Source organism: Streptomyces sp. NPDC026522, from assembly GCF_055567555.1.
Genome location: NZ_JBVHQF010000011.1, coordinates 1 through 223,328 on the forward strand (window position 1 = coordinate 1; position 223,328 = coordinate 223,328).

Annotated in this window: 207 protein-coding genes, 7 tRNA genes, 1 pseudogene and 1 riboswitch (1 of these 216 running past the window's edge); of the genes and pseudogenes, 62 read left to right on the top strand and 153 right to left on the bottom strand. The window is 72.9% G+C overall.

The window, feature by feature from the left end; translation table 11 throughout:
• Positions 1–579: 579 nt before the first annotated feature.
• Together ACZ4M3_RS26135 and ptsP are read left to right on the top strand one after the other, a co-directional pair.
• Complete coding sequence (locus tag ACZ4M3_RS26135) at positions 580–1,029, top strand: PTS sugar transporter subunit IIA (RefSeq protein WP_467736565.1); 450 nt, start codon at positions 580–582, stop codon at positions 1,027–1,029.
• Positions 1,030–1,103: 74 nt separating this feature from the next.
• Complete coding sequence (ptsP, locus tag ACZ4M3_RS26140; RefSeq protein ID WP_467736567.1) at positions 1,104–2,774, top strand: phosphoenolpyruvate--protein phosphotransferase; 1,671 nt, start codon at positions 1,104–1,106, stop codon at positions 2,772–2,774.
• 89 nt (positions 2,775–2,863) lie between these two features.
• Here the strand turns inward: ptsP and ACZ4M3_RS26145 are convergent, their stop codons facing one another.
• Positions 2,864–3,823, bottom strand: coding sequence for a hypothetical protein (locus ACZ4M3_RS26145; protein WP_467736569.1), 960 nt, complete (start codon positions 3,821–3,823; stop codon positions 2,864–2,866).
• Positions 3,824–3,881: 58 nt separating this feature from the next.
• Positions 3,882–5,858 (bottom strand): acetoacetate--CoA ligase, encoded by a 1,977-nt coding sequence (locus tag ACZ4M3_RS26150; protein ID WP_467736571.1) that lies wholly within the window; start codon positions 5,856–5,858, stop codon positions 3,882–3,884.
• A gap of 222 nt (positions 5,859–6,080) precedes the next feature.
• Here ACZ4M3_RS26150 and ACZ4M3_RS26155 point away from each other — a divergent pair, with 222 nt between their 5' ends.
• Complete coding sequence (locus ACZ4M3_RS26155) at positions 6,081–8,426, top strand: glycoside hydrolase family 31 protein (protein WP_467736573.1); 2,346 nt, start codon at positions 6,081–6,083, stop codon at positions 8,424–8,426.
• Between the two features lie 19 nt (positions 8,427–8,445).
• On the opposite strand, the gene ACZ4M3_RS26160 is transcribed toward ACZ4M3_RS26155, so the two are convergent.
• Positions 8,446–8,955: an NUDIX domain-containing protein gene (locus tag ACZ4M3_RS26160; RefSeq protein ID WP_467736575.1), complete on the bottom strand. Its 510-nt coding sequence runs from the start codon at positions 8,953–8,955 to the stop codon at positions 8,446–8,448.
• Between the two features lie 23 nt (positions 8,956–8,978).
• Here ACZ4M3_RS26160 and ACZ4M3_RS26165 point away from each other — a divergent pair, with 23 nt between their 5' ends.
• From ACZ4M3_RS26165 to ACZ4M3_RS26175, 3 genes are all read left to right on the top strand, one after another.
• Positions 8,979–9,656 carry a M15 family metallopeptidase gene (locus tag ACZ4M3_RS26165; protein ID WP_467736577.1) on the top strand — a complete coding sequence of 226 codons (678 nt, stop codon included), beginning with the start codon at positions 8,979–8,981 and terminating at the stop codon, positions 9,654–9,656.
• 93 nt (positions 9,657–9,749) lie between these two features.
• Positions 9,750–10,214, top strand: coding sequence for a Zn-ribbon domain-containing OB-fold protein (locus tag ACZ4M3_RS26170; protein WP_467736579.1), 465 nt, complete (start codon positions 9,750–9,752; stop codon positions 10,212–10,214).
• Positions 10,211–11,401 carry a lipid-transfer protein gene (locus ACZ4M3_RS26175; RefSeq protein ID WP_467736581.1) on the top strand — a complete coding sequence of 397 codons (1,191 nt, stop codon included), beginning with the start codon at positions 10,211–10,213 and terminating at the stop codon, positions 11,399–11,401. Before ACZ4M3_RS26170 ends, ACZ4M3_RS26175 begins: the two co-directional genes overlap by 4 nt.
• Before the next feature lie 167 nt (positions 11,402–11,568).
• On the opposite strand, the gene ACZ4M3_RS26180 is transcribed toward ACZ4M3_RS26175, so the two are convergent.
• The 4 genes from ACZ4M3_RS26180 to ACZ4M3_RS26195 are packed head-to-tail and all read right to left on the bottom strand — an operon-like array spanning position 11,569 to position 15,898.
• On the bottom strand, positions 11,569–12,195 hold the full coding sequence (locus tag ACZ4M3_RS26180; protein WP_467736583.1) for a GTP-binding protein: 627 nt from the start codon (positions 12,193–12,195) through the stop codon (positions 11,569–11,571).
• Entirely contained in the window at positions 12,176–12,610 is a 435-nt protein-coding gene (locus tag ACZ4M3_RS26185) for a DUF742 domain-containing protein (protein ID WP_467736585.1), read from the bottom strand. The genes ACZ4M3_RS26180 and ACZ4M3_RS26185 overlap by 20 nt, the downstream gene beginning before the upstream one ends.
• Positions 12,611–12,620: 10 nt before the next feature.
• A complete protein-coding gene (locus tag ACZ4M3_RS26190) occupies positions 12,621–13,058 on the bottom strand; it encodes a roadblock/LC7 domain-containing protein (protein WP_453357547.1) in 438 nt (145 codons plus the stop codon).
• Entirely contained in the window at positions 13,055–15,898 is a 2,844-nt protein-coding gene (locus tag ACZ4M3_RS26195; RefSeq protein ID WP_467736587.1) for a nitrate- and nitrite sensing domain-containing protein, read from the bottom strand. The genes ACZ4M3_RS26190 and ACZ4M3_RS26195 overlap by 4 nt, the downstream gene beginning before the upstream one ends.
• Positions 15,899–16,293: 395 nt before the next feature.
• On the opposite strand from ACZ4M3_RS26195, the gene ACZ4M3_RS26200 reads away from it, so the two are divergent.
• Positions 16,294–16,806: a hypothetical protein gene (locus ACZ4M3_RS26200; protein WP_467736589.1), complete on the top strand. Its 513-nt coding sequence runs from the start codon at positions 16,294–16,296 to the stop codon at positions 16,804–16,806.
• 104 nt (positions 16,807–16,910) lie between these two features.
• On the opposite strand, the gene ACZ4M3_RS26205 is transcribed toward ACZ4M3_RS26200, so the two are convergent.
• The 3 genes from ACZ4M3_RS26205 to ACZ4M3_RS26215 form a co-directional block, all read right to left on the bottom strand.
• Entirely contained in the window at positions 16,911–21,659 is a 4,749-nt protein-coding gene (locus ACZ4M3_RS26205; RefSeq protein WP_467736591.1) for a hypothetical protein, read from the bottom strand.
• Positions 21,660–21,706: 47 nt separating this feature from the next.
• Entirely contained in the window at positions 21,707–22,603 is an 897-nt protein-coding gene (locus ACZ4M3_RS26210) for a hypothetical protein (protein WP_467736593.1), read from the bottom strand.
• An 835-nt stretch (positions 22,604–23,438) separates the two neighbouring features.
• Positions 23,439–24,977: a hypothetical protein gene (locus ACZ4M3_RS26215; protein ID WP_467737026.1), complete on the bottom strand. Its 1,539-nt coding sequence runs from the start codon at positions 24,975–24,977 to the stop codon at positions 23,439–23,441.
• A gap of 97 nt (positions 24,978–25,074) precedes the next feature.
• Between ACZ4M3_RS26215 and ACZ4M3_RS26220 the strand changes: the two genes are divergently transcribed.
• From ACZ4M3_RS26220 to ACZ4M3_RS26230, 3 genes are read left to right on the top strand one after another with little or no spacing between them, the layout of a single operon-like run.
• Complete coding sequence (locus tag ACZ4M3_RS26220; protein WP_467736595.1) at positions 25,075–25,854, top strand: LamB/YcsF family protein; 780 nt, start codon at positions 25,075–25,077, stop codon at positions 25,852–25,854.
• Positions 25,851–26,462, top strand: coding sequence for a 5-oxoprolinase subunit B family protein (locus tag ACZ4M3_RS26225; protein WP_467736596.1), 612 nt, complete (start codon positions 25,851–25,853; stop codon positions 26,460–26,462). Before ACZ4M3_RS26220 ends, ACZ4M3_RS26225 begins: the two co-directional genes overlap by 4 nt.
• Entirely contained in the window at positions 26,459–27,322 is an 864-nt protein-coding gene (locus ACZ4M3_RS26230) for a 5-oxoprolinase subunit C family protein (RefSeq protein ID WP_467736597.1), read from the top strand. The genes ACZ4M3_RS26225 and ACZ4M3_RS26230 overlap by 4 nt, the downstream gene beginning before the upstream one ends.
• A gap of 548 nt (positions 27,323–27,870) precedes the next feature.
• Here ACZ4M3_RS26230 and ACZ4M3_RS26235 read toward each other — a convergent pair.
• Entirely contained in the window at positions 27,871–29,268 is a 1,398-nt protein-coding gene (locus ACZ4M3_RS26235) for a HEAT repeat domain-containing protein (RefSeq protein ID WP_467736598.1), read from the bottom strand.
• A 341-nt stretch (positions 29,269–29,609) separates the two neighbouring features.
• Positions 29,610–30,032 carry an ankyrin repeat domain-containing protein gene (locus tag ACZ4M3_RS26240; protein WP_467736599.1) on the bottom strand — a complete coding sequence of 141 codons (423 nt, stop codon included), beginning with the start codon at positions 30,030–30,032 and terminating at the stop codon, positions 29,610–29,612.
• Between the two features lie 358 nt (positions 30,033–30,390).
• Between ACZ4M3_RS26240 and ACZ4M3_RS26245 the strand changes: the two genes are divergently transcribed.
• Together ACZ4M3_RS26245 and ACZ4M3_RS26250 are read left to right on the top strand one after the other, a co-directional pair.
• Positions 30,391–30,585 (top strand): hypothetical protein, encoded by a 195-nt coding sequence (locus ACZ4M3_RS26245; RefSeq protein WP_030031218.1) that lies wholly within the window; start codon positions 30,391–30,393, stop codon positions 30,583–30,585.
• Positions 30,586–30,698: 113 nt separating this feature from the next.
• Positions 30,699–32,420, top strand: a complete 1,722-nt coding sequence (locus tag ACZ4M3_RS26250; protein ID WP_467736600.1) for a hypothetical protein — start codon at positions 30,699–30,701, stop codon at positions 32,418–32,420.
• A gap of 43 nt (positions 32,421–32,463) precedes the next feature.
• On the opposite strand, the gene ACZ4M3_RS26255 is transcribed toward ACZ4M3_RS26250, so the two are convergent.
• On the bottom strand, positions 32,464–33,966 hold the full coding sequence (locus ACZ4M3_RS26255) for an SCO1417 family PLP biosynthesis transcription factor (protein ID WP_453409255.1): 1,503 nt from the start codon (positions 33,964–33,966) through the stop codon (positions 32,464–32,466).
• A gap of 180 nt (positions 33,967–34,146) precedes the next feature.
• Here ACZ4M3_RS26255 and ACZ4M3_RS26260 point away from each other — a divergent pair, with 180 nt between their 5' ends.
• The 3 genes from ACZ4M3_RS26260 to ACZ4M3_RS26270 all read left to right on the top strand — a co-directional run bounded on the left by ACZ4M3_RS26260 (position 34,147) and on the right by ACZ4M3_RS26270 (position 37,008).
• A complete protein-coding gene (locus ACZ4M3_RS26260; RefSeq protein ID WP_467736602.1) occupies positions 34,147–34,917 on the top strand; it encodes a glycerophosphodiester phosphodiesterase in 771 nt (256 codons plus the stop codon).
• Positions 34,918–34,984: 67 nt separating this feature from the next.
• Complete coding sequence (locus ACZ4M3_RS26265; protein WP_467736604.1) at positions 34,985–36,355, top strand: MFS transporter; 1,371 nt, start codon at positions 34,985–34,987, stop codon at positions 36,353–36,355.
• Between the two features lie 278 nt (positions 36,356–36,633).
• Positions 36,634–37,008, top strand: a complete 375-nt coding sequence (locus ACZ4M3_RS26270; protein ID WP_007262928.1) for an RNA polymerase-binding protein RbpA — start codon at positions 36,634–36,636, stop codon at positions 37,006–37,008.
• Between the two features lie 113 nt (positions 37,009–37,121).
• Here ACZ4M3_RS26270 and fxsA read toward each other — a convergent pair whose 3' ends face one another.
• From fxsA to ACZ4M3_RS26290, 4 genes are all read right to left on the bottom strand, one after another.
• Positions 37,122–37,697 carry an FxsA family membrane protein gene (fxsA, locus tag ACZ4M3_RS26275; RefSeq protein WP_467736606.1) on the bottom strand — a complete coding sequence of 192 codons (576 nt, stop codon included), beginning with the start codon at positions 37,695–37,697 and terminating at the stop codon, positions 37,122–37,124.
• A 74-nt stretch (positions 37,698–37,771) separates the two neighbouring features.
• Positions 37,772–38,539, bottom strand: a complete 768-nt coding sequence (locus tag ACZ4M3_RS26280; RefSeq protein ID WP_467736608.1) for a polyprenol monophosphomannose synthase — start codon at positions 38,537–38,539, stop codon at positions 37,772–37,774.
• Between the two features lie 337 nt (positions 38,540–38,876).
• A complete protein-coding gene (locus tag ACZ4M3_RS26285) occupies positions 38,877–40,499 on the bottom strand; it encodes an amidohydrolase (RefSeq protein ID WP_467736610.1) in 1,623 nt (540 codons plus the stop codon).
• A gap of 216 nt (positions 40,500–40,715) precedes the next feature.
• Positions 40,716–41,156, bottom strand: coding sequence for an Lrp/AsnC family transcriptional regulator (locus ACZ4M3_RS26290; protein WP_168713945.1), 441 nt, complete (start codon positions 41,154–41,156; stop codon positions 40,716–40,718).
• A 217-nt stretch (positions 41,157–41,373) separates the two neighbouring features.
• Here ACZ4M3_RS26290 and ACZ4M3_RS26295 point away from each other — a divergent pair, with 217 nt between their 5' ends.
• Entirely contained in the window at positions 41,374–41,799 is a 426-nt protein-coding gene (locus ACZ4M3_RS26295) for a hypothetical protein (protein ID WP_467736612.1), read from the top strand.
• Positions 41,800–41,818: 19 nt separating this feature from the next.
• On the opposite strand, the gene ACZ4M3_RS26300 is transcribed toward ACZ4M3_RS26295, so the two are convergent.
• From ACZ4M3_RS26300 to ACZ4M3_RS26315, 4 genes are all read right to left on the bottom strand, one after another.
• On the bottom strand, positions 41,819–42,922 hold the full coding sequence (locus ACZ4M3_RS26300) for a phosphotransferase family protein (RefSeq protein WP_467736614.1): 1,104 nt from the start codon (positions 42,920–42,922) through the stop codon (positions 41,819–41,821).
• Positions 42,923–42,995: 73 nt separating this feature from the next.
• A complete protein-coding gene (locus ACZ4M3_RS26305; protein ID WP_467736616.1) occupies positions 42,996–44,129 on the bottom strand; it encodes an Rv3169 family protein in 1,134 nt (377 codons plus the stop codon).
• Between the two features lie 1,395 nt (positions 44,130–45,524).
• Positions 45,525–46,697, bottom strand: coding sequence for an acyl-CoA dehydrogenase family protein (locus ACZ4M3_RS26310; RefSeq protein ID WP_467736618.1), 1,173 nt, complete (start codon positions 46,695–46,697; stop codon positions 45,525–45,527).
• Between the two features lie 243 nt (positions 46,698–46,940).
• On the bottom strand, positions 46,941–47,576 hold the full coding sequence (locus ACZ4M3_RS26315; protein WP_467736620.1) for a TetR/AcrR family transcriptional regulator: 636 nt from the start codon (positions 47,574–47,576) through the stop codon (positions 46,941–46,943).
• A gap of 99 nt (positions 47,577–47,675) precedes the next feature.
• Here ACZ4M3_RS26315 and ACZ4M3_RS26320 point away from each other — a divergent pair, with 99 nt between their 5' ends.
• On the top strand, positions 47,676–48,284 hold the full coding sequence (locus tag ACZ4M3_RS26320) for a DUF6230 family protein (protein ID WP_467736622.1): 609 nt from the start codon (positions 47,676–47,678) through the stop codon (positions 48,282–48,284).
• Entirely contained in the window at positions 48,275–49,243 is a 969-nt protein-coding gene (locus tag ACZ4M3_RS26325) for a DUF6114 domain-containing protein (RefSeq protein WP_467736624.1), read from the top strand. Before ACZ4M3_RS26320 ends, ACZ4M3_RS26325 begins: the two co-directional genes overlap by 10 nt.
• A 27-nt stretch (positions 49,244–49,270) precedes the next feature.
• Here the strand turns inward: ACZ4M3_RS26325 and ACZ4M3_RS26330 are convergent, their stop codons facing one another.
• From ACZ4M3_RS26330 to ACZ4M3_RS26340, 3 genes are all read right to left on the bottom strand, one after another.
• The gene (locus ACZ4M3_RS26330) at positions 49,271–49,438 is read right to left on the bottom strand and encodes an SCO1431 family membrane protein (RefSeq protein WP_467736626.1); all 168 of its coding nucleotides are present in this window, start codon (positions 49,436–49,438) and stop codon (positions 49,271–49,273) included.
• 166 nt (positions 49,439–49,604) lie between these two features.
• Positions 49,605–50,051, bottom strand: coding sequence for an SPW repeat protein (locus tag ACZ4M3_RS26335; RefSeq protein ID WP_467736628.1), 447 nt, complete (start codon positions 50,049–50,051; stop codon positions 49,605–49,607).
• Positions 50,052–50,190: 139 nt separating this feature from the next.
• Positions 50,191–51,555, bottom strand: coding sequence for a peptidase C39 family protein (locus ACZ4M3_RS26340; protein ID WP_467736630.1), 1,365 nt, complete (start codon positions 51,553–51,555; stop codon positions 50,191–50,193).
• A 218-nt stretch (positions 51,556–51,773) separates the two neighbouring features.
• On the opposite strand from ACZ4M3_RS26340, the gene ACZ4M3_RS26345 reads away from it, so the two are divergent.
• From ACZ4M3_RS26345 to ACZ4M3_RS26355, 3 genes are all read left to right on the top strand, one after another.
• Positions 51,774–52,391 (top strand): uridine kinase family protein, encoded by a 618-nt coding sequence (locus ACZ4M3_RS26345; RefSeq protein WP_467737028.1) that lies wholly within the window; start codon positions 51,774–51,776, stop codon positions 52,389–52,391.
• A gap of 378 nt (positions 52,392–52,769) precedes the next feature.
• Complete coding sequence (locus ACZ4M3_RS26350; protein ID WP_467736632.1) at positions 52,770–54,713, top strand: AAA family ATPase; 1,944 nt, start codon at positions 52,770–52,772, stop codon at positions 54,711–54,713.
• Positions 54,714–54,759: 46 nt separating this feature from the next.
• Complete coding sequence (locus tag ACZ4M3_RS26355; protein WP_467737030.1) at positions 54,760–55,746, top strand: phosphotransferase family protein; 987 nt, start codon at positions 54,760–54,762, stop codon at positions 55,744–55,746.
• Positions 55,747–55,800: 54 nt separating this feature from the next.
• On the opposite strand, the gene ACZ4M3_RS26360 is transcribed toward ACZ4M3_RS26355, so the two are convergent.
• The 10 genes from ACZ4M3_RS26360 to ribD all read right to left on the bottom strand — a co-directional run bounded on the left by ACZ4M3_RS26360 (position 55,801) and on the right by ribD (position 64,361).
• Positions 55,801–56,877: a hemolysin family protein gene (locus ACZ4M3_RS26360; RefSeq protein WP_467736634.1), complete on the bottom strand. Its 1,077-nt coding sequence runs from the start codon at positions 56,875–56,877 to the stop codon at positions 55,801–55,803.
• Positions 56,874–58,223 (bottom strand): hemolysin family protein, encoded by a 1,350-nt coding sequence (locus ACZ4M3_RS26365; RefSeq protein ID WP_467736636.1) that lies wholly within the window; start codon positions 58,221–58,223, stop codon positions 56,874–56,876. The genes ACZ4M3_RS26360 and ACZ4M3_RS26365 overlap by 4 nt, the downstream gene beginning before the upstream one ends.
• A 197-nt stretch (positions 58,224–58,420) precedes the next feature.
• Positions 58,421–58,882 carry a PH domain-containing protein gene (locus tag ACZ4M3_RS26370; protein ID WP_467736638.1) on the bottom strand — a complete coding sequence of 154 codons (462 nt, stop codon included), beginning with the start codon at positions 58,880–58,882 and terminating at the stop codon, positions 58,421–58,423.
• Positions 58,883–58,923: 41 nt separating this feature from the next.
• Positions 58,924–59,772 carry an ATP phosphoribosyltransferase gene (gene hisG, locus ACZ4M3_RS26375; RefSeq protein ID WP_453355000.1) on the bottom strand — a complete coding sequence of 283 codons (849 nt, stop codon included), beginning with the start codon at positions 59,770–59,772 and terminating at the stop codon, positions 58,924–58,926.
• An 82-nt stretch (positions 59,773–59,854) separates the two neighbouring features.
• Positions 59,855–60,136, bottom strand: a complete 282-nt coding sequence (locus tag ACZ4M3_RS26380) for a phosphoribosyl-ATP diphosphatase (RefSeq protein WP_214944004.1) — start codon at positions 60,134–60,136, stop codon at positions 59,855–59,857.
• Between the two features lie 35 nt (positions 60,137–60,171).
• Positions 60,172–60,657 carry a 6,7-dimethyl-8-ribityllumazine synthase gene (ribH, locus tag ACZ4M3_RS26385; RefSeq protein ID WP_007262951.1) on the bottom strand — a complete coding sequence of 162 codons (486 nt, stop codon included), beginning with the start codon at positions 60,655–60,657 and terminating at the stop codon, positions 60,172–60,174.
• A gap of 58 nt (positions 60,658–60,715) precedes the next feature.
• On the bottom strand, positions 60,716–62,011 hold the full coding sequence (locus tag ACZ4M3_RS26390; protein WP_467736641.1) for a bifunctional 3,4-dihydroxy-2-butanone-4-phosphate synthase/GTP cyclohydrolase II: 1,296 nt from the start codon (positions 62,009–62,011) through the stop codon (positions 60,716–60,718).
• Entirely contained in the window at positions 62,008–62,661 is a 654-nt protein-coding gene (locus tag ACZ4M3_RS26395) for a nicotinamide mononucleotide transporter family protein (RefSeq protein WP_467736643.1), read from the bottom strand. Before ACZ4M3_RS26395 ends, ACZ4M3_RS26390 begins: the two co-directional genes overlap by 4 nt.
• Positions 62,658–63,281 carry a riboflavin synthase gene (locus ACZ4M3_RS26400; protein WP_467736645.1) on the bottom strand — a complete coding sequence of 208 codons (624 nt, stop codon included), beginning with the start codon at positions 63,279–63,281 and terminating at the stop codon, positions 62,658–62,660. Before ACZ4M3_RS26400 ends, ACZ4M3_RS26395 begins: the two co-directional genes overlap by 4 nt.
• Complete coding sequence (gene ribD, locus ACZ4M3_RS26405; RefSeq protein WP_467737032.1) at positions 63,282–64,361, bottom strand: bifunctional diaminohydroxyphosphoribosylaminopyrimidine deaminase/5-amino-6-(5-phosphoribosylamino)uracil reductase RibD; 1,080 nt, start codon at positions 64,359–64,361, stop codon at positions 63,282–63,284. It abuts the gene before it with no gap.
• Between the two features lie 218 nt (positions 64,362–64,579).
• Positions 64,580–64,710, bottom strand: a riboswitch (FMN riboswitch).
• Positions 64,711–65,011: 301 nt separating this feature from the next.
• On the opposite strand from ribD, the gene ACZ4M3_RS26410 reads away from it, so the two are divergent.
• The 6 genes from ACZ4M3_RS26410 (at position 65,012) to ACZ4M3_RS26435 (ending at position 72,818) form a co-directional block, all read left to right on the top strand.
• Positions 65,012–67,390: a chitinase C-terminal domain-containing protein gene (locus ACZ4M3_RS26410; protein ID WP_467736647.1), complete on the top strand. Its 2,379-nt coding sequence runs from the start codon at positions 65,012–65,014 to the stop codon at positions 67,388–67,390.
• Positions 67,391–67,477: 87 nt separating this feature from the next.
• Positions 67,478–68,404, top strand: coding sequence for an RNA polymerase sigma-70 factor (locus tag ACZ4M3_RS26415; protein WP_467736649.1), 927 nt, complete (start codon positions 67,478–67,480; stop codon positions 68,402–68,404).
• A 32-nt stretch (positions 68,405–68,436) separates the two neighbouring features.
• Positions 68,437–69,177, top strand: a complete 741-nt coding sequence (locus tag ACZ4M3_RS26420) for an SDR family oxidoreductase (protein ID WP_467736651.1) — start codon at positions 68,437–68,439, stop codon at positions 69,175–69,177.
• Positions 69,178–69,375: 198 nt separating this feature from the next.
• Positions 69,376–70,593, top strand: coding sequence for an MFS transporter (locus ACZ4M3_RS26425; protein ID WP_467736653.1), 1,218 nt, complete (start codon positions 69,376–69,378; stop codon positions 70,591–70,593).
• A gap of 79 nt (positions 70,594–70,672) precedes the next feature.
• Positions 70,673–72,067, top strand: a complete 1,395-nt coding sequence (locus tag ACZ4M3_RS26430) for a uracil-xanthine permease family protein (protein ID WP_467736655.1) — start codon at positions 70,673–70,675, stop codon at positions 72,065–72,067.
• Positions 72,068–72,143: 76 nt separating this feature from the next.
• On the top strand, positions 72,144–72,818 hold the full coding sequence (locus ACZ4M3_RS26435; RefSeq protein ID WP_467736657.1) for a DUF5995 family protein: 675 nt from the start codon (positions 72,144–72,146) through the stop codon (positions 72,816–72,818).
• Between the two features lie 106 nt (positions 72,819–72,924).
• On the opposite strand, the gene ACZ4M3_RS26440 is transcribed toward ACZ4M3_RS26435, so the two are convergent.
• The gene (locus ACZ4M3_RS26440) at positions 72,925–74,619 is read right to left on the bottom strand and encodes a flavin monoamine oxidase family protein (RefSeq protein WP_467736659.1); all 1,695 of its coding nucleotides are present in this window, start codon (positions 74,617–74,619) and stop codon (positions 72,925–72,927) included.
• Between the two features lie 63 nt (positions 74,620–74,682).
• On the bottom strand, positions 74,683–75,483 hold the full coding sequence (locus ACZ4M3_RS26445; RefSeq protein WP_467736661.1) for a carbon-nitrogen hydrolase family protein: 801 nt from the start codon (positions 75,481–75,483) through the stop codon (positions 74,683–74,685).
• Between the two features lie 402 nt (positions 75,484–75,885).
• Here ACZ4M3_RS26445 and ACZ4M3_RS26450 point away from each other — a divergent pair, with 402 nt between their 5' ends.
• The gene (locus ACZ4M3_RS26450) at positions 75,886–76,596 is read left to right on the top strand and encodes a GNAT family N-acetyltransferase (RefSeq protein ID WP_467736663.1); all 711 of its coding nucleotides are present in this window, start codon (positions 75,886–75,888) and stop codon (positions 76,594–76,596) included.
• A gap of 99 nt (positions 76,597–76,695) precedes the next feature.
• Complete coding sequence (locus ACZ4M3_RS26455; RefSeq protein WP_467736665.1) at positions 76,696–76,986, top strand: WhiB family transcriptional regulator; 291 nt, start codon at positions 76,696–76,698, stop codon at positions 76,984–76,986.
• 42 nt (positions 76,987–77,028) lie between these two features.
• Here ACZ4M3_RS26455 and ACZ4M3_RS26460 read toward each other — a convergent pair whose 3' ends face one another.
• Together ACZ4M3_RS26460 and ACZ4M3_RS26465 are read right to left on the bottom strand one after the other, a co-directional pair.
• Positions 77,029–77,484, bottom strand: a complete 456-nt coding sequence (locus ACZ4M3_RS26460; protein ID WP_467736667.1) for an Lrp/AsnC family transcriptional regulator — start codon at positions 77,482–77,484, stop codon at positions 77,029–77,031.
• A 10-nt stretch (positions 77,485–77,494) separates the two neighbouring features.
• Positions 77,495–78,949 carry an amino acid transporter gene (locus tag ACZ4M3_RS26465; RefSeq protein ID WP_467736669.1) on the bottom strand — a complete coding sequence of 485 codons (1,455 nt, stop codon included), beginning with the start codon at positions 78,947–78,949 and terminating at the stop codon, positions 77,495–77,497.
• A 369-nt stretch (positions 78,950–79,318) separates the two neighbouring features.
• Here ACZ4M3_RS26465 and ACZ4M3_RS26470 point away from each other — a divergent pair, with 369 nt between their 5' ends.
• The 7 genes from ACZ4M3_RS26470 (at position 79,319) to ACZ4M3_RS26500 (ending at position 88,773) form a co-directional block, all read left to right on the top strand.
• The gene (locus ACZ4M3_RS26470) at positions 79,319–80,335 is read left to right on the top strand and encodes a GDSL-type esterase/lipase family protein (protein WP_467736671.1); all 1,017 of its coding nucleotides are present in this window, start codon (positions 79,319–79,321) and stop codon (positions 80,333–80,335) included.
• Positions 80,336–80,452: 117 nt separating this feature from the next.
• Positions 80,453–81,397: an SCO0930 family lipoprotein gene (locus tag ACZ4M3_RS26475; RefSeq protein ID WP_467736673.1), complete on the top strand. Its 945-nt coding sequence runs from the start codon at positions 80,453–80,455 to the stop codon at positions 81,395–81,397.
• Between the two features lie 120 nt (positions 81,398–81,517).
• The gene (locus ACZ4M3_RS26480) at positions 81,518–82,348 is read left to right on the top strand and encodes a LytR/AlgR family response regulator transcription factor (protein WP_467736675.1); all 831 of its coding nucleotides are present in this window, start codon (positions 81,518–81,520) and stop codon (positions 82,346–82,348) included.
• A gap of 207 nt (positions 82,349–82,555) precedes the next feature.
• Positions 82,556–82,831 (top strand): hypothetical protein, encoded by a 276-nt coding sequence (locus ACZ4M3_RS26485; protein ID WP_467736677.1) that lies wholly within the window; start codon positions 82,556–82,558, stop codon positions 82,829–82,831.
• Positions 82,832–82,967: 136 nt separating this feature from the next.
• A complete protein-coding gene (locus tag ACZ4M3_RS26490; RefSeq protein WP_467736679.1) occupies positions 82,968–84,710 on the top strand; it encodes a sodium/solute symporter in 1,743 nt (580 codons plus the stop codon).
• Positions 84,707–85,942, top strand: a complete 1,236-nt coding sequence (locus ACZ4M3_RS26495; protein ID WP_467736681.1) for a histidine kinase — start codon at positions 84,707–84,709, stop codon at positions 85,940–85,942. Before ACZ4M3_RS26490 ends, ACZ4M3_RS26495 begins: the two co-directional genes overlap by 4 nt.
• A 26-nt stretch (positions 85,943–85,968) precedes the next feature.
• Positions 85,969–88,773, top strand: a complete 2,805-nt coding sequence (locus ACZ4M3_RS26500; RefSeq protein ID WP_467736683.1) for an ATP-binding protein — start codon at positions 85,969–85,971, stop codon at positions 88,771–88,773.
• Here ACZ4M3_RS26500 and ACZ4M3_RS26505 read toward each other — a convergent pair.
• The 29 genes from ACZ4M3_RS26505 to ACZ4M3_RS26645 form a co-directional block, all read right to left on the bottom strand.
• On the bottom strand, positions 88,752–89,291 hold the full coding sequence (locus ACZ4M3_RS26505; protein ID WP_467736685.1) for a sigma-70 family RNA polymerase sigma factor: 540 nt from the start codon (positions 89,289–89,291) through the stop codon (positions 88,752–88,754). The two genes, ACZ4M3_RS26500 and ACZ4M3_RS26505, sit on opposite strands and share 22 nt — an antisense overlap.
• 257 nt (positions 89,292–89,548) lie before the next feature.
• Positions 89,549–90,991 carry a GuaB1 family IMP dehydrogenase-related protein gene (locus ACZ4M3_RS26510; RefSeq protein ID WP_467736687.1) on the bottom strand — a complete coding sequence of 481 codons (1,443 nt, stop codon included), beginning with the start codon at positions 90,989–90,991 and terminating at the stop codon, positions 89,549–89,551.
• A 175-nt stretch (positions 90,992–91,166) separates the two neighbouring features.
• A complete protein-coding gene (locus tag ACZ4M3_RS26515) occupies positions 91,167–92,324 on the bottom strand; it encodes an XdhC family protein (protein WP_467736689.1) in 1,158 nt (385 codons plus the stop codon).
• On the bottom strand, positions 92,324–93,604 hold the full coding sequence (locus tag ACZ4M3_RS26520; RefSeq protein WP_467736691.1) for an IS701 family transposase: 1,281 nt from the start codon (positions 93,602–93,604) through the stop codon (positions 92,324–92,326). The genes ACZ4M3_RS26515 and ACZ4M3_RS26520 overlap by 1 nt, the downstream gene beginning before the upstream one ends.
• Before the next feature lie 72 nt (positions 93,605–93,676).
• Positions 93,677–94,324, bottom strand: a complete 648-nt coding sequence (locus ACZ4M3_RS26525) for a TMEM175 family protein (RefSeq protein WP_453351764.1) — start codon at positions 94,322–94,324, stop codon at positions 93,677–93,679.
• A gap of 84 nt (positions 94,325–94,408) precedes the next feature.
• Positions 94,409–94,750 carry a nuclear transport factor 2 family protein gene (locus ACZ4M3_RS26530; protein ID WP_453351765.1) on the bottom strand — a complete coding sequence of 114 codons (342 nt, stop codon included), beginning with the start codon at positions 94,748–94,750 and terminating at the stop codon, positions 94,409–94,411.
• A 67-nt stretch (positions 94,751–94,817) separates the two neighbouring features.
• Positions 94,818–96,296 carry an ATP-binding protein gene (locus ACZ4M3_RS26535; protein WP_467736694.1) on the bottom strand — a complete coding sequence of 493 codons (1,479 nt, stop codon included), beginning with the start codon at positions 96,294–96,296 and terminating at the stop codon, positions 94,818–94,820.
• Positions 96,293–97,552 (bottom strand): MFS transporter, encoded by a 1,260-nt coding sequence (locus tag ACZ4M3_RS26540; protein WP_467736696.1) that lies wholly within the window; start codon positions 97,550–97,552, stop codon positions 96,293–96,295. The genes ACZ4M3_RS26535 and ACZ4M3_RS26540 overlap by 4 nt, the downstream gene beginning before the upstream one ends.
• Positions 97,553–97,581: 29 nt before the next feature.
• A complete protein-coding gene (locus ACZ4M3_RS26545) occupies positions 97,582–98,406 on the bottom strand; it encodes an FAD binding domain-containing protein (RefSeq protein WP_467736698.1) in 825 nt (274 codons plus the stop codon).
• Positions 98,403–100,808, bottom strand: a complete 2,406-nt coding sequence (locus ACZ4M3_RS26550) for a xanthine dehydrogenase family protein molybdopterin-binding subunit (protein WP_467736700.1) — start codon at positions 100,806–100,808, stop codon at positions 98,403–98,405. The genes ACZ4M3_RS26545 and ACZ4M3_RS26550 overlap by 4 nt, the downstream gene beginning before the upstream one ends.
• Before the next feature lie 4 nt (positions 100,809–100,812).
• On the bottom strand, positions 100,813–101,337 hold the full coding sequence (locus tag ACZ4M3_RS26555; RefSeq protein WP_467736702.1) for a (2Fe-2S)-binding protein: 525 nt from the start codon (positions 101,335–101,337) through the stop codon (positions 100,813–100,815).
• Positions 101,322–101,936: an NADPH-dependent F420 reductase gene (locus tag ACZ4M3_RS26560; RefSeq protein ID WP_467736704.1), complete on the bottom strand. Its 615-nt coding sequence runs from the start codon at positions 101,934–101,936 to the stop codon at positions 101,322–101,324. Before ACZ4M3_RS26560 ends, ACZ4M3_RS26555 begins: the two co-directional genes overlap by 16 nt.
• A 9-nt stretch (positions 101,937–101,945) precedes the next feature.
• Positions 101,946–103,430 carry an aldehyde dehydrogenase family protein gene (locus tag ACZ4M3_RS26565; RefSeq protein ID WP_467736706.1) on the bottom strand — a complete coding sequence of 495 codons (1,485 nt, stop codon included), beginning with the start codon at positions 103,428–103,430 and terminating at the stop codon, positions 101,946–101,948.
• Between the two features lie 33 nt (positions 103,431–103,463).
• Positions 103,464–104,204, bottom strand: coding sequence for a type 1 glutamine amidotransferase domain-containing protein (locus ACZ4M3_RS26570; protein ID WP_467736708.1), 741 nt, complete (start codon positions 104,202–104,204; stop codon positions 103,464–103,466).
• A gap of 70 nt (positions 104,205–104,274) precedes the next feature.
• Positions 104,275–105,021 carry a MinD/ParA family ATP-binding protein gene (locus tag ACZ4M3_RS26575; RefSeq protein ID WP_467736710.1) on the bottom strand — a complete coding sequence of 249 codons (747 nt, stop codon included), beginning with the start codon at positions 105,019–105,021 and terminating at the stop codon, positions 104,275–104,277.
• Positions 105,021–106,271: a PP2C family protein-serine/threonine phosphatase gene (locus ACZ4M3_RS26580; RefSeq protein WP_467736712.1), complete on the bottom strand. Its 1,251-nt coding sequence runs from the start codon at positions 106,269–106,271 to the stop codon at positions 105,021–105,023. Before ACZ4M3_RS26580 ends, ACZ4M3_RS26575 begins: the two co-directional genes overlap by 1 nt.
• Positions 106,253–106,708 (bottom strand): ATP-binding protein, encoded by a 456-nt coding sequence (locus tag ACZ4M3_RS26585; protein WP_467737034.1) that lies wholly within the window; start codon positions 106,706–106,708, stop codon positions 106,253–106,255. Before ACZ4M3_RS26585 ends, ACZ4M3_RS26580 begins: the two co-directional genes overlap by 19 nt.
• Positions 106,709–106,722: 14 nt before the next feature.
• Positions 106,723–107,034, bottom strand: a complete 312-nt coding sequence (locus tag ACZ4M3_RS26590) for an STAS domain-containing protein (protein WP_453351776.1) — start codon at positions 107,032–107,034, stop codon at positions 106,723–106,725.
• A gap of 16 nt (positions 107,035–107,050) precedes the next feature.
• Complete coding sequence (gene glgX / locus ACZ4M3_RS26595; protein WP_467736714.1) at positions 107,051–109,198, bottom strand: glycogen debranching protein GlgX; 2,148 nt, start codon at positions 109,196–109,198, stop codon at positions 107,051–107,053.
• The gene (locus tag ACZ4M3_RS26600; protein ID WP_361140005.1) at positions 109,195–109,539 is read right to left on the bottom strand and encodes an STAS domain-containing protein; all 345 of its coding nucleotides are present in this window, start codon (positions 109,537–109,539) and stop codon (positions 109,195–109,197) included. Before ACZ4M3_RS26600 ends, glgX begins: the two co-directional genes overlap by 4 nt.
• A 40-nt stretch (positions 109,540–109,579) precedes the next feature.
• Entirely contained in the window at positions 109,580–111,400 is a 1,821-nt protein-coding gene (locus tag ACZ4M3_RS26605; protein ID WP_467736717.1) for an AGE family epimerase/isomerase, read from the bottom strand.
• A gap of 3 nt (positions 111,401–111,403) precedes the next feature.
• The gene (locus ACZ4M3_RS26610; RefSeq protein ID WP_467736719.1) at positions 111,404–111,859 is read right to left on the bottom strand and encodes a VOC family protein; all 456 of its coding nucleotides are present in this window, start codon (positions 111,857–111,859) and stop codon (positions 111,404–111,406) included.
• Positions 111,859–112,470 (bottom strand): DJ-1/PfpI family protein, encoded by a 612-nt coding sequence (locus ACZ4M3_RS26615; RefSeq protein ID WP_467736721.1) that lies wholly within the window; start codon positions 112,468–112,470, stop codon positions 111,859–111,861. The genes ACZ4M3_RS26610 and ACZ4M3_RS26615 overlap by 1 nt, the downstream gene beginning before the upstream one ends.
• Positions 112,463–114,067 carry a GMC family oxidoreductase gene (locus tag ACZ4M3_RS26620; RefSeq protein WP_467736723.1) on the bottom strand — a complete coding sequence of 535 codons (1,605 nt, stop codon included), beginning with the start codon at positions 114,065–114,067 and terminating at the stop codon, positions 112,463–112,465. The genes ACZ4M3_RS26615 and ACZ4M3_RS26620 overlap by 8 nt, the downstream gene beginning before the upstream one ends.
• A gap of 11 nt (positions 114,068–114,078) precedes the next feature.
• Positions 114,079–114,459 (bottom strand): nuclear transport factor 2 family protein, encoded by a 381-nt coding sequence (locus ACZ4M3_RS26625; RefSeq protein ID WP_467736725.1) that lies wholly within the window; start codon positions 114,457–114,459, stop codon positions 114,079–114,081.
• Between the two features lie 13 nt (positions 114,460–114,472).
• The gene (locus ACZ4M3_RS26630) at positions 114,473–114,928 is read right to left on the bottom strand and encodes a nuclear transport factor 2 family protein (protein WP_467736727.1); all 456 of its coding nucleotides are present in this window, start codon (positions 114,926–114,928) and stop codon (positions 114,473–114,475) included.
• A 28-nt stretch (positions 114,929–114,956) separates the two neighbouring features.
• Positions 114,957–115,388, bottom strand: a complete 432-nt coding sequence (locus ACZ4M3_RS26635; protein ID WP_453351784.1) for a nuclear transport factor 2 family protein — start codon at positions 115,386–115,388, stop codon at positions 114,957–114,959.
• Between the two features lie 53 nt (positions 115,389–115,441).
• Positions 115,442–117,079 (bottom strand): thiamine pyrophosphate-binding protein, encoded by a 1,638-nt coding sequence (locus ACZ4M3_RS26640; RefSeq protein WP_467736729.1) that lies wholly within the window; start codon positions 117,077–117,079, stop codon positions 115,442–115,444.
• Positions 117,080–117,110: 31 nt separating this feature from the next.
• Positions 117,111–117,935 carry a type 1 glutamine amidotransferase domain-containing protein gene (locus tag ACZ4M3_RS26645; protein ID WP_467736731.1) on the bottom strand — a complete coding sequence of 275 codons (825 nt, stop codon included), beginning with the start codon at positions 117,933–117,935 and terminating at the stop codon, positions 117,111–117,113.
• 277 nt (positions 117,936–118,212) lie between these two features.
• Here ACZ4M3_RS26645 and ACZ4M3_RS26650 point away from each other — a divergent pair, with 277 nt between their 5' ends.
• The 5 genes from ACZ4M3_RS26650 (at position 118,213) to ACZ4M3_RS26670 (ending at position 121,779) form a co-directional block, all read left to right on the top strand.
• Positions 118,213–118,485, top strand: a complete 273-nt coding sequence (locus ACZ4M3_RS26650) for a UBP-type zinc finger domain-containing protein (RefSeq protein WP_467736733.1) — start codon at positions 118,213–118,215, stop codon at positions 118,483–118,485.
• 65 nt (positions 118,486–118,550) lie between these two features.
• Positions 118,551–120,284, top strand: a complete 1,734-nt coding sequence (locus ACZ4M3_RS26655; RefSeq protein ID WP_467737036.1) for an NAD(P)/FAD-dependent oxidoreductase — start codon at positions 118,551–118,553, stop codon at positions 120,282–120,284.
• 106 nt (positions 120,285–120,390) lie between these two features.
• Positions 120,391–120,894 (top strand): hypothetical protein, encoded by a 504-nt coding sequence (locus tag ACZ4M3_RS26660; RefSeq protein ID WP_467736735.1) that lies wholly within the window; start codon positions 120,391–120,393, stop codon positions 120,892–120,894.
• A 79-nt stretch (positions 120,895–120,973) separates the two neighbouring features.
• Positions 120,974–121,303 carry an antibiotic biosynthesis monooxygenase family protein gene (locus ACZ4M3_RS26665; RefSeq protein ID WP_329193613.1) on the top strand — a complete coding sequence of 110 codons (330 nt, stop codon included), beginning with the start codon at positions 120,974–120,976 and terminating at the stop codon, positions 121,301–121,303.
• The gene (locus tag ACZ4M3_RS26670) at positions 121,300–121,779 is read left to right on the top strand and encodes a group II truncated hemoglobin (RefSeq protein WP_361315786.1); all 480 of its coding nucleotides are present in this window, start codon (positions 121,300–121,302) and stop codon (positions 121,777–121,779) included. The genes ACZ4M3_RS26665 and ACZ4M3_RS26670 overlap by 4 nt, the downstream gene beginning before the upstream one ends.
• A 108-nt stretch (positions 121,780–121,887) precedes the next feature.
• On the opposite strand, the gene ACZ4M3_RS26675 is transcribed toward ACZ4M3_RS26670, so the two are convergent.
• The 9 genes and pseudogenes from ACZ4M3_RS26675 to fmt all read right to left on the bottom strand — a co-directional run bounded on the left by ACZ4M3_RS26675 (position 121,888) and on the right by fmt (position 129,029).
• Positions 121,888–122,328, bottom strand: coding sequence for a barstar family protein (locus tag ACZ4M3_RS26675; RefSeq protein ID WP_467736738.1), 441 nt, complete (start codon positions 122,326–122,328; stop codon positions 121,888–121,890).
• Entirely contained in the window at positions 122,325–122,792 is a 468-nt protein-coding gene (locus tag ACZ4M3_RS26680; RefSeq protein ID WP_467736740.1) for a guanyl-specific ribonuclease, read from the bottom strand. The genes ACZ4M3_RS26675 and ACZ4M3_RS26680 overlap by 4 nt, the downstream gene beginning before the upstream one ends.
• Positions 122,793–122,888: 96 nt before the next feature.
• The gene (locus tag ACZ4M3_RS26685; protein WP_053788968.1) at positions 122,889–123,110 is read right to left on the bottom strand and encodes a CarD family transcriptional regulator; all 222 of its coding nucleotides are present in this window, start codon (positions 123,108–123,110) and stop codon (positions 122,889–122,891) included.
• 106 nt (positions 123,111–123,216) lie between these two features.
• Complete coding sequence (locus ACZ4M3_RS26690) at positions 123,217–124,230, bottom strand: sugar-binding transcriptional regulator (RefSeq protein ID WP_361315852.1); 1,014 nt, start codon at positions 124,228–124,230, stop codon at positions 123,217–123,219.
• A 112-nt stretch (positions 124,231–124,342) separates the two neighbouring features.
• Positions 124,343–125,041 carry a ribulose-phosphate 3-epimerase gene (rpe, locus tag ACZ4M3_RS26695; protein WP_467736742.1) on the bottom strand — a complete coding sequence of 233 codons (699 nt, stop codon included), beginning with the start codon at positions 125,039–125,041 and terminating at the stop codon, positions 124,343–124,345.
• A gap of 73 nt (positions 125,042–125,114) precedes the next feature.
• Positions 125,115–125,916: pseudogene (locus ACZ4M3_RS26700) on the bottom strand (DUF6177 family protein).
• A gap of 170 nt (positions 125,917–126,086) precedes the next feature.
• Complete coding sequence (locus ACZ4M3_RS26705; protein WP_467736744.1) at positions 126,087–126,371, bottom strand: hypothetical protein; 285 nt, start codon at positions 126,369–126,371, stop codon at positions 126,087–126,089.
• A 123-nt stretch (positions 126,372–126,494) separates the two neighbouring features.
• Positions 126,495–128,012: an RsmB/NOP family class I SAM-dependent RNA methyltransferase gene (locus ACZ4M3_RS26710; protein ID WP_467736746.1), complete on the bottom strand. Its 1,518-nt coding sequence runs from the start codon at positions 128,010–128,012 to the stop codon at positions 126,495–126,497.
• A gap of 72 nt (positions 128,013–128,084) precedes the next feature.
• A complete protein-coding gene (gene fmt / locus ACZ4M3_RS26715) occupies positions 128,085–129,029 on the bottom strand; it encodes a methionyl-tRNA formyltransferase (RefSeq protein ID WP_467736748.1) in 945 nt (314 codons plus the stop codon).
• Between the two features lie 249 nt (positions 129,030–129,278).
• On the opposite strand from fmt, the gene ACZ4M3_RS26720 reads away from it, so the two are divergent.
• Positions 129,279–129,812, top strand: a complete 534-nt coding sequence (locus ACZ4M3_RS26720) for a hypothetical protein (RefSeq protein WP_467736750.1) — start codon at positions 129,279–129,281, stop codon at positions 129,810–129,812.
• Between the two features lie 176 nt (positions 129,813–129,988).
• On the opposite strand, the gene ACZ4M3_RS26725 is transcribed toward ACZ4M3_RS26720, so the two are convergent.
• The 14 genes from ACZ4M3_RS26725 to pyrR form a co-directional block, all read right to left on the bottom strand.
• Positions 129,989–132,121, bottom strand: a complete 2,133-nt coding sequence (locus ACZ4M3_RS26725) for a primosomal protein N' (protein ID WP_467736752.1) — start codon at positions 132,119–132,121, stop codon at positions 129,989–129,991.
• An 89-nt stretch (positions 132,122–132,210) separates the two neighbouring features.
• The gene (gene metK, locus ACZ4M3_RS26730; protein ID WP_467736754.1) at positions 132,211–133,419 is read right to left on the bottom strand and encodes a methionine adenosyltransferase; all 1,209 of its coding nucleotides are present in this window, start codon (positions 133,417–133,419) and stop codon (positions 132,211–132,213) included.
• Between the two features lie 196 nt (positions 133,420–133,615).
• Positions 133,616–134,830, bottom strand: coding sequence for a bifunctional phosphopantothenoylcysteine decarboxylase/phosphopantothenate--cysteine ligase CoaBC (coaBC, locus tag ACZ4M3_RS26735; protein WP_467736756.1), 1,215 nt, complete (start codon positions 134,828–134,830; stop codon positions 133,616–133,618).
• Positions 134,831–134,928: 98 nt separating this feature from the next.
• The gene (gene rpoZ / locus ACZ4M3_RS26740) at positions 134,929–135,201 is read right to left on the bottom strand and encodes a DNA-directed RNA polymerase subunit omega (protein ID WP_030879741.1); all 273 of its coding nucleotides are present in this window, start codon (positions 135,199–135,201) and stop codon (positions 134,929–134,931) included.
• Positions 135,202–135,262: 61 nt separating this feature from the next.
• On the bottom strand, positions 135,263–135,826 hold the full coding sequence (gene gmk, locus ACZ4M3_RS26745; RefSeq protein ID WP_467736759.1) for a guanylate kinase: 564 nt from the start codon (positions 135,824–135,826) through the stop codon (positions 135,263–135,265).
• A gap of 61 nt (positions 135,827–135,887) precedes the next feature.
• Positions 135,888–136,211 (bottom strand): integration host factor, encoded by a 324-nt coding sequence (locus ACZ4M3_RS26750; protein WP_030234009.1) that lies wholly within the window; start codon positions 136,209–136,211, stop codon positions 135,888–135,890.
• A 299-nt stretch (positions 136,212–136,510) separates the two neighbouring features.
• Positions 136,511–137,365, bottom strand: coding sequence for an orotidine-5'-phosphate decarboxylase (pyrF, locus tag ACZ4M3_RS26755; RefSeq protein ID WP_467736761.1), 855 nt, complete (start codon positions 137,363–137,365; stop codon positions 136,511–136,513).
• Positions 137,362–138,471 (bottom strand): quinone-dependent dihydroorotate dehydrogenase, encoded by a 1,110-nt coding sequence (locus tag ACZ4M3_RS26760; RefSeq protein ID WP_467736763.1) that lies wholly within the window; start codon positions 138,469–138,471, stop codon positions 137,362–137,364. The genes pyrF and ACZ4M3_RS26760 overlap by 4 nt, the downstream gene beginning before the upstream one ends.
• 84 nt (positions 138,472–138,555) lie before the next feature.
• The gene (gene carB, locus ACZ4M3_RS26765; protein WP_467736765.1) at positions 138,556–141,864 is read right to left on the bottom strand and encodes a carbamoyl-phosphate synthase large subunit; all 3,309 of its coding nucleotides are present in this window, start codon (positions 141,862–141,864) and stop codon (positions 138,556–138,558) included.
• On the bottom strand, positions 141,857–143,014 hold the full coding sequence (carA, locus tag ACZ4M3_RS26770) for a glutamine-hydrolyzing carbamoyl-phosphate synthase small subunit (RefSeq protein WP_467736767.1): 1,158 nt from the start codon (positions 143,012–143,014) through the stop codon (positions 141,857–141,859). The genes carB and carA overlap by 8 nt, the downstream gene beginning before the upstream one ends.
• Positions 143,011–143,592, bottom strand: coding sequence for a PH-like domain-containing protein (locus tag ACZ4M3_RS26775; protein ID WP_453353741.1), 582 nt, complete (start codon positions 143,590–143,592; stop codon positions 143,011–143,013). Before ACZ4M3_RS26775 ends, carA begins: the two co-directional genes overlap by 4 nt.
• Entirely contained in the window at positions 143,589–144,875 is a 1,287-nt protein-coding gene (locus ACZ4M3_RS26780; RefSeq protein ID WP_467736769.1) for a dihydroorotase, read from the bottom strand. The genes ACZ4M3_RS26775 and ACZ4M3_RS26780 overlap by 4 nt, the downstream gene beginning before the upstream one ends.
• A 2-nt stretch (positions 144,876–144,877) precedes the next feature.
• Positions 144,878–145,867 (bottom strand): aspartate carbamoyltransferase catalytic subunit, encoded by a 990-nt coding sequence (locus ACZ4M3_RS26785; RefSeq protein WP_467736770.1) that lies wholly within the window; start codon positions 145,865–145,867, stop codon positions 144,878–144,880.
• A gap of 120 nt (positions 145,868–145,987) precedes the next feature.
• Positions 145,988–146,566 (bottom strand): bifunctional pyr operon transcriptional regulator/uracil phosphoribosyltransferase PyrR, encoded by a 579-nt coding sequence (pyrR, locus tag ACZ4M3_RS26790; RefSeq protein ID WP_136210900.1) that lies wholly within the window; start codon positions 146,564–146,566, stop codon positions 145,988–145,990.
• 259 nt (positions 146,567–146,825) lie between these two features.
• Here pyrR and bldD point away from each other — a divergent pair, with 259 nt between their 5' ends.
• Positions 146,826–147,326 (top strand): transcriptional regulator BldD, encoded by a 501-nt coding sequence (gene bldD, locus ACZ4M3_RS26795; protein ID WP_030841550.1) that lies wholly within the window; start codon positions 146,826–146,828, stop codon positions 147,324–147,326.
• Positions 147,327–147,502: 176 nt separating this feature from the next.
• Here the strand turns inward: bldD and nusB are convergent, their stop codons facing one another.
• The 20 genes from nusB to ACZ4M3_RS26895 all read right to left on the bottom strand — a co-directional run bounded on the left by nusB (position 147,503) and on the right by ACZ4M3_RS26895 (position 166,222).
• Positions 147,503–147,931 (bottom strand): transcription antitermination factor NusB, encoded by a 429-nt coding sequence (nusB, locus tag ACZ4M3_RS26800; protein WP_453355622.1) that lies wholly within the window; start codon positions 147,929–147,931, stop codon positions 147,503–147,505.
• Positions 147,932–147,933: 2 nt separating this feature from the next.
• Complete coding sequence (efp, locus tag ACZ4M3_RS26805) at positions 147,934–148,500, bottom strand: elongation factor P (RefSeq protein WP_361133705.1); 567 nt, start codon at positions 148,498–148,500, stop codon at positions 147,934–147,936.
• Between the two features lie 59 nt (positions 148,501–148,559).
• Positions 148,560–149,666, bottom strand: a complete 1,107-nt coding sequence (locus ACZ4M3_RS26810; RefSeq protein ID WP_467736772.1) for an aminopeptidase P family protein — start codon at positions 149,664–149,666, stop codon at positions 148,560–148,562.
• A 60-nt stretch (positions 149,667–149,726) separates the two neighbouring features.
• Entirely contained in the window at positions 149,727–150,515 is a 789-nt protein-coding gene (locus ACZ4M3_RS26815; RefSeq protein ID WP_467736774.1) for an AAA family ATPase, read from the bottom strand.
• A 113-nt stretch (positions 150,516–150,628) separates the two neighbouring features.
• Positions 150,629–151,069 carry a type II 3-dehydroquinate dehydratase gene (gene aroQ / locus ACZ4M3_RS26820; protein WP_467736776.1) on the bottom strand — a complete coding sequence of 147 codons (441 nt, stop codon included), beginning with the start codon at positions 151,067–151,069 and terminating at the stop codon, positions 150,629–150,631.
• Entirely contained in the window at positions 151,066–152,157 is a 1,092-nt protein-coding gene (aroB, locus tag ACZ4M3_RS26825; protein WP_467736778.1) for a 3-dehydroquinate synthase, read from the bottom strand. The genes aroQ and aroB overlap by 4 nt, the downstream gene beginning before the upstream one ends.
• Positions 152,154–152,672, bottom strand: a complete 519-nt coding sequence (locus ACZ4M3_RS26830) for a shikimate kinase (protein ID WP_467736780.1) — start codon at positions 152,670–152,672, stop codon at positions 152,154–152,156. The genes aroB and ACZ4M3_RS26830 overlap by 4 nt, the downstream gene beginning before the upstream one ends.
• Positions 152,669–153,853: a chorismate synthase gene (gene aroC / locus ACZ4M3_RS26835; protein WP_467736782.1), complete on the bottom strand. Its 1,185-nt coding sequence runs from the start codon at positions 153,851–153,853 to the stop codon at positions 152,669–152,671. Before aroC ends, ACZ4M3_RS26830 begins: the two co-directional genes overlap by 4 nt.
• Positions 153,854–153,967: 114 nt before the next feature.
• Positions 153,968–154,159, bottom strand: a complete 192-nt coding sequence (locus ACZ4M3_RS26840; protein WP_467736784.1) for a hypothetical protein — start codon at positions 154,157–154,159, stop codon at positions 153,968–153,970.
• Positions 154,160–154,197: 38 nt separating this feature from the next.
• Positions 154,198–155,022: a shikimate dehydrogenase gene (locus ACZ4M3_RS26845; RefSeq protein WP_467736786.1), complete on the bottom strand. Its 825-nt coding sequence runs from the start codon at positions 155,020–155,022 to the stop codon at positions 154,198–154,200.
• Between the two features lie 6 nt (positions 155,023–155,028).
• Complete coding sequence (gene mltG, locus ACZ4M3_RS26850; protein WP_467736788.1) at positions 155,029–156,726, bottom strand: endolytic transglycosylase MltG; 1,698 nt, start codon at positions 156,724–156,726, stop codon at positions 155,029–155,031.
• Positions 156,727–156,852: 126 nt separating this feature from the next.
• A complete protein-coding gene (gene ruvX / locus ACZ4M3_RS26855; RefSeq protein WP_453409325.1) occupies positions 156,853–157,323 on the bottom strand; it encodes a Holliday junction resolvase RuvX in 471 nt (156 codons plus the stop codon).
• A 2-nt stretch (positions 157,324–157,325) separates the two neighbouring features.
• Positions 157,326–159,995, bottom strand: a complete 2,670-nt coding sequence (gene alaS, locus ACZ4M3_RS26860; RefSeq protein WP_467736790.1) for an alanine--tRNA ligase — start codon at positions 159,993–159,995, stop codon at positions 157,326–157,328.
• Positions 159,995–160,357, bottom strand: a complete 363-nt coding sequence (locus ACZ4M3_RS26865; RefSeq protein ID WP_467736792.1) for a DUF6167 family protein — start codon at positions 160,355–160,357, stop codon at positions 159,995–159,997. The genes alaS and ACZ4M3_RS26865 overlap by 1 nt, the downstream gene beginning before the upstream one ends.
• Positions 160,358–160,365: 8 nt before the next feature.
• Positions 160,366–160,794 carry a DUF948 domain-containing protein gene (locus tag ACZ4M3_RS26870; RefSeq protein ID WP_467736794.1) on the bottom strand — a complete coding sequence of 143 codons (429 nt, stop codon included), beginning with the start codon at positions 160,792–160,794 and terminating at the stop codon, positions 160,366–160,368.
• A gap of 181 nt (positions 160,795–160,975) precedes the next feature.
• Positions 160,976–161,587, bottom strand: coding sequence for a 30S ribosomal protein S4 (gene rpsD, locus ACZ4M3_RS26875; protein WP_030026606.1), 612 nt, complete (start codon positions 161,585–161,587; stop codon positions 160,976–160,978).
• Between the two features lie 480 nt (positions 161,588–162,067).
• Entirely contained in the window at positions 162,068–163,423 is a 1,356-nt protein-coding gene (locus tag ACZ4M3_RS26880; protein ID WP_467736796.1) for a replication-associated recombination protein A, read from the bottom strand.
• Positions 163,424–163,463: 40 nt separating this feature from the next.
• Positions 163,464–164,075, bottom strand: coding sequence for a vitamin K epoxide reductase family protein (locus ACZ4M3_RS26885; protein ID WP_467736798.1), 612 nt, complete (start codon positions 164,073–164,075; stop codon positions 163,464–163,466).
• 166 nt (positions 164,076–164,241) lie between these two features.
• Entirely contained in the window at positions 164,242–165,501 is a 1,260-nt protein-coding gene (gene hisS, locus ACZ4M3_RS26890; protein ID WP_467736800.1) for a histidine--tRNA ligase, read from the bottom strand.
• A 10-nt stretch (positions 165,502–165,511) separates the two neighbouring features.
• Entirely contained in the window at positions 165,512–166,222 is a 711-nt protein-coding gene (locus ACZ4M3_RS26895) for an MBL fold metallo-hydrolase (RefSeq protein WP_467736802.1), read from the bottom strand.
• 163 nt (positions 166,223–166,385) lie between these two features.
• Between ACZ4M3_RS26895 and ACZ4M3_RS26900 the strand changes: the two genes are divergently transcribed.
• Together ACZ4M3_RS26900 and ACZ4M3_RS26905 are read left to right on the top strand one after the other, a co-directional pair.
• Positions 166,386–167,165 carry a peptidylprolyl isomerase gene (locus ACZ4M3_RS26900; protein ID WP_467736804.1) on the top strand — a complete coding sequence of 260 codons (780 nt, stop codon included), beginning with the start codon at positions 166,386–166,388 and terminating at the stop codon, positions 167,163–167,165.
• Positions 167,166–167,361: 196 nt separating this feature from the next.
• Positions 167,362–168,591 carry a DUF349 domain-containing protein gene (locus tag ACZ4M3_RS26905; protein ID WP_467736806.1) on the top strand — a complete coding sequence of 410 codons (1,230 nt, stop codon included), beginning with the start codon at positions 167,362–167,364 and terminating at the stop codon, positions 168,589–168,591.
• A gap of 81 nt (positions 168,592–168,672) precedes the next feature.
• Here the strand turns inward: ACZ4M3_RS26905 and ACZ4M3_RS26910 are convergent, their stop codons facing one another.
• The 15 genes from ACZ4M3_RS26910 to pgsA form a co-directional block, all read right to left on the bottom strand.
• Positions 168,673–171,138: a RelA/SpoT family protein gene (locus tag ACZ4M3_RS26910; protein ID WP_467736808.1), complete on the bottom strand. Its 2,466-nt coding sequence runs from the start codon at positions 171,136–171,138 to the stop codon at positions 168,673–168,675.
• Between the two features lie 199 nt (positions 171,139–171,337).
• A complete protein-coding gene (locus ACZ4M3_RS26915) occupies positions 171,338–171,889 on the bottom strand; it encodes an adenine phosphoribosyltransferase (protein ID WP_467736810.1) in 552 nt (183 codons plus the stop codon).
• Positions 171,886–172,947 (bottom strand): protein translocase subunit SecF, encoded by a 1,062-nt coding sequence (gene secF, locus ACZ4M3_RS26920; RefSeq protein ID WP_467736811.1) that lies wholly within the window; start codon positions 172,945–172,947, stop codon positions 171,886–171,888. Before secF ends, ACZ4M3_RS26915 begins: the two co-directional genes overlap by 4 nt.
• 1 nt (position 172,948) lies before the next feature.
• Entirely contained in the window at positions 172,949–174,766 is a 1,818-nt protein-coding gene (gene secD, locus ACZ4M3_RS26925; RefSeq protein ID WP_467736813.1) for a protein translocase subunit SecD, read from the bottom strand.
• 153 nt (positions 174,767–174,919) lie between these two features.
• Positions 174,920–175,402, bottom strand: coding sequence for a preprotein translocase subunit YajC (gene yajC / locus ACZ4M3_RS26930; protein WP_467736815.1), 483 nt, complete (start codon positions 175,400–175,402; stop codon positions 174,920–174,922).
• 163 nt (positions 175,403–175,565) lie between these two features.
• Complete coding sequence (gene ruvB, locus ACZ4M3_RS26935) at positions 175,566–176,624, bottom strand: Holliday junction branch migration DNA helicase RuvB (RefSeq protein WP_453355216.1); 1,059 nt, start codon at positions 176,622–176,624, stop codon at positions 175,566–175,568.
• A gap of 62 nt (positions 176,625–176,686) precedes the next feature.
• Complete coding sequence (gene ruvA, locus ACZ4M3_RS26940) at positions 176,687–177,313, bottom strand: Holliday junction branch migration protein RuvA (RefSeq protein ID WP_467736817.1); 627 nt, start codon at positions 177,311–177,313, stop codon at positions 176,687–176,689.
• Complete coding sequence (gene ruvC / locus ACZ4M3_RS26945) at positions 177,310–177,846, bottom strand: crossover junction endodeoxyribonuclease RuvC (RefSeq protein ID WP_467736819.1); 537 nt, start codon at positions 177,844–177,846, stop codon at positions 177,310–177,312. Before ruvC ends, ruvA begins: the two co-directional genes overlap by 4 nt.
• A gap of 177 nt (positions 177,847–178,023) precedes the next feature.
• Positions 178,024–178,776 carry a YebC/PmpR family DNA-binding transcriptional regulator gene (locus tag ACZ4M3_RS26950; protein WP_467736821.1) on the bottom strand — a complete coding sequence of 251 codons (753 nt, stop codon included), beginning with the start codon at positions 178,774–178,776 and terminating at the stop codon, positions 178,024–178,026.
• Positions 178,777–178,833: 57 nt separating this feature from the next.
• Complete coding sequence (gene pdxT / locus ACZ4M3_RS26955) at positions 178,834–179,424, bottom strand: pyridoxal 5'-phosphate synthase glutaminase subunit PdxT (protein ID WP_467736823.1); 591 nt, start codon at positions 179,422–179,424, stop codon at positions 178,834–178,836.
• Complete coding sequence (pdxS, locus tag ACZ4M3_RS26960; protein WP_467736825.1) at positions 179,424–180,341, bottom strand: pyridoxal 5'-phosphate synthase lyase subunit PdxS; 918 nt, start codon at positions 180,339–180,341, stop codon at positions 179,424–179,426. Before pdxS ends, pdxT begins: the two co-directional genes overlap by 1 nt.
• A gap of 147 nt (positions 180,342–180,488) precedes the next feature.
• Entirely contained in the window at positions 180,489–181,028 is a 540-nt protein-coding gene (locus tag ACZ4M3_RS26965; RefSeq protein WP_467736827.1) for a LemA family protein, read from the bottom strand.
• 49 nt (positions 181,029–181,077) lie between these two features.
• Positions 181,078–182,238, bottom strand: a complete 1,161-nt coding sequence (locus ACZ4M3_RS26970) for a glycosyltransferase family 4 protein (protein ID WP_467736829.1) — start codon at positions 182,236–182,238, stop codon at positions 181,078–181,080.
• Positions 182,238–183,140: a phosphatidylinositol mannoside acyltransferase gene (locus ACZ4M3_RS26975; protein ID WP_467736831.1), complete on the bottom strand. Its 903-nt coding sequence runs from the start codon at positions 183,138–183,140 to the stop codon at positions 182,238–182,240. The genes ACZ4M3_RS26970 and ACZ4M3_RS26975 overlap by 1 nt, the downstream gene beginning before the upstream one ends.
• The gene (gene pgsA / locus ACZ4M3_RS26980) at positions 183,140–183,805 is read right to left on the bottom strand and encodes a phosphatidylinositol phosphate synthase (protein ID WP_453352100.1); all 666 of its coding nucleotides are present in this window, start codon (positions 183,803–183,805) and stop codon (positions 183,140–183,142) included. The genes ACZ4M3_RS26975 and pgsA overlap by 1 nt, the downstream gene beginning before the upstream one ends.
• Positions 183,806–184,047: 242 nt before the next feature.
• Here pgsA and ACZ4M3_RS26985 point away from each other — a divergent pair, with 242 nt between their 5' ends.
• Together ACZ4M3_RS26985 and ACZ4M3_RS26990 are read left to right on the top strand one after the other, a co-directional pair.
• Entirely contained in the window at positions 184,048–186,243 is a 2,196-nt protein-coding gene (locus ACZ4M3_RS26985) for an elongation factor G-like protein EF-G2 (protein WP_467736833.1), read from the top strand.
• Positions 186,244–186,399: 156 nt separating this feature from the next.
• On the top strand, positions 186,400–188,049 hold the full coding sequence (locus ACZ4M3_RS26990; protein ID WP_467736835.1) for a hypothetical protein: 1,650 nt from the start codon (positions 186,400–186,402) through the stop codon (positions 188,047–188,049).
• 15 nt (positions 188,050–188,064) lie between these two features.
• On the opposite strand, the gene ACZ4M3_RS26995 is transcribed toward ACZ4M3_RS26990, so the two are convergent.
• A complete protein-coding gene (locus tag ACZ4M3_RS26995) occupies positions 188,065–188,625 on the bottom strand; it encodes an HIT family protein (RefSeq protein WP_467736837.1) in 561 nt (186 codons plus the stop codon).
• 67 nt (positions 188,626–188,692) lie between these two features.
• Here ACZ4M3_RS26995 and ACZ4M3_RS27000 point away from each other — a divergent pair, with 67 nt between their 5' ends.
• On the top strand, positions 188,693–189,379 hold the full coding sequence (locus ACZ4M3_RS27000; RefSeq protein WP_467736839.1) for a potassium channel family protein: 687 nt from the start codon (positions 188,693–188,695) through the stop codon (positions 189,377–189,379).
• 12 nt (positions 189,380–189,391) lie between these two features.
• Here the strand turns inward: ACZ4M3_RS27000 and thrS are convergent, their stop codons facing one another.
• Positions 189,392–191,368, bottom strand: coding sequence for a threonine--tRNA ligase (thrS, locus tag ACZ4M3_RS27005; protein WP_467736841.1), 1,977 nt, complete (start codon positions 191,366–191,368; stop codon positions 189,392–189,394).
• A 128-nt stretch (positions 191,369–191,496) separates the two neighbouring features.
• On the opposite strand from thrS, the gene ACZ4M3_RS27010 reads away from it, so the two are divergent.
• Positions 191,497–191,979, top strand: a complete 483-nt coding sequence (locus tag ACZ4M3_RS27010) for a GNAT family N-acetyltransferase (RefSeq protein ID WP_467737038.1) — start codon at positions 191,497–191,499, stop codon at positions 191,977–191,979.
• Here the strand turns inward: ACZ4M3_RS27010 and ACZ4M3_RS27015 are convergent.
• From ACZ4M3_RS27015 to ACZ4M3_RS27025, 3 genes are all read right to left on the bottom strand, one after another.
• A complete protein-coding gene (locus ACZ4M3_RS27015) occupies positions 191,976–192,398 on the bottom strand; it encodes an ester cyclase (protein ID WP_467736843.1) in 423 nt (140 codons plus the stop codon). The genes ACZ4M3_RS27010 and ACZ4M3_RS27015 overlap by 4 nt on opposite strands.
• Before the next feature lie 129 nt (positions 192,399–192,527).
• Positions 192,528–193,760, bottom strand: a complete 1,233-nt coding sequence (locus ACZ4M3_RS27020) for a hypothetical protein (protein WP_467736845.1) — start codon at positions 193,758–193,760, stop codon at positions 192,528–192,530.
• Positions 193,760–194,350, bottom strand: a complete 591-nt coding sequence (locus ACZ4M3_RS27025) for a DUF4365 domain-containing protein (protein ID WP_467736847.1) — start codon at positions 194,348–194,350, stop codon at positions 193,760–193,762. Before ACZ4M3_RS27025 ends, ACZ4M3_RS27020 begins: the two co-directional genes overlap by 1 nt.
• A 212-nt stretch (positions 194,351–194,562) precedes the next feature.
• Between ACZ4M3_RS27025 and ACZ4M3_RS27030 the strand changes: the two genes are divergently transcribed.
• Entirely contained in the window at positions 194,563–195,288 is a 726-nt protein-coding gene (locus ACZ4M3_RS27030; RefSeq protein ID WP_467736849.1) for an exonuclease domain-containing protein, read from the top strand.
• A gap of 70 nt (positions 195,289–195,358) precedes the next feature.
• Here ACZ4M3_RS27030 and ACZ4M3_RS27035 read toward each other — a convergent pair.
• The 4 genes from ACZ4M3_RS27035 to ACZ4M3_RS27050 all read right to left on the bottom strand — a co-directional run bounded on the left by ACZ4M3_RS27035 (position 195,359) and on the right by ACZ4M3_RS27050 (position 196,727).
• A tRNA-Val gene (locus tag ACZ4M3_RS27035) sits at positions 195,359–195,430 on the bottom strand.
• Between the two features lie 38 nt (positions 195,431–195,468).
• Entirely contained in the window at positions 195,469–195,945 is a 477-nt protein-coding gene (locus tag ACZ4M3_RS27040; RefSeq protein ID WP_467736851.1) for an SRPBCC family protein, read from the bottom strand.
• A 217-nt stretch (positions 195,946–196,162) separates the two neighbouring features.
• Positions 196,163–196,234 (bottom strand) — tRNA-Val (locus ACZ4M3_RS27045).
• Between the two features lie 55 nt (positions 196,235–196,289).
• A complete protein-coding gene (locus ACZ4M3_RS27050; protein ID WP_467736853.1) occupies positions 196,290–196,727 on the bottom strand; it encodes a TIGR02611 family protein in 438 nt (145 codons plus the stop codon).
• A gap of 188 nt (positions 196,728–196,915) precedes the next feature.
• On the opposite strand from ACZ4M3_RS27050, the gene ACZ4M3_RS27055 reads away from it, so the two are divergent.
• The gene (locus tag ACZ4M3_RS27055) at positions 196,916–197,329 is read left to right on the top strand and encodes an SsgA family sporulation/cell division regulator (RefSeq protein ID WP_030011909.1); all 414 of its coding nucleotides are present in this window, start codon (positions 196,916–196,918) and stop codon (positions 197,327–197,329) included.
• A gap of 253 nt (positions 197,330–197,582) precedes the next feature.
• A complete protein-coding gene (locus ACZ4M3_RS27060; protein ID WP_467736855.1) occupies positions 197,583–198,203 on the top strand; it encodes a CGNR zinc finger domain-containing protein in 621 nt (206 codons plus the stop codon).
• Here ACZ4M3_RS27060 and ACZ4M3_RS27065 read toward each other — a convergent pair.
• The gene (locus ACZ4M3_RS27065) at positions 198,144–198,302 is read right to left on the bottom strand and encodes a hypothetical protein (protein WP_467736857.1); all 159 of its coding nucleotides are present in this window, start codon (positions 198,300–198,302) and stop codon (positions 198,144–198,146) included. The genes ACZ4M3_RS27060 and ACZ4M3_RS27065 overlap by 60 nt on opposite strands.
• 114 nt (positions 198,303–198,416) lie before the next feature.
• On the bottom strand, positions 198,417–198,863 hold the full coding sequence (locus ACZ4M3_RS27070) for a hypothetical protein (protein ID WP_467736859.1): 447 nt from the start codon (positions 198,861–198,863) through the stop codon (positions 198,417–198,419).
• A 186-nt stretch (positions 198,864–199,049) separates the two neighbouring features.
• Here ACZ4M3_RS27070 and ACZ4M3_RS27075 point away from each other — a divergent pair, with 186 nt between their 5' ends.
• Positions 199,050–199,592 carry a DsbA family protein gene (locus ACZ4M3_RS27075; protein ID WP_467736861.1) on the top strand — a complete coding sequence of 181 codons (543 nt, stop codon included), beginning with the start codon at positions 199,050–199,052 and terminating at the stop codon, positions 199,590–199,592.
• Positions 199,593–199,610: 18 nt separating this feature from the next.
• Here ACZ4M3_RS27075 and ACZ4M3_RS27080 read toward each other — a convergent pair whose 3' ends face one another.
• Genes ACZ4M3_RS27080 through ACZ4M3_RS27090 form a run of 3 tightly spaced genes read right to left on the bottom strand, consistent with a single transcriptional unit; the run spans position 199,611 to position 202,399 of the window.
• The gene (locus ACZ4M3_RS27080; protein WP_467736863.1) at positions 199,611–200,435 is read right to left on the bottom strand and encodes a GNAT family N-acetyltransferase; all 825 of its coding nucleotides are present in this window, start codon (positions 200,433–200,435) and stop codon (positions 199,611–199,613) included.
• Positions 200,436–200,486: 51 nt separating this feature from the next.
• Positions 200,487–201,308, bottom strand: coding sequence for an aminotransferase class IV (locus tag ACZ4M3_RS27085; RefSeq protein ID WP_467736865.1), 822 nt, complete (start codon positions 201,306–201,308; stop codon positions 200,487–200,489).
• Positions 201,305–202,399: a chorismate-binding protein gene (locus tag ACZ4M3_RS27090; RefSeq protein WP_467736866.1), complete on the bottom strand. Its 1,095-nt coding sequence runs from the start codon at positions 202,397–202,399 to the stop codon at positions 201,305–201,307. The genes ACZ4M3_RS27085 and ACZ4M3_RS27090 overlap by 4 nt, the downstream gene beginning before the upstream one ends.
• Positions 202,400–202,578: 179 nt before the next feature.
• On the opposite strand from ACZ4M3_RS27090, the gene ACZ4M3_RS27095 reads away from it, so the two are divergent.
• The 5 genes from ACZ4M3_RS27095 (at position 202,579) to ACZ4M3_RS27115 (ending at position 203,053) form a co-directional block, all read left to right on the top strand.
• Positions 202,579–202,651, top strand: a tRNA-Gly gene (locus ACZ4M3_RS27095).
• A gap of 38 nt (positions 202,652–202,689) precedes the next feature.
• Positions 202,690–202,763 (top strand) — tRNA-Cys (locus ACZ4M3_RS27100).
• A gap of 1 nt (position 202,764) precedes the next feature.
• Positions 202,765–202,836: transfer RNA gene (locus tag ACZ4M3_RS27105), tRNA-Val, on the top strand.
• A 20-nt stretch (positions 202,837–202,856) separates the two neighbouring features.
• Positions 202,857–202,928 (top strand) — tRNA-Val (locus ACZ4M3_RS27110).
• A 50-nt stretch (positions 202,929–202,978) separates the two neighbouring features.
• Positions 202,979–203,053, top strand: a tRNA-Val gene (locus tag ACZ4M3_RS27115).
• Positions 203,054–203,265: 212 nt separating this feature from the next.
• On the opposite strand, the gene ACZ4M3_RS27120 is transcribed toward ACZ4M3_RS27115, so the two are convergent.
• Positions 203,266–203,451 carry a hypothetical protein gene (locus tag ACZ4M3_RS27120; RefSeq protein ID WP_361318526.1) on the bottom strand — a complete coding sequence of 62 codons (186 nt, stop codon included), beginning with the start codon at positions 203,449–203,451 and terminating at the stop codon, positions 203,266–203,268.
• Positions 203,452–204,014: 563 nt separating this feature from the next.
• Here ACZ4M3_RS27120 and ACZ4M3_RS27125 point away from each other — a divergent pair.
• Positions 204,015–205,196: a serine/threonine-protein kinase gene (locus ACZ4M3_RS27125; RefSeq protein WP_467736867.1), complete on the top strand. Its 1,182-nt coding sequence runs from the start codon at positions 204,015–204,017 to the stop codon at positions 205,194–205,196.
• Here the strand turns inward: ACZ4M3_RS27125 and ACZ4M3_RS27130 are convergent.
• The 8 genes from ACZ4M3_RS27130 to ACZ4M3_RS27165 all read right to left on the bottom strand — a co-directional run bounded on the left by ACZ4M3_RS27130 (position 205,193) and on the right by ACZ4M3_RS27165 (position 215,826).
• Entirely contained in the window at positions 205,193–206,032 is an 840-nt protein-coding gene (locus ACZ4M3_RS27130; protein ID WP_467736869.1) for a TrmH family RNA methyltransferase, read from the bottom strand. The two genes, ACZ4M3_RS27125 and ACZ4M3_RS27130, sit on opposite strands and share 4 nt — an antisense overlap.
• 63 nt (positions 206,033–206,095) lie before the next feature.
• On the bottom strand, positions 206,096–207,313 hold the full coding sequence (gene cobA, locus ACZ4M3_RS27135; RefSeq protein ID WP_467736871.1) for a uroporphyrinogen-III C-methyltransferase: 1,218 nt from the start codon (positions 207,311–207,313) through the stop codon (positions 206,096–206,098).
• 176 nt (positions 207,314–207,489) lie between these two features.
• Positions 207,490–210,639 carry a nicotinate-nucleotide--dimethylbenzimidazole phosphoribosyltransferase gene (gene cobT / locus ACZ4M3_RS27140; protein WP_467736873.1) on the bottom strand — a complete coding sequence of 1,050 codons (3,150 nt, stop codon included), beginning with the start codon at positions 210,637–210,639 and terminating at the stop codon, positions 207,490–207,492.
• A gap of 230 nt (positions 210,640–210,869) precedes the next feature.
• The gene (gene cbiE, locus ACZ4M3_RS27145) at positions 210,870–212,102 is read right to left on the bottom strand and encodes a precorrin-6y C5,15-methyltransferase (decarboxylating) subunit CbiE (protein ID WP_467736875.1); all 1,233 of its coding nucleotides are present in this window, start codon (positions 212,100–212,102) and stop codon (positions 210,870–210,872) included.
• 79 nt (positions 212,103–212,181) lie between these two features.
• Positions 212,182–212,862, bottom strand: a complete 681-nt coding sequence (locus ACZ4M3_RS27150) for a GNAT family N-acetyltransferase (RefSeq protein ID WP_467736877.1) — start codon at positions 212,860–212,862, stop codon at positions 212,182–212,184.
• 214 nt (positions 212,863–213,076) lie between these two features.
• Positions 213,077–213,940 (bottom strand): MetQ/NlpA family ABC transporter substrate-binding protein, encoded by an 864-nt coding sequence (locus ACZ4M3_RS27155; protein ID WP_467736879.1) that lies wholly within the window; start codon positions 213,938–213,940, stop codon positions 213,077–213,079.
• A gap of 129 nt (positions 213,941–214,069) precedes the next feature.
• Complete coding sequence (locus tag ACZ4M3_RS27160; RefSeq protein ID WP_467736881.1) at positions 214,070–214,738, bottom strand: methionine ABC transporter permease; 669 nt, start codon at positions 214,736–214,738, stop codon at positions 214,070–214,072.
• Positions 214,735–215,826 (bottom strand): methionine ABC transporter ATP-binding protein, encoded by a 1,092-nt coding sequence (locus ACZ4M3_RS27165; protein ID WP_467737040.1) that lies wholly within the window; start codon positions 215,824–215,826, stop codon positions 214,735–214,737. Before ACZ4M3_RS27165 ends, ACZ4M3_RS27160 begins: the two co-directional genes overlap by 4 nt.
• 464 nt (positions 215,827–216,290) lie before the next feature.
• Here ACZ4M3_RS27165 and ACZ4M3_RS27170 point away from each other — a divergent pair, with 464 nt between their 5' ends.
• Positions 216,291–216,659: a hypothetical protein gene (locus tag ACZ4M3_RS27170; RefSeq protein ID WP_453354604.1), complete on the top strand. Its 369-nt coding sequence runs from the start codon at positions 216,291–216,293 to the stop codon at positions 216,657–216,659.
• A 1-nt stretch (position 216,660) separates the two neighbouring features.
• The gene (locus ACZ4M3_RS27175) at positions 216,661–217,095 is read left to right on the top strand and encodes a hypothetical protein (protein WP_467737042.1); all 435 of its coding nucleotides are present in this window, start codon (positions 216,661–216,663) and stop codon (positions 217,093–217,095) included.
• Positions 217,096–217,119: 24 nt separating this feature from the next.
• On the opposite strand, the gene ACZ4M3_RS27180 is transcribed toward ACZ4M3_RS27175, so the two are convergent.
• From ACZ4M3_RS27180 to ACZ4M3_RS27190, 3 genes are all read right to left on the bottom strand, one after another.
• A complete protein-coding gene (locus tag ACZ4M3_RS27180) occupies positions 217,120–217,626 on the bottom strand; it encodes a GNAT family N-acetyltransferase (protein ID WP_467736884.1) in 507 nt (168 codons plus the stop codon).
• A gap of 37 nt (positions 217,627–217,663) precedes the next feature.
• Positions 217,664–218,197 carry a sigma-70 family RNA polymerase sigma factor gene (locus ACZ4M3_RS27185; protein WP_467736886.1) on the bottom strand — a complete coding sequence of 178 codons (534 nt, stop codon included), beginning with the start codon at positions 218,195–218,197 and terminating at the stop codon, positions 217,664–217,666.
• Positions 218,198–218,305: 108 nt separating this feature from the next.
• A complete protein-coding gene (locus ACZ4M3_RS27190; protein WP_467736888.1) occupies positions 218,306–219,469 on the bottom strand; it encodes a glycerophosphodiester phosphodiesterase in 1,164 nt (387 codons plus the stop codon).
• A 297-nt stretch (positions 219,470–219,766) separates the two neighbouring features.
• Between ACZ4M3_RS27190 and ACZ4M3_RS27195 the strand changes: the two genes are divergently transcribed.
• Entirely contained in the window at positions 219,767–220,399 is a 633-nt protein-coding gene (locus ACZ4M3_RS27195) for a lysophospholipid acyltransferase family protein (RefSeq protein ID WP_467736890.1), read from the top strand.
• Between the two features lie 21 nt (positions 220,400–220,420).
• Here the strand turns inward: ACZ4M3_RS27195 and ACZ4M3_RS27200 are convergent, their stop codons facing one another.
• Positions 220,421–221,896 carry a membrane-associated oxidoreductase gene (locus tag ACZ4M3_RS27200; RefSeq protein ID WP_467736892.1) on the bottom strand — a complete coding sequence of 492 codons (1,476 nt, stop codon included), beginning with the start codon at positions 221,894–221,896 and terminating at the stop codon, positions 220,421–220,423.
• Positions 221,897–221,962: 66 nt separating this feature from the next.
• Positions 221,963–223,328 carry the 3' portion of an MFS transporter gene (locus ACZ4M3_RS27205; RefSeq protein ID WP_467736894.1) on the bottom strand. It continues 179 nt past the right edge of the window, so the window shows 1,366 of its 1,545 coding nt (coding positions 180–1,545); its start codon lies beyond the right edge, outside the window; its stop codon occupies positions 221,963–221,965.

The following is a 223,328-nucleotide window of genomic DNA, read 5'->3' on the forward strand; positions in this document are numbered from 1 at the left end:
TGGCGTTGATTTTTGGCACGCTGTTGAGTTCTCAAGGAACGGACGCTTCCTTTGTACTCACCCTCGCGGGTTTTCCTCCGGGCGCTTCCTTTGTTCTTCTTTTCGTTCTTGCGTATCCGACTCTATCAGACTCTCTCGTGTCCGATTCCCGGTCGAAGCGGGGTTCGCTTTCCAGTTCTTCGCTTTCGCGTTTCCCTTTCCGGCGAGTCCGACTCTATCAGTGCTTTTCCGGCCCTCCGACCACTCGCGTTCTGCCGGAAGGCATCGCGAAGAGAAGCGGAGTTCAAGATCAGTACTTCGGAGGAGGATTCCCGTCCATCAGTGGTTCGCGAGATGTTCACGCGGCACGCCCTGGCGGGACTCACGACAGTACAGGCCCGGGAGTGCCCGGTGCAAATCGATTCAGGCTATGGTCTAGTCCACTACGTTGGTGTCGCGGCAGCTCGTGCGGGCCCCCGTTCTATGGGGGCGCATTTCGTGCGGAACCGGGACATCTCATGACTTACCCTTCTCAAAGTAGGCCGTCCTGACAGATTGTGACGGCGACTCGAAGAAGCCCCACCCCCTGGGAGGCCCTCCATGACCAGCGTGACGTCCCCACTTGCCGGGCGTGCCATCGGACTCGCGGCAGTGCCCGATCCGGTGTTCTCCGGCGCGATGGTGGGACCGGGCACCGCTATTGATCCCGTGCGCGAGGCCTCGGAGGCGGTGGCGCCCGTGGACGGAGTGGTCGTCTCCCTGCACCCGCACGCGTACGTGGTCGTCGACTCCGAGGGGCACGGCGTGCTCACCCACCTCGGGATCGACACCGTTCAGCTCAACGGCGAGGGCTTCGAGCTGCTCGTCAACAAGGGCGACACCGTGACCCGCGGCCAGGCCGTCATCCGTTGGAACCCGGCGGCGGTCGAGGCCGCCGGCAAGTCGCCCATCTGCCCCGTCGTCGCGCTGGAGGCTTCGGCGGACTCCCTCGGCGATGTCGTCGAGTCCGGGGACGTGAAGGTCGACGACGCCCTCTTCAGCTGGCAGTGACGTACCGCCCGCGAGGGCGCGTCTGACATCCACCGCGGCCGGCTCGGGCCGCCGCTCAATCGGAGACGGGTGAAATGGAGACAACGCTGCGAGGCGTCGGCGTGAGCCACGGTGTGGCGATCGGCGAGGTGCGGCACATGGGTACGGCGGTCCTCGAACCGCCGGCCAAGCAGATCACCGCGGACGAGGCGGAGCGCGAACAGGGGCGCGCCCGCAAAGCCGTGGAGGCCGTGTCGGCCGACCTCATGGCCCGCGGCCAGCTGGCCGGGGGCGAGGCCCAGCACGTGCTGGAGGCTCAGGCGATGATCGCCACGGACCCCGAGCTGATGGCGGACGTGGACCGGCGGATCGCCGTCGGGAGCACCGCGGAGCGCGGTATCTACGACGCGTTCGCCTCCTACCGCGACCTGCTCGCCGGCGCCGGGGAGTACATGGCCGGGCGGGTGGCCGACCTGGACGACGTGCGCAACCGGATCGTGGCGCGCCTGCTGGGCGTGCCGATGCCGGGCGTGCCGGACAGTGACGAGCCGTACGTGCTGATCGCGCGGGACCTGGCGCCCGCCGACACCGCGCTGCTCGACCCGGCGCTCGTCCTCGGCTTCGTGACCGAGGAGGGCGGCCCGACCAGCCACAGCGCGATCCTGGCGCGGGCTCTGGGCGTGCCGGCGATCGTCGCGCTGCCGGGGGCCTGTGAGATCGCCGAGGGGACCCTCATCGCGGTCGACGGCAGCACGGGTGACCTCTTCGTGAACCCGTCGGCGGACAAGCGCGGTGCGCTGGAGGCCGCGGCCGCCGAGCGGAAGGCGGCGCTCGCCGCGTCTTCCGGCCCGGGTGCCACGTCCGACGGGCACAAGATGCCGCTGCTGGCCAACGTGGGCGGCCCGACGGACGTGCCGGCGGCCGTCGAGGCGGGGGCGGAGGGCGTGGGCCTGTTCCGTACCGAGTTCCTGTTCCTGGACGACAGCAAGAAGGCGCCGTCCGAGGAGAAGCAGGTCGAGTCGTACCGCAAGGTGCTGGAGGCCTTCCCCGGCGGCCGGGTCGTCGTACGGGTGCTGGACGCGGGCGCCGACAAGCCGCTGGACTTCCTGACGCCGGGCGACGAGCCGAACCCGGCTCTGGGCGTACGGGGTCTGCGGACGCTGCTGGACCACCCGGAGGTGCTGCGGACGCAGCTCGCCGCGCTGGCCAGGGCCGCCGAGGGGCTGCCGGTCTACCTCGAAGTGATGGCTCCGATGGTGGCGGACCGGATCGACGCCAAGGCCTTCGCGGACGCCTGCCGCGAGGCCGGGCTGCAGGCGAAGTTCGGGGCGATGGTGGAGATCCCCTCCGCCGCGCTGCGGGCGCGTTCGATCCTCCAGGAGGTCGAGTTCCTGTCGCTGGGAACGAACGACCTCGCGCAGTACGCCTTCGCCGCGGACCGTCAGGTGGGGGCGGTGTCGCGGCTCCAGGACCCATGGCAGCCGGCGCTGCTGGACCTGATCGCCATGTCGGCCGAGGCCGCCAAGGCGGAGGGCAAGAGCTGCGGGGTCTGCGGTGAGGCCGCTTCCGATCCGCTGCTGGCCTGTGTGCTGACCGGTCTGGGTGTCACCTCCCTCTCGATGGGTGCCGCGTCCATTCCGTACGTCCGGGCGACGCTGGCCAAGCACACGCTGGCGCAGTGCGAGCGGGCCGCGGCCGCGGCGCGGGCGGCGGACACCGCCGAGGAGGCCCGGGTGGCCGCGCAGGCGGTCCTCTCCGGCGAGTAGGAGAGGGTCCGCGGCAGGTCGGATCGTGGCAGATCGGGTCGAGGGGTCTTCGCCGGTGGCGAGGGCCCCTCGGCCGTTCCTGGTGCCGGTCAGTGGTGGGGGTCCGGTTCGTCCACCTCGTAGCCCGGGCAGTACTCCACTCCTGGTTCGGGGGCGACGGGGTCGCCGGTGTCGGCGTCGGTGCAGTAGGCGTTGAAGACGGCCGCCGCGGAGAGGGCGACCAGGCGGCCGCGGTCCAGGCGCCAGCCGTGGACCCGGTCCGGGGCGTCCGGCGCGGTGCTGCGGAGCACCAGTCCGCCGGGGCCGCCGAGGGCGAGGCCCGCGGCCAGGACGGTCACGAAGTCGATGCCGTCGCGGTCCTCGATCCGGGGGCGGGAGTCGGCGCCGGGGGCCTGCGCGTGCAGGACGGCGACGAGCTGTTCGGTGTCGGTGGGCACGCTGCAGACGAGGTGGTGGTGGCCGGGGCCGGCCCCGTCGACGAGGCGTTTGAGTGCGCCGGCGGCGCGTTCGAAGGAGGCTCGGCCGATGTCCTCGCCGCAGTCCGCGCAGCTGCCGACGTCGGCGAGGAGGGTGGCGGCGTACTCCCAGGTGGCCTGCCGGACGGCCTCGTCGATCAGGAGGGGGACGAGTTCCCCGATGGGCTGGCCGGTGTAGGGGAGGCAGCCGCTCGTGCCTGCGAGTTCGGCGGTGAAGCGGGTCCGGGCCTCGGCGGTGTCGGGGTCGAGGCCGTGTTCCGTGCAGTGGTCGGCGTATTCCTCGGGGTCGAAGAGGGCGACGGTGGTGTGGATGCCCTGCGCCGTGAGGGAGCGGAGCAGGGCCTCGACGTGGGCGAGGTAGCCGGCGTGGTCGCAGTCGCCGTCGAAGGGGAAGCTGCGGTAGCGGCGCATGGCCGCGAAGTCCCCGGCGTCGGCCAGGAGGCCGAGGGTGCTGGGGACTTCGCGGCGCAGCCGGCGGCGCAGCGTGCGGCGGTCGGCGCGGCGGCCACTCGCGCTGCTGTCGGTGGGTGCGGCGGTCGTGGTGGCGGTCGCGGTGGTGTTCTGGTCTGGCATGGCTCCCCCTGAATGTCGCAACTCATTGCTCACTCAAGGTAACCATGGCCACTGACAGTCACTTCCGGCTGCGGCCCAGCTCCTCGTAGAAGGCCAGGAGCTCGGGGCGGTCGACCGAGCCGATGTTGACCGCCTTGTCCATCGGGGTGCCCTGGAGGAGTCGCTTGACGGGAACCTCGATGCGCTTGCCGGTGAGGGTGTGCGGGACCGCCGGGACCTCGATGACCTCGTCGGGGACGTGGCGCGGGGAGAGCTCCTCGCGGATCGTCGCCTTGATGCGGGCGCGGAGGTCGTCGTCGAGGGTGGCGCCGGGCGCGAGGTGGACGAACAGCGGCATCCAGTAGCCGCCGTTCGGCTCCTCCAGCCCGATGACCAGGGATTCCTTGATCTCGGGGAGCCGCTCCACGGCCTCGTAGATGTCGGCGGAGCCCATCCGGACGCCCTGCCGGTTGAGGGTGGAGTCGGAGCGGCCGTGGATGATCACCGAGCCGCGGTCGGTGATCGTGATCCAGTCGCCGTGCCGCCAGACGCCGGGGAACATCTCGAAGTAGCTCTCGTGGTAGCGGCTGCCGTCGGGGTCGTTCCAGAAGCGGATCGGCATGGAAGGCATGGGGTTGGTGACGATCAGTTCGCCGACCTCCCCGATGAGCGGTTTGCCTGCCGGGTCCCAGGACTGGAGGTCGGTGCCCAGCGAGGGCGCCTGGAGTTCGCCGATGTGGACGGGGAGGGTGGCCACGGCGCCCGCGAAACAGCTGCACACGTCGGTGCCACCGCTGACGGAGGCGATCCACAGGTCTTCGGCGACCTCGTCGTGCAGCCAGCGGAAGCCGTCGGGCGGCAGCGGCGAGCCGGTCGTGGCGACGCACTTCACGGCGGACAGGTCGTAGTCGCGACCGGGGTGGACCCCGGCCTTGCGGCAGGCCATGACGTACGCGGCCGAGGTGCCGTACAAAGTGGCCCGGGTCAGCTCGGCGATCCGCCACTGGGCGCCGGTGTCGGGGTGGCCGGGGCTGCCGTCGTAGAGGACGACCGTCGTTCCGGTGAGCAGACCGGAGACGAGCAGGTTCCACATCATCCAGCCGGTGGAGGTGAACCAGAAGAACCGGTCCTGCGGGCCGAGGTCGCTGTGCAGGCCGAGCTGCTTGAGGTGTTCCAGGAGGATGCCGCCCTGGGACTGGACGATGGCCTTGGGCAGACCGGTGGTGCCGGAGGAGTAGAGGACCCAGAGCGGGTGCTCGAAGGGGACCTGCTCGAAGACCGGCTCCACGTCGCCCGCCACCAGCTCCGGCCAGGCGAGGGCCCCCTCGGGAGCCGGGGTGCCGAGCAGCGGGATGTGGACGACGGCGCGCAGGGAGGGCAGTTCGGCGCGCAGTTCGGCGACGGTGTCGCGGCGGTCGTGTTCCTTCCCGCCGTAGCGGTAGCCGTCGACGGTGAACAGGACGACGGGCTCGACCTGCTGGAACCGGTCCAGGACGCTGCGGGCGCCGAAGTCGGGGGCGCAGGAGGTCCACACCCCGCCGACGGCGGCGGTCGCGAGGAGCGCGACGGCGGCCTCGGGGATGTTGGGCAGGTAGCCGCTGACCCGGTCGCCGGGGCGTACGCCGAGGGCGCGCAGTTCGGCGGCGAGCGAGCCGACCTGGCGGCGGAGCTCGGCCCAGGAGACGGGGACCGGCTGGTGGCTCTCGTCGACGCAGAGCAGGGCCGGGTCCCCGGCGCGGGCCGGGTCCTCGGCGGTGCGCAGGGCGTGCTCGGCGTAATTGAGGGTGGCGCCGGTGAACCAGCGCGCGCCCGGCATGGAGCGGTCGGCCAGGACCGATTCGTAGGGGGTGCTGAAACGGACGTCGAACCACTCGGCGACGGCCTGCCAGAAGGTGTCGAGTTCGTCGACGGACCAGCTGTGCAGGGCCGGGTAGCCGCCTTCGGCGGGGGCGCCGTGGTGCTCGGCGGCCCAGGCCTGGAATGCGGTGATCCGGGCCGCGGCGATCCGTTCGGGGCCCGGGGTCCAGAGGGGTTCCGGCGGGGTGGCTGAGGTCATGGGTCGGCTCCCGGTCGACTGTGTGGCTCGCGCTTCGTGTGCGTTGTGTGCCGTCGCGCGATCGGTGCGCGCGCGGCGGCTGACAGGGACGATGCCATGTGATCGACATCCGCACCAGAGCGGTCCCGGGCGGCGGTGTGATCGTCCGCCGGGTCCGGTCCGCGGGTGAACGGCAGTTGAACGCAGCCCGCTCGGCCGGGGGGCGGTGGCAGGGTGAGCGCCATGGACGGTCGTGATCTGGTGCGCGGGGTGTGGGAGATCCGTACGGCGCGGGGCAGGCGCGCCTTGCGGGCGGCGTGGCGGCGGCGGCGCGCGGACGCCGAGGGGCTCCCGCGCCGTGGCGCGGAGCGGGCGCGGGTGCCCGGGCTGCTGACGGGTACGGAGCCCAGGCCGGGCGGGGGTGTGCTGCGCTTCGCGCGTTCGGAGCTGCTGGTGCGGGTGACGGCGGGCGGCGCGGTGTTCTGGGGCTGGGACGGGGCGGAGCCGACGCCCTCGTACGCGGTGGTGGGCAGCGGTCCGGAGCCGGACCCGCGGGCCGTGCTGGAGCCGGACACCGGGGGCGGCTGGCGGGTGGTGTCGGAGCGGGTGACGGTGGCGGTGTCCCGGCACGGGGCGGTGGAGGTGCGTACTCCGGGCGGGACGGTGCTGCGGCGGGAGTCGCCGCCGCGCTGGTGGGAGCCGGTGGAGCCGGGGCGGGGCGGGGCGCGCTGGCTGGTGCGCGGGGAGGTTCCGGCGGACGCGCGGTTCTTCGGGCTGGGCGGGCGGGCGGCCGGGCCCCGGTTGCGGGACGGTTCGTACCGGCTGTGGAACACGGACCCGAAGGGTGGGTTCGGGCCGGGGCACGATCCGCTGTACCTGACGATGCCGGTGCAGTGGGTGGTGGCGGACGCGGGGACGCACCTGATGTTCCACGACAACACCTGGGACGGGCGGGTGGTGCTGCGCGAGGGCGAGGAGGGGGCGGGCTCGGGGGCGGACCGGCCCGGGACGTCGGAGCTGCGGGCGGAGGGCGGCCCGTTGCGCTGCTGGGTGCTGGTGGGGACCCCGGCCCGGGTGCTCCAGGGCTGGTCGGCGCTGACGGGGGCGGCCGCCGTACCCCCGCAGTGGGCGCTGGGCTATCAGCACGCGCGCTGGGGGTTCGGCAGCGAGGCGGAGGTGCGGCGGGTGGTGGCGGGGTACGCGGCGCGGGACCTGCCCCTGTCGGCGCTGCACCTGGACATCGACCACTACGACGGGCACCGGGTGTTCACCGTGGACCGGGAGCGGTTCCCGGACCTGCCCGGGCTGGCGGCGGAGTTGGCGGCGGCCGGGGTGCGGCTGGTGTCGATCGTCGACCCGGCGGTGAAGGCGGGCGACCCCGTGCACACCGCAGGGCTGGCGGTCGGCGAGCGGGGGGCGTTCGTCCGGGACGCGCGGGGCCGGGAGGTGCGGGGCGAGGTGTGGCCGGGTGAGTGCGCGTACCCGGACTTCACGGATCCGGCGGTACGGGAGTGGTGGGGCGGGCTGTACGAGGAGCGCCTCGCGCAGGGCTTCGCGGGTTTCTGGCACGACATGAACGAGCCCGTCGCGTTCGCGGCGTTCGGGGACGCGACGCTGCCCCGCTCGGCCCGGCACGTGCTGGAGGGGGCGGGCGGGGACCACCGGGCCGCGCACAACGTGTACGCCCTGGGGATGGCGCGGGCCGGCTGGGAGGGGCTGCTGCGGCTGCGGTCGGCCGAGCGGCCGTTCCTGTTCTCCCGGTCGGGGTGGGCGGGGATGCAGCGGTACGGGGGCACGTGGTCCGGGGACGTGGAGAGCAGCTGGGAGGGGATGCGGGCCTCGCTGGCGCTGGTCCTGGGGCTGGGGCTGTGCGGGGTGCCGTACTCGGGCCCGGACGTGGGGGGCTTCGGGGGGTCGCCGTCGCCGGAGCTGTTCCTGCGGTGGTTCCAGCTGGGGGCGTTCCTGCCGCTGTTCCGTACGCACGCGGCGATATGGGCGGGGCGGCGGGAGCCGTGGGAGTTCGGGCCGCAGGTGGAGCAGGCGGCGCGGGCGGTGCTGGCGGAGCGGGAGCGGCTGCGGCCGTACTTCGTGACGCTGGCCCATCTGGCGCGGCGGACGGGGGCTCCGTACGTGCGGCCGCTGTGGTGGGGGGCGCCGGAGGACCGGCGGCTGCGGGACTGTGAGGACGCGTTCCTGCTGGGGGACGCGCTGCTGGTGGCTCCGGTGCTGGAGTGCGGGGCGGACCGGCGGGCGGTGCGGCTGCCGCGGGGGCGGTGGTACGACACCGCCACGGGGGCGGCGCACGAGGGGCCGGGGCAGGTGCTGCTGGACGCCCCGCTCGGGCGGACGCCGGTACTGGCCCGGGCGGGGTCGGTGCTGCCGGTGCGCGGGGCGGACGGGGCGGTGACGCTGGAGGTGTGGGCTCCGGCGCGGGGCCGGACCGGTGGCGGGGTGGTGGTGCGGGATCCGGGGCCGGGATTCGAGACGGCCGAGGTGGAGCGGTACGCCGTGCGGTGGGCCGGGGACGCGGTGGTGGTGGAGGACGAGGCGGGCGGACCGGTGGCCGGGGTGGTGCTGCGGGGGCTGTAGCGAGCGGGCCTGCGGAACCTCAGGCGTACTGGCCGGCGAACCAGGCGCCGGCCGCCCGGGTGTGCAGGGGGAAGGCCAGCTCCGCCGGGGCCCGCAGCACGTGCCAGCCGTCCGTCTCGTCGGTCGGCGCGGAGGGCGGGAGGGAGTCCACCGGGCGGGTCGGGAAGAGGCCGAAGAGGAGCAGGTGGCCGGCCGGGGAGCTGAGGGCGTCGGCCAGGACGACTCCGGAGGCGGCCTCTTCGATGCCGGTCTCCTCCCGGAGCTCGCGGACGACCGCGTCCTGCCAGGTCTCGGCGAAGTCGACGAAGCCGCCGGGCAGGGCCACCTCGCCGCGCGCCGGTTCGATGGTGCGGGTGACGACCACCAGGCCGGTGCCCTGCCCGTCCTCGACGGGCAGGAGGGCCACGGCCACGGGGAGCGGGTTGCGGTACGCGGTGGTTCCGCACGCGGCGCACGTACGGGGCCAATCGGTCGTGTCGAACGGGGTTCCGCAGGTGGAGCAGTGCGAGTCCCTCAGGTGTCCCGGCATCCGGCGATGGTATGCCAGGGAGAATGAAATTCGCGGCTGTCGTGGCCTTGTCGGCGGCGTTGCTCGGCGGGTCGGCGGCCCCCGGTTTCGTGGCGCTGTCAAGAGTCGATCCGACCATCGCGCAGGACGTGCGGTACGCGTCGGCGCGGAACTTCACCGGCCGTCCGGTGGCCGGGTACGAGGAGCCGGTCTGTCTGCTCGCCCGGCCCGCGGCCGAGGCGTTGCGGCGGGCCCAGCGGGAGCTGTTGCGGCGCGGCTACGGGCTGCTGGTGTACGACTGCTACCGGCCGCAGCGGGCGGTGGACGCGTTCGTGCGGTGGGCCGGGGACGCGGGGGACCAGGCGACCAAGGCGGAGTTCTATCCGCGCGTGGACAAGGGCCGGCTGATCCCGGAGGGGTACATCGCGCCGAAGTCGGGGCACAGCCGGGGCAGCACGCTGGACGTGACGCTGGTGGCGCTGCCCGGGGGCCGGGCGCTCGACATGGGGACGGTCTTCGACTTCTTCGATCCGCTCTCCCACACGGACGATCCGCGGGTGGCCGGGCCGGCGCGCGCCCACCGGGAGCTGCTGGGCCGGGCGCTCGCCGCGCAGGGGTTCGTCAATCTGCCGCAGGAGTGGTGGCACTTCACGTACGCGCCGGAGGCGTACCCCGACACGTACTTCGATTTCCCGGTCTCCGCCGCGGCCGGGCGCCCCTGACCGGCGGGCGCGCCTGAACCGGTGACCGGGGCGGGGCACTCGTGCCACACTCCCTTTCTGACGATACGTCAGCTATGGAGTGAGGGAGGGACCTTGGAACGCAACCGCACGCCCGTCGTGAGCGGATGGTTCACCGGTACGGAGGAGGAAGGGGACTTCCGGCTGCTCGGCACCCGGTGTTCCGCCTGCGCCGCCGTGTTCTTCCCGCGCGAGGACGCGTACTGCCGCAACCCGCACTGTCCGGGCGGCGGCGAGCTCGCCGAGGTGCCGCTGTCGCCGCGCGGGCGGATCTGGTCCTACACCGACGGCCGCTACCGGCCGCCCGCGCCGTACGTGTCCGACCCGGACGCGCCCTGGGAGCCGTACACGCTGATCGCGGTGGAGCTGGCTGCCGAGGGGATGGTCGTACTGGGTCAGGGCGCGCCCGGGGTGACGGTCGCCGATCTGGCGGTCGGGATGGAGGTCGAGGTGGTCGGCGGGGTGCTGAACGAGGACGCCGGGACGGTGTGGACCACCTGGCGGTTCCGGCCCGTGGCAGCGGCGGGGGCGGGCGCGTGAGCGCCGACATAGCCGTGCTGGGGGCCGGCATGCACCCGTGGGGCAAGTGGGGCCGCAGCTTCGTCGAGTACGGGCGGGCCGCGGCGCGGGCGGCGCTGGCCGACGCGGGGCTGGAGTGGACCGACGTGCGGTCCATCGTCGGCGCCGACACCGTGCGCTCGGGGTATCCGGGCTATGTGGCCGGGGCCACCTTCGCGCAGGCGCTCGGCTGGCAGGGCGCGCGGGTGACCAGTGTGTACGCGGCCTGCGCGTCCGGCGCCCAGGCCATCGGCGCGGCCCGGGCGCAGATCCTGGCGGGGCTGGCCGAGGTGGTGCTGGTGGTGGGGGCCGACGCGGCGCCCAAGGGGTTCTTCGCCCCGGCGGGCGGCGAGCGGCCGGACGATCCGGACTGGCTGCGGTTCCGGGTGCTGGGGGCCACCAACCCGGCGTACTTCGCGCTGTACGCGCGCCGCCGGATGGCGTTGTACGGGGACGGCCCGGAGGATTTCGCGGAGGTGAAGGTCAAGAACGCGGCGGCGGGGGCGCTCAACCCTTGCGCCCGCTACCGCAAGACGGTCACCGCCCAGGAGGTGGCGGCCTCGGCGGTCGTCGCCGATCCGCTGCGGCTGCTGGACATCTGCGCGACCTCGGACGGGGGCGCCGCCCTCGTGCTGGCCAGCATGGACTTCGCGCGCTCGCGCGGGGTCGCGGACCCGGTGCGGATCCGGGCGGTGTCGACGGTGACGCCCACCTATCCCCGTACCCTGCTGGACCTGCCGGACATCGCCACCGACGCGGTGACCGCACAGGCTCCGGCCGGCGGGTCGTTCCGGGCCTCGATCGCGCGGGCCGCGTACGAGGAGGCGGGGCTGGGGCCGCAGGACCTGTCGCTCGCGGAGGTGTACGACCTGTCCACGGCGCTGGAGCTGCAGTGGTACGAGGACATCGGGCTGTGCGGCGAGGGCGAGGGGGCCAAGCTCGTACGGGAGGGGGCGACGGCGCTCGGCGGGCGGATCCCGGTCAACACCAGCGGCGGACTGGCCTCGTTCGGGGAGGCGGTGCCGGCGCAGGCGATCGCCCAGGTGTGCGAGCTGACGTGGCAGTTGCGGGGCGTCGCCGGGGACCGGCAGGTCGCGGGGGCCCGGGCCGGGATCACCGCGAACCAGGGTCTGTTCGGCCATGGTTCGGCGGTCGTCGCGGTGCGGTAGCCGACCGGCCGGCGGGTGCTGTCCGAACGCTTGACGGTGCGCGGTGGCGGGTTCACACTCTCCCCACGGTCCCGGCGCGACCGGGATCCCCCGAACCCCCCATGTGAGCTGCGGCCCGTACCCCAGTCGGCGGGGGTACGGGCCGCCTCCGCGTGCGTGCGGCCCGGTCAGGCCCCGGCTGACAAGCTGTGGCGGCGGGCCCGGGCCAGCGACATGGCGTGCTCCACGACCCCGACCAGTACGTCCTTGACCGACTCGCGGTCGCGCGCGTCGGTCAGCAGCACCGGCACCTCGGGGTCGAGGTCCAGGGCCTCGCGCACGGTCACCACCGGGTGCCGGTCGGCTCCGTCGAAGCAGTTGACCGCGACCACGAAGGGGATGCCGCGCCGCTCGAAGTAGTCGATGGCGGCGAAGCAGTCCGCGAGGCGGCGGGTGTCGGCGAGGACCACGGCGCCCAGCGCCCCTTGGGCCAGCTCGTCCCACAGGAACCAGAAGCGGTCCTGTCCGGGCGTGCCGAAGAGGTAGAGCACCAGGTCCTCGCGGAGGGTGATGCGGCCGAAGTCCATCGCCACGGTGGTGGTGTTCTTGCCCTCCACTCCCCCGGTGTCGTCGATGCCGATGGACGGCTCGGAGAGACGTTCCTCCGTCCGCAGCGGTCTGATCTCACTCACCGCACTGACCAGGGTGGTCTTGCCCACCCCGAAGCCGCCCGCGACCAGGATCTTGAGGGTCAGCGGCTCGACCGGCGACACGGCATGCATGGCGCCGGTGCGGCTAGAGCGCCCGAAGGCCATTGATCACCTCACGCAGAATGGATTCGTCGGGCAGTTCGGCCGGGGGCACCGGCCGGGTCACGTGGACCAGTTCGTCGTCGACGAGGTCGCCGATCAGGACCCGGACGACCCCGACCGCGAGGTCGAGGTCGGCCGCGAGTTCCGCGACGGACTGGGGGCGTTCCCGGCACATTCCCAGGATGTGGGCGTGTTCCGGGGACAGGGTCAGGTCCCAGACCGGATCGTCGGCCGCCGGTTCGGCGACGACGAGCGCGATCAGGTCGAGTCGGTGCTGGCCCGCGTGGCTGGTACGGCCGCGGGTCATGGCGTACGGGCGCACGACGGGGCCCGCCTCGTCGTCGAACCAGTGCGGGTGCGCGGGATCGTCCGCCCCGCCCTGGGGATGCTCGGGGTGGTACCGGCCTGAATCGCTCATGCCGTCCGTCTCACCCTCCGGCTGGCAGCCCGGAGCGCGGGGCGGTCGCCAGGTGGTCGCCGACGCGCTTGACCATGAGGGTCATCTCGTACGCGACCTGGCCGACATCGGATTCGGCGTCGGTCAGCACGGCCAGGCAGCTGCCGTCGCCGGCGGCCATCACGAACAGGAAGGCCTCGTCCAGTTCGACGACGGTCTGGCGGACGCTGCCCGACTCGAAGTGCCGGCCGACGCCCTTGGCCAGGCTGTGGAAGCCGGAGGCGACGGCCGCCAGGTGCTCGCTGTCCTCCCGGGTCAGGTCCTTGGAGCTGCCGGTGGGCAGTCCGTCGCCGGAGAGGACGACCGCCTTGCGGATGCTGCCGACCTTGTCGACGAGCTCGTCGAGGAGCCAGTTGAGCGGGCCGGAGCCGCGGCCCCTGGTGTCGTTGCCGGTCTGCGGTGCGGTCATCGACCGTCCCCTTCGTTCTCGGATCCGCGGCCCGGGGCGGCGGGGGTGCCGGCCTCGGCCTCGGACTGCTGCGGTGCGTGCTGGTTGCGGCCCGCCGTCCAGCCTCGCTGGAGGGCGGACATGCGCGTGCGTACGTCCTCCGCGTCCCGGTCGGTGACCGGGTTCGCGGCGGTGTCGGCCGGGGCGGCGGCCGGGGCGTTCTTGAGCTGGGGTGCCAGGTTGGCCTGGCGGACCCGGCGGGGCAGGCCGCCGGGTCCCGGAGCGGGCGCGCCCGGGGTCCCGGGCCGGGCCGCCTCCTCCGCCTGCCCGGGCCGGCCGACCATCGACACGGGGCGGGGCTCGACGCGCCGGCCGTGGTCGGCGACCAGGGTCGGGGTGGTGCGGCGGCGGGGCAGCGGGATCGCCCCCGGGGTGCGGGGACCGTCGGACTCCGGGCGCGGGCGCTCCGTACGGACCGGGCCGGTCGGGGCAGCGGATTGCCGGTCGCCGGCCGGGTCGGGGCCCCGCTCGCGGTGGCGTTCGCCGAGCCGGTCGCCCTTCCGGGCGGCGGAGCGCTCGGCCGCCCGGTCGGGGCCCGGCCTGGCCGTGGGGCGCAGGCCGAGCACGGCGCCCGGGATGCCGCCGGGCGGGGTCTCGTCGTCGAGGGTGGCCATCGGTGGGCGGCCGCCGACGCCGGTGAGGCCGGCGATCCCGGCGGCGGCCTCGTCCAGGACCCCGGGGTCCTCGTCCAGGCCGTCGGCGCCGTCCAGGCCGAGGACGCCGAGCGGGCCCTCCAGCTCGACGGGGCCGTTCAGCACCCCGGCGGGCAGCGGGCGGCCGGCCGGGGTGCCGCCGAGGGCGGCGGAACCGCCCTTGGCGGAGGCCATCGGCCGCGCCGCCTTGCCGGTCTTGGCGTTCTTGGCGTTCTTGAGCCCGTCGAGGCGGATGCCGGTGCCGTTGGTGTCGGGAGCGTCCGTGAGCAGCTCCGCCGGAAGGAAGACCACCGCGGTGGTGCCCCCGTACGGGCTCGGCTGGAGGACCACCTTGACGCCGTGGCGCCGGGCGAGGCGGCTGACGACGAACAGGCCCAGCCGGTCGGTGTCGGAGAGTTCGAAGTCGGGGGTCTCGGCGAGCCGGAGGTTGGCGTCGAGCAGGGCCTCGGGGGTCATGCCCAGGCCGCGGTCGTGGATCTCCAGGGTGAAGCCGTTGGCCACGCGCTCGCCGTGGACCTGGACCGCGGTGTGCGGCGGGGAGAACACCGTCGCGTTCTCCAGGAGTTCGGCGACGAGGTGGGTGACGTCGGCCACGGCGGGGCCCTCGATGCCGATCCGCGGGAGCCTGCGCACCTCGATGCGCTCGTAGTCCTCGACCTCGGCGACGGCGGCCCGTACGACGTCCATCAGCTGGACCGGCTTGCGCCACTGGCGGGAGGGGGCGGCGCCGGAGAGGATCACCAGGCCCTCGGCGTGCCGGCGCATGCGGGTCGTCATGTGGTCGAGGCGGAACAGGTCGGCCAGTTCCTCGGTGTCCTCGGTGCGCCGCTCCATGGTGTCGAGCAGGGTCAGCTGGCGGTGCAGCAGTACCTGGTTGCGGCGCGCGAGGTTGACGAAGACCTCGGAGACGCCCCGGCGCAGTTCGGCCTGTTTGACGGCGGCCTCGACGGCGGCGCGCTGGAGGCTGTTGAGCGCGAGGGCGACCTGGCCGACCTCGTCCTTCTCGAATTCGAGGCGGGGCGCCTCGGTCTCCACGTCGATCTGCTCGCCGGCCGCGAGGCGGCGCATCACGCTGGGCAGGCGGACGCCGGAGGCCTCGTGGGCGTCCTTGCGGAGCCGGGACAGGTCGCGGATGAGGTCGCGGCCGATGCGCACCGACATCACGAGCGAGACGGTCAGGGCGATGAAGCCGAGGATGCCGGCGACGGCGGCCTGGACCAGCACGTTCATGGCGACGGGCTTGACCCGCTCCTGGTAGCGGTCGCCGGCTGCGGTGTTCATGGCGGCGAGGTCGTCGAGCACCTTGCCGGCGGCGTCGTCCCACTGGGCGGCCGTGAGGGTGCGCGGGGGCTTGGCGGCGCCTCCGGAGATGAATCGTTCCTCCGCGTCGCGCAGCGCCTTGCTCTCGGGGCCGGCCCAGTACTGCTCGAAGACGTCGCGGTCGTCGGCGGGGAGGATCGCGAGGTTGAACTCGTAGAGCAGCGCCCGGTTGGCGGTGTAGTCGGAGACGGTCCGGATGTCGGTGGCGACGACGTTGCGGGCGGCGAGGGCGGAGGCGATGACGGCGTCCTCGCGGGAGAGCGTTTCGCGGGCGATGGTGACACCGACGAGGGCGCGGCCCTCCTTGTCCATCTCCACGTCCTCCAGGGCGTGGAGGTTCATGAGGAACTCGTAGCAGGGGTCGACCAGCCTGCTGTAGAGGTCCAGGGCCTGGCGGGGGGCGAGGCTGTTCTGGTCGACGGAGTGGCGCAGCGCCGCGATGCCGTGGAAGGCGTCGAGGATGGAGCGCAGCCGCTGCGCGTTGGCGGGGCTGAGCTGGTCGACGACCTTGGGGTTGGAGGCGTTCGCGGTGATGTCCTGGACGGCCGTGTCGGTGGCGGTCCGGCTCCTGGCGAGTTCGGCGGTGGCGGCCGAGGCGCGGGGGTCGCCGATGACGACGAGGGTCTGGCGGCGTTCCTTCTGCAGGACGCGGACGACGTCCTCGATGGGGTAGCCGACCTTGGAGATGACGGGCGCGACGCCGAGGAGCTGCACGGCCTGGCGGCCGGTGATGACGGTCGCGAAGCCCCAGAGGGCGGTCAGGGAGACGAGCGGCACAAGGAGCAACGCCACGATCTTCCGGCGGATGGACTTCCCGCGAAAGCGCATGGCCTCCCCAGCCTCCCCCAGGTCAACCCCGTTGCCGGGGGTCGGTGTTCCATCATTTCAAACGGCGTGAGCCTACTACTGCCCGGGAGCGGCTTCGAAGACCTGTCCGGACGTTTTCGGCCTGCTCCTCTTACGAAGATCATGAGTTGTCCGTTAGTTCCGGGCAAGTCCCGCCCGTTATGTGGCACATGACACCTCGTGGGGTGTCGGTTCCCACAATCGGATGGATGGCTGGAATTCTTCGCGCGGAGGCGGCTCGGGCCGGGAATCCGTCCCGGGATCCGGGAATCTCCAGGACTTCCCGATCGTCTGACTGAGAAGACGGTCGAAACACCACATGGGGGTATGAGGTGTGGGTAAGCAACGCGGACCGTGCGGTGGGGAGTGAGCGGACCATGAGCACGACGGACGACGCAGTGATGGACGATTCGGTGACGGGCGGCCCGGCGGGTGGCCCGGCGGCGGGCGACTCGCTGTACGGGAACCACAGCGGGGCCCGGGCGACTGCCACGAGGCGGTCGTTGTGGGTGGAGGAGCCGGCGCGCACGTACCGGATGCCCGACCCGGTACGGGCCTCGGCGGTACGGGCGGTGCTGATAGTGGCGCTGACCCTGATGCAGGCGACGGTGAGCTTCTTCCTGACGCTCACCGGCTCGTGGCTCGCGCTGCCGATGGTGCTCGGTGCGATAGCCGGGACGGTGGTGGCCACCTGGGCCGTGCTGGACGTGGTGATCACCCGGCAGATGTGGAACCAGCGGCACGGGGTCCTGTCCCAGCCGAGCAGCACCTCGCGCGGCCGCCGGGAAGATCGCCGGGGCGGCCGGGAGGCCCGCTCGGGGGCGCCCGGCCGGGTCCCCCGCATACGCCGGGCGGAGGGCGGCCGGCTGGCCGCCCACGGCCGGGGCTGACGGCAGGGCCGGGGCTGTCGGCAGGGTCGGGGCGGGGCGGCCGTCGGCCCGGCTGCCCTCCGCCCAGCCGCCCGGCGGCCGGCGCCCGGTGTCAGGCCGCCCGGTCAGGCGCCGGCGGTCGAGCGGCGGAACATGCGGGTCGCCGTGATCTCGCCGTGGATGGTCTCGCCGTCCGGGGACTGCTGCGGCAGACCGGGGCGCAGGTGCTCCTCGACGCTGATGTACTTGAGGCCCGCGCGCAGGTCGGCGTCGTTGCGCAGCCGGATGACCAGCGGGAACTCCGCCAGGGCCGTGGTGTCGAACAGACCGGTGGTGTAGAGCAGCTGGACGCCGAGCGCGTCGGAGACGGCCCGCTGCAGTTCCAGCAGGTAGGTGGCGTTCGCGCGGCCGATGGGGTTGTCAAGGAACAGCGTGCCCGCGTGCCGGTGCTTGTCGCGGCCGCGGTCGTTGCTGCGCAGCGCCGCCATGGTGCAGTAGAGGGCGATCGCGGCGGTGAGCAGCTGGCCGCCGGAGAAGACGTCGCCCATCTGCCCGACCGGCACCCGCTCGGCGCGCAGTACCGCGTCGGGCTTGAGGATCTCCACGGCGATGCCTTTGGGCTCCAGGGCCGCCTGGACCCCGCGCAGCAGCAGGGACATGCCGTCGCGCCGGCCTTCGCCGAAGGAGGCGGTGCTGTTCTTCTTGACGGCGGCGCGGGTGGCCTCGTCGATGACCTCGCCGAGCCGCTCGGTGAGGGTGGCCTGGTCGGGTTCCTCGAAGCGGATCCGGAGGAATTCCTGGCCCGACCACTCCCCCAGGCCCTCGGGGAGCTGGGAGAGCCGCTGGGCGGAGCGCAGGGTGGCCAGGGCGGATTCGACCAGGCCGCGCAGCCGGTCCACGATGCTGTCGCGGTTGCGCTCCAGCTGCGCGAGTTCGTCGGTGAGCACCCGCAGCCGGGGGGCGAAGGCGGCGGCCCAGGCCGCCGCGTGCTCCGGCAGGGCGGCGGCGGGCAGTTCGCGGATCTGCTGGCGCGCGGGGGTGCGTACCTGCTCGTAGCGGTTGGCGTTGGCGTGCCGGACCAGGATGTCGCTCGCCTCGCGGACGGCGGACTCGGCGGCCGACAGGTCGGCGGCGCAGCCGCGCAGGGAGCGGCGGGCCTCGGCGGCGGACTGGCGGGCCTCCTCCAGAGTGCCGCGGTGGGGCGCCGGCTCCTGCTCGTCCTCCTGCTGCGCGTGGTCGCGCAGCAGGTCCCGCAGGAGGGCGGCGGTCTCGTCGAAGCCGCCCGCCCCGTCCTCGGCGGTGCGGTGGGCGCGCAGCAGGTCGCCGTGGGCGGCGCGGGCGCTCTCGACGGCGGCCGTGTGGGCGGCGAGCTGGGCCGTGGCGGTGCGCAGCAGGCCCTGGGCGTGCTCGACGTCCCCGGGGACCAGCTCCTCGGGGAGGTCGGTGTGCGCCTCGCCTTCGGCGGGGGCGAGGCGTTCGGCCTCGCCGCGCAGCCGGCCGAGCTGCTCGCTCGCCGCCGAGGCCCGGGATTCCAGCATCTGTACGAGGGCTTCCGCGCGGGCGGCGGCGGCCTGCCGGGAGGGGCCGTCGGCGCCGTCGGTGCCTTCGAGGAGCTGGGCGGCGCGGGTGCGGACCTTGTTGGTGAGCCGGTCGAGTTCCGCGAGGGCGGCGCTCTCGTCGCTTTCGGCGCGGGCCTGTTCGGCGCGCAGGTCGGCGCCGACGCCGACCTTCTCGTAGAGCCGGGAGGCGGCGCGGTAGGCCTCGCGCAGGTCGGGCAGCGGGGCCTTGGGGGCTCCGTCGTCCTCGGGCAGGGGGTCGGGGGCGCCGGCGATGTCGGCGCGCTCGGCACGCAGCGCGCGGGCGGTGCGGCGGGCGTCGTCCGCGGCCCGCTGGGCGGCGCGGCGGTCCTCGTCGGCGGCGCGGGCGCGGTCCAGGCACGCCTCGGCTCGGGCCTCGGACTCGGCGGCCTCCTCGGCGAGTTCCCGCAGCCGGGCCTGCCAGCCGGAGCGCTCGCGCAGGCGGTGGGCCAGCCCGGCGAGGGCGTCGGCGGCGCGGCGGGCGCGCTGGGCGACGTCCTGGCGCTCGTCGCGGACCCGCGCGGCGTCGGCGGCGGCTTCGTCGGCCTCGGCGCGTACGGTACGCGCCTCCGCGAGTTCGGCGTCGCACTCCTCGGCGAACGAGCGGGCGGCCGCGGCGTGTTCCGCGAGTTCGGTGAGCCGGCCGGGCGGGCAGCCGGTGCGCCAGGAGGCGAGCCGGGCGGCGAGTTCGCGGTCGCCGGAGAGGCGGGCGGCCAGGTCCCGGATCTCGGTGTCCCGGGCGGTGGCGCGGGCACGCAGCGCCTGGCGTTCCGCGTCGGCGGCGTGCTCGTCGTGCATGGCCGGGTTCGGCGGAACGATGAAGATGCCGGAGTCGCCGGCGCCGTCGGCCGGGGGTACCGGGGCCAGCAGTGCGGCGGCCGTGCCGACCGCCACCGTGGAGCGGGGCAGCAGGGCGGCGCCGGAGAGGGCCTGCCGGGCGCGGGAGTGGGTGTCGGGGTCGGTGATGACGACGCCGTCGACCAGCTCGGGGCGGGCGGCGAGGACGGCGGCGTGGTCGGCGGGGTCGACGGACTGGGCGAGGTAGCGCCAGCCGGGGAGGGCGGGGATGCCGTGCTCGCCGAGGTACTCGACGGTGGCGAGCACGTCGGGGCCGGGCGGGAGCAGCCCGCCGTCGCCGAGGGCGCCGAGGATGCGGGCGTCGTCGGCGGCGGCGGTGCGCAGCTCGAACAGCTGGCGTTCGGCAGCGGCGACCTGGTCGGTGAGCAGGCTGTGCAGGTCCTCGGCGCCCCGGTCGAGGTCTTCGACGGTGAGCCCGTCGCCTCCCCCGCCTCCGGCGCTCGCGGGGCTGCCCGGTGCTGGGCGGGAGCCGGTGGCCGCCGGGTGTCCGGGCGCGCCCGGGCCCGCGGCGCGGGCGGAACCGGCCGGGGTGCCGGCTCCTGCGGGAGCCCCGGCCGTGCCCGTACGGGGCTGGGGGAGGAAGGTGGCGGGGGCCGGCGGGAGGCCGAGCAGCTCGGCCAGGCGCGGGGACTGCGCGAGGGAGGCCGCGGCCCGCTGCTCGGCGGCGTGGGCGGCCTCGGCGGCGTCGGCGGCGTCCGCCGCGCGGGCGGCGGTGAGTTCGGCGCGGGCTTCGGTTGCCGCGGCCTCGCGGGCGGCGTCGGCGGCGGCGCGGGCGGCCTCGCGGGACTCGTCCCACGCGGCGACGGCGCTCTTCTCGGCGTCGCTCGCGGCGAGGGCGGCGCGGGCCGGGTCGGCGTCGGGCGCCGAGTCGTCGAGCCAGCCGGCCCGTACCGCTTCGGCGGTCTCCTGCTGGACCTCCGAGAGCCGGGCGCGCAGGTGCTCGGCCTCGCTGCGGGCGCGCTGGGCGGCCGTGGCGGCGGCGGTGGCGTCGCGGTGGGCGGCTTCGCCTGCGGCCTGGAGGACGGCGGAACGCTCCTCCTCCTCGTTGGCCCGCGCCTCGCCCTGTTCGGCGGCGGTGTGCAGGGCGCGGACGAGGTCGGTGGCGGCCGTGGCGCGGGCGGCCAGGGCCGGGGCCGCGTCGCGCTCGGCCTCCAGGATGGCGGCGGCGACCCGGGCGGACCGGTCCGCGGCCGCCCGGTGGCGCAGTACGGTCTCGGCGGCCTGCCAGGCGGAGTGCAGGGTGCGGGCTTCGAGGAGTTCGCGGCGCTGGGCGGCCGCGGCCCTGTCGGCGACGGTCAGGGCCAGCGAGGCGTGCCGGTAGGCCAGTTCGGCGGAGACGGCGGCGCTGCGCTCGCGCGCGGATTCGGCGGCGGTCACCGCGTGGGCGGCGCCGGTCACCCGCTCGGCGAGTTCGGCGGCGCGGCCGCGTTCCTCGGTGGCACGGGCGGACAGCCGCCGGGCGAGGGTGCGGGTACGGCGTTCGGCGCCCGCGTGGACGTCGCGCAGCCGGGAGCGGGCCTCGGCCGCCTCGACGATCTTGGTGAGGAGCTCCACCGAGCCGGCGGTGAAGTCCCGTTCGGCCATCAGCTCGGAGCGGCGGCCGAGCTTGTTGCCGAAGCCGTGGACGAGGTCGGCGAGCCCGTCGGTGTCCCGGGTGTCGGTGACGGCGCGCAGCAGGAGGTCGGTGAAGTCGGAGTCCTTCTTGACCGCGAAGAGGCCTGCGGCCTCGCCCTCGTCGGCGTTCATCTCGCGCTGGTAGCGGAAGAGTTCGGGATCGAGGCCGAGGTCGGTGAGGTGCTCGTTCCAGCGGTCGTGGATCTCCTCCCAGACGACTTCCAGGTGCGGGTACGCCTTGCCGGCCTCGGTGATGGAGTCACGGAAGCCCTTCATGGTGCGGCGGCGACCCCGGGCGCCGGAGGCGCCTTCGACGGGCGGCCGCACGGCGGTGGCTTCGGCGACGGGCAGGTTGTCGAGGCTCAGGCCCGGCCCGGGGCGGAAGGAGTACCAGGCCTCCGCGAACTTGCGCGGGTCGTTGGAGACCTGGCGGCCGCGCCACTCGCTGACCTTGCCCACGACGACGCATTCGCCGGTCTGGGTGTGCTGCCACTCCAGGGCGACGTGGCCGCAGTCGTCGGCGAGCAGGAACTTGCGCAGGACGCCGGAGCTGGCGCCGCCGAGGGTGTTGCGGTGGCCGGGCAGCATCACCGAGAAGATCAGCTTCAGCAGGACGGACTTGCCGCCGCCGTTCTCCAGGAAGAGCACGCCGGCGGGCGCGGGCCGGCGGGGCGGCCCCGTCGGCTCGTCCTCGAAGAACTCCGCCTGGGCGGGCGCCGGGTGGGGCACCGGTTCGCCGACTCCGCGCAGGTCGAGCACGGTGTCGGCGTAGCGTGCGCCGGCGGGCCCGATGGAGTAGAGGCGGATCCGGGACAGCTCGTACATGGCGGCGGGTTCTCGCGGTCTCTCGTGGTGCGTACGGGGATCAGGGCTCAGGCGTGGAAGGGCAGGCCGGCGTCGGCGGCGAGCTCCAGGTCGTCGCCCTCGGGCGGCGGCAGCAGGGTGGCGGAGCCGTCGCTGACGGGGACGACGCCGAGTTCGAGGAGTTCGGCCATGGCCGCGCTGCCCGCCATGTCGCGGACCTGGAGCTGGTAGCGGGGGGTGGTGCGGTAGGTGCCGCCGGAGTCGTCGCCGGTGCGCTGGAGGAAACCGGATTCGGTGAGGAAGGCGGCGGCCTTGCCGACGATGCCGGTGGTGGAGCCGGCCAGCCGGCGGGCGTCCTTGGTGGCTCCGGTCGCGCTGCGGCGGGCGTAGACGCGCCAGGCGGCCTCCAGGCCGGGGGCGTCGGAGGCGGGGTCGGTGTTCTCGCCGAGTTCTTCGGCGCGCTCCTCCAGGCGGCGGCAGGTCTGCCGGACGAAGGAGTCGACGCCGTTGACGGTGATCCGGCCGATGTAGCCGTCGTCGGCGAGGTCCTCGGGGCGGGGGAAGGCGAGGGCGGCGACGGCGAGGTGGGCGAGGCCGTGCAGGAAGCGGTCCCCGCCGTCGGCGGCGGTGCGGCGGGCGTAGTCGCCCATCCGGACGGCGAAGACGGAGTCCTCGTCGGCGGCCACGGCCATGCCCGCGCGGGGCGACACCTCCAGCACGACGAGTCCGAGACCGGTGGCGACGGCATCGGCGAGCCGGCCGAAGGCGGGGTCCTCGCGGTAGCGGCGCAGCAGTTCGGCGTACTCGGCGTCGCGGGCGGGGAGCAGCTTGGGCTGGAGCCCGAAGGCGACGAGCCGGGCCGCGTCGGCGGCGTCGGCGGGCGTCACGGCCGCGGCACCCGGCGCCGGGCTCACGGGCGCGTCGGGCTCGCCCCACGCGGGGGCTTCGGCGGGGTGGTCGCTCACGGGTGGTGCCTTTCGTGGTGTGCGGTGGTTTCGGCGGCGAACGGCGGGCTGCCCGCCCCGCGCCGCTCCCGGCGGGAGGCCGGCCGGGCGCCGGGCGCGGTGCAGGGGCCGGACGACGTACCGGCCCGGACCGGTCCGCGACGCCCGCCGACGGGCGCCCGTCCGCCATCGGGGACGGGTCTTGCGCCCCCGTCCAGGCGGCGGCGCTCGCTGTGAGGCACCCGCCGGGCGCCGGGAGCGGAGGACGTACCGCCGCCGGCCAGTCCGCGACACCCGCCGAGAGGCGCCGGCGGGGCGCCGGGGGCGGTGCGGGGGCCAGAAGACGTACCGCCTCCGACCGAGCCGCGACACCCGCCGACGGGGGTCCGCCGGGTGCCGGGGACGGCGGTCACGCCGCCTCCGTACGGTCGGCCGCGCCGCCCGTACGGAGCCACCCGCCCGGCGCCGGGGACGGAGGACGTACCGCCGCCGGCCAGTCCGCGCTGCTCGCGCTGGGGCGTCGGCCGGGCGCCGGCGGCGGTGCAGCCGCCGGAGGACGATCCGCAGCGTGGACCGCGCCGCACGCCGAAGGGGGTCGGGCGGGCGCCGGGGACGGAGGACCTGACGTCTCCGACCGGTCGGCAGCATCGCTCGCCGAAGCGCACGGGCCGCGCGCCTTGGACGGCGGTCGTGCCGCCTCCGTGCGGGCGGCCGCGCCGCTCGCCGAGAGGCACCGGCCGGGCGCAGGGAGCGGAGGACGTACCGCCGTACTCGCCGAGGGGCGCCGGCCGGACGGCGGGGGCGGAGGGCGTACCGGCTGCGGTCGGGCGGACGGGCCGGGCGGTGGGGGCGGGGGTCATGACGCCTCCGTGCGGGCGGCCGTCATGGCCGCGGCGTCGAGGAGGGCGGTGCCGACGATCAGGTCGGCACCGCCGAATTCGGGGTCGTCCAGCTCCGTCCCGTCGTCCACGGCGAACAGCAGCCGTTCCTCCCCCTGCCGGTACGCCGTACCGACCGCCGGGCTCGCCGCGTGCACGGCCAGCAGCGCCACCAGGTACGGCAGTTCGGGATCAGCGCGCCGGGCCTCGGCCAGCAGGCCGGACAGCCGGCGCGGGGCGTCGTGCGGGAGGTCCAGGAGCACCATGACCGCGGCGAGCTGCTCCTCGCTGAACCGGCTGTCGTCCGGGGTCGCGATCAGGTCGGGGTCGGGCATCTCCACGCCCAGGTGCTCGCGCTCCACGGGCGGGGTCAGCAGGATCTCCACCAGGTCGGCGACCCGCACCGAGACGGGGGTGCGCAGTCCGGTGCCCCGGGCGAAGAACGCGTCGGTGACCCGGGCGGCCTGTTCCAGCGGCAGCGGCAGCACCGGGGCGATCAGCTGCCCGTACAGGTCGATGCCCGAGCGCGGCGCCGGAGCCGCGAAGGCCTGCCGGTCCTGTTCGGCGCGGAACAGCGGGCCCGCGTCCAGCAGTCGCGACTGGAGCTGGGTGTGCCGGCGGATGCAGTCCTTGACGATGTCGACCAGCTCGGCGGCGCGCCGCTTGTTGTCGGGGTCCTCGGCCTCGTCGCGGGCCTTGCGGATGTTGGTGAGGATGGCGTTCTCGTGCCGGTAGCGGTCGGCGACGTGGTCCAGGGCCTCGGCGATCATGTCCGGGACGGCTTCGAGCCAGTCCACGGCCCGGACGTTGCGCCGCGTCGCGTCCAGCGTCCGGCGCAGGGTCTCGGCGTACTGGACCGTGCGGTAGCGGGCCTGTTCGGCGGCGAGTTGGGCATCGGCGAGCCGGCCGCGGCTGATCAGCACCTCCAGCTTGACCTCGGCGGCGATCTGCGCGCTGGTCACGTCGGTGTCCAGCGCGCCGACGAGCACGTTCACGGCCTCGTCGGTGGTGCGCAGGTAGACCGCGCCGCCGTAGCCGGGGACTTCCTCGATGAGCTTGAAGTCGTAGTCCCTGCGGACGTAGACCCCGTCGGGGCCGAACGTGCCGTAGATGGCGCGGAAGCCCCGGTCCACGCTGCCGACGTTGATCAGGTTCTCCAGGACCCAGCGCGCCACCCGCTCGTGCTCGGCGGCGGGCCGGCCGGGGGCCTGGGCGGCGACGCGCGGGAGCAGCCGGGCCACTATCTGCTCGTGGTCCGCGCCGGTGTCGAAGTCCATGTTGAGGGTGACCAGGTCGATCGCGGCCAGCGCGACCTCCGCCATCGCGTAGACCCCGTACTCGCCGGCCAGATTGGCCTTGCGGACGTCGAGGTCGTGCAGCGGGGCGGTGCAGGCGAGGGCGCGCAGCCGCCGCGCCAGGCCCTCGTCGGCGGCCGGGCCCGGCGCCGGGGAGGTAAGGGGCTTCGCCGGGGCAGGGAGAGTCACGACGGAAAGACTAGGCGCTGACCCGGACAACATCCCAAACGGCACGGTTCGGCCGGATCCGCCCCGGGCCCCGGGTGCCGGGCGCGTCGTGCGCGGCTGTGGTGCGCGGCGGCTGTTCTACGCTCACCGCATGGCTCACGTGATCACACCCGTCATCGACCTCAACGCCGACCTCGGCGAGGGCTTCGGGCGCTGGACGCTGACGGACGACGAGGCGCTGCTGTCGGTCGTCACCAGTGCCAACGTGGCCTGCGGCTTCCACGCCGGGGATCCGTCCATCATGCGCCGGGTCTGCGAGCTGGCCGCCGCCCGCGGGGTACGGATCGGGGCGCAGGTCTCGTACCGGGACCTGGCGGGTTTCGGGCGGCGGGCGATGGACGTGCCGGCGCGCGAGCTGGCCGACGAGGTGGCGTACCAGATCGGCGCGCTGGAGGTGTTCGCCCGGGCGGCCGGCTCCGCGGTGTCCTACGTGAAACCGCACGGCGCGCTCTACAACCGCACCGTGTACGACGGGGACCAGGCGGGCGCCGTCGTCGCCGGGGTGCTGCTCGCGGCCGGCCCGGGCGGGCTGCCGGTACTGGGGCTGCCGGGCTCGCTCCTGCTGGCGGCCGCCGGGGAGGCCGGGCTGCCCGCGGTGCCGGAGGCCTTCGCCGACCGGGCGTACACGGCGGCCGGGACGCTGGTGCCGCGCGGCGAGCCGGGGGCGGTACTGCACGAGGCGGACGCGGCGGTGGCCCGGGCGGTAGGGATGGCGGCCGAGGGGGTCGTGACGGCCGCGGACGGATCGGCGGTCGCGGTGGCCGCGCGCTCGCTGTGCCTGCACGGGGACACCCCGGGCGCCGCGGGCCTCGCGCTGCGGGTGCGCGGGGCGCTGGACGCGGCCGGAGTACGGGTGGAGGCGTTCGCGTGAGGCCGCTCGTCGTGGGGAGCGGGGCGCTGCTGCTGGAGACGGACTCCGCGGCGGAGGTCGCCGCGCTCCACGCCGAGCTGGTGCGGCGGCGCGCGGAACTGGGCGGCGTACGGGACATCGTGCCCGCCGCGCGGACCGTACTGCTGGACGGGGTGGCGGACCCGGCCGCGCTGGGGGCCCGGATCGCCCGCTGGGAGGTGCCCGAGCTGGCGCCGTCGCGGGGGCCGCTGGTACGGGTCCCGGTCCGGTACGACGGCCCGGACCTGGCGGAGGTGGCACGGCTGTGGGGGGTGGCGGCGGACGAGGTGCCGGGGATCGTCGGGGGCATCGTTTTCCGGGTGGCCTTCTGCGGCTTCGCGCCGGGCTTCGGCTACCTGACGGGGCTTCCGGCCCGTTTTCACCTGCCCCGGCGGCCCACGCCCCGTACGGCCGTCCCGGCGGGTTCGCTGGCGCTGGCCGGCGAGTACGCGGGGGTCTACCCCCGCTCCTCACCCGGCGGCTGGCAGCTGATCGGTTCGACGGAAGCGGTGGTGTGGGACCCGGTGCGGGAGCCGGCGGCGCTGTTCGCGCCGGGGGTACGGGTGCGGTTCGAGGAGGCGGGGGCGTGAGCGGGCTGCTGGTGGTGCGGGCGGGGGCGCTGACCACCGTCCAGGACCGGGGGCGCCCCGGGTACGCGCACCTGGGCGTGCCACGGTCGGGGGCGCTGGACGCGGGTGCGCACGCGCTGGCCAACCGGCTGGTGGGCAATCCGGCGGACGCGGCCACCCTGGAGAGCACCCTGGACGGGGTGGCGCTGCGGGCGCGGGCCCCGGTCACGGTGGCGGTCACGGGCGCGCCCTGTGCGGTACGCGTGTCAGGGCGCCCGGCGGCGTGGGGAGCGCCGGTCCGGCTGCGGGCGGGGGCGGAGCTGGACGTGGGCCGGGCGGAGCGGGGGCTGCGGAGCTACGTCGCGGTGCGGGGCGGGTTCGCCGTCCCGCCGATCCTGGGCAGTCGCTCGACGGACCTGCTGTCGGGGCTGGGGCCGGCCGTCCTGTCGGCCGGGACGGTGCTGCCGGTGGGTCCGGCCGGGGCCGGACCGGTCCGCGGGGCGGACGCCCTGGGGGCGCCGGGGCCGCCGGCGGAGCTGGTGCTGCCGCTGCGGATGGGCCCCCGGGCCGACTGGTTCGAGGCGGCTTCGGTCGCGCGGCTGCTGCGTTCGCCGTACCGGGTGTCGGCCCGGTCGAACCGGATCGGTCTCAGGACGGAGGGCGGCCCCCCGCTGATCCGCCGCCGGGGCGGGGAGCTGCCGAGCGAGGGCATGGTCCTGGGCGCGGTGCAGATCCCTCCGGACGGCCTGCCGGTGCTGTTCCTGGCCGACCATCCGGTCACGGGCGGCTACCCGGTGCTCGGCGTGGTCCTCCCCGGCCGCCCCCTGGACGCGGCGGCCCAGGCGGGACCGGGCACGGTGGTGCGGTTCGTGCGGGCGTAGGGCGCCCCCGCCGCCAGCGGCCGGGCGGCTTCCGGGCTCCGAAGCCCCGGGGCCCGGCTCAGCGGCTCAGCGGCTCAGCGGCTCAGCGGCTCCGGCCGGTCCTGCGGCCTCGGCAAGGACTCGGCTGCCCGGGTACCGAGCTCCGAGGCCTGCCTGCGGCACCGCAGCCTCGCCGGCGTTTGGGTGGGGTCCCCCCGGACGGAGGTCTGGGCGGAGCCCGGTGCCCGGCGGAGCCGGGTTTCCTGGGGCTCCGCCCCAGACCCCGCGCCTCAAACGCCGGCGAGGCTGGATGAGCGCGGCTCCGGGACCCGCCTGCCACACCGGCCGGCTCAGCGGCCGCGGCAGGCCCGGCTCCCGCTACGAGGCTGGATCAGCAGCCCGGCATCACGGCTCCCAGACCCGCCTGCCACACCGGCCGGCTCAGCGGCCGCGGCAGGCCCGGCTCCGGCTCCCGGGAGCACCCGCGACGCTTTCAGGCGTGGCATCGCGGCTGTGGACGTCTTCCGGGGTCGGGCAGGCCGCCCGGTGGGACGTGGGCGTGCGGGCGCCTACACCGCCGACTCCGGGGCGATGCGGCTGCGGACCGCCGACTGGACGTCCTCCTCCTCGGCCGGGTCGGCCGCGAGGCGGCGCAGCCGGGGTGCCACGCGGGCGTCGGCCGTTTCGGCGTGCCGGGCCGCGACTTCGCGGGTGGTCTCCTCGCAGTCCCAGAGGCACTCGACGGCGAAGCCGGCCGCGAAGGAGGCGTCCGTGCTGGCCAGGGCCCGGGCGGCGCGGCCGCGCAGGTGCGAGGAGGCCGTTTCGCGGTAGATGTGGCGCAGTACCGGCGCCGCGCAGCCGATCGCCAGCCGGCCGGCGCCGTCGACGAGGGCGAAGAGGCGCTGCGTGTCGGGGCCCTGGCCGCGGACGGTGTCACGGAGGGCGCCGAGGACGAGCCGGGCGTCCTCGGCCCCGCCGCGGGCGGCGAGGAGGGCGCCGGCGGCCGCTCCGAGGGCGTCGGGGCGGTGGACCCAGCGGCGGGCCCGCTCCACGGCGGCGGGGCCGCACATGCGCTCGTAGGCGGCGACGGCGGGTTCGTCCCCGGCGGCTTCGATGAGGTCCAGCACGGCCGGGTTCTCCGGTTCGGCGAGGACGAGGTGGTGCAGGGCCGTGGCCCGGGCGGCTTCGCCGTGGGCACCGGCGGCGGCCGCGAGGACGGCGGGGCGGTCCTCGGGCGCGGCGACCGCGGCCAGGCACCGGGCGGCCGGTACGTGCAGCGGGGTGCCCCGGCGCAGTCCGTCGGCGGCCCATTCGAAGACGGCCTGGACCCCCCAGCCGGGCTGGGGGCCCTTGGGGGTGAGCTGGCGCTGCCAGCGGTCGAAGGAGCCCTGCTGGCGGGCGGCGCGCAGCCGCTCCCCGTACGCCGGGCTCTCCTCCCACAGCCGCCAGGGCCGGGGCTCGTAGGCGTCGCGGACGGCGGCGGCCAGCCGGGCCTCGCCTTCCTCGGTGGTGGGGAAGCGGGCGAGCACGGGCGCGGCCAGGGACCGCAGGCCTTCGTCGTCGTCGCGCAGGGCGAGTTCGTCGAGGGCCCAGGCCCAGTTGGCGCCGCGGGCGGCGTAGCCGCGCAGCAGCATCAGGGCGTCGTCGCGGCCGTAGGCGGCGAGGTGGCCGAGTACGGACAGGGCGAGGCCCGTGCGGTGCTCGTCCTCGTCGAGGAGGTCCTCGGCGCCGAAGAGGTGGGCCTCGATCGCACCGAGGGGGCCGTCGAGGTCCAGGTAGAGGCGGGCGTAGTACAGCGAGCGGTTCTCGACCTGCCAGTCCTGGCGCGGGTCGCTGACGACGCACTGGTCGAGGGCCGCGAGGGCCTCGGCCCTGGGCGCCGCGAGGGCGTGGAGCGTGCCGTCGCCGCGGCCCCGCTGGAGGAGCCCGAGCAGGGTGCCGCTCGGCGCTATGACTGGTTCGAACATGGGAATGGCCTCAAATCAAGCTGGGGACGCAACCGGGAATCGGGATTCACAGGGCCGCGTAACAGCATGTGAGGACGTTCGCCGTCGTGTTCCGCTCGATGTTGACCATTGCCTTCTCACTCTCGTCGGTGCTTCGCGATCAGTACGGCCGGTTCGGCGGGGGTGGGCGGGAACGGCGTCCGTGTCCAGCCCGCTCCTGCCCGTCCGTCATGTCCGCGAATCGAATCCGACGCCATGATGACCCAGGCGGTTTGTGCGCCGCGACCACATTTACGTCCGCCGTGACCAACCCGTGAGGTCGGGGACCGGTCGGAACGCGCCCGGTACCGGCCGGAAGCGGACTACTCGGCTCCGAAAAGTTCGAGCAGGTCGGCCTTGGCGAACATGCGCGCCGTGTCCACGGCGGAGGGGGTGCCGGCGTACGGATCGGCGCCGCCCGCGAGCAGCGCGCGGATGACGGCCTCCTCGCCCTTGAAGACGGCGCCCGCGAGCGGGGTCTGGCCGCGGTCGTTGGCGCGGTCGGCTTCGGCGCCGCGTTCCAGCAGGGCGGTGACGGCCTCGGCGTGGCCGTGGTAGGCGGCGAGCATGACGAGGGTGTCGCCGCGGTCGTTGGTGAGGTTCGCCGGCACCCCGGCGTCCAGGTAGCCGGTGAGCGTGGCGGTCTCCCCCTGCCGGGCGAGGTCGAAGATCTTGGTGGCCAGCTCGATGACGTCCTCGTCGGGAACGTCCTGCGATCCGGAGCCGTCCGGGATGTGCTCGCTCATCGTTTCGTACCGCCTTTCGCGCACTGTCGTCGGCAAGGGTTTCCCCAGGCCGGAAGGGCAGGGGAGCGTACGGACCGGGTCCGTACGGGTGAATCGCCAGAGTAGCGCCCGGGTCCGCACATGACGGGGACGGACCGAGGCAAAGATCCCCCTTGACCCGCTTCGCCCGCCATCCGCTCCGCCCTCTCCGGCACCACCCCTGACCGCTGTGCGGCGGACGCGCCAGCCGGGCGCGGCCAGTCAAGTGAAAGGCGCCAGGATTCACCCGTATGCACCTTTTGTCGCATTGATACTTTCTGTGAGCCTGGAAGAACTGATGGTGACCGTCCCACGTCCCCACCCACCAGGAGAAGTCCCCATGGTCCTGTCCATCTCCGGCGTCGTCCTGCTCGGCATCATCTGCTTCCTCTTCTTCAAGAAGGACGGGATGAAGCTGACCCACGCGTTCGTGTGCTCGCTGTTCGGCTTCTTCCTCGCCGGGTCCGCCATCGCCCCGAGCATCACGGCGAGCACGGCGAGCCTCGCGAGCCTGCTCGGCGGGATCAAGCTCTGAACCCGCCGCACGCCGTTCAGGCCGGCCGGCCCGGGCCGGCCTGACGGGCCGTCCGGCCCCGCCGTGTTCCCCGACCGCACCGTCCCGCCACACCACAACTCCAGGAGACGCCCGTGGCCCGGCGCCCACTCCCCCGCATCCTCCTCAGCGGCACCACGTCGCTGGCCCGGGGCCGCGACCTCGCCCGTACGGCCGCCGACAACGCCACGGATGTCCTCCATCCGCTGCTCGTCATCGGGCGCGGGCTGCGCGTCATGGCCTCGGCCGGGCGGCGCAAGTGGGCCGAGACCCCCAAGGACAAGCGCGGCCCCGCGCTGTTCCTGGCCGCCTCCGTCGTCCTCGTCCTGGCGCTCGTGCCCTACGGTCCGCTCATCGGCCTGCTCGCCCTGATGGCGGCGGCGGCCTGGCACGGGCGGCCGCGCACCCCGGTGCCGACCGGCCCCAGCGAGGCCGAGACCGAACGCCTCGGCTCGCTCTACGAAGCCCTCGTGCCCTACTTCTCCGTACCTGAGGACCCGAGTCCGCTGTTCGCCCACGGCGGGAACTGGGACCAGGCGTTCAGCGACCACGCGTTCGACGAGGCGGGCCGGATCAGCCGGCTGCGCATCCGCTACCCGGCCTACTTCACCGACGGCGAGCCCGCCGCCCGGGCCCGGATCGAGGCGCTGCTGCACGCCAAGTCCGGGCGCGGGCGCGAGTACCTCTTCGACTGGGACGAGGAGGGCAACCAGCTCGAACTGCGGGTACTGGCGCCGCTGCCGACGGGCATCGCCGCCCAGCCGTTCGTGACCGCGCCCGGGGAGGCCGTCCTCGGGTTCACCGACGCCGGGAGCGTGCAGCGGACGCTGCCCGTCCTGGAGGGGGACGAGCCGCGGGACGTGCCGCCGGTGATCTGGCGGACCGGTCCCCGCTCGGCCGAGCCGCACCTGCTGGCGGTCGGCCAGCCGGGCAGCGGTACCTCGACCCTGCTGCGCTCGATCGCGCTGCAGGCCCTGCGGCACGGCGGCGAGGTGCTGGTCGTGGAGGGCGGTGGCAGCGGCGAGTACGCCTGCCTCACCGGCCGGGCGGGCGTGCTCGCCGTCGAGTGCGGTCCGAGCGGGGCACAGGCCACGCTGGAGTGGGCGGCGCAGGAGACGGAGCGGCGGCTGCTCGCCGCCCACCGGGCCCGGGAGGCGGGGAGCGCCGTGTCCGAGGACGTCCGGCGTCCGCTGTGGATCCTGCTGGACCGGCCGAGCGTGCTCGCGCACCTGGCGGCGGCCGACGGCGGCCCGGATCCGCTGGGTCGGCTCCAGGTGCCGCTGCGGCACGGGCGCGCCGCGCACGTCACGGTGGTGGTGGCCGAGCAGTTCGAGCAGCTGGAACTGCTGGGCGACGCCGTCTGGCAGCACACCCGGGCCCGCGTCGTGCTCGGCCCGGCCGGGATCCAGCAGGTCGCGGAGGTGCTGGGCGCGCCGCCGCACACGACCCCGACGCCGCAGGTGCCGCCGGGGCGCGGGTACGCCCGGCTCGGCGCGGGCCCGGTGCACCGGCTCCAGGTGCCCGCCACCCCGGACCCGTACGACGACGCCGCGCACCCGGCGCACCGCCAGGCGGTGACGGAGCTGCTGCCGGAGCGGACGGAGCGGCGCGCGCCGCGGCCGGCGGAGCACGTCGCCCCCGCCACGCCGTTGCGCATCGTCCAGCCGGCCGCGGCGAGGGCGCAGGCGTCTTCGCCGGTCGGCCAGGAGGACGGGACCGACGTCGCGGAGGTACGGGAGGAGCAGGAGGCGCGGCGGGCGCGGGAGGTCCCGGCGGAGCCGCCGAAGGCCCGCGGCCCCTGGCCGGTGGGCCCCTGACCCACGGCCCGCGGTCCGCGGGACCGGCCCCGGCGCCCCCCGGCTACGCGACGAACGTGCGCGGCGGCTCCGCCCCGCTGCCGCCCGCGCCCGTACCGACCAGCCGGGCCGCCGCGGCCAGCCGGGCGGCGGCCTCCTCGGCGACCGGGCCGCCCACGGTGAACGGCAGCCGGACGTACCCCTCGAACGCCCCGTCCACGCCGAACCGGGGACCCGAGGGGACGCGCACGCCGACCCGCTCGCCCACCTCGGCCAGCCGGGAGCCGGACAGCCCGCCCGCGCGGGCCCACAGCGTCAGACCGCCCAGCGGCACCTCGAACTCCCAGTCCGGCAGCTCCCGGCGGACCGCGGCGACCAGCGCGTCCCGGTTCTCCGCGGCCTGGACGCGGCGGATCTGCACCGCCTCCTCCCAGCCGCCGGTGCGCATCAGCCAGTTCACCGCGAGCTGCTCCAGTACCGGGGTGCCGAGGTCGGCGTAGGCGCGCGCGGCGACCAGGCTGCGGATGACGTCGGGGGCGGCGCGCACCCACCCGATGCGCATGCCGGCCCAGAAGGCCTTGCTGGCGGAGCCGACGGTGATGACGGTGGAGCCGGCCGGGTCGAAGGAGCAGACCGGGCGGGGCATGGCGAGGCCGGGATCGAGCTGGAGCTCGGCCATGGTCTCGTCGGCCACCAGGACGGTGCCGGCGGAACGGGCCGCCTCGACCATGGCGCGGCGCTGCTCGTCGGAGGCCAGCGCACCGGTCGGGTTGTGGAAGTCGGCGACGACGTACGCGAGGCGGGGCGCGGAGTCCCGCAGCACCTGGCGCCAGACGTCCATGTCCCAGCCGCCGAGCCCGGCGGCCATCGCCACGGGTACCAGGCGCACCCCGGCGGCGCGCATGAGCTGGAGGATGTTGGCGTAGGAGGGGGATTCGACGGCGATGCGCTCGCCGCGCCCGGCGAAGAGGCTGCAGATGGCGTCGATGGCGCCCATCGCGCCGGTGGTGACCATGATCTGCTCGGGCATGGTCGGGATGCCGCGTTCGGTGTAGCGGTCGGCGAGCATCCGGCGCAGCGCGGGGAGTCCGGCGGGGTAGTCGCCGTGGGTGTGGGCGTAGGGCGGGAGTTCCTCCAGGGCGCCCTGGACCGCCTTGGTCAGCCAGGGTTCGGGGGCCGGGAGGGCGGCGCAGCCGAGGTCGATCATCGAGCCGAGGGATTCGGGCGGCAGGGGTTCCAGCCCCCGGGCGGGCAGCGGGTTCCCGGCGGGTACGGCGGTCCAGCTGCCGGCGCCGCGGCGGGATTCGAGGAAGCCCTCGCCGCGCAGTGCCTCGTAGGCGGCGGCGACGGTGGTGCGGCTGAGGGTCAGCGCGACGGCCAGCTCGCGCTCGGCGGGCAGCCGGGCGGCGACGGGCACGCGGCCTTCGAGGACGAGCAGCCGGATGCCGTCGGCGAGGAGGCGGTAGGCGGGGGGCTTGCGGGTGCCGGGCACCGGGGGCCGGTCCTGCTGCGAGGTGATCAGACGGGCGAGCTGTGCGGCACCGACCGCTGAGGTCCACTGAGCCATGCTGTCCGGTCCACCTTCATCGAATTGGCCACGACCGGCCGGTTCGCGGGCCGGTATTGGATTGCTCCTGCCGGTCAGGGTGCCATGGGGCGGTCCATTCGGGCCAGTGCATGCCACTCGTTCACCGCGCGTCCATCCGGCCGCTCACGTCCCACCGACAACAACGGGCATACTGCCGCCGTGACGCACGTACGCCTTCGCCATCCGTACCTCGACCACCCGGCCCCCATCCCCTTCGCGCACCGGGGCGGTGCGGCGGACGGTCTGGAGAACACCGCCGCCGCCTTCCGCCGGGCCGCCGAAGCGGGCTACCGGTACTTCGAGACCGATGTGCACGCCACCGCCGACGGCAAGCTGGTCGCCTTCCACGACGCCACCCTGGACCGGGTGACGGACGCCAGGGGCCGGATCGCCGAGCTGTCCTGGAAGCAGGTCAGCGCCGCGCGGGTGGCCGGGACGGAGCCGTTGCCGCTCTTCGAGGACCTGCTGGAGGAGTTCCCCGAAGCCCGCTGGAACGTCGACATCAAGGCCGAGTCGGCGCTGTACCCGCTGGTCAACCTGATCGCCCGGGCCGGGGTGTGGGACCGGGTGTGCGTGGGCTCGTTCTCGGAGAGCCGGGTGGCCCGGGCGCACCGGATCGCGGGGCCCCGGCTGGCGACCTCGTACGGCGTGCTGGGGGTGCTGGGGCTGCGGCTGCGCTCGTACGCGATCCCGGCGGCCCTGCGGGTCGGCGCGGTGGCCGCCCAGGTCCCGGAGAGCCAGGCCGGCGTGCGGGTGGTCGACCGGCGCTTCGTGCGGACCGCACACGCGCGCGGGCTCCAGGTGCACGTCTGGACCGTGAACGAACCGGAACGCATGGAGGCGCTGCTCGACCTGGGCGTGGATGGCATCATGACCGACCGGATCGACATCTTGCGCACGGTGCTGGACCGCCGCGGGGCCTGGGCCTGACCGCCCGACGGGCCCGCGCACGGGCCCGGACGGCCGGGGCGGTACGGGGACAGCGAGGGGACACCGGATGACGGCGCAGACGACGGACGCAGCGGAACCGGGGGCGGAGGACGGCAGATCCGCCGCCGACCGCAAGCGCGAACAGCACGGCTGGTACTTCTACGATTTCGCCTGCTCGGTCTACTCGACGAGCGTGCTCACGGTGTTCCTCGGGCCGTACCTCACCGCGGTGGCCAAGGCCGCGGCGGACGCCGAGGGCTATGTGCACCCGCTGGGCATCCCGGTCCGGGCCGGGTCGTTCTTCGCGTACGCGGTCTCGGTCTCGGTGATCGTGGCCGTACTGATCATGCCGCTGGCCGGTGCGGTGGCCGACCGCGGCGGCCGCAAGAAGCCGTTGCTGGCGGCCGCGGCCTACACCGGCGCGGCGGCGACCACCGGGATGTTCTTCCTGAGCGGCGAGCGCTACCTGCTGGGCGGCCTGCTGCTGGTCGTCGCGAACGCCGCGCTGGCCGTCTCGATGGTGCTGTACAACGCCTACCTGCCGCAGATCGCCACCCCCGACGAACGGGACACCGTCTCTTCGCGGGGCTGGGCCTTCGGGTACACCTCGGGCGCGTTCGTGCTGGTCCTGAACCTGGTGCTGTTCCAGGGCCACGACTCCTTCGGCGTGTCCGAGGGCACGGCGGTACGGATCTGCCTGGCCTCCGCGGGCCTGTGGTGGGGGGCCTTCGCGATCGTCCCGCTGCGCCGGCTGCGCGACCGGGCGGTGGTGCGGGAGGCGGGGGCGGCCCCGCCGGTCAGCGGCTGGCGGCAGCTGGTGGCGACGCTGCGGGACATGCGCCGCTTCCCGTTGACGCTGTCCTTCCTGCTGGCGTACCTGATCTACAACGACGGCGTGCAGACCGTGATCTCGCAGGCCTCGGTCTACGGGTCCGAGGAGCTGGGGCTGGAGCAGTCGACGCTGATCGTGGCGGTGCTCCTCGTCCAGGTGCTCGCGGTGGCGGGCGCGCTGGGGATGGGACGGCTGGCGCGTACGTACGGCGCCAAGCGCACGATCCTCGGTTCGCTGGCCGCGTGGGCGCTGACGCTGGCGGCCGGCTACTTCCTGCCCGCGCGGACCCCGGTGTGGTTCTTCGTACTGGCCTCGATGATCGGGCTGGTGCTGGGCGGCAGCCAGGCGCTGTCGCGTTCGCTGTTCTCGCACCTGGTCCCGGCGGGCAAGGAGGCCGAGTACTTCTCCGCGTACGAGATGAGCGACCGCGGGCTGAGCTGGGTGGGGCCGCTGGTGTTCGGCCTGACGTACCAGGTCACGGGCAGCTACCGGACGGCGATCATCTCGTTGGTGGTGTTCTTCGCACTGGGTTTCGTGCTGCTCGCCCGGGTGCCGGTGCGGCGCGCGGTGGAAGCGGCGGGGAATCCTGTTCCCGAACGGCTCTGAGAACGAATTCGGAACGAATTTCGACGTTGAAGCAAAGGGCCGGTAGTGTACGCCTTTGGCCTGCCAGGCGGACCGTTACTGCGCGCCCGAGAAGGATAGGCGCTGGGTGACATCTGCTGCCAGATGTGACAAAACGGGCACTGGTGGGTACAACAAGGGGCGGCACGACGGGCGACGCACGACCCGGAGCGGGAATCTATACCGCCGACCGGACGTTGACCGGATGACGACGACAGCGACACCTGTCCTGTGGGCGACAAGCCCGGGAGGCACGATTCATGAGTGAGCGAGCTCTCCGCGGTACGCGGCTCGTGGTTACCAGCTACGAGACGGACCGCGGCATCGATCTGGCCCCGCGCCAGGCGGTGGAGTACGCATGCCAGAACGGACATCGATTTGAGATGCCGTTCTCGGTTGAGGCAGAAATTCCGCCGGAGTGGGAGTGCAAGGCCTGCGGCGCCATGGCACTCCTGGTCGACGGGGACGGGCCCGAAGAGAAGAAGGGCAAGCCCGCGCGAACGCACTGGGACATGCTCATGGAGCGACGCACCCGCGAGGAACTCGAGGAAGTGCTGGCCGAGAGGCTGGCGGTCCTGCGTTCCGGCGCCATGAACATTGCCGTGCATCCGCGGGACAGCCGCAAGTCCGCCTGACACCCGGACTGAGCACGACGCCGAGGGCCCCCGCCACTTCCTGTGGCGGGGGCCCTCGGCGTGTCCACGGCCTGTTCCTCGCGTACGCAGGCGGGCCGGACCGCGTACGGGTCTCAGGAGGCCAGCGGCGGCCGGTAGCCGGAGTCGGGGCCGGCGGGGCCGGGGCCCGGCCGGTCCTCGCGGATGACCTCGCCCTGCACGACCTTGCCGTCGGGCTGGTGGATGCGGGCCTGCTGGAACGCGGCGCCGAAGCCGCCGGGGGACGCGGAGGCCGTCGTACGTTCCAGGGAACGGGCGAACCGGCGCCCCACCAGAGCCCGCACGGGCGGCAGCAGCAGGAGCAGGCCGGCGGCGTCGGAGAGCAGGCCCGGCAGGATCAGGAGCAGGCCGGCCAGCATGATCAGGGCGTTGCCCCGGCCGGGCTGCTGCGGGGCGGGCGCCCGGCCCTGCTGCGCCTGCTGGAAGCCCGCCGTCAGGTTCCGGAAGGCCCGCCGGCCGGCCCGCTTGATGACCACGCCGCCGAGCAGCATTCCGCCCAGGAGGAGCAGCGCGACGGTCAGGCCGCCGGCCGCCCCCGCGACCAGGCTGAGCAGCCAGATCTCCAGGATGAACCAGGCGGCGGCCGCCAGCGGGAGGTACGTACGGGCGGCCGAGCGCCGCCGGGGAGCAGTCGAGGTGCCGGTCGTCATGACCCCAGTGTGCCTGGGGTGGCGTAAAAGCGGCCTCAGTCGGAGGTACCGGACATCCCCTGAGGGACCCCTGGCTAGGCCTCGGGCTTGCCGGTGAGCTTGGCCGCGCGCGCCTTGATGCCCCACTGGGTGACCCGCCACAGGGCCTCGACCACGATGTCCTTGCTCATCTTGCTGTCGCCGAGCTCGCGCTCGACGAAGGTGATGGGGACCTCGACGACCTTGAAGCCCTTGCGGACGGCCCGGCGGGCGAGGTCGACCTGGAAGCAGTAGCCCGCGGACGCGACCCGGTCCAGGCCGAGCCCCTCCAAGGTCTCGCGGCGGAAGGCGCGGTAGCCGCCGGTCACGTCGCGGATCGGCACGTCCAGCATCAGCCGGGAGTAGGCCGACCCGCCGCGGGAGAGGATCTCGCGGCTCTTCGGCCAGTTGACGACCCGGCCGCCGGGCACCCAGCGCGAGCCCAGCACCAGGTCGGCGCCGCCGAGCGCGGTCAGCAGCCGGGGCAGTTCCTCCGGCCGGTGGGAGCCGTCGGCGTCCATCTCCACGATGACCCCGTAGCCGTGCTCCAGGCCCCAGGAGAAGCCCGCGAGGTAGGCGGCGCCGAGCCCTTCCTTGCCCTTGCGGTGCAGGACGTGGACGTGGTCGTCGGAGCCGGCCAGCTCGTCGGCGAGCTTGCCGGTGCCGTCCGGGCTGTTGTCGTCGGCGACCAGGATGTGCGCCTCGGGCACCGCTGCCCGGACCCGGCCGACGATCAGCGCGATGTTCTCCGCCTCGTTGTACGTCGGAATGATCACCAAGGTGGTACCGAGGGGCCCGTAGGTCCGCTGTCCGCCGTCGCTCACTGGGTCCCCTTGCATGCTTTTCGTCCAGCCCCGCCTCGTCCGTCCCGTCACAGCGGGACGATTTTAGAGCAGCGATCGGGGCCCGCGGTCCTTCGGGCCGGCCCGGCTCCCGCTGGCTGCGGGTGACCGTGGCCGTTGTCTACTGGACCGCCGGGCCCCGACCTGAGACCACCCTCCCCCAACTGCCGCTGGGGGCGCCCGCACCGGCGCAACCTTCCCTCGCCCCCGAGGCGCGGGCGCGCTGAGCGGACGGATCCGTCCGGAAGGGACGTCCTGTGGTGGACCCGGCCGAACCTATCCGGGTCGGGCCGCCGGTACCGAACCGAGGCTCACCGGATCACCCCTGTGGCCGTACGAATACCTCCCGGCCGCCCACGACCGTCGCCAGGCACACCGGGAGATCCGCGCCGGGCGTCAGATCGGGCAGGCCGGGGGTGCCGGAGCGCGGATCCGTCGACCAGCGGGCCACCCGGTCGTCGGGGGCCTGCACCACGAGCTCCTCCGTGCGCCAGACGGCGTAGTCGGCGGGAGCTCCGGGTACCAGGGTGCCCGCGTCGTCCCGGCCGAGCGCCCGCCAGCCGCCGCGGGTGTGCGCGGCGAAGGCGGCGCGGACCGAGATCCGGTGCTCGGGGGTGCGGTGGAAGGCGGCGGCGCGGACGGTGCCCCACGGGTCGAGGGGGGTGACGGGGGCGTCCGAGCCGAAGGCGAGCGGCACCCCGGCCTTCAGCAGGGCCGCGAACGGGTTGAGGGTCCTGGCCCGGTCGGCGCCGAGCCGGTCGGCGTACATGCCGTCCGCCCCGCCCCAGGCGGCGTCGAAGGCGGGCTGCACGGATGCGGTCAGGCCCAGCTCCGCGAAGGCGGCGATGGTGGCCGGGGTCATCATCTCGGCGTGCTCGACACGGTGCCGGGCGGCGCGGACGCGGGCGAGGCCGACCTTCTCGGCGGCCGCGCGGACGCCTTCGACGACGGCTCCGATGGCGGCGTCACCGATGGCGTGGAAGCCGGCCTGGAGGCCTGCCTCGGTGCAGGCGGCGACGTGCGCGGCGACGTCGCGGGCGTCGAGGTAGCCGGAGCCGGTGTGGGCCGCGTCGGCGTACGGCGCGTGCAGGCAGGCGGTGTGCGAACCGAGGGCGCCGTCCACGAACAGGTCGCCGGCGGCGCCGGCGGCGCCGAGCCGCACGGCCTGGTCGACGTCGCGGTCGGCCCAGTACCCGAAGACGCGCGGGCCGCGGTGGCCGGCGGCGAGATCGAGCAGGGAGGTGAAGTCCTCGGGCGAGGAGATCTCGGGGCCGCCGCACTCGTGGACGGAGCCGATGCCGAGGGAGGCGGCGCGGTCCAGGGCGGCGCGCTGCGCCTCGGCGCGCTGGGCCGGGGTGACGGCGTCGAGCGCGGCCCGGCGGACGGCGTGGTGGGCGGCAGCGGTCAGCGGCCCGTCGTCGGCCGGGCGGACGTCGGGGACGAGGTCCAGCAGCGCGGTGGTGACGACGGCGGAGTGCACGTCGACGCGGCTGAGGTACAGCGGGCGGCCGCCGGCGGCCCCGTCGAGCTCGGCGCGGTGGGGGGCGCGGCGCTCGGGCCAGCGGGCGGCGTCCCAGCCGTGGCCGAGGAGCACCCGGTCGGCGGGGCGGCCGGCGGCGTAGGCCCGGACGAGGGCGAGGGCCTCCGGTAGGGAGCGGGCCGCGGACAGGTCGAGGCCGGTGAGGGCGAGGCCGGTGGAGGTGGTGTGGACGTGGGCGTCGGTGAACGCGGGGGTGACGAGCGCGCCGTCGAGGTGGACGACCTCGTCCACGCCCTGCGCGAAGGCGTCGGCGGCGCCTTCGGAGCCGACCCAGGCGATGTGGCCGCGCTCGACCACCATCGCGGTGGCGAAGGGGTCGGCGGGGCTGTGCACCTCGCCGCCGCGGAGCAGGACGGTGCGGTGGGTTCCGGCGGCGGTGGCGGAGGCGGTGCGGTCAGTCATGCCCCCAGTTTCGCTGGTCGCCCGGCCCGGCCCGGACACGCCCCCCTGCGGCCGGCCCGCGGGGGCCGTTCCCGGCCCTCGCCTTCCGCACCTTCGGAGCAGGCGCCCTCGCCGCGAACGACGGACCGTGCCCGCAGGAAGGCCGCGGGCGGAGTCCGGCGGGGCGAAGCCCGGGAGGCGCCCCGGCGCCGGGCGGCGCGAGGCCGCGCGGAGAGGTCAGACGCGGGGCGGGCGGGCTTCGTAGGGGGTGGAGAGGACCACCGTCGTGCGGGTGGCGACGTGGGCCAGGGCGCGGAGCCGGCCCAGGAGGTCTTCGAGCTCCAGGGGCGTGGCCACCCGCACCTTGAGGATGTAGTTCTCGTCGCCCGCGACGCTGTGGCACGCCTCGATCTCCGGGACGCCCGCCAGCCGCTCGGCGATGTCGTCCGGGGCGCTGGGGTCGAACGGTTTGACCGAGATGAATGCCGTCAGCGGCAGCCCGACGGCCTCGGGGTCGACGACGGCCGCATAGCCGCGGATGACTCCGCGCTGTTCCAGGCGGCGTACTCGCTGATGGACTGCCGACGTGGACAGTCCGGTGGCCTTGCCCAGATCCGTGTAGCTCATCCGCCCGTCCCGTACGAGCAGATCCACGATCTGGCGGTCCAGCTCCTCCATTGCGCTCATAGCCGCTCAACCTATTGCCCAGAGCCGCTCCAGGCACAGCGGTGTCCACGGGGAAACGGCACCTGCGGCGGGCATGTGACCAAGGCCACAGGGGTATGGATGCGTACGCCCAGCTCTCGTGGTTACTCGTGCCGCGCGACGGGAAGTGCTTGCTGTGGCCGTGGCTGAAGAATCTGCCCGCCCGGCCCACCCAAGGGGGAGTACATCCATGCTGAACACCAACCGCGCCGGCCGCATGAGCGAATCCGAGTACGCGGACGACCCGGACTACCTCGAAGACGCCGACGGTTTCGACATCCACCACGCGGTCTGCCCCGACTGCGGGCAGTCGATCGCCCTGGTCGCCGACGAGGAGTACCTGCCGGAGCACGCGCTCTGCCTGACCCCGTGGAACCCGTTCGGGCTCACGGTGTGCGCGGGCACGGGCCGCCCGGCCTCGGAGGCGCTGCCGACCGTGGGTGCGTTCCAGCCGGACGCGCAGGAGCTGGACCCGGTGGTGATGCTGACGCTGCCGCAGGGGCTGGACTGGCGGACGCAGCCCTTCTCGCACGTCGGCGGTCCGGGCTCGCGTCCGGTGCGGATGCCGGCGACGGTGCTGCCGCCGCAGCTGCGCCAGCACGCGCAGGCGGCCTGACCGGCCGGGGCCGAGGCCCCTACCAGTACGTTCCCCGCACCATGGCGGCCAGCGTGGCGCGGTGCAGGATGAGCCCGTCGGGTTCGGCCGGGACCTCGACCTCCCCGAAGTACGCCTGCCGGTAGGCGATGCGCAGCATCACGATGCCGTGTCGCAGGGCGGCGTACAGGGTGTGGAACTCCATGTCGCGCGGGGTGTGCCCGGTGAGTTCGGCGTAGCGGCGTTCGAGGTCGTCGCGGCGCAGGAAGTCGGGCAGGCCCGGCTGGCCGAAGCCGACGGTCAGGTCCTGGAAGAAGCGGTGGAGGTAGACGGTCCAGCCGAGGTCCACCTCGCGCGGGGCGTACGCCGCCATCTCCCAGTCGAGTACGGCCACCGGTTCGAAGCCGTCGGCCTGGTAGATCACGTTGCCGATCCGGGCGTCGCCCCAGTTGAGGACGGGCTCGCCCTCGTCGGCGGGCCAGAGTTCCTCCAGCCGGTCGAAGGCCCGCTCCAGCAGCGGTGAGGGGGCCAGGCCGTCCACCACCCAGGCGTAGTAGGTACGTTGGGCCTCGACGTGGCGGCGCAGCGGGCTGCCGGGGCCGGGCGGGAGGAGGAACTCGGCCTGATTGGCGGGGAACTGGTCGTGCAGCCGGGCCAGGAGGGAGATGCTCGCCTCCTGGAGGACGGCGCGTTCGGCGTCGGTGGCGGAGTGCAGCCAGTTGCCCTCGTACGTGTAGGGCATGACGTCGGGCGGGACGCGGCCTTCGGCGCGGGCCATGACGAAGAAGGGCGCGCCGAGCGGTCCCGGGTCCTCCTCCAGCCAGCGCACCCGCGGTACGGGAAGGTCGGTGTGTTCGGCGACCAGCCGCATCACGCGGTACTGGCGGCCCATGTCGTAGGCGGGGAAGACGGTGTAGGCAGCCGGGTCGGCGGCGAGGCGGAGGGCGCAGGCGCGGTCGGGGACGGGCACGTCGGGGTGCTCGACGTCGAAGAGGAGGGTTTCGCTGGACATTCCGTTGGAGCCGGGTACGGAGGTGTTGGTGACCTCCGCGCCGGGGAGGCGGGTGCGGAGCCAGGCCGTCAGGCGCCGCCCGAGTTCCTCGGGCTCGCGGGTGGAGGTGCGGGGACGTGGTGCCGTTGCCATGGACTACCCCTCCTGCTTTCCGGTTCGGGTGCGCGGGTGCGGTGCGCGGGTGCGTTCGGGTACGGGCTACGGGCTACGGGGCGACCGAGGCGTAGTCCGCGAAGCCGCTGGGGTCGTGGCGGCCGAAGCTGCCGTGCTCGAAGATGCCGTGGCCGACCCGGCCGTCGAGGGTGAAGCGGGCCGAGTGGTCGGTGACGCCGAAGGCGGCCATGGGGTGGGCGGCGGGGTCGGAGAGGTCGTAGACGCGCCGGTCGGTCCAGCCGCGGCCCTGCCAGGTGCCGTGCTGCCAGTCGGCGGCGGGCGGGTAGCCGGCGCCGACGGCGAGCGGGGAGGAGTTCAGGATCTCCACGCCCAGTTCGAGGGGTTTGCGGACCGGATCGGTGAGGTGGACGACGGCGCTTTCGGGGTGGCGGGTGCCGGGCCGGTAGCGGATGTCGGTGTGCGGCCAGCCGAGCTGGACGTCGCCGCGGCCGCTGCCCTCGGGGAACACCTGGACGGCTTCGCTGAGCGTGCGGTGGCCGTCGGCTTCCTCCTGGGCGATGACCATGAGGAAGCGGTCCTCGAAGCGGACGGGGATCCAGAGCCAGTGGAAGCCTTCGGGACGGTACTCGTCGGCGGCGCGGCCGCCGTCTTCGCCGGGGATGGGCCGCACGCCCCAACTGCGGTCGCGGGTACCGGTCCAGGTGCCGGGGGCGGCGGTGAGCTGCTCGCCCTTGGCGCGGACGGTGCCGGTGACGTTGCCCGCCTGGACGAAGCGGCGGCCCTCCAGCATGAGGCGGTCGCCGCGCCGCTGGACGTGGTGCGGTTCCCATACGGCGGGGAACTCGGCGGTCCAGGTGAGGTCGCAGGAGAGCCCCTGGGGGTCGGCGGGGTCGGCGTCGCAGTGGAGGCGGATGACGCGGAGCGGTTCGTCGACGGTGATCCGCAGGGGGCCGACGGAGAGGTCCATCCGGTCGTCGGTGAGGGCGTCGGAGGCGCGGACGGCGAGGAGTTCGTCGCCGAGGCGCAGGGTGGCGTAGGCGTCGATGACGCCGGCGTTGGGGTAGACGCCGAGGCCGAGGATGAGGACGGCCCGGCCGGCGTGGTCGAAGACGTGGAAGATGCAGCGGTCGTAGGCGTTGCGGTCGCCGCTGACGAGGTGCTTCATCGACAGCGGGGCCTGGTGGACGGGGTACTCGTCCAGGGGTACGGGCCGGTCGGCGGGCATGGCGAACCTCCTGCGCAGGGGTGGGCTCCGCTCGGGCGGATATGACGGTACGTCAGAAACCGCTACCCGGACCAGGGCTGTGGCACACCACGCCACCCCGGCACATCCGGCCACACCCGCCGTGGCGTACGGCGACACCCTCCGGAGCCGCGCTCCCCGACGGGCCCGGCCGCCCCGGGTCCGGCCGCCTGCGGCGCATGCCGTCCCGGCTACCGCCCGGCCCCGGCCCGCCGGACCGGGCGGTCGAGCCGGTCGGCGGTGAAACGATCCGGTAAGCAGCGAAGCGGGCCTCCGCGAAACTCGGCACCGCACGGCGGTGCGCGCGTTGCGGGGGCCGCGGGGGCAGCCGCCGCCTGCCGACAGCCCCCGGCAGGCCCGCCTCCCGCGCCGCATCGGCCCTGCGGGGCCGGAGCCACCGGGACGGCTACCGCTGTTCTGACAGCCCCACGGCAGATCCCGTTCCCCCACCGCGTCGGCCCGGCGGGGGCGGAGCGGAACGAGCACGCCCAAGCGGCCTGCCGGGCCAAACCGGACGAGCACGCCCAAGCGCCGGGCGGATGGCCCCGGTTCCGGCCCTGTCGGCCGTGCCCGGTTACCTCAGCCGCTCCCGTACGGCTCCGGGCCCCAAAGGCCCGAAGCGGGTGGCCGTGACACCAGGCCGAACGGCTTGGGCACGGCACCCGGCGCGCCGGGTGCCGTGCCCAAGGCAGCCTTGCCGTACGGCGCCGCCCGGGACTCGCGGGGGGACCGGCCGTCGCAGGCCCAGCCCCTTCCCGCCCCCAGGACCGGAAGCGGACCGGCCGCGCCGCCCGCCGGTGGGCGCCACAGGCAGCCAATAGAGCCGATGGCGGGGCACCCTGCGGGCGCGAGGCGGCGCGTGCCCCCCTTCACCGCAGCGATTCGACCGGAACTACCTCTTGAGCGGGCCGGGGCCACCCCCGGCTCGACCGGGCAGGCGCTGCGGCCTGACGGGACCGGGGCCAGCCGTCGGCGGACCCGGGCGAGCGCCGCGACCGCTGCTGCCAGCGGCCGGATAGGCCAGGCCCCGGCGTGCCCGGGCGGCGGACGCCGCAACCGCTGCTGCGGGCGCCCGGACAGGACAGGGCCGCCCCCGGCGGACCGGTGCGGGCGCCACAGGGGTACCACCTGCCCGGCGCGGACCGAACGGTCTTGCGGGGCCGCACGCCCGGGGGCGGAATTACACGCGGTCCGGTCGGTCGGCATCTCCCCGCGCCTCCCGGACGGCGCACCGCCCACCCGAGGCGGGCCGGGCGGCGGCAGGCAGCGCCGGCTTCCGTCGAGGCAGCTCCGAGGGGCGGCCCGGGCGGGTCAGCGGGCCCGATGCGCCCGCGCCTCCCGGGCGGAGCGCCGCCATCCGAAGCGACCCGGGCGGGATCAGCGGGATTCGGGGCCGGCCAGGTGGCGGGCGATGACCATGCGCTGGATCTGGTTGGTGCCCTCGACGATCTGGAGCACCTTCGCCTCGCGCATCAGCCGCTCCACCGGGAAGTCCGCGGTGTACCCGTAGCCGCCGAGCACCTGCACCGCGTCGGTGGTCACGGCCATCGCCGCGTCGGTGCAGAACAGCTTGGCCATCGCCGCCTGCCGGGAGAACGGCTTGCCCGCGTCCCGCAGCCGCGCCGCCGCCAGGTACAGCGCCCGGCCCGCCTCGATCTTCGTCGCCATGTCGGCCAGCATGAAGCGCAGCCCCTGGAAGTCCGCGATCGGGTGCCCGAACTGCTTGCGGTCCAGGGCGTAGCCGAGTGCCTCGTCCAGCGCCGCCTGGGCCACGCCGATCGCGCAGGCGGCGATGCCGAGCCGGCCCGCGTCCAGGGCGGCGAGGGCGATCGTGAAGCCCTGGCCCTCCTCGCCGATGCGCCGGGTGTCGGGCACCCGGACCCCGTCGAAGTGCAGCTGGGCGGTGGGCGAGCCCTTGAGGCCCATCTTCTTCTCCGGCACGGCCGCCGTCAGGCCGGCGGCGTCGCCGGGGACGAGGAAGGCGGTGATGCCCTTGGGTCCCTCGCCACCGGTGCGGGCGAGCACGGTGTAGAAGTCCGCGACCCCGCCGTGGGTGATCCACGCCTTGGTGCCGGTGATCACCCAGTCGTCGCCGTCGCGCACCGCCTTGGTGCTGAGGGACGCCGCGTCCGAGCCGGCGGCCGGCTCGGAGAGGCAGTACGCGCCGAGCAGGCCGCCGCCGAGCATCGCGGGCAGGTGGGCCTTCTGCTGCTCCTTGCTGCCGTACCCGGCCAGGCCGTGGCAGGCCAGGGAGTGCACGCTGACGCCGAGGCCGACGGTCAGCCGGGCCGCCGCCAGCTCCTCCAGCACCTGGAGGTAGACCTCGTACGGCTGCTCGCCGCCGCCGGACTCGCCGTCGTACGGGAGGCCGAGCAGCCCGGAGTCGGAGAGCAGGGTGAAGACCTCGCGGGGGAAGCGGCCGGCGTCCTCCTCCTCGGCGGCCCGGGGGCGGATCTCCCGCTGCGCGATCTCTCGTACGAGCGCGAGCAGATCGCGGGGCTCTTCGGTGGGCAGCTGACGTTCCACCGGCTGCGGGGCGCGGTCGTTCATGGCGGCGCTCTCCTCCCTCATCGGGCACGGCGACGGCGCGTGAGGTGTGGGACGCGCCGCCGGGTCTCGGTGCTCTCACAGCCGATACTGCCCTCCCGGATCACGGAAGGGCCTGTTCAGCGGCTGCGGCGGCTTGAGTATGCCCGATCAGGGGCTTCCCGTCACCGGTAGTTGATCGTCAAGGTCCCCGGCCGCACCGGAGGCCCCGTCGAGTACGGGTGGAGTCGGGCACTCGGGTACGAACTACTCGATCACCACCAAAGTGGCCCGTAGCCGGCGCACCAGCAGCGCCCCCGGTTCGGCCCGGCCGGGCAGCCCTTCCGCGGTGTCCGACCCGAGCCCGCCGATCCGTTCCAGGGTGGTTCCCTCGACCCCGGAGAGCCAGCCGACGAGGGCCAGGCGGGCGACCGGCGGAACGGCGCGGCGCCCGTACGCACCCTCGGCGATGGTGGCCACCGGTTCCTCGCGGACCGCGTCGCGGATGACGAGGACTTCGGCGTCGGAGCCGACCCCGCCCGTGACGATGGTGCGGTACGCCGCCTGGTGGTGCTCGGCGTAGTAGAGGTAGCGGTCGACGGTGCGGCGGGGGCGTTCGGCGCCGGTCGGGCCGGTGTCCGCTCGGGCGCGGGCGACGAGTTCGGCCACCGACTCCTCCACGATGGCGAGGTAGTGGCCGCGCTTGCTCTTGAAGTAGTGGGAGACCAACCCCTTGGCGACGTCCGCCTGTTCGGCGATGTCGTCCATGGACAGCGCGTCGTACGGCGTATCGGCGAACAACTTGCTTCCGGTGGCCATGGGTTCGGCTCTGCGAACCTGCGAACGGCCCGTCGCGCCGGGCTGTCGGGCGCGGCGCCGACCGCACTGTTGACTATTATTCAAATACGGCCCTAGCCTCGAACTCCCACAGGACGCCCGCAGTACGGCAGGCCTGTCTCAAGCACTTCCCCTGCGCACGGACGACGTACGGGAGGCACTTCCATGAGTTCGGACACCAGGCCCGAGGGCCGGGTCGACTGGCGCAAGACGGCGGCCGTGGCACTGCCCGCGATCGTCGCCGTCGGGGTGCTGGCCACGGTCATGGCCCAGGGGGCGCTGGCCGCGTCCTTCGCCGTATCGGGGACCAGTTTCCAGGTCTCCTCCTCCAGACTGAGCAGCAAGGGGCTCGCCTCCTACGTCCAGACGGACCGGGCGGCGGACGGCAAGGGGCACCCGGTGGCCCTGCTCGGGATCGGCGAGGCGACCCTCTCCGACATCTGCCAGGCCGCCCGGGTGGACACCCCGCTGGGCACGGTGGTCTTCAAGCTGACCGCCGGCGGACCGGCCGGGCAGGTGACGGCCGGCAATCTCGTCATCGACGGCGAGGACCTCGACGGCGACGCCACCTTCGGCACCGCCCAGATCGGCCGGGACGCCTCCACCCTCGACCAGGTCGACGGGGTCAGTGGCGAGCCGGGCAAGTTCGGGCTCCAGGCGGGGAACATCGAGGTGCTGAACGTGAAGTCCCACGCCTGGTCCGCCACGGGCGGCGATTTCCGGCTCAAGGGCATGCGGCTGAGCGTCAGCCTGGACGGCGCGCAGTGCTTCTAGGGAGGGCCGCGCGGGGCGGCGAGCGTTCGCGTCGGCACACGCCGGGGGCCCGGCTCCCGCTGCCGGGCCCCCGGGGGCGGTGGCGCGCGTGGCGCCGGACCCGGCCGTTCTGGGGCGGGCTGCTGGTGCTGCTGGGCGGGGCCGAACTGCTGCTGGTCCCGCTCTCCCCGCTGACGGTGCTGGTCAGTCTCGGTCTGGGCGGGATCGCGGCCATCGGGATAGGGGCCGCGCTGGTCGTGGCGGCGCTCTTCCTGTGGTTCCTGCCCCAGGCGAAGGCGTACGTCTCCGTGCACGCCCTGCTGCTGTCGGTGCTGTCCTTCGTGGCGACCAACCTCGGCGGCTTCCTGGTGGGGATGCTGCTCGGGGTCGCGGGCAGCGCGCTGGCGTTCGGCTGGACCCCGCGCCCGGCCGGGGAGCCGGGCGCCCCGCCGGGTACGGGCGGCGGCGCCCCGCGCGTCCTGGCCGCCGTACTGCCGGTGGCGCTGCTGGCGTCGCTGACGACGGGGGCGACGGGCGCTGCACAGGCGCGGGCCGCGGCGCCGGCGGCGCAGGTGACCGCCGCCCGGACTCCCCCGACGGTGACCACCTCGCTCTTCGCGCCCCGGGGCTTCGCCTTGGCCGGGGTCGCCGAGGTGGCGACGGCCGGGGGACCGCGCAAGGTGCTGGTGCTGAAGATGGCGGCCGCCTCGCTCACCGACTACCGGCTGCGCACCAGGGACGGCCGGGACGAGTACGGGCTGGCCGCCTCGTCGCTGGTGCTGCGCGGTGACGTGACCTTGTACCTGACCAGGTTCAGCGGCTGCATCGAGGGGCTGTTGTGCGTCACGTTCAGCCCCGAGGGGCTGCCCGCTCCCCCGGTCATCCCGCCCTTCGTCTTCATGACGCGGGTCAGCGCCGAGCAGGCACTGGTCACCTCGGACGTGATCGTCACGGACGGGCTGCGACTGGAGGCGTCGTGAACGCGGTCGGGACGGCGCGCGGGACGGTCAGAGCCAGCCGACCTGGGTGACGAACATGGCGACGACGACCACCAGGGTCCAGCCGAGGACGTGTTCCAGCCAGGCGCCGTCTTCCCTGGGGCCGCCGGTGCCGACGAGTCGGCGGGCGCGGGTGGTGAGGGCGGGGCCGGTGAGGGCCGAGGTGCGTGCGGTCATGCCGTCCAATGTGGCAGCCTTCGCGGCTTTTGCGGTAGAGACGAGCATCACGGGTGGCACACCTCACGCCGGCCCGCGTCCCTCCGGCACCGCGCCCGCCCCACGCCTCGCGCCCGCCGCGGGAAGCGGCGGGCGCGAAGGGTCCGACGGACGGCGGGGGGAAGCGTCAGGTGCGGCGCATCCGGCCGGCGCCCCGGCGTCCCGGATTCGCCATGACGGCCATCGCCAGCGCCAGCAGGGTGCCGACGGCGCCCGCTATGACGTTGCTGACCACGGAGCGGGTCGTGTCCACGTTGCCCGCGATGACCCACGGGGCGATGATCGTCCAGACGGCGATGCCGACGGCGGTCCACGCCATGGCGTGGGTGCGCTCGTAGGCGGTCCCCAGTCCGCCCATGCACAGGCAGTACGCCAGGCCTGCGATGAGGTTGTTGACCGCCAGCGCGCTCAGCACGCTGAATCCGGCGATCCACGGCGACGCCGCGATGTAGAGGCCCGTGATCAGGGCCAGCGCCTCCACCGCCTGCGCCCTGGGTGTGCTGGTGACCTGCTCGAACCGGGTGCGCATCTCGGCGAGGTCGGGGTGGTGTTCGATGCTTGAGTGCGTGGTCATGTCGGACTGCCTCCTGTTGAAGCTGCTCCTACACCCCCTCTGCCCTTTATGCCCCATTTACAACCCATTCGCCGCAATCAATTCGGTGGCGCATTCGGCGGGCGCACCACGCCACCCGCCGCCGCCCGGCCCCCGCGCCTCAGATCACGCCGACCGAGCGCAGGGCCGCCAGTTGCGCGGCGCCCGGACGGGCCGGCACGTAGAGGTAGCAGATCCCTCCGGTGGCCTGGACCTCCTTGCCCGCCGCGTTGTGGCGCCTGGTGCGCAGCCAGATGTTCTCGAACTCGGTACGGCGGTAGACCCGGCGCACGGCGTCGTCGTCCGCCGAGTTGGGGTCGTTGGCGATCACGTCTCCGGCCCCGGTGAAACCGATGACGGTCATGAGGTGGCCGGAGGTGCCGTACCCGGCGCCGGTGAGCTCCTCGGGCAGGAAGGACTGCGAGGTGATGACCGGGACGCCGGCGCGGACCAGCGTTTCCAGGTCCGCGAGGGAGGCCAGCCGGGTCACCACCGCGGCCAGGTCCCGGTAGGTGGCGGCGTAGGCGGCGTTGAAGGGCCAGTTCCCGCAGCCCTTGTAGGCGGCGTCGTAGGTGGAGCGGGCGGCGTGGCAGACCTGCGGGTCGGAGTAGGAGGGGTTCACCCACGCCAGGTCCCGGGCGGTGGGCTTGCGGCCCCAGAACTCGATGATCATCTGGGAGGACGTGGGGCTGCACCAGGCCTCCCCGCCGTTGTCGTACTCGGGGTACCGGCCGACGTGGATCTCCTGCGAGTAGCGCGGGACCTTGAGCTCGTGGGCCGTGCCGGAGGGCGCCGAGGGGGGCACGGTGAACCGGTCCGGGACGCCCGAGGCCATCGCTCCGGCCAGCCACACCGTGGGGCCGCCGGTGGTGCCGGGCTTGCGGTGCAGGGTCAGGCGCAGCTGCCAGCCCCGCAGCCGCACCCCGCTCGCCTTCGCCGGGGTGTCCACGGCCAGGGTGTCGGTCCAGACGGTGCTGCGGCCGTCGGTCTGGCCGTCGACCGAGGTGCGCCGGATGTCGCTCTCGCCGGAGGCCCAGCGGCCCATCACGTACCAGGGGGTGGTGGTGCCGTCGCCGTAGGTGCCGCGCAGTTCCGTCTGGATCCAGCTGCCGGCCGGGGTCCGGGCGTTCCAGGAGGCGACGGCCTCGGTGGCGGGGACGGCGGAGCGGTGCAGCGGGGAGGTCCAGGTGGCGTAGTCCCAGGCGGCCGTCCTGCCGGTGTGCGGGTCGGTGTACTCGGTCCGGCCGGCCGGGGCCCCGATCTCCAGCCCGGGGCGGGCGCCGGCGACGGCTTTGGTGCCGTGGTGGGTGCCGGCCTGCCAGTGGGCGTACGAGTACCAGAACAGGTTGTCGATCGTCGGGGCGGTGGCGCCGGCGTCCCGGCGGGGCCGGGCGGCGGCCGCGGCCTTTCCGCCGGGCACCGTGGCCACGGCGGCGGCCGCGAGGGCCGCGGCGAGCAGGGCCCGGCGCGGGGTGGGTGCGGTCATGGTGGTGGTCCCCCTGGGGTCGGCGCGGTGGATCGGCTGTTCCACCCTTCCAGTTCCCGGCCGGGGGGTGACGGAAGCCGGGGGCCGTGTCGGAAGGGCGCCGGGGACGGACGGCGCCGGGGGACACCGGATCCGGCCGCCGGGCCCGTGGGCCATAGGCTGGCCGGGTGGAGCAGCCCGAGCAGTCCCCCCACTCCCCCCTCTCCCCCGGCCGGCCCCTGGGGCCGCTGGCGCGGGAGCTCGCCGCCCTGCCGCCCTCCCTCGGGCCGGTCCGGCTGATCGGCGTCGACGGGCACGCCGGGTCAGGCAAGAGCACCTTCGCCGCGCGGCTCGCCGAGGCGCTGGACGGCGCTCCGGTGCTGCACCTGGACGACGTGGCCACGCACGAGGAACTGTTCGACTGGTTCGGGCGGCTGCGTACCCAGGTCCTGGAGCCGCTCGCGGCCGGCCGGGCCGCGCACTGGGCCCCGTACGACTGGGTGCTGCGCCGGTCCGGCCCCGAGCGGGTGCTGGAGCCGGCTCCGGTGCTGGTCGTCGAGGGGGTCGGCGCGGGACGGCGGGCGCTGCGCCCGTGGCTGGCGCGGCTGCTGTGGATGGAGACGCCGTGCGAGCAGTCCTGGGGGCGCGGACGAAACCGGGACGGGCGTGAACTTTCCGGTTTCTGGGACGAATGGGAGCGCGCGGAGCTCGCGCACTTCTCGCACGATCCTTCGCGCCCCTTCGCCGACACGCTGGTACGCCAGAGCGGTACGGGATACGAGTGGACTTCCGGGGCCCCTGGGACCGCGAGGACCCCGGCTTCGACCACGGAACGTCACGGACTCCCCCGGGCCTGAGCGGCGCCGCCGACGGGCCGCCGCAGGGCTGCTCCGAGCCGCTTGACCTCGCCCCCGCGACGGCCGTACGTTCTGAATGCGCGGTCCGCGAGGACCGCAGCGGACGCGGAGCCCCCGATTGTTCCCCCGTGATCGGGGGCTTCGTTCTGTCCGGCCCCGGTCGCGGACGGCCGGCCGGACCCGCACTCCCCGCCTCTTCCTTCACCCAGAGTCACCGCGGTGGTCCGCGAGGCGCTCCCGACCCGCGCCCTCCGCACCCTGGGTAAGGAGCGTGACCGCGGGTACGATGCAGCCCTGATTTCATCGGCATGGTGGACAACTCACGGGACTGTTCCGCGGGTTGCCGCGCACCACGGGGGCAGGCTTGTGGGGGATGTGATGGACTTCGGCATGCCGGGCAGCACCCACGCCCCGGCCGAACTCGCCTGGCTGCGCGGCGTCGACGCCTGCACCATGGGCGCCTACCCGCAGGCCGAGGAGGAGTTCCGCACGGCGGTGCGGCTCGATCCCGCGATGGCCGACGCCTGGCTGGGCCTGCACGCGCTCCGCGTGGACACCACCAACGCGCTGCTGCGCATGTACGCGCACCGGGACCGCTTCGGCGAGCAGCGGGCCCGCCACCGGCGGACGCTGAACTCCTGGTACTGGCTGGGCTGGTGGGTCCAGCCGGTACTGGAGAGCCGCCGGGACCTGCTGCTGGCCCACGCCTCGCACTGGCTGGACGGCCGCCACGTGCCCGAGCTGGACCAGGCGCTGGCCGCCCTGCCCCCGGTCGACACCGATCCGCAGGTCCGCTTCCTGCACGCCTGCCGGGCCTACCTGGTCAAGGACTGGGAGCAACTGGTACGGCACACCGAGCCGCTGGTGGACGATCCACAACTGGGCATCGAGGCGCGCCTGTTCGGCGGCATGGCCCGGGTCCGGCTGGAGATGTACGGGCAGGCGGAGCCGATGCTGGCGGCGGCGCTGATGCGCTGTCGCAGCGAGCAGCCGCAGCGCAAGGAGCTGCGGTACTGGCTGGCGCGGGCGCACGAGGGAACGGGCCGCAGCGCCGCCGCCCTGCCGCTGTACCGGGCGGTGCACCGGGTGGACCCGGCCTTCATGGACACCGCGGCGCGCCTGACCGCGATCGCCGACAGCAGCGACCCCGACGACATGGCCGGTTACGCGGGCTACGGGCACTCCGGCGAGGGCTTCGCCGGGCACGGCCCCGCCCCGGCGGGCGGCGACCTGGCGGCGGTGGCCCTCGGCGGCGGGGGCGGCGGTCCCGCGCAGGACATCGCGGCGGACTCCCAGCCGGAGGCGGACCCGCTGCTCTGCGACCCGCCGGAGCTCCGCTTCGGTCCGCCGGACGCGGGCCGGGCGGACGGGATGCGCCACAAGGCGGCGTTACCGGCCCAGGGCGCGCCCCCGGGGCTGCCGGCCGGCCCCGCCGATCCGCAGGCGCTGGAGCAGGCGCTCGCGGAGCTGGAGCGGATGGTGGGGCTGGAGCCCGTCAAGCGCCAGGTGAAGGCCCTCTCGGCGCAGCTGCACATGGCCGGGCTGCGGGCCGGCCAGGGGCTCCCGGTGCAGCCGCCCAAGCGGCACTTCGTCTTCTCGGGGCCCTCCGGGACCGGGAAGACCACGGTGGCCCGGATCCTCGGCCGGGTCTTCTACGCGCTCGGGCTGCTGGGCGGCGACCACCTGGTGGAGGCCCAGCGGGCCGACCTGGTGGGCGAGTTCCTCGGGCAGACGGCCGTCAAGGCGAACGAGCTGATCGATTCGGCGATCGGCGGGGTGCTGTTCGTGGACGAGGCGTACAGCCTGTCCAACTCCGGTTACAGCAAGGGCGACGCGTACGGCGACGAGGCGTTACAGGTGTTGCTCAAGCGCGCGGAGGACAACCGCGACCACCTCGTGGTCATCCTCGCGGGCTACCCGGCCGGGATGGACCGGCTGCTGAGCACCAACCCGGGGCTGTCCTCCCGGTTCACCACCCGGGTGGACTTCCCGAGTTACCGGCCCTCCGAGCTGACCGCCATCGGGGAGGTACTGGCGGACGGGAACGGCGACCGCTGGGACGAGGAGGCGCTGGAGGAACTGCGCAGCATCAGCGGGCACGTGGTCGAGCAGGGCTGGATCGACGAACTCGGCAACGGCCGGTTCCTGCGCACCCTCTACGAGAAGAGCTGCGCCTACCGGGACCTGCGGCTGGCCGGCTTCGCCGGCGACCCCTCCCGGGAGGACCTGTCGACGCTGCGGCTGGCGGACCTGATGCAGGCGTACGGCGAGGTCCTCTCGGGCCGCGGCCCCCAAGAACGCCCGGAGCCGCCGCCGTTGTAGCGGCCGGCCGCGTTCACCGGGCGTCGGATAGCCTGCCCGCATGGTGATGGACGAGGGGGCCGGGGACGCCGGGGACATCGGCGCGCGGACTGACGGCCAGGGCTGGGCCGCCACCCGGTCCTGGGTGGAGGAGGGGCTCTCCGAGGGGGAGCACGTCGAGCGGGTCGTGCGGCTGCGCGGCGGCTGGACGTCGCGGATGCGCCGGCTGGAGGTGCGCGGCCCGGGCGGCCGGCGCGCACTGGTCCTGCGGTCCTTCGTCAAACCCTTCTACCTGCGGCACGCGGAAGGCCTGCTGCTGCGGGAGGCGGCCGTCCTGGGGCTGCTCGCCGGTACGGAGGTGCCCGCGGCCGCGCTCGCGGCGGTGGACGCGACGGCCCGGTACTGCGACCACCCCTCCCTGCTCATGTCCCTGCTGCCGGGGGCCGTGCGGCTGGGCGATGCGGGCGCCGACGAGCGCGCCGAACTGCTGGCCCGGCAGCTGGTGCGGATCCACCGGCTGCCGGTTCCCGCGGAGCGGCGGCCCCGCGCCTATCAGGCCTGGGCCTCGCCCGAGCGGGTCAGCCCGCCCGGGGACACCGGGCGGCCCGAGCTGTGGCAGCGGGCCGTCGACGGCATCCGCCGCGAGCCCCCGGCCCACCGGGGCTGCTTCCTGCACCGGGACTACCATCCCGGCAACGTCCTGTTCACCGGCGCCGGCGCCGGGCTGCGGATCAGCGGTGTCGTCGACTGGGTGGAGACCTCCTGGGGCCCGGCCGACCTGGACGTGGCCCACTGCTCCACGGCCCTCGCCCTGCTGCACGGCGTTCCCGCCGGCATGCGGTTCGCCGACCGCTACGTCGCGGCGGGCGGGAACCTGGCCGAAGACCGCGCCGAGCACCTCTACTGGCGGCTGCTGGACGCACTGGGCTTCGCCCCCGACGCGGAGAAGGTCGCCGTCCCCTGGCGGGAACTGGGCCGCACCGACCTGACCCCCGGTGTGCTGGCCGGGAGGCTGGAGGCGTACGTCCAGGCCCTCTTCGACCGCTACGGCTGAACGGCACCGGCCGCCACGACCCCGAAGGGCCGTGGCGGCCGCCGCCGGACCGGGTCAGCCCGCCATGGCGTCTTCCTGGACGGGGGCCCGGCGGGCCGCCGGGGCCGTGCGGTGCGCGGGGTCGCGTACCTCGCCGACCAGCATCTCCAGGACGTCCTCCATGGCGACCAGGCCCAGCACCCGGCCGCCCGGGTCGGCGACCTGGGCGAGGTGGGTGGCGTCGCGCCGCATGACCGTCAGGGCGTCGTCCAGCGGGAGGGTGGCGGACAGGGTCGTCATCCGGCGCCAGACCCGCTGGGGTACGGCCCGTTCCCGGTCCTCCAGGTCCAGTACGTCCTTGACGTGCAGGTAGCCCATGAAGGCCCCGTTGCCGGAGCGGACGGGGAAGCGCGAGTAGCCCGTCCGCACGGTCAGCTGTTCGATCTGACGCGGCGTGACGTCGGGGCCGACGGTGACGAGCCGGTCCCGGGCGAGGAGGACGTCGGTGACGGGGCGGGTGCCCAGTTCCAGGGCGTCCTCCAGCCGCTCCTGTTCGACCGGTTCCAGGAGTCCGGCCTGCCGGGAGTCCTTGAGGAGCCGGCCGAGCTGGGCGCTGGTGTACACGGCCTCGACCTCGTCCTTGGGCTCGACCTTGAAGAGCCGCAGGACGGCCGTGGCACAGGCGCCGAGCCCGGTGGTGACCGGTCCGCACAGGCGGGCGAAGGCGACCAGGCCGGGGCTGAACCACAGGGCGGTCTTCTCGGGGGCGGCCATGGCGAGGTTCTTGGGGACCATCTCGCCGATGACCAGGTGGAGGAAGACCACGGCGGCGAGCGCCACCGCGTAGCCGAGCGGGTGGACCAGTCCCTCGGGGACGTGGACGGCGTGGAACACGGGCTCCAGCAGCCGGGCCACGGTGGGTTCGGCGACCGCGCCGAGGGTCAGCGAGCACAGGGTGATGCCGAACTGCGCGGCGGCCATCATGCGGGGCAGGTTCTCCAGGCCGTGCAGCACCTGGCGGGCCCGCTTGGAGCCGGCCGCGAGGGGCTCGATCTGGCTGCGGCGTACGGAGACGAGTGCGAACTCGGCCCCGACGAAGAAACCGTTGGCCAGGACGAGGAGCAGGGCGAAGAGCAGTTGGAGCGCGTTCACCGGCCGGCCGCCTCGAGTTCGGCGGGAGCCGGGAGCGGGGCGGTGCGCACGAGCCGGACGCGTTCGGCCCGGTAGCGGCGCACCTGGCGGACCGACAGCCGCCAGCCGGGGAGTTCGGCCCGGTCCCCGGGGGCGGGGATCCGGCCGAGCAGGTCGGCGACGAGACCGGCGACGGTCTCGTACGGGCCCTCGGGTACCTCCAGGCCTATCCGGCGCAGGGTGTGCACGCGGCAGCTGCCGTCGGCCTCCCAGGACGGCCGGCCGTCCTCGGCGGCCACGGCGGCCAGCTCGGGGCCGTCGTCCTCCGCGAGGTCGTGTTCGTCGCGTACCTCGCCGACGAGCTCTTCCACGATGTCCTCCAGGGTGACGACTCCGGCGGTGCCGCCGTACTCGTCGACGACGACGGCCATCGGCTGTTCGCTGCGCAGCCGCTCCAGCAGCGGCTGCACCGGCAGTGAGCCGGGCACCAGCAGCGGGGCGACGCAGATGCGCGCCACGGTGGTGCGGCCGCGCTCCGCTTCGGGTACGGCGAGGGCGTCCTTGAGGTGGACGACGCCGGTGACCTCGTCGATGCGCTCGCGGTAGACCGGGAAGCGGGACAGGCCGGTGGCCCGGGTCAGGTTGAGCACGTCGGCCGCGGTGGCCGTGTGCTGGAGGGCGCTGACCTTCACCCGGGGCGTCATCACGTGCTGGGCCGTGAGCCCGCCCAGGGACAGGGTCCGAACGAAGAGGTCGGCCGTGTCCTGTTCCAGCGCGCCGGCCTGGGCCGAATGGCGGACCAGGGAGACGAGTTCGCCGGGGGTGCGGGCGGACGCCATCTCCTCGGCCGGTTCCACGCCGAGGGCCCGTACCAGCCGGTTCGCCACGGCGTTGAGGGCCGCGATGACCGGCCGGAAGGCACGGGAGAAGGACTGCTGCGGTCCGGCCACGAACCGGGCCACCTGGAGCGGCCGGGAGACCGCCCAGTTCTTCGGGACGAGCTCGCCGACGACCATCTGGACGGCGGAGGCGAGCAGCATGCCGATGACGACGGCGACGCCGGAGACGGCTCCCCGGGGCAGTCCGGTGGCGCCGAGCGGACCGGACAGCAGGGCCGCGAGGGCCGGTTCGGCGAGCATGCCGACGACCAGGGAGGTGATGGTGATGCCGAGCTGGGTGCCGGAGAGCTGGAACGACAGCTCCCGCAGCGCGCTGACGACCGTGCGGGCACGGCGGTCACCTTCGGCCGCGGCGCGTTCGGCCTCGGGCCGCTCCACGGTGACGAGGCCGAACTCGGCCGCCACGAAGAAGCCGTTGGCGAGGATCAGGGCGAATGCCGCCAGGAGAAGGAGTAGCGGGATGGTCATGCCGCCGCCTCCGCGGGGAGGGCGGCGCGGGTACTACCGGACGATCCGTCCATTGCTGGAGGGAGTCACTCCTCAAGTCGCAGTTGCCCACGGGCCACGGGGTCCCGGGGCCGGTGGCGGGGCGCACGGCTGCGCCCCGCCACCAGGGTAGTCATTGGGATCGCCGCCGCAATGGGACGCAGCGGGGATGCCCGGGGTCAGTGGTCCTTCGCACCGGTTCCGCGGGTTTCGGCGAGGGCGCGCAGGCTGCGCGCGTCGCCGATGGCCCGGGCCTTGGCGATGCCGGGCTGGATGCCGAGGACGGGCAGGCTGGAGCCGTCGTTGAGGTCGAGGAAGACCCAGGGGTCGCCCGGACGGAGGTTCACCCGGAGGATCTGCGCCCACTCCAGCCGGCGGGTCCGGGTGAGGTTGACCACGGTCACCCCGGCCTCGTCCGCGACCACCTTGGGGCGGCTGAGCAGGACGAGGACGGAGCTGAGCAGCACCGCCGTGCAGACGAAGCTGATCCGCTCGCCGGGGTGCAGGTCCAGGAGCAGGGCGATCGCCGTGATGGTGACGAAGATCGCGAGGCCGGCGCCCAGCAGGACGGCCCGGGTGCGGGTCGGCCGGAAGGTGACCGGCAGGGCGGGCGGTGCGGGCTGGGCGGCGGCGTCGGCCATGGTGTGCGCTCGGTTCTGCGAGGTGCGGGACGTGGCGGGGGTCAGAGTCGGCAGGCGTGGATCGAGGTGGTGAGGATCGCGCGCGCGCCGAGCTCGTACAGGTCGTCCATGATCCGCTGGGCTTCCTTGGCGGGAACCATGGCGCGGACCGCGACCCAGCCCTCGTTGTGCAGCGGGGAGACGGTCGGCGACTCCAGGCCGGGGGTGAGGGCCACCGCGCGCTCCAGGTGCTCGGCGCGGCAGTCGTAGTCCATCATCACGTAGCTGCGGGCCACCAGCACGCCCTGGAGGCGGCGCAGGAACTGCTGGGCCTGCGGGTTGTCCGGATCGGTGCCGTTGCCGCGGATGACCACGGCCTCGGAGGTGAGGATCGGCTCGCCGATGACTTCCAGGCCCGCGTTGCGCAGGCTGGTGCCGGTCTCCACGACGTCCGCGATGATCTGGGCGACGCCGAGCTGGATGGCGGTCTCGACCGCGCCGTCGAGGTGGACGACGGAGGCGTCGATGCCCTTCTCGGCGAGGTGCTTGGCGACGATTCCCTCGTACGAGGTGGCGATCGTCATTCCGGTGAAGTCCTCGGGGCCCTTCGCGGTCCCGGGCAGGGTGGCGTAGCGGAAGGTGGACCGGCCGAAGTTCAGCGGCAGGATCTCCTCGGCGCTGGCGCCGGAGTCGAGCAGCAGGTCCCGGCCGGTGATGCCGATGTCGAGCTTGCCGGAGGACACGTAGATCGCGATGTCCTTGGGGCGGAGGTAGAAGAACTCGACCTCGTTCTCGGGGTCGACGACCACCAGCTCCTTGGACTCCTTGCGCATCCGGTAGCCGGCCTCATGGAGCATCGCCGACGCCGGTCCGGAGAGTGAACCCTTGTTGGGGACGGCGATGCGCAGCATGGGGGCTTCCTCGGGTGCGTAGGTGCGAAAGAGTGGGTGCGGGCGGGGGACCCGCGGGAAGAGCTCCGGCCGTAGGACGCCCCTAGAGGTGCGCGTAGACGTCGTCGAGGGAGATCCCGCGCGCCACCATCATCACCTGGACGTGGTAGAGCAGCTGGGAGATCTCCTCGGCGGCGGCTTCCTTGCCCTCGTACTCGGCGGCCATCCAGACCTCGGCGGCCTCCTCGACGACCTTCTTGCCGATGGCGTGGACGCCCTTGCCGACGAGCTCGGCGGTGCGGGAGGAGCTGGGGTCGCCGTTGGCGGCCTTGAGCTGGAGCTCGGTGAAGAGTTCTTCGAAGCTCTTGGTGGGTTTGTTCGCCATGATGGTCCTCAGAATAAGGGGTCCCCCGCTGCCACTCAGCGCCAGGGTTCGCTGACGGTCCGCAGGGTCATGGCGGTGGAGACGGCGGCGGTGACCGCTTCGTGCCCCTTGTCCTCGTTGGACCCCTCGAGCCCGGCGCGGTCCAGCGCCTGCTCGTCGTTGTCGCAGGTCAGGACGCCGAAGCCGACGGGGACTCCGGTGTCGATCGACACCTGTACCAGGCCTTGGGTGACGCCCTGGCAGACGTAGTCGAAGTGCGGGGTGCCGCCGCGGATGACCACACCGAGGGCGACGATGGCATCGTAGCCGCGACCGGCCAGTACCTTCGCCACGACCGGCAGCTCGAAGCTGCCGGGGACGCGCAGCAGGGTGGGCTCGTCGATGCCCAGCTCGTGCAGGGCCCGCAGGGCGCCGTCGACCAGCCCGTCCATGACCTTCTCGTGCCACTGGGCCGCGATCACGGCGACCCGCAGGTCGCCGCAGTTCTTCACGCTCAGTTCGGGTGCGCCCTTGCCGCTCACAGCTCTGCTCCTCGTGGTTCGTGTAGACGTTCGGGGTGGGGTGGGTCGGTGCGGGGGGTTACTGGTTGCCGCAGGCGGAGGTGGTCACGGGCCCCTCCAACCAGGGCAGGTCGTGACCCATCCGGTCGCGCTTGGTGCGCAGGTAGCGCAGGTTGTGCTCGCCCGCCTCGATCGGCATCGCCTCCCGGCCGGCGACGGCGATGCCGTGGCCGACCAGGGCGTCCGCCTTGTCGGGGTTGTTGGTGAGCAGCCGCACGCTGTGCACGCCGAGGTCGGCGAGGATCTGTGCGCCGGCCCCGTAGTCGCGGGCGTCGGCGGGCAGGCCGAGTTCCAGGTTGGCGTCGAGGGTGTCGCGGCCGCGCTCCTGGAGTTCGTACGCGCGCAGCTTGGACAGCAGTCCGATGCCGCGGCCCTCGTGGCCGCGCAGGTAGACCACCACGCCGCGGCCCTCGGCCTGGATGCGGGCCATGGAGGCGTGCAGCTGCGGGCCGCAGTCGCAGCGCTGGGACTGGAAGATGTCGCCGGTCAGGCACTCGGAGTGCATCCGGACCAGGATGTCGTTGCCGTCGCCGACCTCGCCGTGGACGAGGGCGACGTGTTCGACGCCGTCGACGGTGGAGCGGTAGCCGTACGCGGTGAACGCGCCGAAGGCGGTCGGCAGGTTGACCTCGGCCTCGCGGCGCACGGTCGGCTCGGCGGAGCGGCGGTAGGCGATCAGATCCTCTATGGAGATGATCGTCAGGCCGTGCTTGCGGGCGAAGGGGATCAGCTCGGGCAGCCGCAGCATGACGCCGTCCTCGCCGGCGATCTCCACGATGGCGCCGGCCGGGCGCAGCCCCGCGAGGCGGGCGAGGTCGACGGCGGCCTCGGTGTGGCCGTTGCGGACCAGGACGCCGCCGGGCTTGGCGCGCAGCGGGAAGATGTGGCCGGGGCGGACGAAGTCCGAGGGCTCGCAGCTTCCGGCGGCGAGCAGCCGCAGGGTGGTTGCGCGGTCGGCGGCGGAGATGCCGGTGGTGACGCCGTGGGCGGCGCTCGCGTCGACGGAGACGGTGAAGGCGGTCTTCATCGACTCGGTGTTGTGCTGGACCATCTGGGGCAGTTCGAGCCGGTCCAGCTCGGCCCCCTCCATGGGGGCGCAGATCAGGCCGCGGCACTCGCTCATCATGAACGCGATGATCTCGGGGGTGGCCTTCTCGGCCGCGATGACGAGGTCTCCCTCGTTCTCGCGGTCCTCGTCGTCCACGACGACGACCGGGCGGCCTGCCGCGATGTCGCGGACGGCCTGCTCGACGGGGTCGAGGCGGAAGGTCTCCGCGTCGTCGGGCATGTCCGGCACGGGCTTGAGGGTGGTCATGCCGTTGCTCCTTCGAGGGCCGGGGCGGTCGTGGTGCGCGAGCGCTGGTACCAGTCGTACGCGCCCCACAGGACGAGCGCGAAGTAGACGACGTAGACGAGGCCGGAGAAGGCCAGGCCGTTGGTGAAGGCGAGCGGTACGCCGACGAGGTCGACGAGGAGCCAGGCGAACCAGAACTCGACCAGGCCGCGGGCCTGGGCGACCATCGCCACGATGGTGCCGACGAAGATGTACGCGTCGGCCCACGGGCTCCAGGACAGGTTCGGGAAGAGGCTGAAGAGGCCGCCCACGGCGAGGGTGCCGAGGGCCGCTCCGGCCAGCAGCAGGCCGCGCTCGCGCCAGGTCGCGGTGCGGACGGCGATGGAGCCGTCCTGGGCCTGCTGCCTGCCGCGCTGCCAGGCGCGCCAGCCCCATACGGCCACGCCGATGACCAGGAGCTGCTTGCCGACGCCGCCGGAGAGGTGGGCGGAGGCGTAGGCGGCGATCAGGATGAGGCCGGACAGGAGCTGGGCGGGCCAGGTCCATATGGAGCGGCGCCAGCCGAGCGCGAGGGCGGCCAGGCCCATCAGGTTGCCGATCATGTCGGACCAGATCACCTTCTGGCCGACGACCTCGAAGGCCTCGGCGTTGAGCCAGGTCAGGGCGCTCACTGGGCGTCTCCTTCGGTGCGCAGCGGGTTCACTCCGGCGGCCAGCAGCCGCTCCACGTACTTGGCCAGGACGTCGACCTCCAGGTTGACCGGGTCGCCGGGCTGCTTGAGGCCGAGCGTGGTCAGGGCGAGGGTGGTCGGGATGAGGCTGATCGTGAACCAGTCCGCGGCGGCGTCCACCACGGTGAGGCTGACGCCGTCGACGGTGATGGAGCCCTTCTCCACGACGTAGCGGGACAGGTTCGCGGGGAGGGCGACCTTGACGAGTTCCCAGTGCTCGGAGGGGGTGCGGGAGAGGATCCGGCCGGTGCCGTCGACGTGTCCCTGGACCAGGTGGCCGCCGAGGCGGCCGCCGAGCGCCATCGGGCGCTCCAGGTTGACCCGCGAGCCCTCGGCCAGCGCGCCGAGGCTGGAGCGGTTCAGGGTCTCCTGCATGACGTCGGCGGTGAACTCGCCGTCCCCCGTCTCCACGACGGTCAGGCAGACGCCGTTGACGGCGATGGAGTCGCCGTGCTTGGCGCCGTCGGTGACGAGGGGGCCGCGCAGGCGGAAGCGCGAGGCTTCGGCGAGCTGCTCGACGGCGGTGACCTCGCCCAGTTCTTCGACGATTCCGGTGAACACTCAGTGCTCCTTGGGGGCGGTGGTGGGGACGGCGGTGGTGGGGACGGCGGTGATGCGCAGGTCGGTGCCGACGAGGACGGCCTCGGTGATGTCGAGGCGCACCGCGTGGGCGACGGTGGTGATGCCGGCGTCGGCGAGGGCCGCGGGACCGGCCCCGAGCAGGGCCGGGGCGAGGTAGCCGACGACGCGGTCGACGGCCCCCGCTTCGAGGAAGGCGCCCGCCAGGGTGGGGCCGCCTTCGAGGAACACGGAGCGCACGCCGCGGGCGTACAGGGCGGTGAGGAGTCCGGGGACGGGGATGCGGCCGTCGTGCAGGGGCAGCCGGAGCAGGTCGACGCCGGGCAGGTGCCGGGTGTCGGCGTCCTGCGCGACGACGAGCAGCGTCGGGGCCGCGTCGTCGAGGATGCGGGCGCCGGGCAGCAGGGTGGCGTGCGTGTCGAGTGCGACGCGCAGGGGCTGGGTGGCCCCTGCGATGCCGCGTACGGCGAGGTGCGGGTCGTCGGCGCGCAGGGTGCCGCCGCCGACGAGGACGGCGTCGGCCTCGGCGCGCAGCCGGTGGACGTCGGCGCGGGACTCCGGGCCGGTGATCCAGCGGCTGCTGCCGTCGGCGGCGGCGCTGCGGCCGTCGAGGGTGGCGGCGTACTTCCAGGTGACGTGGGGGCGGCCCAGGCGCACGGCAGTCAGCCATGCGGCGTTGCCCGCCTCGGCCTCGGCCCGCAGGAACCCGCCCGCGGTCTCGACCCCGGCCGCGCGCAGGGTGGCGGCGCCGCCGCTGGCCTGCGGGTTCGGGTCGGGGACGGCGTAGACGACGCGGGTGACGCCCGCGTCGAGGAGGGCCTGCGCGCAGGGGCCGGTGCGTCCGGTGTGGTTGCAGGGTTCGAGGGTGACGTACGCGGTGCCGCCGCGGGCGGCGGGGCCCGCGGCGCGCAGGGCGTGGACCTCGGCGTGCGGACCGCCGGCCCGCTGGTGCCAGCCTTCGCCGACGACCGTTCCGGCGGCGTCCGTGATGACGCAGCCGACGACGGGGTTGGGGCTGGTGGAGCCGAGTCCGCGGGCCGCGAGGGCGATCGCCCGGCGCATGGCGGCGGCACCCGTCTCGGGTGCGGTCTGCGCGGCGTCTGTCGCCACCGGGTCCTCCTGCCTCATCGGGCACGGACTCCGGGGCCTGTCGGGATACGACAGATGAAGCGGGACGCGGACGCGGGGACGCCGGGGCCGGAAAAAGCGGGTCCCTTCGGTGGTATCCCGTGGGATACGCCCTGTGGACCGCCGACGGCGGCGTACCGGTCACTGGCCCGCCGCGCACTGCCTCCCATCCGGACTTTAACCGTCGGTCCAGGAATTTCACCTGGTCAACCGGCCGCTGGCTGCGGACGGGTCGCGGACTATAACCGCCGGTTCGGAATTACACCGACCCCGGAGTGCGCTGCTACTGGTACTAGGGCCAGTGTGCCACGGCCGATCTGCGGCCATGTGGGCGAAGCACTGTGGCCTGGATCACAAACCGGCCGTTCTCAAGCGGGACCATTGCGCCACCCGCAGCGCGGGCCGGACCGCGTACGCGCTTTGGTCCAGACCTATTGACGGGGTGGTCTAGTCCTCTTAACGTTCCCTTCACCTTCCCCGGGAGGCGGTCCGTCGGCGTGCGCACGCCGCGGGCCAACCAGCGCCATTCGTACGCACGTTGCCCCAGGCCGAGTCCTGCCATCCTCCCCTCCCCAGGAGGCACCATGCCGTCCCCCACACGTACGAGAGCGATGCTCCTGGCATCCGGCGCGGCCATCGCCGGGCTGCTGGTCGCCGGGCTCTCCACGGGCGTCTCCCAGGCCGCCGACAACCCGGGCTGCCGCCCCGACGGGCTGTACACGACGCCCGGTGTCGACGTCCCGTACTGCTCGGTCTACGACTCCGCAGGCCGCGAGAAGATGGGCGCCGACCACCAGCGGCGCGTCATCGGCTACTTCACGGGCTGGCGCACCGGCAAGGACGGCACCCCCGCCTACCTCGCCAACAACGTCCCGTGGTCCAAGGTCACCCACCTGAACTACGCCTTCGCCCACGTCGGCTCCGACAACAAGATCTCGGTCGGCGCGGACACCGCGGACAACGCCGCCACCGGGATGACCTGGCCCGGCGTCGCGGGCGCCGAGATGGACCCGGCCCTCCCCTACAAGGGCCACTTCAACCTCCTGAACAAATTCAAGAAGCAGTACCCGGACGTCAAGACGCTGATCTCGGTGGGCGGCTGGGCGGAAACCGGCGGCTACTTCGGCGACGACGGCAACCGGGTCGCCTCCGGCGGCTTCTACTCGATGGCCACCAACGCCGACGGCTCCGTCAACCAGGCGGGCATCGACACCTTCGCCGACTCCTCCGTCGCCTTCATCCGCAAGTACGGCTTCAACGGCGTCGACATCGACTACGAGTACCCCACGACGATGAAGGACGCGGGCAACCCACTGGACTGGCAGCTCTCCAACGCCCGCCGGGCCGGGCTGGTCAAGGGCTACGCCGCGCTGATGAAGTCGCTGCGCGAGCGGCTCGACCGCGCGGGCGCCGCCGACGGCAAGCACTACCTGCTCTCGGTCGCCGCGCCGTCCTCCGGCTACCTGCTGCGGGGCATGGAGACGTTCCAGATGCAGAAGTACCTGGACTACGTCAACATCATGTCCTACGACCTGCACGGCGCCTGGAACGAGTACGTCGGCCCCAACGCCTCGCTGTTCGACGACGGCAAGGACGGCGAACTGGCCGCCGCGGGCGTCTACTCCACCTCCCAGTACGGCGGCATCGGCTACCTCAACTCCGACTGGGCCTACCACTACTTCCGCGGCTCGATGCCCGCCGGCCGCATCAACATGGGCCTGCCGTACTACACCCGCGGCTTCAAGAACGTGCAGGGCGGCACGGACGGCCTGTGGGGCAGGGCCCCGGCCACCAGCTGTCCGGCCGGTGCGGGACTGACCAAGTGCGGTGACGGCGCGGTCGGCATCGACAACCTGTGGCACGACCTGGACACGGCGGGGAAGGAGTCCCCGGCCGGTTCCAACCCGATGTGGCACGCCAAGAACCTGGAGAAGGGCGTCGTCGGCGACTACGTCACCAAGTACGGCTTCCCCACGAACACCACGCTGACCGGCACATACGTCCGCAAGTACGACTCCACCCTGGTGGCGCCGTGGCTGTGGAACGACCAGAAGAAGGTGTTCCTGTCGACCGAGGACGAGCAGTCCGTCGCCGCCAAGGCCGACTACGTGGTCAACAAGGGCATCGGCGGCACGATGGTCTGGGAACTGGCGGGCGACTACGGCTACAACGCCGCCAAGGGTCAGTACGAGATGGGCGACACGCTCACCACGACGATGTACGAGAAGTTCAAGTCGGCGGCGCCGTACGGCGCGAAGCGCGCGACGATCCCCATGCCGGCCGAAGCGGTGAAGGTGGACGTGGACTTCACCCAGTTCCCGCTGGGCGACTCCAACTACCCGATCAGCCCCAAGCTCAAGATCACCAACAATACGGCGGCGACCCTGCCGGGCGGCACGGAGTTCCAGTTCGACTACTCCTCCTCGGCGCCCAACAACGCCAAGGACCAGTCCGGCTGGGGCACCACCGTCATCCGCAGCGACCACACCGGCAGCAACGTCGGCGGACTCAAGGGCGACTACAACCGGGTCTCGCTCAAGCTGCCGGCCTGGCAGTCGCTGGCCCCGGGCGCCTCGGTGGACCTGGACTTCGTCTACTACCTGCCGACCTCCACCCCCTCCAACTGGACGGTGAGCTTCGGCGGCAGGACGTACGGCATCGCCGGCGACCTGGCGCGCGGCACCACGGTGGTCGAGCCGGGCGGCACGAGCACCCCACCGCCGACCACCCCGCCGACCACCCCACCGCCGACGACCCCGCCCACCACGCCGCCCACGACCCCGCCCACCACGCCGCCCGGCGGGACCTGCACCGCGCCGGCGTACGTCGCCGGTCAGGTGTACACGGGCGGGACGACCGTCTCCCACAAGGGCCGCACCTGGAAGGCCCAGTGGTGGACCCAGAACGAGGAACCCGGCACCACGGGTGACTGGGGCGTCTGGAAGGACCTGGGCGCCTGCTGACTACCGCGGCTGAGGGCGGGTGACCCCCGCGAACGACAGGACCCGGTGGCCCGGCGGCCACCGGGTCCTGCCACGTACGCTGCTCCGGTGAACGCACCTGCGGCCGCCTACGCGGCGGACTTCGAGGAACACCGGGGCCGGATGTTCGGCATCGCCTACCGGATGCTGGGCTCCGCGCACGAGGCCGAGGACACCGTCCAGGACGCCTACCTGCGCTGGAGCGCGGCCGACCGGGGCGACGTCGAGCACCCCGGCGCCTGGCTCGCGAAGACCGTGACCCGGCTGTGCCTGACCCGCCTGACCTCGGCCCGGGCCCGGCGCGAGGAGTACGCCGGTCCCTGGCTCCCGGAGCCGGTGCTGACCTCGGACGGCACGCTGGGCCCGCTGGACTCGGCGGAGCGGCGCGACAGCGTCTCCATGGCCCTGCTGGTGCTGCTGGAGCAGCTCACTCCGGTGGAGCGGGCGGTGTACGTACTGCGCGAGGCCTTCGCGTACGGGCACCGGGAGATCGCCGGACTGCTCGACCTCAGCGAGGCCAACACCCGTCAGCTGTACCGGCGTGCGGCCCAGCGGGTGGCGGCGCCCCGGCCGCGCTTCCGGGCGGATCCGCAGCGGTGGCAGGGCCTGGTGGACACCTTCATGGCCGCGGCCCGGGACGGGGACGTGGCACGGCTGGAGAACCTGCTCAGCGCCGACGCGCGCTACGTGGCGGACGGCGGCGGGGTGGTCAACGCGGCCCGGCGGCCGGTCGTCGGCCGCAACAAGGTGGCCCGGTTCCTGCTCGGGGCGCTGGGGAAGTTCACGGCCGGCCTGCCCGTCGCGCACGCGGAGGTCAACGGGATGCCGGCGCTGGTGTTCGGCGAGGTGGCGGTGCTGACCGTCGAATTCGAGGACGCGCCGGACGGCGGGGACGCGCTGGTCAGCGGGATCCGGGCGGTCGTGAACCCGGAGAAGCTGGAGTTCCTGCTGCGGCAGTTGTCACATCCGGGGAGGCTGTCCGGTCACGGCTGGTGAACGCACCCTTTCCGGAAAGGACGAACACCACCATGAGCACGATCCTGGTCACCGGCGGCACCGGCACCCTCGGGACGCTCGTCGTCACCCGGCTGCGGGAGGCGGGCCACGAGGTCCGCGTCCTCAGCCGGCACGCGCAGGAGTACCCCGTCGACCTGCGGGACGGCAGCGGGCTGGACGCGGCACTGGCGGGCGTGGAGGTCGTCGTGCACTGCGCGAGCTCGCCGCGGGGCGGGGACGACGTGGCGGCCGGCCACCTGATCGAGGCGGTCCAGCGGGCCGGGACCGTCACCAACATCGTCTACATCTCGATCGTCGGGGTGGACGTGGTGCCGTTCGGCTATTACGTGACGAAGCACGAGGTCGAGCGGCTGCTGGAGGAGTCGGGGCTGGGGGTCACGATCCTGCGGACGACCCAGTTCCACGACCTGGTGGCGCAGCTGGCGGACGCGCTGGGGAGACTGCCGGTGGTGCCGGTGCCGAAGGGGGTACGGGTGCAGCCGATCGCGGTCGGCGACGTCGCGGACCGGCTCGCGGAGCTGGCGGTCCCGGTGCCGGCGGGGCGGGTCCCCGACCTGGGCGGGCCGGAGGTCCGGACGCTGGCGGGGCTGGTGCGGGCCCGGCTGGCGGCGACGGGACGCGGTCGCCGGCGGGTGGTCCAGGTGCCGCTGGCGGGCAAGGCGTACGCGGCGTTCCGCCGGGGCGGCCACCTGGCGCCGGGGCGGGCGGTGGGCCGCCAGAGCTTCGCGGAGTTCCTGCGGAGCGTGGGCTGACGGGCCGTAGCGCGGCGGTCCGGCTGCGGCCCCGGCCGCGCCGGGCTCCGTGGGGCTCCGCCCCACCCCCCGCGCCTCAAACGCCGGCGGGGCTGGATGTGGCCGCGGTCTGCCGCCGACGGGGGTGGGGGGAGCTGAGGTGAGCGCGGGCCGGAAGTGACCGCTGGGGGCGGGGCGCGGGCGGGTAGGTTGGCGGCCATGACGACCGGGGACCTCGAACTCACCCCCGCGCGCCTGCGGCGCGCACGGATCGCGATAGCCGCCGTCTTCTGCGCCCACGGCGCGGTCACCGGCTCGTTCGCCACCCGGATCCCCTGGATCCAGGACAACGCCGGGCTCAGCGCGGGCACGTTGGGCCTGGCGCTGGCCTTCCCCGCCCTCGGCGCCGCCCTCGCGATGCCGCTCGCCGGGCGGATCAACCACCGGTTCGGGGCCCGTACCGCGCTGCGCGGCCTGCTGGCCCTGTGGACCCTGTCCCTCGTCCTGCCGAGCCTCGCCCCCGGCCTGGCCGCCCTCTGCTGCGCCCTGTTCGTCTACGGAGCCACCTCCGGCATGGCCGACGTGGCGATGAACGCGCTCGGCGTGGAGACCGAGAACCGGCTCGGCCGCTCGATCATGTCCTCGCTGCACGGCATGTGGAGCGTGGGGGCGCTGCTCGGCTCGGCCGCCGGTACGGTCGCCGCGCACGCCGGTACCGATGCCCGGCTGCACCACCTGGTCGCCGCGCTCGCCCTGACGGCGGCCGGGCTGGTCGCCGTACGGGGGGTCCTCGATCCCCGCGGCGACGCGGAGGCCGAAGCGCCGCCGCACTTCACGCTGCCGCCCAAGTCGGCGCTGCTCATCGGCGCGGTGGGGTTCTGCGCCGTCTTCGCCGAGGGCGCGGGCCTGGACTGGTCCGCCGTCTACCTGCGGGACGTACTGCACACGGACGCGGGTCTCGCGGCGGCCTGCACCACCGCGTTCGCCCTGACCATGGCGGTGGCGCGGCTCGCCGGGGACCGGGTGGTCGACCGGTTCGGCCCCGTGCGCACCGTGCGGGCGGGCGGTGTACTGGCCACCGCGGGCGGGCTGTCGGTGGTCGCGGTCCGGCACCCGGCGGGCGCCCTGGCGGGGTTCGGCCTGATCGGGCTGGGCATCGCGGTCGTCGTGCCGCTGGCCTTCGCGGCGGCGGCGCGCAGCGGGCCCGCTCCGGCGCAGGCCATCGCGGGGGTGGCGACGATCACCTACACCTCGGGCCTGATCGCCCCGTCGGCTATCGGGGCGGTGGCGGACGCGAGCTCGCTGGTGGTGTCGTTCGGGCTGGTCACGCTCCTGTCGTTCGCCCTGGTCGCGGGGGCGGCGGTGTTGCGGCGGCGGCCGACGGGCGAGGAGGGCGGCCCGGCCAATCGGGACGAACCGGCAGCTATCCGGCCGTAGGATGTCCGCTGGCCCGCGGGAACGTTTGACCGCGTGCAGCCAATATCGGTGACCGGTCGGCGGAACGGAAGTGGTGGACATGGGCTTCGGCGTGGGCTGGACCCTGCACGGGGACGGGCGGACGCCCGCCCCCGGCGCGGTGGTCCGGCCGGACGAGCGGCTGTCGTGGCCGCGTACCGTCGGGCTCGGCGCGCAGCACGTGGTGGCGATGTTCGGCGCGAGTTTCGTCGCGCCGGTCCTGATGGGCCTGAACCCGAACCTCGCCATCATGATGTCGGGGGTCGCGACCGTCCTCTTCCTGCTGGCGACGCGCGGCCGGGTGCCCTCGTACCTGGGCTGCTCCCTCTCGTTCGTGGGCGTCGCCGCCACGATCCGGGCGGCCGGCGGGGACAGCGCGGTCGTCACGGGCGCCGTGTTCGTGGTCGGCGTGGCGCTGTTCCTGGCGGGTCTGGCCGTGCAGCGGTTCGGGGCGCGGGTCATCCACGCGGTGATGCCGCCGGTGGTGACGGGCGCCGTGGTGATGCTGATCGGCTTCAACCTGGCTCCGGTGACGGCGTCGACGTACTGGCCGCAGGACCAGTGGACGGCGTTGCTGGTGATGGTCTTCACCGGACTGGCCGTGGTGTGCCTGCCCGGTTTCTGGTCCCGGATCGCGATCTTCCTCGGTCTGGTCTTCGGGTACGCGATCTCCTGGGTCTTCGACCTCCTCTTCGGCAAGATCCACTCGACGGTGGGCGGCGGACCCGCGGTCGACCACTGGCGGCTCGACCTCTCCGCGGTGTCGAAGGCGGACTGGGTCGGGCTGCCCTCCTTCCACGCGCCGGCCTTCGAGTGGTCGGCGATCCTCGTCGCACTGCCGGTCGTCATCGCGCTGATCGCGGAGAACGCCGGGCACATCAAGGCCGTCGGGGAGATGACCGGCGACCCGCTCGACGACAAGCTCGGCACCGCCATCGCCGCCGACGGCGCGGCCTCCATGCTGTCCACCGCGCTCGGCGGCCCGCCCAACACCACCTACTCCGAGAACATCGGCGTCATGGCGGCCACCCGCGTCTACTCGACGGCCGCGTACTGGGCGGCGGCGGGCTTCGCCCTGCTGTTCGGCCTGTGCCCGAAGTTCGGGGCGGTCGTCGCCGCGATCCCCGGCGGGGTGCTCGGCGGCATCACGGTGATCCTGTACGGGATGATCGGCCTGCTCGGTGCGCAGATCTGGCTGAACGCCGGGGTGGACCTGCGCAACCCGCTGAACCTGGTACCGGCCGCGGCCGGCATCATCATCGGCATCGGCGGCGTCAAGCTGCAGATCACCGGCTCGTTCGAACTGGGCGGTATCGCCCTCGGCACCATCGTGGTGGTCGGCGGGTACCACGCGCTGCGGTACTTCGCCCCCGCGCACCTCAAGGAGCAGCGGCCGCTGCTCGACGCCGGCACCTCCGCCTACGACGACCAGGACCCCGGGGACACGCGCGGTTGACGGAGTTTCGCCCGAACCGGGGAAGCGCGCGGCCAAGTTCCCCGATCGGGCGGCCCCGGCTGCGACGCTGCCCCCCATGGAAGCGGTGCTCGCGCGGATGCGCGCCCTGGACGAGCGGCTGCCCGCGCAGGACGGTGTCGCCGTCTTCAACCGGGTGTACCTGACGGTGACGGAGACGCTCCAGCGGAGCGTCCGGGACGGGGACTTCCCCGCGCCGCGCCGGGCCCAGACCCTGACGGTCCGCTTCGCCGAGCGCTATCTGGCGGCGGTGGAAGCGGACCGGGCCCCCGCCTGCTGGCGGCCGCTGCTCCAGTACCGCCGCCACCCCGGTGTGCGCCCGCTCCAGCACGCGCTGGCCGGGATCAACGCGCACATCGGCCACGACCTGGCGCTGGCGGTGGTCGCCAGCTGCCGCCACCTGGGGTGCGAACCGGCCGCGCTGGAAGCGGACTTCGACCGGGTCGGGGACGTCCTGGTCTCCCTGGAGGAACGCATCCGCGAGGACCTGATGCCGGGCCCCGACCTGCTGGAGGTCGCCGATCCGCTGACGCACCTGCTCGGCTCCTGGAGCCTGGACCGGGCCCGCGCGGGCGCCTGGGCGGCGGCCCGCCTGCTGTGGACGCTGCGCCGCGCCCCGGAACTCGCCGAGGAGTTCCGCGAATCCCTCGACGCGAGCGTCGGCCTGGTCGGCCGCTGCCTGCTGACCCCGACGTCCCTGAAACCCCGCCCGGCCCGGGCCCTGGCGTCCTGAACGAGGTGGCGGCGGGCCCGTTACCCGACGGCCCGGCATGAGGACGGGCCGCCGCCGCGCTGGGGAAGCGCGGGGGCGGCCCGTGATCAGGGGGGCCCGGGGACGGTCAGTCCTCGGGGAGTTCGACCGGGGCGATCTCGTCGTAGACGTCGCCCGGGCCGGGGTTGGTGGCGTCGGTGGAGCCGCCCAGGTGGTGCATCACGCCCCAGACCGCGTTTAGGGCCGTCTGGACCGCGCCCTCCGCCCAGCCCGCCGTCCAGGAGATGTCGTCGCCCGCGAGGAAGATGCCGCGCTTGTCCTCGGGGAGGCGGTCCTGCATGAAGTGGGTGAACAGGCGGCGCTGGTAGCGGTAGTGGCCCGGCAGGTTCGCCTTGAACGCGCCCATGAAGTAGGGCTCGTTCTCCCAGGACACCGTCACCGGGTTGCCGATGATGTGACGGCGGATGTCGACCTTCGGGTAGATCTCGCCCAGGGACTTCAGCATGACCTCCATCCGCTCGTTCGCGGACAGCGGCAGCCACTTCAGGCTGTCGTCGCACCAGGTGTACGACAGGCAGATGACGGCCGGCTGGTCGGGGCCGTTGTCCAGCAGGTAGGTACCGCGGGTCATCCGGTCCGTCAGCGTCATCGACATGACGTCGCGGCCGGTCTCCTCGTCCTTGTCCAGCCAGAACGGCCGGTCCACCGGGATGAACAGCTTCGAGGACTCCATGTAGTGGGTCCGCTCGATCGCCGTCCAGTGGTCGATCGGGAAGAGCGTGTCGTCGCACGCGATCTTCGACAGCAGCATCCACGACTGGGCCGTGAAGATCGCGGCCCGGTACGTGCGGATGTCGCCGGAGGCGTCCGTGACCGTGATGCGGTTGCCGGCCGTGCGGTGCAGGCGGGTCACCGCCGGGCGCGGGGCGCCGTCGTGCAGGGAGGACAGCGAGGTGCCCTGCGCCCAGTGGACGATCTTCTCGGGCTCGCGCTCCCACATCCGCAGCGGCAGCTGCTGCGAGCCGCCGACGATGCCGCGGTGGTGGTCGTCCGCCTCGGTGTAGACGACGCGCAGGATCTCCAGGATGGAGTTCGGGAAGTCGGTGTCCCAGCCGCCGGTACCGAACCCGACCTGGCCGAAGATCTCGCGCTTGCGGAAGGACTGGAAGGCCTGCGACTCGCACAGGAAGCCGTAGAAGGTCTGGTTGTCGAGCTTCTCGACGAGCTTCGCCCAGATCTCCCGGATGCGCGGGACGTCCCGCTCGCGCATCGCGGTGTTCATGTCGGAGAAGTCCGCGCCCTCTTCCAGGCAGGCGTTCCACGCGGCGGCGACGTCGCGGTAGACCTGCGGGAGGTCGGCGATGGTCTCGGCGTAGTGGGTCTCGCCCTTGAGGTCGACCACCGTGGAGGGGGTGGCCTCGGCGAGCGGGTTCGGGAAGGGCTCCGTGACCAGGCCGACGAGGTCGATGTAGTGCTGGAGGGCGGTGGAGGAGGGCGGGAAGCGCATCGCGCCCATCTCCGCCGTGAGACCGTCCGTGCCCGGGCCGTCGAAGCCGACGGTCCGCAGCCGGCCGCCGATCTGGTCGGCCTCGTAGACGACGGGCTTGAGGCCCATCTTCATCAGCTCGTAGGCGGAGATGATGCCGGACAGCCCGCCGCCGATGACGGCGACCTCGGTGCCGTGCTCCGTCGCCGGTACCTGGCCGAGCCCCGCCGGGTGGGCGAGGAAGTCGTCGTACGCGTACGGGAAGTCCGGACCGAACATGGTGATCGGGGGCTGTCCGTCGCTGTGCGGGACGGCGGTGGGCACCGTGGACGTCATGGGGTACGGCTCCTTGCGAACGGACTGTGGCAGGCGGGGGGATCGGGCGGGGAGGGAGAGGGCTCAGACGAGGGAGGCGTAGAGTCCCGGGCGGCGGTCGCGCAGGTACGGGTTGGTCTCGCGCGAGACCCGCAGCAGCTCGGGGTCGACGTCGCCGAGGACCAGCTCCTCGCCGCGGCCGGCCCGGGTGCGGGTGACGCCGTCGGGGCTCGCGAGGCAGCTGAGTCCGACGAACTCGAACTCGCCCTCGGGGCCGGTCCGGTTGACGTACGCGACGTACATCTGGTTCTCGAAGGCCCGCACCGGGACCAGCTGTTCGGCGACGAACTGGAACGGGTGCATCTGCGCGGTCGGGACCAGGAGGAGGTCGGTCCCGGCGAGCGCGTGGGCCCGGACGTTCTCGGGGAACTCCACGTCGTAGCAGATCATGAGGCCGACGCGGAGGCCGTTCAGGTCCGCCTGGACGACGGGGGTGTCGCCGGGGGTGAAGGCGTCCTGTTCGAAGCAGCCGAAGAGATGGGTCTTGCGGTAGCTCGCCAGCGCGGTCCCGTCGGGGCCGATGAGCTGCGCGGAGTTGTATACCGCCGCGCCCGACCGCTCCGGGTAGCCGTACAGGACGGCGACGCCGTGGCGGCGGGCGATCTCGCCGATGGCGACGGCGGACGGGCCGTCGGCCGGTTCGGCGAGCCCGGGGATGTCCTGGAGGTCCAGCGCGTAGCCGGTCAGGAACATCTCCGAGGTCACGAGGAGCCCGGCCCCGCCCTGTGCGGCGCGCGCCGCAGCCTCGTCGAGCCTCTTGAGGTTCTCGGCGGGGTGGCCGAGGACTCCGGAGCTCTGGAGGAGAGCGGTGCGCAGCGGGGGCATGGGCGTACCTCTGTGACGGGTGGGAGGGTGTCCCAAAACGGTACGTTCACCCGTTCGACCACGACAAGACGTCTCCGTTGCGCTCGGAGCATCGATTCGTTGCGTGTTTCGCCGCCGGTACGGAGATTCGTTGCGCGGGGCCGCGACGGCCCCGTCGCGCCCCGGAGCGGTGCCCCGCCTACGAGGGTACGCGCCGCTCCGCGCCGGCCGGCGCGGCGGGGGCCGGCCCGGCTCCGGAGCCCGCGCCGCCCGGGGCCGGCGAGGCGTCCGCGGGCATAAAACGGCCCGGGCGGGACGCTGAGGATTCTGCCGGCCCCCGCAGCGCCGTGGCGCCCCCGGGGCGTCCTGGAGGCGGGCACGCGGCGCTGCCGCCCGCCTCCGACCCGAAGGACCCCGTACTCCATGTCCCCCGACCCGGACACCCTCGCCGCCGCCGGCGCCCACCCCCTCGACAACCCGGTCTGGGCCGCCCTCACGGGCCCGCACCGGGAGTTCGCCGAAGTGGCCGGCCGCGCGGCCCGCTACCAGCGGGACGCCAACCCCTTCGCCGCCGTCGCCGATCCGGCGGACCCGCTGGCCTGGGCGGACCTGGCGTCCCTGGTCGGCCCGGGCCAGGAGGTCTGGCTGACCGGCCTGCCGACCCCGCCCGACGGGTGGCGGACGCTGCGCTCGATACCGGGCGTGCAGCTGGACGGCCGCGAGGTGCGGGCCGAGGCCGACCCGGAGGCGGTGCGGCTGGGCCGGGCCGACGTGCCCGAGATGCTGGAGCTGGTGCGCCTCACCGAGCCGGGGCCGTTCGCCGTGCGCACCGTGGAGCTGGGCACGTACCTCGGGATCCGGCGCGAGGGCCGGCTGGTGGCGATGGCCGGGGAGCGGATGCGGCCGCCCGGCTGGTCGGAGATCAGCGCGGTGTGCACCCACCCCGGCCACCGGGGCGAGGGCCTGGCCGGGCGGCTGGTCCGTGCGGTGGCGGCCGTCGTCCGCGAGCGCGGGGACGCCCCCTTCCTGCACGCGGCCGCCGCGAACACCGGGGCGATCCGGCTGTACCGGTCGATGGGGTTCACCCTGCGCCGCGAGCCGGTGTTCATCGGGCTGCGCACCCCGGGCGGGTGAGCCGGAGGGCGGAGATTCCCGTACGCGGGAAGGGGTTTCAGTGCGCGGGGAAGGGTCACACGCGCTGATACCGACGACTTCCCACGGAAAGGAACCGCCATGTCCGACGTCTCCCGCCTGCCGGGTTCCGCCCACCACTACTGGCAGTGGCAGTCCCGTGCCGCCTGTCGGGACCTCGGTTCCGGCCGGTTCTTCCACCCTGCCGGAGAGCGGGGCGAGGACCGCGAGGTCCGGGACGAGGCGGCGAAGCGCGTCTGCGCCGGATGCCCGGTGCGCGCGGCCTGCCTGGAGCACGCGCTGACGGCCCGCGAGCCGTTCGGGGTGTGGGGCGGCCTCACGGAAGAGGAGCGCCGCGCCCTGCTGGACGAGCGCACTCCGGCCCGGGTGTGAGCGGAGCCGGTGACCCGCACCCGAGCGGGCCCGGTCAGGGGCTCAGGCCGGGGCGCCGGAGGTGAAGCGGCGCAGCAGCGGGGAGAGGACCAGGACCGACTTCGTGCGCTCCACGAACGGCTCGCCCGCGATGCGCTCCAGGACCCGCTCGAAGTGGCGCATGTCGGAGGCGAAGATCTGGACGACGGCGTCCGCGTCGCCGGTGACGGTCGACGCGGACACCACCTCGGGGTACCGCTCCAGACCCCGCCGGATGTCGTCCGGCGAGGTGTTGTGGCGACAGTAGATCTCGATGAAGCCCTCGGTCTCCCAGCCCATGGCGGCCGGGTCCACGCGGACGGTGAAGCCGGTGATGGCCCCTTCCGTCCGCAGCCGGTCCACGCGCCGCTTCACGGCGGGGGCGGAGAGCCCGACCTCGGAGCCGATGTCCGCGTAGGAACGGCGGGCGTCCTCGGCGAGGGCGTGCACGATGCGTTCGTCGAGATCGTTCAGTCGCACTGCGGGTGGATCACTTCTCTGCTGTGGCCAGTCGGGAGCGGCGGATGCCGTACAGGAAGTAGACCACGAGGCCGACGGCCATCCAGACACCGAACGCGACCCACGTGGCGCCCGGCAGGCTGTACATCATGTAGGCGCAGGCCAGGAAGCCGAGGATCGGCGTCACCGGGTACAGCGCCACCTTGAAGGTGCGCGGCATGTCGGGCTTGGTGCGGCGCAGGATCATGACGGCCACGTTGACCAGGGCGAAGGCGAAGAGCGTGCCGATGCTGGTGGCGTTGGCCAGCTCACCCAGGGGGATGAAGGCGGCGAGCGCGCCGCAGAAGAGCGAGACGATCACCACGTTGGCGCGGGGCGCGCCGGTCTTGGCGTCGACCTTGGCGAAGACCTTCGGGACGAGGCCGTCGCGGGACATCGCGAAGAGGATGCGGGTCTGGCCGTAGAGCACGGCGAAGACCACGGAGGCGATGGCGACGACCGCGCCGGCCGCGAGGACGACGCCCCAGACGCTGGTGCCGGTGACGTTGGTCATGATCTGGGCGAGCGCGGCCTCGGTGCCCGCGAAGTCCTGCCACGGCATGGCGCCGACGGCGACGAAGGCGACGAGGACGTACAGGACCGTGACGATGCCCAGCGAGAGCATGATCGCGCGCGGCAGGTCCTTCTTCGGGTTCTTGGCTTCCTCACCGGCGGTGGAGGCGGCGTCGAAGCCGATGTAGGAGAAGAAGAGGGTGGAGGCGGCGGCGCTGATGCCGGTGACGCCGAGCGGGGCCAGCGGGGTGTAGTTGCCGGACTTGATGCCCATGACGCCGATGCCGATGAAGAGCACGAGCGTCACGATCTTCACGCCGACCATGATCGAGTTGATGGTGGCGCTCTCCTTGGCGCCGCGCATCAGGAAGACCATCGCGAGCAGGACCACGACCAGCGCGGGCAGGTTGATCCAGCCGCCCTCGCCCATCGGGGCGGCGAGCTTCTCGGGGAGGGTGACGCCTATGGTCCCGTCGAGCAGCTCGTTGAGGTACTGGCCCCAGCCGACGGCGACGGCCGCGACGGACACCGCGTACTCCAGGACCAGGCACCAGCCGCAGATCCAGGCGACGAACTCGCCCATGGTGGCGTAGGAGTACGAGTACGAGGAGCCCGAGACCGGGACGGATCCGGCCAGCTCGGCGTAGGACAGCGCCGAGAACAGCGCGGTCAGGCCCGCGATGATGAAGGAGATCGTCACGGCCGGGCCCGCCTTGGGGGCGGCCTCGCCGAGGACGACGAAGATGCCGGTGCCCAGGGTGGCGCCGATGCTGATCATGGTCAGCTGCCACATGGTGAGCGAGCGGCGCAGCGAGCCGCCCTCACCCTGGCCGCCCTCGGCGACCAGCTGCTCGACCGGCTTGCGGCGCAGCAAAGGATGGGCAGGCTTGCTGGGCTCGGACGTGAGCGGTGGCGCCTGGCCGGTTTCGAGCACGAAAGGACTCCTTTGACACTGCGGATGGGGACTTTCAGGCGTCGACCGCAGCGGTCCGGAGCAGGAACAGGCGAGCGGGAGCCTGCCTGGGCATGGGGGACCGCCGAGCAGGCGGTCCGCGCCACTCCACGTACAGCGAGTGAGCCTACGAGCTGAGTGATACCGCCCGTAATGCACCATCCTTGCACATTGGCGCACGATCGTTGCGCGGATCTGTCCCGGATGGTCCTTTGTTGCGCGCGGATGATCGATCACTGCGTAGGCCGCCTCGCGGACCCTTTTCGACGGGTTCGGCGGCGCAGCGGTCGAACCCGTCCCGGCGGGGTACGGATCGAAGCGTTCCCCCCATCCGAGGACCGGAGGCGATGCGTGAGAGCGGTGAGCGGCACGGACGGCGCGTGGCAGGATCCGGGCCCCTTCCTGCGCGGGGTCGCCTGGCTGGACGAGGGCCGGCCGGTGCGCGCCGACCCGGCGGACACCATGCGGCTGCCCTGGGACACCGGCGAGCGCGCCACGCTGCCCATCGGGGTGCGGCTGGAGTTCGTGCCCGGGCGGGCGCACGCGGTGGAGATCCGCTACCGGGCGACCGTGCCCGGGCCCACCGACGCGCTGCGCGACGTCGCGCACGGCTTCGCGCTCTGGGACCGCCACGGGGTGCTCCGCGAGGTGTGGACCGAGCCGGCCGCGGAGGCCGTCGTACGCATACCGCTGCCCGGCGGCGCCGGGCCGCTGACCGTCCACCCGCCCGAGGCCCAGTCGCCGCTGATCCTGGGCGTGCGCGGGATCGGCGGCCCCCTCACCCCCGCCCCGCCGGCCCCGCGCTGGGTGGTGCACGGCGACTCCATCACCGAGGGCTGGTGGTCCACCCGCCCCGCCCACGGCTGGGCCGCCGTCGCCGGCCGGGAACTGGGCTGGGACACCGTCAACCTGGGGTACGCGGGCGCCGCGCGCGGGGAACTCGCCACCGCCGAACAGCTCGCCGGGCTCCCCGCCGACGCCCTGACGCTCGCCTTCGGCACCAACTGCTGGTCCCGGGTGCCCTTCTCCGCCCCGATGCTCTACGAGACCACGCGCGCGTTCCTCGACCTCGTACGGCAGGGCCACCCGCACACCCCGCTGCTCCTGCTGTCCCCCTTGCTGCGCCCCGACGCCGAGCGCACCCCGAACCGGCTCGGCGCCACCCTGGGCGCCCTGCGCGACGCCATGGAGCGCGCCGTCCGCGACCGGACCGCCGCCGGGGACGGCCGGCTGGCCCTGCTGCCGGGCCGGGACCTGCTCGGCCCCGAGCACCTCGCGGACGGACTGCACCCCAACGACGACGGACACCGGGTCCTGGGCCTCGCTGTGGTCACGGCCCTGCGGCGGGCCGGGTTCGACGCGGGATAGGTGAAAGAGGCCACACCGAACCGGCTGAACAGGTCCCTCCCCCGACGACGTGTCCTGCACAAGTTGCCGACGCTCCGGCGACGGACTCGGCGGACACCACACGTGGGAGAGATCAACATGGGTATCAAGCGCGGAACTTCCCTGGCCGCGATCGCGATCGTCGTCACCCTGGCGGCGACCGCGTGCGGCGGCGGCGACGACAAGGCGGCCGGCGCAGCCAAGCCGGCCGCGGCCGGCGCCCCCCAGGCTCCCGCCGCGGATCCCTACGCGGCCGACGCGGCGGCCGGCGCCGCGGGCGCTTCCGGCGCGAAGGCTGCCGGGCAGCTGGCGGTCGCGGCCAACGACGCGCTGGGCCCGGTCCTCACCGACAGCGCCGGATTCACCCTCTACCGCTTCGACAAGGACACGGCCAAGCCGCCGAAGTCGAACTGCGACGGCGACTGCGCGAAGGCCTGGCCTGCCGTCGCGGCCGGCGACGCCACGGCCGCCGCCGGCATGGACGCGGCGCTGCTCGGTGAGGTCGTGCGGACCGACGGCAGCAAGCAGCTGACGGTGGCGGGCTGGCCGGTGTACCGGTTCGCCAAGGACACCAAGGCGGGTGACACCAACGGCCAGGGCGTGGGCGGCACCTGGTTCGCCGCGGCGCCGGACGGCAAGAAGGCCGCGAAGCCGGCCCCCGCTCCGGCCGGTGCCGGTCAGCCGACGGGCGCGCTGACCGTGGCGAAGGACCCCAAGCTCGGTGACCACATCGTCGACGGCAACGGGATGACGGTCTACCGGTTCAAGCCGGACACCGCCTGGCCGATGGTCTCCAAGTGCGAGGGCGACTGCGTCGCCAAGTGGCCGGTGGTTCCCCCGGTGGACAAGGCCAACGCCAAGGGCATCATCGAGAAGAACTACCTGGTGCTGGACCGCCCCGACGGCAAGAAGCAGCAGACGGTGAACTGCTGGCCCGTCTACACGTTCACCGGTGACAAGAAGGCCGGCGACACCAACGGCCAGGGCGTGGGCGGCACCTGGTACGCCGTCGCCCCCGACGGCAAGCTCATCACGGCGCAGTAGCGCGCCCCACGGACCACCTGACCGCGCGGCCCCCGTCCTCCCCTCCCCCCGAGGGCCGGGGCCGCGCACCCGTCTTCCGCCCCCGTTCCCCCACGGCCGGGCGGAACCTAGACTCCCTCCATGCTGCGCGTACTCGCCGTCGACGACGAGAAGCCCCTCCTCGAAGAACTGCTCTACCTGTTGCGCTCCGACGCGCGGGTGTGCAGCGCCGAGGGTGCCTCGGACGCCACCGAAGCCCTGCGCCGGATCACCCGGGCGCTGGAGAGCGGCCCGGACGGCCCCGACTGCATCGACGTGGTCTTCCTCGACATCCACATGGCCGGACTGACCGGGCTGGACATCGCCCGGCTGCTGGCCGGCTTCGCGCGGCCGCCGCTGATCGTGTTCGTCACCGCCCACGAGGGCTTCGCCGTCCAGGCCTTCGACTTGAAGGCGGTGGACTACGTGCTCAAGCCGGTGCGCCCGGAACGGCTGGCCGAAGCCGTCCGGCGGGCCTGCGCCCAGCTGGACCGGGCGGCGGAACCCGCGGCCGCGGCGGACCCGGCCGGGCCGCCGCAGCCGCCCCCGGTCGTGCCCGCGCAGCGGCCGGCCCCCGAGGTCACCGTCGCCGACCGGTCCACGGAACAGATCGCCGTCGAACTGGGCGGGGTGACCCGTTTCGTGGCGATCGCCGACATCGCGTACGTCGAGGCCCAGGGCGACTACGCCCGGCTGCACACCGACGAGGGCAGCCATCTGGTGCGGATCCCGCTGTCGACGCTGGAGGAGCGCTGGGCGGCGCGGGGCTTCGTACGGATCCACCGGCGGCACCTGGTGGCGCTCGGCCGGATCGACGAACTGCGCCTCGACGGGGGCACCACCAGCGTCCGGATCGGATCGGCGGAGCTCCAGGTCAGCCGCCGGCACGCGCGGGAGCTGCGGGACCTGCTGATGCGGCAGGCGACCGGCTGACGGACCGTCCGGACGCCGGGCGCACGCCGCCCGGCCCGCGCTGTACGGCATCCGCCGACCGTCCGGCGTGCGCGGGCACCGTTCGTCGCGCCGGGACGGACGTACGGCGACCCGCCGGGCCCGTCGGCCGCAGCGGTGGACGGAAGCGGCCCCGGCCGGGCGGCCCGCGCGTATCGTGGATCTTCCGGTCCGGGAGGAGCCCCGCACATGCCCGACATCCAGGCGCTGCTGGACGCGCTCACCGGACTGCCCCGGACCCGGCCCGCCGAACCCGCCGAGGCCGAGGCCCTGCTGGCCCGGCTGCGCAGCGTGGCGGCGCGCTGGGCCGACGTGCTCTACGAGGCCCAGGACGGCGCCCGGCAGCAGTTGCCGCCGCGCGCGGAGGCGGCGCTGACGCTCGCGTTCCGGCGGGCGGAGGAGTCGTACGTGGAGCTGGAGATCGCCCTGCGGGACTGCGCGGAGCACCGCGACCCCGCCATCTGAACCCGCTGTCCGGCACCCCGCGAACGCCTCCCGTACGGCGGGCCGTTCGGCCACCTTGTGCCGGATCGCGTCTGTCGCCATGTACACGGCGCTGCGTAGACTCCGGAGACTCCTCCCCCTGCCGAAGGGTGCGCCGGTGAACCAGACGTACGCGCTGACCGCGGTCACCGTCGTCGTCCTGGTCACCGTGCTGGTCGGCGCGCTCGGTCTGCGCATATCCCGGACCACCTCCGACTTCTACGTGGCTTCGCGCACCGTCGGCCCCCGCCTCAACGCGGCGGCGATCAGCGGCGAGTACCTCTCCGCCGCCTCCTTCCTCGGGATCGCGGGGCTGGTGCTGCTCCAGGGGCCCGAGATGCTGTGGTACCCCGTCGGGTACACGGCCGGGTACCTGGTGCTGCTGGTCCTGGTGGCGGCCCCGTTGCGGCGCTCGGGCGCGTACACGCTGCCCGACTTCGCCGAGGCCCGGCTGGAGTCGCGGACGGTGCGCCGGATCGCGGTGCTGTTCGTCATCGGCGTCGGCTGGCTGTACCTGCTGCCCCAGCTCCAGGGCGCCGGGCTGACCCTGGAGATCCTGACCGGAGCCCCGCACTGGGTGGGGGGCGTCGTCGTGGCCTCGGTGGTCACGGCGGCCGTGGGGGCGGGCGGGATGCGCAGCATCACCTTCGTCCAGGCCTTCCAGTACTGGCTCAAGTTCACCGCCCTGCTGGTCCCCGCGTTCTTCCTGATCGGCGCCTGGGCCGCGGACGGCGCGCCGCGGGCCACCTTCGACGCCCCGGCGGTGTTCCGCGAGCACACCGCCGTCACCCCGGCCCAGGACCTGCGGATCTCGCTGGGCGCGCCGCTCACGCTGACGGTGACCGGGCAGGTGGACGGCCGCTCGTACGCGGCGGAGCCGGTGACCCTGACCGCCGGACAGCACACCGTACGGGCACACGCGCTGCTCCGGTTCACCCCGGACAGCGTGGTCCCGGACACCGGCGCGCAGGCCGGGCTGGGCGTGTCCAGCCGGTCGGAGCCACCGTCCGGAAGCCGGCGCCGGCACCAGCTGTACGCCACGTACGGGCTGATCCTGGCCACCTTCCTCGGCACGATGGGGCTGCCGCACGTCGCCGTGCGGTTCTACACGAGCCCCGACGGGCGGACCGCCCGGCGCACCACGCTGGTGGTGCTCGGACTCGTCGGGGTGTTCTACCTGCTGCCGCCGGTGTACGGGGCGCTGGGCCGGATCTACGCGCCGGAGCTGGCCCTAACGGGGCACGCGGACGCCGCGGTGCTGGTGCTGCCGCACCGGATGGTGGGCGGGCTGCTCGGGGAACTGCTGGGGGCGCTGCTGGCCGGCGGCGCCTTCGCGGCGTTCCTGTCCACGGCCTCCGGGCTGACGATGGCGGTGGCCGGGGTGCTGAACCAGGACGTGCTGCCGGGGCGGCGGGTGCGGACGTTCCGGGTCGCGGTGGCGGTGGCGATGCTGGTGCCGCTCCTGGGGGCCGTCGCCTCGGCGGACGTGCCGGTGGCGGACGCGGTGGGGCTGGCCTTCGCGGTGTCGGCGTCGTCCTTCTGCCCGCTGCTGGTGCTGGGCATCTGGTGGTCCCGGCTGACCCCGCCGGGCGCGGTGGCCGGGCTGGTGACGGGCGGTGGGGCGGCACTCGGGGCGGTGGTGGCGACCCGGGGCGGGCTGGTGCCGGCGGGCTGGGCGCACACCCTGCTGGCGTGGCCGGCCGTGTGGTCGGTGCCGTTGGGGTTCCTGACGATGGTGGCGGTGTCCCTGGCCACCCGGTCCCGGATCCCGGCCGGTACGGCGGCGACCCTGGCCCGGCTGCACCTGCCCGAGGACGTCGCCGGGGACCGCACCGGGGGTGCGCGGTGGACGGGGCGGTGACCGGGGCGGTGCTGCTCGCGGTGGCCGTCCTGGGCGCGGCGGCGCTGCTGGCCCTGGGCTGGGCGGGCGGCCGGTGGCAGGCCCGGCGCGGGGAGCGGGCCGCGGGGCTGGACCTGGGCACCCCGGTGGAGCGGGCCACCTTCCACACCCTGCACACCGCCTCGCTGGCCGCTCCCCCGCTGCGGGCGGGGCTGACGGAGGACGCCGCCCGCAAGGCCGCCCGGCGGCTGCGCTCCCTGCTGGGCACCGAGGCGCTGTGCCTGACGGACCGGGAGGCGGTGCTGGCCTGGGACGGGCCGGGCGCCGACCACCACCAGCGGCGGGCGATGGCCCGGGTGGCGACGATGCTGGAGTCGGGCCGCAGCCTGAGCCTGCGTACGGAATGCCAGCGGCCCGGCTGCCCGCTGAGGTGGGCGGTGTTCGCCCCGCTGACCGGTGAGGACGGGGTGCTGGGCGCGCTCGTCGCGTACGGCTCGCGGGAGTCGGCGGTGCTGGTGCGGGCGGCGACGGAGGTGGCCCGCTGGGTGTCGGTCCAGCTGGAGCTCTCGGAGCTGGACCGGTCCCGGACCCGGCTGATGGAGGCGGAGATCAAAGCGCTGCGGGCGCAGATCTCCCCGCACTTCATCTTCAACTCGCTCGCCGCGATCGCCTCGTTCGTGCGCACCGACCCGGAGCGGGCGCGGGACCTGCTCCTGGAGTTCGCCGACTTCACCCGGTACTCGTTCCGGCGGCACGGCGATTTCACGACCCTCGCCGAGGAGCTGCGTTCCATCGAGCAGTACCTGGCCCTGGCCGGGGCCCGGTTCGGCGACCGGCTGACGGTGACCTTGCAGGTGGCGCCGGAAGTGCTGCCGGTGGCGCTGCCGTTCCTGTGTCTGCAGCCGCTGGTGGAGAACGCGGTCAAGCACGGGCTGGAGGACTCCACCGCCCGCTGCCGGATCACCATCGCCGCCCGGGACGCGGGCTCGGAAGCGGTGCTGACCATCGAGGACAACGGCGTCGGGATGGACCCGGCCCTGCTGCGCCGCATCCTGGCCGGCGAGCGGGCGGGATCGTCGTCCGGGGTGGGGCTGCCGAACGTGGACGAGCGGATGCGGCAGGTCTACGGGGACGACTACGGGCTCGTCATCGAGACGGGGGTCGGCGCCGGGATGAAGGTCACGGTGCGCATCCCCAAGTACCGGCCCGGTGTGCACAGTTCCGGCCCCGGCGAACGGCACCGCCGGCCTTGAACGTGGCATCCTGCGGGAGGCGCGGCATGACCGGAAGGACCGCCGAGGTGCGGGTCGGGCGAGAGCATCAGCGTGGCGAGCTGCGGGACTGGGTACGCGGCGGGGCACGGGGCGGCGGGGGCCGCCTGGTCGTGGAGGGCGAATCCGGCGCGGGCAAGACCGCTCTCGTGCGGGAGGCGCTGGCCGAGGCGGCCGCACTGGGCTGCCGGGTCCGCTACGGCGCCGCCGACCCGCTCGGGGAGCGGCTGGCGCTGCGGGCCGTACTGGACTGCCTGCACCCCGACGGCCCGGGCCGGGCGGCGGTCATCGCGCTGCTGCGGGAGGCCGCGGATCCCGCGCGGCCGGGCGGGGCGCTGCTGGCGGCGATGGACCTGCTGGTGGCCGGGGCCGAGGCCTGGTGCGCGGCCGGCCCGGTGCTGCTGGTCCTGGACGACCTGCACTGGGCGGACCCGGCGAGCCTGCTGGTGTGGCAGCGGCTGGGCCGGGCGGCGGGGCGGCTGCCGCTGCTGCTGGCCGTGACCCGGCGGGCGGTGCCGCGGCGGCCCGAGGTGGAGCGGCTGTGCGCGGAGCCGGGCGGGCGGGTCGTGCGGCTGGAGCCGTTGTCGGCCGAGGAGGCGGCGGCGCTGCTCCAGGAGCTGTTCGGGGCGCCGCCGGGGCCGCGGCTGCGGGAGGCGGCCGCGGGCGCCGGGGGCAACCCCCGGCTCCTGCGGGAACTCGCGCGGCACTGGTCCCCGGGCGTCACGGTCGCGGCCGGTACGGCCGAACTGGATCCGGCCGCGCGGGACGTGGCGCCGCCGCCCGCCTCGGTGACCCGGGCGCTGCACTCCCTGTCCCGGGCGGCCTGCGCCACCCTCCGGCACGCGGCGGTGCTGGGCCCGTCCTTCACGGTGCGCGAGCTGGCCGTCGTACGGGAGAAGCCGGTGCGGGAGCTGCTCGCGGAGCTGGAGGAACCGCTGCTGGACGGGCTGCTGGAGGACACCGGCGAGCAGTTGCGGTTCCGCCACCCGGTGCTCCGCGAGGCGCTCTACCGGCAGACCCCCCGCTCCGTCCGCTCCACCTTGCACCGGGAGGCCGCCCGGGCCTTCGCGGGAGCCGGGCTGGACCCGGCGCGGACCGCCGAGCAGTTGCTGGGCGGCGGGGCGCCCGACGGGTGGGGGACGCGCTGGCTCGCCGGTGCGGCGCCGGACCTGATCCCGGTGGCCCCGGGCCTGGCGGCGGAGCTGCTGGAGCGGGCCATCGCGCGGGGCCCGGGCGGGCCTCCGGCCGAGCCGGGCGCGCTGGAAGCACTGGAGGAGAACCTGGCGGACGCGGCGCTGCTGCTGCGCCGCCCGGAGTCGGCGCGGCTGCTGGAGACGCTGTGGGAGCGGGCGGCCGACGCGGACCGGCGGGCGGCCCTCGCCTTCAAGCTGGTGTCGGCGCTGATGATCGAGGGGGACATGGAGCGTTCCCTGGAGGTGACGCGGCGGGCGCTGGCGGAGCCGTTCGGTTCGGCCGGGTACCGGCTGCGCCTGGAGGCGTGCCGGGTGCTGGCGCTGGCCGAGCTGCACCGGCCGCAGGAGGCGTACGGGCTGGCGGGGCCGCTGGTGGAGCGGGCCCGGCGGCTGGGCGATCCGCTGTGCGGGGCGGAGGTGGAGCACGCGATGGCGTTCGCCCTGTTCCACCTGAACCGGGGCCGGGAGTCGCTGCGGCACGTGGCGGAGGGCATCGCCTGCGCGCGGCGCAGCCCGGCGGCGAACGACGTGCGGCTGCTGCTGCTCGCCAACCAGGCGGAGGAACTCATGCGGTTCGACGAGCCGCACGCGGTGGCGCAGGCGCTGCGGGAGGCCCGGGAGCTCGCGGTGCGGACCCGCTCGACGGGGCGGCTGGCGGTGACCGAGGCGCTGCTGGCGGAGTTCCACTACCGGCTCGGGGACTGGGACGCGGCACTGGCCGGGGTGGCGCGGGCCGACGGCCTGCCGGTGTCGGACGGCTGGCTGCCGGTGGTGGTGCGCGGGCTGCGGGCGCTGGTCCTGGGCCACCGCGACGACCGGCCGGCGGCCGGGGCGGAGCTGGCGGCGCTGTCCGAGGACGCGTTCGGCAGTCCGGCCGCCCGCCGGTACGCCTCGCACGTGCTGCTGGCCCGCGCGCTGCTCGCCGAGCGGGACGGCCGGCCCGCCGACGCCCTGGCGGCGCTGCTGCCCGCCCTGGCGGACGGGGTGGACGGGGCGACGGTGTACGACCGGCCCTGGGTGCTGTCGGAGGCGGTGCGGCTGGCGCTGGAGTGCGGGGACGCGGCGACGGCCCGGGCGGCGGTCGCGGCGTGCGCCCGTACGGCGGCGGCCCTGCCCGAGTACCCGGGGCCGGCCCTGGCGCTGCTGCGCTGCCGGGGCCTGTTCGCGCAGGATCCGGAACTGCTGGCGCGGGCCGTGGCCCGGGCCGGCCGGGGCGGATGGCCGCTGGTGCTGGGGCACACCCTGGAGGACCTGGCGGTGGCCCGGGCCTGGCGCGGCGACCTGGCGGGGGCGCGGGAGTCGCTGGCGCGGGCGGTGGACGCGTACGAGGAGCCGGGCGCCCGGTGGGACATCGCGCGGGCCGAGGCCCGGCTGCGGAGCCTGGGAGTGCGCCGGGGCAGCCGGGCGGCGCGGCGCCGGGCGTCGAACGGCTGGGAGTCGCTGACCCCGGCCGAGCTCAAGGTCGCGCTGCTGGTCGCGCAGGGCCGGACCAACCCGGAGATCGCGGCGGCCCTGTTCCTCTCCCCCAGGACGGTGCAGACGCACGTCTCGCACATCCTGGCCAAGCTCCAGGTCCGCTCGCGGGCGGAGGTGGCGGCTCAGGCGGCGAGGCGGCCGTAGCCGGGCAGCAGCGCGCGCAGGGCCCGCAGGGCGTAGTAGGTACGGGACTTGACGGTCCCGGAGGGCACACCGAGCGCCGCGGCGGCCTCGCAGACCGACGCCCCGCGGAAGTAGATCAGGTCGAGTACGGCGCGGTGTTCGGGGCTCAGGCAGCGCAGTGCCTCGCGCAGGTCCAGGGCGGCGACGGCCTGTTCGGTGCGGTCGTCGGCGGCCGGGGACTGGTCCAGGGCATCGGGCCCGACCTCGGCCGGCCGCACCAGCCGGGCCCGCCGGGCGTCGATCGCGAGCCGCCGGGCGACGGTGTACAGCCACGGCCGCATGGAGGCGTGGTCCCCGCTCTCGACGGCTTCCGGGTGCTTCCAGGCCCGCAGGAGGGTTTCCTGGACGAGGTCCTCGGCGCGGTGGCGGTCCCCGAAGGTGAGGCTCAGCAGGAAACCATAGAGGGCTTTGCCGTGGTCGCGGTGGAGGCGGGCGAGGGCCCGCTCATCGGTGGTGCGGCGCGCGAGGTCGGTGGTCACCAGGTCACCTCTTCCGGGTCGGATGACCTGAGCGTGACCGAAACCCGGCGCGGAGTTATCCGCCGCCTGACGTATCCGGCGCCCCCGGGCGCCCACCGGTCGAACGGCGCTGCCGAACGGTCGAACGGCGGGTCAGGGGTGTCCGGGGGATCACGCCCGGGGCCGGCCCTGATCCCCCGGACGCCCCTGACCGGCCGGACACGCCCGTGGCCCCGGCCCGTCCGAACGGACGGGCCGGGGCCACGGGATGACGGGAACTAGCTCCAGCTGGCGTGCAGGGGCTTGCCCTCGGCGTAGCCGGCCGCCGACTGGACGCCGACCACGGCCTTCTCCTCGAACTCCGCCAGCGAGCCCGCGCCCGCGTACGTGCAGGAGGACCGCACGCCCGCGATGATCGAGTCGATCAGGTCCTCGACGCCGGGCCGCGCCGGGTCCAGGAACATGCGCGAGGTGGAGATGCCCTCCTCGAACAGGCCCTTGCGGGCCCGGTCGTACGCGGACTCCTCCGAGGTGCGGTTCTGTACGGCGCGCGCCGACGCCATGCCGAACGACTCCTTGTAGAAGCGGCCGTCGGCCGACTGCTGGAGGTCGCCCGGGGACTCGTACGTACCGGCGAACCAGGAGCCGATCATCACGTTCGCGGCGCCGGCGGCCAGCGCCATCGCCACGTCGCGCGGGTGGCGGACGCCGCCGTCGGCCCACACGTGCTTGCCGTACTTCTTGGCCTCCGCCGCGCACTCCAGCACCGCGGAGAACTGCGGCCGGCCGACGCCGGTCATCATGCGGGTGGTGCACATGGCGCCGGGGCCCACACCGACCTTGATGATGTCGGCGCCGGCGTCGATCAGGTCCTTGACGCCCTCGGCGGCGACGATGTTGCCGGCCACGATCGGGACCTGCGGGTCCAGCGCTCGGACGGCCTTGATCGCGTTGATCATCGACTCCTGGTGACCGTGGGCCGTGTCGATGACGAGCGTGTCCACGCCCGCGTCGAGCAGCTGCTTGGCCTTGCCGACGAAGTCGCCGTTGATGCCGACGGCGGCCGCGATGCGCAGCTTGCCGTTGGCGTCGGTCGCCGGGGTGTAGAGGGTCGCGCGCAGGGCGCCCTTGCGGGTCAGGATGCCGACGAGCCGGCCGTCCCGGTCGACGGCCGGGGCCAGCTTGCGGTGGCCGGCGTCGAGCTTGTTGAAGGCCTCGCGGGGGTCGATGTCGGCGTCGACGAGCAGCAGCTCCTTCGACATGACCTCGGAGAGCTGGGTGAAGCGGTCCACGCCGGTCAGGTCGTGGTCGGTGACGACGCCGACGGGCCGGTTGTCGCCGTCCACGACGATTCCGGCGCCGTGCGCCCGCTTGGGCAGCAGGGACAGCGCGTCGGCGACGGTCTGGGTGGGCGCCAGGGTGATGGGCGTGTCCAGCACGAGGTGGCGCGTCTTGACCCAGGAGATGACGTCGGTGACGACCTCGATCGGGATGTCCTGCGGGATGACGACGATGCCGCCGCGGCGGGCGACGGTCTCGGCCATCCGGCGTCCCGCGATGGCGGTCATGTTGGCCACGACGAGCGGAATGGTGGTGCCGGTGCCGTCGGGCGAGGAGAGGTCGACGCCCTGGCGGGAACCGACCGCGGACCGGCTCGGCACCATGAACACATCGTCGTACGTCAGGTCGTACGGCGGCTTCTGGTCATTGAGGAAACGCACGTGCTGAACATCCCAGTCGATCGGAGTTGGCCCTCGACAGGGCAGCCGAGGAAACGCACGTACTTCATTCTCCCATGGCCCGGTGTTTATGCAGCCCGGTCCGATCGTCCAGGACATAAAGGACCGCCTGGTCGCTTCCTCCAGCCCGGCGGCCCCGCGGGCGCCCGGCGGCCCCTCAGCCGCGCCCCGCCGGTCCGCCCACCGGGAGCACCCGGCGGTGGACGGGGCCGTGGCGGTCGGCCAGCGGCGTGACGCTGCCGCCGTGCCGGACCGCGGTGAACTCGGCGGCGATGGCGAGGGCCGTTTCCTCGGGGGTGCCGCCGCCGAGGTCGAGGCCGATGGGTGAGCGCAGCCGGGCCAGCGCGGCCTCGGGCACGCCCTCCTCCCGCAGCCGGGCGGCCCGCTCGGTGTGGGTGCGCCGCGACCCCATGGCCCCGACGTACGCGAGGGGCAGCCGCAGCGCGAGGGACAGCAGCGGTACGTCGAACTTCGCGTCGTGTGTCAGGACGCAGACGGCGGTCCGGGAGTCGAGCCGGCCGGCCTCCCACTCGGCGGCGAGGTGGCGGTGCGGCCACTCCACGACGACCTCGTCGGCGTCGGGGAAGCGGGCCGGTGTGGTGAAGACGGCCCGGGCGTCGCAGACGGTGACCCGGTGTCCGAGGAAGGCGCCGATCCGCGCGAGGGCGGCGGCGAAGTCGATGGCCCCGTAGACGATCAGCCGGGGCGGCTCGGCGGCCGACTCGACCAGCAGGGTCAGCGGCTGACCGCACAGCCCGCCCGCCGTCCCCAGCTCGGCGGTGCCGGTCCGCCCGGCGAGCAGCAGGTCCCGCACCCGCTCGGCGGCGGCCCGGTCCAGGGCGGGGCCGCCGCCCAGGTGGCCCTCGTAGGAGCCGTCGGCCCGCACGGCCAGGGCCCGGCCGAGCTGCCGGGGCGGCCCGGCGACCACCCGGGCCAGCGCGGTCCGCGCGCCGGCCCCGGCCTGGTCGAGCACCGAGCGCAGGACGGGCCGCACCGGGTCGTGCCCGCGTACCGGGGTGATCAGTACGTCCAGGATCCCGCCGCAGGTCAGCCCGACCGCGAAGGCGTCGTCGTCGCTGTACCCGAAGCGGTGGACGCCCCCTTCCCCGGTGGCGATCGCCTCCAGGCACAGCTCGTGGACGGCGGATTCCACGCAGCCCCCGGACAGGGAGCCGAGCGCGGTGCCCCCGGCGTCCACGGCCAGCGAGGCACCGGGGCCGCGCGGCGCGCTCCCGCTGACGGCGACGACGGTGGCCAGCGCGAATTCGCGCCGCTCGGCGCACCAGGTGCGGAGTTCCCCCGCGATGTCCAGCATCAGCGGATGTATTCGCGGCGGGGTGCCTGGCCGGGTATGAGCGGCCGCGGCGGCAGGACGGCGGGCGGCCGGGGCCGGGTCGGGCCCTGGTAGGGCAGCGGCGCCGGGTCGGGCAGCCGTCCTCCGGCGCTGCCCAGCAGCCGGGCGGCGTGGGCGACGCTGGCGAGGGTGGCGTGGTGGTGCCAGCCGCGGAAGGAGCGGCCCTCGAAGTCGCGGATCCCGACGGGTTCGCAGGTCTCGGCGAAGTCCAGGGAGACCCGGTCGGTGAGCTTGGCCAGCAGGAAGAGCTGGGCGAGCGGCCGGTCCCCGATGTTGGTGATCCAGAACTCGGAGGGCAGCAGGGCGGCTTCCGTCCAGGCGCCGACGAGCAGCAGCGGGGTGGGCGGCGCGGCGGCGGGCCGGTCCTCGCCGGCGGTGGCGAGGATGGAGGCCGAGGTCAGCAGGGTCACCGCTCCCTCGGCGCGGCCGTGCCGGGTCCATTCGACGACGCGGCGCTGGGAGCGCAGCGAGTCGATGAGTTCCCGGGCGGGGGCGGTGTGCAGTCCGGGCTTGTGGCGCCCGGACCCGCCGAAGGAGACGGGCAGCGAGCCGTCGACCTTGAAAACGAAGGGGATGTCCTGGAGCGTGAAGGACTCGATGCACTGCGGGAGGTCGCTGTTGGAGACCTCCATCACCACCGGCCGCCGCTGGAGCTGCCAGGTCGCGGCCATGCGCTGGACCGCGTGCACGGCGTCCTGGGCGGGGGTGAGCGAGCGTGCCGTGTCGGGGATGCCCGCCCGGCGGCGGCGCAGCAGTTCACTGGTCCAGGGCCCGGGGAGGGTGAGGGTCCATTCGACCGGGAAGCTGGCTTCGCTGGAGGCCAGCCAGATGCCCCCGGCCTGCTGGCAGTTGGCCGTGCGGCCGAGCTGGGGGACGAACTGCCGGCCCACGCCCACGGAGCGGTCGCCGGCCTTCTCGATGACCATCGGCTGCACCACCCAGGCCAGCGGCCGCTGGGCGGTGCGTTCGATGTGCTGGGCGAGGGACCGGCGTACGGGGGTCCAGTCCCACGGGGACTTGCTGATGAACTGCTGGAGGCTCTGCTCGACGGAACTCGCGCCGGTTCCGGCGATGTTACGGATTGTTTTCTTCCCATTGGTCCGCACGAGACCGTTGAGATAAACGCGGGCCCAGTTTCGCTGGTCCCGCCGGGGTAATGACTCGAAGAACAGAGAGATCAGGACGTCGATCAACTCGGAGATTTCCTTTGCGGAATCCTCCGGCAGGACTACGCGAGCCATCTGGGCCTCCCCCGCGACCAGCTAGATCCAATACCCTACTTGACCGCGCAGAACGGCCGTAGGCCAGGGCGGCTACTTCCTGAGGTCGCCGGCAGTTGCGAGCCGCTCTTCCTCTACCACGAGTGGGATCGGGATCTGGTTCGCCGCATAGTAGAGCGCGATCAGGAAGTGTGCGCCGAGAGTGAGCGGTGCGGAGAAAAAGGACAGGAGCACGGTCATGGGGTAGGCGATCGCCCCCAGGCCGAACCGCATTCGCGTCGCCCGGGCGCCTTCTTTGTCCACCTGTTCGTGGAAGAGGTGGCCGACCCGCGTGACGTACCACCAGAAGGCGAGGAAGGCCAGGGCGTAGGCGACGGTGAGCGAACTGTAGAGGATGGCGGCCGCGTTGGCCGACCCGCCTTCCTCCATGAGGTGTTCGGCGAGCACGGTGGTCGTGTACGGGATCACCGATACCACCATCAGCACCAGGAGATTCAGGAACAACAGCGGGCGGTCGACCCGCTTGAGGTGACTGAAGATGGTGTGGTGGTTCACCCACATCACGCCGATGATGAGGAAGCTCACCACATAGGCGGCGTAATGCGGCCACTGCTCCCAGACGCCGTGCCAGAACTCCGATCCCGTTTCTTTCGGAACTTTGAGTTCCAGAACGAGAATGGTGATGACGATGGCGAACACGCCGTCGCTGAATGCCTCGACGCGACCGGTTTCGCGCTCCATTGACTCCCCTTTGTCACTCGCTTCGCGCACGCGGGGAGGGCGCTGCCCCCGCCCTCCCCGCACACGCTACCCAGTTCTCGGGGCTCAGCTGCCGAACCCGGCGGTCTGACGCCAGATCCGGCCATCGCGGACCACAAGTGTCCCGAACGCGTGCTCCGGCTGACCGTTCAGGTTCATGATCGCCCGGTAGAAGATCGTGTCCTCGGTCTCGACGTACTCCTGGAGTTCGACCAGGGTGGGCTTGACCGAGAGGTAGCCGGTGAACGTCTCGCGCACCGCCTCGATCCCCACCGAGGCCCCCTCGAAGCGCAGCAGCACGGCGTCGTCCGTGTAGTTCTTCATGACCGCCTCGATGTCGAGGGCGGCCAGCGCCTCCATCTGGCGGACGAAGACCGGGTGCAGCTTGGAGATGTCGTACGTGGCCATGTTCGACTCCACTCTTTCCACGGGAACGGGCTCATTGGGAACGGGCTCAACTGGTGCCGCGACCGGCTCAACTGGCCGGAGCGGCGGCGGCGGTCGTCTGCGGCGGGGTGGCGAGCGGCAGCCGTACGACCATCCGGGTCTCGCCGGGGCGGGAGCGGGCCGTGATCGACCCGTGGTGGCGCTGGGTCACGATCCGGTAGCTGAGGTGCAAGCCCAGACCCGTTCCCTTCCCCACGTCCTTGGTGGTGTAGAAGGGTTCGAAGATCCGGGGCAGGACGTTCTCGGGGATGCCGCGGCCGGTGTCGATGACCTCCACGACCATGCAGACGCCTTCCGCCCGGGCGCGCAGGGTGAGGGTGCCGGCGCCTTCCATGGCCTCGGCGGCGTTGTCGACGAGGTTGGTCCACACCTGGTTCAGCTCGCCCGGATAGCCCGTGAGTTCGGGCAGGCCGGATTCGTACTCGCGGACCAGGGTGATGCCGGAGAGCTTCGACCGGAGCACGACCAGCGTGTTCTCCAGTCCGTCCGTCACCGGGAAGCGCTGCTCGGGGGCGCGGTCGAGATTGGCGTAATCCCGGGTGGCGGCGACCAGCTGGGAGATGCGCGGGCCCGCGGCCCGTAGCTCGGCCGCCAGGGAGCGGATCTCCAGCAGCGCCGCCAGGTGGTCCAGGGCGGCGGGCAGGGCCGGCTCGCCGATCCCCTCCAGCCGCTCCAGCAGCCAGCTCAGCTCAAGGCCGAGGTCCGAGACGCCCGATCCGAGCAGCCCCGGCCGCTCGGTACCCGCCTCTTCGGCCCAGTCGGTGATCTCCTCCTCGGCGTCCGCCTGCGCCAGCGGGTCCGAGGTCTGCGGCGGCGGCAGCTTGTCCAGCTCGTCGGTGAGCCGGTCGAGCAGGGCGCGTTCGGCCCCCGAGGCGGCTGCGCCCCAGGCGTGCGCGGTGCGGGTCAGCCGGTCCAGGGCGGGCGCGAGTTCCTGCGCCGCCCGGGCCACCGCGGCCGCCGGGTTGTTCAGCTCGTGCGCGAGCCCCGCGGCGAGGGTGCCCAGTGCCTCCACGGTCGCCCGCTTGCGGGCCTGCACCTCGGAGGACTTGATCCGCCAGGCCAGTACGGGCAGCAGCACGGCCGCCACTCCGTGGCAGCGGGTCAGCATCTCGAAGAACACCGGCTTCGGGTAGCCGACGACGGTGGTCGCGGGCCCCGACGCGCAGGCGGTGGCCACATAGGAGCCGTCGGTCAGCAGCGGCAGCTCCCCGGTGAAGCGGTGCGCGGCGGAGGGCTTGCCGTCGTGCTCCTCGGCGGCGGCGCTCTCCTCCTCGGTGGAGTGCCGGGTGAGCACCTCCTCCCGGCCGTCGATCACCTTGGTGACGACGAGTCCGCCCGCGAGCAGCACGTGGAAGCACGTGGCTTCGTCGCCGTCGCGGAAGAGCAGGTCTCCGTCGGCCAGCACCCGGGGTTCGGAGACCGAGACCAGCCAGTCCAGTTGCTCCTCGGTGAGACCGCCGAAGATCTCCAGATCATGTAGCGCCGACCGCAACTCCGGGCCGTTCATACCGTGGTCCCCTCTGCCCGGGTACGGGCGGACAGCCGCAAGGTCACGATCAGGGCCAGCGCGCACACGCCGGCGACGGCGGCCATGAAGCCGACCGAGGTGCGGTGCAGCCCGTGGATGTTGGTCAGCATCCCGGCGAGCACCGACGGGACGCTCATGGCGAGGTACGCGAACACGTACACCGCCGCGGTGAGTTCACCGCGGTGCGCGGGTTCGGCGAGGGTGCTGAGGGCCCGGAAGGAGCCGAGGAAGGCGGCCCCCCAGCCGGCGCCCAGCACCGCCGTGGCGACGAGGAAGACGGGGGCCGAGCCGAGCCCGAGGGCGAGCAGCACCAGCCCCAGGCCGGCCAGCAGCCCCAGCAGCCCGACGACCGCGGTGCGCAGCGCCTCGGTGCGGCCCAGCAGCAGCTGGGCGCCGGTCGCGGCGCCCGCGAGCAGGGCCACGGTGGCCCCGCCGACCAGGTAGTTGGTGCTGCGGAGCAGCGACAGGGCCAGGTGCGGGCCGAGCGAGAGGTAGAACCCGCCGACCGACCAGACGGCGACGATCGTGAGCACCAGGACGGCGAAGCGGCCGCCCGCGCCCTGCGGTATCCGGATCCGGTGCGGCGCGACCCGGAAGCGGCCGCCCCGCAGCCCGGGAGCGCTCTCGCCCATCCGGACCACCCCGACCAGGGTGAGCGCGAAGGCCCCGACCAGCAGCACGTAGCTCAGGACGGTCGGGGCGGGCCCGTACTGGACCAGGAGGCCGGCGCCCAGGCCGCCGAGCCCGATGCCCACGGTGGGGCCCGCGCTGTTGACCTGGGCGCCGAGTGCGGGTTTGGAGCGCGGGGTCAGTTCCAGCAGGGCCGCGCCCATCGCCCCGGTGGCCAGGCCGACCGCCAGCCCCTGCACGGCGCGGGCGGCCAGCAGCAGCCCGAGCCCCTGGGCCCCGGCGAACAGGCCCATCGACACGATCGCGAGGACCAGTGCGGCGCCGAGCACGGGCCGCCGTCCGAGGGTGTCGGACAGCGACCCGAACAGCAGCAGTCCGGCCAGCACGGTGACGGCGTACAGGGCGAAGACCACCGTGATGGTGCCCGAGGACAGGCCCCACTTCTGCTGGTAGAGCACGTAGAGGGCGGAGGGCACGGAGGAGGAGAGCATGAGCAGCACGAGGACGGCGCCCACCACCCAGAAGCCGGAGCCTCTGGGTGCACTGGCCGGCTGGCCGGTCGGGTGCACGATGTCCCCCGTGGTCGTCTCGGTCGGTTCGGCCACTCTCGTCAACTCCCCGTGGTGGGCGGTGGTCAGGCGAGCGCCTGGGCCCTCGCCAGTGCGCGGGCGGTCAGCACGCCCGCGAGGTGGCCGAGGTACTCGGCCGAAGTGCCGCGGCCCGGGATGAACAGCTCCCGGGGTTCCGCGCGGAACGCCGCGAGCACGCTGTCCGTCGTGTACGGGCCGCCGCGCAGCCGGTCCTCGACCCCGCGCAGGCGCAGGGCGCGGGCGGTGGCCCCGGTCACCGCGATGCGCGGGCCGTCGGCGGTGATGCGTACGGCGGTCGCGCACAGCGGGTATCGGGTGGCCCGGTCGGCGCTCTTCTCGAACGCGGCCGCGGGGCCGCCGGCCGGTACCAGCAGGGCCGTGAGCACGGCGCCCGCCGGGACCCCGGAGGCGGCGAGCTCCTCGGCCGCGGCCGTGGACCGCCCGCCCGGACCGGCCAGTTCCGCCTCCGCACCGGCGGCGATGGCGGCGACCGGCAGGTCGGTGGCCCGGCCGGTCGCCGCCAGGTTGCCGCCGACGGTGCCGAGGTTGCGGACCTGGGGGTCGCCGTTGGCGCGGGCCGCGGCGGCGATCTCCGGGGCCTGCGCCAGCACCAGCGGGTGCGCGGCGAGTTCGGCGAGCGTGGTCAGCGCCCCGATCCGCAGCGTCCCGTCCGGGGCCGCCGCGACGCCCCGCAGTTCCTCCAGGTGGCGCAGGTCGACCAGCAGACCGGCCCGGGCGGCGCCGGTGCGCAGGTCGGGCAGCAGGCTCTGGCCGCCGGCCAGGGCTCGGGCGCCCGGGGTGCCGGCGAGGAGGGTGAGCGCCTCTTCGAGGCCGACGGGCCGGACGTAGTCGAACTCGGTGAGGATCACTGGGCTTCCCCTCTCATGCGGCGCCAGACCTTCTCGGGGGTGAGCGGCATGTCGATGTGCTGGACGCCCAGGTCGGAGAGGGCGTCCACGACGGCGTTGACGACGGCGGCGGCGGGCGGCACGGTGGCGATCTCGCCGGCCCCCTTGGCCCCGAGCGGGTTGTGCGGGCTGGGCGTGGTCGTCTTGTCGAGGGAGAAGAAGGGCACGTCGGCGGCGCGCGGCAGGGCGTAGTGGTTCAGGTCGGAGCTGATCAGCAGCCCGTCCTCGTCGTATTCGGCGGCCTCCATGAGGGCCTGGCCGAGGCCGTGCACGATGCTGCCCTCGATCTGGCCGAGGACGATCTTGGGGTTGCCGATGTTGCCGGCGTCGTCCACGGCGGTGTAGGACACCACCTCGGTCTCGCCGGTCAGTTCGTCGATCTCGACCACCGCGACGTGGGTCCCGAACGGGTAGTTGAAGTCCGGCGGGTCGAAGTGGGTGGTCTCGTCCAGGGCGGGCTCGATCTCGTGCGGCAGTCCCCAGCCGTACCACATGGCCATCGCCAGCTCGGCGAAGGTCTTCGCGTTCTCCTCGTTGCCCTCTTCGTGGACGCCGCCGTTGGCGTAGACGACCTTGTCCTCGGGAACGTCCAGGAACACGGCGCCCGCCTTGACCAGCTTCGCTTTGAGTTTGCGGGCGGTGAGGGCGACGGCCGGCGCGGCCATGCTGTAGGAGCGCGAGCCGTAGGTGCCCTGCCCGTACGGGGCCTTCTGGGTGTCCCCCTCCAGGACCTGCACCTGCGCCGGGTCGATGCCGAGTTCGTCGGCGGCGACCTGCGCGAAGACGGTGCCGTGGCTCTGGCCGGTGGAGGCGGAGCCGACGGTCACGGTGACCTCGCCGGTGGGGTGGACGCGGATGTTCGCGCTCTCCCAGGTCCCGCCGAGCATGCCTTCCTTCGACATCCGGGTGGAGGGGCCGACACCGCAGATGGCGACGTACGTGGCCAGGCCCACGCCGAGGCGCTTGCCGCGGGCGCGGGCCTCGGCCTTGCGGGCGGGCATGTCGGCGTATCCCGACAGCTCCACGGCCCGGTCGAAGTTCAGCTGGTAGTCCCCGGAGTCGTAGGTCCAGCCGAGCCCGTTGTCGTACGGGAACTTCTCCTTCGGCACCAGGTTCTTGCGCCGCACGGCCGCCGGGTCCATGCCGATCTCGGAGGCGTACCGGTCGACGAGGCGCTCCATCAGGAACGCGGCCTCGGCGCGCCCGCTGCCGCGCTGGGCGCCGAGCGAGACGGTGTTGGTGAAGGCGGCGTAGACCTCGCAGAAGGCGGCGGGGATGTCGTACATGCCGCTGATGGAGCGTCCCATCAGGGCGGTGGCGACACCGGGGCCGATGGTGGAGGGGTAGGCGCCCAGGTTGGCGTAGCTGGTGGCGCGCACGGCGGTGATCCGGCCGTCGCGGGTGCCGGCGAGGGTGACGTGCTGGCGGTGGTCGCGGCCCTGGACGGTGGAGTTCATCAGTCCGGTGCGGGTGTCCACCCACTTCACGGGCCGGCCGAGCGCCTTGGACAGCAGCAGGACCAGTGCCATGTCGGGGTAGAGGTAGCCCTTGGTGCCGAAGCTGCCGCCCACGGTCGGCGCGATGACGCGCAGCTTGTTGAAGGGGATGCCGAGGACCAGGGCGGAGAGCAGGAAGCGGTGGTTGTGCGGGCCCTGGGTGGAGGCGTAGAGGGTGTACTCGCCGGTGGCCGCGTTGTAGTCGCCGACCGCGCCGCGCGGCTCGATGGGGCTGTTGATGGTGCGCTGGTTGACGAGGTCGAGTTCGACGGTGACCTCGGCCTCGGCGATGGCCGCGTCGGTGCGGTCCTTGTCGCCGCAGGTCCAGTAAGCGTTCAGGTTGCCCGGAACGGCCTCGTGCAGCTGGGGGGCGCCCTCGGCGAGGGCCTCGTCGGCGCGGGTGACCACGGGCAGCGGTTCGTACTCGACGGTGATGGCGGCGAGCGCGGCGGCGGCCTGGCGCGGGGTTTCGGCGACCACCACGGCGATCGGGTCGCCGACGTGCCGGACGGCGTCACCGGTCAGCACCGGGCGGGCGCCGGGAAGTCCGTAGGGGTGGGGCGGGAAGTGGCTCTCGACCCCGCCGGGTATCCAGATGCAGGGCAGCGGCATGACGTCGGTGAAGTCGGCCGCGGTGGCCACCTTCAGCACCCCGGGCAGCTGCTCCGCGGCCTTGGTCTCGATGGACAGGATCTTCGCGTGGGCGACCGGGCTGCCGAGGATGGCCATGTGGGCGGTGCCCGGCAGGTTGATGTCGGCGACGTAGATCGCCTCGCCGCGCAGCAGCTGCGGGTCCTCCCGGCTGTCCAGCGGCTGTCCCAGCACTCCGTTGCCCTGGAGAGCGCTCTCCCCCGTAACTGCGGTCATGGCCTCACACCTCCTGTCCGGACGCGGCGGTGGCGGCCGCGGCGGCGGGTTCTTCGGCGCGGGCGGCGGAGCAGGCGCGCTGCACTCCGCGTACGACACTGTGGTAGCCGGTGCAGCGGCACAGGTTGCCGGTGAGCCATTCACGGATCTCGGGCTCGGTGGGGGCGTCGCGGTCGGCCGTGTTGTCGACGAGTTCACCGAGGGCCATGACCATGCCCGGGGTGCAGAAGCCGCACTGGGTGCCGTGCTCCTGGCGCAGCGCTTCCTGGAGGCCGGTGAGCTCGCCGCCGGTGGCGGTGACCCCTTCGATGGTGGTCACCTGGGAGCCCGCGGCCGATGCGGTCAGGACCAGGCAGCTCTTGACGGACCTGCCGTCGAGCCGGACGACGCACGAGCCGCACTGGCCGGTGTCGCAGCCGACCTTGGTCCCGGTCAGCCCGAGACCGTCACGGAGCCGTTCCACGAGCAGTTCGTTCGGCGGGGCCGAGAACTGCTCGGGTCTTCCGTTCACGTTCAGTGAGAGATCCATGCGAGCGCCTGCGCTTCCGTGAGCGGCCGGTTGAAGAGGGGTCCGCCGGGCTGTTGGAGAATTCCTCCGGAGTGCAGCGGGCCGGTGTCGACGGGAGCGAATCCCAGATCCGAGATGATTCCCCCGACGATTTCCTTTGCTTTCCCGTCGTCGCCGGCCGTGAAATGGGCCAGTCGTTCGCCCCCTGCGGTGCCGGCTACGGCGAGCGTCTCGAAATGCATGGTGTTCAGGGATTTCACGACCCGGGCGCCGGGGTACCACTCGGCGACCAGGTCGCTGGAACCGCGGCCGCCGAGGTCGGCGGGGGTCCCGGCGCCGCCGAACGCGTTGGTGGCGTCCACCAGGACCTTGTCCTGCACCACGTGCGGCGGCAGCAGCCCCCGCACGTGGTCGAACGGCACCATCAGCACCAGCAGGTCGGCCCGGCCGGCGGCCTCGGTGGGGTGCGCCGCCGAGGCCGCGGGGCCGAGTTCGGCCAGCAGCGGGGCCAGGGTCTGCGGGCCCCGGGCGTTGGCGAGCACGACCTCGTGCCCGGCGGCGACCAGGATCCGGGCGAGGACCGTGCCGATCCGCCCGGTGCCGATGATGCCTGTCCGCATTGACGCTCCTCAGTCCATGCCGATCCAGACCGACTTGGTCTGGGTGTAGCTCTCGAGGGATTCGGGCCCGCACTCACGGCCGTAACCGGAGGCCTTGTAGCCGCCGTAGGGCACGGAGGGGTCGTACTGGTTGTAGCAGTTGACCCAGACGGTGCCCGCCTTGATCTGCGAGGCGACCCGGTGGGCGCGCCGCAGATCCTTGGTGTGCACCCCGGCGGCGAGGCCGTACGCGCTGTCGTTGGCGATGCGTACGGCGTCCTCCTCGGTGTCGAACGGGATGATGGACAGGACCGGGCCGAAGATCTCCTCCTGGGCGATCCGCATCCCGTTGTCGACGCCGGTGAAGACGGTCGGCAGGAAGTACAGGCCCTGACTGGAGGCGCCCTCGGGGGTCCAGCCGGTGCCGCCGGTCCGCAGCACGGCGCCTTCCTTCTCGCCGACCTCGATGTAGGAGCTCACCTTGTCGAACTGACCGCGGTGGGCCAGCGGCCCGAACAGGGTGGCCGGGTCGCGGGGGTCGCCGGGCTTGAGGGCGGAGGCCCGCCGTACGAGCCGTTCGACCATCTCGTCGTGGATGGGGCGCTGGAGCAGCAGCCGGGAGCCGGCGGTGCAGATCTCGCCCTTGTTGTAGTAGATGCCGAAGAAGGCCAGTTCCTCGGCGGCGTCGAGGTCCGCGTCGGCGAAGACGATGTTGGCGGACTTGCCGCCCAGCTCCATCGTGACCTTCTTCAGGGTGCCGGCCGACTTGCGGATGATGGCCTGGCCGACGGCGGTGGAGCCGGTGAAGGCGATCTTGTCGATGCCGGGGTGGTCGGTGAGCGTCTCGCCCAGTTCCACGCCCGGACCGGTGATGACGTTCAGCACCCCGTCCGGGATCTCCGCCTCCTGGAACAGCTCGGCGATCTTGAGGGCGGTGAGCGGGGTGGCCGGGGAGGGTTTGTGGACGACCGTGTTGCCCGCGGCGAGGGCCGGGGCGATCTTTGTCATCGACAGCAGCAGCGGGAAGTTGAACGGGGTGATGGCACAGACGACGCCCAGCGGTTCGCGCAGGGTGTAGGCGAGCTGGCCGCCGGCCGGCGCACGGGAGGAGCCGTCGACACGGGTGACCGCGCCCGCGTAGTAGTGCATGAGCTGGGCGGCCATGGGGGCGTCGACCGTACTGGAGAAGGCGAACGGCTTGCCCATGTCCACCGTCTCCAGCAGGGCGATCTCCTCCAGGTCCCGCTCGATGAGCTCCCCGACCCGGTTCAGCCGCAGCGCGCGTTCCTGGGCGGACAGTCTGCTCCACGGGCCTTCCTCGTACGCCGTGCGGGCGGCGGCCACGGCCGCGTCCGCGTCGGCTGCGGTGGCCTGGGCCACCGGTACGATCTCCCGCCCGTCCACGGGACTGACGTCCGGTTCGGTCCGGCCGTCCTGGGACGGCACCCATCTGCCGCCGATGAAGAGCTTCCCGGGGTTGGCGAGGGGCTGGCCGCTCAGCTCACGCTTGGTCATGGCTGCCTTCCGTGTCGGGGGTGCGGGGGCCTGTCAGCCCTTCGCGAGCTGCGCTAAGAAGGTCTCGGCGAGGGCCTTGGAGGAGTACGGGTTCTGCCCGGTGGTGAGCTTGCGGTCGACGACGACGTGGGAGTCCCAGATCGCCTCGGCCTTCTCGTAGCGGGCGCCGAGTCTGGTGAGTTCGGCCTCCAGGATCAGCGGCAGCCGGCCGGCCATGTTGGTGACGAGCTCCTCGCTGTGCGAGAAGGCCGTCATCCGGTAGCCCTCGAACGGCCAGCGGCCCTCGCCGTCGCGGAGCGCGAGCAGCGAGGTGTGGCCGTGGCAGACGGTGGCCAGCGGCTTGTCCTGGGCGATGACCCAGCGCAGGATCTGCGCGAGTTCATCGGACTTGGGCAGGTCCCCGATGGCGCCGTGGCCGCCGCTGACGTAGATCCCGTCGTACTCCGCGATGTCCTTCTCGCCGAGGGTTTCGAGTGCGATCGGGTTCTTGAGCTGCGGAGTGTTCTCGATGACCCGGACGTACTCGGCCGCGTTGGCGGCGTCCTCGTCGGGGGACCCGGCGGGCCGGACCCACTGGAGGAACTGCGGGTCGATGCTGGTCTGGTCGACCGTCGGGGTCTGGCCGCCGATCGTCGCCACGTCCACGGTGTGGCCGGCGGCACGGAAGAGGGTGTAGGGCACGACGAATTCCTCGGCCCAGAATCCCGAGGGGTGCTGTTCCCCGTCGAGCAGATGGAGCGTGGCCTTTGCCGTCATGACGACGAGGATCTTCATGACTGATCTCCTTGTTCTGGAATCGCTGCCGATTCAACACGCCGCCCGCGAGGGGCGTAAGGGGGGAGCGTCAGGCGCGCGATACTTCGTCACGTGCGTCCAGCGCCGAGATGATGGTGCGGAATTCACCGACCAGGGGGTGGTCGGGATGGGCTTCTGCGAATATGCGCTCGCCGTACAGAGCGGCCATTTCCGGTACGTACGGAAGGATTCCGGCCAGGGGGGCGCCGTAGACCTCCTCGGCCCGCCGGCGGGCGTCCACCCGGTCGACGCCCTCGGGGGCCATGCTCAGCACGAGCGCCCGCCGGCAGGCCAGCCGTCCGGCGAGGGAGATGGTCTCCTCGACCCCGGAGAGGTCGACGCGGTCGGCCCGCGCCATGATGAGCACCACGTCGGCGCTCGCCATGGCGGTCACCGACTCGTTGTTGAGCCCGGCGTGGGTGTCGAGCAGCAGCACGTCGAGCGCGTAGTACTCGGCCAGCCGGTCGAAGCCCTCCGGCAGCAGCCCCACGTCGTAGCCGGTGGCCATGAGCTCGCGCAGGGCCGGGGTCCCGGTCCGGGCCGGTACGACGTACAGCCCGGGCACCGCGGTCTGCTGGGCCGCGGTCTCGATCTCGCAGCGGCCGAGGAGGTAGTCGGCGAGCGAGCCGGAGCCGGGGCCGATCCGGAACAGCAGGTCCAGGGTGGGCGACTGGATGTCGGTGTCGACCACCCCCACCCGGCTCCCCCCGGCCGCGATCAGCAGCGCGAGGTTCGCCAGTACCGAGGACTTGCCGGTCCCGCCGCGGTGGGAGTGCACCACGATGGTCCGGGTCATCAGGCCGCCACCGTTCGGTTCACGTGCGGCCCCCGCGCCGCACGTGGCCGGTGCAGGGCCAGCATGGTGACGTCGTCGTGCTGTTCGGCGGCTCCGGTGTGCTCGCGCACCGCCAGGTCGATCCGGTCGACCACGTCCTTGCCGCTCACCGGGGGGCCGGCGAGCAGTTCCAGCATCCGCTCGTCACCGAGGAAGGTGCCTTCCGGGCAGCGGGCCTCGGGTACCCCGTCCGTGAACGCGAAGAGGGTGTCGCCCGGGTTCAGCTGGGCGTAGCCGAGGGTGTAGACGCAGTCGGGCAGGACGCCGACGGCCGGGCCCGTGACGTCGAGCGGGACGGGCACGTCGCCGGAGCCGGACAGCAGCAGGGGCGGGTTGTGGCCGCCGTTGATGTAGACGAGGCTGCCGGTGAGCGGGTCGAGCACGCCGAAGAACAGGGTGGCGAAGTAGCCCTGCCGCAGGTGGTTGCGGGTGAGGTAGCCGTTGGTGGCGGTGACCGCGTTGAACAGCGGGGTGGCGCCGACGACCGGGGTGCGGCGGCTGCCGCCCGTGCGGCCCTCCGCCATCAGGTGCTGGAGGCCGCTGTTCTCGGCGGTGTGCCGCAGCAGCGAGCGGATGAGGGCCATGAAGAGGGCCGCGCCGACGCCCTTGTCGCAGACGTCGGCGACGACCACCGCGAGCCGGCGGCCCCGGGACATCTCGAAGACGTCGTAGAAGTCCCCGGCGACCTGCCGGGCCGGCCGGAAGCGGACGTCGATCTCCCAGCCCGCCGGGACGGGCAGCGATTCGGGCAGGAAGCCGGCCTGGATCTCCCGGCCGATCTCCAGTTCCTTCTCGTAGCCCATCAGTTCGGCCCGGGCGTCCGCCTCCCGCAGGGTGCGGCCGAGTCCGGCCCGCTCGGAGCAGCTGTGCAGCCGGGCGCCGACCAGGGCCGGCAGGAACGGCGGTACGAGGTAGTCGTGGCCGAGGCGCACGTGGTGCTCCAGGGCGGTGAACTCCGTCTCGGTCCAGACGACCACGATCGGGGCCCCGGCCCAGCGGCGCAGCCGCCGCACGGCTGTCCGTACGGTCTCGCCGTCGGCCTCGGCCGGGACGAGCAGCACGTCCGCGACGGGCAGCACTTCCAGCGGGCCGCGCAGCAGTTCCGTCAGGGTGCGGGGGACGAGTTCCGCGTCCATCAGCCTGAGCGCGTCGAGCAGTTCGGGCGTGGGAGGCGGGTACTCGTCAAGGATGATCACGGTCGTGGAGGGCATGGGTCCGTCCCCTCAGCCTTCACAGTCAGGGTGCTGATGTTCCGGCCGTCCATGCGTGCGTAGCTGAATTCGTCCACGCTGGTGAGTGCCAGGTGGATGCCGAGGCCGCCGACCCGCCGCCGTTCCGGGGGGATCCCGGTGGCGGGGGGCAGGCAGCCTTCGACGGGGTCGAAGGGGGGTGCGGCGTCTTCGAGGACGATCCGCACCCCGCCGGGCCCGGAGTGGCCGCGGACGGTGATGCGTCCGCCGCCGCCCCGGTACCCGTGCATGATGACGTTCGTGGCCAGCTCGTCCACGGCCAGCCGGATCCGGTAGGTGGCCTGTTTGCCCAGGCCCGCCCGGCCGGCCAGGCGCAGGACGAACGCGGCGATCTCGCCCAGTGCCCCGACCTTCGCGGGCACGTCCAGTACGCAGGGCTTGCTCGCCAGTTCGACCATGTCGCCCACGGCCGTCAGTCGTCGGAGAGCAGGATGCTCCGGTCCAGTCCGGCGGTGCGGATGGTCCGGGACACGGGCTCGATGGCGCCGACCACCTTGATGGTGACGTGGTCCGCCACCTTCTGCTGGGCGAAGACCAGGGACCGGAGTCCGGCGCTGGCCATGTAGCCGACGCCGGCCATCCGGATCTCGACGGTGCTGGTGCCGTGACCCGCGGCCTTCTCGATGGTCTGGTGGAAGTCCGGGGCCGTCTTGGCGTCCAGCTCGCCCGCCAGTTCGATCACGGTGGTGTCGCCCTCGATGCTCAGGGACACGGAAAGCGGCATGTCAGGTCTCCTTCGGTCAGAACGTCCCGGTCGTCTCGGGCTCGTTCGTACGGCCCACGAGGATCACGACGGAGCGGGGGCCGATCAGGTACTTGCCGGCGTTGTCCAGCTCCTGCTCCGCACCGGGGGTGCGGATGTCGTGCGGTGCCTCGGCCGAGGTGTCGGCGAACAGGTGCCAGGTCCGGCCGCCCGGCAGGGCGGGCAGTTCCAGGTCGTGCGACTCCCAGTGCGCGTTCATGGCCACGTACACCACGTCGTCGTCCCCGGTGCCGCAGCGGGCCACCGCCAGCAGCCGGCTGTCCTGGGACCAGTCGGGCTGCCAGGCCCGCTCCCCGTGCCAGCTGATGTCGGGCAGCCCCAGGGCGTCCCGCATCTGTCCGGTGGGGTGGGAGGTGGAGCGCAGTTCGCGGTGGTGCCCCCGGAACGCGATCATCTCGCGGGTGAAGCGGAGCAGTTCGGCGTTCTCGTCGACCTGGTCCCAGTCGAACCAGGACAGTTCGTTGTCCTGGCAGTAGGTGTTGTTGTTGCCCTGCTGGGTGCGCGCGACCTCGTCGCCGGACAGCAGCATCGGGATGCCCTGGCTGGTGAAGAGGATGGCCAGCGCGTTCTTCATCTGGCGCAGCCGCAGCGCGTTGACCTCGGGGTCGTCGGTGGGCCCTTCGGCCCCGCAGTTCCAGCTGGCGTTGTCGTTGCCGCCGTCGTTGTTGCCCTCGCCGTTGGCGTCGTTGTGCTTGTCGTTGTACGAGACGAGGTCGGCGAGGCTGAACCCGTCGTGCGCGGTCAGGAAGTTGACCGATGCCGAGGTCCCGCGGCTGGAGTACAGGTCGGGAGAGCCCGCGACCCGGGTGGCGAGTTCCCCGGTGACCCCGGGATCGCCCTTGAGGAAGCTGCGGACGGTGTCACGGTACTTGCCGTTCCACTCGGCCCAGCGGCCGTAGGCCGGGAAGTTGCCGACCTCGTAGAGGCCGCCGGCGTCCCAGGCCTCGGCGATGAGCTTGGTGTGCCGCAGGACCGGGTCGTAGGCGAGCAGTTCCAGCAGCGGCGGGTTGGGCAGCGGGGTGCCGTCCGCGGAGCGGCCGAGGATGGCCGCGAGGTCGAACCGGAAGCCGTCGACGTGGTAGTCGGCGACCCAGTGGCGCAGGCAGTCGAGTACGAAGTTGCGCACCACGGGGTGGTTGCAGTTGACGGTGTTGCCGGTGCCGCTGAAGTTGAAGTAGTACCCCTCGGGCGTGAGCATGTAGTACGTGGCGTTGTCGAGCCCCTTGAAGGAGATCGTCGGGCCTTGCTCGTTGCCCTCGGCGGTGTGGTTGAAGACGACGTCGAGGATGACCTCGATGCCGGCCGCGTGCAGGTCCTTGATCAGGGTGCGGAACTCGTCGCCCTGCATCCCGTAGCGTCCGGTGGCCGCGTAGCCGGCCTTGGGCGCGAAGAACGCGACCGTGTTGTAGCCCCAGTAGTCGTAGAGCTTCTCGCCGGTCTCCGGGTTGCTGCGCGGGTTGTCGCTCTCGTCGAACTCGAACACCGGGAGCAGCTCGATGCAGTTGATCCCGAGTTCCTTCAGGTACGGGATCTTCTCGCGCAGCCCCGCGAAGGTGCCGGGGGCGGTGACCCCCGAGGACGGGTGCCGGGTGAAGCCGCGCACGTGGGCCTCGTAGACGACGAGGTCCTCGGCGGGGATCCGCAGCGGGGTGTCGTCGCCCCAGTCGAAGTCCTGGAGGCAGACCCGGGAGCGGTACTGGTAGCCGCGGCTGCGGTCCGGCGGCACCCCCCACACGTCGCGGCCGGAGATCAGCCGCGCGTAGGGGTCGGAGAGGACCTGGCGGGCGTCGAAGCGGTGGCCGGTGACGGGATCGTAGGGGCCGTCGGCCCGGTAGCCGTACTCGATGTTCTCGTGGTCGAGGCCGAAGACCGTCATCGCGAAGACGCTGCCGGTCCGGAATTCCTCGGGGAACTCCAGCTCGGCCATCGGCTCGGGCTCACCGCGCTTGTAGATGACCAGGGTCATGGAGGTGGCCTGGTCGGAGAAGACGGAGAAGCTGACCCCGCCGGGGACCACGTTCGCCCCGAAGGGGAACGGCTTGCCGGCGCGGACCCGGTAGCCGCCCACCTCGTGGGTCGGGTAGGCGTCGACGCGCAGTACCTGTTCGGTCCTGGTTTCGGTCATCGCACGGCCCGGGCCTTCGCGTTGGCCGCCTCCGCCTCGCCGGCGGAGAAGAAGTCCAGGAAGCCGGTGGCCGACATGACGAACCGGACTTCCTCGCTCACCCCGTACAGGGTGACGGCGACACCGGCGTGCTGGGCCTCGCGGTAGACGACGAGCAGGGTGCGCAGGCCCGCGCTGGAGACGTAGGTGACGGCGGTGAGGTCGATGCGCAGCGACCGGCCCTCGCGGACGAGCGGCAGCAGGGCCTGGAGCAGCTGCCCCGAGGTCTCGCTGTTGATCTCGCCGGTGGCGACGAGCACCGTGCCGCCCTTGTTCCGGCGTTCTTTCACGTGAAGAGTCATTGTCTTCTTCCCCTCATGGTGGGGCGCCCCCCGTTGGGCATTACCTGGTGACCGGCCGCAGCCGGACCTTGACCTTGACCCGGCCCTGGACGTCGGGCAGCCGGACCGTGAGGCCCTTCGCGTCGAAGTCCGTCCACGGCTTCTCGCCGATCTCCACCGACGCGACCTCGACCGAGCCCGCGGGCAGCAGGTCGGGCGAGACGCGCAGGACGCGGTCGGGCAGGTCCGTGGGGTCGGGCTGGAAGTGGAAGTCCATCTCCCGGCCGTTGATGAGCAGGTTGTTGTAGACGGCGGAGAGGTAGCAGAGTTCCGCCGAGTGGTACATGGACATCGAGTGGCTGCCCTTGAGCCGCTCGGTGCCGAGCAGGTACGGCGTACCGCTGGCGAGCACGTTGAAGTAGACGGCTCCCTCGTCGTGGTCGAGGAAGAAGGTGTTGTAGAACGCCTCCGCCTGCCGGGCCTCGCGCAGGAAGTCGTCCCCGCCGGTGGTGCCGTTCAGGATGAGGTAGGCGAGGATCGCCTGCTCCTGCTGCCACCACGCCTTGCGGTCGTGCCAGGCGAAACGGTACGTCTCCTGGTCGCCGTCCTTGACCCGCTCGACCACGTCGTACCAGCCGCCGCGCTGGCGGTCGCTGCCGACGGCCGGCATGATCTCGCCGATCTTGCGGGCGAGCTCCTCGTAGGCCGGCTTGGCCTTGAGGGAGTTCATCCGCATCAGGTTCCAGGCGATCTTGAGGTTGTGGCCGACCACGGCGCGGTTCTGCTGCCAGCTGTGCGTGGTGTCGTGCGACCAGTCGCGGTAGAAGCGCTCCTGGACGAAGGGGCTGTTCTTGTAGTCCGGGAACTTGTCCGCGATGGTGTCGAAGGTGTACTCGAGGAAGTCGGCGTACTTCTGGTCGCCGGTCGCCAGGTACAGGTTGATCAGGTAGGCGGGCGCGTGGTCGCCGACCGAGTTCCAGTTCTTGCGCTCCGCGTTCTCGCCCAGCGACTCGTGGTCGGCGCTGAACAGGATGGGGTCGATGTGCGAGTAGTAGCCGCCCAGTTCCTCGTCCTTGAAGAACTTGTCGAACAGCCGGATGGTGGCGTCCGCGTCGTTCTTGATCCGTACGTCACCGGTGACGCGGTACGTCTGGATCGGGCCGGCCAGGGCGTAGATCTGCTCGTACATCGGGATCGCGTCGTAGTCGTCGGAGAACTCCGAGGTGAACAGCTTGCGCTCGCTGTCCCCGTCGACGCGGATGCCGTGGTACCAGAAGACCACGTCCTCCTCGCTGTCCACGACCCGCATGTGCTTGCGCAGGTACTCGGTGCCGCGCTCGGCGACCTCCAGGTACTCGTCCTTGCCGGTCAGCAGGTAGGCCGAGGCCATGCCGTAGACCAGGCGGGAGATCGTGTCGGTCTCCTGGACGTGGCTGGCGGTCTTGTCGCCGCCGAGCCGGATCTCGGTGCGGTACTCGGTGAAGTCCACCGGCCCGTCACCGAACTGGGCCCGCTTGTAGAAGTCGGCCAGCGACTCGATCTGCTTGATCCACCAGCTGGGCTCCTCGAACCGGTAGTCCTCGGCGCCGCGGCCGAGGAAGACCAGGCGCTTGGCGTCGAAGCGCCCGCCCGACTCCGGGTAGTGGACGCCGTAAGCGAACAGCAGTCGGCCCGGCGAGAGCATCTCGTCGATGTGCCCGGAGGCGTCGATGTACGGCTCGTCGAGGTTGCGGACCAGCTCGGCGCTCGGGTCGCCGGCCAGCGACACGTCGAACTCGCGGCCGTCGGCGGTCTTCAGCCGCAGCGTCCGGCTGTGGGAGTCGAAGCGGACGACGTAGCCCGCGATCGTGTCGGAGAAGGAGAAACCCACGGCGTCAGCCATGTTTCACACACCGTCCTTGTCGTGAGAGCTGTCGTCCTCGTATCCCTGGCTGACCTCGACGATCACCCCGTCGGGATCGCGGACCCACACGGTCCGCCACCCGCAGATGAAGTCGTCGAAGTCGAGCGGCCCCAGGGTCACTTCCGCCGCGTCGCCCAGGTCGGCCAGGAACGCGTCCACGCTGTCGGTCTGGAAGGCCAGGTGGCGCATCCGGCCCGGGGCCTGCGGCCCGTCTCCCCCGTCTACCGCTGGGGGGACCCCCAGCGCCGGCCGGGCCGGGCCGGTGCCGGCCGCGAAGAGCTCCAGGTACGCGTCCCCCTTGCGCAGGAACACGATCTGCGAGTCGCCGAGGTCGACCACCCGGGCCCGGGCGAAGCCGAAGTAGCGGGTGTAGAAGTCCTCGGTGGTCTTCTGGTCCGTGCAGTTCAGGCCCACGTGGGACCAGACCATCCGCCCCATCAGCCGGTCCCCCGGCCCCGTCCCGCCGCGATCAGCTCGATGATCCGGCGGGCGAAGAGGTGGTGGTGGGCACCGGTGCGACCGGTCACCAGGTCCCCGTCCACGACCACGTCCTCGTCGACGTACTGGGCGCCCATGTTGCGGACGTCCCCGATGAGGTTGTTGTGGCAGACGACCTTGCGGCCGCGGACCTTGCCCGGGATCGAGGAGGCCAGCCACATGCCGTGGCAGATGATCCCCTTGAGGACCGTAGGCTCCTCGAAGGCCCGGCGCAGCAGCTCCGTGGCGGGCGCGAGGACGTCCACGTCCTCGGTGTAGCGCAGCCGGTCGGCCACCATCCCCGAGGGCACGATGATCGCCGCGTACCGGCGCAGCTCCTCGTCGCTCAGCCCCTCCAGGGACTTGTCGGCGGTGAACGGCGCCCGGTACTCGTGTCCCGAGAAGGTGATGGAGTCGTTGCCCCACAGCCGGGTCAGGAAGTCGACCTCGGCGCCCTCCTCGGCGAACCGGTGCTGGTAGTAGAAGATCTCGGGCTCGTAGAAGTCGCTCTCGACCAGGACCGCGATCCGGGTCCCGGACAGCGCGCCCTCGCGCAGCACGGCGTCAGGCACGGGACACCCCTCTGAGGAAGTCCGCCGCGCGCTCGGCGATCATCGCGATGGCGGTGTGGCAGTTGCCCGACGGGACGGCGGGCATCACGCTGGCGTCGACGACGCGCAGGTTCCGTACGCCGTGCACCCGCAGCTCCGGGTCGACGACCGAGAGGTCGTCGATGCCCATGCGGCAGGAGCCGGCCTGGTGGTGGTAGCTCTCGGACTTCTGCTTCACGAAGGTCCGCAGGTCCTCGTCGCTGACGTAGCCCGGGCCGGGCTGCAGCTCCTGCTTGTACCAGGGCGAGAACGCCGAGGTCGCGAAGATCTCCCGGGCGAGTTTGACGCCCTGCACCATCCGCTCCAGGTCCCACCGGTCGCCCAGGTAGTTCGGGTGGATCAGCGGGTGGGCCAGCGGATCGGTGCTCGCGAGCCTGATCCAGCCGCGCGAGACGGGCCGTACGACCCCGGGCAGGATGCTCACCGTGTTCGGGTGGTCCTGGCCGACGATCACGTCGAACGGGACGTGCACGAAGGCGATCTGGAGGTCGGGCGCGGGCAGGCCGGGCCGGGAGGAGAGGAACAGAGCGCTCTCCGACAGGTTCTGCGCCGGGGGCGGCAGCTCCTGGGTGACCTCGGCCATCAGCCCGGTCAGCACGTGGTTGTGGAAGTTCTCGCCGACCCCGGGCAGCGCCGCGGTGACCTCGATGCCGTGCTCGCGCAGCTGCTCGGGGTGCCCGATGCCGGAGAGCAGCAGCAGCTTCGGGGACTCGATCGCCCCGGCGGCCACGATCACCTCCCGGCGGGCCCGTACGGTGTGCGGGCCGGGCTCGGCGGCGGTGCTGTGCCCGTCGCCCACCACCCGGCCCGGGATCGGGGCGGGCGGTGCGAGCTGGACGTACTCGACGCCGGTGCAGGTGTCCCCGTCGAAGAGCAGCCGGCTGCTCTGCGCGTTGGTGCGCAGGGTCAGGTTCGGCCGCTCCAGCGCCGGCTCCAGGTAGGCGGCGAGGACGCCCTGGCGGCGGCCGTCCGCGACGTCGATGTGGTGCCAGCCGGTGCCGAACAGCCCGCGCCGGGGACCGTCCGTGTTGAAGTCGGCGATCTCCTGGTGGCCGAGCTCGACGGCCGCGTCGATGAAGGCGCGGGAGGCCGGGTTGGGGTGGTGCCGGCCGGCGTGGGTGATGCGCTGCGGGCCGCTGGTGCCGGTGGTGGCGGCCGTGGCGTCCTCCTGGCCCTCCAGGAGGGCGAAGTAGGGCAGTACGTCCTCGTAGGACCAGCCCGCGGCGCCCTGGTAGGCCCAGTTGTCGAAGTCCGAGGCGTGGCCCCGGATGTGCATCATGATGTAGAGGTTGCTGCTGCCGCCGGGGGCCTTGCCGCGCGGTTCGTAGGTACGGCGGCCGTCGAGCCCCGGCTGCGGGACGCTGGTGTAGCCCCAGTCGACCGGCCCGCCCAGCAGCTTGTACCAGGAGGACGGGTCGTCCACCTCGGGCGGGATGCGGTCGCCGCCGGCCTCCAGGACGAGGACGGAGACGTCCGGGTCCGCGGAGAGCCGGTTGGCCAGCACGCTGCCGGCGGTACCGGACCCCACGATGATGTAGTCGTACTCATCTCTCGCCATCACGCCACCCCTCAGCCCTGGCCGAGCACCTGGAAGGGCGCGGTGTCGTGGTAGTTCGCCATGTAGACGATCTTTCCGTCGACGATCCGGAAGAAGTTCATCACCTCGGCCTCGATGGCCTCGCCGGAGGCGCTGACGGCGGTGAGGTGGGAGACCGCCGCGGCCTTCTCCCCGTCGACGAGGAAGTGCACGGGCTCGTTCCGGAAGACCCGGTACATCGTCCCCATGCCCTTCATCATCGAGCGCAGGACCTCCAGGCCCTCGATGTGTCCGGCCAGCTGCTCGTCCATGACCTGGTCGTCGGCGAACAGGTCGCACCAGCGGTCCCAGTCACCGGCATTGGCGTACTCGTAGTACTTCCGCAGAATCTCTCGTGCGTCCAACGCGCTCATCGCGCTCATCCCCCTATCGGTCCCTGCGGGTTCCGTCCGGCGCGAAGGGCGCCCAGAACTGGCTGAAGGCGGTGGCCGTGTCGCCGAAGAGCCCGTCGCGACCCTCGACGATCCGCCCGTCCCGCCACCGCATGAAGTGGAAGACCGGGTAGTCCATCCGCTCGTACGGGGACCCGCTCGCCGCGTCCGCACCGTCGCGCACGGCGACGTTGCGGCACACGTCCGCGCTGCAGTCCTCACCGACGAGCACCGCCTCGAGGTCCATCCGGAAGGTGCCGCCCGTGAGCTTGTGGGTCTGCCCCATCAGCTCCAGGAAGGCGTCCAGGCTCTCGTACCAGCCGGCCAGCGGATGGTTGCCGGGCACCAGCCAGCGCAGGTCCTCGGAGTAGTACTCCAGGATGCGCGCCCGGTCACCGGAGCCCAGCGCCTGGTAGGCCGCCTGCACCCGGTCCCGTGTCACTTCGGTCATCGCCCCTCCTCCTCCGTCTTCGCGCCGGTCAGAGGGAACCGGAACCGGGCATCGGCGCCAGTTCGTTGACGGTGTACTGCTTGATCAGCGGGCCGTCCTGGCCGGCCACCACGACCCAGGTCTGGTCGGCGTCGAAGCCGAGCCACTGGCTGCGCGGAGCCGGCGGGTCCCAGATCTTGGCCTGCCAGTTCACGAGGACCCGTACGATCGCCCGGTCGCCCTCGATGACGGGCTCGACCTTCGTGACGGTGTGCACCTCGTCGAAGAAGCGGGAGGTGACGGCGGCGTACCAGCGGCCGAAGCCCTCGTGCCCGAGGAAGGTGTCCTCGGGGACCTTGAACTCCAGGTCCTCGGTGATGAGGCCGAGCACCCGGTCCAGCGGAAGGTGCTGGTCCAGGGCCACGTACCAGTTCTCGGCGAAGCTGCGGATCGCGTCCTCGGTCAGCCGCTCGGCGGGCATGCGGTCTCCTCCTGTCCGTACCGGTGCAGTGGTGTAGGGGCGTGGTGCGGGGATCAGATCTGGATGTCGACGAGGTACGGGCCGGGGTGGGCCAGCATCCGGCCCACGGCCGCGACCGCCTCGTCCGGCTTCTCCACCCGCGTGCCGTCCGCGCCGAGGGCCCGGGCCAACCCGGCGAAGTCGATCTCGGGGTGGGAGAGGTCGAAGGAGCCCGGGAAGCCGTGCTCGGCGATGTCCCGTTCCCGCCAGTACTGGGCGATGTTGTCGTCGAGCAGCCGGTACTTGCGGTTGTTGCAGACCACGAACTTGGCGTTGATGCCGTGCCGGACCGCGGTCCACAGCGCCTGGTAGGTGTACATCGAGCCGCCGTCGCCCGCGAAGCCGACGACGAGCCGGTCCGGCCGGGCCAGCTTGGCGCCGACCGCTCCCGGGAAGCCCACCCCGAGCGAGCCGCCCCGGGTGAGGTGGTAGTCGCCCGGCCGCTCCGCCGGCAGGTACCGGGTGACCAGCGGCGAGGTGGTCAGCGCCTCGTCGAAGACGATGAGGTCGCCCCCCGTCCGCTCGGCCAGGGTCCGCAGGAACACCGCCATCGGCGTCCCGTCGGTGTCCTGCCCGGCCGTCTGCGCGGCCCGCTCCCGGGACCGGGCGTCGAGCCGGGCGGCCGCGGCGGCGCGCTGCCGGGCGGTCAGCCGGTGCTCCAGTACGCCGGCCAGCGCGCGCAGCGCCTGCTTGGGGTCGGCGGCCAGGCCCAGGTCCACGGGGTGGTTCTTGGCGATCTCGTAGGCGTTGAGGTCGATGTGCACGACCTTCGCGCCGGCCCGGAAGGGGTTCTCCAGTTCGGGGAACACCTCCGGGAAGACATAGGTGCCCACGATCAGCACCCCGTCGGCGTCGCCGACCAGCTCCTTGCTGTGCGGGCCGAACATGTGGCCCGTCTGACCGCGGCGCAGCGGGTGCGACGCGGCGATGTTCACCTCGGAGGAGTCGACCTCGTACACGTCGGCGCCCAGCAGCTCGGCGACCGCGACGAGCTCGGTCTGCGCCCCGGAGAGCGCCACTCCGTCGCCGACCAGTACGACCGGGCGCTCGGCGGAGGCGAGCAGCTCGGCCGCCCGGCCCACCGAGGCGGGCGAGGGCGCCACATCGGTGAGCGGCACCGTGGCGGGCAGCACGGCCTCGGAGTTCAGCTCGTCCAGTACGTCCATCGGCAGCGCCACGAACACCGGTCCGCGCGGCGGGGTCAGGGCGATCTTGACGGCCCGCCGGATGGTGCGGAGCACGGAGCGCGGGTCGGTGACCCGGGTCGCGTACTTCGTCACCGGCTTGGCCATCGCCACCAGGTCGGACGCCATCTGCGCGTCCATCGCGTCGTAGCGCACCCCGGCGTCACCGGCGACCACGACGAGCGGGGTGTGACCGCGCAGCGACTGGTAGAGCATGCCGATGCCGTTGCCCAGGCCGACCCCGGAGTGCAGCTGGAGCAGGGCCGCGCCGCCGGTCGCCCGGGCGTAGCCGTCGGCGATGCCGGCGGCGACGGTCTCCTGGAGGGCGAGGACGTACTGGAAGTCCGCTGCCGCGTCGACCGCGTCGAGGAATCCCTGTTCGACCGTCCCCGGATTTCCGAACATCACATTCAGGCCGTCGGCCTTGAACTGCTCGATCAGCCTCTCCCGTCCGGGACTGGCTTCCATGAATTCCCCCTCTTTCCCAGGAGTTACCGGACTACCAGCCGTACCGGGTGAGCCCGTCCTCCAGGACTTCCACGATCTTCTGCCCCGTCAGATAGGAATCGGGGGTCGAACGTCCGGTGACGAAGGGGAAGTCGACGATCACCGACAGGGGGTGGCCGAAATTCCCGTGGTACGCGCCGCGCGGGCCGGTGGCATCGCGCAGGATGTACTCCAGCGGGTACGGCGGCGGCCCCATGTTGAAGTCGGTACCGAGGAATCCGGTGCCGTCCTTGTAGTCGTATTCCTTGCAGTGGCCGGTGACGTGCTTGCCCCAGATGATGCTCTTGCGGTCGCCCCAGTCCCTGGCGAAGGCCAGGCAGGCCACCCCGTAGCACTCGGCCGCCACGACCTTGCCGGCGTTCTTGAAGGCCAGGATCAGGGCGTGCACCCGCTCGTTGTTGGCGAGGTCGGCGATGGGGCCGCTGCCGCCGACGATGAGGATCGCGTCGAAGGTGGCGATGTCCTCCTGGAGCTTGTCCAGATCGCGGTGGTACTGCTCCAGCTTGGGCAGGTAGTCCTTGTCGCTGGTGTACGGGCGCTCGGGCGCCCACGCCTCGATGTCGAGGGGCGAGTCGAGCCGGCTCGACTGCTCGAACTCGCGGCCCAGCCGGGCGTTCTCCTCGGTGGTCACCGACCGGCCCAGCGGGGGGTCGATGTAGTTGGCGTCGAGGCTCGGCGGAAGTGCGTGGGCCCGCTTCCCGGTCGGCGTGGCGAATACGACTTCATAGCCCCGCTCGTCGAACTTCGATACCGGCCCGATCAGTTCTTCGGCCCAGTAACCGTGTTCGGAGACAATGACCAGAATCTTTCTGCTCACAGATTCCTCCAGGCGCCGCCTGTTGTGTTGGCGTTCCCCACCCTGCTTGCGCCCGGGGCCTGCGTCAAAGCGCCCGCACGCGACTTCGTGAGGTAGAAGGGCGGCCCGCCCCGGCACCTCATGTAGTCGCCGCGCGAGGTCATGAAGTAGCTCCGGTACTCCATGACTTCGGCCGAATCGATGAACCTTTCCGGGACCCCCGTCTTATGGTCTGGACGCGCCCGTGGTTCACCGGCGTGACGAGCGGTACGAGTGCGCGAGGAGAGGGACGGGGACGATGACGATGGACCTGTTGTGCACACACATCGACCAGATACGTCCGGTGAAGCCCGGGACCGAGGGCTGCGAGGAGTGCCTGCTGACGGGAGACAGCTGGGTGCATCTGAGGATGTGCCTGAGCTGCGGGCACGTCGGCTGCTGCGACTCCTCGAAGAACCGCCACGCCACCCGGCACTACCGCACCACCGAGCACCCCATCGCGGCCTCGCACGAGCCCGGCGAGGACTGGGCCTGGTGCTACGCCGACAAGCTGATGCTGGACCCCGCGTGAGTGCGGCCCCGGAGCGCGCCGGCGCTCCCTCCGCCGCCGCCCCTTCCGCCGGCCCCTCCTCCGCCGTGGCCCAGACCGGGTCCGGCGCGGCGGTGACCGCGGCGGGGCACGCCTCGGCCGCCGCCGAGCGGTCGGAGAACCGCAAGCCGGTGATCCTTGCCGTGGACGACGACCCGCAGGTGCTGCGGGCCGTGCGGCGCGACCTGCGCAGCGCGTACGGCGACCGCTACCGGGTGCTCGGCGCCTCCTCGGCTGCCGACGCGCTCAAGATCCTGGACTCCCTGGACGAACGCGGCCACGACCCGGCGCTGTTCCTGGTGGACCAGCGGATGCCCGACGTCACCGGGGTGGAGTTCCTCCTGGAGGCCGTCAGCCGCTTCCCCGACGCCCGCCGGGTCCTGCTGACCGCGTACGCGGAGACCGACGCGGCGATCACCGCCATCAACCGGGTCCGGCTGGACTACTACCTGCTCAAGCCCTGGGACCCGCCGCACGAGCGGCTCTTCCCGGTGCTGGACGACCTGCTCTCGGACTGGCTGGCCACCTACCGCCCCGCGTACGACGGGATCATCGTCGCCGGCCACCTGGTGTCCCCCGGCACCCACGCGGTCCGGGACTTCTTCACCCGCAACGGGCAGCCGTTCCGCTTCCTGAACGTCGAGCGCGACCCCGAGGCGCTGACGGTGCTGGCCGCCGCCGACCCCGACGCGGCGCTGCCGCTGGTCCGCTTCCCGGACGGGTCGGTGCTCTCGGCGCCGACCGACACCCAGCTCGCCCAGCGCCTCGGCCTGGCCACCACGGCCTCCCGCCCGCACTACGAGTGCGTCATCGTCGGCGCCGGCCCGGCGGGGCTCGCGGCCGGGGTGTACTCGGCGTCCGAGGGCCTCTCCACCCTGATGCTGGACTCGCGCGCCCCCGGCGGCCAGGCCGGCACCTCCAGCCTGATCGAGAACTACCTCGGCTTCCCGTCGGGCCTCTCGGGCGGCGACCTGACCCGGCGGGCCACCATCCAGGCCTCCCGCTTCGGCGCCGAGATCCTGCACCCGGTGGAGGTGGTCTCGCTGACCCGTGACGACCCGGCGAAGATCCTCACCCTGGCGGACGGTACGGAGATCAGCGCGGAGACGGTCCTCCTCGCCACCGGGGTCTCCTACAACCGCCTGCAGGCGCCGGGCGCCGACCGCTTCGAGGGCGCCGGGCTCTACTACGGCGCGGCCACCACCGAGAGCTCGGCCTGCATCTCGCAGCACGTGTTCATCGTGGGCGGCGCCAACTCGGCCGGCCAGGCCGCGGTGCACTTCGCCAAGTACGCGGCCCGCGTCACGATCCTGGTCCGGGCGGCGTCCCTCGACGACAGCATGTCCCGGTACCTGATCGACGAGATCGCCCGCACCCCCAACATCGAGGTCAGGGTGCGCACGACCGTCGTCTCGCTGGACGGCGACGAGCACCTCGAACGCCTGACCCTGCACGACGCCGACACCGGGGAGGACACCGAGGTCCCGGCCCGGTTCATGTTCACGTTCATCGGCGCCCGCCCACACACCGACTGGCTGGCCGGGGTCGTGGAGCGCGACGAGTACGGCTTCGTCCTCACCGGTTCCGACCTGATCTCCAACGGGGGCGAGCTCCCCGCGGAGTGGAGCCTGGAGCGCGCCCCGTACCCGCTGGAGACCAGCGTCCCCGGCGTCTTCGCCGCGGGCGACGTCCGGGCCCACTCGGTCAAGCGGGTCGCGTCGGGCGTGGGCGAGGGGGCAATGGCCGTCTCCCTCATCCACCGCTACCGCTCGATGGGCTGAATCCCGCCGGATCCCACCGAATCCCCGCTGAACCCCGCGGAGCACCAGCCGAGAGCGAACGGCACATCCTTGCGATCAAGAGGGCAGTGGATGCAACGTTGATTACATGATTACAGCCGAGCAGCAGACACAGCTCCGCACCTGGTTCGCGGACCGCCTCCCGGTGGACGTCTACGAGTCCCTGGTCTCCGTCACCGCGGACCGCGAGGAGATCACCGTCATCGGCACCCTCCCGGCGAACGAGTCCGTCAAGGACTTCCGCGAACGCACCCGCGAGCAGCGCATCGAGGTCGCCCGCGAGGCGGAGGAGCTCTACCGCCGCAAGGTCTCCTGGGGCGTGCGCTCCGGTGAGGAGACCACGCTCTTCACCCACCTCGCGGTCCCGGTGATGACCCGGCTGCGCCAGTCCGAGCGCCAGGTGCTCGACACCCTGGTCTCGGGCGGCGTGGCCCGCAGCCGCGCCGACGCGCTGGCGTGGTGCGTCCGCCTGGTGAGCCGCAACACCGACAGCTGGCTCGCCGAGCTGCGCGAGTCCCTGGACACGGTCCAGCGGGTCCGGTCGCAGGGCCCCGACGTCAAGTCGGACATCAAGAAGTCCGAGTCCGAATAGCGGAAGACCTCGCCGGGCGCGCAAGATCCCGGAAAGGTAGCCGAGACGGGACCACCGACCGAGGGAGAGGCTCCACACGATGACCACCACCGTCGAATACATCCGCTACCGGATCGCAGCGGACGACCAGCCGGCGTTCGAGGACGCCTACGCCCGGGCGGCCGAGTCGCTGGCCGCCTCGCCCGAGTGCATCGACTACGAACTGGCCCACAGCGAGGAGGAGGCCGAGCGCTACATCCTCCGGATCCGCTGGACGTCGGTCGAGGACCACCTCCAGGGCTTCCGTAAGGGCGAGCAGTTCCCGGCGTTCTTCGCCGCGATCCGCCCGTACCTGAACAACATCGAGGAAATGAAGCACTACCGGGTCACCGACGTCTTCGGCACGGGAAAGGCCGCCTCCCAGTCATGAGCACCACGCCCGACACGACGCCCACCATCTACGAGTGGATGGGCGGGGCCGAGGCGATGAAGCGCCTCACCGACGTCTTCTACGCCCACGCCCTCCAGGACGAGATCCTGGCCCCGGTCTTCGCCGGCATGGACGCGAACCACCCGCAGCACGTCGCCGTCTGGCTGTCGGAGGTCTTCGGCGGCCCCGCCGACTACTCGGCCCACCACGGCGGCCACCAGCACATGGCCACCAAGCACCTGGGCCGCGGCATCACCGAGCAGCAGCGCCGCCGCTGGGTGGAACTGCTCATGGACACGGCGGACGAGGTCGGTCTGCCGGCGGACCCGGAGTTCCGGGCGGTGTTCGCCTACTACATCGAGTGGGGCACCCGGATGGCCCTGATCTACTCGGGCCCCAACCCGCCGCCGGTCGACGCGGCGAAGATCCCCGTCTGGTCCTGGGGACAGACCCCGCCCTGGATCCCGAAGTCCTGACCGGCCCGGGGCGCTGCCGGGTACGGCCCGCCGGCGCCCCGGCCGGCCGTACCGGCTCCGGCCCGAGCGCGCCGGGGCCGGTTCGGCCTGCGGTCCCGCGGGGCCGGCTCAGGCGGGCCGGCGGCTCGCGCGGCGGGGGCCGCCCGGCCGGTCGGCGAGGAGCACCGTCAGGGGGACCCCGCCGTCGGCGGGGCCCTCGCTCCGGCCCTCGCCGTGGCCCTCGCCCTCGCCCCGCCAGAAGTCGACGGCGCGTTCCAGGATCTCGCACAGGGTCGCCCACTCCCCGGGCCGGGCCTGCGCGTACTCGTGCCAGGACGTGACCGCCAGCAGCCGCCCGGGCCCTTCCGGCAGCCACGACAGGTCGGTCAGCACGTCCGCCAGCGCGTCCCAGTTCCCCCCGAACCACTCCGGCACGCGCAGGGCCTCCCCGCATCGCCGCAGCAACTCGGCCTTGCTCCCGACACCGGCCAGGTCCAGCCGCAGCGTCGTCCAGCCCGCCTCGTCGGCGGCGGCGAGCGCCGGGCCGAGCGGCCCCGCTCCGAGGGTCATCGCAGAACCGCCTTGAAGGTGTCGTAGTGGTCGTCCGTGTAGAAGAACTCCCCGCGCCCACCGGTCACGAGCCGCCGGGCCCCACGGTCGCGTTCCCCCGGTGTCCGCACGGTGAACTCGTGGTAATAGCCGCGCTCGTGCGACGGCAGGGCCTTCTCGAAGTTCCCGAAGACGGTGCCGTCCTGCCGGTACGGGTACGGGCCGCCCTTGTCGATCAGCGCCAGCACCTCGCGCGCCTCGCGCGGCAGCGCGTCCGCCCGTACGGTGGCCATCCCCTTGGCCCATCCGGGCACGGCGGCGGGAGCGGTGCCGCTCGGCCGCGCGGCGCCCGGGCTCACCGGAGCGCCGGTCGGCGCCGCACCGGGCGTCTTCCCGGCGCAGCCGACCGCGGCCATCAGCGCGGCGCACAGGAGCAGGGCCCCCAGCACGCGCAGCAACGATCGGGGCACGTTCCCGAGGATCATGCGCCGATCGTGCCAAACATCCGGTTCGCCCGCGAACCGCGGAGACCACGGAGGCCTCGGGTACCGGCGGGCGAAAACGGGTGGTGTGAAGACGGCTTAGAGCGCAGCCATCTTGGTGTAGGGGCTCAGGATGCGTTTCTGGACCGATCCGAAGTCGACGAGGACAGCGATCCCCTCCTCGATACCGACGACACGGCCGAGGCCGTGCTCATCGTGAGAGACCCGGTCGCCGACGCTGAACTGCCGGAGCGGCGGTTCCACGGGGGCCTTGAACGGGCTGGACGGCAAATGGCGGCGAGGTACTGCTGACTTAGTCATTGACTCCAGTATGCGCCCAGCGGGCCGCCCTGCGGTCCGCCGTTCGGATCTCAATTCCGGCACCATCCGCAGTCGGACGGCACGGAAGCGGACCCCGGAGCCCCGGTCAGTCGTCGGGATCGGCCCGTTCCAGGGCCGGACGGAGCCCCGGCTGGGACTCCGTCAACAGGTAGTCCGCCACCGCCGTGTCGGTGACCAGGCTGGTCACCAGGCCCGACCGGAGCACCGCCCCGATCGCGGACGCCTTGCGCAGGCCGCCGGCGATCGCCACCACCTCGGGGATCCGGCGCAGCCGGTCCGCCTCGACGGTGATGCACCGCTCGCCGAGGTCCCGGCCGACCCGCCGGCCCTCGGCATCGAACAGGTGCGCGGACATCTCGGCCGCGACGCCGAGCGAGGCGTAGTGCGCCCGCTCCTCGTCGCTCAGCATGTCGTGCACGGTGGAGATGCCGGGCTCCCAGGAGCCGATGGACACCGCCGCGACGGTCACCTTGTCGAAGTACTCGAAGGCCCGCGCGATGCCCGTCTGGCTGCGCAGCGCGGCCGCCGTCGCCGGGTCGGGCAGCAGCATCGGCGCGTAGATCGGGTGCGCGTCGCCGCCCGACACCTGCGCGGCCCGGCGCACGGCCTCCACCGAGCCCCGCTCCGCGGTCCCCGCGTCGTACACGCCGGTCAGCTGGACCACGGTGCAGGGCGGCAGCCGGTGCAGGGAGGCCGCCATGTGGATGGTGGAGCGGCCCCAGGCGAGGCCGAGCACGTCGCCCTCGTTGACCAGCTCGCCCAGCAGGTCGGCGGCGACCGCCCCGAGGTTCTCCGGGTCGGGAGCGTCCTCGGTCGCGTCGGCCGGGGACTCGACCACCACGGCGTGCCGCAGGCCGTACCGGGCCCGCAGCGCGTCGGACCGCTCGGCGTCGAGCTCCGCGGGGACCCTGATCTCGATCCGTACGAGGTCGCGTTCGAGGGCGGTCTCCAGGACCCGGGCCACCTTGAAGCGGCTCACCCCGAACTCCTCGGCGATCTGGATCTTGGACTTGCCCTCCAGGTAGAAACGGCGGGCCATGGCCGCCGCCTGCACCAGCTCCGCGGGTCCCATCCGCAGGGCTGACCGTCCCGCCGACATTGCAGACACCGCGTTCTCCTCACTGCTGTTCACACTCTCGACTCGCCGTTCATCCTGTCAGATCCGACGACCGTTGATCAGCCCGTACAGCCCCGGTTCACCGAGCTGTTCATCAAGCCTTGGCCCCGTGGTCGCAAGCCCAGGGCGCCGCCGCGATCGCCGCGCCCGCCTGCTCGCGCAGCGCCCGGACGGCGGCGGCCGGATCGGGCGCCCCGTAGACCGCGCTCCCCGCGACGAAGACGTCCGCGCCGGCCTCGGCGACCCGCTCGATCGTCGAGGCCGAGACCCCGCCGTCCACCTGCAGCCACAGCTCCAGTCCGTGCTTGGCGATCATCTCCCGGGTACGGCGGATCTTGGGCAGCATGATGTCCAGGAAGGCCTGACCGCCGAAGCCGGGTTCGACGGTCATGATCAGCACCATGTCCAGTTCGGGCAGGATGTCCTCGTACTGCTCGATCGGGGTGGCGGGCTTGAGCGCCATGGCGGCCCGGGCCCCCTTGGCCCGGATCTCCCGCGCCAGCCGCACGGGGGCGGCGGCGGCCTCGGCGTGGAAGGTGACCGATCCGGCGCCGGCCTCGACGTACTGCGGGGCCCAGCGGTCCGGGTTCTCGATCATGAGGTGCAGGTCGAGCGGAATGTCCGTCGCGCGGCTCAGGGACTCCACGATCGGCACGCCGAGAGTGAGGTTCGGGACGAAATGGTTGTCCATGACGTCGACATGCAGCCAGTCGGCCCCCTCGACGGCCTTCGCCTCCTCGGCGAGCCGGGCGAAGTCGGCGGACAGGATGCTGGGATTGATCTGAACGGCCATGCCCCAAGCCTGCCATGCCGCAGACCACATCCGGCCACTCCCCCGGAAGTCCCCCTCCACCCCCCGTTCGGAGCTAGAGCGGCGGCGCCCCGCGCAGGTGACGCATGAGCTGCTCCAGTGCGGCCCAGCTCTCGGTGCTCTCGCCGTCACCGAGGGCGTAGTAATAGCCCGGCCCGGCGCTCGGGCCGAGCTGCACCGGTCGTTCCTTCAGCGGCGTCCTGCCCGCGGTCGCCCGCCCGACTCCGGACCTCCGCGGGGCCCAGCACGAACGCGTACGGCAGCGGCGGCCGCTCGAAGCGGGGCGGCGCGCTCAGGTCGCGGCGCGCCTCGCGCAGCTGGCACAGCATGGTCCGCAGCCCGTGCCGGGTCACCAGCTCGCCGGCCAGCCCCGCCAGCGCCGCCAGCGACGGCTTCTCATCGGGGCCGTGGCCCACGGTGAGGGTGATGTCCTCCTCCACCCCGTCCGGGGTGCGGATCACGCGCAGGGTGGCGACGGCAGGCCGGTCCGGGCTGCCGACGACCACCGTCCAGGTGGGCCGGGGGGCGCGCTCGTACGCCAGCTCGGTCAGCCGCCGCCGCGACCAGGTCAGGCCGGCCGGCTCCGACGTCCCCCAGCCGACCGGCGGAGCGCCGGTCAGCGCCTGCCAGGCGGCTTCCAGCGCGCCGCCGAGCACGAGGTCCGCCTCGGCACGGTGCAGGGTGCGGAAGGACACGACGAGCTGGCGCTCGCCGGTACGCCCGTACGCCTCCGTGAAGGCGTCCGCCACCGGGGCCTCGCCGTTCTCGTCCCGGTCCGGGGAGAAGGAGCCGTGCTGCCAGCGCAGTACCGCACCGGTCAACCCGTCGTAGTAGCCGCACCGCTCGTCCTGCACCACCCAGCGCGAAGAGGTGGATTTGCATCAGCATGCGGGTGGGCAAGGAGAGGCGGCCGGCTGGGCGGCAGCGGGAGCCGGTACGGCCGTGACGCCCGAGACATCGACCGGGCGGGCCGCACCGCCGGTGCCAGGGGCATCCGGGGGCCAGACCCGGCCACCCAGGAGCATGGTCATACGGGCCGCGAAGGCACCAGCGAGCCGCTCGGCCCGGGGGACGCCCACGGCGCGCGGGCCTCGATCCACCAGGCCGGTCCGTCGCCGGACGGCTCGGCACCGGGCCCCAGCAGCCGGGTCGCCTCGCCCGGCACCTGGAGCAGCAGCGGCACCTCGATCGAGACGAGCGGCCGGCCCTCGGCATCACAGAGCTGGACCACGGCGCCCTCACCAGCCGTCTCGACCCGCAGGTCCGGTCCGCCCGCGAGCAGCCCCGCCAGCACGCTCAGCGGATCGGGCATCCGCTCGGTGAGCGCGATTGCCGGGCACCCGTCACCGGCCCCGGCCGTCCCGGCCGGTGGACGTGGTGAAGGTGCCCGACGCGCGGTCGGGTCGGCCGGGACGGTGAACGGAGGCGGCGGCCCCTACGCCGTGCGGCGGAGGAGGGCCAGGTACATCGCGTCCGTGCCGTGGAGGTGGGGCCAGAGCTGGACGTCCGGGCCGTCGCCGAGGGCCGGGACGCCCGCCATGTAGGGGCGGGCGTCGATGAGTTCCGCCGACACGCCCGCCGCCGCGCCCGCGCCCCGGCCCTTGAGGACGTCATCCACCACGACCCGGGTCTCCGCCAGGTGCGGCGAGCAGGTCGCGTAGCCGACGACGCCGCCGACCCGCACCGCCGACAGCGCCTCCCGCAGCAGCCCGCGCTGGAGCGGCGCGAAGCCCTCCAGGTCCTCCGGCCGGCGCCGCCACCGCGCCTCGGGGCGCCGGCGCAGGGCGCCGAGGCCCGAGCAGGGGACGTCCACCAGGACCCGGTCGAAGGAACCCGGCAGCCACGGCGGCCGGGTCCCGTCCGCCGCGATGACCTGGTACGGGCCGGGGTTGCCGGCCAGCGCCTTCTCCACCAGGCGGGCCCGGTGCGGCTGCTTCTCGGAGGCCAGCAGGAACGCCCCGCGCTGCGCCGCCAGCGCCCCGAGCAGGGCCGCCTTGCCGCCCGGGCCCGCGCAGCCGTCCAGCCAGCGCTCGTCGCGGCCCTCCACGGGAGCCGCCGCCAGGGCCATCGCCACCAGCTGGCTGCCCTCGTCCTGCACACCGGCGCGGCCGTCGCGCACCGCCTCCAGGGCGCCCGGCTCACCGCCCTCGGCCATCCGTACCGCGTACGGGGACCAGCGGCCCGGCAGGGCCGACTCCTCGCCGACGGCCTCCAGCAGTTCCTCGGGCGTGGAGCGGCCGGGACGGGCGACGAGGGTGACCTCGGGTCGCTCGTTGTCCGCTTCCAGGAGGTCCTCGATACCGGCCCGGCCGCCGCCCAGCGCGTCCCACAGGGCGCTGACGATCCAGCGCGGGTGCGAGTGGTAGACCGCGAGGTGTTCCTCGGCGTCGTCCTCGTACGGCGGCGCGACCCGCTCCAGCCAGCCGTCCAGGTCGTGCGCGGTGATCTTGCGGAGCACGGCGTTCACGAACTTCGCGCGTCCGTCCCCGAGGACCACGCGGGCCAGCTCCACGCTCGCGGAGACGGCTGCGTGCGGGGGGATCCGGGTACCGAGCAGCTGGTGCGCACCGAGCGACAGCACGTCCAGCACCGGCGGGTCGACCTCGCGCAGCGGCCGGTCGATGCAGGCCTTGATCACCGCGTCGTACGTGCCCTGCCGGCGCAGCGTCCCGTACACCAGCTCGGTGGCCAGCGCGGCGTCGCGCGCCTGGAAGCTCTCGTCCTGGCGCGCCTTGCGCAGCAGCGGCGGCAGCACGAGGTTCGCGTACGCGTCCCGCTCGTCCACCGCCCGCAGCACCTCGAAGGCCAGCATCCGGACCGGATCCTTCTGCGGCCGGCGGTAGGGCTTGCCCTGCTTGCCGCCCTGGTTGCCGGACGGCTTGCCGTTGCCGCCCGGGCCGCCCGGGGCGGTCCGCCGACGGGGCTGACGGGGCTGACGGGGCTGTTCGCTCACGTGAAAGGTGCTCCGGTTGTACGTAATGCCTGGGGGTGTCGAAGAGGGGGGCCGCGCGGTCCGCGGCCGGTATCAGCCTACGTCGGCTCCGCCCAGCCGCTCGCCGGGCGCGATCCGCACCCCGCGCGCCCAGTCGGCGCCCTTCATCGGCTTCTTGCCCTGCGGCTGCACCCAGAGCAGTTCCACGGCGTGCGAGCCGGTGCCCACGTAGACGTTGTTCTTGGCCGGAGCCAGCACACCGGGCTCCAGGTCGGTGCGGTCGGGCACCGGCGCGACCGAGATCAGCTTGAGGCGCTCGCCGCGGAAGACGGTCCACGCCCCCGGCGCTGGGGTGCAGCCGCGCACCACGCGGTCGGCGCGCATCGCGGGGGCGGTCCAGTCGATCCGGGCGTCCTCGACGGTGATCTTGGGAGCGAGGGAGATCCCGTCCGCGGGCTGCGGCACGGCGCGCAGGGCGCCGTCCTCGATGCCGTCCATGGTGGCGGCGAGCAGCCCCGCCCCGGCGAAGGCGAGCCGGGTCAGCAGGTCGCCGCTGGTGTCGGTGGGCCGGATCTCCTCGGTCAGGTGGCCGTAGACCGGCCCGGAGTCCAGGCCCTCCTCGATCAGGAACGTGGAGGCGCCGGTGACCTGGTCGCCCGCCATGATCGAGTGCTGGACGGGGGCGGCCCCGCGCCAGGCCGGCAGCAGCGAGAAGTGCAGGTTGACCCAGCCGTGCTTGGGGATGTCCAGGGCGCTCTTGGGCAGCAGCGCCCCGTAGGCGACGACCGGACAGCAGTCCGGCGCGATCTCGCGCAGCCGCTCCTGGAAGTCCGGGTCGCGCGGCCGCACGGGCTTGAGGACCTCGATCCCGGCCTCCTCGGCGCGCTGGGCGACGGGGCTGGCGACGAGCCGGCGGCCGCGCCCGGCCGGGGCGTCGGGCCGGGTGACGACGGCCGCGACCTCGTGGCGCCCGGAGGCGATCAGGGCGTCCAGGGCGGGTACGGCTACCTCGGGGGTGCCTGCGAAGACCAGCTTCACTGGGTCCTACCTCGCTATCTCGGCTGTCAGCAGCGCACCAGTCTATGGGCCGCGCGGCGGACGTCCCAGTCGGTGCACCCGGGGGCGTGCCCCGACCTGCGCGCCCCTCGCATATGCCGACACGCCCCCAGAGCGTGACCTGGGCGACCGCTGGCGCGTTGGTCAAGAGAGATTGACCGAAACGGGCCGCGCTTGAGAACGGTGTCTGCGGCCCCATCCGCTCTTAGCACCGGTTCGAGAGGCTTCTTCATGGCCGACCACGCCACCCACGACGCCCAAGCACGGGCCAGCCTGCATCTCCTGGTGCGGGACATCGAGCGGGTCCGCCGGCAGGTGGATGCTCTGCGCACGCTCACCGCCCAGCTCGGCAACGTGTACCGCCCGCGCCGCTCCGGTCCCTCCACGGGCTTCGTCGTCTACGGCAGGGCCCCGGCCCCCACCGTCCGGCTCGCGCAGGAACTGCGGGACAGCGTCGAGACGCTGGTCACCGCCGCGGTGGACTTCGACCGCTCGCTCGGCTTCTCCTGGGACGCCGTCGGATCGGCGCTCGGTGTCACCAAGCAGGCCGTGCACCGCCGGTACGGGGCCCGGCGCGCCCAGGCCGCCGAGACCGCGGAGGCACCGGCCGACGGGACGAACACCCGCACCCTGGGGCCGCTCCCCACCATCCCGGCGGCGCGCTCCGCGACGCCGCAGCCCGTACGCGAGGAGTCGGCCGCCGGGGCCCAGGGCGCCGCGACCGCCTCCCGCTCGCCGGCCTTCCCCGGCCCGCGCAACGGCTGACCGGCGGCCCGCCGCCGGGACGCCGACCCCTGACGGCCGGGGCCCCCCGCCGTGAAACCCCCGCCCCCGGCGGGGCGGCACCTCCCCCGAGGCCGCTCCCGCCGGGGGCGGCGGCCGTCCCGGGCCGACTCCGGGGCGCCGCAGCCGGTGCCCGGCGGGCCCGCCCCGGCCCGGGCTCAGCCGATGTCCGGCGGGTCGATCCTGATCCGGACCGATTCCGCGGGGGTCACGCCACGGGCCAGCCGGGCGGCCTGCGCCTTCTTGAGGGCCCTCGCCAGCTCCGCCCCGCTGCCGGGCCGGACCCGGATCAGGACCCGCTCCCCCGGCGACGGCTCCCCGCGCCGGCCGGGCAGCGGCACCGGGCCCAGCACCTCCGCGTCGGGCGGCAGTTCGGCAGCGGCGAGGAACGCCTCCAGCGCCGCCGGCCGCCCGGCCACCGCCGCCATCCGGGAGACCGGCGGGAAGCCCAGCTGGGCGCGCTCCGCGAGCTCGCGCACCGCGTGCCCCACCGGGTCCCAGCGCACCAGCGCCTGCACCGGCCGCAGCGTCGGCTCGGCGACGACCACCACCTGCCCCTCCCCCCGCACCAGCGAGGCCGCGCCGATCCAGCGCCTCAGCGCCTCCTCCCCGGCCCGCAGGTCGGGGCGGCCGAGCATGGCCCAGCCGTCCAGCAGCAGCGCCGCCGCGTACCCCGCTCCGGACGCGACGGGTTCTGCGCCGGGGGTGCACACCACCAGCGCGGGCCGGTCCGGCACCTCGTCCAGCACGTGGTCGCGCCCGGAGGTGCGCACGGGCACGGCCGGGAACGCCCGCCCCAGCTCCTCGGCGGTGCGCCGCGCACCGACCACCCTGGCCCGCAGCCGGAACGAGCCGCACTCCTCGCAGTGCCAGGACGGCTCGCCGCGCCCGCACCACCCGCACCTCAGGTCGCGCTCGTCCGGGGCCTCCAGGGGCCCCGCGCAGACCCGGCAGCGGGCCGGCGTCCGGCAGCGCTCGCAGGCCAGCCGGGGCACATAACCCCGCCGCGGCACCTGTACGAGTACGGGCCCGCTCTTCAGCCCCTCCCGCACGGTCTCCCAGGCCAGGCTCGGCAGCCGCGCGGCCCGGGCGGCCTCGTCCCGGGCCAGCAGCTCGTCCCCGACGGTCCTGATCCGGGGCGCGCAGGCCCGTACCGTCTCGCGGTCGGCGACCAGGGGCCGCGCCCAGCCGGACTCGACCAGCTGGGCGGCCTCGACGGTGCAGCTCGTGCCCCCGGCGAGGAAAGCGCAGCCGTCGGTCACCGCCCGCAGTTCCAGCACCTCGCGGACGTGCGGGAACGGGGCGTGGTCGTCGCTGTGGCTGGAGTCCCCGTCGTCCCAGATCGCGACCAGCCCGAGGTCCCGTACCGGCGCGAACATCGCGGCGCGGGTGCCGACGACGGCCCGCACCGAGCCCCGGCTCACGGCGAGCCACTGGCGGTAGCGCTTCTCCGGCCCGGATTCGGCGGTCAGCAGCGCGTGCCGCCCCGCGCCGAGCAGGGCGGTGAGCGCCGCGTCCACCCGGGCGGCGGTCCGCCCGTCGGGCACGACGGCGAGGGCGCCCCGGCCGGAGGCGAGGGTGGCAGCCATGGCCCGGGCGAGTTCGCCGGCCCAGCCGGGCCCGGGCAGCGCCGTCCACACGGCGCGGGGGCTGCCCCCGCCGGCCAGGGCCCGCAGGAAGGCCGGGCCGGCCCCGTACCGCTCCCAGCCGCCGGGCTCGGGCGCCGCGGGCGGCGGCAGCGGCTCGGGAGACGGCTTGGCCTCGGCGCGGGCGCTGCGCGGGGGAAGGGCGAGCTGGAGCACATCGGCGAGGCTGCCCGCGTACCGGTCGGCGACGGCCCGGGCGAGCGCCAGCAGGCCGGGAGTGAGGACGGCCTCGGCGGAGACGACCTGGGCCAGGGCGGCCAGGGCCCCGTCGTAGTCGGACTCGGCGCGCCGCTCCACGATGAAGCCGTCGATCAGGCCGCCGCCCTCGCGGCGGCCGCCGTGCACCTGGTGGGAGCCCGCGCCGAAGCGGACCCGGACCCGGACGCCCGGCTGCGCGGCCTCGGCCAGCTCGGCGGGCACCGCGTAGTCCCACAGCTGGTCGAGGTGGAGCACGCCCTTGTTGACCAGGACGCGGGCGACGGGCAGTTCCTCGGCGAGCGCGGCCCCGCGCCAGGTGCGGGGCTTTGCCTTGGGGGCCTTGGCCTTCGCCTCGGCCACGATGTCCCGGATGAGCGCGAGCTGCTCCGGCGGGCCGCCGGGATCCCGCTCCCCGCCCCGCTGATCCGACTCGTTCGCGCTGCTCACACCCGCATTCTTACCAAATGGCACTGACACCCGGACATGCCCGAGGCCCCGGACCCCATCGGGGTCCGGGGCCTCGGGCGGGCCGGTGCCTACAGGCCGGCGGCGGCGCGCAGGGCGTCGACGCGGTCCGTGCGCTCCCAGGTGAAGTCCGGCAGCTCGCGGCCGAAGTGGCCGTAGGCGGCGGTCTGGGCGTAGATGGGCCGCAGCAGGTCCAGGTCGCGGATGATCGCGGCCGGGCGCAGGTCGAAGACCTGGCCGATGGCCTCCTCGATCTTCGCGGTGTCGATCTTGGCGGTGCCGAAGGTCTCCACGAACAGGCCGACCGGCTCGGCCTTGCCGATCGCGTACGCGACCTGCACCTCGCAGCGCGAGGCGAGCCCGGCGGCGACCACGTTCTTCGCGACCCAGCGCATCGCGTACGCGGCGGAACGGTCGACCTTGGACGGGTCCTTGCCGGAGAACGCGCCACCGCCGTGGCGGGCCATGCCGCCGTACGTGTCGATGATGATCTTGCGGCCGGTCAGGCCCGCGTCACCCATCGGACCGCCGATCTCGAACCGGCCGGTCGGGTTCACCAGCAGCCGGTAGCCGTCGGTGTCCAGCTTGATCCCGTCCTCGATGAGCTGGCCGAGCACGTGCTCGACGACGAACTCGCGGATGTCCGGGGCGAGGAGCGAGTCGAGGTCGATGTCCGCGGCGTGCTGCGAGGAGACGACGACGGTGTCGAGGCGGACGGCCTTGTCGCCGTCGTACTCGATGGTGACCTGGGTCTTGCCGTCGGGGCGCAGGTACGGGATGGTCCCGTTCTTGCGGACCTCGGACAGCCGGCGGGAGAGCCGGTGCGCGATGTGGATCGGCAGCGGCATCAGCTCGGGCGTCTCGTCGCAGGCGTAGCCGAACATCAGGCCCTGGTCGCCGGCGCCCTGCTTGTCCAGCTCGTCCTCGTCGCCCTCGACGCGCTGCTCGTAGGCGGTGTCGACACCCTGGGCGATGTCGGGGGACTGCGCGCCGATGGACACCGACACGCCGCAGGAGGCGCCGTCGAAGCCCTTCTTCGAGGAGTCGTAGCCGATTTCGAGGATCTTGTCGCGGACGAGCTGCGCGATCGGCGCGTACGCCTTCGTCGTCACCTCTCCCGCGATGTGCACGAGACCGGTGGTGATGAGGGTCTCCACGGCCACACGCGAGGTCGGGTCCTCGGTGAGGAGCGCGTCGAGGATCGTGTCGCTGATCTGGTCAGCGATCTTGTCGGGGTGACCCTCGGTCACTGACTCCGAGGTAAACAGGCGACGGGACACAACGCTCCCTGGGGTTGCAGCGGCTGCTGGCTGATCATTTGGCGGAACATTACCGGGGGCTGCGCCCGGTCCGTGTTCCACATGCAGTTTATCGGTCGCCACCGTTTGCCGGACCACCCGTCTCGCCTTATGGGAGCCGTGTGACCTGCGGCACTACATTCTGGCGTACGGATTCCCCGGCGGGAAGGCGATTCGCTCAGGCGCGTCGGGGCGCGAGGCGCGCAGCGACCTCGTCCCAGATCGCGTCCGCGAGGACTTCCTTCGGTCCATGCGGGACGGCGCTCTCCGAGCCATCGGAGGCAAGGATGACGGCCTCGTTCTCCTCGGAACCGAAGGTCTTGGCTTCGCCGACCTCGTTGACGACGAGGAGATCACAGCCCTTGCGCAGCAGCTTGGCCCGCCCGTTGGCGAGGACGTCGTCGGTCTCGGCGGCGAATCCCACCACCACCTGACCCGCCCGGGCGCGTTCGGCGGAGACCTCCGCCAGCACGTCGGGGTTGCGTACGAGCGCCACCGGCGCGGGGTCCCGTCCGTCCTGCTTCTTGATCTTGCCGCCCGCGTAGGAGGCGGGCCGGAAGTCGGCCACGGCCGCGGCCATCACCACGGCGTCGGCGTCGGCGGCCGCCTTGAGCACCGCCTCGCGCAGCTGGAGGGCCGTCCCGACCCGTACGACGTCCGCCCCGGCCGGGTCGGCCAGTGCGGTGTTGGCCGCGACGAGCGTGACGCGGGCGCCGCGCGCGACGGCGGTGCGGGCGAGCGCGTAGCCCTGCTTTCCGGAGGAGCGGTTGCCGAGGAAGCGGACCGGGTCCAGCGGTTCGCGGGTGCCCCCGGCGCTGACCACCACGTGCCGCCCGGCCAGGTCCGGCTCCCCCGCGCCCCGGGCGAGGACCCGGCGGCACACCTCGAAGATCTCGTCGGGGTCGGGCAGCCGCCCCTTGCCGGTGTCCTTGCCGGTGAGCCGGCCGACGGCGGGCTCGATGACGACGGCGCCGCGCCGGCGCAGGGTGGCCACGTTCTCCTGGGTGGCGGGGTGCTCCCACATCTCGGTGTGCATCGCGGGGGCGAAGACCACCGGGCAGCGGGCGGTGAGCAGCGTGTTGGTGAGCAGGTCGTCGGCCAGCCCGTGGGCGGCCTTGGCCAGCATGTCGGCGGTGGCCGGGGCGACGACGACCAGGTCGGCGGACTGTCCGATGCGCACGTGCGGGACGTCGTGGACGCTCTCCCAGACCTGGGTGGAGGCCGGGTTGCCGGAGAGCGCGGCCCAGGTGGCCTCTCCGACGAAGTTCAGCGACGCGGCCGTCGGCACCACGCGTACGTCGTGGCCGGACTCGGTCAGTCGGCGCAGCAGCTCGCACGCCTTGTAGGCGGCGATCCCGCCGCTGACCCCCAGCACGACCTTCGGCTTACCCACCACGCACTCCCCTTCGAGGAACCATCTGTGCACCTATGACACACCACAGGCCCGGCAGATGCTCTGCCGGGCCTGTGGTGAAAGGAATTCCTGGTGCCTTACTGGGCCGGGGCCTCGATGGCCTCGGAGGTCAGCAGACCTGCGTTGATCTCGCGCAGCGCGATCGAAAGCGGCTTCTCGTGGACGTGGGTGTCCACCAGCGGGCCGACGTACTCGAGCAGGCCCTCACCGAGCTGCGAGTAGTACGCGTTGATCTGACGCGCGCGCTTGGCCGCGTAGATCACGAGGCTGTACTTCGAGTCCGTGGCCTCGAGCAGCTCGTCGATCGGCGGGTTGATGATGCCCTCGGGCGCAGTCATGGAAGAGGACACGCTCTACCTTCCGAAGATGGGTGAAAGATCTTGCGTTGATCGGACAAATACCGAACAACGATCAGACAACGTCCATCAAGGCTAGCAGCTCACGCGCCACGTCCTCGACGGAGGTGTTGACCAGGGTGGTGTCGAACTCGGGTTCGGCAGCGAGTTCGATCTTCGCGGCGGCCAGCCGGCGCTCGATGACCTCGGCCGACTCGGTACCGCGGCCGGTGAGGCGACGGACCAGCTCTTCCCAGCTCGGCGGGGCCAGGAAGACCAGCTGGGCCTCCGGCATCGACTGGCGCACCAGCCGGGCGCCCTGGAGGTCGATCTCCAGCAGCACCGGCTCGCCGTTCTCCAGGCGTTCCAGCACCGCGCCGCGCGGCGTGCCGTAGCGGTTGCCCGCGAACTCGGCCCACTCCAGCAGCTCGCCGTTGGCGACCAGCTTGTCGAACTCGTCGTCGCCGACGAAGAAGTAGTGGACACCGTGTCGCTCACCGGGCCGCGGCTTGCGGGTGGTGGCCGACACCGAGAGCCATACCTCGGGGTGGACCTTGCGCATATGCGCGACGACCGTGCTCTTGCCGACCCCGGAGGGGCCGGAGAGCACGGTCAGCCGCGGACGAACCTCTGCTGCCATAGAGCGATTATCCAGGTTCCAGGGACTGCCTGAGAACGCCGGGAGAACTTCGGGCGACGCCTCAGGCGCCGCTACCGCCGAACTCACGCTCCAGAGAGGCGATCTGGTTGGAGCCGAGACCTCGGACACGCCGGGATTCGGAGATGCCGAGGCGCTCCATGATCTGCTTGGCGCGGACCTTGCCCACGCCGGGCAGCGACTCGAGAAGGGCGGAGACCTTCATCTTGCCGATGACGTCGTTCTCCTGTCCCGTCTTGATGACGTCGTGGAGAGAGGCGCCGGAATGCTTGAGTCGATTCTTCACCTCGGCCCGCTCCCGGCGAGCCGCGGCGGCCTTTTCGAGCGCTGCTGCGCGCTGTTCAGGGGTAAGGGGCGGAAGAGCCACGCCTACGTCACCTCGGATGTCGAACTGTCGGATACGGACCGGCACGGAGCCAGGAGGCACCACACCAGGCGAGCGCCCGAACAGCGGTGATATTCATCCGCTGCTCGTTGACTCTGCTCGGAGACTAGCGGCCTGGGCCGCTCCAGTCAGCGAGAACGGACGAAAAGTCCTGGTCAGCCTCCGTTGAAACGGACATCACGGACAAACTACCCCGGTTTTGTCCGGTCGAGGACCCTCGGTTTTCGTCAAGCCGTGCGACGGACCCCCTCCGCGGAGTCCGCCGCAGCTCACCGCACCGGTCAGGCGGAGGGGACCGCCGCGCGGATCTCGGCCGCGAAGCCGGCCGCCGCCGACCGCAGCGCGGCGGTGTCCGGGCCGTGCCGCAGGATGCCCCGCGAGACGTTCGGGACGACGTTGCCGACGGCCGCGCCGAAGACCGCCGGGAGGTCGGCGGCCGTGGCACCCTGCGCGCCGATGCCGGGCGCCAGGAGCGGGCCGTTGATGTCCAGGTCGAAGGAGGACAGGTCGCCGAGGGTCGCGCCCACGACGGCGCCGAAGGAGCCCATCGGCTCGGCCCCCGCGTTCTCCGCCGCCAGGTGGGCCAGCATCGTCGCGCCGATCGACCGGCCGTCGGGGCGCACCGCCCGCTGGACCTCCGCCCCCTCCGGGTTCGAGGTGAGGGCCAGGACGAAGAGCCCGGCGCCGGAGCGGCGGGCCAGGTCCACCGCCGGGGCGAGCGAGCCGTAGCCGAGGTACGGGGAGACCGTCAGGGCGTCGGAGAAGAGCGGCGAGTCCGGCGCGAGGAACGTCTCGGCGTAGGCGGCCATGGTGGAGCCGATGTCCCCGCGCTTGGCGTCCATGACGACCAGCGTGCCGGCCGCCCGGGCGTCGGCCACGGTCCGCTCCAGCACCGCGATGCCCCGCGAGCCGAACCGCTCGAAGAAGGCGGCCTGCGGCTTGAAGACGGCGACCGAGTCCGCGAGGGCCTCGACGACGGTGCGGGAGAAGGTCTCCAGCCCGGCGATGTCGTCGTTCAGGCCCCAGGAGGCCAGCAGCGCGGCGTGCGGGTCGATGCCGACGCACAGCGGGCCGCGGGAGTCCATCGCCGCCCGCAGCCGGGCGCCGAAGGGGGTCACGGGGGTCGCAGAGGTCACTGGGAGGCCTTCCGGGTCTCGGCGCCCACCGCGTCGGCGAGCGTCTCGTACGGGCTGTCGGCCAGGCGCTGGGCCAGGCCTCGGTGGATGGCGCGGGCGTAGCCGGGACCCTCGTAGATGAAGGCGCTGTAGCCCTGGATCAGCGTCGCGCCCGCCAGGATGCGCTGCCAGGCGTCCTCGGCGTTCTCGATGCCCCCGACGCCGACCAGCACCAGCCGGTCCCCCACCCGGGCGTACAGCCGGCGCAGGACCTCCAGCGAGCGCGCCTTGACCGGGGCGCCGGACAGTCCGCCGGTCTCCTTGACCAGGGCGGGATCGGACTTCAGGCCCAGGCCCTCGCGGGCGATGGTGGTGTTCGTCGCGATGATGCCGTCCAGGCCCAGCTCCAGGGCGAGGTCGGCGACGGCGTCCACGTCCTCGTCGGCGAGGTCGGGCGCGATCTTGACCAGCAGCGGGACCCGGCGGTCGGGCACCACCCGGTCGGCCGCCTCCCGCACGGCGCTCAGCAGGGGCCGCAGCGACTCGGTGGCCTGGAGGTTGCGCAGGCCCGGGGTGTTCGGCGAGGAGACGTTGACCACGAGGTAGTCGGCGTGCCGGGCCAGCCGCTCGGTGGAGGCGACGTAGTCCGCCACCGCCTCCTCCTCGGGCACCACCTTGGTCTTGCCGATGTTGACGCCGACGACGGTCCGGAAGACCGCCTTGCGGGCCGCGAGGCGCTGGGCGACGGCCGCCGAGCCCTCGTTGTTGAAGCCCATCCGGTTGATCAGCGCCCGGTCGGGGACGAGGCGGAAGAGCCGCTTCTTGGGATTGCCGGGCTGGGCCTGCGCCGTGACCGTGCCGATCTCGACGTGGTCGAAGCCGAGCATCGCCATGCCGTCGATGGCGACGGCGTTCTTGTCGAAGCCGGCCGCCAGCCCGAAGGGACCGTGCATCCGCAGGCCCAGGGCCTGCGTGCGCAGCTCCGCGTGGCGGGGGGCCAGGACGGCCGCGACGAAGGTGCGCAGCACCGGGGTGCGGGCCGCGAGGCGGATCCAGCGGAAGGCCGTGTAGTGGGCCTGCTCCGGGTCCATCCGCTTGAAGACGAGGTTGAAGAAGAGTTTGTACATCGGCGTGGGGATCCTTCTGCGCTCATGAAGAGGGGGACACCCGTCGCTGTCGCGAATCCGGTGTCCCCCTCCTGCTACGGGCTGCTAGTCGCGGGCCGCGATCAGGTGCTCGGCGTGCTCCTGGAGGGAGCGGACGCCGACGTCGCCGCGGTTGAGCGCGTCGATGCCCTGGACGGCGGCGGCGAGCGCCTGGACCGTCGTCAGGCACGGGACGCTGCGCGCCACGGCCGCGGTACGGATCTCGTAGCCGTCGAGGCGGCCACCCGTGCCGTACGGGGTGTTGACGATCAGGTCGACCTGGCCGTCGTGGATCAGCTGGACGATCGTCTTCTCGCCGTTCGGGCCCTCGCCCTCGCTGAGCTTGCGCACGATGGTGGCGTTGATGCCGTTGCGGCGCAGCACCTCCGCGGTGCCGGAGGTCGCCATCAGCTCGAAGCCGTGGGCGACCAGCTCGCGGGCCGGGAAGATCATCGAGCGCTTGTCGCGGTTGGCGACGGAGATGAACGCCCGGCCCTTGGTGGGCAGCGGGCCGTAGGCGCCGGCCTGCGACTTGGCGTAGGCGGTGCCGAAGACGGTGTCGATGCCCATGACCTCGCCGGTGGAGCGCATCTCCGGGCCGAGGACGGTGTCGACGCCGCGGCCGTGGATGTCGCGGAAGCGCGACCACGGCATGACGGCCTCCTTGACGGAGATCGGCGCGTCCAGCGGCAGCGTGCCGCCGTCACCGGTCTTCGGGAGCATGCCCTCGGCGCGCAGCTCGGTGATGGTGGTGCCGAGCGAGATGCGGGCGGCGGCCTTCGCGAGCGGGACCGCAGTCGCCTTCGAGGTGAAGGGGACGGTGCGGGACGCGCGGGGGTTGGCCTCCAGGACGTAGAGGATGTCGCCCGCCATCGCGAACTGGATGTTGATCAGACCGCGGACGCCGACGCCCTTGGCGATGGCCTCGGTGGAGGCGCGCAGGCGCTTGATGTCGTAACCGCCGAGGGTGATCGGGGGCAGCGCGCAGGCCGAGTCGCCGGAGTGGATGCCGGCTTCCTCGATGTGCTCCATGACGCCGCCGAGGTAGAGCTCGGTGCCGTCGTAGAGGGCGTCGACGTCGATCTCGATGGCGTCGTCGAGGAAGCGGTCGACCAGCACGGGGCGGGTCGGCGAGATCTCGGTGGACTCGGCGATGTACGACTCCAGCCGGGTCTCGTCGTAGACGATCTCCATGCCGCGGCCGCCGAGCACGTACGACGGGCGGACCAGGACCGGGTAGCCGATCTCGTCGGCGATCGCCTTGGCGCCCGCGAAGGTGGTGGCGGTGCCGTGCTTGGGCGCGGGCAGGCCGGCCTCGGCCAGGACCCGGCCGAAGGCGCCCCGGTCCTCGGCGGCGTGGATGGCCTCCGGGGAGGTGCCGACGACGGGGACGCCGTTGTCCTTGAGCGCCTGGGCGAGACCGAGCGGGGTCTGGCCGCCGAGCTGGACGACGACACCGGCGATCGGGCCGGCCAGCGACTCGGCGTGGACGATCTCCAGTACGTCTTCCAGCGTCAGCGGCTCGAAGTACAGGCGGTCGGAGGTGTCGTAGTCCGTCGAGACGGTCTCCGGGTTGCAGTTGACCATCACGGTCTCGTAGCCGGCGTCGCTGAGCGCGAAGGAGGCGTGGACGCAGGAGTAGTCGAACTCGATGCCCTGGCCGATGCGGTTCGGGCCGGAGCCCAGGATGATGACCGCGGGCTTGGTGCGGGGCGCGACCTCGGACTCCTCGTCGTAGGAGGAGTAGAAGTACGGGGTCTTCGCGGCGAACTCGGCGGCGCAGGTGTCGACCGTCTTGTAGACCGGGCGGACGCCGAGCGCGTGCCGGACCTCGCGGACGACGTCCTCGCGCAGGCCGCGGATCTCGGCGATCTGGGCGTCGGAGAAGCCGTGCCGCTTGGCCTCGGCGAGCAGCTCGGGGTGCAGCTTCTCGGCGGCGGCCAGTTCGTCGGCGATCTCCTTGATGAGGAAGAGCTGGTCGACGAACCAGGGGTCGATCTTCGTGGACTCGAAGACCTCTTCCTGGGTGGCTCCGGCGCGGATCGCCTGCATGACGGTGTTGATGCGGCCGTCGGTCGGGCGGACGGCGGTGGCGAGCAGCTCGTCCTTGTCACCGGGCTCGCCGACGAAGGTGAACTGCGAGCCCTTCTTCTCCAGCGAGCGCAGGGCCTTCTGCAGCGCCTCGGTGAAGTTGCGGCCGATGGCCATGGCCTCGCCCACCGACTTCATGGTGGTGGTGAGGGTGGCGTCGGCGGCCGGGAACTTCTCGAAGGCGAAGCGCGGGGCCTTGACCACGACGTAGTCGAGGGACGGCTCGAAGGAGGCCGGCGTCTTCTCGGTGATGTCGTTCGGCACCTCGTCCAGCGTGTAGCCGATGGCCAGCTTGGCGGCGATCTTGGCGATCGGGAAGCCGGTGGCCTTCGAGGCGAGCGCCGAGGAGCGCGAGACGCGCGGGTTCATCTCGATGACGATGACGCGGCCGTCGGCCGGGTCGATCGCGAACTGGATGTTGCAGCCGCCGGTGTCGACGCCGACCTCGCGGATGATCGCGATGCCGATGTCGCGCAGCCGCTGGTACTCGCGGTCGGTCAGCGTCATCGCCGGGGCGACGGTGATCGAGTCGCCGGTGTGCACGCCCATCGGGTCGAAGTTCTCGATGGAGCAGACGACGACCACGTTGTCCTTGGTGTCGCGCATCAGCTCCAGCTCGTACTCCTTCCAGCCGAGGATGGACTCCTCCAGGAGCACCTCGGTGGTCGGGGAGAGCGTCAGGCCCTGGCCGGCGATGCGGCGCAGCTCTTCCTCGTCGTGCGCGAAGCCGGAGCCGGCGCCGCCCATGGTGAAGGAGGGGCGGACGACGACGGGGTAGCCGCCGAGCGTCTCGACGCCCGCCAGGACGTCGTCCATCGAGTGGCAGATGACCGAGCGGGCGGACTCGCCGTAACCGATCTTGGCCTTGACGGCCTCGACGACGCCCTTGAAGAGGTCGCGGTCCTCGCCCTTGTTGATGGCCTCGACGTTGGCGCCGATCAGCTCGACGCCGTACTTCTCCAGCACCCCCTGCTCGTGCATGGAGATGGCGGTGTTCAGCGCCGTCTGGCCGCCGAGGGTGGGGAGCAGCGCGTCGGGGCGCTCCTTGGCGATGATCTTCTCGACGAACTCGGGGGTGATCGGCTCGACGTACGTGGCGTCGGCGATCTCCGGGTCGGTCATGATCGTCGCCGGGTTGGAGTTCACCAGGATGACCCGCAGGCCCTCGGCCTTGAGGATGCGGCAGGCCTGGGTGCCGGAGTAGTCGAACTCCGCGGCCTGTCCGATGACGATCGGGCCGGAGCCGATGACCAGGACGGACTGGATGTCGGTGCGCTTAGGCACGCTCGGCCTCCATCAGGGCGGTGTTCATCAAGGACGTGAAGCGGTCGAAGAGGTACGCGGCGTCGTGCGGGCCGGCGGCCGCCTCGGGGTGGTACTGGACGCTGAAGGCCGGCTGGTCGAGCAGCTGGAGGCCTTCCACCACGTTGTCGTTGAGGCAGACGTGGGAGACCTCGGCGCGGCCGAAGGGGGTCTCGGAGACCTTGTCGAGCGGCGCGTCGACGGCGAAGCCGTGGTTGTGCGCGGTGATCTCGACCTTGCCGGTGGTGCGGTCCTGTACGGGCTGGTTGATGCCGCGGTGGCCGTACTTCAGCTTGTAGGTGCCGAAGCCGAGCGCGCGGCCGAGGATCTGGTTGCCGAAGCAGATGCCGAAGAGCGGGGTCCTGCGGGCGAGCACGCCCTGCATGACGGACACGGCGTGGTCGGCGGTGGCCGGGTCGCCCGGGCCGTTGGAGAAGAACACGCCGTCCGGATTGACCGCGTACACGTCCTCGACGGTGGCGGTGGCGGGCAGCACGTGCACCTCGATGCCGCGCTCGGCCATCCGGTGCGGGGTCATGCCCTTGATGCCGAGGTCCACCGCGGCCACGGTGAACTTCTTCTCCCCGATGGCGGGGACCACGTAGGCCCGCTCGGTGGCGACCTCGGCGGAGAGATCGGCGCCCTTCATCTGCGGGGAGTCCTGGACCTTCGCCAGCAGTACGGCGTCGTCCATCACCGCCTCGCCGGAGAAGATGCCGACGCGCATGGCGCCGCGCTCGCGCAGGTGGCGGGTCAGGGCCCGGGTGTCGACGCCGCTGATGCCGACGACGCCCTGCGCGACGAGCTCCTCGTCCAGCGAGCGGCGCGAGCGCCAGTTCGAGGGGACGCGGGCGGGGTCGCGCACCACGTAGCCGGAGACCCAGATGCGGGAGGACTCGGGGTCCTCGTCGTTGACGCCGGTGTTGCCCACGTGCGGGGCGGTCATCACGACGACCTGCCGGTGGTACGACGGGTCGGTGAGGGTCTCCTGGTAGCCGGTCATGCCGGTGGAGAACACGGCCTCGCCGAAGGTCTCCCCCACAGCGCCGTAGGCACGGCCGCGGAAGATCCGGCCGTCCTCCAGGACGAGTACGGCGGGAGCTTTGGCTGCTCCCCTGGTGGAGGTCGTCATCGTTCGGCGCCTTCCGTCGTGATGGTTGGGTTCATGAGGTTTACGGCTTCGACCCAGGCGGCGTGTTCGGCCGCCCGGTCGGAGCGGAATCCCGAGTCGATCAGCTTGTCGCCGTGCGCCCAGGTGACGACGAGCAGACCGCCCTCGGTGAGTACCTTGCCCGCGATTCCCTTGTCGAGGCGGGCGCCGCGCAGCTGCGCGGCCGGTACGAAGAAGTCGGTGGCCCCCGGACGGACCACGTCGAGGCCCGCGTCGGTGAGCGTGAGCTCGACCCGGCTGCGCACCCCCAGGCCGTGGGCGACTATCCGGTCCAACCACTGTCCGGCGGTGGTGGACCCGTGGTACCGGCCGGTCAGGGCCAGCCGGTGGGCGGGCAGACCGCTCGGGGCGGCGGGCAGCTCCGGCAGATCGCTCTGCAGGGTGCCGCGCCATTTCCAGCCCTGCCGCATCAGCCAGTAGACGAACGCGATGAAGACGAGCAGACCGATCACCCAGGCGATGCGGGCGCCCCAGTCCGTCACCTCCGCCGAGTGTCGTTCGGCGGCCTCGGCGGCCAGTTGGATTACTGCAGGTGTCACGCCAGCGTCCCGTCCACGACCGTTGCCCGGCCCCGCAGGAAGGTGTGAGTGACGCGCCCCGGCAGCTCACGGCCCTCGTAAGGCGTGTTGCGGCTGCGGGAGGCGAAGTGTGCGGGGTCCACGACACCACGGTACGAGGTATCGACCAAGGTCAGGTTCGCGGGTTCACCTGCCGAGACGGGGCGGCCGTGGTTCTCCAGGCCGCCGATCCGCGCCGGGGCGAAGGACATGCGCTGGGCGACGCCCGCCCAGTCGAGCAGCCCGGTCTCGACCATCGTCTGCTGGACGACGGACAGCGCGGTCTCTAGGCCGACCATGCCCATGGCGGCGGCGGCCCACTCGCAGTCCTTGTCCTCGTGCGGGTGCGGCGCGTGGTCGGTGGCGACGATGTCGATCGTGCCGTCGGCGAGCGCCTCGCGCAGGGCCAGTACGTCCCGCTCGGTGCGCAGCGGCGGGTTGACCTTGTAGACCGCGTTGTACGAGCGCACCAGCTCCTCGGTGAGGAGCAGGTGGTGCGGGGTGACCTCGGCGGTGACGTCGATGCCGCGGGACTTGGCCCAGCGGACGATCTCGACGGAGCCGGCGGTGGACAGGTGGCAGATGTGCACGCGGGAGCCGACGTGCTCGGCGAGGAGCACGTCGCGGGCGATGACCGACTCCTCGGCGACGGCCGGCCAGCCGCCCAGGCCCAGCTCGGCGGAGACGACGCCCTCGTTCATCTGGGCGCCCTCGGTGAGGCGGGGCTCCTGGGCGTGCTGGGCGACGACGCCGCCGAAGGCCTTCACGTACTCCAGGGCGCGGCGCATGATCACGGCGTCGTCCACGCACTTGCCGTCGTCGGAGAAGACGGTGACGTGCGCGGCGGAGTCGTGCATCGCGCCGAGCTCGGCGAGCTGCTTGCCCTCCAGGCCGACGGTGACGGCGCCGATGGGCTGGACGTCGCAGTAGCCGGACTCCTTGCCCAGGCGCCAGACCTGCTCGACCACACCGGCGGTGTCGGCGACCGGGAAGGTGTTCGCCATCGCGAAGACGGCGGTGTAGCCGCCGGAGGCGGCGGCCCGGGTGCCGGTCAGGACGGTCTCGGAGTCCTCGCGGCCGGGCTCGCGCAGGTGGGTGTGCAGGTCGACGAGGCCCGGGAGGAGCACCTGGCCCTCGGCCTCGATGACGGTCGCGCCTTCGGCGGACAGGTCCTGCCCGACCTCGGCGATGGTCTCGCCGTCGATCAGGACGTCCTGCGCCTCGCCGCCGAGTACCTTCGCGCCGCGGATAAGGATCTTGCTCATGGTTACTTGTTCTCCTCGGTGCGCGCGGCGTGGGTGGTGGTGACGGCGGGCTCGGAACCGCCGAGCAGCAGGTACAGGACGGCCATCCGGGTGGAGACGCCGTTGGCCACCTGCTCGACGGCCGTGCAGCGGTCGGAGTCGGCGACCTCGGCGGTGATCTCCATGCCGCGGTTCATCGGGCCGGGGTGCATCACGATGGCGTGCTCGGGCATCTTGGCCATGCGGTCGCCGTCGAGCCCGTACCGGCGGGAGTACTCGCGCTCGGTCGGGAAGAAGGCGGCGTTCATGCGTTCGCGCTGCACACGCAGCATCATCACCGCGTCGGACTTCGGCAGCACCTCGTCCAGGTTGTACGAGACCTCGCACGGCCAGCTCTCGACGCCGATCGGGACCAGCGTGGGCGGGGCCACGACGGTGACCTCGGCGCCCAGCGTGTGCAGCAGCTGGACGTTGGAGCGGGCGACCCGGCTGTGCAGGACGTCGCCGACGATCGTGATCCGGCGGCCGTTCAGGTCCTTGCCGAGGCCCGCGTCGCGCCCGACCAGGCGGCGGCGCATGGTGAAGGCGTCGAGCAGGGCCTGGGTGGGGTGCTCGTGGGTGCCGTCGCCGGCGTTGACCACGGCGGAGTCGATCCAGCCGGAGGTGGCGAGGCGGTACGGGGCGCCGGAGGCGTGGTGGCGGATGACGACGGCGTCCGCGCCCATCGCCTCCAGGGTCAGGGCGGTGTCCTTGAGGGATTCGCCCTTGGAAACCGAGGAACCCTTGGCGGAGAAGTTGATGACGTCGGCGGAGAGCCGCTTGGCGGCCGCCTCGAAGGAGATCCGGGTGCGGGTCGAGTCCTCGAAGAAGAGGTTCACGACCGTCAGGCCGCGCAGGGTGGGCAGCTTCTTGATCGGCCGGTCCGCGACCCGGGCCATCTCCTCGGCGGTGTCGAGGATGAGGACGGCGTCGTCGCGGGTGAGATCGGCGGCCGAGATGAGGTGGCGCTTCATCTGGGTGCTCCGTAGGTCAGGAGGGCAGTCGGCCGGGCGGGCGGGCGGACTGTCTGGCTGGTGTCGCGGGCAGGGCAGGCTGCGGCCGGGGCACCCGTGGGGGGCCCGGACCGGTGCGGGCTACTGCTGCCCGGCTGCCCGGTCGGTCCGCTGGCCGAGCAGTACGGCATCGCGGCCGTCCTCCTCCTGGAGCTGGACCTTGACGGTCTCCCGCAGCGACGTGGGGAGGTTCTTGCCGACGTAGTCGGCGCGGATCGGCAGTTCGCGGTGGCCCCGGTCGACGAGGACCGCGAGCTGGACGGCGCGGGGGCGGCCGAGGTCGCCGAGGGCGTCCAGGGCGGCGCGGATGGTGCGGCCGGAGAAGAGCACGTCGTCGACGAGGATGACCAGGCGGCCTTCGATGTCGTCGCCGGGGATCTCGGTTCTGCCGATCGCCCGGGCGGGCTTGAGCCGCAGGTCGTCTCGGTACATGGTGATGTCGAGGGAGCCGACCGGGATCTTGGTGCCGGTGATCTCTTCGAGCTTGGCGGCCAGCCGGCGGGCGAGGAAGACACCGCGGGTGGGGATGCCGAGGAGCACCACGTCGTCGGCGCCCTTGGCGCGTTCGACGATCTCGTGGGCGATGCGGGTCAGTACCCGCGCGATGTCCTGGGCGTCCAGCACGGGACGCATGACATCGGAGCTCTGCTGGGTGTCCAAGGAAAGGACCTCCTTCTCCGCCTCACGGGACGGACCTTAAAGGACGTCTGATGTTCGCGTTCCACCGTAGCAGCCGGACGGCCCGGGTCCGTCCACCGGGCACGCGCCGGGACCCCTCGTAAGTGGGGGTTGAAGAGCATTCGGCTTGACGCATCCAAGTAACGCTGCGTAACCTCACAGTGAGTTACCAGCCGCGCGGCGGAGCCGCTCGTGGTCATGCCGTCCATGTCGTCACAGCGTCACAGCGTCCGGGAGCGTTATGTCCAGCGAATACGCCAAACAGCTCGGGGCCAAGCTCCGCGCCATCCGCACCCAGCAGGGCCTCTCCCTCCACGGTGTCGAGGAGAAGTCCCAGGGCCGGTGGAAGGCCGTGGTGGTCGGTTCGTACGAGCGCGGGGACCGCGCCGTGACCGTCCAGCGCCTCGCCGAGCTGGCGGACTTCTACGGGGTTCCGGTGCAGGAACTCCTGCCGGGCACCACCCCGGGCGGAGCGGCCGAGCCGCCGCCGAAGCTGCGCCTCGACCTGGAGCGGCTGGCGGGCGTGCCCGCCGAGAAGGCCGGCCCGCTCCAGCGCTACGCCGCGACGATCCAGAGCCAGCGCGGCGACTACAACGGCAAGGTGCTCTCGATCCGCCAGGACGACCTGCGCACCCTGGCGGTCATCTACGACCAGTCCCCCTCGGTCCTGACCGAGCAGCTCATCAGCTGGGGCGTGCTGGACGCGGACGCCCGGCGCGCCGTGGCCCACGAGGACGCCTAGTCCCACCGGGCCCAGGCCCAGCAGAAACGTTACCGGCGGGTGCCGGGCCTCCCTCGGGGGGTCCGGCACCCGCCGTTCGTATGGGGTGGGTGGGCGACCCTACGGACCCCGCACAACGGAGGGCCCGCGGCGCCGTAACGCGCCGCGGGCCCTCCGTTGTGCCGGTTCGCCGCCGACTACTCGCGGCGCAGGCTCGGCTTGAGGTCCTTGAACCGGCCCAGCAGTCCGTTCACGAACGAGGGCGACTCGTCCGTGGAGAACTCCTTGGCCAGCTGGACCGCTTCGTCGATCGCCACGGCGTCCGGGGTGTCGTCCACCCAGATCAGCTCGTACGCGCCCAGCCGCACGATGTTCCGGTCCACGACCGGCATGCGGTCGAGGTCCCAGTCCACGGCGTAGGTGACGATCAGGTCGTCGATGCGGTTCACCTTGTCGGCGTACCCCTCGACAAGGTCCATCGTGAACGCGTTGACCGGCGGCTGCCGGTCGTCCGACCGCGCGTGGCGGATCCAGTCCGCGAGGACCTCGCGCACGGACACGCCGCGCTGATCGGCCTCGAAGAGGATCTGGAAAGCGCGCTTTCGCGCGTTGCTCCGGGCAGCCACGGTTAGCTGTTCACCCGGCCGAGGTAGTCGCTGGTGCGGGTGTCGACCTTGATCTTCTCACCGGTGGAGACGAAGAGCGGGACCTGGATCTCGTGGCCCGTCTCCAGCGTCGCCGGCTTGGTGCCGCCGGTGGAGCGGTCGCCCTGGACGCCCGGGTCGGTGTGCTGGATGACCAGCTCGACGGCGGCCGGCAGCTCGACGTAGAGCACCTCGCCCTCGTGGCGGGCCACGGAGGCGGTGAAGCCCTCGATGAGGAAGTTGGCGGCGTCGCCGACGACCTTCCGGTCGACCATCAGCTGGTCGTAGGTCTCCATGTCCATGAACACGAAGTACTCGCCGTCCATGTACGAGAACTGCATGTCACGGCGGTCGATCGTGGCCGTGTCGACCTTGGTGCCGGCGTTGAAGGTCTTGTCGACGACCTTGCCGGAGAGCACGTGCTTGAGCTTGGTGCGCACGAAGGCCGGGCCCTTGCCGGGCTTGACGTGCTGGAACTCGACGACGGACCAGAGCTGGCCCCCGTCGAGCTTCAGCACCATGCCGTTCTTGAGGTCGTTCGTGGAAGCCACGGTTGCGGAATCTCCTGCACTGGAAGACCACGGGTGCGCGCACAGCCCGGCCGAGCGGGCTAGAGCGCGAGCAGCTCCTTGGTCGTAATGGTGAGTAGCTCTGGACCGCCGTCCGCCTCGGGGCGTACGACGAGCGTGTCATCGATCCGGACACCTCCCCGGCCCGGGAGGTGAACCCCCGGTTCGACGGTGACCGGCACGCAAGCGTCCAGTTTACCCATGGCCGTAGGTGCAAGCTGCGGGTCCTCGTCGATTTCGAGGCCGACGCCGTGTCCGGTGGACGCTGCCAGCGCCTCGCCGTGCCCCGCCGAGTCGATGACGGAGCGCGCCGCGTGGTCGACGTCGCGGTAGGCGGCGCCCGGCAGGAGCGCCTCCCGGCCGGCCCGCTGGGCGGCGAACACGAGGTCGTACAGCTCGATCTGCCACCCGGCCGGGGTGGTGCCGATCACGAACGTACGGCCGATCTCGCAGCGGTAGCCCCGGTAGTTCGCGCCGAGGCAAACGGACAGGAAATCACCCTCCTCGACCCGGCGGTCGGAGGGCCGGTGCCGGGAGCGCCCGGAGTGCGGGCCGGTGCCGACGGAGGTGGGGAAGGCGGGGCCGTCCGCCCCGTGGTCGACCAGCCGGCGTTCCAGCTCCAGCGCGAGGTGCCGCTCCGTGCGGCCGACCAGGATCGACTCCAGGAGCTCGCCGAGGGCCTGGTCGGCGATCTCGGCGGCGATGCGCAGGCAGGCGATCTCCTCCTCGTCCTTGACGAGGCGCTGCTGCTCCACGGACGGCCCGAGGTCCGCCAGGCGCAGCTTCGGCGCGACGGAGTGCAGCGCCCGGTGCCGGGCGACGGTGATGTGGTGCTCCTCGACCGCGAGGGAGTCGGCCTGTGCGGAGGCGGCCAGATCGGCCGCGGCCACGGCGGGGTCCCCGCCCGGGACGCCCAGCACCGTGACCCGCAGGTGTTCGTCCAGGCGGCCCTCGTCGTTCTCCCCGGTCGGCGGCCCGGCGCAGAACAGCATGTCATCGGCCGTACCGACCAGCAGGACGGCCCCCGGCGGGGCGGCGCCGGTGAGGTAGCGGACGTTCGCCGGACGCGTGATCAGCGCGGCGGCATTGCCCGCGGCGGCGCAGCGGTCGCGAAGCAGGGCCCGACGGGCCGCGTACACGTCTGACATGTATTCGAGCGTACGAGCGGACCGCCGATCCGGCCTGACGAGCGCAGCCGTCCGGGGCCGTCAGTGGGCGGGCGGCCCGATGACCCGGGCCAGCGTCTCGTCCAGTGCGCGGGCCGTCCCCTCCACGTCGAGCTGGGAGTTGTCGATGATCGGCAGACCGGATCCGTACCAGCCGGCCATCCGCCCGTGGATCCGGGCGACCTCCTCGTCGGAGAGCCGGCGGTTCCCGGACCGGGCCGCGTTGCGCTCCAGGACGACTTCCAGGCCGGGCAGGAGGACGACCGGCAGCAGGGCGGGCCCCACGTGCCGCTTCCAGCCGCCCAGCCCCACCACGGGCCGGTCCGGGAAGACGGCGTCGTCCAGGATGCAGGAGATGCCGTTCGCCAGGAAGTTACGGGCGGCGAAGCCGCAGGTGCGGCGCGCGAGGCGGTACTGGGCCTCGGAGTGGTCGTTCCAGCCCGCCTGGGGGTCGGCGAAGCCCGAGCAGACCCATTCGCGGACGTCGTCCAGGCTGACGTGCGCGGTCGGCACCGGCCGGGTGGCGGCCCAGTGCCGGGCCACGGTCGTCTTGCCCGCGCCCGCCGGGCCGATCAGCAGTACCGCGAGGGTGGCCGCGCCGGTGCCGGGGGCGACCGCCGGCGGCAGCGGGATGTGCCCGGTGGCGTCCGGCGACGGCGGCTGCGCGGGCGGCAGCGGAACGTATCCGCTCTCCGGCGCCGGGGGCCGGGCGGACGGCGTGGGCTGCCCGGACCCGGGCCAGCCCGGCGCCGGGGGTATCGGCGGCTGCGGGGGTGCCTGCGGGTGCTGTCCCGACTGCCCCCAGCCGCCGCCCCCCACTTCTTGCTGCATCCGCTGCCACTCCGTCTCGTTCCGGCCCGACTGATGCGAGAACGTTATCTGACTGCGGACCGGACCCGGCCCACCCCGCGGCGGGACGCGCGCCGGGGTGGGCCGGGACCGGCTCAGGCGTCGACCTCGTCCGCCAGCGCCCGCAGCGCCAGCCGGTACGAGCCGATGCCGAAGCCCGCCACCGTACCCGTGGCCACCGAGGCGATGACCGACGTGTGCCGGAACTCCTCGCGGGCGTACGGGTTGGAGATGTGCACCTCGATCAGCGGAGCGGTGCGCTGCGCGGCGGCGTCGCGCATGGCGTACGAGTAGTGCGTGAAGGCGCCCGGGTTGATCACGACCGGGATCTTGCCGTCGGCCGCCTCGTGCAGCCAGCGGACCAGCTCGCCCTCGTCGTTGGTCTCGCGGACCTCGACCTCGAAGCCGAGCTCCGCGCCCACCGCCCGGCAGCTCTCCACCAGCCCGGCGTACGAGGTGGCCCCGTACACGTCGGGCTCGCGCGATCCGAGCCGGCCCAGGTTCGGGCCGTTCAGCACCAGGACGGGCCGGCTCACGCGGCGACCTCGCCGAAGGCGGCGAACAGCACCGCCGGGTCCGGGCCCTCCAGGACCGTCGGCTTGGCCAGCCCGTCGAGCACGATGAAGCGCAGCAGGTCGCCGCGGGACTTCTTGTCGAGCTTCATGGTCTCCAGCAGCTTGGGCCACTGGTCGCCCCGGTAGGTCAGCGGCAGCCCGACGGAGGCGAGCACCGCCTTGTGCCGGTCCGCGGTCGCGTCGTCCAGCCGGCCCGCGAGCCGGCCGAGTTCGGCGGCGAAGACCATGCCGACGGAGACGGCCGCGCCGTGGCGCCACTTGTAGCGCTCGTTCTTCTCGATGGCGTGCGCGAGCGTGTGGCCGTAGTTGAGGATCTCCCGCAGCCCGGCTTCCTTGAGGTCGCTGGAGACCACGTCCGCCTTGACCCGGATCGACCGTACGATGAGCTCGGCGGTGTGCGGTCCGGTCGGCGTACGGGCCGCCCCGGGGTCCGCCTCGATCAGGTCGAGGATCACCGGGTCCGAGATGAACCCGGCCTTGATGATCTCGGCGAGGCCGCTGACGTAGTCGTGGACCGGCAGCGACTCCAGGGCCGCGAGGTCGCAGAGCACCCCGGCCGGCGGGTGGAAGGCGCCGACGAGGTTCTTGCCCTCGGCGGTGTTGATGCCGGTCTTGCCGCCGACGGCCGCGTCCACCATGGCCAGCACGGTGGTGGGGACCGCGATCCAGCGCACGCCGCGCAGCCAGCTCGCCGCGACGAAGCCCGCGAGGTCGGTGGTGGCGCCGCCGCCCACGCCCACGATCACGTCGGTGCGGGTGAACCCGGACTGGCCGAGCGCCTTCCAGCAGTACGCCGCGACCTCGACGGTCTTGGCCTCCTCGGCGTTCGGCACCTGGATGGCGACGGCCTCGTAGCCCTGCGCCGCCAGGTCGTCCCGCAGCGCCTCACCCGTCGAGGCCAGCGCCTCGGGGTGGATCACGGCCACGCGCTGGGCCTTCGTACCGATCAGCGCGCCGAGCTCACCGAGCAGCTGCCGGCCGACCAGCACGTCGTACGCGTCGTGTCCGGCGCTGGCGCCGACGTTGATCCGCGTCACCTGGTCTGTCATACGTCCTTCAACTCCAGAGCGTCGAGGACCGCCTGGGCGACCTCTTCGGGGGTGCGGTCGTCAGTGGTCACCACGACGCGCGCGACTTCGGTGTACAGGTGGCGCCGGGCGTCCATCAGCTCGCGCCACTGGCGGCGCGGGTTGACGGCGAGCAGCGGGCGCGCGGCGCCGAGGCCGACGCGCCGTACCGCTTCCTCGACGTCCATCGACAGGTAGGCGACGGGCAGGCCCGCGAGCAGCTCGCGGGTGCCCTGGTCGAGGACCGCGCCGCCGCCGAGCGCGAGGACTCCGGTGTGCTCGGCGACGGCGGCCGCGACCGCCCGCCGCTCCAGCTCACGGAAGTACGGCTCGCCCTCGTCCACGAAGAGGTCCGCGATCTCGCGGCCCTCGGCGGCGACGATATCGGCGTCGGTGTCCCGGTAGGGGACGCCGAGCCGCTCGGCGAGGAGTCCGCCCACCGTGGACTTGCCGGATCCCATCGGTCCGACGAGGACGATCAGGGGGCCGCCGGTCACCGGATCTGCAGGTTGTCGAGGTACGAGCGGACGTTGCGGCGGGTCTCGGGGACGGAGTCGCCGCCGAACTTCTCCACGACGGCGTCGGCCAGGACGAGCGCCACCATGGCCTCGGCGACGATGCCCGCGGCCGGGACGGCACAGACGTCGGAGCGCTGGTGGTGGGCGACGGTCGCCTCGCCGGTGGCGACGTCGACGGTGGCGAGCGCGCGCGGCACCGTCGCGATGGGCTTCATCGCGGCGCGCACGCGCAGCAGCTCGCCGGTGGTCAGACCGCCCTCGGTGCCGCCGGAGCGGCCGGTGGTGCGCTTGAGGCCCTCGGGGGTGCTGACGATCTCGTCGTGGGCCTGGGAGCCGGGCACCCGGGCCAGCTCGAAGCCGTCGCCGACCTCGACGCCCTTGATGGCCTGGATGCCCATGAGCGCCGCCGCGAGGCGCGCGTCGAGCCGGCGGTCCCAGTGCACGTGCGAGCCGAGGCCGACGGGGACGCCGTAGGCGAGCACCTCCACGACGCCGCCGAGGGTGTCGCCGTCCTTGTGGGCCTGGTCGATCTCGGCCACCATCGCCTTCGAGGCGTCGGCGTCGAGGCAGCGCACCGGGTCGGCGTCGAGCTTCTCGACGTCGGCGGGGGTCGGGTAGACGCCGTACGGGGCCTTGGCGGCGGCGAGTTCGACCACGTGCGAGACGATCTCGATGCCGGCGGTCTCCTTGATGAAGGACCGGGCGATCGCGCCGAGGGCCACGCGGGCGGCCGTCTCCCGGGCGCTGGCGCGCTCCAGGATCGGGCGGGCCTCGTCGAAGCCGTACTTCTGCATGCCGGCGAGGTCGGCGTGGCCGGGACGGGGGCGGGTCAGCGCCGCGTTACGGCCGGTGTCCTTGAGGAGGGCGGGGTCCACGGGGTCGGCCGACATGACCGTCTCCCACTTGGGCCACTCGGTGTTGCCCACCATGACCGCGATGGGGGACCCGAGGGAGAGCCCGTGCCGGACGCCGCCGAGGAAGGTGACCTCGTCCTGCTCGAACTTCATCCGGGCACCGCGGCCATAGCCGAGCCGGCGCCTGGCCAGGTGGTCGGCCACCAGCTCGGTGGTGACCGGGACGCCGGCGGGAAGGCCCTCCAGCGTCGCCACCAGGGCCGGTCCGTGCGACTCTCCTGCGGTCAGCCAACGCAACCTGCTCAACGATGCTCCTCATGCTCGCGCCTGGTACAGCCACGGCGCGACCCGGGTGCGCGGCCCGGACCCGCCGTACCCGATCCTCCCACGTCCGCACCGGTACACCGCGCTCCGGTCCAGCTATCGGACGGCCGTCCCACGCCGGCGCCACCACTGGAAACCCTCCCAGAGGGCCGCGGCGGCCAGGAGCGCGCCGATGGTGCACTTCGCCCAGGCCGGAAGCGTGCCGAGCAGCACCCGGACCAACACCACGACGCCGTACGCCGCATCCCACTTGGATGCCAGCGCCTGACCGGTCCCGATCGCGTCCACCCGAACCCCCCTCGCCCCGGACACCGCCGGTGGCAACCCTAGCGGGCGGCGAGGGCCCGCTCTCCGGCGGCCCGCATGGCGGCGAGCGGGCCGGGCGTGCGGCCGGTCATCTGCTCGACCTGGAGCACGGCCTGGTGGACGAGCAGGTCGAGCCCGCCGACCAGGGCGCCGCCCCGGTCGGACCACGCGGCGGCCAGCACGGTCGGCCAGGGGTCGTACAGGACGTCGAACAGGGTTCCGGGGGCGGTGGGCACGGCGGGGGCCAGCTCGTCCGTGGCGCCGGCCGGGGTGGTGGCGATGACCAGCGGCGCGGCCAGCGCTTCGGCCGCCCGCGACCAGTCGGCCGTGCGGACGTCGACGCCGAGCCGCTCGCCCCACTGCCGCATCTCGTCGGCCCGGGCGCGGGAGCGGACGTACGCGGTGACCTCGCCGGTACAGATCCGCGCGAGGGCGGCCAGCGCCGAGGAGGCGGTGGCGCCGGCGCCGAGGATCGCGGCGGCCGGGACCTTCTCGACGCCGCGCTCGTGCAGCGCGGCCACGATGCCGGGGATGTCGGTGTTGTCGCCGAGGCGGCGGCCGTCCTCGGTGAGGACGACGGTGTTGACGGCCTCGACGGAGGCCGCGGTGTCACTGACGCCGTCGAGCAGCGGGATGACGGCCCGCTTGAGCGGCATGGTCAGCGACAGCCCGGCCCACTCCGGCCCGAGGCCGGCCAGGAACCCGGGGAGCGCGGCCTCGTCGATCTCGAACCGGTCGTAGGACCAGTCGGCGAGGCCGAGCTCCCGGTACGCGGCGCGGTGCAGCACCGGGGAGAGGGAGTGCTCGATGGGCGAACCCAGCACCGCGGCCCGTATGCGTGACATGTACTGCTATCCGCCGTTCTTCTGCTTCTGCCGGTCGTTGAACTCCGCGACCAGTTTCTCGTGCTCGGCAAACGTCTTGGTGAAGGTCGTCTTCTGGCCGTCGACCGACACGAAGAACATCCAACCGCCCCGATCAGGGTTGAGCGACGCGTTCAGGGCGTCGGAGCCGGGGTTGCCGATGGGACCCGGCGGCAGACCCTTGTAGAAGTAGGTGTTGTAGGGGTGGTCGAGCGTCTTGGTCTCGGCGCGGGAGACGTTGATGTTGCTCGTGCCCTTGAGGTAGTTGATCGTCGAGTCGAATTCGAGCTTCTGGTTGGTGACGTCGTTGGTCTTCTTCAGGCGGTTGTAGATGACGTCCGACATCTTCCTGAAGTCGTCGTGGTTCATGCCTTCGGCGTTGACCAGGCTGGCAACGGTGACGACCTGGAGGGGATTCTCCAACCCGAGGTCCTTGGCCTTGGCTTCGAGGCCGAGTGCCGCGTACTTGTCGCTCGCGTTCTTGACCATCTGCTTGAGCAGGACCTCGGGGGACATGTTCTTGGTCAGGTCGTAGCGCGTCGGGTACAGGAACCCTTCGAGCGGGTCCATGATCTTCGGGTTGCTGGCGGCCCAGGCCGGCAGGCCCAGGTTCTTGGCCTCGCGCTTGGCGATGTCCTGCGTGGTGCCCGGCGGCTTGTCGAGCTTGCTGTCGATCATCGCGTAGACGTCGACGTTCCGCTTGCCCTCGGGGACGATGATCACGTTCAGCTTCGAGGGGTCCGTCATCAGCGCGACCGCGGCCGCGGCGGACATCTTCTTCTTCAGCGGGTAGGTACCCGGCTGGATGCCCTTGCCCTTGGGCGTGTTCGCGGCGCTCACGAACGCCTTGGCGCTCGCGACGACACCGGCCTTCTCCAGGATGCTGCCCATCTGGCCGAGGGTGGCGCCCTTGGGGATCTCGACGTCGACCGTCTCTTCGAGGCCCGAGCCCGCGTAGTCCTCGCCGGGGCCGTACCGCTCCTTGATGAAGGTGTAGCCGTAGTAGCCGCCACCGCCGAGCACCGCCGTGACCACCACGGCCGCGATCAGGCAGGACATCCCGCGGCGTTTGGGTTCGGCCTTCTTCGAGCGGCCCGAGCGGCGGCCTCTGCCGCCGGGGCGGCCGTCGTCGTCGCTCGCCGGGAGCTCGGGCTCCTCTTCGGGGTCCTCGGTCAGGACGTCGCCGTCCCGGCTCCCCGGCTCCGGCTCCAGGTGGCGCCGGCTCGGGGGTACCGGCGGCGGGAAGGCCTCCGGGGTGCCGTACAGGTCGGGGGCCTCGCCGGGGAAGCCGCCGCCGGTCTGCTGGGCGTACGGGTCCGCACCCGCGTACGGGTCCACCGGCGCGGGCGCGCCCGCGTACTGGCCCTGGCCGGTGTCCCAGGGCTGGCCCCCGTACGCCGGCTGCGGCTGCGGCTGGTCGTTCGGCTGGTACTGCTGGTGCGGGAGGTAGCCCTCCTGCTGGTGCTGCTGTTGCTGCTGGAACTGGTCCGGGCGCTGCTGGTACTGCTGCGGGTCCGGGAACTGCGGGTCCTGGAGCTGGGGCGCCTGCGCGTACTGCTGCTGCGGGCCACCGGCGTAAGGCATCTGACCCTGCTGGGCCGGATGCCCGTTCCACCCCTGGTCCCCGTACAGGGGGTCCTCGGGGTGCCACGGTTCGGGGGCGCGGCCCCGGCCATACTCAGTCATCGGTCCCCTAGAGCCGCGAGACGGAGGCAGCGGCTTCGTTGCCGCGGCACCCGGTTCCGCCTCTGAAGTGGTGGGCGACGGCTGTTCGAATGCCGCCACATCGCGCGGAACGTTACCGTATCGCGATCAGACAACCACTTCGACGCACTCACCGGGCGGATTACCTGATACCCGTTCGGTCTCAAGAGCGTTCTGCAGGATCACCACGGCGGCCGCCTGGTCGATGACCGCGCGGCCCTTCTTGGCGTTCTTTCCGGAGGCCCGCAGCCCCTGGGCCGCGGTGACCGTCGTCATCCGCTCGTCCACCAGACGGACCGTCACCGGCTTGATGCCCTTGGCGAGTTCGCCCGCGAAGGCGCGCACCTTGGCCGCGGCCGGCCCCTCCCGCCCGCTGAGCGAGCGGGGCAGGCCGACCACGACTTCGAGCGGCTCGTACTCCTGCACGAGCTGCCGCAGCCGCCGGTGGGCGAACGGGACGTCCCGGCCCGGCACGGTTTCCACCGGTGTGGCCAGTACCCCGTCGGGGTCGCAGGAAGCGACCCCGATCCGGGCGTCCCCGACGTCGATGGCCAGTCGGCGGCCGCGGCGCAGTGTCATCGTCAGGCCGTCTCGGCGACGAGGCGCTCGACCGCGGCGATGGCCTCCGGCACGGCGGCCGGGTTCTGGCCGCCGCCCTGGGCCACGTCGGGCTTGCCGCCACCGCCGCCGCCGAGGGTCTTGGCAGCGGCGCGGACCAGGTCACCGGCCTTGAGACCGCGCTCGCGGGCGGCCTCGTTGGTGGCGATGACCGTCAGCGGCCGGTCGTTCGCCACGGTGAACAGGGCCACGACGGCCGGCCGGCCGCCCTGGATGCGACCGCGCACGTCGAGCACCAGCTTGCGCAGGTCGTCGGCGCCGGTGCCGTCCGGCACCTGGCCGACCACGAGGGCCACGCCGCGGATGTCCTGGGCGTTCTCGGCGAGCCCGGCGGCGGCCTGGAGCACCTTCTCCGCGCGGAACTTCTCGATCTCCTTCTCGGCGTCCTTCAGCTTGCCGAGCATGGAGGCGATCTTCTCCGGCAGCTCCTCGGGACGGCCCTTGACCAGCTCCTGGAGCTGGGCGACGACCGTGTGCTCCTTGGCGAGGAAGTTGTACGCGTCCACGCCCACCAGGGCCTCGACGCGGCGCACCCCGGAACCGATGGAGGACTCGCCGAGCAGCTTGACCAGGCCGAGCTGGCTGGTGTTGCCGACGTGCGTGCCGCCGCACAGCTCCTTGGAGAAGTCGCCGATCGTCACGACGCGCACGCGCTCGCCGTACTTCTCGCCGAACTCGGCGATCGCGCCCTGCTTCTTCGCCTCGTCGATGCTCATGATCTCGGCGGTGACGTCGAGCTCCCGGGAGAGCACGTCGTTGATCTTCTGCTCGACGTCGGTGAGGACGGTGCCGGGGACGGCGTTCGGCGAGCCGAAGTCGAAGCGGAACCGGCCGGGCGAGTTCTCGGAACCGGCCTGGGCGGCCGTCGGGCCGAGGGCGTCGCGCAGCGCCTGGTGGGTCAGGTGCGTGGCGGAGTGGGCGCGGGCGATGGCCCGGCGGCGCCGGACGTCGATGGCGGCGTAGGCGGAGGCGCCCACCGTCACCTCGCCCACCTGCACCGAACCCTTGTGCACGGAGACACCGGGGACGGGCTGCTGGACGTCGCGGACCTCGATGACGGCGCCGGAGTCGAGCTTGATCCTGCCCTGGTCGGCGAGCTGGCCGCCGCCCTCGGCGTAGAAGGGGGTGCGGTCGAGGACGACCTCGACCTCGTCGCCCTCGGAGGCGGCGGGCGCGGAGACGCCGTTGACCAGCAGGCCGACGATGGTGGACTCGCCCTGCGTGGTGGCGTAGCCGGTGAACTCGGTGGCGCCGGCGCTGTCGGCGATCTCCCGGTACGAGGACACGTCGGCGTGACCGGTCTTCTTGGCCTTGGCGTCCGCCTTGGCGCGGTCGCGCTGCTCCTGCATCAGGCGGCGGAACCCGGCCTCGTCCACGGCGAGGCCCTGCTCGGAGGCCATCTCCAGGGTGAGGTCGATCGGGAAGCCCCAGGTGTCGTGGAGCAGGAACGCCTTGTCGCCGGAGAGGACGGTGCCGCCGGCGGCCTTGGTCTCGGTCACGGCGGTGTCGAGGATGTTCGTGCCGCCCTTGAGCGCCTTGAGGAAGGCCGCCTCTTCGGCGAGGGCGACGGTCTCGATGCGCTTGCGGTCGGTGACGAGCTCCGGGTACTGCTGCCCCATCGTGTTGATCACGACGTCCACGAGGTCGTGGACGACCGGACCCGTGGCACCCATGAGGCGCATGTTGCGGATGGCGCGGCGCATGATGCGGCGCAGCACGTAGCCGCGGCCCTCGTTGCCCGGGGTGACGCCGTCACCGATGAGCATCACGGAGGTGCGGATGTGGTCGGCGACCACGCGCATCGAGACGTCGGTGTCGTGCGCGGCGCCGTACCGGACGCCGGTCAGCTCGGTGGCCTTGTCCATGACCACGCGCAGGGTGTCGGTCTCGTACATGTTCTGCACACCCTGCAGGATCATGGCGAGACGTTCGAGGCCGAGGCCGGTGTCGATGTTCTTCGACGGCAGGTCGCCGAGGATCGGGAAGTCCTCCTTCCCGTCGCCGGCGCCGCGCTCGTACTGCATGAAGACCAGGTTCCAGATCTCCACGTACCGCTCGTCGTTGACGGCGGGACCGCCCTCGACACCGAACTCGGGGCCGCGGTCGTAGTTGATCTCGGAGCAGGGGCCGCAGGGTCCGGGGACGCCCATGGACCAGAAGTTGTCCTTCTTGCCCAGGCGCTGGATCCGCTCGGCGGGAACGCCGATCTTCTCGCGCCAGATCGTCTCGGCCTCGTCGTCGTCGAGGTAGACGGTGATCCAGAGCTTCTCGGGCTCGAGGCCGTAGCCGCCGTCCGCCACGGAGCTGGTGAGCAGCTCCCAGGCGTACTTGATGGCGCCTTCCTTGAAGTAGTCGCCGAAGGAGAAGTTGCCACACATCTGGAAGAACGTGCCGTGGCGGGTGGTCTTGCCGACCTCCTCGATGTCCGGCGTACGGACGCACTTCTGCACGCTGGTGGCCCGGGGGGCCGGGGGCTTGGTCTCGCCGAGGAAGTACGGCTTGAAGGGGACCATGCCCGCGTTGACCAGCAGCAGAGTCGGGTCGTCCGCGATGAGCGACGCCGAAGGGACAACGGTGTGACCGCGCTCCTCGAAGAAGCTCAGCCAGCGGCGGCGGATTTCAGCCGACTCCATCAGTGGTCCTCATTCCGGTTGTACGAGAGTTTCGGGCGGTGGGTGGTCTGGTCGTGCGGGTCCAGCGCGATGGCCCGCATCCGGCGCGGCCCCGGCAGGGCGGTGACGTTGCCGGTCAGGGCCGCCTCGTCGGGGTCCTGGTGCAGTCCCAGTGCGTCGTTCAGCTCATCTTCGCGCTGCGTCATTCCCGCCTTGACGTCCAGGGCGAAGTCCTTGAGGCGGTGGCCCGCCTCGACGGCCTTGTCGGCGGCCTGCGCGGCGAGGCTCTCCGGGGTCAGCTTCTTGAGCTGCCGGTTGACCTTGGTGGTGGCCCACACGCCGGCGGCTGCGCCGGCGGTGAACCAGAAGGCTCGGCGGAACATCGGAGGTCTCAGCCCTTCTGCTTCCGGCGCCGGGCGGCCGGCACCGTACGGCCGACGATCACAGTGCGTCGGGGGGTCTTGGTGGGCTCGGCGTCGGTCTTGCCCAGGGCCTTGCGCACGCCGTAGCCGAAGGCCGCGACCTTGACCAGCGGGCCGCCGAAGGTGGAGGCCACGGTCGAGGACAGGGCGGAGGCGTTGGACGTGACCTCCTGGACGTCGCTCGCGATCGCGTCGACCCGGTCGAGCTGGGTGCGGGCGGAGCGCACGGTGGTGGAGGCGTCGGCCAGCAGCGGGACGGCCTGTTCGGTCACGTCCGCGACGAGCTTGGTGGCCGCCTTGAGCACCTGGGCCAGTCTCACCAACGCCACGGCGAGGAAGGAGACGAGAATGGCCCAGAAGACGGCCACGAGGATCCCGGCCACCTCTCCACCGGACACGTTTGCACCGCTCTCTGCACGTTGATCACTGCGTATGAAAAGTCTTCTCCGACCCTATCGCGCCGGAGATCCCCGGCCGTACCGGAATACCGGCCCGGCCCGGGAAAGCAGGAAGCCCGCCGGCTCCCCCGAGGGGGAACCGGCGGGCTGACCAGCCTGTGAGACTACGGCCGCCGGAAGATCAGCGGGCGTAGTACTCGACGACGAGCTGCTCGTCGCAGATGACCGGGATTTCCTTGCGGTTCGGGTCGCGGTCCAGGCGGAAGGCCAGGGCCTTCAGGTTGACCTGCAGGTAACGGGGGGTCTCGCCCTCGCCTGCGTAGCCACCCTCACGGGCAACCTGGAACGGAACCTTCTCGCGGCTGCGCTCGCGCACCGTGATCACGTCGTCCGGGCGGACGCGGAACGACGGCTTGTCGACCTTGGCACCGTTGACCTCGATGTGGCCGTGAACGACCATCTGACGGGCCTGGTAGATGGTGCGGGCGATGCCCGAACGCAGGACCAGGGCGTCGAGGCGACGCTCGAGCTCGACGACCAGCGCCTCGCCCGTCTTGCCTTCGGCCTTCTTGGCGCGGTCGTAGGCGCGAGCCATCTGGCGCTCAGAGATGTCGTACTGGGCGCGCAGACGCTGCTTCTCGAGCAGACGAACCTTGTAGTCCGAGTTCTGCTTGCGGCCACGGCCGTGCTCGCCCGGCGGGTAGGGGCGGGCCTCGAAGTACTTGACGGCCTTCGGGGTCAGCGCAATGCCGAGGGCACGCGACTTCTTGACCTTGGGTCGCTTCTGGTTCACGTGGAACCTACCTCCATGTAGTCAGGTGAGGCTTACCTTGACGAGGAAGACGTAATGTCTCGACCACATGGGATCCCCCTGCCCAGTGCGCACCGAAGTTCGGGTTCCAACGAAACGGAATCCGCTTTCGACGACGTTAAGCAAGGTCAGCCGCGTCCCAGGGAAGGCGTTCGGCAGCTCACCGGAGCCGAACGCGTACGAACCCTCGTAGAGTCCAACGCCTCAGTATCCCCCACGTCGCCGGATGCTCCTGACAGGCAGGAGCCGACGCAGCGCGGGACAGGAGAGCCGGCCGCTTCGGCCGTCACCCCGGACGGGGGCGCGATCCTCCTTGTTCCCAAGGACTCCGCGGCTGCCGGGGCAGCCGCACACGCCCAGGATCCCGGCTCCACCACAGTGATCGAGATCACGGATGCGGCGCCGGTTTCCGTGGACCATCGTATCCGAGGCCGCGGTGGGCGGAGATCCACCCTGCGGGGGTCAGCCGCGCTCGCCGCGCAGGCGTTCGCGGACCTTCTCCACCACGTCCGCGTACCGTGCCTCCGCGCCGTAGCGCGTCGGCTCGTAGTACCGCTTGCCCTGGACCTCGTCCGGCGCGTACTGCTGGGCGGCGATCGCGCCCGGCACGTCGTGCGGGTAGACGTACCCCACCGCGTGGCCGAGCTTGGCCGCGCCCTTGTAGTGCCCGTCCCGCAGGTGCGCGGGGACCGCGCCGGCCAGGCCCGCCCGCACGTCGGCCAGGGCCGCGCCGATCGCCGTCGTCGCGGTGTTCGACTTGGGGGCCAGCGCCAGGGCGATCGTCGCGTGGGACAGGGTCAGCGCCGCCTCCGGGAAGCCGATCATGGCCACCGCCTGCGCCGCCGCGACCGCGAGCGGCAGGGCCGTCGGGTCCGCCAGCCCGATGTCCTCGCTCGCGGAGATCATCAGGCGCCGCGCGATGAACCGGGGGTCCTCGCCCGCCTCGATCATCCGGGCCAGGTAGTGCAGCGCCGCGTCCACGTCCGAGCCCCGGATCGACTTGATCAGCGCACTCGCCACGTCGTAGTGCTGGTCGCCGTCCCGGTCGTACTTGACGGCGGCGCGGTCGACCGCCTCCTCCACCGTCTGGAGGGTGATCTCCGGCTCGCCCTTGGCGATCGCCGAGCCGGCCCCGGCCTCCAGCGCCGTCAGCGCCCGGCGGGCGTCTCCCCCGGCGATGCGCAGCAGGTGCGCCTCGGCGTCGGCCGGCAGGGTCACGGCGCCGCCCAGTCCCCGCTCCTCGGTGAGCGCGCGTCGCAGCAGCGCCCGCAGGTCGTCGTCCGTCAGCGGCTCCAGCGTCAGCAGCAGGGAGCGCGAGAGCAGCGGCGAGATGATCGAGAAGTACGGGTTCTCGGTGGTCGCGGCGATGAGGGTCACCCAGCGGTTCTCGACGGCGGGCAGCAGCGAGTCCTGCTGCGCCTTGCTGAACCGGTGGATCTCGTCGAGGAAGAGGACGGTTTCCTTGCCGTACCCGCCGGCGGCGCGGCGGGCGCCCTCGATGACGGCGCGTACCTCTTTGACGCCCGCGGTGATCGCCGACAGTTCGACGAACCGCTTCTGCGTGGCCTGGCTGACCACGTAGGCGAGCGTGGTCTTCCCGGTGCCGGGAGGGCCCCACAGGATCACCGACGAGGCGCCGGCCGGTCCCCCGGCGCCTTCCCCGACCAGCCGCCGCAGCGGCGCGCCGGGTTTGAGCAGGTGCTGCTGGCCCACGACCTCGTCCAGGGTGCGCGGGCGCATGCGGACGGCGAGCGGAGAGCTGGACGGGTCCTTCTCCTGGCGGTCCTCGGCGGCGGCGGTGAAGAGATCTGGTTCCACACCGGAAGCCTATGCGAGGCCACTGACAGCCACGGGGTCGTCAGGAGGTCCAGAAGTCCCACCAGCGGGTGAGGATCAGCATCCCGATGATCCCCACGTGCAGCACGGGCAGCACCCAGGGGAACTCGTCGAGGAAGCCCCGCAGCCAGCCGGGGGCCGGCAGCATCCGGGTGCGCACGTTGTGGGCGGTCACGTACCAGAACATGAAGATCGTGGCAACCCAGGCCAGGCAGCACCACAGGCACAGCGAGTTGATGTTGTACAGCGACTGGTACATCAGCCAGGTGCAGAAGCCGACGCCGAACAGCATGCCCGCGTTGAGGGTGAGCCAGTACCAGCGGCCGAAGCGCGCCCCGGCCAGCAGGCCCATGCCGACGCAGATCACGATCCCGTAGGCCACGAGCCCCAGCATCGGGTTCGGGAAGCCGAACACGGCGGCCTGCTCGCTCTTCATGATGTTGCCGCAGGAGACGATCGGGTTCAGGCTGCAGCCCGGCGTGAAGTTCGGGTCCTCCAGCAGCTTGAACTTGTCGATGGTGATCACCCAGGCGGCCAGCAGCCCCGCCGCGCCGGTGATCACCAGGAGCAGTGCCAGGGCCCGGCTGCCGCCGGAGGTCCGGGCGGTGCCCACGTCAGCGCCTGTAGTCGTCATCCCGCCCGCTCCACATCTGCAAGGTCATCAAGCACCGGCCATTGTGCCGTACGGGGGCCGTCCGGGGCCGTTCGTTGTGGATAAGGACGGACTTCCGCGGCCGCCGACGACAGAGGGGGCGGGCCGGGGCACACTCCCCCGGCCCGCCCCCTCTGGGCGGCGGCCGTCAGGCCAGCTTCGCCCGCAGCACCTCGACCACCTGGGCCACGGCCACCGGGCTCTGATCCCCGGACTCCATGTCCTTGAGCTGCACCACGCCCTCGGCCAGGTCCCGGTCGCCCGCGACGATCGCGAAGCGCGCACCCGAGCGGTTCGCGTCCTTCATGGCGCCCTTGAGGCCCTTGCCGCCGTACGAGATGTCGGCGGCGACTCCCGCCCGGCGCAGCTCGGTGACCAGCCCGAAGAGCACCGGCTTCGCCTCGCCCAGCGCCACCGCGAACACCGACGTGGCCGCCGGGATGTCCAGCTCGACGCCCTCGGCCTCCAGGGCCAGCACCGTGCGGTCCACGCCGAGCGCCCAGCCCACGGACGGCAGCGCCGGTCCGCCGATCATCTCGGACAGGCCGTCGTAGCGGCCGCCGCCGCCCACCGCGGACTGCGATCCCAGACCGTCGTGGACGAACTCGAAGGTGGTCCGGGTGTAGTAGTCCAGCCCGCGCACCAGCTTCTCGTCGTCCTCGAACGCGACGCCGGCCGCCGTGACCAGCGCCCGCACCTCCTCGTGGTACGCCTTGCAGGCGTCGCACAGGTAGTCGCGCAGCATCGGGGCGCCGGTGAGCTGCTTCTGCACCTCGGGCCGCTTGTCGTCGAGGACGCGCAGCGGGTTGATCTCGGCCCGGCGCACGGTGTCCTCGTCCAGGTCCAGCCCGCGCAGGAAGGACTGGAGCGCCTCCCGGTACACCGGGCGGCACTCCTTGTCGCCCAGCGAGTTCAGCAGGATCCGGAAGTTGCGCAGCCCGAGGGTGCGGTACGCCTGGTCGGCGAGGATGATCAGCTCGGCGTCCAGCGCCGGGTCCTCGGCGCCGATGGCCTCGGCGCCGACCTGCGAGAAGTGGCGGTAGCGGCCGGCCTGCGCCCGCTCGTAGCGGTAGTACGAACCGGAGTACCACAGCTTGACGGGCAGCCCGCCGAGCTTGTGCAGGTTGCCCTGGAGCGCCGCCCGCAGGACGGACGCGGTGCCCTCGGGCCGCAGGGCCAGCTCGTCGCCGCCCTTGGTGGTGAGGGTGTACATCTCCTTGCTGACGATGTCGGTGGACTCGCCGACGCCGCGGGAGAACAGCTTGACGTCCTCGAAACCGGGGGTTTCCACGTACCCGTAGCCCGAGTTCCGCAGCGGTGCGGAAATCGCCTCGCGCACCGCGAGGAACGTCGCGGAACGGGGCGGCAGCAGGTCGTAGGTGCCCTTGGGGGCCTTGAAGGTGCTCACGGAAGTCTTGTCACATTCCTCGTCGTGGGGCGGCGGTGCCGTCCCCCAGGCCGGCGGCGACGTCCCGCAGGTACGGGTTGGCCGCGCGCTCGCGCCCGATGGTGGTCTGGGGACCGTGGCCGGACAGCACCACCGTCGAGTCGTCCAGCGGCAGGCACACGCGGGCCAGCGACCGGAGTATCTCGGCGTGGGAGCCGCCGGGCAGGTCGGTGCGTCCGATGGAGCCGGCGAAGAGCAGGTCGCCCGAGAAGAACACCGACGGGATGTCGGCCGCCTCGGGCATCCGGAAGGTCACCGACCCCTTGGTATGCCCGGGCGCGTGGGCCACCGCGAAGTCCATCCCGGCCAGCTTGAGGTCCGCTCCGTCGGTCAGCTCGCGGACGTCGTCCGGTTCGCCGATGGTCAGCTCGCCCATGAGCGGCATTCCGATGGAGCGGCCGAGGGCCTTCTCCGGGTCGCTCATCATGTAGCGGTCCTCGGGGTGGATCCAGGCCGGTACGTCGTGTGCTCCGCACACCGGGACCACCGAGGCCACATGATCGATGTGGCCATGGGTGAGGACGACCGCGACGGGCTTGAGCCGGTGCTTCTTCAACGTCTCCTCGACGCCCTGGGCGGCCTGGTGGCCCGGGTCGATGATGACGCACTCCTCACCGGCGGCGGGGGCGACCACATAGCAGTTGGTCCCCCAGGCCCCTGCGGGGAACCCGGCAATCAGCACGTTCGTCCTCAATCGTCGTCCGGCGGGAGCTCGGGCGGCGCGCACGGAGCGCGATGCCGCTGCTCAGAGCCTACCGGCGCGGCTCATGACACAGCGAACCCATATACGGTACGGCCTATCCCAGCCCGGACAGCGGTACCAGAGACGTACAAGGAGACGACCGGTGGTCAGCAGCGATCAGCGTCGGCGACAGCTCGCCAGGGAGAAGTACGAGCGCCAGCAGAAGCGGCGGGCCGAGGCCCGGCGCAAGGCGCGCCGCCGCGCGGCGGTGGCCGGCGCGGCCGTGGCCGTGGTGGTCGCGGCGCTGGTCGGCCTGGTGGCGGGCGGTGTCTTCGACTCCAAGGACAAGAAGACCGAGGCTGCGGACACGCCCTCGCCCTCCGCGTCCCCGACCCCCAAGCAGTCGCCCCCGGCGATGGCGATCGACGAGAAGGCGAAGTACACCTTCGACCTCAAGACGAGCGCGGGCGACGTCAAGTTCGAGATGGACGCGGCGAAGACGCCGCAGACGGTCAACTCGTTCAAGTCGCTCGCCGACAAGGGCTTCTTCGACAACACCAAGTGCCACCGCCTGGTCACCAGCGGCATCTTCGTGCTCCAGTGCGGCGACCCCCAGGGCACCGGCATGGGCGGCCCCGGCTACACCATCCCGGACGAGAACCTCGACGCCCTGGGCAAGCCGAACGAGCAGGGCCAGGTGATCTACCCGGCGGGCACGGTGGCCATGGCGAACACCGGCCAGCCCGGGACCGGCGGCAGCCAGTTCTTCCTCGTGTACAAGGACAGCCCGCTCGCCCCCTCGTACACCCCGTTCGGCAAGATCGACGCGGCCGGCCTCAAGGTCGTGGAGGACGTCGCGAAGGCGGGTACGGCCGACGGGGCCCAGGACGGCGCTCCCAAGAACCCCGTGACCATCGAGAAGGGCACCGTCACCAAGAACTGACCGGGACCGGCGGCGCGGCGGCCGGACGCGGCCGGCCTCCCGCCCGTACGTCGATATTGCGTCGTGCGGGATGCGGACAGCCGGCCCGGCGGTCGCCTATGTTGGCGTTGTGCAGGGCGGGCGCGGCCCGCCCCAGGAAACTGTGGACGATGCCCGGGGGCGAACCCCTCGCGAGGCATCAGGTGGAGGAGGCGCTGTGAGCAGCGACCCGTGGGGCCGAGTCGACGAGACCGGCACCGTGTACGTGCGTACTGCCGAGGGCGAGCAGGTCGTCGGCTCTTGGCAGGCGGGCACCCCTGAGGAGGCCCTGGCCTACTTCGAGCGCAAGTACGAGGGCCTGGTGGTCGAGATCGGCCTCCTCGAACGGCGGGTGCGGACCACCGATCTGTCCGCCAAGGACGCCCAGACGGCGATCGACCACCTGCGCACGCAGCTGGACGAGCACCACGTCGTGGGCGACCTCGACGCGCTGCGCGTCCGGCTGGACAAGCTGGTCGCGACGGTGGAGTCGCGGCGCGAAGAGCGCAAGGTCCAGAAGGCCAAGCAGGCGGACGAGGCCCGTGCGGCCAAGGACGCGCTGGTCACCGAGGCCGAGCAGCTGGCGCAGAGCGACCAGTGGCGCAGCGCGGGCGAGCGGCTGCGTGCCCTGGTGGACATCTGGAAGGGCCTGCCCCGGCTGGACCGCAAGTCCGACGACGAGCTGTGGCACCGCTTCTCGCACGCCCGCTCGGCGTTCTCCAAGCGCCGCAAGGCGCACTTCGCCTCGCTGGACGCGCAGCGCGAGGAAGCCCGCAAGGCCAAGGAGAAGCTGGTCGCGGAGGCCGAGTCGCTGTCGAAGTCGACGGACTGGGGGCCGACGGCGGCCCGCTACCGCGAGCTGATGGAGAGCTGGAAGGCCGCGGGCCGCGCGCAGCGGGAGGCGGAGGACGACCTGTGGAACCGGTTCCGCGGTGCGCAGGACGTGTTCTTCGCGGCCCGCAGCGAGGTCTTCGCGGAGCGCGACGCCGAGCAGGTGGAGAACCTCAAGCTGAAGGAGGAGCTGGCCGAGGAGGCCGAGAAGCTCGTCCCGGTGACGGACCTGAAGGCGGCCCGGGCCGCGTTCCGCTCCCTCAACGAGCGCTGGGAGGGCATCGGCCACGTGCCGCGTGACGCGCGGCCCAAGGTCGAGGGCCGGATGCACGCCGTGGAGCGGGCCATCCAGGAGGCCGAGGAAGGCGAGTGGCGTCGTACGAACCCGGAGGCGCGGGCGCGTGCGGCCGGCCTGACGGGTCAGCTTCAGGCGGCGGTCGACAAGCTGCGCCAGCAGATCGACGCGGCCCGCGCCGCGGGCAACAACACGAAGGCCGACAAGCTGGCCCGTGAGCTGGAGGGCCGCCAGGCCCTGCTGGACCAGGCGCTCAAGGGCCTGGAGGAGTTCGGCGGCTGACGGACGACGCCCTGCCGCACGGTGGGCGCCACCCCGAGGGGGTGGCGCCCACCGGCGTGTGGGGACCGGTGGCCGCCGGGGTCACGGTCTGCGGGCCGAGGTGACCCGGTAGACGTCGTAGACGCCCTCGACGCCCCGCACGGCCTTCAGGACGTGTCCCAGGTGCTTCGGGTCGCCCATCTCGAAGGTGAACCGGGAGGTGGCCACCCGGTCGCGGGAGGTCTGCACGGCCGCCGAGAGGATGTTGACGTGCTGGTCCGACAGGACCCGGGTGACGTCCGACAGGAGCCGGGACCGGTCCAGCGCCTCGACCTGGATGGCGACCAGGAAGACGGAGGACTGGGTGGGCGCCCACTCGACCTCCAGCATCCGCTCGGGCTGCTGGGACAGCGAGTCCACGTTGACGCAGTCGGCCCGGTGGACGGATACGCCGCTGCCGCGCGTGACGAATCCGATGATCGGATCGCCGGGCACCGGGGTGCAGCAGCGGGCCAGCTTGACCCAGACGTCGTCGACGCCCTTGACGACCACGCCCGGGTCGGCGCTGCCGCGGCGCTTGCGGCCGCGCGAGGCCGGGACGCTCTCCTCGATGTCCTCGTTGGCCGCGTCCTCGCCGCCGAGGGCCTGCACCAGCTTCTGCACGACGCCCTGCGCGGCCACGTGGCCCTCGCCGATCGCCGCGTACAGGGAGGAGATGTCGGGGTAGCGCATCTCGTGCGCGAGGGTGACGAGGGAGTCGCCCGTGAGGATCCGCTGGATCGGCAGGTTCTGCTTGCGCATGGCCCGGGCGATGGCGTCCTTGCCGTGCTCGATGGCCTCGTCGCGGCGCTCCTTGGAGAACCAGGCGCGGATCTTGTTGCGGGCGCGCGGCGACTTGACGAAGCCCAGCCAGTCGCGGGACGGACCGGCGCCCTCGGCCTTGGAGGTGAACACCTCGACCAGGTCGCCGTTGTCCAGGGTCGATTCGAGCGGCACCAGCCGCCCGTTGACCCGCGCCCCTATGGTGCGGTGGCCGACCTCGGTGTGGACGGCGTAGGCGAAGTCCACCGAGGTGGCGCCGGCCGGCAGCGCGATGACGTCGCCCTTGGGCGTGAAGACGAAGACCTCGTTGCGCGAGAGGTCGAAGCGCAGCGAGTCGAGGAACTCGCCCGGGTCCTCGGTCTCCTTCTGCCAGTCCAGCAGCTGGCGCAGCCAGGCCATGTCGTTGACGGTGTCCTGGCCGGCGCTGCCCTTGGCGGCCTGCGGGACGTCGGTGCGGACCTTGGAGGTGCCGGCGACGGTCTGCTGCTTGTACTTCCAGTGCGCCGCGATGCCGTACTCGGCGCGGCGGTGCATGTCGAAGGTGCGGATCTGGAGTTCGACCGGCTTGCCGCTGGGCCCGATGACCGTCGTGTGCAGCGACTGGTACATGTTGAACTTCGGCATCGCGATGTAGTCCTTGAACCGGCCGGGGACCGGGTTCCACCGCGCGTGCACCGTGCCGAGGGCCGCGTAGCAGTCGCGGACGGTGTCGACCAGGACCCGGATGCCGACCAGGTCGTAGATCTCGGCGAAGTCGCGGCCGCGCACGATCATCTTCTGGTAGACGCTGTAGTAGTGCTTGGGCCGGCCGGTGACGGTGGCCTTGATCCGGGCCGCCCGCAGGTCGGCCTGCACCTCGTCGGTGACGACCGCGAGGTACTCGTCGCGCTTGGGGGCCCGCTCGGCGACCAGCCGCACGATCTCGTCGTACATCTTGGGGTAGAGGATCGCGAAGGACAGGTCTTCGAGTTCCCACTTGATCGTGTTCATGCCCAGCCGGTGGGCCAGCGGGGCGTAGATCTCCAGGGTCTCGCGGGCCTTCTTCTCCTGCTTCTCCCGCTTGAGGTAGCGCATGGTGCGCATGTTGTGCAGGCGGTCGGCGAGCTTGATGACCAGCACCCGGGGGTCCTTGGCCATGGCCACGACCATCTTGCGCACGGTCTCGGCCTGTGCGGCCTCGCCGAACTTGACCCGGTCCAGCTTGGTGACGCCGTCGACGAGCAGGGCGACGGCGTCGCCGAAGTCGCGTCTGAGCTGTTCGAGTCCGTACTCGGTGTCCTCGACGGTGTCGTGCAGCAGACCCGCCATCAGGGTGGCCGGGTCCATGCCGAGCTCGGCCAGGATGGTGGTCACCGCGAGCGGGTGGGTGATGTACGGGTCGCCGCTCTTGCGCTTCTGCCCGCGGTGCCAGCGCTCGGCGACCTGGTACGCCTGCTCGATCTGGCGCAGCGTGGCCGTCTCGATCTTCGGGTCGTTGCTGCGGACTATGCGCAGCAACGGCTCCAGTACCGGGTTGTACGGGTTCGAACGCTGGACCCCGAGGCGGGCGAGGCGGGCGCGCACGCGGTTGGAGGACCCGGCCGGCTTCGCCGCAGCCGGCTTGACCGGCGGTCCGGGCTTGCCCGGCGGGGCGGGCTTGACCGGCGGGGCGGGCGGGGGCGTGGCGGCGGCCGCCGCGGCCTGCTCGGCCTGCTCGGCCTGCGGTTCGGGCTGCGCGGCGGAGAGTGGCTGGACCTCGTCTGGCAAGAGCGCTCCTCTGGGGGTCCCCTGGACGGAGTCCGGGGAGGATCCGGGGCCCCGGTCAGGTCCGGATAACCCATGGTAGCGAGGGTTGCGTCCGCTCGTTCTCCGAGTCTCCCCCCGGCCCGGGCGGCGGGCCGGTACGCGAAAGCGGCGGGCACCCGGGAGTTCCCGGGTGCCCGCCGCCGTGGTGGGGCGGGGCCGATCAGACCACGATCAGCGCGTCCAGCGGGGCGCCGCCGAGGGCGGGCTCCAGCTTCGCGCGGCCGGGCAGGAAGGACAGCTCCATCAGGACCGCCACCCCCGCGACGTCGGCTCCGGCCCGCCGGATCAGCGAGAGCGAAGCCTCCGCGGTGCCACCGGTGGCCAGCACGTCGTCGATGACCATGACCCGGTCACCGATGGCCAGGTCCTCCGCGTGCACCTCGATCTCCGCGGTCCCGTACTCCAGGTCGTAGGCCTGCCCGAGCGTCGCTCCGGGCAGCTTGCCCGCCTTGCGCACCGGTACGAAGCCGATCCCGGCCTGCACGGCCACCGGCGCCGCCAGGATGAACCCGCGCGCCTCCAGCCCGACGATCTTCGTCGCGCCGTACCGCACCGCCAGCGCCGCCAGCGCGTCCGTCAGGGCCGCGAAGGCCTTCGGGTCGGCCAGCAGCGGGGTGATGTCCTTGAACGTCACCCCCGGCTTGGGGTAGTCCGGGACGTCCTTGATCTTGGAGAGGAGCAGCTCGCGCACCTCGGTCGAACAGGCGGTCACCGGCGCCGCCGCCCCGGGCCCTGGCCCTGCGCGACGACCTGCGGGCCGTCCGCGGCCTCGGGGCCCTCCTCCGGGGACTCGCCCTTGGCCGCCGCGGCCGCCCGCTTCGCGAGCACCCGCTTGCGCAGCGCCTTCATCGCCGGCTCGCGCTCCTTGAGGTCGACGACCAGCGGGGTCGCGATGAAGATCGAGGAGTACGCACCGGCCGCGAGGCCCACGAACAGCGACAGCGAGATGTCGTTGAGCATGCCCGCGCCCAGGAAGCCGCCGCCGATGAACAGCAGCGCGCCGACCGGGAGCAGCGCCACGACGGTGGTGTTGATCGAGCGGACCAGCGTGCCGTTGATGCTGCGGTTGGCGACCTCGCTGAAGGTGTAGCGGGTCTGCTTGGTGATGTCCTTCGAGCCCTCCTTGAGTCCGTCGAAGACGACGACGGTGTCGTAGAGGGAGTAACCGAGGATCGTCAGCAGACCGATCACGGTGCCCGGGGTGACCTCGAAGCCGACGAGCGCGTACACGCCGACGGTGATGGTGAGGTCGTGGATCAGCGCGACGAGCGCCGCCACCGCCATCCGCCATTCGAAGGCGATGGCGAGGTAGAGCACCACGAGGACCATGAAGATGCCGAGGCCGGTCCAGGCCTTGTTCGCGATCTGCTCGCCCCAGCTGGGACCGACCAGGTCGGCGTTGATCTGGTTCGCGTCGACCTTGAGGTCGGTGGCGAGCTGCTTCTTCACGCCCGCCGCGTCGTCGGTGCCCAGACCCGAGATCTGGATCCGCATGCCGCCGGTGCCGAGCTCCTGGACGATCGCCTCGTGGCCGGAGGCCTTCTTGGCGTCCTCCGTCACGTGGGCGACCGAGACGGCCGTCTTCGGGGTGGTGAAGACGGCGCCGCCCTTGAACTCGATGCCCATGTTGAGGCCCTGTACGGCCAGGGCCACGATCGCCGTGATGGTGATCAGGATGGAAACGCCGTACCAGAGAAAGCGCTTGCCGACGAAGTCGTATCCGACCTCACCGCGGTACAGCCTGGCGCCGAGATCTCCCAGCTTCGACATCTCACGCCTCCTTTGCGTCGACGGGGGCGGGCACGGCGGCGGCGGTCGCTGCGCCACCGGTACGACGGGACCGGCGCAGCGGCGGCTTGGCACCGAGGCGCTTGGGGTCCAGCCCGGACCACGGGTGGCCGCCGGAGAAGAACTTCGTACGCGCCACCAGGGTCATGACGGGCTTGGTGAAGAGGAACACCACGACCACGTCGAGCAGGGTGGTCAGACCCAGCGTGAAGGCGAAGCCCTGCACCTTGCCGACGGTGACGATGAACAGCACCGCGGCGGCGAGGAAGGACACGAAGTCGGAGACCAGGATGGTGCGCCGGGCCCGCGGCCACGCGCGCTCCACCGCCGGACGCAGGGTGCGGCCCTCGCGGATCTCGTCGCGGATGCGTTCGAAGTACACGATGAACGAGTCCGCCGTGATGCCGATCGCGACGATGGCACCGCAGACGGCGGGCAGGTTCAGCGCGAACCCGATGCCCTTCCCCAGCAGCGCCATGATCGTGTAGGTGAGGACCGCCGACACCATGAGGCTGACGATGGCGATGAAGGCCAGGCCCCGGTAGTAGACGAGCAGGTAGATCACGACGAGCGCGAGGCCGATGGCGCCGGCGATGAGGCCGGCCTTGAGCTGCTCGCTGCCGAGCGCCGGGGTGACGGTGGTGACGCTGTCCTCCTGGAAGGAGAGCGGCAGCGCGCCGTACGACAGCATGTTGCCCAGGTCCTGCGCGGACTGCTGGGTGAAACCGCCCGAGATCTCGGCGCTGCCGCCGGTCAGCGCCTGGCTCACGGACGGGTCGGAGATGACCTGGCCGTCGAGCACGATGGCGAACTGGTTCTGCGGGGACTGCTTGGTGGCGAGCTCACCGGTGATCTTGGCGAACTTGTCGGCGCCCTTGTCCGTGAACTGCATCGTCACGATCCACTGGGCGCTCTGCGGGTTGATGACGCCCTTGGCGTTGTCCACGTCCTGGCCGTTGACCGCGGCCGGGCCGAGCACCCACTTGCCCCAGGTCGCACCGCGCTGGCCACAGGCGAGCGTGGGCTCCTCGGGCTTGACGTCCTTGCCCACCGTGGCGCGCTGCTTCTCGTCGTTGCAGTCCAGCGCGGCGAACTTCGCCTGCAGGTCCGCCACGGCGGCGTCGGCGCCCGACGGGGTCGGGACGGGGGTCGGCGCCTTGTCGTCTGCCTTCTTCGACTCGCTCGCCGAGGGCGAGGGAGCGGGACTGGGGGCGCCAGGGGCCTTGAGGGCCTCACTGAGCACACGTCCCTGGGAAGTGGCGCTGGACGACGGGGTGGCCGAGGAGCCGGGCTTGCCGCTCTCCGCCTTGGGGGCACCGGAGCCGCTCGCGGAGGGGCTCGGAGCACCGCTCGTGGACGGGCTGGGCGTCCCCTGCGGGGTGATCGGGGCGCCGTCGGCGAAGGCGAGCACGGGGCGGAAGTACAGCTGGGCGGTGGTACCGACCTGCTGACGCGCCTGCTGCTCGTTCATCCCCCGGGGGATGTTCACGATGATGTGGTCGCGGCCCTGCGTCTGGACCTCGGCCTCGGAAACACCGAGACCGTTGACGCGGCGCTCGATGATGCCGACCGCCGTGTTCATGTTGGTCTCGTTGACCGCGTCCGGCTTGCCCGGCTCGCTCTTGGCCTTGAGCGTGATGCTCGTACCGCCCGCGAGGTCGATGCCCAGCCGGGGCGTCGTCTGCTTCGTGAGGAACATCCCCGCGGTGAGCGCCACCATCGCGATCAGGATGACGGCCAGGGCGCGCCCCGGCCTCCCCTGAGCCCCCGTGGGCCGCCGGCCCTTCTTCGGTGCTGCCACCTTGTCGTATCTCCCTGTCCAACCGCCCCGCGCCGGGTCAGCGCGCGGACGGCCACGAAATGTGTGGTGGGGACCCCTGCCCCCCGCAGAAGTGTCGCTGACGGGGACCGCGCCGGGCGCCGGTCGGGCGCCGCCGCGATCCCCGGCCGGCCGCTACTTGGCGCCGGTCTCGCCGTCGGTCTTGCCGTCCTGCGGCTCGTCGCCCTTGGGCTCGTCCTTCTTGTCCAGGCTGGGCTTGGGGGCCTCGTCCTGGGGCTTGGAGAGGTCGGTCTTGGCCGGCCCGTCCGCATCGCCCGCGGTCAGCGAGGAGGCGTCGTCCGGTACGACGGGTGCGTCCTCGGCCGGCTCCTCGGTGATGCCGTGGACGATGCGGTTGTACTCCGCGTCCTCCAGGACGGCGCCGATGGCGTTCTTGGCGTAGATCGCGTGGACACCGGGGGCCACCTCAAGGGTGAGGGTGTCGTCGCCGATCTCCTTGACCGTGGCGTACATGCCGCCGATGGTGCGGACGCCGGTGCCGGGAGCGAGGTGGTCACGCATCTGCGCGGCCGCCTGCTGCTTCTTCTTGGCGGAGCGGGTCATCAGGAACATCGCCCCGATGAGCACGATGAACGGGAGGAGTGTCACGAGATTCACGGGACGGAGATCCTTCGCACGACCGCACGGGAGGCGGCCTTTTCTACGGGGGTGGGCATACCGACCCGAAGGGTCGGCATCGGCGGAGTCTAGGCGAGTCCGCACCGATGGAACAACGTCCAGCATGGCACCGCGGTTCCTGGGCGGTCGAACCTCCGCGCCGTCACGCCCCGAACAAGCCTTGTTGTCCGCTTGATCCACCGGCGCCGTGCCCGGGCGGGACAAGGCCCAGGTGAGCCCATGCGGCCGGGGTCGCGACCCGGCCGCGCGGGGTACGCGCCAGCAGCCCCTCGCGGACCAGGAAGGGCTCGGCCACCTCCTCGACGGTCTCGCGTTCCTCGCCGACGGCGACGGCGAGGGTGGACAGCCCGACGGGGCCGCCGCCGAACAGCTTGAGCAAGGCCTCCAGCACGGCCCGGTCCAGCCGGTCGAGGCCGCGCGCGTCCACCTCGTAGACCTGGAGGGCGGTACCGGCGATCTCCCGGGTGATCACTCCGTCGGCCCGCACCTGGGCGTAGTCCCGGACCCGGCGCAGCAGGCGGTTGGCGATGCGCGGGGTGCCGCGCGAGCGTCCGGCGATCTCCGCGGCCCCGGCGGTGTCGATCTCCACGTCGAGGAGGCGGGCGGAGCGGTGGATGACGCGTTCCAGCTCCTCGGGGGCGTAGAACTCCATGTGCCCGGTGAAGCCGAACCGGTCGCGCAGCGGCGGCGGCAGCAGTCCGGCCCGGGTGGTCGCGCCGACCAGGGTGAAGGGCGGAAGTTCCAACGGGATCGCGGTCGCGCCCGGCCCCTTGCCGACGATCACGTCGACGCGGAAGTCCTCCATCGCCATGTACAGCATCTCCTCGGCGGGCCGGGACATGCGGTGGATCTCGTCCAGGAAGAGCACCTCGCCCTCCTGGAGGGAGGAGAGGATCGCGGCGAGGTCGCCGGCGTGCTGGATGGCGGGGCCGGAGGTGATCCGGATGGGCGCGCCCATCTCGGCTGCGATGATCATGGAAAGGGTGGTCTTGCCCAGTCCGGGCGCGCCGGAGAGCAGGACGTGATCGGCGGTGGCGCCGCGCTGGCGGGCCGCCTTGAGGACGAGGTCCAGCTGCTGGCGGACCTTCTCCTGGCCGACGAACTCCCCGAGGTCCTTGGGGCGCAGGGCCGCCTCGACGGCGGTGTCCTCGCCGTCCGCCGCCGCCGCGACAATGCGGTCGCTCTCGTCGTCCCAGTTCACGGTGTCAGTCTGCCTTCTCGGTTCGTACGGTGATCATCGGCCCGGCCGCGGCGGTGTCCGGGTCAGCGGGCCCGGTTCAGGGACTGGAGAGCGGCGCGCAGCAGCTGCGGGACCGGGGCCGAGCCGCCGGCCGCGATGGCGGCCTCCGCCTGCGGGGTCACCGCCGTGACGGCCTCCTCCGCCTCGCGGGAGGCGTACCCGAGGCCGATCAGCGCGGCGGCGAGCTGCTCCGTCCAGGCGGCGGGGCCGGCCGCGGCGGCCCGCTGGGCCCCCACGACGGCGCCGAGCGGCGCGCCCAGCTTGTCCTTGAGCTCCAGCAGCAGCTTCTGCGCGCCCTTCTTGCCGATGCCGGGGACCGCCATCAGGGCCTTCTCGTCCCCCGTCGACACGGCCAGGCGCAGCGCGTCGGGGCTGTGGACGCCGAGCATGGCCTGCGCGAGCCGGGGGCCGACCCCGCTCGCGGTCTGGAGCAGCTCGAAGACCTGCCGTTCGTCGTCGTCGGCGAAGCCGTACAGGGTGAGCGAGTCCTCCCGCACCACCAGGGAGGTGGCCAGCCGGGCCGGCTCGCCCTGGCGCAGGCCGGCGATGGTGGTGGGCGTGCACTGCACGGCCATGCCCACTCCCCCGACCTCGATCACGGCCAGGGTCGGGGCGAGGGCGGCGACCGGGCCGCTGACGAACGCGATCATGAGGGGCGGCCTTTCACGGCGGAGGCATGCTGGGCGAGCGCCTGCTGGAGGCGGTTCTGGGCGGGGGCCCGCCAGATGTGGCAGATGGCGAGCGCGAGGGCGTCGGCGGCGTCGGCCGGCTTCGGCGGGGCCGGCAGCCGCAGCAGCCGGGTCACCATCGACCCGACCTGCGCCTTGTCGGCCCGGCCGGTACCGGTGACGGCGGCCTTGACCTCGCTCGGGGTGTGCAGGGCGACCGGCAGTCCGCGCCGGGCCGCGCACAGCATGGCGACGGCGCTCGCCTGGGCGGTACCCATCACCGTGCTGACGTTGTGCTGGCTGAAGACCCGCTCCACGGCGACGACTTCGGGGCGGTACTCATCGAGCCACTCCTCCATCCCGCGTTCGACGGCGACGAGCCGCAGTCCCAACTCGGCGTCCACGGGCGTCCGTACGACTCCCACGCCGAGCATCGTGAGGGGACGGCCGGCGACTCCCTCGACCACGCCGACGCCACACCGCGTCAGCCCCGGGTCCACACCGAGTACGCGCACTTCGCCCTCCCCCCTTCGCGGCCGGACCGCCGCCGCTCTCGCGGGGCCGGTCGCTCACCGTCGCGGCTGCTCGATTGCCGGTCGAAGTCGCCAGACTAACCGCTGCCTCTGACAGCACGACGGGCCGACGGGGTGTGTCCCCGTCGGCCCGTCGCCGCAACGATGAAAGGCGCAGCCTCAGGCGTCGACCTTCTCCATGACCTCGTCCGAGACGTCGAAGTTGGCGAAGACGTTCTGCACGTCGTCGCTGTCCTCCAGCGCGTCGATCAGCTTGAAGATCTTGCGCGCGCCTTCTTCGTCCAGCTCGACCTGCATGGTCGGGACGAAGCTGGAGTCGGCCGAGTCGTAGTCGATGCCCGCCTCCTGGAGCGCGGTGCGGACCGCGACCATGTCGGTGGGCTCGCTGATGATCTCGAAGGTGTCGCCGTTGTCGTTGACCTCTTCGGCACCGGCTTCGAGCACCGTCTCCAGGACGTCGTCCTCGGAGAGCCCGGCCTTGGGCAGCACGACGACGCCCTTGCGGTTGAACAGGTACGAGACCGAGCCCGGGTCGGCCATCGAGCCGCCGTTGCGGGTCATGGCGACGCGGACGTCGGAGGCGGCACGGTTGCGGTTGTCGGTGAGGCACTCGATGAGCACCGCGACACCGTTCGGGCCGTAGCCTTCGTACATGATCGTCTCGTAGTCGGCGCCGCCGGCTTCCAGGCCGCCGCCGCGCTTGACCGCGGAGTCGATGTTCTTGTTCGGGACGGAACTCTTCTTGGCCTTCTGGATGGCGTCGAAGAGCGTCGGGTTGCCGTCGATGTCGGCGCCGCCCATCCGGGCCGCGACCTCGATGTTCTTGATCAGCTTCGCGAAGAGCTTGCCGCGCTTGGCATCGATCACGGCCTTCTTGTGCTTCGTCGTAGCCCATTTAGAGTGGCCGGACATCCGCCTGTCTCCTTCGCGTCACCAACAGTGTTCGTACCCGATCCTACCGGGACCTGATTACAGCCCCGCGCGCACCATGTCGACGAAGTACGCGTGAACGCGGTCGTCGCCGGTGAGTTCCGGGTGGAACGAGGTGGCCAGCACGTTGCCCTGCCGCACGGCGACGGTGTGGCCGTCGTACGTGGCGAGCACCTCGGCGGCGCCGCCGACGGACTCGACCCACGGGGCGCGGATGAAGACGCCCTCCACGGGGCCGCCCTCGATGCCCGCGAAGTCGATCTTCGCTTCGAAGGACTCGTTCTGCCGGCCGAAGGCGTTGCGGCGCACGATCATGTCGATGCCGCCGAGCGTCTCCTGGTCCTCACGGCCGTCGAGCAGCTTGTCCGCGAGCATGATCATGCCGGCGCAGGTGCCGTACACCGGCATGCCGGCCCGCACCCGCTCGCGCAGCGGCTCCAGCATGCCGAACAGCACGGCGAGCTTCGACATGGTCGTGGACTCGCCGCCGGGGATCACCAGGGCGTCGACCTCGGTGAGCTCCTCGGGACGCCGGACCGGCCTGGCCACGGCGTCAGCCGCGGCCAGGGCGATCAGGTGCTCCCGTACATCGCCCTGGAGAGCCAGGACACCGATGGTGGGAGTCGTCATTACCAGCCCCGGTTGGCGTAACGCTCGGTCTCGGGCAGGGTGTCGCAGTTGATGCCGACCATGGCCTCGCCCAGGTTGCGGGAGGCGTCCGCGATGATCTTCGGGTCGTCGTAGAAGGTGGTGGCCTTCACGATGGCGGCGGCGCGCTTGGCCGGGTCGCCCGACTTGAAGATGCCGGAGCCGACGAAGACGCCCTCGGCGCCGAGCTGGCGCATCAGCGCGGCGTCGGCCGGGGTGGCCACGCCACCGGCGGAGAACAGCACGACGGGGAGCTTGCCGAGCTCGGCGACTTCCTTGACCAGCTCGTACGGGGCGCGCAGCTCCTTGGCGGCGGCGTACAGCTCGTTGTTGTCGAAGCCGCGCAGCTTGGCGATCTCGTTCTTGATCTGGCGCAGGTGGCGGACGGCCTCGACGACGTTGCCGGTGCCGGCCTCGCCCTTGGAACGGATCATGGCCGCGCCCTCGGCGATGCGGCGCAGGGCCTCACCGAGGTTGGTGGCGCCGCAGACGAAGGGGGTGGTGAACGCCCACTTGTCGGAGTGGTTGACCTCGTCGGCCGGGGTCAGCACCTCGGACTCGTCGATGTAGTCGACACCGAGGGACTGCAGGACCTGGGCCTCGACGAAGTGGCCGATGCGGGACTTGGCCATGACGGGGATCGAGACGGCCTCGATGATCTCTTCGATCATGTTCGGGTCGGACATGCGGGCGACCCCGCCGTCCTTGCGGATGTCGGCCGGGACCCGCTCCAGGGCCATGACGGCGACGGCGCCGGCGTCCTCGGCGATCTTCGCCTGCTCGGCGTTGACCACGTCCATGATCACGCCGCCCTTGAGCTGCTCGGCCATGCCGCGCTTGACGCGGGAGGTGCCGATAGCCGACTCAGCGGACTGCGGGGTGGAGGGAAGCGTGCTCACGGATTGACCTCACTCGAAGGAAGAAGGGTGCTGCGGTACTACAGCACTGAGGAAACCCTCCCGGTCCAGTCCACTGCAAGGGCCAATGAGGAGCCGGTGGCTCCTTCCCATTTGGCCATCCGGTACAAATACGCCCGCGCGGACCCGCTACGGGCGGTCGGCGAGGTCCGCCGGAGGCTCGTCGTCCATCTCGAACGCGAGCGGGAAGGGGGCGTGCCCCGCCAGCCGGAACCAGCGCACCTTGCGGTGCCTGCGCAGCGCCCGGGCGGCCCGCACGGCGTCGTTGAGGAAGCGCCGGGCCATCGGCACCCGGCGCACGGCCGCCGCCAGCTCCTCCGCGGCCTGCACCCCACCGGGCGCCGCCTTCACCGCCTCGACCTGGTCCGCGTCGGCGAACACCGCCCGCAGCGCCTGGCTCAGCTCGCTCTCGGCCACCTCGCGCTGCTCCTCCTCGGCCTGCCGGGCCCCGTGCGCCGCTTCGTACAGCACCAGCGAGGAAGCGGGGTCGAGCACCCCGGAGGTGGCCACCTCCAGCACCACGGAGGCCCGCCGCACCAACTGCGCGTCGAGCGCGGCCCGCGCGGCGTCCATCCGCGAGTGCAGCCGGTCGAGCCGCCCGGCGGTCCAGCTCAGGTACACGCCGACGACACCGAGCGCGAGGGCAATCCAGACAAGGGTTTCGATCACGGACGGCGAGCCTACCGCCCACGCCGCCGGGGATCCGCAGGGTGCCCGGTCAGTCCCGGGTCAGGCCCAGGCGGGTGCGGAGGGGGATGCGTTCGTCCGTGGCGACCGCCGCCGCGCCGTCCGTGACCGTTTCGTAGACGGCCAGGATGTCGGCGCCGACCGTCGACCAGTCGAAGCGGCGTACGTGCGCGGAGCCGCGGGCGCTCAGTTCCGCCCGGCGGGCCGGGTCGCGCAGCAGCCGGACCGCGGCGGCGGCCAGCGCTTCGGGGTCCTCGTTCGCGAAGAGGTCGCCCGCCCGGCCCTGGTCCAGGACCTGTGCGAACGCGTCCAGGTCGGAGGCCAGCACCGCGGCCCCCGCCGACAGCGCCTCGACCAGGATGATCCCGAAGCTCTCCCCGCCCGTGTTCGGGGCGACGTACACGTCGACGCTGCGCAGCAGCCGCGCCTTGTCCTCGTCCGAGACCATGCCCAGGAACTCCACCCGGGAACGCAGGGCGGCCGGCAGCGAGGCCACCGCCTCCTCCTCGTCGCCGCGGCCGGCCACCAGCAGGCGTACGTCCGGGCACTCCTCGACGATCCGCGGGAACGCCGCCATCAGCACCGGCAGCCCCTTGCGCGGTTCGTCGATGCGGCCGATGAAGCCCAAGGTGGCGCCGCCCCACTCCGCCTTGGGCGAGGCGGAGGCGAAGAAGTCCACGTCCACCCCGTTCGGGATGACCACGGCGTCCCCGCCCAGGTGCTCCACCAGGGTGCGCCGCGCGTACTCGCTCACCGCGATCCGGGCGCTGATCTTCTCCAGGGCCGGCTGGAGGATCGGGTACGCGGCGATCATCGCCCGCGAGCGCGGGTTGGAGGTGTGGAAGGTCGCCACGATCGGCCCCTGCGCCGCCCAGCAGGACAGCAGCCCCAGCGACGGGGAGGCCGGCTCGTGGATGTGGATCACGTCGAAGACCCCGTCGTGGAGCCAGCGCCGTACCCGCGCCGCCGACAGGAAGCCGAAGTTCAGCCGGGCGACGGACCCGTTGTAGGGCACCGGCACCGCCCGTCCCGCCGAGACCACGTACGGCGGCAGCGGGGTCTCGTCGTCCGCCGGGGCGAGCACCGACACCTCGTGGCCGCGGCGGATCAGGTGCTCCGCCAGGTCCCGGATGTGGAACTGGACGCCGCCCGGCACGTCCCACGAGTACGGGCACACGATGCCGATCTTCACTAGGCGCGCTCCTCCAGATCGTCCAGCCACAACCGCTGCAACATGTGCCAGTCCTCGGGGTGCGCGGCGATGCCGTCCGCGAAGGCGTCGGCGACCGCCTGCGTCATCACGGCGGTCTTCTCGGTCCGGGTCCCCGTCGCGGGCACCGCCACCTCGGGGTGGATCCGCCCGTACATCCGCGGGGTCTCGCCGTAGTGCAGGGTGGCCGGCAGCAGCGCCGCTCCGGTCTGCTGCGCCAGCAGCGCGGGCCCGGCCGGCATCCGCGCCGCCGCGCCGAAGAAGTCCACCTCGACCCCGGAGGCGGACAGGTCCCGGTCGGCGACCAGACAGATCAGGCCGCCCGAGCGGAGCCGGCGGGCGAGGGTGCCGAAGGCGGCCCCGCCGTTGTGCGGCAGCACCTCCATGCCCAGGCTCTCGCGGTAGGCCACGAACCGGTCGTACAGGGATTCCGGCTTGAGCCGTTCGGCGACCGTGGTGAACGGGATGCCGAGGTGGCTGGTGGCCCAGGCCCCGGCCAGGTCCCAGTTCGCCAGGTGCGGGAGCGCCACGATGACCCCGCGACCCGAGGCGATCGCCTCGCGCAGGACGTGCTCGCCGGCCATCTCCACGTCGCTGGAGAACCGTCGCGCGTCCATCGCCGGCAGCCGGAAGGACTCCATCCAGTAGCGCATGTACGAACGCATGCCCGCCCGGGACAGCTCCCGCAGCCGCTCCGGGGTGGCGTCCGGCACGACCCGGGCCAGGTTCGACTCCAGCCGCAGCACGCTCTTGCCGCGCCGTTTCCACGTGACGTCGGCTATCCGGCGCCCCAGTGCCACCGCGGCCGGCTCCGGCAGCTTCTTGACGGCTGCCCAGCCGAGCCCGTACAGCCCGTCCACGACCTTGTCCTGCGCCTTGCCCATCAGGCCGCGCCGCCTTCGGACAGGTGCGCCTCGGCGTCGGCCTCCGCCGCCTCGCGCCGTACGGTGACCACGCGCTGGACCAGCGTGACGAGCGAGCCCGCCGCGACCACCCACAGCGCGATCGGCAGCAGCACGCCGATCCAGGACGGCACGCCGAAGGTCTGGAGCCCGGACAGGCCGGCCGCGACCAGCGAGATCACCAGCCTCTCGGCGCGCTCGACCAGCCCGTTGACGGCGACCGGCAGCCCGATCGCCTCGCCGCGGGCCTTGGTGTACGAGACCACCTGCCCGCTGGCCAGGCAGAAGATCGATACCGCGCACAGCACGTTGTCGTGGCCCGAACCGGCGTACCAGAGCGCGAGGCCGCCGAAGATCGCCGCGTCCGCAACCCGGTCGAGCGTGGAGTCGAGGAACGCGCCCCAGCGGCTGGAGACCCCGGCCTGGCGGGCCATGTTCCCGTCCACCAGGTCGGAGAACACGAAGAGGGTGATGGTGATCGTGCCCCAGAAGAACTCGCCCCTGGGGAAGAAGACCAGCGCTCCCGCCACCACTCCGGCCGTGCCGATCAGCGTGACCGCGTCCGGGCTCACCCCCCGACGGAGGAGAAAAGCGGCGAATGGCGTGAGAACACGCGTGAAGAATGCACGCGCGTACTTGTTCAGCATGGCCTTCCCGGAGGGTCGCTGTGCCGTACGGCCCCATCGGCCACCGGCTGGCCCATCGTAGCCAGCGCCCCGGACCCGTACCGCCCCGCACCCACCGGTTCGCGCCGGACAATCCGCGCGCCACCCGTGCTTCACGCTCCGGACGGCCCCCGGTACGACGTATGGACGCAGTGTGACGGCGGTGCAAAGCTCGAAGAACCCCAGTCACCCTCCTCACCGCGACACCGGGAGGCACGAACACCATGGGAGCCACATCACACCAAGCCGGGGCCGCCGGCAGGGCACTGACGGCCGACCGCCCCGCATCCGTACGGAACGTCGTGCTGGTCGGCCACAGCGGCGCCGGAAAGACCACGCTGGTCGAGGCCCTGGCCCTGACGGCCGGGGCCGTGAACCGGGCCGGACGGGTCGAGGACGGCGGCACCGTCTCCGACTACGACGAGATCGAACAACGCCGCCAGCGCTCCATCCAGCTCTCCCTCGTCCCGGTCGAGTGGGGCGGCATCAAGATCAATCTGCTGGACACCCCCGGATACGCCGACTTCGTGGGGGAACTCAGGGCCGGTCTGCGCGCCGCGGACGCGGCCCTCTTCGTCGTCTCGGCCGCCGACGGGATCGACGGAGCCACCCGCATGGTGTGGGACGAGTGCGCGGCCGTGGGCATGCCCCGGGCCATCGTCGTCACCCATTTGGAGGCAGCCCGGGCGGATTACACGCAGATGACCTCGGTCTGCGGCGAGATCTTCGGCGGCGACGACCCGGACGCCGTCATCCCGCTCTACCTGCCCCTGCACGGCCCCGCCGGCCCCGACGGGCACGCACCCGTCACCGGCCTGCTCGGGCTGCTCTCGCAGCGGGTCCACGACTACGCCTCCGGCGAGCGCGCGGAGCGCGACCCGGACCCGGCCGAGCTCGCCCTGATCTCCGAGGCCCGCTCCCGCCTGATCGAGGGGATCATCGCGGAGAGCGAGGACGAGACCCTCATGGACCGCTACCTCGGCGGCGCCGACATCGACCTCAAGACGCTCGTCGACGACCTGGAGCGGGCCGTGGCGCGCGGCACCTTCCACCCCGTCCTGATGGCCGCGCCGGCCGCCGAAGGGGCCCGGCAGGGCCTGGGCACCGTGGAACTCCTGGAACTGATCACAGGCGGTTTCCCGACCCCCCTGGAACGCGCCCCGCTGACCGTCACCGCCCCCGACGGCGCCGCCCGGCCCGAGGTGACCTGCGACCCCGACGGGCCGCTCCTCGCCGAGGTGGTCAAGACCTCCTCCGACCCCTACGTGGGCCGCGTCTCGCTCGTCCGGGTCTTCTCCGGCACCCTGCGCCCGGAGGAGACCGTGCACGTCAGCGGGCACGGCCTGGCCGACCGGGGACACGAGGACCACGATGTGGAGGAGCGGATCGGCGCCCTGACCTCCCCGTTCGGCAAACAGCAGCGCACCTTGAACCACGTCATCGCGGGCGACCTGGCGTGCGTGGCGAAACTGGGCCGGGCCGAGACCGGCGACACCCTGTCGGCCAAGGACGGCCCGCTCCTCATGGAGCCCTGGCCGATGCCCGATCCGCTGCTGCCCCTCGCCATCGAGGCGCACAGCAAGGCCGACGAGGACAAGCTCTCCCAGGGCCTGGCCCGGCTGGTCGCCGAGGACCCGACCATGCGCCTGGAGCAGAACCCGCACACCGGCCAGCTCGTCCTGTGGTGCCTGGGCGAAGCCCACCAGGACGTCGCCCTGGAGCGGCTGCGCACCCGTTACGGGGTCCAGGTCGACCCCGTGGCCCACAAGGTGAGCCTGCGCGAGACCTTCGGCGCCAAGGCCGCCGGGCGCGGCCGGCACGTCAAACAGTCCGGCGGGCACGGCCAGTTCGCCATCTGCGAGATCGAGGTCGAACCCCTCCCGCCCGGCAGCGGCATCGAGTTCGTCGACAAGGTCGTGGGCGGGGCGGTACCCCGCCAGTTCATCCCGTCCGTGGAAAAGGGCGTACGCGCCCAGGCCGCGCGCGGAGTGGCGGCCGGCTATCCGCTGGTCGACGTACGGGTCACCCTGCTCGACGGCAAGGCGCACTCGGTGGACTCCTCCGACGCGGCGTTCCAGACCGCGGGCGCCCTGGCCCTGCGCGAGGCCGCCGCCGAAGCCCCGATCCACCTGCTGGAACCCGTCGCGGAGCTCGACGTGCTGGTCCCGGACGAATACGTCGGCCCCGTCATGAGCGACCTCGCGGGCCGTCGCGGCCGGGTCGTCGGCACCGACCAGGCCGGTCCCGGGCGGACCCGGGTGCGCGCCGAGATCCCGGAGATCGAGATCGGCCGGTACGCGGTGGAGCTGCGCTCCGTGTCGCACGGCACGGGCGGGTTCAGCCGTACGTACGCCCGGCACGAGCCGATGCCCCCGCAGCTGGCGGACAAGGTTCGCGAACGGGCGGAGAAGGGAAGTTAATCCACATAGCACACGGGATACCGCCCATTCAACCAGGTTGCGTCGGGCGGTATTTCCCTGTCCCATGACCACGGGGTGAGCTCCGCCGATAGGCTCTTCGGCGGGGCGAAGGGCAGGCGGGGCAGCACGCATGACGGCACGTCGATGGGGGTAACGGTGGCGGACGACGGTTTCGACTTCAGGCCCGGGGCACAGATTCCGCTCCAGGGCGGCGGCGGGCAGACCGCGGCCACCAATGCGCTGGCCTCCGCCGCCTACCGCGACGGCAAGGTCGACGAGATCCTCAAGGCCAACAACGAGTACCACGAGTCGAAGGTCAAGCCCGGCAAGATCTCCCTCCTGGAACCCAACCTCGGCGAGGCCTTCTGCCGGGCCGTGGAGGCCCGCACCCTGGGCGCCGGGCGGAAGCCACTGATCCAGTCCTTCGGCGCCGACCCGCAGACCGTCGTGGAGCACTGCCTGGCCGCGTCGCGCATCCGCAAGGAGCGCGACCGCAAGCTGCGCCTGATCACGCTGGTGTGCGGGGTGCTGTTCCTGCCCGGGCTGGCGCTCTGGCTGGGCCTGTTCCAGCTCCGCAAGTGGCTCGGCAAGGGCAAGCGGGGATCCTGGGTGGGCACCGCGCTCCTGGTCGGGGTCGCCCTCGTCATCGCGGTACTGATGTTCCGGCTGCCGTTCACCGGGTTCTTCGGCTTCTACCTGCGCGCGATGGTCATCGCCCCCGCCCTGGGCTGGTTCCTGGCCCGCCGGCTCTGCGAGGCCACCGCCGCCGACATGCGCTCCCGCTGGGACGGGCTGCTCGGCGGCGGCGCGGTGGCCGCCAAGATCCCCGAGGCGGTGCCCGGCAACCCCGACGAGAAGGCCCGCGAGGACCTGCGCCACCAGCTGGCGAAGCTCACCGCCGAGGACCGCAGCAATTCCGTCTTCTACGCCGGGCCCAAGGGCATCCTCGGCATGGGCACCCGCTGGGGCAGCTGGCAGATGGCCGAGGAGCTGGTCCCCAAGAACGAGGGCGCCGAGATCCACCCGTTCCGCAGCTGGGACGTCATACGCGCGGTCGACACCGAGCTGCGCAAGCTGGAGCGGGGCCCACTGCACACCGGCGGCTTCCCGCCCGCCTCGATCCAGCACTGGATCGTCACGCCGATCGGCGAGGGCGCCACCGAGGTGGCCCGCCCGACCGGCGAGGACGTGGACACCTTCCTGGTGAAGCCGCACGAGATCACCCGCATCTGCAACGAGCAGCAGTTCAGCGCCGGCAACCGGCACTACCTCGGCATCCAGTACCCGCTCTGGGACGGCCAGCTGGTGATCACCATGCTGGTGACCGTCACCGTGCTCTACAAGACCCTGCGGGTGGACGTCACCGCGCACGCGCTCGGCCCCGTGCACGGCCTGTTCACCACGAAGCCCGCGCCCAAGACCGTCGAGGTGCCCAAGTCCGTCCGGTTCTGGGAGACGGTGGAGCGCACGCTGCCGCTGGTGGACGCGGCCGAGGTGGTACGGCTGGCCGTGCGCGCCCCGCTGACCTGGTACCCGCCGGTACTGGACTACCTGGGCGGCAAGCTGATCCTCCCGGAGCCCTTCGGCGTCCGGCACGTCTGGGCGGGCTCCATGTGGCGCCACCGGTTCATGGCGGACGACGCCCTGCGCACGGTGGCCCCGGTGCTGCGGGCGGTGCACGCCGCCGCGTTCCGGGTACTGGAGGAGAACGGCGTGGACACCGACCGCTTCACGAACCGCTCGTCCATCATGAGCGGCCTGATCCAGGAGCCCGCCCCGCGCAAGGCGGACGTCTACGACGCGTAGTGCCGCCCGGTCCGGTCAGTCGGTCGGCCAGGCCTCCGCGAGCATCCGGCGGGTGTCCGCGAGGAGTTGGGGCAGCACCTTGGTGTGGCCGACCACCGGCATGAAGTTCGTGTCCCCGCCCCAGCGGGGCACGATGTGCTGGTGCAGGTGGGCGGCGATACCGGCGCCGGCCGCCGCGCCCTGGTTCATGCCGATGTTGAAGCCGTGCGCCCCCGAGGCCTTGCGCAGCGCGGTCATGGCCCGCTTGGTGAGCTCTGCGAGCTCGGCCGTCTCGGGGACGTCCAGTTCGGTGTAGTCGGCGACGTGCCGGTACGGGACGACCATCAGGTGACCGCCGTTGTACGGGTAGAGGTTCAGCACGGCGTACACGTGCTCGCCGCGGGCCACGACCAGCCCGTCCTCGTCGGACATCTCCGGAATTCCGCAGAAGGGACAGCCGTCCCCGGCCTCCGGGCCGGTCGGCTTGTTCTCGCCCTGGATGTAGGCCATCCGGTGGGGCGTCCACAGACGCTGGAACGCGTCCTGCGTGCCCACACCGATCTGCTGCTCCGGCTCACTCGTCATGGGATGCAGCATATGACCTTGCCCCCGGGCGGCGTGTCGTCGGGGCGCACACCGGCCGGGGACCGGCCATGCTGGGCGGATGCGCGACGACCGGACGATTCGCGAGGAGGCCTGGGAGCGCCGCACCGAGCTGCCGCTGTTCTACGCCTCCCTGGTGTTCATCGCGAGCTACGCGGTCCGTGTGCTCGTCACCGGGGCGAGCCCGGTGCTGCGCGACGCGGCCCTGTCGTTGACCGGCCTGACGTGGGCGTGCTTCCTGGCCGACTACCTGGGCCGGATGGCGCTGAGCCGGCACCGGCCGCTGGCGTTCGTCCGCAGCCACTGGCTGGACACGGTGGTGGTGTTCCTGCCGCTGCTGCGTCCGCTGCGGGTGGTCAAGCTGCACGACGCCGTCCAGGCCAAGCTGGACCGCCCGCGCCGCGAGCTGCACGTGCGCGTGATCCTGTACGCCGGCCTGGCGGGGCTCCTGCTCGGGTTCTCCGGGGCGCTCGCGGTGTACGAGCAGGAACGCGGCGCCCCCGGCGCCTCGATCCGCACCTTCGGTGACTCGGTGTGGTGGGTGTGCACGACCCTGACCACGGTCGGGTACGGCGACGTGGTGCCGGTGACCCCGGTGGGGCGGCTGATCGCCACGGGGCTGATGCTGTGCGGGCTCGCGCTGCTGGGCGCGGTCACCGGCTCGTTCTCCTCCTGGCTGCTCCAGGTCTTCCGCCGGGAGAGCGACGAGGAGCCCCCGGAGAACCGCAGTTCCCCGGGGGCTCCTTGAGGGCCGGGCCGGTCAGACCTGGACCCGGTCCGCGACGACCTTGGCCAGCTTGGCCAGCGCCTCGTCCTTGGCGATGCCGTTCTCCTGCGAACCGTCGCGGTAGCGGAAGGAGACGGTGCCCGCGGCCATGTCCTCGTCACCGACGATGATCATGAACGGGACCTTGAGCTTCTGGTGGTTCCGGATCTTCTTCTGCATGCGGTCGGAGGAGGCGTCCACCTCGACGCGCAGGCCCTTCTTCTTCGCCTCCGCGGCGAACTCCTGCAGGTACTCCACGTGCCCGTCGCCGATCGGGATGCCGACCGCCTGGACCGGGGCCAGCCACGGCGGCATGGCGCCCGCGTAGTGCTCCAGCAGTACGGCGAAGAACCGCTCGATCGAGCCGAACAGCGCGCGGTGGATCATGACCGGGCGCTGGCGCGAGCCGTCCGGGCCGGTGTACTCCAGGTTGAACCGCTCCGGCAGGTTGAAGTCCAGCTGGACCGTCGACATCTGCCAGGTGCGACCGATCGCGTCCCGGCACTGCACCGAGATCTTCGGCCCGTAGAACGCGGCGCCGCCCGGGTCCGGCACCAGCGGCAGGCCCTGCTTCTCCGCCACCTGGCGCAGCGTCTCGGTGGCCTCTTCCCAGATCTCGTCGGAGCCGACGAACTTCTCCGGGTCCTTGGTCGACAGCTCCAGGTAGAAGTCGGTCAGACCGTAGTCGCGCAGCAGGTTCAGCACGAAGGTCAGCGTGCGGTCCAGCTCCTGCGCCATCTGCTCCTTGGTGCAGTAGATGTGCGCGTCGTCCTGGGTGAAGCCGCGCGAGCGGGTCAGGCCGTGCACGACGCCCGACTTCTCGTACCGGTACACGGTGCCGAACTCGAACAGGCGCAGGGGCAGCTCACGGTAGGAGCGGCCGCGCGCGTCGAAGATCAGGTTGTGCATCGGGCAGTTCATGGGCTTGAGGTAGTAGTCGGTACCACCGTCGAGCTGCATGGGGGGATACATGCCCTCCGCGTACCAGTCCAGGTGGCCGCTCTTCTCGAAGAGGGTGCCCTTGGTGGCGTGCGGGGTGTAGACGAACTCGTAGCCCTCTTCCTCGTGGCGCTTGCGCGAGTAGTCCTCCATGGTGCGGCGGATGACGCCGCCGCGGGGGTGGAAGACGGCGAGGCCGGAGCCGATCTCGTCCTGTACGGAGAACAGGTCGAGCTCGGTGCCGAGCTTGCGGTGGTCGCGCTTTTCGGCCTCGGCGAGGAAGTCGAGGTGCGCCTTGAGCTCGTCCTTCGAGGGCCACGCGGTGCCGTAGATGCGCTGGAGCATCGGGTTCTTCTCGCTGCCGCGCCAGTAGGCGGCGGCGTTGCGCATCAGCTTGAAGGCCGGGATGTTGCGGGTGGTCGGCAGGTGGGGACCGCGGCAGAGGTCCTTCCAGCACAGCTCGCCGGTCTTGGCGTCCAGGTTGTCGTAGATGGTCAGCTCGCCGCCGCCCACCTCGACGTCCGCGCCGTCGTCGCTCGACGCGGCGCCCTTGATGCCGATGAGCTCCAGCTTGTACGGCTCGTCGGCGAGCTCCGCGCGGGCGGCCTCGTCGGTGACGACGCGGCGGGCGAACTTCTGGCCCCGCTTCTGGATCTCCTGCATCTTCTTCTCGATGGCCTTGAGGTCATCGGGGGTGAAGGGCCTGGCGACGTCGAAGTCGTAGTAGAAGCCGTCGCGGACCGGCGGGCCGATGCCCAGCTTGGCCTCGGGGAAGAGCTCCTGCACGGCCTGCGCCATGACGTGCGCGGTCGAGTGGCGCAGGATGTTCAGGCCGTCCTCGGAGGAGATCTCCACCGGCTCGACGCTCTCCCCGTCCCGCACCTCGTACGAGAGGTCCTTGAGCTCGCCGGCGACGCGCGCGGCGACGACGGTGCGCTCGCCGGCGAAGAGCTCGGCCGCCGTAGTGCCCGTGGCCACCACGCGCTCGTCCCGCTCGGAATCGCGTTGGATGATCACACGGACGTCTGACACCGGTCTCTCCTGAACTCTGGGGGTGCGCGAGCGAACACTGCGCGCGTGAATCGTACCGAGCGGAGTGGTCGCACCGCTAAACGGTTGTGCGGCCGGGCCCGTACGCCCCCTACGGTGGGACCGTGCCGATGACGACCGGGCCGGTGCGGCCCCTGGACCTGACCGACGACGGCACCGCGGCGGCCGTCCACCGGATCGGGCGCGAGGCGTACGCGGTGGAGGCCGAACTGATCGGCTTCGACGGCATACCGGCGCTGCGCGAGAGCCTCGCGCAGCTGCGGGAGCGACCGCTGCACTGGCTGGGCGCGCGCGGCCCGGACGGAGGGATCGCGGGTTTCCTGGCGTGGGAGGAGGAGAGCGACGGCTCCGTCTGCGTCGACCGGCTGTGCGTGGCCCCGGCCGCGTTCCGCCGGGGCATCGCCTCGCTGCTGCTGCGCCACCTGCTGGCCGAAACGGTTCCCGGCCGTCGGGTCACGGTCACGACGGGCGCCGCGAACTCCCCGGCGGTGGCCCTCTACGGCCGCCTGGGCTTCCGCCGCGGCGAGAACTTCTCCCCGGCCCCCGGCCTCCTGATGGCCTCCTTCACCCGCGACCCGGGACAGCAGGTCTAGCGCAGTTCCGGGAGCACGCCGAGCTGCTGGAGGAGGGCGAGGACGTCCTTGTCGGACCACTTCTCCGCGAGCCGGCCGTTCTCGATGCGGTGGATCACCGTCCCGGTCATCGTCAGCGGCCTGCCGGTGGCGGGAGCGCCCGGCAGGTCCCCCCGGTGCACCCCGCGGGCCGTCAGCCGGGTCACGACCTTGTCGCCCTCCGCGACCTGGTCCTCGATCTCGTGGGTCCCGGGGGTGGCCTTCCAGAACAGCCGGAACGCCTGCTTCAACCCCTCGCGCCCGGTCCCGAGCCCGGGGAACGGCGGGGGCGAGTGGTCGACGTAGCCCTCGGCCACGAGTTCGTCCATGGCGTCGAGGTTGCCCGCGTCGATCTCCCGGTAGAAGCGGCGGACCAGCTGCTTGTTCTCCTCGGTGGACACGGTGACCTCTCTGCCGGTGCGTGCGGATCGCCGGGCGGCTCCCCGTATCGTCACCGTCCCCTCCCCCGTCCCGGCCCCGGCACGCCGGGCCGCCCCGCACGTTCGCCCGGAAGCACCGGGCGAGCCGGTTCAGTCGTCGGACGGCAGCACGTCCGCCGGGTCGAAGGACTCGTCCAGCGACTTCATCAGCCGGTCCCGCTCCACCTCGTCCAGCGGGACGGGCGTGACGCCGGTGGCGTCGGTCAGCCGGCGGAAGCCGCCGCGGCGCTGGAGCCGGCCGCTCACCCGGACCGGCAGGCCCACCAGGTGCGCGTGCCCCGCGACCCGGTACGCCTCCTCGTCGAGCTTGACCCGTACGTACGGCACCTCCGCCCCCGCCAGCACCCGCAGCCGGACCGTCCCGCCGCCGCCCGGGGCCGAGCGCCGCATCCGGACCACCGCCCCGGCCAGGCGCACCGGGACCGCCGGCTCGTCCCGGGTGTAGCGGGCCGCCGCCTCCCGCAGCACCGGCAGGTCGCCCGGGGAGAACTCCACCGGTTCGGGCCGGGCGGCGCACCCCGCGGGAACCCCGGCCGCCGGGGCCCAGGCCAGCGAGACGCGGGCGCCCTCGGAACCGCGGACGAGGGCGATCAGCGCGTCCGCGAGCTCCCGGCTGACCCCGGCCTCCACCGCCGCGTCGAAGGCCTCCATGCCACCGGTGGCCCGCCGGTAGTCCACCGCTTCGCGCGCCGCGTGCAGGGCGTGGTGCAGCCGGGTCACGACCCCCCGCCCGCCGTCCACCGGGAGGTACGCGGTCAGCCGGCGGCCGCCCGGCGAAGGCCCCACCAGCACCCCGTCCAGGGCCCGCTCGGCCTGGGCGCGGTGCCGCGCGCCGTAGTACCCGGCCCGGGCGCGGGCGGCGAGCGCCCCGGCCAGCAGCAGCTGCCGGGCGGCCGAGCGCAGCTGCTCCTGCACGGGCCAGGCCTCCGCGCGCGGGTCCGGGTACGCGCCCTCGGGGAACTCCCGCTCCCAGCGGATCTCGTCGCTCGGGACGCTCAGCCCGAGGAGCACCTCCCGCGCCGAGGGCAGCCCGCCGCGCGCGAGGGCGGTCAGCGCCTCCTCCAGGAGGTCGGCGCAGTCGGGGAAGGTCCGGCTCTCGGGGACGAGCAGGCTGGTGCCCGCCTGGCCCGGCGGGGTCCAGCGGCCGTACCGCCCGGCGGCGCCGCCCCGCCGCAGCCAGCCGTGCCGGTGCAGCAGCGCGCCGAGTACGGCCGGGTCGACGTGCGCGGCGTCCGGGGTCCCGCCGCGGCCCTGGTCCGCGTACGGCGACGGGGACGGGGACGGGGCCGACAGCGGTTCGAGACGTGGTGCGTTCCGGTTCATCAGGGTGTCCCTCCCGACCCGACCCGGGTCATGATCTCGCAGAGCGCCCGGTCGTCGAAGATCCGTGTGGTGGGGATCCGGACGGTGGTCCGGCGCCTGCCGGTCACGGGGGTCCCGGCGAGGTTGGTCCAGTAGCAGCAGTGCCGCAGGTCGAGCCGGTCGGGCCCGGCGCTCAGCCACTCCCCGCGCTCCCGCGGGACGAGCATCACCACGAGGATCTTGTGCACGGCGACCGGTGTGCGGGCCAGCTTCACCAGGTGTTCGTTGTCCAGGGTGAAGCCGAAGGTGGCTCCGGCCGGCCGCGGCGGTATCTGGTAGGTCGCCTTCAACTGCACCTTGATGGTGACCTCGTCGTCGACGACGTGCTCGGCCGCGCCGTGGCTGACGTGCCAGTCGATGCCGTTGTCGGGAAAGGGCTGGGACAGCGAGCAGCCGGCCGCGGCGGCGACTGCGTGCAGGTATCCCACCTGGAGGGTCTCCATGCAGGCGGTGGTGGCGAGTGAGCCGCGCAGCGGTCCGGTCCCCGCGTCCGTCCGCGGTCCGATCCGCCCTTGCAGCACCCCGCCCGGTTCGGGCTGCGCGAGCGCCATGGCCGGCTCCCCATGCCTTCCGGGCTCTGCCTCGTGAGGGGTGGTGGGGTGACGACCGATCAGGTGTGCGGTCCCCCATGGAGGTTGTCTCCGTAGCAGAGGTCCGGCAAACGGCGTACGGGGCAAACGGCCCGGGTATCACCGATTCGGGCAAGGGGGTGGCGAGTTCCCGTCGCGAGCCCCAGCTGCCGATCGGGGACGAGGAGTTCGCCATGACACGCTGGTACGAGGGACCGCTGGCCGCATTCGACACGGAGACGACCGGGGTGGACGTCGAGCAGGACCGGATCGTGTCCGCCGCGCTCGTCGTGCAGGAGTGCGCGGGCGGCCGGGTCCGCACCACGCGCTGGCTGGTCAATCCGGGTATCCCGGTGCCCCGGGGCGCCACGGAAGTGCACGGCCTGACCGACGAACACCTCCAGCGCAACGGCCGGTGGCCGGCGCCGGTGGTGGAGGAGATAGCGCGCTCGCTCGCGGAGCAGCAACTGGCGGGCCGGCCGGTGGTGGTGATGAACGCGCCGTTCGACCTGACGCTGCTGGACCGGGAGTTGCGCCGGCACCGGGCGTCATCGCTGGCGCGGTACCTGGACGACCGGCCGCTGACGGTGCTGGACCCGCGGGTGCTGGACAAGCACCTGGACCGGTACCGCAAGGGCCGCCGGACCCTGGGCGACCTGTGCGCGCACTACGGGATAGAGCTGGAGGGCGCGCATGACGCGGCGGCCGACGCGCTGGCCTCGCTGGAGGTCGTACGGGCGCTCGGGCGCCGGTTCGCGGGCCGGCTGGAGCGGCTGACGCCGGCCGAGCTGCACGCGCTCCAGGCGGTGTGGCACGCGGCCCAGGCGCGGGGCCTGCAGGCCTGGTTCGCCCGCCAGGGCACTCCGGAACCGGTGGACCCGCACTGGCCGCTCCGTCCGGAACTCCCGGCCGCGGCGTAGCTCCGGGCGGGACCGGGGCCCCTGGAACGCGGAAGGCCGGTCCGTCATGTGACGGACCGGCCTGTCCCGGTGGGCGATACTGGGATCGAACCAGTGACCCCTTCGGTGTGAACGAAGTGCTCTCCCGCTGAGCTAATCGCCCGGAACGGGTTGAACAATACAAGAGCCCCGGGGTTCTGTTCAAACCGCTTCCGGCGGGGCCGCCAGCCGGGCCGCGAGGGCCCGCCGTCCGGCCCGCATCATGAGGGCGTGGTTGAGGCGCAGCAGGGGCCGTCCGGGCGCCGCGAGGCAGCGCAGCAGCGGGCGGCGCACCTCGACCTCCTGCTCGTACAGGGCGCGCGTCCGGGCCCCGCTCGGGCGTACCGTCCAGCGCGCCCACCCCTCGATGTCCCCGCTGAGCGCGACCTCCAGCACGCCACGGGCGGGGTCGCGCAGCAGTTCGGTGGCGCTGACGCGCAGCGCGTACGGCAGCACGGAGCGGATCACCGCGGTGCCGGTGCGCCCGTCGGCGGATTCGAAGCGGCGGACCTGGGGCCACCAGCGCGGGTAGTCCCCGGCTTGTTCCAGCATCCGGTAGACGCGGGCGGGCGGCGCGTCGAGCTGCCACACGCTGCGGAAACGGAAGCGACTGCGAAAGCGCCGGGGGCTGCGGTCCATGCCCCCAGCCTGCCCGCGCACCGCACCGGCCATCCGCCCGGGCCGCGGCGGCCTGCGACACCCCCGTGACGGCCTCCGCCGGCCCCGTACGGGCCCGGCGGCCGCCCGTCGACCTCCCCGGCCGGGCCCGCGCCGCGGGGGCGCCAGGACGCCCTCCAGCCCCCGGGTACGACAAAGGCCCGGAGACTCGTTTCGAGTCTCCGGGCCTTTGGTCCGGTGGGCGATACTGGGTTCGAACCAGTGACCCCTTCGGTGTGAACGAAGTGCTCTCCCACTGAGCTAATCGCCCGGACGCACCGCAAACATTACCGCATGTCAGCGGCGCTCTACGCCATCGGGGCGGATCACTGGTCCTTGATGTGCCACGGCAGCATGAAGCCGTACTTCCACAGGTAGACGCCGATCAGCGCGGCCGCCACGGCGAGGCCCACGCCGGTCAGGATGAGGTTGCGGCGGCGGACCCTGGGGTCCATGGCCTTCTGTGCCGCCTCGGACACCTTGCGCTTCGTCCAGCGCAGCACCACCTGGGCCCAGGCGAACTCGGTCCCCCAGATGACCAGGCCCGCGAAGATCGCGACCCATCCCGGGCCCGGCAGGACGAGCATCGCGATGCCGGCGGCGATGACGGCCAGGCCGACGACGAACACGCCGACCTGCCAGCTCAGGTGCAGGGTGCGGTTGGCCTTGATGAAGGCGGGTGCCTTCGACACGTGCGGCTCGGCTTCCGGATCCGTCCCGTTGTGCGCGGACCCACTGGTCTCGCGGTCACTCCCCGTATTCATGGGTCGAATCTACCGGAGTCGAAACGCGGGCCGGAAGCACACGTGATCGGTCGTTTGGATCCGCCGTCCGAGGGACCCAGAGGTCCGCAAAACGGTCAGAGGGGTTTACAACGCCACCGTAGGTGGCATGTCGATTTCGCCGACGTGCGAATCCCCGAGCGCACACTGAGCGAAAGGCCCTGGCGCTTATGAACACCACGGTCAGCTGCGAGCTGCACCTGCGCCTCGTTGTGTCGAGCGAGTCCTCACTGCCTGTTCCCGCGGGCCTGCGGTATGACACGGCCGATCCCTACGCCGTGCACGCCACCTTCCACACCGGCGCCGAGGAGACGGTCGAATGGGTATTCGCCCGCGACCTCCTCGCAGAGGGTCTCCACCGGCCCACCGGCACCGGCGACGTCCGCGTCTGGCCGTCCCGCAGCCACGGTCAGGGAGTCGTCTGCATCGCCCTGAGCTCTCCGGAGGGAGAAGCACTGCTCGAAGCACCCGCCCGAGCCCTTGAGTCATTCCTCAAGCGGACGGACGCCGCGGTCCCACCCGGGACCGAACACCGGCACTTCGACCTGGACAAGGAGCTCTCCCACATCCTGGCCGAAAGCTGACCCAGGACGAGGGCGATCCTCCCGGCAGCGGCCGGGGGAACCACCCGACACCGTCCGACTCGGGGCGACGGTGCGGGAGGAACAACCACATGCGGCAGTGCCGGCGCTGTTCTCGCGGAAGCCAACCGCGGGGGCGGCGCCGCCGTGCGTCGCGGGGACGGCCGCACCTCCCGGCGGCGGCCGGGGACGGCTAGAGTCGGCCACCAGCGCGGCAGAGACGGATCGCCGCAGGCCCGGCCCCCAGGGAGACCCCGTGCAGATCCCCCACGACACCCGTCGCGCGCTCGACGTCGTCGTCGCGCTGGTGAACACCGCGGCCGAGCCCGGCAGGCCCGACGGGCTGTCCGACGTGGGCGCGCTGCGCGGTTTCGTACAGGAGTACGCGATCAGCGACGTGGGCGAGCTCGGCGCCCGCGACCTCGCCGGGGTGCGCACCGTCCGGGAGAAGTTCGCGCAGACCTTCGCCGCCCCGAACCCCCGCGCGGCCGCCGCACTGATCAACGAGCTCGTAGCCACGGCCGGCACCACGCCCCGGCTGACCGATCACGACGGCTACGACTGGCACGTGCACTACTTCGCGCCGGGCGCCTCGGTGGGCGACCACCTGGCGGCGGACGGCGGCATGGCGCTCGCGTTCATCGTGGTCTCGGGTGAGCAGGAGCGGCTGCGGCGCTGCGAGGCCCCGGACTGCCGACGGGCCTTCGTCGATCTCTCCCGCAACCGCTCGCGCCGCTACTGCGACAGCCGGACCTGCGGAAACCGGCTGCACGTGGCCGCGTACCGGGCGCGCCGCAAGGAAGCGGACGCGCACGGTTCAGAGCAGGAAGAGGTCGTGTACGGCGGCGAGCAGCAGCAGGGTGCCGATCACGGCTAGGAAGATCATCAGGGGCGGCTGGGACAGCGCGAAGAGGCAGCCGCGGGCTTCTTCGGCGGGGATGTGAGCCGACTGCTCACCAGGTGATGTGTCCGGCATGTCGGGCCGATGATCGCCCAGTGCGCGCGCAATCGTCCCTCAACACGCCAGTGGCGCGGCGGGAGTTCGCCCTTTCCCGTGACGACGGGAGCGCGGGGGCCGGCGGCCGCCCGGTCAGATGCCGTGCTTCTTGAGGATCGCCTCGATGTCGGAGAAGTCGTCCGCCGGGGCGGTGGCCCGCTCGGGCGCGGGCCGGGGCCGGGACCCGGCGGCGAGGGAGGGCGCGGAGGCGTCGGGGGCGACGGCGTCCCGGGCCGGGCGGCCCTTGGCCGCCTTGGGCTCCTGCGGCTTCGCGGTCCGGCCGGGCGCGCGGCGCTCGACGGCCCGGGTGGTCAGGAACAGCACCCACGCGAGGCCCAGCAGGCCGAAGCCGAGCCAGACGGACGGCTTGAACACCATCCCCGACAGCCACTCGACGACGCCCGTCAGCACCAGCGCGACCGGCACCAGCGAGTAGGCGGCGATGCGCGTGGCGGCGAGGAAACGCCTGCGGTACGCGGTCACGGCGGCGATCCCCAGGCCCGCCGCGGACACCGCGGAACAAATGGTCTCGGCGAGCATGCTGTCCTCCAGGAGCCGACGGGTCGGGCAGGAGCGGCGGACCGCCCCCGTCCATCGTGCACCGGCCACCGGCGCGGTGGCCACGGCGAGGGCGGCCCCCGGACGGATCTCCGGGACATCTCGGGGTCCGCCCTCCTCCCCAGGTCCCGGTCGGTGCGGCGCGGGACCAGCTGGGAGACTGTGGCCATGACCGATTCCCACTCCCCCGACTCCGTCTCCGCCCCCGCGCCCGCGCCCGCCGCCCCCGTCGTCCTGGAGGTCTGGTGCGAGCTCCAGTGCCCGGACTGCCACGGCGCCCTGGACGACGTACGCGCCCTGCGGGCCCGCTACGGCGACCGGCTGGACATCGTGCTGCGGCACTTCCCGCTGGAGAAGCACAAGCACGCCTTCGCCGCCGCCCAGGCCGCCGAGGAGGCCGCGGAGCAGGGACAGGGCTGGCCGTACGCGGAGGCCGTACTGGCCCGCACCGCCGAGCTGGGCGAGCGCGGGGAAGCCGTGCTGCTCGACGTGGCGCGTGAACTGGGCCTGGACGCGGAGGAGTTCGACACCGCCCTGGTCGACGGGCGGCACATCCTGATCGTCGACGCCGACCAGGCCGAGGGCAAGGCGATCGGCGTGACCGGCACCCCCACGTACGTGATCGGCGGCGAGCGGCTCGACGGCGGCAAGAGCCAGCAGGGCCTGCGCGCCCGCATCGAGGAGATCGCCGACCGGCTGCTGGCGGGATGAGCGTCCGCCGGACACCCGCTACAGCAGGTCCTTGGCGTAGTTCAGCGCCGTGGGCCGGTAGCCGAGGGACTCGTACAGGCGCAGCGCCGGGGTGTTGGTGGTGAACACCTGGAGGGCGAGGGTCCGGTGGCCCGCGGCGAGCGCCTCGCGTTCCGCGAGGAGCATCAGGGCCCGGCCGTAGCCGCGGCCGCGGTGGCCCTCGCCGACCTCGACCTCGAAGACGTACGCCTCCTCCTCGTGCGCGGCGAGCCACAGGTGGCCCACGGGGGCGCCGGCCGCCTCCAGGACGGCCAGGGTGACGCCCGCCGTGTCCCGGCCGTCCGGGAGGCGGGCCGCGCGGTCGGCCACCGCCCGCGCGCGGGCGTCGCGCTCCGGCATCCCGCGCGCGGCCAGTTCCGCGGCGTAGCCGGCCGGCGACTCGGCGGACCAGGCCGCGTACTCGGCGTCCGTCATGGGGCGGGCCGTGACCCCGGCCGGCAGCGCGGGCGGCCCGGCCGGGAGCGGCTTGGCCAGGTAGCGGCTGTACTCGGCGTACCCGAGGGCCCCGGCCAGCCGCAGCCCGCCGGCGGACCCGGCGGGCACCGAGACCCGGACCCGTCGGCAGCCCCAGCCGCGCAGCACCTCCTCGGCGGCGAGCGCGGCGACGGTGGCGCGGCCCCGGCGGCGGTCGGGCGGGTCGATGAGCAGAGCGCCGATCTCCCCGACCGCAGGCCCGAACGCGGTTCCGGTGCGGATCACCAGTTCCCCGACGCGCCTGCTGTTGACGCGTACCTCGTACGGGCGCGACCGCGCGCCGCCCTCGCCTTCCCGGAGCGGCCCGCTCGGCCGCAGTGTGGTGGTCATCGTCGAGTTCTACCCTCCGGGCGCCCGCCGCGACAGGGCGTGCGACGGGGTCTACGGGTCGAGGTCGGAGCCCGCGCGCTCGTCGAAGATCCGCATCGCCTTGGCGGTGACGGGCCCCGGGGCGGCCGCCAGCACGCGGTCGTCGACGCGGTGGACCGCCTGGACGTCGCGCAGGGTGGAGGTGAGGAAGACTTCCTCCGCCCGCTCCAGTGCGTCGAGCGGCAGGTCGGTCTCCTTGGCGCCGGTCCACTCCACCGCAAGGGCCCGGGTGATGCCCGCGAGGCAGCCGGAGGCGAGCGGCGGGGTGTGCAGCTCCCCGTCGAGGACGACGAACACGTTGGATCCGGTGCCCTCGCAGAGCTGCCCCACGGTGTTGGCGAACAGCGCCTCCGAGGCCCCGGCCGCGTGCGCCCGGGAGAGCGCGACCACGTTCTCGGCGTACGAGGTGGTCTTCAGGCCGGTCAGCGCCGAGCGCTCGTTGCGGACCCAGGGGACGGTGATCACGGCGGTGGTGTCGGGGCGCCGGGTGGTCTCGCCGACCGCGACGACCAGGGTGGGGCCGGTCCGTCCGCGCTCGGAGCCCAGCGGGGACACACCGCCGGTGTAGGTGATGCGCAGCCGGCCGAGCGGCATCGGGTTGGCTTCCAGTACGGCGGCGCAGGCCCGGCGCACCTCGTCGAGGTCGGGGTCGGGCAGCCCGAGACCGCGGGCCGAGCGGGTCAGCCGGTCCAGGTGGCGGGTGAGCGCGAACACGGTGCCGTCCTGCGCCTTGAGCGTCTCGAAGAGGCCGTCGCCCACGGTCAGCCCGTGGTCCAGTACGGACACCTTCGCCGCGTCCGCGTCCCGCAGCGCTCCGTTGAGCCAGATCCTCACCGTACGGTCCCTTCACTCAGCCCATGCGCACCGTGTGCCTCGTGCGGCCCGTGCGTCTCGTGCGTTCCCGACGCTACAGCGAGGAGCCGGGCGGCCTTGAGCTCGGTCTCGGCCCACTCCCGGTCCGGATCGGAACCCCAGGTGATCCCGGCGCCGGTGCCGAACCGCAGGCGGGGACCGGCCGGCACCTCGCGGTCGATCCAGAAGGTGCGGATGCCGACGGCGAGCTCACCGGTGCCCCGGTCGGCGTCGACCCACCCGATACCGCCGCAGTAGGGGCCGCGCGGGGCCGCCTCCAGGGCCTCGATGATCCGCAGCGCCGAGGATTTCGGGGCGCCCGTGACGGAGCCGGGCGGGAAGGCCGCCGCCAGCAGCTCGGGCCATCCGGCGCCGTCGGCCAGCTCGCCGCTGACGGTGGAGACGAGGTGGACCAGACCGGGGTGCTCCTCGACGGCGCACAGCTCGGGGACGGCGACCGAGCCCGGCGCGCAGACGCGGCCGAGGTCGTTGCGCACGAGGTCCACGATCATCACGTTCTCGGCGTGGTCCTTGGGCAGCAGGTCTTCGGCGGTCCGGCCGGTCCCCTTGATCGGTCCGGACTCCACGTGCCGGCCGTCGCGGCGCAGGAAGAGCTCGGGGGAGGCGGTGGCGATCTCGACCCCGTGCGCCCGCAGCCGAATCGTTCCTGCATAGGGCGCGGGGTTGCCGCGCGCGAGCAGGGCGGTGAGCGCGTCCACGTCGGCCCGGGCGGGGTCGGGCAGCGGGGCGGACAGCACGCGGCAGAGGTTGGCCTGGTAGACCTCGCCGCGGGCGATGTGCTCGCGGACGCGGCGCACGCCGGCCACGTAGGCGGCCCGGTCGAGCGAGGAGGTCCACTGGTCGGCGGCGGGCCCGCGCCAGGCGCCGGGAACGGGTGCGGGGACGGGGTCGGGGCGTATGTCCCCGAAGCGCGCGCACACCAGGCGCCCCTCGAAGTCCGCGGCCACCGCCCAGAAGCCGGTGGAGTCGAGGGCGGAGGGGTCGCTGGTGACGTCACGGAGATCGGTCGCGAGGCGGCCGCCGAAGCGGGCCAGGGGAGGCAGGTCGTGCACGGCTGCGAGTCTATGACCGGTGACGCCGCGGCGCCGGAGCGGTGACAGCGGGGTGACCGGCGGTGATCGAGCGGCAGCACGCTGCGGAAACGCGTTTTTGAGCTGGCCCGGGAATCCGCTAGAGTTCAACACGTCGCCAGGGAGCGAAGGGGAACACCCCGGAGTGAACACGGTGACCTGCGGACGTAGCTCAGTTGGTAGAGCACCACCTTGCCAAGGTGGATGTCGCGAGTTCGAGTCTCGTCGTCCGCTCGAAGTGGGGGGTCTTCCCGAGAATCCCCGCAGCTCCTGGTGGAGTGGCCGAGAGGCGAGGCAACGGCCTGCAAAGCCGTCTACACGGGTTCAAATCCCGTCTCCACCTCCAAGGACGATTAGCTCAGCGGGAGAGCGCTTCCCTGACACGGAAGAGGTCACTGGTTCAATCCCAGTATCGTCCACTGGTCCGCGAGGACCACCCGCGCGATTAGCTCAGCGGGAGAGCGCTTCCCTGACACGGAAGAGGTCACTGGTTCAATCCCAGTATCGCGCACGCAGCACCGGCAACACCTGCTCCACCTGCGGCTTTCGAGCCGTGATCCCGCGCGATTAGCTCAGCGGGAGAGCGCTTCCCTGACACGGAAGAGGTCACTGGTTCAATCCCAGTATCGCGCACCACCGAAAAGCCCCGGCCGCCTCCACGGCCGGGGCTTTCGCGTTCCGCCCGACGTCGCTCGGGCCGGGGCGGAACATGAAAAGGGTGCTGCCCGTCCGACTCCCCAGCCGTACGGGCAGCACCCTTCACCTGCCGTCCGTCGCGCCCCCGTCCCCACGGGGTTCGACAGGGCGATGTCCCGGCCCGGGCCGCTCTCCCGGGCCTGGGGCGCCGCTCAGCGCCCCAGCATCGCGCCCACGGACGACGCCTGCGCCGCCACCTGCTCGAAGCCTCCGAAGAGGAAGAGCAGGAGGACGGCCAGGGGGAGCACCATGGCCGCAGCCACCAGTGGATGGCGCGTACCGGACTCATGGCTGTTGAACGCGAATGCCTTGCGCCCCTGCCGTGCGGAGTCCGCCATGGTCCTCTCCCTGTCGTCTGGCAGCGGCGGGCATCCGACCTCGGGGGACGAGTGTGCCGCCCGCCGCTTGCTCTCAACACTAGGCGGGCGCAAGGCCCCTGGCCTCATGCCCTCGTACCCATTGCCGGGCCTCCGGGAGGATGAGGAACCGGCCTCCCGCGTACTCCCCTGGGTGGAGATCACCCCCCGACCGTGCGGGTCTCCCCGGAGGGGATGCCCGAGGGGATACCGGAGGGTAGTGACTTCGCTCACTTCCGTCACTCCCCGCACACGCGTGTCTTGCTGCGAAGGGTCCGCGCGCGGTGCGGCCGCCGCCGGCCCGGCCGCCCGCCCGGCGGCCGCCACGGAGACCGGCCGAGGGGCCAATCGCCTTGGCGTGCGGGCCGTTTGGCGGTATCCGGCGGCTGCGGCCGGGCACCTGCCGAAACAGCTGAGCCACCCTCAAGTGGCGTGCCCCGCACTGACGATCGATTGTCCCGGCGAGGGCGCGGCCTCTGAGCGCTCGTGCCGGATGGTCCGTAAGCTGTGGCACGTCAACAGGACGACCGGGCAGCGGGGTGGACATGGCGATGATGCGGCTCCGGCGCGAGGACCCGCGTGTCGTCGGCTCGTTCAGGCTGCACCGGCGGCTCGGGGCCGGCGGCATGGGCGTCGTCTACCTGGGGTCCGACCGGCGCGGGCAGCGGGTCGCCCTGAAGGTGATCCGGCCGGACCTGGCGGAGGACCAGGAGTTCCGCTCGCGCTTCGCCCGTGAGGTGTCCGCCGCGCGGCGGATCCGCGGGGGCTGTACGGCCCGGCTGGTCGCCGCCGATCTGGAGGCCGAGCGGCCCTGGTTCGCGACCCAGTACGTGCCCGGCCCCTCCCTGCACGACAAGGTGGCCGAGGAGGGCCCCCTGACCGCCGCGCAGATCGCCGCGATCGGCGCCGCGCTGTCGGAGGGCCTGGTGGCCGTCCACGAGGCCGGGGTCGTCCACCGCGACCTCAAGCCCTCGAACATCCTGCTCTCCCCCAAGGGGCCGCGGATCATCGACTTCGGAATCGCCTGGGCCACCGGGGCGAGCACGCTCACCCATGTGGGTACGGCGGTCGGCTCCCCCGGGTTCCTCGCCCCCGAACAGGTGCGCGGCGCGGCGGTGACCCCCGCGACCGACGTGTTCGCCCTCGGGGCCACCCTCGCCTACGCGGCGACCGCCGACTCGCCCTTCGGGCACGGCAGTTCCGAGGTCATGCTGTACCGCGTCGTGCACGAGGAGCCCCACTTGCAGGGGGTCCCGGACGCCCTCGCGCCCCTGGTACGGGCCTGTCTGGCCAAGGATCCCGAGGACCGGCCGAGCACGCTCCAGCTGTCGATGCGGCTCAAGGAGATCGCGGCCCGCGAGGCGCAGGGGCTGGGCGAGGTGCGGCCGCCGGCGCAGCGCGCCCGTACCGAGCGGCCCACGGGGCGGCTCACCGAGCAGTACCCCGACCAGCGCACGGAGCGGCGTACCGGAGGCGGCGGCGCGGGCGGCGGTGGCGCCACTCCGCGGCCGCAGGGCCCGCACAGCGGCCCGCACTCGCGGCCCTCGTCGCCCCGCAACCCCGGCTCGACCGCGGGGCGCAGCGGCGGCCGCCCGGCGCCGCGGACGACGGGGACCGGCCGCCGCCCGGCGCGGCCCGACCCGAAGCTGATGCGGCAGCGGCTGATCGTGTTCGTCGTGGTGACGCTGATCGTCGCGCTGGGCATCGCCGCCGCGCAGAAGCTCTAGACCGTTTCCGGGGCCGTGGCCGTCGGCGGCCGGGTCGCGTAGAAGGCCACCGCCGAGGCCGCGGCCACGTTCAGGGAGTCGATGCCCTCGGCCATGGGGATCCGGACCCATTCGTCGGCGGCCCGCAGTGCGTACGTCGACAGGCCGTGGCCCTCGGAGCCGAGCATGATCGCCGAGCGCTCGAAGCGCTCCGGCGGGACCTGGTCCAGGGGGGTCGCCTTGGGGCTGGGCGTCATGGCGAGGATCCGGTAGCCGGCCTCGCGGACCTTCTCCAGGTCGGCCGGCCACTGGTCCAGGCGGGCGTAGGGGACGGAGAACACCGACCCCATCGAGACCTTGATGGCGCGCCGGTACAGGGGGTCCGCGCAGTCCGGGGAGAGCAGTATCGCGCTGATGCCGAGGGCCGCCGCGCTGCGGAAGGCCGCGCCCAGGTTGGCGTGGTCCACGAAGCCCTCGAAGACCCCGATCCGGCGGCCCGCGGCCTCGTCGGCCAGCAGTTCGTCCGGCGCCGGGAGGGGCTTGCGCTGCATCGACGCGAGGGCGCCGCGGTGCACGTGGTAGCCGGTGACCCGTTCGGCGAGCTCGGGGGTGACGGCGTAGACCGGGGCGGGGAGTTCGTCGATGACGTCGCGCATGACGTCGACCCACTTGGCGGAGAGCAGCATCGAGCGCATCTCGTAGCCGGCGTCCTTGGCGCGTCTGATGACCTTCTCGCCCTCGGCGATGAAGAGCCCTTCGGCGGGCTCGCGCCTGCGCCGCAGTTCGACGTCGGTCAGGCCCGTGTAGTCGCGCAGGCGCGGGTCGTCGGGGTCGTCGACGGTGATGAGATCAGCCACAGGGTGATACTGCCTTGTCCTGGGTGTGGTGCCAACGGCCCGGTCAGGCGCCGGCGGAGGTCTTCAGGCCGTCGGGGCGTTGACCGCGACGACCGCGCCGATGACGATGACGGCCGGCGGGCGGACCTCCTGCGCCCGCACCGTCTCGCCGACGGTGGCCAAGGTGGCGTCCACGCGGCGCTGCGTCGCGGTGGTGCCTTCCTGGACGACGGCGACCGGGGTGTCGGCGGGACGGCCGTGCCGGACCAGGGCCTCGGCGATCAGGCCGATCTTGTCGACGCCCATCAGGATGACGAGGGTGCCGGTCAGCTTGGCGAGGGAGGCCCAGTCCACGAGCGAGCGCGGGTCGTCGGGGCCGACGTGCCCGCTGACGACGGTGAACTCGTGCGCGACGCCCCGGTGGGTGACCGGGATGCCGGCCGCGCCGGGCACCGAGATGGAGCTGGAGATGCCCGGGACGACGGTGCAGGGGATACCGGCCTCCGCGAGCGCCTGGAGCTCCTCCATGCCGCGGCCGAAGACGTACGGGTCGCCGCCCTTGAGCCGGACCACGGCCTTGCCGGCCTTGGCGTGCTCGATCAGGGCGTGGTTGATGGCCTCCTGGGCCATGAAACGGCCGTAGGGGATCTTCGCCGCGTCGATGACCTCGACGTGGGGCGGGAGTTCGTCCAGGAGGTCGCGCGGGCCGAGCCGGTCGGCGATGACCACGTCCGCCTCGGCGAGCAGGCGCCGGCCGCGCACGGTGATCAGGTCGGGATCGCCGGGCCCGCCGCCGACCAGGGCCACGCCCGGGGTGTGGCCGCGCCGGCGGGTGGAGACGAGGGAGCCGTCCCGCAGCCCCTCCACCACGGCGTCGCGGACGGCGGCGGAACGGCGCGGGTCGTTGCCGGTCAGCACGGCCACGGTGACGCCGTCCACGCGGCCGGTGGCGGGGGTCCAGGCGGTGGCGGCGGAGGCGTCGTCGGCGCGTACGCACCACACCCGCTCGCGCTCGGCCTCGGCGGAGGCCCGGTCGTTGGCCTCGCGGTTCTGGGTGGCGATCAGCGCGTACCAGGCACCGGCCAGGTCGCCGTCCTGGTACCGGCGGCGCTCCCAGCGGATCTCACCGGTCTCGGCCATGGCGTCCACGGAGGGGGTGGCCGAGGGCGAGACGAGCAGGACGTCCGCCCCGGCCGCGATCAGCGCGGGCAGCCGGCGCTGGGCGACCTGGCCGCCGCCGATGACGACGACGCGGCGGCCGGCGAGGCGCAGACCGACGGGGTACGCGGGGTGTTCGGCCATGGCGGTGCGGCTCCTGATACGGCGGTGTGTCTGCGGCCGCTGCTGCGCTGGAGCGGCTGATCCGGGGTGACGTGCGGTTTTCGGGTGTGCGGGTCCACGATACGACCCGGCGGCCGCACCGCTGCGAGGGCCGGCGCTCTGCTGCCCGCGCCTGTCCTCGCAGCGGTGGCCCGCGGCTACTTCTCGGTGACTCCGGCGGAGTCGAAGGTGGCGACCTCGTGCATGGCGCGGGCCGCGCTCTGCACCAGCGGGAGGGCCAGGAGGGCGCCCGTGCCCTCGCCGAGCCGCAGGTCGAGGTCGACCAGGGGGCGCAGGCCGAGCTTGTTCAGGGCCGCGACGTGGCCCGGCTCGGCGCTGCGGTGGCCCGCGATGCACGCCGACAGGGACTCGGGGGCGATGGCCCGGGCGACGAGGGCGGCCGCGCCCGCGCTGACGCCGTCCAGGATCACCGGGGTGCGCAGGGAGGCGCCGCCGAGCAGGAGGCCGACGATCGCCGCGTGCTCCAGGCCGCCGATGGCCGCGAGGACGCCGATCGGGTCGGCCGGGTCCGGCTGGTGGAGTTCCAGCGCGCGGCGGACCACCTCGACCTTGCGGGCGTGCGTCTCGTCGTTGATGCCGGTGCCCCGGCCGGTGACCTCGGCCGGGTCCACCCCGGTGAACACCGAGATCAGGGCGGCCGAGACGGTGGTGTTCGCGATGCCCATCTCGCCCGTGAGCAGGGCCTTGTTGCCCGCAGCGACCAGGTCGCGGGCGGTCTCGATGCCCACCTCGATGGCCTGGACCGCTTCCTCGCGGGTCATCGCCGGACCGGTCGAGAGGTCGGCCGTGCCGGGCCGGACCTTGCGGGGCAGCAGACCGGGCGTGGCCGGGAGGTCCCCGGCGACACCGACGTCGATCACGCAGACCTCGGCGCCCACCTGGTTGGCGAAGGCGTTGCAGACGGCTCCGCCGCCCAGGAAGTTGGCCACCATCTGGGTGGTGACCTCCTGGGGCCAGGGGGTGACGCCCTGGGCGTGCACCCCGTGGTCACCGGCGAAGATCGCGACGGCGGCCGGCTCGGGGATCGGCGGCGGGCAGACCCGGGACAGGCCCGCCAGCTGGGCGGAGATGATCTCCAGCATGCCGAGCGCGCCGGCCGGCTTCGTCATGCGCTTCTGCCGCTCCCAGGCCTCGCCGAGCGCCTTCGCGTCGAGCGGGCGGATGCCGGCGACCGTCTCGGAGAGCAGGTCGTGCGGTTCCTCGCCGGGCAGCGCGCGGCGCCCGTACGTCTCCTCGTGGACGACCCAGGCCAGCGGCCGGCGCTGGGACCAGCCGGCCTGCGCCAGCTCGGGCTCCTCCGGGAACTCGTCGACGTATCCGACGCACAGGTACGCGACGACTTCGAGGTGCTCGGGCAGGCCGAGCTCGCGGACCATCTCGCGCTCGTCGAAGAAGCTGACCCAGCCGACACCGATGCCTTCGGCGCGCGCGGCGAGCCAGAGGTTCTCGACGGCGAGGGCCGAGGAGTACGGGGCCATCTGCGGCTGGGTGTGCCGGCCGAGGGTGTGCCGGCCGCCGCGGGTCGGGTCGGCGGTGACGACGATGTTCACCGGGGTGTCGAGGATGGCCTCGATCTTGAGTTCCTTGAACTGCTTCGCCCGGCCCTTGGGCAGCGACTTCGCGTAGGCCTCGCGCTGGCGCTGGGCGAGTTCGTGCATGGTCCGGCGGGTCTCGGCCGAACGGATGACGACGAAGTCCCAGGGCTGGGAGTGGCCGACGCTGGGCGCGGTGTGCGCGGCTTCGAGGACGCGCAGCAGGACGTCGTGCGGGATCGGGTCGGGGCGGAAGCCCTTGCGGATGTCGCGGCGCTCGCGCATGACGCGCTGGATGGCCTCGCGGTCGGCCTCGGCGTAGGCGGGGGCCGGTTCGCCGGGGGCGACGGCGGGCGCGAGGGCCTCGGGGGCCTCGACGGCTTCGGCCTCGACTTCGGCCTCGGCGGGTGCGGGGGCTTCGTCGACGGCCGGGAGGGGCTGGACGGGCTCCGCGGGCGCGGCGGCCGGCTCCGGCTGGGCCGGGGCGGCAGCGGCTTCCTCGGCGGCGGCCGGGGCCGGGGCGGCCTGCGGGTCGGCGGGTGCGACCGGAACGGCCTCGGGCTCCACGGCGGCCGGCGCGACCGGGGCGGGCTCCGGCTGCTGCTCGGGCTGCGGGACGGCCTCCGGCTGCGCGGGCTCCCCGGCCGCGGCGGGCTCCGCCTCGGCGGCGGCCGCCGGGGTCGGCTCGGGCATGGCGACGGGCTCGGGTACGGCGGGCGGCTCCGGCGCGGCCTCCGGCTCCGCCGCGGCGACCGGCTCCGCGACGGGCTCGGAGGCGGACTCCGCGACGGGCTCCGCGACCGGCTCGGGGGCGGACACCGCGACGGGCTCGGGGGCGGGCTCCGCCACCGGCTCCGGCTCGGCGACGGGCGGGGCTTCGACGGGCGGGGCTTCGACGGGCGGGACGGCGGCCTCGGCCACCGGCTCCGCCGTCCACGGGGTCCCGGCCTGCGGCGGGGCCTCGGCCGGCTGCGGCTGCGGCGCGGCCGGTGCGGCGGCGGCCTCGGCGGCCACCTCCGGCTGCTGCGGGACGTCCAGGTACTCCGGGCCCGTGGTGGGCGGCCCCGACCTGCGGACCGGGATGGGCGCCACCGGCGCGGCGGCCGGGCCCCGGTCCGCGAGGGACCGTACGACTCCCCCGGCCTCCGGTACGGCCGGCCCCATGTGCAGCGGGCGGCGGGCCGTGGCGGCGGGGGCCACCGGTGCGGCGGCCTGCGGCGGGACCACGAGGCCGCCGAGGTCGAGCGCCCCGGAGTCCCGGCCGCCCGTCTCGTGCGCGCCGGCGCTGTACGCGGTTTCGGGCTGGGCGGCGTCGGGGAAGCCGGGCTGCGCGGGCGCGGGGTAACCGGCGTCCGGGAAGCCGGGGTAGCCGTTGCCCACGGCCGCGTTCTGCCCGGCGGCGTTCTCCGCAGCCGCGTTCTCGGCGTACGAGGGCTCGACGTGGCCGCCGCCGGTGTGCTCGGTGTAGAGGGGCTGCGGGTAGTCGGGGTACGCCTGCGGGACCTCGACGGGGAACACGGGGGCCGGCGGGACGGGCTGCGGGTCGCTCCACGCGCCCTGGCCGCTCGGCATCAGCAGGAGTTCCTCGTCCTCGGCCTCGGCGGAGTCGTCCACCAGGTCCTGGAAGGCGTAGCCCGCGGGGGCCTGCGGGGGGACGGGGGGAAGGGGCGCGCCCTGAGCGGGGATGCCCTGCTGATCCACCATGCCCGCGTTGTCCGGGTGACCCTCGCCCGGGACCTGGCCGGTGTCAGTCATGCGTACCCCTCGCCCATCGGTGTTGCCTCTTCGATCGCCCGGTCGCCCACTGGGCCGCCGCGCGGAGTTGCCGTGCGGGGTTGCCGTGAGCCGCGTTCGCCTCGGGTGCGCCTGCACAACAACTACTGAGCATTGTCGCGCTCGTCAGCCGCCGTGTGGGCCATAAAGCTGAACGGTCCGCTGTGGACTGCGCCACGTCCCGCGTCCTGCCTGGGCAGTACGACGATCGGTCAGCCTACCCCGGGGGCGGCGCCGGGTCCCGTCCGGGCGGTCCGGGGCCGTTCGGCTGCCAGCAGGAACACCACGGAACGGTCCTGTTCGTCCCAGGTGCGGGTGTCGAGTCCGACGGACTGGAGCAGCGCGCACTCGACGGCGTACCCGCGTTCGGTCAGCGCGCGGCCGATGGCCTCGGCCTCGTCGCGGGTGGAGGCGTGGCTGACGATCCGTTCGGGCCGGCGGTCGGCGACCGCCGAGACCACCGGGGCGCCCCCGGCGCCGACGCGCACGACGTCGGGTTCGGGCAGGTCTTCGAGTACGAGGGGGGCCCGGCCGGCGACGACCTGGACCTGCACTCCGCGCGTGCGGGCGAGGGCGGTTACGCGTTCGCAGGCGGCCGGGTCTGCCTCGACGGCGATGACGGCGGCCCCGAACGCGGCGGCGTCCACGGCGAGTGCGCCGGAGCCGGCGCCGATGTCCCAGACCAGGTCCCCGGGGCGCGGGCCGAGGCGGGCGAGCTGGGCGGCGCGCAGCGGGGCCGACTCGCCTTCGCCGGTGCCGGGCCGGGGCCGGGCCCAGCCGCGCTCGGCGGTGCGGGCGGGATGCTGGCCGAGCAGCCAGGCCGGTTCGGCGGCGGCGGGGGCCTGGCCGCCGATGACGATGACCACGTTGGGGTCGCGCCAGGCGTGGTCGGCGGCCTTGTCGGAGGTGAGGACGGTGACCCGTTCCCGGGTGGTGCCCAGTTCCTCGCAGATCACGAAGGTGCGGTGGACCGGGCCGAGCAGCAGGGCGAGTTCGGCCGGGCCGGCGCCGGGCGAGGTGAGGACGGCGACCTTGGCGTGGGCGCGGCAGACGTTGACGGCCCGGCGCAGGGTCCGCGGGTGGGCGACGACCACCTGGGCGTCGTCCCACGGCATCCCGGCGCGGGCGAAGGCGGCGGCGACGGAGGAGACGGCGGGGACCACTTCGACTTCGAGGCCGTACTCGGGGGCGCGCAGGGTGCGTACGACTCCGAAGAAGCCTGGGTCGCCGTCGGCGAACACGACGGCGGTGCCGCGGTGGCCGGCGATCCGGCGGGCGGCGAGGCCGAGGCTGCCGAGGCGGATGCGTTCGGCGGTGGGCGGGACCTCGGGCAGTGCGAGGTGGTGGGCGGCGCCGGCCACCAAGGTGGCGGCCGAGAGCGCGGACCGGGCGGCCGCGGTCAGCGCGGAGCCGTCCCAGCCGATCACCGTGACCCGGTCGGCCATCGTCGTCAGTCTCCTGGGGTGGGGGCAGGCGAAGCTTCGTCGGGTGGGTCGGGCACGGTGAGACTACCTGGTCATCGGGTCAGTTCCGGTCGGCACCGACGGTGTGGCCGCTCACGTCGGCCCGCTCGCGGAACTCGTAGCGCTCGCCGTATCCGGGGTACTCGTCGTAGCCGTCGGTGTCGTCGAGGTCTTCGGGGACCAGGCCCCACACGATGAGGTCGCTGCGGGTCTCGGTCCAGCTGCCGTCCGCCGTCTGGGTGCGCACTATGCACGCGTTGCGCAGGACGCCCTCACTGATGCAGCCGATCTTCTGGGCCACTTGCTGGGAGGCGGTGTTGTCGGCGGCGGTGCGCAGTTCGAGGCGCTCGAAGTGGCGGTCGCTGAAGAGCCACTCGGCGACCGCGCGGACGGACTCGCTGGCGTAGCCCTCGCCGCGGGCCCAGGGGGCGGTGAGGTAGCCGGCCTCGGTGGTACGGGTGCGCCAGTCGGTGTTGCGCAGGTGCACGGCGCCGACGAGACGGTGGGTGAGGAACTCCGTGACGGCGAGGACGATGCCCCGTCCCTCGGTGCGTTCGGCGTGCGAGCGCCGGGTGGCCCAGTCGTGGGCGTCGGCCCGGGTGTAGGGGTGCGGGGCGGAGGTCCACGCGATGACCTGCTCGTCGTTCATCATCTCGGCGAGTGCGGTGACGTCCTCCTCCTCGAAGGGGCGCAGCACCAGCCGGTCCGTGCTGATGGTGACGTCCGGGAAGGTGGTAGTCATGCGCAGCTCCATGCCTGAGACCGTGGTGCGACCGTGGTGCGGGAGGACCGTTCGTGCGGGTCGTAGGCCACAGCATGCAGCATCGGAGTGGTGATGTGCAGGGCCGGGCTGCCCGGATGCGGGCAGGCGCCGGCCCCGCCCGCCCGGGTGGGCGTGCGGGGCCGAAAGCCCTGGCGGGTCAGGGGGTGTCCGGTTCCGACCCGCCGGACGCCGCTCAGGCCTTGGGGGTTCCGAAGGCCGGGGTGACCGAGCCCTGGTACTTGTCCTCGATGAACTTCTTGACCTCGTCCGAGTTCAGCAGCTTGGCGAGCTTCTGGACGCGCGGGTCGTCCTGGTTGCCGTCCTTGACCGCGAGGAAGTTGGCGTACGGGTTGCCGTCGGCCTTCTCCAGGATCAGCGCGTCCTTGGCGGGCGCGAGCTTGGCCTCCAGGGCGTAGTTGCCGTTGATGACGGCGGCGTCGACGTCGTTCAGGGCGCGCGGGACCGTGGCGGCCTCCAGCTCCTTGAACTCCAGGCCCTTCTTGTCGGTGATGTCGGACAGCTTGGCGCCGGTGCCGACACCCTCCTTGAGGGTGATCAGGTTGTTGGCGGCGAGCAGCTGGAGCGCGCGGCCCTCGTTGGTGGTGTCGTTGGGGACGGCGATCGTCTGGCCGGCCTTGATGTCACCGACGGCCTTGACCTTCTTGGAGTAGAGGCCGAGGGGCTCCAGGTGCACGTTCACGACGGGCACGATGTGGGTGCCGTTCTTCTTGTTGAAGTCGTCGAGGTACGGCTTGTGCTGGAAGTAGTTGCCGTCGACCTGGCCCTGCTCGGTGGCGGTGTTGGGCAGCACGTAGTCGGTGAACTCCTTCACCTCCAGCTTGAGCCCTTCCTTGGCCGCCAGCTTGTCCTTGACGAAGTTCAGGATGTCGGCGTGGGGGCTCGGGGAGGCCGCGATGACGAGCGGCTTGCTCTCGTCGGCCTTGCCGCCGCCGGCCTTGGCGGAGGACGGGTCCGAGGAGCTGCCGCAGGCGGTGAGGCCAAGGGCGAGCGCGGCGGAGGCGGCGGCGAAAGCGGTGAGCTTGATGTTCTTACGCACGAAGAGTGCCTTTCATTGCGGTGCGGGTGCCGCGCGCAGCTCGCGCGGTACTCGCGGGTGGTGGCCCAAGCACGACAAGTGCGGGCTTTCTGGGGGGGGGTGGGGAAGTACGGGCGGCCCGGCGCCGGGTCAGGCGGTGCGGCCGCGGCGGGCGAGGACGCGTACGACGCCGTCGCCGATCAGCTGGATGACGGTGACGAGGGCGATCAGCACGACGACGGTGGCGACCATGAAGCCGGTCTCGAAGCGCTGGAAGCCGTACGTGATGGCCTTGGAGCCGAGCCCTTCGCCGCCGACCGCGCCCGCCATGGCCGAGTAGCCGACCAGGGTGATGACGGTCGTGGTGACGCCGGCGATCAGGGAGGGCAGGGCCTGCGGCAGCAGCACCTTGCCGACCAGGGTCGGGACACCGCCGCCCATGGACTCGACGGCTTCGACGAGGCCGGGGTCCACCTCGCGGACGGCCGTCTCGACGAGCCGGGCGAAGAAGGGGACGGCGCCGATGGCGAGCGGGACGATCATGGCGGTGGGGCCGATGAAGGTGCCGACGACGGCGGTGGTGACCGGGATCAGCGCGATCAGCAGGATGATGAACGGCAGCGAGCGGCCGATGTTCACGATCACGCCGAGCGCCTTGTTGAGCGGCTGGTTCTGGAGCAGGCCGCCACGGTCGGTGAGGACGAGGAGGATGCCGATGGGCAGTCCGCCGGCGACGGTGACCAGTGTGGACCACAGCACCATGTAGAGGGTGTCGTAGGTGCCCTGGGTGAGCAGGGGCTGCATTTCGGACCAGGTCACTTGGCACCGTCCTTGACGAGCTCGGCGAGCTCCGCGTCAGCGATCACGTCCACGTCCTGCTCAGCGTCCCGCGTCGGGTGCGCGTCGTCTTCGACCAACTCGACCTGGAGGCCCTGCTCCCGCAGGAAGCCGACCGGGACCACGTTGTCCTCGTAGCGGCCGGGCAGCTCGATGCGCATCCGGCCGATCTGCTTGCCGGCGACGGTGTCCATCGCCGCGCCCAGGATCGAGATGTCGATGTTGTACGTCCGGGCGAGCTGGGAGACGACCGGCTGGGTCGCGGCTTCACCGTGGAAGGTGACGTCGATGACCGTGCGGTCGGGACCGGTGGCGGCGCCGCTGACCGGGAAGAGCTCACCGGCGAGTTCGGAGCCGGGGGTGGCCAGCAGTTCGGAGACGGTGCCGGACTCGACGACCCGGCCGCCCTTCATGAGCGCGGCGGAGTCGCAGACGGCCTTGACCACGTCCATCTCGTGCGTGATGAGCAGCACGGTCAGGCCGAGCTCGCGGTTGAGGTCGCGCAGCAGCTGGAGGATGGAGCGGGTGGTCTCGGGGTCGAGGGCGCTGGTGGCCTCGTCGGAGAGCAGCACCTTGGGGTCGCCGGCCAGGGCGCGGGCGATGCCGACGCGCTGCTTCTGGCCGCCGGAGAGCTGGCCGGGGTACGCCTTGGCCTTGTCGGCGAGCCCGACGAGGTCGAGCAGTTCGGCGGCCTTGCGGGAGCGCTCGCGGCCGGAGACGCCGAGGATCTCCAGGGGCAGCTCGATGTTGCCCTGGACGGTGCGCGAGGACAGCAGGTTGAAGTGCTGGAAGACCATGCCGATCCGGCTGCGGGCCTCGCGCAGTTCCTTGCCGGCCCGGCGGCCGCGGCCGCCGAGCGCGGTGAGGTCGACGCCGTCGACGGTGACCGTGCCGCTGGTGGGGCGCTCCAGCAGGTTGACGCAGCGGATGAGGGAGGACTTGCCGGCGCCGCTCTGGCCGATGACTCCGTAGACCTCGCCCTCCCGTACGTGGAGGTCGACGCCGTCCAGGGCGGTGACCTCGCGGCCACGGGACTTGTAGACCTTCGTGAGGCCCGATGTGGTGATCACAGGATTTCCGTCGCTGTCGAGTGCGCGGCGCAGCGGGGTGCCGGGCACGGGGCAAACATCTGGCACGCGATACGGGTCACACCGTCACGAAAGGGTGAGGCGGACGCATGCGCGGGGCGGGAGCGTTTCCGGGTGTCACACGGTGGTGTCCACGGGGCTCGGCCGGTCTCGCTTCGGGGCGCGAGACTGCGGGGAAGGGGCCCTCAGAAGGCGCACATTCGACACATACAACGAGCACCGGGCGTCATCGTCGCCTCGGTCGCAAGGGTGCGGCTGCTCGTCGTGGTCATGGGCCCAGTAAAGCAGACCTCTCGGCTCAGCGTTCAACGCTGTCCGAATAGCGGACGCTATCGGGTCGCATGCCGGACGGGCGCGGAGGCGGGGGCGGGACGGATACGGGGCGGGCGCCGGGGTCCTCCAGGGGCGCGCGCGGCCGATCTTGTGCCCCGTAATACCCTCGCTGCATGCTCGACGCCCTGACGGCCGCCCTCGGCGCGGCCGCACTCGCCCTCGCCGCCTGGTGCGGTTTCGCCGCGCTGCGGAACCAGCCGACCAAGGACTGGCACTTCATCGGCATGGCCGTGGTGACCGTCCTGGTCCTCGCCCAGCTGGTGGTCGGCCTGGTCAAGCTGGGCTCGGGCGAGAAGCCGGAGCAGGGCACGGTGCTGTTCGTGGCCTACCTGCTCGGCGCCTTCGCGGCGGTCCCGGCGGCCGGGCTGCTCTCGCTCTCCGAACGCACGAAGTGGGGTTCGGTGACGGTGGCGGCGGGTGCGGTCGTCCTCGCCGTCCTCGAAGTACGCCTCTACGACATCTGGGGAACCGCCGGTGCCTGATCTGCCCGACACCGATTCCGCCGCGGCCGACACCGCCGGGGCGCCCGTGGGACGCGCGCGGCTGGTCTCCGGGCCGGGGCTGCTGCTGGTCTGGCTGTACGGGGTGATCACGGTGGGCGCGGTGTCGCGCTCGGCCTACCAGATCTCCACCGAGTTCGACCGGGCCCCGCTGCCGTACTCGCTGTCTGCGGTGGCCGCGCTGGTGTACGTCTTCATCACGTACTCGCTGGTGCGGGGCGGCGAGAGCGCCCGCAAGGCGGCGCGGCTGTGCTGCGCCGCCGAGCTGACCGGCGTGCTCGTCGTCGGGACCTGGACCCTGGTGCGGCCCGAGGCGTTCCCCGACACGACGGTGTGGTCGCAGTTCGGTATGGGCTACCTGTTCATCCCGGTGATCCTGCCGGTCACCGGGATGCTCTGGCTGCGCGCCAAACGCTGAGCGGCGGGCGGCGCTGACACGGGCTCAGGCGCTGACCGCGAAGTCGGACGCGTCCTTCGCTTCCTTCTCCAGGATGACGAGGTGCACCCCGTCGGAGGCGGTCCGGTCGCCGACCCGGACGTAGCCCGCCTTGCGGTAGAGCCGCAGGTTGGACTCGCTCTTGTGGCCGGTGTGCAGCCGGAACCGGCTGGTGCCGCTGTGGCCCGCGAGGGCCTCTTCCACTGCGCGCAGCAGCCGGGCGCCGAGCCCGTGGCCCTGGAGGCGGGGGTGGACGCACAGCTTGGCGATCTTGCCGGTGCCGTCCGCGTCGACGGTGCCGCGCACCGCGCCGACGACCTCGTCACCGAGCCGGGCCACCAGCACGGTGTCGGTTTCGAGCTCCGACTTGAGGGAGTCGAGGGTCTGGGTGAGCGGCTGGATGCGGTAGTTGCCGTAGAGCTCGGCCTCGCGCTGGAACGCCAGGTACTGGAGCTTGAAGATCTGCTCGACGTCCTCGGCGGCCGCCGCCGAAATGGTCACGCTCATACCCATGTGCGCATGCCTCCAGCTCACCTGGTAGCCCGTTGGTCTACCGCTCCATTCCCCGAAGGCGTGGAGCCGCAACCTCTGCAGCCAGCATTCTGCGCAGACATCCCAGGCAACGGGAACGCACAGGCCCCAAACTTCCTTGTGAGATACCCAACTCTCCTGCGATTTCACGGTATGTGAGGTCCCTCGGCGAAAGAAGTGCCCCTATGAGTTCCGGACAGCGTCCGGGCAACCGGGCGACGGCCGATCGAAGGACCCGCCGCTGCTCCCCGTGCAGCAACGCGTCCTCGGGATCGGCGCCGGCGCAGCCGGGCCGGGCCCCGTAGGGCACCTCGCGCAGCGCCCGGCGGCGGGCCCTGCGGGCCTCGGCGCGCACCGCCCGGCGCAGCCAGCGGGCCCGCTCGGCGGAGGCCTCGGCCGCCGTCGGGCCGGGGGCGGCCGGGCCGCGTTCCAGCAGCCTGACCCAGACGGCTTGCTCCAGGTCGGCGGCGTCCACCCCGGCGGCGGGGGCCTCCGCGGCGGCCTCGGCGGAGAGCAGCGGCCCCAGCTCGTTCAGCAGGTCGGTGTCCTTCATCAGGTCCATGCCGGGCGGGACGCGGGGCCGGTGCCCGGCGGTTTCCCCGCCGGGCCCAGCACACTCGTACGAGTAACTCCGCCCGGCCGTTGACGCGGCCGGGCGGGGCTACGGCCGGGGGCGCCGGCCCGGCCGGTAGGCCTCGGCCGCGAGCAGCCCGGTGTCCGGGTTGTCGGTGAAGATGCCGTCGACGCCGAGCTCGAAGTACCGGCGGAAGGCGCCGAAGGCGTCCCCGTAGGCGGCCGGATCGGTGCCCTTGCGGTACTCGGCCGGCAGGAAGCTGTTCTCGTTGCGCGCGGTGTAGGGGTGCAGCACCAGCCGCTGCGCGTGCGCGTCGCGCACCAGGGTGGTCGGCGTGCCCAGCTTGCCGTCGGCGTCGCGCGGCACGATCAGATCGAGGGTGGGCCCGATGCCCTGGGCGAAGCCGGCGATCCACTTGAGGCCCTCGGGCGTGACGAGGTCGACGACGGTGCGCGGGTCCTTGGCCAGTTCGAAGTCCCAGGGGCGGGTGTTCGCCGCTCCGAGCAGCACCACGCGGGGTGCGGAGACCAGCCGGGAGAGGCGCTGGATGCTGGACGGCTCGAAGGACTGGAGGAACAGGGGCGCGTTCTTGCCGTCGCGGCCGTAGCGGCGCAGCAGCTTCGCGAGGGGCTCCTCCAGGCCGAGGCCCAGGGCCCGGAAGTAGCTGGGGTGCTTGGTCTCGACGTGCAGCCAGACCCGCTTGCCGCGCCGCCGGCCCTCCTGGTCGGCCCAGCGGAGCACCTCCTCGAAGGTCGGCACGTCCCACCGGCCGTCGTAGAGCGTGTTGCGCTGGCGGACGGCGGGGATACGTTCCTTCGCCCGCAGGGTCTTGAGCTCGGCGAGGGTGAAGTCCTCGGTGAACCAGCCGGTGACGGAGACCCCGTCGACGGACTTGGTGGTCCGCCGGGAAGCGAACCCGGGGTGGTCGGCGACGTCGGTGGTACCGCCGATCTCGTTCTCGTGACGGCACACCAGATGGCCGTCCTTGGTGGGGACCAGGTCCTGCTCGATGACGTCGGCGCCGAGGTCGAGGGCCAGTTGGTACGAGCCCAGGGTGTGCTCGGGGCGGTAGCCGCTGGAGCCGCGGTGACCGACGATCAGCGGCACCGGGAGGTCCCGGTAGCCGCCCTCGTGGCCGCCGCCCGCGGCCGCGGCGGCGGCCGGGCCCGCCGCCAGTCCGGTGAACCCGGTCCCCGCCGCGAGAACCGCGGCCCCCAGGACCGTACGCCGTGCTGCCCCACCCTGCGTCATGAGTGTCGCTCCCTGTGTCTGAGGGGTCGCCCGTCCCGGGATCTCCAGGTCAGACGGCCGGACCGGCCCGCCGATGGTAGGCAGCCGGCGGTGGCGGGCAGGGGGGTCCGGGCGGAACTTGGCGCAAACACACGTCAACACTGCGTATCCGACACGTGAACCCGATGTGCGATCAGTGACGACCCGCGAGTATCGTCCTCACCTGCACTACCACCATGTGGTGCGAAGCCGCTTTTCGAAGCCGGAGGGCTCACGTTGTTCCGTACCGCGTTCATCAAGGCCACCGTAGGACCGGTCATGCGGCTCATGTTCCGCACCCGGGTGGAGGACGTCGAGAACATCCCGGGCACCGGTCCGGTGATCCTCGCGGGCAACCACCTCACCTTCATCGACTCGATGATCCTGCCGCTGGTCTGCGACCGCACGGTCCACTTCATCGGCAAGGACGAGTACGTGACGGGCAAGGGCCTCAAGGGCCGGCTGATGGCGTGGTTCTTCACCGGCTCCGGCATGATCCCCGTCGACCGCGACGGCGCGAACGGCGGAGTCGCGGCCCTGATGACCGGCCGCCGCATCCTCGAAGAGGGCAAGATCTTCGGCATCTACCCGGAGGGCACCCGCTCCCCCGACGGCCGGCTCTACCGGGGCCGCACCGGCATCGCCCGCCTCACCCTGATGACCGGCGCGCCCGTGGTGCCGTTCGCGGTGATCGGTACGGACAAGCTCCAGCCCGGCGGCAAGGGCATGCCCCGCCCGGGCCGGGTCACCATCCGCTTCGGCGCGCCGATGGAGTTCTCCCGCTACGAGGGCATGGACCGCGACCGCTACGTGCTGCGCGCCGTCACCGACTCGGTGATGGCCGAGGTCATGCGGCTGTCCGGCCAGGAGTACGTGGACATGTACGCCACCAAGGCCAAGGAAGCCGCGTAGCCCCTGCCCCTGCCGCTGCCGCTACTGCCGCCGCAGTGACCGGCTGACGCCCGCCGCGGTGGTCGTGGCGAGGACCCAGCCGGTCACGATCAGCAGGTACGACAGCCACTGGTACCAGCCGCCCGGCGCGAAGGCCTCCTCCTGGCCGAAGCCGATGATCGGCAGCATCAGGTCGATGGTGTAGAAGACCGGGTTGAAGTCGGGGGCCTCCCCCGGCTTGAGCGGCCTGGGATGGTGCAGGGCGAACGCCATCGAGCCCGTCACCAGCAGGGCCAGCAGCCAGCCCGCCGCGCGCAGCGGCCGGAACCCGTAGCCGACGGTGGCGTCCTGGAGCAGCCCCCACACCCTGGCGGGCCGGGGCAGGGTGGCGCGGTGCCGGCGGAGTTTGGCGAGCTGGACGGTCCGGGCCGCCTCCTCGTCCCCGGCCGTCCGGTAGGCCGCGGCGAGCTGCTCGTAGGCGTACGGGAGGTAGCCGGCCTCCTCGCGCTCCAGTGCGGGCAGGCGCTGCTCGGCCGGCAGGTGGGGGGCCAGGGTGCGGTAGGTGAGGCCGTCGACGGCGATCCGCTCGGGCCAGCTCTGCGGCTCTACGTGGAGCAGGTCGAGGGTGGACCGGCGCAGGTTCACGTCCCCCTGGATCGGCGGGCACCGGCGTAGCCACAGCTCGCCGATGGAGCAGCTGGAGGCCCGTAGGGCGGTTGCGCCGGGGTTGCCGAGGTCGCTGCGGGTGAGGTTGGCCTGCCCGGGGATGCGGGATCCGGTGAGGTTGACCATGCCGCGGGCGTGCAGCCGGTGGGCGCGCAGGTCGGTGCCGACGGTCAGCGTCTCGGCGTGCAGGGCTATCGCGCCGGGGGCGAACAGGCGGGCGCCGTCGAGCTGGACCTGTCCGCCCACGGTGGCGCCGTTCAAGCGGAACTGACCGTGGACGGTGAGGTCGTTGGCGATGATGTCGGTGCCGATCTCGGCGTGGTTGAGCTGGAGCGCGGCCTCGCCCGCCGCCTCGCCCGGGGCCGGTTCGATCACGGCTCCCTGGAGGAAGATGCCACCGGCGATGCGGGCGCCCTGGAGCCGGACGGGCCCGGTGATCCGGCAGCAGGACAGCCGCAGGACCACCTCGACGCGCACGGTGGCCGCGGTCAGGCCGGGCAGGGTCGAGTAGCCGAGGACGAGCGCCTTCAACTGGGCCCCGTACAGCAGCGGCTTGCGCTCGAACCAGCAGTCCCGCAGCCGGATCGGGTGGTCGACGACGGCGTACCTGAGGTCGAGTTTGCCGGTGATCCGGGCACCCTTGACCTTGAGCCCGGCGACTTGGCCCGCCTCGGCCGGCCCGGCGCCGAGCAACAGGGCCCGGAGCACCTCGGCGCGGACGGTGCGCTCCGGTCCCCACCCGGCCCCGTCGACGGAGCGGTCCCCGGGTTCTTCCCGGAAGTCGACGGCCTCGCCGCGCGGGAAGGCGTCCCACACGCGGCGTTCGGCGGACGTCAGGTCGTTAATCTCCACTGCGGGATGGTGTCCGGCGGGCGACGGGGTGTCAACTCCGGCCGAAATGCCATCCCTTGGGGTGGCTCAGTGCTGGATGCCGTCCTGGAGCTCCTGGCCGCGCAGCAGGAACCATGCTGCCGCGGCGGTGGCCAGCAGGACGGCGGCGCCGACGCCCGAGGCCAGCCGGAGGCCGTCCACGAAGGCGTCCTGGGCCGCGCCGACCATCGTCTGCGCGGTCCCCGGGTCCAGCATCCGGCCCGCCTCCACGGCGCCGCCCAGCGATTCGTGCGCCGCGTCGGCGACCGGCGCGGGGACCGAGGCCGGGGCGGTGAAGCTCTGGTAGACACCGGTCACGATGGAGCCGAGCAGGGCGATGCCGAGGGCGGCGCCCAGTTCGTAGGCGGTCTCGGACACCGCGGACGCCGAACCGGCCTGCTCCTTGGGCACGCTGGAGAGGATCACGTCGGCGGTGACGGTGAAGGAGAAGCCGGCGCCGAGTCCGACGACGAGCAGGGCCGCGCCGAGCAGCGGGTAGCCGCTCTCCTTGTGGAGCAGCGTGAGCGCGCCCAGGGCCAGGCCGATGGCGGCGAGGCCGCCGCTGACGATCACCCGGACCGAGTACCGGCGGGCGTAGCGGCCGGCGAGCAGTCCGGTGGCCACGGCGCCGATGGCGGCGGGCAGTTCGGCCAGACCGGCCTCCAGCGGGTCGCGTCCCTGGACGAGCTGGAGGAACTGGGAGAGGAAGAAGACGAGTCCGGACAGCCCGAAGACGGTGAGCAGGTCGGCGAGGACCGCGCCGGAGAAGCCGCGGTGCTTGAACAGCCGCATGTCGAGCAGCGGCGCGCTCAGCGCGAACTGGCGGCGTACGAAGGCGTACAGGGCGCCGGCGCCGAGGACGGCGGCGGTGGCGACCTCCCAGGTGAGGCCGTGGGTGGCGGCTTCCTTGACCGCGTAGACCACACCGATGACGCCGACGAGCGAGAGGCCGACGCTGGGCAGGTCCCAGGGGCCGGCGACGGGGTTCTTCGACTCCGGCAGCAGCTTGATGCCGACGATGACCAGCACGGCCATCACGGGCAGGTTGATGAGGAAGACCGAGCCCCAGTAGAAGTGCTGGAGCACGGCTCCGCCGACGACGGGCCCGACGGCGGCGCCGGCCGAGGCGGTGGCGCCCCAGATGCCGATGGCCAGGCTGCGCTCGCGCGGGTCGTGGAAGATGTTGCGGATCAGCGCGAGGGTGGACGGCATCAGGGTCGCGCCGGCCACGCCGAGCAGCGCCCGGGCGGCGATCATCATTTCGGGGCTGGTCGCGTAGGCGTTCAGCACGGAGACGGCGCCGAAGGCGGTGGCGCCTATGAGGAGCAGCTTCTTGCGGCCGATCCGGTCGCCGAGCGAGCCCATGGAGACGAGCAGACCGGCGATGACGAAGGAGTAGATGTCGCCGATCCAC

What these genes read in the sequence shown, in the direction of transcription:
- ACZ4M3_RS26135 (WP_467736565.1), top strand. Translation starts at nt 580, where the DNA reads ATGACCAGCGTGACGTCCCCACTTGCCGGGCGTGCCATCGGACTCGCG.
- ptsP (WP_467736567.1), top strand. Translation starts at nt 1,104, where the DNA reads ATGGAGACAACGCTGCGAGGCGTCGGCGTGAGCCACGGTGTGGCGATC.
- ACZ4M3_RS26145 (WP_467736569.1), bottom strand. Translation starts at nt 3,823, where the DNA reads ATGCCAGACCAGAACACCACCGCGACCGCCACCACGACCGCCGCACCC.
- ACZ4M3_RS26150 (WP_467736571.1), bottom strand. Translation starts at nt 5,858, where the DNA reads ATGACCTCAGCCACCCCGCCGGAACCCCTCTGGACCCCGGGCCCCGAA.
- ACZ4M3_RS26155 (WP_467736573.1), top strand. Translation starts at nt 6,081, where the DNA reads ATGGACGGTCGTGATCTGGTGCGCGGGGTGTGGGAGATCCGTACGGCG.
- ACZ4M3_RS26160 (WP_467736575.1), bottom strand. Translation starts at nt 8,955, where the DNA reads ATGCCGGGACACCTGAGGGACTCGCACTGCTCCACCTGCGGAACCCCG.
- ACZ4M3_RS26165 (WP_467736577.1), top strand. Translation starts at nt 8,979, where the DNA reads ATGAAATTCGCGGCTGTCGTGGCCTTGTCGGCGGCGTTGCTCGGCGGG.
- ACZ4M3_RS26180 (WP_467736583.1), bottom strand. Translation starts at nt 12,195, where the DNA reads ATGGCCTTCGGGCGCTCTAGCCGCACCGGCGCCATGCATGCCGTGTCG.
- ACZ4M3_RS26185 (WP_467736585.1), bottom strand. Translation starts at nt 12,610, where the DNA reads ATGAGCGATTCAGGCCGGTACCACCCCGAGCATCCCCAGGGCGGGGCG.
- ACZ4M3_RS26190 (WP_453357547.1), bottom strand. Translation starts at nt 13,058, where the DNA reads ATGACCGCACCGCAGACCGGCAACGACACCAGGGGCCGCGGCTCCGGC.
- ACZ4M3_RS26195 (WP_467736587.1), bottom strand. Translation starts at nt 15,898, where the DNA reads ATGCGCTTTCGCGGGAAGTCCATCCGCCGGAAGATCGTGGCGTTGCTC.
- ACZ4M3_RS26200 (WP_467736589.1), top strand. Translation starts at nt 16,294, where the DNA reads ATGAGCACGACGGACGACGCAGTGATGGACGATTCGGTGACGGGCGGC.
- ACZ4M3_RS26205 (WP_467736591.1), bottom strand. Translation starts at nt 21,659, where the DNA reads ATGTACGAGCTGTCCCGGATCCGCCTCTACTCCATCGGGCCCGCCGGC.
- ACZ4M3_RS26215 (WP_467737026.1), bottom strand. Translation starts at nt 24,977, where the DNA reads ATGTTGTCCGGGTCAGCGCCTAGTCTTTCCGTCGTGACTCTCCCTGCC.
- ACZ4M3_RS26220 (WP_467736595.1), top strand. Translation starts at nt 25,075, where the DNA reads ATGGCTCACGTGATCACACCCGTCATCGACCTCAACGCCGACCTCGGC.
- ACZ4M3_RS26235 (WP_467736598.1), bottom strand. Translation starts at nt 29,268, where the DNA reads ATGTTCGAACCAGTCATAGCGCCGAGCGGCACCCTGCTCGGGCTCCTC.
- ACZ4M3_RS26240 (WP_467736599.1), bottom strand. Translation starts at nt 30,032, where the DNA reads ATGAGCGAGCACATCCCGGACGGCTCCGGATCGCAGGACGTTCCCGAC.
- ACZ4M3_RS26245 (WP_030031218.1), top strand. Translation starts at nt 30,391, where the DNA reads ATGGTCCTGTCCATCTCCGGCGTCGTCCTGCTCGGCATCATCTGCTTC.
- ACZ4M3_RS26255 (WP_453409255.1), bottom strand. Translation starts at nt 33,966, where the DNA reads ATGGCTCAGTGGACCTCAGCGGTCGGTGCCGCACAGCTCGCCCGTCTG.
- ACZ4M3_RS26265 (WP_467736604.1), top strand. Translation starts at nt 34,985, where the DNA reads ATGACGGCGCAGACGACGGACGCAGCGGAACCGGGGGCGGAGGACGGC.
- ACZ4M3_RS26270 (WP_007262928.1), top strand. Translation starts at nt 36,634, where the DNA reads ATGAGTGAGCGAGCTCTCCGCGGTACGCGGCTCGTGGTTACCAGCTAC.
- fxsA (WP_467736606.1), bottom strand. Translation starts at nt 37,697, where the DNA reads ATGACGACCGGCACCTCGACTGCTCCCCGGCGGCGCTCGGCCGCCCGT.
- ACZ4M3_RS26285 (WP_467736610.1), bottom strand. Translation starts at nt 40,499, where the DNA reads ATGACTGACCGCACCGCCTCCGCCACCGCCGCCGGAACCCACCGCACC.
- ACZ4M3_RS26290 (WP_168713945.1), bottom strand. Translation starts at nt 41,156, where the DNA reads ATGGAGGAGCTGGACCGCCAGATCGTGGATCTGCTCGTACGGGACGGG.
- ACZ4M3_RS26295 (WP_467736612.1), top strand. Translation starts at nt 41,374, where the DNA reads ATGCTGAACACCAACCGCGCCGGCCGCATGAGCGAATCCGAGTACGCG.
- ACZ4M3_RS26300 (WP_467736614.1), bottom strand. Translation starts at nt 42,922, where the DNA reads ATGGCAACGGCACCACGTCCCCGCACCTCCACCCGCGAGCCCGAGGAA.
- ACZ4M3_RS26305 (WP_467736616.1), bottom strand. Translation starts at nt 44,129, where the DNA reads ATGCCCGCCGACCGGCCCGTACCCCTGGACGAGTACCCCGTCCACCAG.
- ACZ4M3_RS26310 (WP_467736618.1), bottom strand. Translation starts at nt 46,697, where the DNA reads ATGAACGACCGCGCCCCGCAGCCGGTGGAACGTCAGCTGCCCACCGAA.
- ACZ4M3_RS26320 (WP_467736622.1), top strand. Translation starts at nt 47,676, where the DNA reads ATGAGTTCGGACACCAGGCCCGAGGGCCGGGTCGACTGGCGCAAGACG.
- ACZ4M3_RS26330 (WP_467736626.1), bottom strand. Translation starts at nt 49,438, where the DNA reads ATGACCGCACGCACCTCGGCCCTCACCGGCCCCGCCCTCACCACCCGC.
- ACZ4M3_RS26335 (WP_467736628.1), bottom strand. Translation starts at nt 50,051, where the DNA reads ATGACCACGCACTCAAGCATCGAACACCACCCCGACCTCGCCGAGATG.
- ACZ4M3_RS26340 (WP_467736630.1), bottom strand. Translation starts at nt 51,555, where the DNA reads ATGACCGCACCCACCCCGCGCCGGGCCCTGCTCGCCGCGGCCCTCGCG.
- ACZ4M3_RS26350 (WP_467736632.1), top strand. Translation starts at nt 52,770, where the DNA reads ATGGACTTCGGCATGCCGGGCAGCACCCACGCCCCGGCCGAACTCGCC.
- ACZ4M3_RS26355 (WP_467737030.1), top strand. Translation starts at nt 54,760, where the DNA reads ATGGACGAGGGGGCCGGGGACGCCGGGGACATCGGCGCGCGGACTGAC.
- ACZ4M3_RS26365 (WP_467736636.1), bottom strand. Translation starts at nt 58,223, where the DNA reads ATGACCATCCCGCTACTCCTTCTCCTGGCGGCATTCGCCCTGATCCTC.
- ACZ4M3_RS26370 (WP_467736638.1), bottom strand. Translation starts at nt 58,882, where the DNA reads ATGGCCGACGCCGCCGCCCAGCCCGCACCGCCCGCCCTGCCGGTCACC.
- hisG (WP_453355000.1), bottom strand. Translation starts at nt 59,772, where the DNA reads ATGCTGCGCATCGCCGTCCCCAACAAGGGTTCACTCTCCGGACCGGCG.
- ACZ4M3_RS26380 (WP_214944004.1), bottom strand. Translation starts at nt 60,136, where the DNA reads ATGGCGAACAAACCCACCAAGAGCTTCGAAGAACTCTTCACCGAGCTC.
- ACZ4M3_RS26390 (WP_467736641.1), bottom strand. Translation starts at nt 62,011, where the DNA reads ATGACCACCCTCAAGCCCGTGCCGGACATGCCCGACGACGCGGAGACC.
- ribD (WP_467737032.1), bottom strand. Translation starts at nt 64,361, where the DNA reads ATGCGCCGGGCGATCGCCCTCGCGGCCCGCGGACTCGGCTCCACCAGC.
- ACZ4M3_RS26410 (WP_467736647.1), top strand. Translation starts at nt 65,012, where the DNA reads ATGCCGTCCCCCACACGTACGAGAGCGATGCTCCTGGCATCCGGCGCG.
- ACZ4M3_RS26420 (WP_467736651.1), top strand. Translation starts at nt 68,437, where the DNA reads ATGAGCACGATCCTGGTCACCGGCGGCACCGGCACCCTCGGGACGCTC.
- ACZ4M3_RS26425 (WP_467736653.1), top strand. Translation starts at nt 69,376, where the DNA reads ATGACGACCGGGGACCTCGAACTCACCCCCGCGCGCCTGCGGCGCGCA.
- ACZ4M3_RS26430 (WP_467736655.1), top strand. Translation starts at nt 70,673, where the DNA reads ATGGGCTTCGGCGTGGGCTGGACCCTGCACGGGGACGGGCGGACGCCC.
- ACZ4M3_RS26435 (WP_467736657.1), top strand. Translation starts at nt 72,144, where the DNA reads ATGGAAGCGGTGCTCGCGCGGATGCGCGCCCTGGACGAGCGGCTGCCC.
- ACZ4M3_RS26440 (WP_467736659.1), bottom strand. Translation starts at nt 74,619, where the DNA reads ATGACGTCCACGGTGCCCACCGCCGTCCCGCACAGCGACGGACAGCCC.
- ACZ4M3_RS26445 (WP_467736661.1), bottom strand. Translation starts at nt 75,483, where the DNA reads ATGCCCCCGCTGCGCACCGCTCTCCTCCAGAGCTCCGGAGTCCTCGGC.
- ACZ4M3_RS26450 (WP_467736663.1), top strand. Translation starts at nt 75,886, where the DNA reads ATGTCCCCCGACCCGGACACCCTCGCCGCCGCCGGCGCCCACCCCCTC.
- ACZ4M3_RS26455 (WP_467736665.1), top strand. Translation starts at nt 76,696, where the DNA reads ATGTCCGACGTCTCCCGCCTGCCGGGTTCCGCCCACCACTACTGGCAG.
- ACZ4M3_RS26475 (WP_467736673.1), top strand. Translation starts at nt 80,453, where the DNA reads ATGGGTATCAAGCGCGGAACTTCCCTGGCCGCGATCGCGATCGTCGTC.
- ACZ4M3_RS26480 (WP_467736675.1), top strand. Translation starts at nt 81,518, where the DNA reads ATGCTGCGCGTACTCGCCGTCGACGACGAGAAGCCCCTCCTCGAAGAA.
- ACZ4M3_RS26485 (WP_467736677.1), top strand. Translation starts at nt 82,556, where the DNA reads ATGCCCGACATCCAGGCGCTGCTGGACGCGCTCACCGGACTGCCCCGG.
- ACZ4M3_RS26500 (WP_467736683.1), top strand. Translation starts at nt 85,969, where the DNA reads ATGACCGGAAGGACCGCCGAGGTGCGGGTCGGGCGAGAGCATCAGCGT.
- ACZ4M3_RS26515 (WP_467736689.1), bottom strand. Translation starts at nt 92,324, where the DNA reads ATGCTGGACATCGCGGGGGAACTCCGCACCTGGTGCGCCGAGCGGCGC.
- ACZ4M3_RS26520 (WP_467736691.1), bottom strand. Translation starts at nt 93,604, where the DNA reads ATGGCTCGCGTAGTCCTGCCGGAGGATTCCGCAAAGGAAATCTCCGAG.
- ACZ4M3_RS26525 (WP_453351764.1), bottom strand. Translation starts at nt 94,324, where the DNA reads ATGGAGCGCGAAACCGGTCGCGTCGAGGCATTCAGCGACGGCGTGTTC.
- ACZ4M3_RS26530 (WP_453351765.1), bottom strand. Translation starts at nt 94,750, where the DNA reads ATGGCCACGTACGACATCTCCAAGCTGCACCCGGTCTTCGTCCGCCAG.
- ACZ4M3_RS26535 (WP_467736694.1), bottom strand. Translation starts at nt 96,296, where the DNA reads ATGAACGGCCCGGAGTTGCGGTCGGCGCTACATGATCTGGAGATCTTC.
- ACZ4M3_RS26550 (WP_467736700.1), bottom strand. Translation starts at nt 100,808, where the DNA reads ATGACCGCAGTTACGGGGGAGAGCGCTCTCCAGGGCAACGGAGTGCTG.
- ACZ4M3_RS26555 (WP_467736702.1), bottom strand. Translation starts at nt 101,337, where the DNA reads ATGGATCTCTCACTGAACGTGAACGGAAGACCCGAGCAGTTCTCGGCC.
- ACZ4M3_RS26560 (WP_467736704.1), bottom strand. Translation starts at nt 101,936, where the DNA reads ATGCGGACAGGCATCATCGGCACCGGGCGGATCGGCACGGTCCTCGCC.
- ACZ4M3_RS26565 (WP_467736706.1), bottom strand. Translation starts at nt 103,430, where the DNA reads ATGACCAAGCGTGAGCTGAGCGGCCAGCCCCTCGCCAACCCCGGGAAG.
- ACZ4M3_RS26570 (WP_467736708.1), bottom strand. Translation starts at nt 104,204, where the DNA reads ATGAAGATCCTCGTCGTCATGACGGCAAAGGCCACGCTCCATCTGCTC.
- ACZ4M3_RS26575 (WP_467736710.1), bottom strand. Translation starts at nt 105,021, where the DNA reads ATGACCCGGACCATCGTGGTGCACTCCCACCGCGGCGGGACCGGCAAG.
- ACZ4M3_RS26580 (WP_467736712.1), bottom strand. Translation starts at nt 106,271, where the DNA reads ATGCCCTCCACGACCGTGATCATCCTTGACGAGTACCCGCCTCCCACG.
- ACZ4M3_RS26585 (WP_467737034.1), bottom strand. Translation starts at nt 106,708, where the DNA reads ATGGTCGAACTGGCGAGCAAGCCCTGCGTACTGGACGTGCCCGCGAAG.
- ACZ4M3_RS26590 (WP_453351776.1), bottom strand. Translation starts at nt 107,034, where the DNA reads ATGCCGCTTTCCGTGTCCCTGAGCATCGAGGGCGACACCACCGTGATC.
- glgX (WP_467736714.1), bottom strand. Translation starts at nt 109,198, where the DNA reads ATGACCGAAACCAGGACCGAACAGGTACTGCGCGTCGACGCCTACCCG.
- ACZ4M3_RS26600 (WP_361140005.1), bottom strand. Translation starts at nt 109,539, where the DNA reads ATGACTCTTCACGTGAAAGAACGCCGGAACAAGGGCGGCACGGTGCTC.
- ACZ4M3_RS26605 (WP_467736717.1), bottom strand. Translation starts at nt 111,400, where the DNA reads ATGGCTGACGCCGTGGGTTTCTCCTTCTCCGACACGATCGCGGGCTAC.
- ACZ4M3_RS26610 (WP_467736719.1), bottom strand. Translation starts at nt 111,859, where the DNA reads ATGGGGCGGATGGTCTGGTCCCACGTGGGCCTGAACTGCACGGACCAG.
- ACZ4M3_RS26620 (WP_467736723.1), bottom strand. Translation starts at nt 114,067, where the DNA reads ATGGCGAGAGATGAGTACGACTACATCATCGTGGGGTCCGGTACCGCC.
- ACZ4M3_RS26625 (WP_467736725.1), bottom strand. Translation starts at nt 114,459, where the DNA reads ATGAGCGCGTTGGACGCACGAGAGATTCTGCGGAAGTACTACGAGTAC.
- ACZ4M3_RS26630 (WP_467736727.1), bottom strand. Translation starts at nt 114,928, where the DNA reads ATGACCGAAGTGACACGGGACCGGGTGCAGGCGGCCTACCAGGCGCTG.
- ACZ4M3_RS26635 (WP_453351784.1), bottom strand. Translation starts at nt 115,388, where the DNA reads ATGCCCGCCGAGCGGCTGACCGAGGACGCGATCCGCAGCTTCGCCGAG.
- ACZ4M3_RS26640 (WP_467736729.1), bottom strand. Translation starts at nt 117,079, where the DNA reads ATGGAAGCCAGTCCCGGACGGGAGAGGCTGATCGAGCAGTTCAAGGCC.
- ACZ4M3_RS26650 (WP_467736733.1), top strand. Translation starts at nt 118,213, where the DNA reads ATGACGATGGACCTGTTGTGCACACACATCGACCAGATACGTCCGGTG.
- ACZ4M3_RS26660 (WP_467736735.1), top strand. Translation starts at nt 120,391, where the DNA reads ATGATTACAGCCGAGCAGCAGACACAGCTCCGCACCTGGTTCGCGGAC.
- ACZ4M3_RS26665 (WP_329193613.1), top strand. Translation starts at nt 120,974, where the DNA reads ATGACCACCACCGTCGAATACATCCGCTACCGGATCGCAGCGGACGAC.
- ACZ4M3_RS26670 (WP_361315786.1), top strand. Translation starts at nt 121,300, where the DNA reads ATGAGCACCACGCCCGACACGACGCCCACCATCTACGAGTGGATGGGC.
- ACZ4M3_RS26675 (WP_467736738.1), bottom strand. Translation starts at nt 122,328, where the DNA reads ATGACCCTCGGAGCGGGGCCGCTCGGCCCGGCGCTCGCCGCCGCCGAC.
- ACZ4M3_RS26680 (WP_467736740.1), bottom strand. Translation starts at nt 122,792, where the DNA reads ATGATCCTCGGGAACGTGCCCCGATCGTTGCTGCGCGTGCTGGGGGCC.
- ACZ4M3_RS26685 (WP_053788968.1), bottom strand. Translation starts at nt 123,110, where the DNA reads ATGACTAAGTCAGCAGTACCTCGCCGCCATTTGCCGTCCAGCCCGTTC.
- ACZ4M3_RS26690 (WP_361315852.1), bottom strand. Translation starts at nt 124,230, where the DNA reads ATGTCGGCGGGACGGTCAGCCCTGCGGATGGGACCCGCGGAGCTGGTG.
- rpe (WP_467736742.1), bottom strand. Translation starts at nt 125,041, where the DNA reads ATGGCCGTTCAGATCAATCCCAGCATCCTGTCCGCCGACTTCGCCCGG.
- ACZ4M3_RS26705 (WP_467736744.1), bottom strand. Translation starts at nt 126,371, where the DNA reads ATGCCCGATCCGCTGAGCGTGCTGGCGGGGCTGCTCGCGGGCGGACCG.
- ACZ4M3_RS26720 (WP_467736750.1), top strand. Translation starts at nt 129,279, where the DNA reads ATGGCCGACCACGCCACCCACGACGCCCAAGCACGGGCCAGCCTGCAT.
- gmk (WP_467736759.1), bottom strand. Translation starts at nt 135,826, where the DNA reads ATGGCAGCAGAGGTTCGTCCGCGGCTGACCGTGCTCTCCGGCCCCTCC.
- ACZ4M3_RS26760 (WP_467736763.1), bottom strand. Translation starts at nt 138,471, where the DNA reads ATGTACAAACTCTTCTTCAACCTCGTCTTCAAGCGGATGGACCCGGAG.
- carA (WP_467736767.1), bottom strand. Translation starts at nt 143,014, where the DNA reads ATGACGACCTCCACCAGGGGAGCAGCCAAAGCTCCCGCCGTACTCGTC.
- ACZ4M3_RS26780 (WP_467736769.1), bottom strand. Translation starts at nt 144,875, where the DNA reads ATGAGCAAGATCCTTATCCGCGGCGCGAAGGTACTCGGCGGCGAGGCG.
- ACZ4M3_RS26785 (WP_467736770.1), bottom strand. Translation starts at nt 145,867, where the DNA reads ATGAAGCGCCACCTCATCTCGGCCGCCGATCTCACCCGCGACGACGCC.
- bldD (WP_030841550.1), top strand. Translation starts at nt 146,826, where the DNA reads ATGTCCAGCGAATACGCCAAACAGCTCGGGGCCAAGCTCCGCGCCATC.
- ACZ4M3_RS26810 (WP_467736772.1), bottom strand. Translation starts at nt 149,666, where the DNA reads ATGTCAGACGTGTACGCGGCCCGTCGGGCCCTGCTTCGCGACCGCTGC.
- ACZ4M3_RS26815 (WP_467736774.1), bottom strand. Translation starts at nt 150,515, where the DNA reads ATGCAGCAAGAAGTGGGGGGCGGCGGCTGGGGGCAGTCGGGACAGCAC.
- aroB (WP_467736778.1), bottom strand. Translation starts at nt 152,157, where the DNA reads ATGACAGACCAGGTGACGCGGATCAACGTCGGCGCCAGCGCCGGACAC.
- ACZ4M3_RS26845 (WP_467736786.1), bottom strand. Translation starts at nt 155,022, where the DNA reads ATGTCACGCATACGGGCCGCGGTGCTGGGTTCGCCCATCGAGCACTCC.
- mltG (WP_467736788.1), bottom strand. Translation starts at nt 156,726, where the DNA reads ATGACTGAGTATGGCCGGGGCCGCGCCCCCGAACCGTGGCACCCCGAG.
- ruvX (WP_453409325.1), bottom strand. Translation starts at nt 157,323, where the DNA reads ATGACACTGCGCCGCGGCCGCCGACTGGCCATCGACGTCGGGGACGCC.
- alaS (WP_467736790.1), bottom strand. Translation starts at nt 159,995, where the DNA reads ATGGAGTCGGCTGAAATCCGCCGCCGCTGGCTGAGCTTCTTCGAGGAG.
- ACZ4M3_RS26865 (WP_467736792.1), bottom strand. Translation starts at nt 160,357, where the DNA reads ATGTTCCGCCGAGCCTTCTGGTTCACCGCCGGCGCAGCCGCCGGCGTG.
- ACZ4M3_RS26885 (WP_467736798.1), bottom strand. Translation starts at nt 164,075, where the DNA reads ATGACGACTACAGGCGCTGACGTGGGCACCGCCCGGACCTCCGGCGGC.
- secF (WP_467736811.1), bottom strand. Translation starts at nt 172,947, where the DNA reads ATGTCGAAGCTGGGAGATCTCGGCGCCAGGCTGTACCGCGGTGAGGTC.
- ruvA (WP_467736817.1), bottom strand. Translation starts at nt 177,313, where the DNA reads ATGATCGCGTTCGTCAGCGGCCCGGTCGCCGCCCTCGCCCCGACCCTG.
- ACZ4M3_RS26950 (WP_467736821.1), bottom strand. Translation starts at nt 178,776, where the DNA reads ATGTCCGGCCACTCTAAATGGGCTACGACGAAGCACAAGAAGGCCGTG.
- pdxT (WP_467736823.1), bottom strand. Translation starts at nt 179,424, where the DNA reads ATGACGACTCCCACCATCGGTGTCCTGGCTCTCCAGGGCGATGTACGG.
- ACZ4M3_RS26975 (WP_467736831.1), bottom strand. Translation starts at nt 183,140, where the DNA reads ATGGGCAAGGCGCAGGACAAGGTCGTGGACGGGCTGTACGGGCTCGGC.
- pgsA (WP_453352100.1), bottom strand. Translation starts at nt 183,805, where the DNA reads ATGCTGAACAAGTACGCGCGTGCATTCTTCACGCGTGTTCTCACGCCA.
- ACZ4M3_RS26985 (WP_467736833.1), top strand. Translation starts at nt 184,048, where the DNA reads ATGGGAGCCACATCACACCAAGCCGGGGCCGCCGGCAGGGCACTGACG.
- ACZ4M3_RS26995 (WP_467736837.1), bottom strand. Translation starts at nt 188,625, where the DNA reads ATGCTGCATCCCATGACGAGTGAGCCGGAGCAGCAGATCGGTGTGGGC.
- ACZ4M3_RS27000 (WP_467736839.1), top strand. Translation starts at nt 188,693, where the DNA reads ATGCGCGACGACCGGACGATTCGCGAGGAGGCCTGGGAGCGCCGCACC.
- ACZ4M3_RS27010 (WP_467737038.1), top strand. Translation starts at nt 191,497, where the DNA reads ATGACGACCGGGCCGGTGCGGCCCCTGGACCTGACCGACGACGGCACC.
- ACZ4M3_RS27020 (WP_467736845.1), bottom strand. Translation starts at nt 193,760, where the DNA reads ATGAACCGGAACGCACCACGTCTCGAACCGCTGTCGGCCCCGTCCCCG.
- ACZ4M3_RS27025 (WP_467736847.1), bottom strand. Translation starts at nt 194,350, where the DNA reads ATGGCGCTCGCGCAGCCCGAACCGGGCGGGGTGCTGCAAGGGCGGATC.
- ACZ4M3_RS27030 (WP_467736849.1), top strand. Translation starts at nt 194,563, where the DNA reads ATGACACGCTGGTACGAGGGACCGCTGGCCGCATTCGACACGGAGACG.
- ACZ4M3_RS27040 (WP_467736851.1), bottom strand. Translation starts at nt 195,945, where the DNA reads ATGGACCGCAGCCCCCGGCGCTTTCGCAGTCGCTTCCGTTTCCGCAGC.
- ACZ4M3_RS27050 (WP_467736853.1), bottom strand. Translation starts at nt 196,727, where the DNA reads ATGAATACGGGGAGTGACCGCGAGACCAGTGGGTCCGCGCACAACGGG.
- ACZ4M3_RS27055 (WP_030011909.1), top strand. Translation starts at nt 196,916, where the DNA reads ATGAACACCACGGTCAGCTGCGAGCTGCACCTGCGCCTCGTTGTGTCG.
- ACZ4M3_RS27065 (WP_467736857.1), bottom strand. Translation starts at nt 198,302, where the DNA reads ATGCCGGACACATCACCTGGTGAGCAGTCGGCTCACATCCCCGCCGAA.
- ACZ4M3_RS27070 (WP_467736859.1), bottom strand. Translation starts at nt 198,863, where the DNA reads ATGCTCGCCGAGACCATTTGTTCCGCGGTGTCCGCGGCGGGCCTGGGG.
- ACZ4M3_RS27075 (WP_467736861.1), top strand. Translation starts at nt 199,050, where the DNA reads ATGACCGATTCCCACTCCCCCGACTCCGTCTCCGCCCCCGCGCCCGCG.
- ACZ4M3_RS27080 (WP_467736863.1), bottom strand. Translation starts at nt 200,435, where the DNA reads ATGACCACCACACTGCGGCCGAGCGGGCCGCTCCGGGAAGGCGAGGGC.
- ACZ4M3_RS27120 (WP_361318526.1), bottom strand. Translation starts at nt 203,451, where the DNA reads ATGGCGGACTCCGCACGGCAGGGGCGCAAGGCATTCGCGTTCAACAGC.
- ACZ4M3_RS27125 (WP_467736867.1), top strand. Translation starts at nt 204,015, where the DNA reads ATGGCGATGATGCGGCTCCGGCGCGAGGACCCGCGTGTCGTCGGCTCG.
- cobA (WP_467736871.1), bottom strand. Translation starts at nt 207,313, where the DNA reads ATGGCCGAACACCCCGCGTACCCCGTCGGTCTGCGCCTCGCCGGCCGC.
- cobT (WP_467736873.1), bottom strand. Translation starts at nt 210,639, where the DNA reads ATGACTGACACCGGCCAGGTCCCGGGCGAGGGTCACCCGGACAACGCG.
- cbiE (WP_467736875.1), bottom strand. Translation starts at nt 212,102, where the DNA reads ATGGCCGACCGGGTCACGGTGATCGGCTGGGACGGCTCCGCGCTGACC.
- ACZ4M3_RS27150 (WP_467736877.1), bottom strand. Translation starts at nt 212,862, where the DNA reads ATGACTACCACCTTCCCGGACGTCACCATCAGCACGGACCGGCTGGTG.
- ACZ4M3_RS27170 (WP_453354604.1), top strand. Translation starts at nt 216,291, where the DNA reads ATGCTCGACGCCCTGACGGCCGCCCTCGGCGCGGCCGCACTCGCCCTC.
- ACZ4M3_RS27180 (WP_467736884.1), bottom strand. Translation starts at nt 217,626, where the DNA reads ATGGGTATGAGCGTGACCATTTCGGCGGCGGCCGCCGAGGACGTCGAG.
- ACZ4M3_RS27185 (WP_467736886.1), bottom strand. Translation starts at nt 218,197, where the DNA reads ATGAAGGACACCGACCTGCTGAACGAGCTGGGGCCGCTGCTCTCCGCC.
- ACZ4M3_RS27190 (WP_467736888.1), bottom strand. Translation starts at nt 219,469, where the DNA reads ATGACGCAGGGTGGGGCAGCACGGCGTACGGTCCTGGGGGCCGCGGTT.
- ACZ4M3_RS27195 (WP_467736890.1), top strand. Translation starts at nt 219,767, where the DNA reads ATGCGGCTCATGTTCCGCACCCGGGTGGAGGACGTCGAGAACATCCCG.